This is a genomic window from Mucilaginibacter paludis DSM 18603, from assembly GCF_000166195.2.
GTDB classification, from domain to species: domain Bacteria; phylum Bacteroidota; class Bacteroidia; order Sphingobacteriales; family Sphingobacteriaceae; genus Mucilaginibacter; species Mucilaginibacter paludis.
Genome location: NZ_CM001403.1, coordinates 57,672 through 288,357, shown reverse-complemented (window position 1 = coordinate 288,357; position 230,686 = coordinate 57,672). Strand labels below are relative to the sequence as shown.

The following is a 230,686-nucleotide window of genomic DNA, read 5'->3' as shown; positions in this document are numbered from 1 at the left end:
AAAACTAAGGCGCCCCATTTTAACGTAGCTATCAAGGTAATCATCGCCTTGCGAACGGCGTTTTTCCTGTTATGCCTGTTTTACAATCAAGCTTTTTTTTATTACAAATTTATTGAGTTTGTGCCGCTGAGCGCTGCCTTTTTTACGGGTATTTATATCTGGTACAGGGGCTTCAGGCCGGCCCGTTTCTTTGTACTGGGCTATGCTTTTTTGTTTAACGGATTTATTATTAAGGTTTTATTTATCCTGGGTTATACCAGGTTTGTTCCCGGGGCTTTGGGGCATTATAGCCTGGGGTTCAGCTTCATCCTCGAGATGGTATTTCTGTCCTTTGCCATTGGCGACCAGGTTCGTATTTTAAAGCATAAGAAAGAAAAAGCCCAGCAGAAAATAATGCAGCAAATGGCCTTGAATGTGGCCCTCAAAGATTCTATTAACAAAGAGCTGGAAATACAGGTTGAAAGACGAACCAAAGAGGTTGTTTTAAAATCGTCCGAGGTATTTGAAAAATCGGCCATTATAGAAGCTCAAAACGAGGAGTTGCATAGTAAAAATATACTTCTTGAAAAACAATCCGAAGAAATTTCGAGGATGAACGTGTTGCTCGAAAAGGATAATGTAAATCTTAAAACCAACATCGAAACCGTAACCAATGCCAGGGTAATGTCGACAGAGCTCAGTTTTGAAGAATTTAGCCTGAAATATCCCGACCAGGAATCCTGCTACAAGTTTCTTTCGGACTTAAAATGGCGGTCGGGATACAAATGCATCAAATGTGGTAACGAGATCTATTGTGGCGGCCGCATTGCCTATAGCCGCCGCTGTACAAAATGCAGTTATGAAGAATCGGTATTGTTTAATACCATATTTAAAAATAATCGTATCCCTATTAATAAAGCCTTTTACCTGGTGTACCTGATGTACACCAGCAAGGGCACCATCTCATCACATAAGCTTTCAGAGAAATTAGACATCAGGCAAAGTACATGCTGGTCGTATTCTATCCGTGTAAAGAAAGTAATGTTTGAGCGTAAAAAAGAGTGGAAAGGCGCGGGTAAATCAGGCTGGAGTTCACTCATTCTGGAACAGCAAAATCCGTCTCACGCATAATCGTGGTTTAACTCGCCTCAATTTAGTTCCGTTGATGATCAAAAATGGCCTCTTGGTTGTCCTAAGAGGCTTTTTCTTTGTCGTTAAACAGGCTTTTGGGCCTTAAATGTAACAAAAAGTTGTTGTTCATTAAGCGTATCAATAAGTTATGTCCTGGGTTTTAAATTACTTCAAATACCCTGCAATATCAGCATTTTACACTTTACAGCAATTGCGCATTAAGCGTATCAAAATCTATTTAAACTATTAATTATCAATAAGTTATGTTGTTTTTTATTTGTTTTTCTGGTTTAAAGTATGATAAATTTACAGCGCCAATTAGCAATAAATAAACTTAAAGTATCATCAAAAAAATGACGAGTAGAATATTCTGATCTGCGGCGCCCGCCGTGGAAGTGAAAATGAACAAGGTTCAAATTTTCATAGCTGTTGCTATCAGTCCTGTACCGGTCTGGTAGTTCAATAATTACAAACCCAATGATATATTATGAAAAAACAAATTACTTTTCTAATTCTAATTTTACTAACATGTTGCGGGTTATCCTTTGCCCAAAACCGTACCGTTAAGGGGGTGATCAGGGATGGTAAGGGCATTACCTTACCTGGGGTCGCTGTCAGAGTTAAAGGAAGTACTACCGGGGTAGCATCGGATGTTAATGGTAATTATTCCATTACGGTAGCTGCCGATGCTACGCTGCTGATCAGCAGTGTAGGTTACGCGCCGCAAGAGGTATTGGTAAAGGGCCGTACCGTTATCAATATTACCCTCGACGATGATCATAAACAATTAACCGAGGTTGTGGTGATCGGTTACGGCACAAGGGCAGTTAAAGACGTTACCGGTGCCATATCGAGCATTAAGGCTGATAAGTTAGAAAACGAAAATCCTACCAGCGTAACCGACCTGATCAGAGGAAATATCCCCGGCATCAGCGTTGCCTTGAACACCTCCGCAAAGGGTGGATCAAGCGACGACTTGCAGTTACGTGGCAAGGGGTCTATCTCCGGCAGCGTTAATCCCCTTATCGTTGTAGACGGAGTGATCTATCCGGGGCAGCTTGCAGATATTAACCCTAACGATATTGACCGGGTTGATGTACTGCGCGACCCGAGCTCGCTCGCCGTATACGGTGCGCAGTCGGCCGGTGGTGTTGTGGCTATTACCACAAAAAAAGGCCGAGGCGGGCCCCCTGTAATTAACTTTAACGTTAACATGGGTATAGCTCAATTAGAAAAAAATCAAAAATTTTACGATCCGCAAGGCTTTTTAAACTGGCGTGCCGATGGTGCAAGAAGTTCAAATACAAGCAACCCTTATTACTATTACAGCAACCCTAACTCATTGCCCGATGGTGTTACGCTGGCCCAGTTTATGAGCGGCGCCACCGGCGATCCTACCACGGTTTGGCTGCAGCGCCTGGGCTTGTTCCCTAACGAGATCAGTAACTACTTTGCCGGTAAAACTACCGATTGGTCGAAACTGGTGTTCCGTAATGGTTTCCGCCAGGACTATACCGCCAGTATGAGCGGTAAAACAGAAACCGCGAGTTATTACATGTCGGGCAATTTTACAAAAAACGAAAACCTGATACAGGGAGGCGATTATAAAGACGCCCGTTTCCGCGTGAACCTGGAAGGCAAGGCCGCTAAGTTTTTAACCGTTGGTGTTAACGCGCAATTTGCCAGCCGGGATGAAAGCAACGCCTCCACGCCCTTAAGCGGCCAGGGTATTGACGGGCATGAGGCGGACTGGACACAAATTGTAGCTTCGTCGCCCTATGGCGATATGTATAATGCCGACGGATCATTACGCCGCATTGATACTGATGATAGCGGGTTAAATCAGCGTAATCCATTTTTGGGGATGACCTATAATCAAAATGTGGCTATCCAGAATACCCTGTTTGCCAATTTATTCGCCCGGGTTGATCTGCCTTTCGGCATTAAATACAACCTTAACTTTGCCCCGCAAATTGAAGCCTATCGTAACTTTTTTTTCAGGCCGGTTGCCAACCCTAACGAGTTATCGGGTGGTACAGGTATCCGCACCATGGAAAACCGGTTCAGGTATAACCTGGATAATATCTTAAACTGGAATAAAACTTTCGGCATCCACAATTTTGATGTCACCCTATTGCTTAATAAAGAAAAATATCAAACCTGGTACACCAAAACATCCAACACGCAATTTAGCCCGAGCGATGTTTTAGGCTATGATAATATAGGCGCGGGTACCTTGCCGGTTGAAAGCAGTGATGACCGTGTTTATACCGCCGATGCCTTAATGGCGCGCCTTAACTATACCTTGCTGGGCCGCTACATTTTAACGGGTACTATCCGCCGTGACGGATTTTCGCCCTTTGGGCTTAAAAACCCAAGGGAAACCTATCCTTCGGCGGCACTCGCCTGGATCTTTTCCGACGAGAAATTTATGAAAACCGACGCGCTCAAGTGGCTTGATTATGGTAAGCTGCGGGTAAGTTATGGCGCCAACGGTAACCGTTTATCAACCGGTACGGCCGATCCTACCATAGCCCTGGCTGTGCTGGCTACACCAAAGTATCCAACAGCTAATGCATCAGGTACCATAGTTAACAACAGCGGTGTTTATATCAGTACCCTGCAAAACGAGAACCTGAAGTGGGAGCGTACTACCGGTACCAATATCGGTTTGGATTTTTCTGTGCTGCAAAGCAGGATCAGCGGATCAATAGATGTATACAACCGCAGCACTACAGATATGTTGGTTAAACGTGCCATCTCATCAATCCAGGGATATAACTACAGCAATAACATTATTCCTGGCGGTGTCAACAATTCAAGTGTTTACACTAATGTTGGCCAGGTGGATAATAAAGGTTTGGAAGTATCGCTGGATGGAAAGATCATCAAGAGCAAAAACTTTAACTGGAATGCCAGCGGTACGTTTTATATCAACCGCAACAAAATTGTACACCTGTATGGCGCTGTTCCGGTAACGGATGCCAACGGCAATACCACCATGGTTGAAAATGATGATATTGGCAATGGTTGGTTTATTGGCCATGATATTAACGCTGTTTGGGATTATCATATTTTAGGCGTTTGGCAAACCGCCGAAGCTACCGAAGCTGCCAAATACGGAGCAAAGCCAGGCGATTTTAAGCTGGAAGATGTAGACGGTAATTTTAAATTTACCAATGCCGATAAGCAGTTTTTGGGTAGTACCAACCCAACATTCAACTGGTCGTTACGTAATGATATCAACTTTCTAAAAAACTTTGATTTTTCTTTCCTGCTGGTATCAAGCATAGGGCAGTTGCGGCAATTTAACCAGGCGCTTAATAATCCGGGTAGCGTAGGCTTCGCGCGGATGAGTTCGTACGTTCAGCCCTACTGGACGCCTGATAACCCCATCAACGATTATGCCCGGTTAAACTCAGGCTCATCGGGTACAACCATTAATGTATGGCGCAAATCATCGTTTGTAAGGGTTCAAACAGTTTCGTTAGGTTATAACCTGGATAAAAAAGTAATTAAACGCTTCGGCATGCAAAGCGCCAAGTTGTTTGTAAATGCCACCAATGCTACGGTTTTAACCGGATGGAGTTTCTGGGATCCGCAGAACAACGGGCCTACACCACGGTATCTGGCAGCAGGTTTAAACGTAACTTTTTAACAGGATTAACGCATAGTGATTATGAAAAAGATAAATAAAAATATAATTGCAGGGCTTGCCATGGCAGCGGTTTTTGTTGCACAAGGCTGTACAAAACGAAGTGAACTGGTACCCGCAGCACCTTCAAAATTTACTCCTGATGTTACCTTGACTACTCCGGCGGCGTTTAAAAATGCATTGGAGTCGCTCAATTTAAGTGTGCGTTTCGAGTTTTTTAGCGATGCGGCGCCTATATTAACCGAATCGATTTTTACAGATGCCGCTGTAGAGGGCACAACAGATAAAACCACGCCTGCACAAGATTTAAACTCGCGCATTACACCAAGCGCCAACCTGGATAGTGACGACTATAACAAAATAGGCCGTTACTGGTATGCCTGGTGGACTGGTGTGAAAGATGCCAACGTTATTATCTCCCGCATTGATAAGGCAACATGGCCTACACCCGCTGCACGTAATGCCACGCTGGCCGCGGCTTATTTTCACCGCGCTTACCGTTATTACCGTTTGGTGCATCAGTTTGGTGATGTCCCTTTGGTGCTCAAAGAAGAGTCTACCGTTAATACATCATACTATACTACGCAGCGTATCGTGATATTAAAACAAATGAAAGCCGACCTGGAGTTTGCTGTAGCCAATTTAACAGACGCCAATGATAAAGGTGACGTATCAAAGGGAGCGGCCTACCATTTGCTTGCCAAAATTGACCTGGCTATGGGTTTATTTGACGATGCCATTGCAGCTACTTCCAGTGTTATTAATGGCCCGTATCATTTAATGACTAACCGTTTTGGTGTTGTAGCCAATGATGCTTCTAAAAATATAATCTGGGATTTACACCGGCCTGAAAATAAAGCTATTGCCACCAATACCGAAGCTTTGTACGTTGTGCTTGACCGCGAGACCCTGGATGGCGCAACGCCCAACGGTTCGCAGTTGATGCGTAACTGCGTGCCGATGTGGCATAACGGAAGCATTTTAACGCCGGGCGCGCATAAGCCAGGTATCTCTGATAAGGTTACCGAGGAATTTCCGCTTACCTTATGGTATGGCCGTGGTATAGGCAGGCTGCGCGGTACGCCTTATGCTACAAAGTACATTTGGACTGACAATACAGATTTACGCCATGCACCCGGCAACTGGATGAACATGACCGATTTGGTTTACAACAGCCCAAGCCTGAAAACATCCGATCCGACCTGGTACGGAAAACACCTGCAACAGTGGACTGATGCTGACGCCAAAGTACCCGGCAGAGTGTTTTTAAATGGTCCGCAGGATAGTATCCGATCCTGGTTTGGATGGCCGCACTATAAAGTGTTTATCGGATCGGGAACGATAGCGGTTGATAAATGGTGGAGCCCGCCACGTGGTACCAATACCGATTGGTATGTATTCCGCTTAGCCGAAACTTATTTATTACGTGCTGAAGCTTATGTTTGGAAAGGGCAGCAAGGGCTTGCCATGGCCGATTTAAATATGGTTAGGGCAAGGGCGCAGGCGCAATTATTAACCGATGCAAGCAAGGTAAATATAGGTACCATACTTGATGAGCGACAACGGGAGTTGTTTTGGGAAGAGCCACGCAAAACCGAGCTTACCCGTATAGCATACATATTTGCCCAAACCGGCATAATGGCATATAACGGTAAAAGCTATAGCGCAGCCAGCTTTTCAACCAGCAATTTCTTTTACGACCGGATTATGGAGAAAAACGATTTCTATAAAAATCCAAATGTGGTAACCAACTCGGGTAACCATTACACCATTTCGCCATACCACGTATTGTGGCCAATCCCGCAGGGAGATATCGACCTGAACATCAACGGGCATATTAACCAGAATAAGGGCTACGATGGTTCTGCAAGCAATATTGCTCCGCTTGATCATATTGTACCCTGAGTTTTCTGTATCATAGCTTGAGCCTAAACAATCGATAAGCTATCCGGATAAAGGTTTGTTTTAAACAATAATCCGGGTAGCTTTATATGAGTTTGCCAATATCCAAATCCATTTATCTTTAAAATCTGATGAAAAAAAACTCAGCCCTACTTTTAATATTGCTGCTTTGTGGCGTTTACCCGCTTAAAGCGCAGGTAAGTAAAAAGGCAAAGGCGCCCGCTTTTGCTATCGCCGGTAAAACTGCAACGACATACACCACTGCCGATAAAACTAATTACCGCATCAGCAATACCGGCGTGTTGCCGTTTAAAAACTGGCCCCAACCGTTAGAGACGGAGGTTTTTGTGCAGGTTGACCCATCTAAAACTTTCCAGTCGTTTATAGGCATTGGGGGAGCCTTAACCGATGCTGCCGCCGAAACCTTTGCCAAACTGCCCAAAAACAAACAGCAGGAAATATTACAGGCTTATTACGACCCGCAAAAAGGAATCGGTTATACTTTGGGGCGAACCAATATCCAGAGTTGCGATTTTTCGAGCGATGTTTATACTTACATAGCCAATGGCGATGCATCGCTCAAGACTTTCAGCCTGGCGCACGATGAAAAATTTCGCATCCCTTTAATCAGGCAAGCTATAGCGGCCGCGGGTGGTAAGCTCAATATATTTGCCAGCCCCTGGAGCCCGCCCGCCTGGATGAAAGATAACAACGATATGCTGCATGGCGGCAAACTGATGCCGCAATACCGCCAAAGCTGGGCCAATCACTTTGTAAAGTTTGTGCAGGAATATCAAAAACAAGGCATCCCGATATGGGGACTTACGGTACAGAACGAGCCTATGGCCAAACAGAAATGGGAATCGTGTGTTTTTACAGCAGAGGAAGAACGTGATTTTATTAAGATTTTTTTAGGCCCCACGCTGCAAAAGGCCGGAATGGCTAACAAAAAACTAATTGCCTGGGATCATAATCGCGATTTATTATACCAGCGTGCCGCCACCATTTTGAGCGACCCTGAGGCAGCCAAATATGTTTGGGGCATAGGCTACCATTGGTACGAAACCTGGACAGGCGGCCCCATGCAGTTTGAAAACGAAAAGCAGGTTACAGCGGCATTCCCCGCCACAAACCTGATTTTCACCGAAGGATGTACCGAAAAATTTGATTTGGATAGGATCAATCTTTGGTCGCTGGGCGAAAGATACGGCCATTCGATGATCAATGATTTTAACAGCGGAACAGTAGGCTGGACGGACTGGAATATTTTACTGGACGAAAAAGGCGGGCCAAACCACGTAGGTAATTATTGCTTTGCACCGGTACATGCCAATACCCAAACAGGCGAATTGCTTTATACCAACGCTTATTACTATATCGGCCAGTTTTCTAAATTTATACGCCCGGGAGCTAAAAGGATTGTGAGTACATCAAACCGCGATAAACTGCAAACCACGGCTTTTATCAATACAGATGGTAAAATAGCCGTAGTTGTAATGAACACCACTGATGATGAAGTGCCCTACCATTTATTGATACAGGGCAAGGCCGCAGAAACCAAAAGTCTGGCTCACTCCATAACAACCATTATACTTTAAATAGCAGTTTTTAAAGATATGATGGATAGATATGCGCTACTGAAAATTAACCTGGCTCTGTTGTTGGCTGCCTGCACCTCCTTTTCTTTTTCGCAAAAAGTACCTGTTCCGGGGCGCACCGTGGTCAGCTTAAATGATCAATGGGATTTCAGTATAGATACCTTATCAAAAAGCGGTGATAACGATGCTCCCAAAGGCCTTAACTGGCAAAAAGTAAACTTGCCCCATACCTGGAATGCTGCCGATGTGATGGACGACGATCATGATTATTACCGTGGTAAAGGTTGGTATAAAAAAACTTTTAAACTAAACGAGGCAGATCAATCGCGAAGGGTATTTCTCTATTTTAAAGGCGCCAACCAGCAAACAGAGGTATATGTAAATGGCCAATACGCGGGGAAGCATTCAGGTGGTTATACAGGTTTCAGTATCCGGGCAGGCAATCTGTTGAAATATAATGGAGTAGCTAACGAGATAGCTGTTAAAGTAAACAATAGTTTAAACGAAGATATACCACCCTTAACTGCCGATTTTACTTTTTACGGAGGTATTTACCGCGATGTGTACCTGGTTAGCACCAACAATATCCATTTCGACGACCCGGACTATGGCGGCGGCGGGGTCTGCGTCACTACCCCCACTGTTAGCACGCAAAAAGCAGCTGTTGATATTAGAAGCAACATTGTTAACAGTGGGCCAACTACGGCCAGTTTACAAATTGTTACCCTTATTCAAGATCAGGCCGGCCGCCAGGTAAGCACGCAAACATCAGCATTAAAAATTAACGCGGGGCAATCATCTGTTATCACGCAGCATATTTTATCTGTTTCCAATCCGCATTTATGGTCGCCGGATGAGCCTTACCTGTACACGGTAAGCACCCGGATTTATGATGCCCGTAGCCATCAATTACTGGACGAGCTATCTAACCCATTGGGTTTTCGCTGGTTTAGTTTTGATGCAGGGAAAGGTTTTTTCCTTAACGGGAAGGCTGTGAAGCTGATAGGGGCCAGCAGGCACCAGGATTTTGAAGGGCTCGGGAATGCTTTGCCAAAACAGATACAGGTTCATGATATTGAGATGTTAAAGCAAATGGGTGCTAATTTTTTACGGGTGGCCCATTATCCGCAGGATGCCGCGTTGTTGGAAGCTTGTGATAGGTTGGGCATTATTGCCTCGGTTGAAATACCGGTGGTGAATACCATTACCGAGTCGGAAACTTTTTATCATAACTGCCGAAACATGGTGCGGGAGATGATCCATCAAAATTTTAACCACCCCAGCATTTTAATATGGGCCTACATGAACGAGATTATGTTAAGGCCTAAATTTGAGAAGGATAAACTCCGGCTGGAGCAGTACTATAAACATGTAGTTGAGCTGGCACAAAGCCTTGACGATATTTGCCGCCGGGAAGATCCGTCCCGCTATACCATGATCTCCAACCACGGAAATTTTGATTTGTATAATCGCACGGGGCTTACCGCCGTACCCATGCTGGTGGGATGGAATTTATATGATGGCTGGTATGGTAAAGATATTAACGGCTTTGCCAGATTTATGGATCATGCCCATCAGCTGATGCCGGAAAAACCTATGTTGATTACCGAATACGGCGCCGATGCCGACCCCCGTTTGCATACCGATACGCCCGTACGCTTCGATAAAACCGTGGAATATGCCGAGCATTATCATCACATTTATTTAAAAGAAATATTAAAAAGGCCATTTGTTGCCGGGGCCGCCATCTGGAACCTGGCCGATTTTAACTCCAACCTGCGCGAGGAAAGCATGCCCCACATCAATAACAAAGGCCTGTTAACCTGGAACCGCCAAGCTAAAAATGTATATTATTTTTACCAGGCTAACTTGCTAAAATCGCCTTTCATCAAAATTGCATCGGCTTTATGGGCATACCGTACAGGTACCGCGGTAAATGATGGGGACACAACTGCCCTTCAAACCATCAGGGTTTATACCAATTTGGATAGCGCTCAGCTCTGCATCAACGGCAAGTTGCTGGGTTGGCAAAAAGCTATAGATAAACAATGCCAATGGCAGGTGCCTTTTATAAATGGCGAAAATATGATTGTGGTTACAGCTTATGATAGGGGTAAAACATATAACGACGATGTCCGGATCAATTTTAAACTGCAGCCAGCTAATCTGAAAAGGGTAACCAACCCATTTACGGGCATCAATATTTTGCTCGGTTCAAAACGTTATTTTGTGGACGATTTTAACCACGAAGTATGGCAGCCCGATCAACCTTATCAAAAAGGGAGCTGGGGTTTTATTGGCGGTGTACCCTACGCAGTAAATAACGGACGGCAAAGCTATGGTTCTGATAAAGCGATATCCGGAACAGCTAATGATCCGGTTTTTCAAACTCAGCAGCTCGGTATAACGCAGTACCGCCTGGATGTACCCAACGGGAATTATGAGATAACGATGGATTTTGCCGAACTGATGGGCAGCAAAACCAAAGATCTTGCTTACAATTTAAGCCGGTCTGCCGGAAGTCAGCAAAGTGCTGATCGTGTTTTTGATGTGTACATCAATGATAAACTAACTCTCGAGGATTTTAATATAGCAGAGCAATATGGCAAAGCCCGGGCCGTATCAAAAAAAATGCAGTTAGTAGTTACTGATGATAATGGCATCCGCATATTATTCAGGGCAAAAAAAGGGGAACCCGTACTCAACGCGCTCCAGGTGAAAAAGATATACTAAATTGATTGATATGAAATTGAAAACAGCATTATTGATGGCTATGTTATGCCTGAGCATAAAAGCATCGGGACAAGGGAACGGCTTTTTTAATACCAGGGGCAAGGAGATCATCGGCCCCGATAACAAAAGCTTTTTAATCAGAGGCACCAACCTGGGTAACTGGCTTATCCCCGAAGGGTATATGTTTAAATTTAACAAAACCAATGCACCGCGCCAAATTAGCGAAGCTATTAACGAACTGATAGGGCCCGATAAAGCAAAGGCTTTTTGGGAGAAATACCTGGATGCCTATATCACCCAACCGGATATCCATTATTTAAAAAGTATTGGTGTAAACTCCATCCGGGTTCCGTTTCACTATAAATTATTTACAAACGAAGATTATTTAGGAGCGAACGACCCGGAACGCGGCTTTAAACTGCTCGACAGGGTAATAGGCTGGTGCAGGCAAGAGGGTATTTATGTTATTCTGGATATGCACTGTGCGCCCGGCGGACAAACCGGCGATAATATTGACGACAGTTATGGCGATGCCTACCTGTTTGAAAACCAGGGAAGCCGCGATTTAACGATAGCGATCTGGAAAAAAATAGCCGCCCGTTATAAAAGCGACAAAACGGTGATGGGTTACGATCTGCTAAACGAACCGATCTCTACCCGGATTGATACCGGCAGACTGAACCCTTATCTGGAACCTCTTTATAAGCAAATCACTCAGGCTATCCGCAGCGTTGATAAAAATCACCTGTTGTTTTTAGGCGGCGCCCAGTGGGACTCTAATTTTAAAATATTTGGAGCACCATTTGATGCTAAACTGGTTTATACCTTTCATAAGTACTGGACAAAAACCACACCCGATGTAATTCAGCAATATGTTGATTTCAGGGAAAAGTATAATGTGCCCATCTACGCAGGCGAAACCGGAGAGAACAACGATACCTGGGTTGCCGAATTTAGGCAGCTGCTGGAGAAAAACAACATTGGCTGGCATTATTGGCCCTATAAAAAAATGCTGAATAAGAGTGGCGTGGTTGAATTTAAGCAACCCGAAAACTACGACAAGGTGATAGCTTACGCCGAAAGCGACAGGCAAACTTTTGATGCTATCAGAAAAGCGAAGCCGGCAAATAAGGCCGAAGTAGAAGAGGCCTTAAACGATTTTCTGAAAAATTGCCGCTTTGAAAACTGTACGCCCAATAACGGCTATAACAATGCATTAGGTTTTAAATAACAAGTGATAACCATAATATTGCCGTGGATTTAACCATATTCGCCTTGTCAGTTTCAACTTGCCAAATTTGAATTAGTTAGCTGATAAGATAATTTTTGTTTTTTGAGATCTTAACTTATTCATATTAAGTATTTTATAATTGATAGGTGTTTGAAATAATGCTTGAATACTGTAACTAACTCACTGTTAACTGGATTGTTATGATTTTCCTTGTCATTTAAGGATAATTGGATAATTTGTAATTAAATTTTGTAACTATAATTAAAAAACTCACGTACAAAAGCCTGTCACTTAATTTATTTCCACTCCAGGATATGATGAAGTACAATAAATCTATTTGTAACAGGAGGATGATGTGTATAAGTTAACGGTTGTATTTGTTATTGTATTTTTTAAGCTTTTTACTTTTACGCCTGCTTGTGCACAAACCATCAACGTTAATGGTATTGATGCCGGTACTTTTGGACAAGGTTCAACCATCAGCGTTAAAATTAATGTTGATAATACTTCCGGATGTATTGCGCAAAGCAATGTTTTCCGGTTATACTTATCCGATGCTACGGGTAATTTTGCTTCCGAAAAATTGATAGGCAGTTTTACCGGCTTCTACGCTACATTTGTAAACGGTATCATTCCTGTGGGCACTGCGGCCGGGAGTAATTATATGGTAAGGGTAAAATCAACAGCACCCGCCGTTGTTAGTGCGCCTTCGCAGCCAATCACAATCAGTGCATCGGCAGGCGTGGCTGCCGGAGTAGCCTCCCAAACTATCAATTCAACTTATCCGGAAGTATTCGGGTCATGCAGCGGAACCGATAACACTACGTATGGCTTCACAGATCGATCCACAGGAGGATCAACGGTTAGCGCGGTATTTTATAATGAATTGGCTAAAGCCAAAGAAGACTCGCTGACACTTTCGCCCAGCGTTAACTTCAGTGCGAAGGCTGCTAACTATACCATTACAGTGAAAGCAGTTAATAACGGTATTGTAGGTACAAAATCGTATACTTTAATTAACAATGTAATTAATTCTAATTTTGGTACCACGGGCAGCAATACTATTTGTTTAAGCGCCAGCAGTAACGAGGGGCTCTCCTATAATGTTGACGTTACTACAGCCAACGGTATCCAAAGAAATTTTCCGGGTTTGACCTATGGTGTTAAATGGGGCGATGGATCAACCAGTTCACTAACGCTTTGCGATATTATGGCCGCAGGGGGGAAATTGAGCCATATTTATGTCAAATCATCATGCGGTAATGTAACCAATGCCCAGAATAACGTTTTTGAAATTGATTTGCAACCAACCAGTGTTTATTGCGGTAACGTAGGCACAAGGGTAACGAGCTACGCAAAAGTACTTAACCCCGCAACCAATAAATTTAATAACCCAGCTATTGGCTGTACGGGCAGCAACATTACTTTTAACAATACCTCTTATCCCGGGCAAGACCCCAATGCCACCGGTACCGATTGTAGTTACCTAAACGCTCAATATACCTGGATAGCTGATGGTGTGCAGTACCCTAATTATAGCTTGAGCCAACCTTTTGTTCATGCTTTTGCAACCAATGGTACCCACCACGTAACCCTGCGCCTGCAAAATAACAACGGCTTATGCCCCGCGGCAGATCTTACCCAGGATATCTGTATCCAGAATCCTCCCAAACCCGCCTTTACAGTTCCGGCAAGTGTTTGTTTGGAAGGAGGGGCTGTAACGCCCGTTAATACCTCGGTAACCGACGCAGCCTGTTCTCTTCCGGCCACCTATACCTGGACGGTAACCGGCCCGGCTGCTGTTACCTATGCGGGCGGCACTACAGCCAATAGCGCGCAGCCCCAGTTTGTTTTTTCAAAAACCGGTAGTTACCAGGTTAAGTTAGCCATTAACAGCGCCTCATGCGGTGTAATTACCAGCCCGGTACAAACCATTGTAGTTAACTCAGCGCCCACGGCCACCTTATCTGCCGATTTGCCTTTATGCGGCAACAACCAGGTGCTTACTTTCAATACAGATCCCGGTCCCACCCAAATATCATACAGTGGTACCACAGATCAGTCTGCTACCTTTTTATGGGTGGTTACCTCCGCAGGTGGCTCGGCCCCGGCCAGCTTTGTTAATGGAACAAGCGCCAGCAGCCAATACCCGCAAATATTATTCCCGGATTATGGTACTTATACGGTAGCTCTTACTTATACCAACACCTGCGGCGCCGATACAAAAAAACAAAACATTACCTTTCAGCAGGCACCTACCGTTAATGCGGTGGTTCAGCAGCCTATATGTCCCGGCAGTTCAGTTACCATTGCCGGATCGGTGACTAACGGCAGCTATAAAAGCCTGCAATGGAAAGGCGGCACAGGTACTTTTGCGCCCGACAGAACATCATCATTAACGCCGGTTTATACCCCGAGTGCCGCCGAAATAGCCGCCGGTACAGTAACACTTACTTTAGATGTTACTACTGATTTACTGGGCCAATGCAGTGATATTCAAAAAAATGTTACCATCAATATTTACCCGGTTAACACCATTAACAGCGCTGCCACCAAGGCTATTTGTACAGGCAGCCCACTTGGCTATCAAATTACATCAAATGTACCCGCAAGCACCTTTACCTGGACGGCCCAGTTAACATCAGGCAATGCCACCGGCTTTACCACATCGGGGACAGACGCCACCATTAACGATGTGATTGTTGATAATGATGCCGATAACAATGCTGTTATAACTTATACCATCGTTCCGCATAATAATGGTTGCGATGGTAGTCCGTTTACATTAACGGTTACCGTTTCGCCTGTACCGGTTATTAAAGGCGCTGTAGACCAAGTTATTTGCAGTAACCAGCAGTCAAATATTATTTTATCATCCAACGTGGCGGGCAAAAGCTATACCTGGACAAGTACTACAACCGGCAGTGTAAGCGGCAATAGCAACCAGGTAACACCCATAGCTGCCAGCAGTATACAGGATGTGTTGGTGAACAACAGTAACGCGGTTGCAACCGTTACCTATACCATTACACCTATAGGCAATTGTGCCGGGCAACCGGTAGATGTCAAAATAACCGTGCAGCCGTTACCGGTACCATCGGTGCCAGGCGCCGATGCCGAAGTTTGTAACACAAGCACCTATACGCTGAAAGGTAACGACCCATCGCCCGGTACCGGTAAATGGACCTTGGACTCGGGCCAGAGCGGCGTTACTTTTTCCGACGATACCAGGCCTGATGCTACCGTATCCGGACTCATACCCGGCAATAGCTACAAATTCAGGTGGACCATTACCAACGCCTCAACCTGCGCGCCAACAACCAACGTGATGACGCTCACTATTGATAATAATACAGTTGCCGGCACAACATCAGGTACTACCACCACCTGCGCAGGCAGTAACAGCGGTGTTGTCAATCTCACCGGCCAGTCGGGCAACGTTTTGCGCTGGGAGGCCTCGGTGGATAACGGCGTTTCATGGCAAATGGTTAACAATACTACAAGCAGTTTATCCTATTTAAACTTAACACAAACCACGCAATACAGGGCGGTAATACAAAGCGGTGTGTGTGCCATTATACCTTCATCGGTAACGGTTATCACCGTTAATCAGCCCGCGGTAGCCGCTAATGCCGGTCCCGATCAAATCCTTTGCAACCTCGCTTCGGCCACCTTAAAGGGTAACGCTCCCGCTCCGTTCACCGGTTCGTGGAAGCAAACCGAAGGGCCTGTAGTTAACATCGCTTTGCCGGATAACAACGAGACGCAGATTGGCGGCTTAACAGGCGGCAATGTATATAAATTTGTGTGGATAATAAAAGGGCTTGCCCCTTGTATAGATAACCAGGACGAGGTAGTTATTACCGACCTGGTTGATGTAACCCCCAGTTTTACAGCCGATAAGAGCAATGGCTGCGGCACATATGCAGTTAGTTTTACTAATACATCCAATCTACTTACCGGTAGTTTTTTATGGGATTTTGGCGATGGCTCGCAATCGTCGGCCGTAAGCCCTTCGCATACTTTCCAGTCGCGCACCGATGGGAAGGATACGACCTATACCGTATCGCTAACCGCGGTAAACAACTGCGCGGTTAGGCCGCCCTTCACCTACCAGGTGGTGGTACGCCCGGCGGCACCTGTAGTATCCATTTTGCCCGACAAGCTTTCGGGCTGCGCCCCATTTGCCATAAGCGTTAAAAATACATCGCCTGGCAATAATAAAAGTTATGTTTTCTATTTATACGATGGGACAAGGCTGGTGCAGCAAATATTACTGAACGATAAAACGACTGCGGTTTTTGACCCGGTAAGCCCAACAACTACAAAAACGTATACTGTTTATATGGTGGCCACCGATTTTTGCGGAACCACTGCCGAAACCAGGCATATCCCGCTAACGATATCGCCTTCTTCCATAACGCCCCAAATGTTTATCCAGGATAATGTAAGCAAAGGCTGCGCACCACTACTGGTAACTTTAGTTAATAATACCAATGGCGGTACAAGTTTTACCTATAATATATACGACGCCAATAACAAAATTATCGATAGGCGTAGCGCAGGTACTGCCGATCTGCCGTACGCTTTTAACACGCCCGGTACTTACTATGTTACCATTACTGCTACCGATAATTGTAGTGTTGTGGAGTCTGCCCCAGCAAACAGGATTGATGTTTTCCAGGCTCCAATAGCACAATTTACTGCCGATGTAACCAGCGGATGCAGCCTTGTTACCGTAAATTTTACCAACCAGACTACAGGCATATCAGCAGGTGATGAACTGGCCTATCAATACGACTGGGATTTTGGAGACGGATCGCCACATTCATTAGTTGCTAATCCTTTGCCGCATACTTATCAATATCAAAACCAGGCCTATACCGTTACCCTAACGGCTACCAATACCGTTACCGGATGTTCAAATACCATAGTCAAGGCCAACTATATTACGGTTACATCGCCACCTGTTACGGCATTCGCTATCAGGCCGGATACAGTAATCAATATACCCGATTACCGGTTTTCGTTTATCGATCAAACCAGCGGTAACCCCACCCAATGGTACTGGAGCTTTGGCGATGGTAAAACCTCTACCTCAAAAAATACTGAACATACCTACGCCGATACCGGCCGCTATAAGGTTACTTTAACCACTACCAACAGCCAGGGTTGTGCCAGCAGCGCTGTACATGATGTACGTATTACAGGTGTGCCAGGGCAGTTGTACATGCCAAACGCATTTATGCCAAGCAGTTTAAACACCGAACTTCGGTCTTTCAAGGCCATAGGCTCGGGCATGAAAAGCTGGAGCATGAAAATATTTAACACCTGGGGCGAACTGGTGTGGCAAACCAGCAGACTTGGGCCAAACGGAACCCCGGCTGAAGGCTGGGACGGCACCTTTAAAGGGTCGCCCGCGCAGCAAGGTGTATACCTGTGGCAGGCTACCGCCACCTTTATAAACGGTACCGAATGGAAAGGTATGTCGTACAATAACTCATTACCCAAAAGAACAGGCTCAGTTAATTTAATAAGATAGCATAATTGATTATTGAAAGTACTCATGAAAACTTTAACAAAACTGTTCTATTCCATGTTACTGCTCGCAGCGGCAACTTTGCATAGCTTCGCCCAGGATCATCTATATTCTCAGTTTTTTAATGCGCCGGTATATCTAAACCCGGCGCTTAACGGTCAGTTTGAGGGCGACCTCCGCATGAATCTCATCTATCGCAATCAATGGTCGGCGGCGCCGGGTAACCTATCGTATCTTACGGCATCTATAGATCTCAAAATTCCGCAATTTGGCGGGGGAGTAGGTTTAATGTTTACCCGCAGCAGCGAGGGAGCGGCCTATCTTACCAAAAATAATGTTTCGGGTGTTTACTCGTACAGCGTGGGCTCCGATAATTTTATATTATCGTTTGGTTTACAGGCCGGTGTAACCAACAGATCCGTAGACTGGAATAAGCTGGTGTTCAGCGATCAGATAGATCCGCGCCTGGGTTATGTACCCGGTTCAACTACTTCGGCAGAACTTCCGCAATTTAACAACAGGTACTATTTCGATTCCGGAGCAGGGGTAAACCTGGTAGTGGGCGAATTTATGGCCGGTGCCGCCTTGCAGCATATTAACCGTCCCGACCAATCGTTTACCGGTGCGCCTGATAGGTTACCCATGCGTGGCACTGGGCACATCAGCTATCGTTTGGGCCTTAATAATGCTTATGAGGACCGCGACGAGGCCGACAAATCATACCTGATACCATCGGTTGTTTTTTACCGTCAGTCTACAGCCCAATCTTTTAGCGCGGGTATGCAATACAAGCACCGCGGCGTTAACGCAGGCCTGTGGTACCGGGGCAGCGGTGGGGCAGAAGGGCCCAATACAGTGGTACTATCGCTGATCTTCGACCTATTTATCAACAGGGACGCAGGCGAGAAGCTTCGTTTGGGTGTTGATCACGATATGTCTTTCTCAGGCCTAAACTCAGGTAATACCAGCGGAACCTCCGAAGCAAGTTTGGGCTACCAAACTACCTTGCCTTCAAGAAATGGCAATTATGATAAGTTTGACCAGTCAAGACAGTGTTATCATTTTTATTGATTGATTGATTGATTGATTGATTGATTGATTGATTTTGGGTTTGTTACGTCTTGAAAAAAGTTGACGGCCTGCGCAGTATGAACGGAAAGCCCGGCCGAAGGCAACGGTCCATTAAAAAAAATGGTGCTGCCAGGATGCCTTGATTACAGATCTTGTATTTTTTGCTGAAAATTACTTACCTTAGCGAAAAATTACGACAATGCTAATCCTAACTAACCTGTACATGTTTTCAAAGTGGCCCATTGCGCCGCTGCAGGGGGATTTTGCATTCGCTTAGTATCTCTCTTCAAAAAAACTGGGGTGGCATAAGCCATCATCAGGTCATCAAGAAAATATTAAAGAACAATTAATGCCTCCTTTTGATCAGGAGCAATTACACGATATTAAATTTTATGGATACTTACTATACGATAGAAGAGAAATACTTGCAGGCGGTAGAGGAGATGAATTATGGCGAGGCGCCGAAATCGTTAAAGTTGCTAAACGAAATTTTAGATAACGACCCTTTGTATGTGCGCGCGCATTACCAAATGGGCAAGCTTTACTACTACGACCTGCAGGATTACAAAGCCGCAGGCTATCATTTTAAACTTTGTGCCGAGCTTGACCCATCGTTTCCGGATGTTTATTTTCACTACATTAAATTGCTGGTGTTTTTAAATATGGAACTTTTGGTTAATAAAGTTTCGGTAACGGCGTTGACCGTTCCGGGAGTTTATGCTTCGTCGATCTATAATCAGATGGCTTTATGTGCCGAAAATAATTCGAGATGGGTGCAGGCGCTGGGCTACTATAATAGTGCTTTATTGAAGGTTACAGACAAGCAACGGCAGGATGAAATTGAAGAAAGCATAAGCCGGGTTAAGTTTAAAATGGAGCGCAATAAGGGTTATACTTATAGCTTAACTGAGTAGGGTACAGGAGGCTAACCTGATGTTTAGGTTAGCCTCGTGTTTTTTAATGATTTATAATGAGTTGCTATTAAGTTGTTGATTTACAATGCTGAATTTATCTCCATTATGTCATCCCGACGCGAGGAGGGACCTTTTTCGCGCGATAAGTATGCAGTATATCGGGTACGCTGATTGTCAGTCGTTTATTTTACGTTAATAATCAGTAGCTCTTAACTTACAACATCGGCCCGCTCAATCGCCGCGGGAAGGGCTTTGTTCTTTTTTCTTGACAAAAAAACCAAAACCGACCGTAGGGAGCTCATGAACACCTTTAAAAAAACAATCAACAGGTGAATAACGTCAAGACTGCCCGATCCTTCCGCGCGCGAGGCCAGCTCCCGGCCCGGCGTGCAGTCGGGCTTTTGCGCACTTTTCTTTCTGCACCTAACAGTCTGCGAGGTTCAAACGTCATCCCTTTTTTTCGGTTAGCCGGGTTCGTTACTTATAATGAATGGTAAAACCCCAGTACCAAAATAGCCTCAATGTGCTTACTTAACGCCTAAAGCTTATTAAATAATAATTTTAAACTCGGTTCGGCGGTTTAATTTACGTCCCTCTTCGTTTGTATTGGGTGCAATAGGTTGCGCTTTGCCGTATCCTTTATACACCAGCCGGTTGGGGCTGATATGTTGGCCAATTAAATATTGGTAAACTGCTTTGGCCCTGTTTTGCGATAGGGTTTGGTTAATGGCGTCAACCCCCACGTTGTCTGTATGGCCCGAAACTTCAATTTTAACAGATGGGTTGTCGTTTAAAAAGGCGATTAGTTTTGCTAATTCGGTTTTCGACTCGTCCTTGATGTCGTACTTATTGGTATCGAAAAAAATGTTCTTTAAAATTACCTTATTGCCGGTTTCAATAGCCTGGAGCGGTACCGTAATTTGAAATTGCTTTTTGTTTTGGAGGCCGTGCAATGAAAAATTTTCGGAATAAAACAGGTATCCTTTTTTTGAAATGTTGAGGCCATAATCTTTACCGGATGTAAGCGTGGATAAAAACTGACCTTCGCCGTCGGTGGTGTTGAGGTAAACGGTTTTGCTGGTTTGCAGATCCACAATCTCCACATTAACTACTATCGGCTGTTTGCTTTTGGCATCGGTAACAAAGCCTTTAACATAGGTTACCAGTTGCGGCCTTAAGGGCGCGGGCATCTCGAACGAATAAATATCGAAACCGCCGTATCCCTGTAAATTATCCGATGAAAAGTAGGCCAGGTTGCCGTTGGCATTTAAGGTTAAGCCGCTATCATCGGCATTGGTGTTAATAGGATAGCCCAGGTTATCCGGCTTTTGCCATGCGCCATCGTTACCCCGCCTGCTGATAAAAACATCCATATTGCCCAGGCCAGGCCATCCGTTTGACGAAAAGTAAAGGGTATTATCATCGGGATGGATAAAGGGCGATTGCTCATCAAACGGGGTATTGATATTGGGCCCCAGGTTTACGGGCTCGGCCCAGCCTTTGTCTGTCAACGTCGACTTCCAGATATCGTAGCCCCCGTAGCCGCCTTTGCGGTTGCTTACAAAATATAAAGTACGGCCATCGCTGCTGATAGAGGGCTGCGATTCCCAATTGCCAGTATTAAGCGGAAAAGCCAGATCGTAGGGGATGTCCCAGTCGTTACCCTGTTTTTTGGATACATAAATATCGCATTTGCCTAAGCCCTCGGGCCTGTCGCAACCGGTAAAAAACAGGTACTGCCCATCCTGGGTGATAGATTGGGCACCTTCGTTATAATTGGGCGTATTAATTTGTTTGCTTAAATAAACAGCATTGGCCCATTTGCCTTTGCTGCCGGTGCTTTTATAAAAATCCTCGTTATTGTTTATTTTACGGGTAAAAATCAGGGTACTTTCGTCGGCGGTAATTACCGGCATGTACTCGTCGTTTTTGGTGTTGATTTCGGGCCCCAGGTTGGTAGGCTTAAACGGTACGGGGTGTTGTATAGCCTGGATGCTGAATGTGCAATCGCTAATCAATAGTTCGGCGTAGCGTTTATTGGCTTCGGTAATGTTAGGGTATTGCAGGTATTTCTGCAGGTGGGTTTGTGCCGTTGTATAGTCGGCTATGTTCACCTCCGATTCGCCCAGGTTTAAGTATACCGAGCGGTTAAATTCGGCGTTAACGGCCAGCAATTTTAAATAATGCTCAACTGCCGGTTTATACTTTTTACCAAGGCGCAACAGGTCGGCCAGTTGGTTTTGGGCCTCTAAAAAATTAGGGTCTAAGCTAAGGGCATAGGTAAGTTGGGTAATGGCCTGGTCGTATAATAAATAGTCGAGGCTTTGCCGGGCCTTAAAATAAGTTTTTAGCGCTTCTTTATTGTTGGTGGTGTAAACCCTTTGCTGCGAATACAGGATTGACGGCAGGCAGATCAATATCGCAGTTAAAAAGGTTCTCATTGATAATCGTAAGCTTGGGTTTAGCCCAAGTTACAAAAATCTACGGGATATTGAGGTATTTATGTGTTTGTAACGAAATTTCCCATTGAGGGTTATTCATCACGTAATCAACAATTAAAGGGATCATCTCTTTTGATTTTGACCACTCGGGCTGCAGGTAAAGTTTGCAGCCGGGCGATACCAGTGCGGCATATTGCTCGGCCCAGGCAAAATCAGATTTATTGAACACAATAACTTTTAATTCGTGCGCGTAAGGGGCCACACTGGCGCTTGGCGCCTTGAACTTTTTTGGCGAAAGGCAGATCCAGTCCCACGAGCCCGAAAGGGGATAAGCGCCCGATGTTTCGATAAAAGTTTTGATGCCTTTTTGCTGAAGCTGCGCGGTAAGGTAATCCAGGTTATAAATCAGCGGCTCGCCGCCGGTAACTACTACAGCTTTGCCGGGGTATTTTACCGCGTTATCAACTATCGTATCTGATGGCGTTAGCGGATGGATAGACGCATCCCAGCTTTCTTTTACATCGCACCAATGGCAGCCCACATCGCAGCCCCCTAAACGAATAAAATAGGCTGCCTTGCCGGTATTGTATCCCTCGCCCTGTATCGTATAAAACTCTTCCATTAAAGGAAGTAAAGTACCGTCTTCCGGAATCTGATTAGCCATAATTAAAACGCAAATATACGTAAAACCGTTATGAACGTTAAATTACAGTTGCTTAGCCGGAGATTATATTACGAAGCGATGAGAAAAGCAAGCTTAATTAAACCAAATCTTATTTATGTGTTAAAATCAATTAGTTTTGTAAAAACGGTAGCTTACATGAGAAAAGTTTGGTTAGTATGTGGCTTTATGCTGATGGCATGTTTTACAGCCTGCGTAGATGTAGATGAGACGTATGATTTTCATGCCGATGGATCGTGCAACGTGACGTATAATTTTGATATGAGCAAGGCCGTATCGGTTTTGGTAAACCTGCTGCCCGATTCGGTTAAGCAAACCCCGCAGTTTAGCACCGTTCAGGATACTACAATTAACTATTATACAATTTTGCCGGATACCGTTCGCCAAAAAATGGATTCTATCCAGGTGGCCATGGCCAAAAGCAGCGATGTGGTTTTGATGATGAACCTGAAAAGTAACCTGGTGAAAGTAAACATGCGGCATTCGGCAGATAATGTGGCCGATTTGAGCTACTATTTAAAAAACCTGTCGAAAATGACATCGGGCAACCAATTAGGATCGATTTTAAAGACCAGTAAAAAATTAAAGAACGATGCCGAAAGAAATCCCTTTGCGTTAACGCAGGATTATTATAATTACGAAATTACAGCACACAAGTTTTACCGTACCATTGATATTGTAAAGTTTAAAAAGTATGTAAAGGCTAATCAATCGGTGTTTAGCATGTCTAAAGCGATGCTCATCGAGATGCCTTATAAAGTAACCGTGAATTTTGCAAGCCCGGTAATTAAGATTGACAATAAAAAGGCGGTGTTGTCGGCAGATAAAAAATCGGTAACGTTACAAAGCAATATCGACGAGGTGCTCAAAGACCCGGATGTGATGGACTTTAAAATTGATTTTTGATTTTAAATGAAGTGGTATAACGTTTTGGATATTAGTGATTTGAAATATCCGTTCATCAAAAAAGTAAAAGCGGGTAAGGTTGCCGTTTGTCACGTCCTGAAAAAGGTTTACACATTTTACTGATTAATCCTGTTTCAAGTTTACACTTTATTTTAGTCCTGTAATGGGTTTACAGTTTTATAAAGATAAAGAATAACTGTTGTTGTTTGCTTGTAGTGTTGGAATGTGGGAAACTCCTTCAGTTTTCCATATTCCAACACGTTTTTCTTTTTTTGCTTCTTTTTTTCTTTTTGTTATCTCCTTTCTTTTTGTTTAAAAGCTATGCCATCACTTTTGCTGTCGGATGGTTAAGCAGATTTCTCCACCGGCGCTTGATCGGGCCGGTTTGCGTGTGCGCCTTTTCCGGTGTCATCATATCCACGCTGCTGTGCGGCCTCATCCGGTTGTAAATATCGATGGCTATTTTTGCCGAACACTGCGCTTGATTACTATTCGAATAAGCATCTTCAAGCAGCTCCTGTTTAAGTATCCCGTTCACTCTTTCTGCAATAGCGTTGTCTTTGGGGTTGCCGCTTTGGGTCATGCTGATATTGATAGTATTAGATTTTAATAAGGTTACATAGCCGTCGCTACAGTATTGTGAGCCACGATCGGAATGATGTATTAATGGCTTATCGCTTGCCCTCCCTTTTAACGCCATTTCCAAGGCTGTCAGCGGCCCCTCTGCCGACAAATCAATATGCATACAGAAGCCAACAATCTTACGGCTATAAGCATCCGTTATCAGGCTCAGGTAAGCGAACTTCTTCTTTCTCAGACGTATGTAGGTAATATCACTTACCCATAACTCATCTGCGCGGCTTAACCTGATGTCCTTTATAAGGTCGGGATATTTCTTCATCCAGTGATTGGAATCTGTTGTTTGGGGCTGACTGCGCCTTCTCTTTACAATCAGTAAATCATTTTCCCGCAACAAGTCAAAAAGCAGATCCCTGCATATATACATGTCATGACCTTCCATAAATGGTTCCATCATCACATGCAGTTTCCGGCATCCAAGCCGAGGCTGAAAAGTACGGTGATAGAGTACTTGCTGGATAAGCAGGTCCTCCTCAAGCGATTTTTTGCCTGACAATTTCTGGTGCTGATAGTACGCCTGCGGTGAATGACCAAGCAGTCTGCAAAACCCACGAAGACCGCGTGGGCAACTTTGCATTTTCATTTGGACTGCCTGGTGCCATGTTTTTTTCGCAGGTCGATGCCGAGCTCCTTACTGGATATATCGAGCATAAAATCCTGCAACTCGATCTTTAGCCGCGCCTCGCGTAATTCCTTTTTCAGTAGATTTATGTCATCAGGTATCGGTAATTCTTCCTTCACCACCCGGACTATTTCTCTGGCTTTTTTTGGCTTATTATGTTTTGACATCACAATACGATGTACTTGATCACGGCTTATTCCGTACTTCGCTGCTAATATACGGTAACCTAATCCTCCTTCATTATGATCATAAAGGATTGCTGACACATTTTTATATTCCATTTTTGGTTTATTTAATGTGTAAACCTATTTCAGGACTAGACAGTTTGCCTTGTTGGCGTTGATAACGAGGTAAATGCCCTATCGGCCAGATGCCCGCATGCCGGGGAGGATATTAGCTACGGCTGGTGCAAGGATGGGAAACTGGTATGTCCGGTTCACCGGTTTTCGTACGATATCCATACAGGCCGGGGGAGCGCAGGCCAGGGCGATTATATTCAAACCTATCCGGTTGAAATAAGGAGCAACGGAGTGTATGTGGGCGTTTCTTCCCGCTGGGATTTGATCAGCAAGTTGTTTGGCGGAAAATAACAGAGTTAAGATGCAAGAGTCAAATGGAGTGAGGGGAAGTATCCCATCCTTTATTTGACTCTTACATCAAGTTGCTTTTGCCGGATAAGCCGCTCGTTTAGCTTAACTATAAACTTCCTTATTTGCCGAAGCCAGCGTGTTTTTCAGCAAACCGATAATGGTCATTAAACCAACTCCGCCCGGTACCGGTGTTATCCAGGATGCTTTGGGTGCAACGCCGTCGAAATCCACATCACCGTAAAGTTTGTAACCCGATTTGTTAGTGGCTGATGTTTCACGGTTCATGCCTACGTCAATAACTACAACGCCATCCTTAACCATATCGGCAGTAACAAAATTCTTTTTGCCTATGGCCACAATCAGGATATCGGCATCCAGGGTGAACTTTTTAATATCAGGAGTGCGGCTGTGGCAAATGGTTACCGTGCAGTTACCCGGTGTAGTATTGCGCGCCATTAAAATGCTCATCGGCGAACCCACAATATTGCTACGCCCAATCACCACGCAATGTTTACCGGCGGTTTCAATGCCGTATTCTTTCAGCATCAGCGTAATGCCATAAGGAGTAGCGGGAATAAACGATGGCAGATTGCGCTGCATACGGCCCAGGTTTACCGGGTGAAAACCATCAACATCCTTACGGTGATCAATTCTTTCGGTTACTTTTTCCGGGTCGATGTGTTTAGGCAAGGGCAACTGTACAATAATGCCATCAATATCAGCATCAGCATTTAACTCGGCAACCTTGGCTAATAGCTCTTCTTCGGTAACATCAGCCTCATAACGCACCAGGCTCGATTTAAAACCCACCTTCTCGCAGTTCTTCATCTTGCTGGCCACATACGTTTCGCTGCCGCCATCGTGCCCAACCAGCACCGCAACCAAATGTGGCTTACGCCCGGTTTGCGCCAGGTATGCTGCCGCCTGTTCGGCAATTTCACCCTTAAGTTTTTCTGATACGTATTTTCCGTCGAGTAAATTCATTTCGTATTGAGATGTGCGTATTGCGTATTGAGATCAATCTGCAATACTGATATATATGATCTAATTTAAGTCGCAATACGCAATACGTATTACGCTATACTCATCAATCCAATTTCAGCACCGCCATAAAGGCCGATTGCGGTATTTCAACATTACCTACCTGGCGCATGCGTTTTTTACCTTTTTTCTGTTTCTCCAACAGTTTACGCTTACGCGATATATCACCACCGTAACATTTGGCGGTAACATCCTTACGTAAAGCCTTCACGGTTTCGCGGGCGATAATCTTAGCACCGATAGATGCCTGGATAATGATTTCAAACTGCTGACGTGGGATTAACTCCTTTAGCTTTTCGCAGATCTTTTTACCAAAATCGTACGAGTTGCTGCGGTGAATTAATGATGATAAGGCATCCACAGGTTCAGCATTAAGGCGAATATCCAAACGGACCAGATCCGATTGGCGGTAACCTATCTGCGTATAATCGAACGAAGCATAACCCTTGGAGATGGTTTTTAACTTGTCGTAAAAATCAAATACAATTTCGCCCATCGGCATTTCAAATACCAGTTCAACACGGTCTGACGTGAGGTAGGATTGGTTAGCGATGGTTCCCCGTTTCTGGATACACAGCGACATTACCGGCCCAACAAATTCCGACTTGGTGATAATGTTAGCCCTGATATAAGGCTCTTCAACAAACTGAAGCTTGCTTGGGTCGGGCAGATCAGATGGGTTATTTACCTCCAGTTCATCGCCTTTGGTGGTATGGGCAATGTACGATACGTTGGGTACGGTGGTAATCACCGTCATATCAAACTCGCGCTCTAAACGCTCCTGGATAATCTCCATGTGCAGCATCCCGAGGAAACCGCAACGGAAGCCGAAGCCCAAAGCCGCAGATGATTCCGGCTCAAAAACCAGTGATGCATCGTTTAACTGCAACTTGGCCATAGCCTCGCGCAACTCTTCATATTCATCGGTATCAACCGGGTAAATACCGGCAAATACCATCGGCTTGACCTCTTCAAAACCTTGTATACCGGCTTCGCAAGGGCGGGCCACATTGGTAATGGTATCACCAACCTTAACCTCGCGGGCCTCTTTGATACCCGAGATGATATAACCTACGTCGCCGGTTTTAATCACATCCTTGGGTAGTTGGTTTAACTTTAAAGTACCAACCTCATCGGCAATGTATTGCTTTTCGGTAGCAAAGAATTTTACTTTATCACCCTTCCTGATCTCGCCGTTCACCACCTTAAAGTAAGCGATGATACCGCGGAAAGAGTTAAATACCGAATCGAAAATCAGCGCCTGTAAAGGTGCTTCCGGGTCGCCAACCGGCGGGGGCACACGGGCAACAATAGCTTCCAGTATTTCATGAACGCCCATGCCGGTTTTACCCGATGCCGCCAATATATCTTCGCGTTTGCAACCAATCAGTTCAACAATCTGGTCCTTAACCTCTTCGGGCATAGCGCCGGGCAGGTCCATTTTATTTAGCACCGGGATAATTTCCAGGTCGTTTTCTAAAGCCAGGTAAAGGTTGGATATGGTTTGGGCCTGGATACCTTGCGATGCATCAACGATCAATAGGGCGCCTTCGCAGGCGGCTATGGAGCGCGATACCTCGTACGAGAAATCCACGTGTCCGGGAGTGTCAATTAAGTTTAATACATACTTTTGCCCGTTCAGCATATAGTCCATCTGGATGGCGTGGCTCTTAATGGTGATGCCGCGTTCGCGTTCCAGGTCCATATCGTCAAGCAGTTGAGCTTGCGATTCGCGCTGGGTAATGGTGTTGGTATATTCTAACAACCTGTCGGCAAGTGTACTTTTACCGTGGTCGATATGGGCGATGATACAAAAATTACGGATGTGCTTCATTGAGTGGCAAAAATAGCTTTTTACACCGATATTTATAAGCGGCTTAAACAATTACTTAACTTTGATGAAAAAGCGCACAGTATCCCGGTTATACAGAATTTAAACTATTGATAATTGAATGCTTTGCTGTAGGGCGTTTTCTTTACCCTTGTCTGCTTTAAAATACTGCAATGTTTATATTTATTCTAAAAGATACAACATGTTATCAGCGTTAGTGGTATCTATTATTGAGCAACGTTTAAGCGAATTAATTATCAATACTTCGCCGATGAGTGGCGGCAGCATCAACCAGGTTTACAGTTTGCAAACAGCGCAAAAAAAGTATGTGGTTAAGGTGAATAGCAAAAGCAAGTTCCCCCAGATGTTTGCCTGCGAAGCTACCGGCTTAAAAACCATAGCTGCTACCGCCACCATAGCTATCCCCAATGTTTTGTTTTTTGATGATGCCGGCGAAGAGAGTTTTTTGGTGCTTGAGTGGATAGAAAGTAAACGCCCGTCACAGTCGTCTTTTAACCATTTAGGGCAGCAGCTGGCAGCTATGCACACGCACTCCGCAGAAGCTTTTGGCTTTGACGGCGACAACTATATGGGGTCGTTAAAGCAATCAAACATAAAGCATGATACCTGGGCCGCTTTTTATACCGGGGAACGCCTGATGCCGATGGTGAAGATAGCTGTGGACAATTGCTTGTTAAGTAACAGGGATGAGCAGTTTTTTGAGAAACTTTATGCACGGTTACCCGGTTTGTTTGAAGAAGAAAAGCCTTCGTTAATCCACGGCGACCTGTGGAGCGGTAACTATATCATTGCTAACGATGATGCGCCTTATCTGATAGATCCGGCGGTTAGTTACGGGCATCGCGAATTCGATATCGCCATGACCACTTTGTTTGGCGGCTTTGGCCGGCAATTTTACCGGAGCTACCACGAAAGTTTCCCCTTAGCCAAAGGGTGGGAGCAAAGGCTCGATTTATGGAACCTTTATCCCTTACTGCTGCATTTGAATTTATTTGGAGCCGGGTATTTAGGGCAGGTGAGGGATGGTTTGGCAGGGTACGTGTAGTTATTTATCTGGTTTTGGGCGTGTTTTTTTGCTTCTTTAGTAAATTCGGAGGTGATTACAACCTTATAATTCAGCTAAAAAAACATTTGCATCCTGGAGTTCAATTTTTCCTTCTTTGTACAGTTTGATTTCTTCTATAGATTTTTTCAGGCGATTATAAATCAATTCTTCGGATTTATGAGTTGACTTGCCTGCTGAATCAGGATGTTGTTCTATATTGTAGTCTAAACCAAAAGCATCCAGAATGGCTTTTATGGCCTTTTCAGTTTTTTTGTTTTTAATATTTACAATTAGCGTTGTCATTAAAACAAAAATACAATATTATTTAGAATAGATAGATACGGTAGTAAAATGTACGCCATAGCTATCATCTTATTAAAGTTATTTGCTGGCAACTTATAATGAAATCATCTTAAGTTATTGATTATTAGTGCTTTTATTTTTGCTCTGAAAATCAGTATTCTTAACTTAGAACATCGGCCCGCTCAGTCGCCGCGGGAAGGGCTGTTACTTTTGTCTTGACACAAAAGTAACCAAAAAGTCAAGACTGCCCGATCCTTCCACCCACAGGCCAGCTCCCGGCCCGGCGTGCAGTCGGGCTTTTGCGCACATTTCCTATCTGTGCATAGTAATCTATAAGGTTCAAATGTCATTCTTGTTTTTTCTCTGGTTGGCCGGGGCCATTATTTATAATGAATTGCTGCTAAGCTGTTGATTGTTAATGCTAAACTTCTCTCCATCATGTCATCCCGACGCGAGGAGGGACCTCCTATGATGAAATATGCAAGGTAAACGAGGCAAAAGGGCTTAAAAAGGGGTTATAACACGTATTGCTTAAATGTTTTAAATATTTTTGGTCAAAGCATGGCCCTGTTTGTTTAACTTTCCAGTGCAAATCAAAAGAGGAAACAGGCGCTGCTGAGGAGCAACCTGCCAGCAATATGATTTGCTGAACCACGGATAAAGGCCTCTGTCAAAGGAGGCTTTTTATTTATCCTGTTCACTGAATGGCTAAAAAAACCTTCACGAATTTTTATTTTAATGCGTTGATAAATGACCAGCTAACCTCCTATAAGCAGACACTTTGCAGGCTGCAGGATCGCGTTCAAATTATTTGGATAAAAGGGCAACCCGTAACCTTTTGTATAGCAGACACCTTTCGGGCCGCAGATCCCTCGCTTCGGTTTGCCCATTTCATAAAAAAACCAAACCGGCTTTATCAGGCATTTGTCCTTGTGGACTTATTTGACAACCGAAGTTACGTAAGGTTTTTGATTCTTCATAACGAACCGTATCCGGTTGAGCATTTTTTTAGCTATCCTGATGATGGCCTTATTCTTTTTCATTTTTTTGCAAAGGTTATTGAAAGCCAGCGTCATGGCCGGGTCGAGCCTGACAGCTATCCAAGAGGCCTCGATAAGCTTCTCCCGTAATTGATGATGAGCTCTTTTAGTGAGCCCCAATATGATTTTTTGATCGCCGGAACTATGCATATCCGGTACCAAGCCTATATATCCACACAAGGCATCCAGGGAATCAAAGCGTTCAATGTCGCCGATCTCTGTGACAAATAATAAGGCGGTAATCTCGCCTATACCGGGGATGGTCCGGATCAGTTTTATAATTTGTTGATAACGTGGCTGCCTGGATAGGGCTCTGACTTCCCTGGTGGCTGTGAGTACCATGATACGGGTCTGCTGGTATCCCTGTAGCAGAATATCCAGGTTGATCCGTGCTGATGAAGGCAAGCAAAGGGCCTTGAGCAGGCAGATATAATGATTCGACCAGTATTTATCGGTGTCTACCGTCACCGACTGGTCCTGGAAGTTAAGCCATCCTTTTATTCGGTTCTTATAGCGTGTCTGATCTTTGATCATTTGCTGGTAAACACGGATAATACCGCGGTCATCCTGTTGCTCGATGCCAGGCACGAAGATACCTTTCAGGGCTCCTTCACTTAATGTTTTACTGAGTTTCCGGCAATCGACCGTATCTGATTTGCGCTGCTTTTCCTTGTCTGTCAGCGGGACATCGGCAGGATTTACGACGATGCAGGACATCCCCAGCTCACTAAACTGTCGCTGATAGCCAAAGCCGCAAAAACCGGCTTCGTAAACGAGCCTGTAATCGGCCGAAGGATAGTTCTGTTGTAGATGCCCGCTTAAGGCCTTAGGTGAAGGTTCCTGGGAAAACGTCTTTAGCTCCATATGGGTGCTGCGAAGGCTGACCTTCCAGGACTTCTTGTGTACATCTATGCCAACAAAAATAGTTTGTCCGCTAAAATCTAATTGTGTACCTTGTTTCATGAGTTCTTGGTTTAAAGTGTTTGTTAATGGTTCACTATTAAGCTACAACCTTTTTTTCAAGAACTCTTTTACATCATCTATCGAACCATTTCATACATACGACCTTTTGCACGCGATACGTATGCAGTATATCGGGTGTACTGATTGTCAATCGCTTAGCTCCTGGCCAAGTGTGCAGTCGGGCTTTTGCGTACATTTTTCATCTGCGCTTGATAATCTACGAAGTTCCACACGTCATCCCTATTTCTTTCCGGCTGGCTGGCTTCGTTACTCATAATGCCCAACACCCATACTTATAAAAATCCATTGCTTGTTTGTACTTTTACAGCCATCTATGAAAAAATTACTCTGGCTGTTACCTGTATTGTTCGCTTTATCGTGTAAAAGCCCCGCCGAGAAAGAAGAAAACAAAAACCTCAATAAATTTGCAGAAGATTATGTGCGCCTGGCACTAACCATTGGCCAATATGATGGCGATTTTGTAGATGCTTATTACGGCCCCGATTCGTTAAAGCCTAAACAGGCCGTGGGTAAAGATTTTCCGAAGGACAGCCTGCTGGCATCGGTAAATAGTTTGATGAACCAACTTAGCCCGGTGGCGCACAACTCGCCAATAGACTCGAACAAAAACAGGGCTAACTGGATTTACGATCAGCTCAGGGCCTTTAACCGCCGGATCAGGATCTTCAGCGGCGAATATGAATCGTTCGATGCCGAGTCGGAGGATCTTTTTGGCGTAGTGGCTCCGGTACAGGATGAAGCGTTCTTTAAAACCTCGTTAGCCGCGCTGGATAGCATCTTGCCGGGCAAGGGAAACGTGAACGATCGTTTTCAAAAGCTGGCTAATCATTTTATCATCCCTAAAAATAAACTTGAACCGGTGATGAATGCCGCCATAGCCGAAGCACGTAAGCGCACCAAAGCCCATTACCAGCTGCCCGCCAACGAGAGTTTTACCCTTGAGTTTGTAACGCATAAACCCTGGAGCGGCTATAACTGGTACAAAGGCAATTATAAAAGCTTAGTGCAGATCAATACCGACTTGAATATTTTTATAGACCGTGCTATCGACGTAGGCAGCCACGAGAGTTACCCCGGCCACCATGTATACAACATGCTGTTGGAGAAAAACCTGTATCGCGATAGGGGATGGGTGGAGCTATCGATGTACCCGCTGTTCAGTCCGCAATCGTTAATTGCCGAGGGGAGTGCCAACTATGGTATTGAGGTAGCCTTTCCGGGCGATGATAAGGTTAAATTTACCAGAGCTGTATTACTGCCCCTTGCCGGGTTGGATACTGCCGGTATAGCCATTTATTTTAAAGCTTTGGCCATACGGGGGAAATTGAATTACGTGCGCAACGAGGTAGCCCGAGGCCTGATGAACAATAACATGAACCGCAGCAAGGCTTTAAGCTGGCTTAAAAAATACGGCCTGATGAACGATGAATCGGCTGAAAAATCATTAGACTTTATTAAGAAATACCGCAGCTACGTAATCAACTATAACTATGGGCAAGACCTGGTTAAAAACTACATAGAGCAAAACGGCGGCACAGATAAAGCACCGGATAAACGTTGGCAATTGTTTGGCAACCTGCTGAGTAATGAGGTGAGCCCGGCGAGTTTGGTTAAACCGAAAAATTGATAATAGCAAAGATGGGTGAGTTTATAATGGCGCTCATGTAAGTTATTGATTGTCAGTGCTTAATTTATCTACATTATGTCATCCCGAGGTGAGGAGGGAACTTCTAAAAGCGGTAAGTATGCATCATATTAGGTGCACTGATTATCAATGTGCTATGTTTGCTCCGACAATCAGTATTCTTAAATTAGAACATCGTCCCGCTCAGTCGCCGCGGGAAGAGGCTTGTCACTTTTTGTCTTGATACAAAAAGTAACCAAAAAAATCAAGACTGCCCGAACCTTCCGCCCGCGAGGCCAGCTCCCGGCCCGGCGTGCAGTCCGGCCTTTGCCCGCTTTTCCTATCTGCACCTAACAGTCTATAAGGTTCAAACGTCATCCCTGTTTTTTTTCGGTTGGCCGGGTCCATTACTTATAATTACTCAAATCAATAATTCACTCACTCCCAAAAATCAATCAATCAAAAATCATTCAATGCATCGCCATACCTGCTTCATCGCTTACTTCAACCTGGTTTTTGATTTGCCTGCGGCCAATTAATAAAATAACGAGTGCAATAACCGATGATGCAGCCATAATTGCGGCTAATGGAATATTGGTATGGCTATCAAAGGCGCCAACGGCAAACGAAGTGAAAGCGCCTATAGCCAATTGCGAGCAACCCATTAAGGCAGACGCACTACCCGCGTTTTTACTGAATGGTGCCAGCGATAAGGCTGCCGCGTTTGAGTTGATAAAGCCGAGGCAGCATAAAAAGATAAATATAAAAACAACGGTTCCTACTAAGCCCAGCCAGCCATTAACTGCTGCGGTAACAAACAATAATCCGGATATAACCTGGATAAAAAGTGCTACGCGTACAATTTGCTCGCTTTTATAAAAGCGCATAGCTAAATTATTAACCTGGCTGCAACCGATAAAACCAATGGACAGGCCGGCGAAGATCCAGCCGTATATTTTTCCGTCTAAATGAAAAATATCCATAAAAACCAGCGGTGAGCCAGCCACATAAGCAAATAAGCCAGAAAAGGCCACGGCCCCGGTAAATGCGTAGGTTGAAAACTGAGGCTCCTTCAAAACCTTTAAAAAGTTGCCCAATATGGGGCCCGGTTTGAGCGATAGCGAGGTATCGGGCTTATAGGTTTCGGGTAGTTTAAAAATAACGGCAAGCAGTATTAAAACCGCTATAGCGGCCAGTATGGCAAACACCAATTGCCAGCCATAGGCTGCGGTAATGTATCCGCCAACGGTTGGGGCAATCATGGGCGATGCGCCAACAACCAGCATCAGCAACGAAAAAACCTTGGCGTTCTCTTCAACCGGGAACAGATCGCGAACCATGGCTACGGATGCTACCGCCGCCGCGCAGCTGCCAATGGCCTGCACTAAGCGTAAAAGTATTAAAGCTTGGATGGAATGCGCCGCCATACAGCCAAGCGAAGCGATGATGTATAATACCAAGCCAATATATAGCGGGTTTTTGCGGCCGAAGCGATCCAGCATGGGGCCATACAATAACTGGCCTGCTGCCAAACCAACAAAAAAGCTGCTTAAGGACAGGGCCACCTCGTTAACGGTTGTATGAAGATCGTTAGCAATGGCGGGAAAGCCGGGCAGGTACATATCGATAGAAAACGGACCGAGTGCGGTTAAAAAACCTAAGATAAGGATGCGGAAAAAATGTTCTTTTTTTGTCATGTACAAAAAAGCAGAATGATCTGCCGGGGTGTTGATGCAGGCGCAAATATCGCCAATATTAAAATTTTGATTATGATTAAAATGTCAAGTTTACTTCATGGAATCAACATATTCCTGCTGAAGTAGCCTCAGGCAACTGGCGCACAGGCAACCGTCGTATAACTCGCTAACGTATTGTACCTCGTTGATGCTCAGGGCAACAACGCTGCACTGGCACTGTGTAAATTTGTTGGCCTTGCACTCAAAGGCAGCATTACACCGCTCGCAGCGGATAATTTCGTGTTTGGTGGTTTGAGTGGCTTGCATTGCTGCAAAGTTAGCTATTGCAAGTTGAAATGAATGTCAAATTTATTAGGGGCGTTTGGTTGGGTTGGGGCAATGCAAAAGTTAGTTATGGCAAATTAATGCCGCAGAGATAAAAAAGAACCGGTATCGGCGGCCTGCATTCACATCAATCCGGTATCAAAAAACTTCGCCTAAATTAACAAAAACACCGTGCGAGTTATCGGTACCGATGGCATAATCAATACAGAGGTTAGTATTTGACCGTTTGTTTATTTTTACCCGAATGCCCGTACCTGCCGCGGGTATAATTTTATTGAGGCCGTTTGATACACTGCGCTGATAATTTTGGGCGTTGGCAAAAACGACTGCACCCAGCAGTCCGTTTTTAGTAATGCCAAAGCGGTATTCGCTTTCAAGGTACAGCATATTTTTCCCTCTAAATCTGTCTATGGCATAGCCGCGCCCGGTATTATTATAGGTATCGTTACCAACGCTTGGCAAATCAAGATAAGGTTGTTTTCCACTTAATGTAATCCAACTGTAGCTCCAAAGCGCCAGTACGTTGTTCGAATGGTCGGACAGTTTAAAGTATTTACGGATATCGATTTGTATCGAGCTCCATTTGCTGTCGCTACCCATGGCCTTCAGATTGTCCCGGTAAACGATGTTGGCGTAGCTACCACCCAAAGAATTAACCGGGTTGGTACGGCTGTCAAATAACAGATCGAGGTTAAAGCCCGATGAACGCGAACTCGAAGTTTCGCCATAGCGTTTAAAATCGGATACGGTATTATCCAGGTTTCCCTCCTCGGTAATTTCGTAGTGGTAATCCAGGCTGTAACCCACACCTGCATAAAAGTTTTTACTTACCTTTTTCAAAAAAGTTTGATAAAGGCGCAGGTAATCAAAAGTAATGGCATCTGCTTTTAACGTGGTGGTGGAGCTGCCCAGGCCGTAGGTTACATCCGGATATTTGATGACACGCAAATCGGTTACAAACTTAAACTGATCATCAAAAGCCCAGATGTTTGATTCTGCCATAAAAGTTTGCTGGCTATGCGAGTCGTAAAACGCCTGTAAATTAATCACCGACTGGTTGCCGCTATGCTGCGGCTGCGTGTAAAACGTGGCAACGCTGCTTAAACCAATGGCAAAGCCGGTAGAAAGGGTGTAGCCTACAGTAGGGACTACCGATAAGGCTATTTTTTTAGGTGGCCGATCAATACCGTTTTTTTGTTTGCTGAAAACGCGATGCAGTACATCGATGATATCCTTCTGGTCTGCCGAGTCAACAAGTGTAGTATCGCCGAAAGGCAAAACGCTGCTATTGGCGCAATCGCAGCATAACATGGCGGCTAAAATAATTAAGATACGGAATTTTAGCAAAGGTGGCAACGGTTAAACATTAGGGTAACGGATTGTTTTACTGATACAATGGTAATAACAAGTATTGAATGGTTAAAGTATATAGCAGATAAAATTTTTGTTAGTTAAACATAAGGCGATAACTTATGATGGGTTGCCTGGAGCAGACTATGCCGGTAACGTAAAAAAGTGTTATGTTTTCATGCCTGGAGCCCATACTGCCTTGTCAACGATAAAATGTCGGTATCGTTGAGCTAAAGTCATTAATAATCAATCAGGAATGCCGAATTTTTACTCAAGAATACGGACTGAGCACTGTTGATTTTACATTAGTAAGCGCGCCGTAACATGTCTGCAAGTTCATTGGGCAAAGGGCTGTCTTCAATGGCTGTGGCGGCAGCTTCAATATCGTAATCAAAGCGGATAAATTCAACCAAAATACTGTCTTTCTGGCTTCTGTGGCTCCGGTTGCCCAATGTAAGCATTACATAACAACCTCTTGCGTCGCCATCCTTTGGCTTCCCCACCGAGCCGGCATTAATAACATGCCGGTGCCTGCCATCTTCGCACGAAATAATACGTTGATAGGGTTTGTGCGAATGGCCTCCGCATAAAACATCGGCGCCAGCTTGCTGCATCATCTCCAATACCAGTGCTTCGTCCATGTTTTCCAAAACATATTCGTCTACTTTCCTCGGGCTGCCATGTACCATCAGGATGTTTAAGTTTTGATAGTCAAGCCGGATGTGTGCTGGTAAGGTGCCGAGGTATTCGATATGTTTTGGGTGTACGATGTGATAGGCATATTTTAAACCGGATGTATCAAGATTTGCGTCGTCAAGGCCTTGCACTTTTAAGTCGTGGTTGCCCGTTAGTGTGGCTATCCCGCGCTTGCGTATTTCGGCAATAATTTCGTTGGGCCAAATGTTGTAGCCCACCAAATCGCCAAGGCAAAAAACCGCATCTGGCTTACGGTTATCCATATCCTTTAGCATAGCCTCAAAGGCGGGTAAGTTAGCATGTATATCGCTAAAAAGGGCTATCTTCATTACGCTTGCAAGGGTATATGATTACTAAAATATTTTTTACGGAGCCAAAACGCCATATTAACCAAAGCAATTAGCGCAGGTACTTCCACCAGCGGCCCAATTACCCCTGCAAAGGCTTCGCCGCTGTTAATACCAAACACGCCAATAGCCACGGCAATGGCTAACTCAAAGTTATTGCCTGTAGCTGTAAAAGCAATTGAGGTGCTTTTGGAGTAATCTGCACCAAAATATTTGCCGATAAAAAAGCTCGCCATAAACATAATTGCAAAATAGATAACCAGGGGGATAGCTATCCTGATCACATCCAACGGAATTTGTACAATAAGCCTGCCCTTCAGGCTAAACATTACTACGATGGTAAACAGCAAGGCAATTAAGGTAATGGGCGATATAAAAGGCACATACTTTTGCTGAAACCAGCTCTCGCCCTTTATTTGAATGAGTGTATACCGGCTGATAATACCGGCGGCAAAGGGGATGCCTAAGTAAATGCCCACACTTTTGGCTATTTGTAAAATGGTGATGTTCACTACCAGCCCCTTGAAACCAAAAACAGGAGGTAGTATGGTAATAAACACGTAAGCGTAAACACTGTACAGCAATACCTGGAATATGCTGTTTAGCGCAATTAAACCAGCCGCGTATTCGCAGTTACCTTCGGCCAGTTCGTTCCATACAACCACCATGGCTATACACCGGGCCAGGCCAATTAAAATAAGGCCTACCATATATTGCGGGTAAGCATGTAAAAAAACAAGGGCTAAAACAAACATTAAAATTGGACCCACAATCCAGTTTAAAAAAAGTGAGGCGCTTAGTACTTTGGTATCTTTAAATACCTCGCCCATGTTTTCGTATTTTACCTTAGCAAGGGGAGGGTACATCATTAAAATGAGGCCGATAGCCAAAGGGATATTGGTTGTACCGTTTGAAAACGAGTTGATTACTCCCGACGAAGAAGGTATAAAATAGCCGATGGCAACACCGATAGCCATGGCCAAAAAAATCCATAAGGTAAGGTACCGGTCTAAAAAACTCAATTTTTTACATTCGGATGCCGGGGCGCAATGGCTGCTGCTCATGATAGTTTATTGATATGGTTAGCAACAAAGTTGGCCGAATAAATTTTAATCATTTCTCTTACCCTTCTAAACTCGTTCATCACTTCATCATCGCTTCCGTGTGCTTTTGCAGGGTCGGGGAAGTTTTCATGAAATCGCTCAACCTTGCCGGGGAAAAATGGACAAGCTTCGTTGGCGTTATCACAAACGGTAATTACATAATCAAAGGGGATATGGAGGTACTCGTCTACATGGTTAGAGGTGTGGGCAGATAGATCGATATGGTCTTCGGCCATTACCTGTATAGCCTTGGGGTTTACGCCATGGGTTTCTATGCCAGCGCTGTACACGCGGGCCTCGTTGCCAGCAAATTTTTGTAGATAGCCCTGAGCTATCTGGCTGCGGCAACTATTGCCGGTGCATAGTACTAAAATATTTTTCATTAATGTTTATTGGTTATAGCGGCTTTTTTTGCTTCTGTTATAAGGATTTTCCCATCACTATGGCAGTTTGCGGACAAACGCCATCATATTCCGAGGATTGTTTAATTTCATCGGGAACAATATCGCGGGCTATTTGCTGATAGCCTTTACGGCTAAAATAGCCCGAGGCGGTTTCTGTTAACAAGTATATGGCCTTTAGTTTATTGTTGCGGCCAAGGTTTTCTGCGTGTTGTATCAATGTATGCGCAATACCCCTGCCCCTAAACCGGGGCGCTACCATCATTGAGCGGAGTAAGCCAACATTGCCGTAACATTCCAGCCCGACAATACCGGTAATTTCGTGGTTTATGATAGTAACTAAAAAGTTTTCGAGGCTATCGGGTAAATCCTCAAAAGGCAATTTTTCCGCCTTTAGCAAATTAATTACGCTGGCGCGGTATGGCGTGGCATTTTCAATCAGCATCTGTTTTTTTGATTAGCAGCATCCCGAGCCAGGTGTACAGCAGCTTTCGGCGGCCATTGCCAGGTTTTTTAACTCAACTTTCGGTTTGGCAGTAACCACTGGGGCGCAACATTCTTCGCCGCTGGTAGTTGTGCCGCAACTGCCGCCCCGTTCAATGGCTTTGCATTGGGTAAAATCAGGGCGTAGGTCGATAATTAAATTCTCACCGTCTGCCGTCATCTCTCCGGGGTACATCTGCCTGGTATCATATTGCGAGTTGCCAAATTCAATTTTTACCACGCCTAATGGGTTCAGTTGCAATTTGTTTTCAACCAGGTTAATAATGGATAAGGCTTTGCTCACCTGCATGCCCGGTTCTTGGTTTGTTGTGCCCGGTTCCCAAAGCTGTATGATGATCTCTGTCCAGCTATTCATTACGCCGCCGCAATCTACCGAAATGATAGGTGCCTGTTTAATTTCGGTAATATGGTATGATGCATCAACCCATTTACTTTCGGCATATTGAAACTGAAGATACAAATCAGGGTATTGAGTCAATTGATTTTTAAATTTTTGCCAATTCATGGCTTCTGTATTGTTCATGATGTTAAGTTTAGCAGCAGTTTTGATTAAGCGCGGCATTTTCCATATCCCCGAAAAGGGTATTAAACGCGCTGTTGAAATTTTTAAAAGCTTCCCAATTGATGCAGTAGCACGATTTTTTGCCATCAATAGTCCCCTTAATAAGCCCGGCATTTAACAATTCTTTTAAATGTTGCGATACCGTAGCCTGGGCCAGCGGCATCACTTCAACTATTTCGCCGCAAATGCAGGTGCTGCGCTCTGCCAATACCCTCAGTATGGCTATCCTTGCGGGATGGGCCATGGCTTTTGCCAGGTCGGCCAGTTTTTGGTCGGTATTGGTAAATGCTTCTTTTTTGTTAATCGCCATTTGTTAAATTATATATCGCAAATATACGATTTGATGGATTAAAAAAACAAATAATTTTTTGAATTTTAATGATTAATATTACATATTTGATTTTCTGTACGTAGCCTTTCCTAATCGTTTATTAATCGAATGACTTTTATCTGTTTAACCTTTTAATTTTAGCCCTTAGTTTCATATTTTCTATTCACAATGTCATTAACCATATTTAAATTGCTACAAAAAAAGAAAAAAAGCGTTCTGGAAACCTGGATGAATAACCAGTTGGCTGATGAAGGACTTCGTGAGGACCTGATCAGCAATGAAGAGTTACGAAGCCAGTCAGAAGAGTTGATTGACGCTTTGCTGAATAACTTGGTCGAAGAGAATTTTACCGATCTTAATTCCGAAAAATGGGATCCGGTTATCGAGATATTGGGGGGCATATCCATCACCCGCGCACGCCAGGGCTTTAGTCCGCGCGAAACCGGGAACTTTGTTTTTAGTTTAAAAGAGGCCCTTTTGGAAGTACTGCAACAAGAAGTTAAAAACGATATCGAAACGTTGTTTAACGAGAGTATGAAAATAGGCAGGCTGATGGACCATTTGAGCGTTATCACTTTTGAAACCTTTATTAAAGGGCGCGAAGAAGTTATTTTACGCCAAACGGACGAAATAACTGAGATATCAACTCCAGTAATCCGTGTTTGGGATGGTATTTTAGCCTTACCCATCATTGGTACTTTGGATAGCGCCCGCACACAGGTAGTAATGGAGAACTTGTTGCAGGAAATTGTAAATACAGGTTCAAGTATAGCTATCCTGGATATTTCTGGTGTACCGGCGGTTGATTCGCTGGTGGCTCAGCATCTCATCAAAACAGTAAGCGCTACACGTTTGATGGGGGCAGAATGCATTATCAGCGGTATCCGCCCGGAAATTGCTCAAACCGTGGTGCATTTAGGGATCGATCTTTCGAGCATTATTACAAAAGCATCGCTGGCAAGTGCATTGGCATATGCTTTTAAGGTTATGAAGCTGGAAGTAAGAAAAGTTAGCACCCAAAACAAAAATTTAATTTAATATCATGGATAAAATTCCTATTCTAAGAATGGGGCCCTTTTTATTGGTGACCATACAGGTTGACCTTTACGACAGGTTAGCATTAAACCTGGAGGCCGACCTGGTACAGATGGTTAATAAAACCAGCGCAAAGGGGGTGTTAATAGACATCTCTGCCGTATCAATCGTTGATTCGTTTATGGGCAGAATTATCGGGAACATTGCAAGTATGTCTAAAATATTGGATGCCGAAACTGTTGTTGTTGGTATGCAGCCTGCCGTAGCGATTACATTGATTGAATTGGGTTTGCCTTTAAAAGGCGTGCATACAGCGCTCAATGTTGAAAAGGGCATGGTTTTGCTGAGGTCTATGATTGATGAAGATCCGGAACAAGAAGAAGAAGAGATAGAAGAAGATGATTCTGACACTAACTAAAGACTCAGTCAAGATAGTTAGAGAACAGGATGTAATCCTTTTCCGCAACAGGGTAAAAGAGTTTGCCGTTAAAATTAAAATGGGATTGGTTAACCAAACTAAACTAATTACAGCGGCAAGCGAACTTGTGCGTAATATGCTGCGGTATGGTAACGGGGGCGAGGTGAAAATAGAAGTTGTTTCGCGAGGCAGGGATAATGGCATCAAGTTGATCTTTATAGATCAGGGTCCCGGCATACCGGATATAGCCCAGGCCATGAAAGATGGTTTTTCAACCGGTAAGAGTTTAGGTCTGGGTTTACCCGGAACTAAACGGCTGGTAAACGAGTTTGATATTAAGAGCGAAGTTGGTAAAGGGACTACAGTTACCATATTAAAATGGGCAAATGGTTGATGCAACACATATAAGCTTTGCGGCTGATGACAGGAGTTATTTTTCTTTATTAAAAAAAGAGATACATAAAAGGGCGCTGGATGCAGGTATAAACATCAAAAGAATAAATGAGCTTGATCTGATTGTTGCCGAGATGACATCGAACCTGTTTAAATATGCCAATGGCGGCGAAATTTTAATGGGTATTTTTACAAATGGTGGTTCGCCGTATGTCGAACTCATCAGTATTGATCGCGGTCCCGGGATATCCAATATTGCTAAAATGATGCAAGACGGCGTATCAACTACCAACACCATGGGCAACGGCTTGGGGAGTATCAAGCGCCTGTCGGACGTTTTTGAAATCTATTCGATACCAGACTGGGGCACCATCATTCTAAGTCGCGTATATAACGACAGCAAATCGGTAAAAAATACGTTGAAGGCTGATGTGCGATCCATTATATTGAGTAAACCCGGCGAAACCTGTAGCGGAGATGGGTTTATTTATAAAATTAACAACGATTATTTGAAAATTATGCTGGCCGACGGACTTGGCCATGGCCCCGAGGCCAATAAAGCAGTTAACGAAGCCGCCGAAGCGTTCAGGGTTTTTCCGGAATATAGCCCTACGGAAACCATCCGGTTTATACACAGCGCCATCAGGAAAACACGCGGCGCCGTAGCGGCCATTGTTTGTTATGATTTTAACCAAAAAAAGTGGACCATGACAGGTATTGGAAATATTGCTACCAAATTGGTTGGGGTTGGGGCATTGCGTAATCATATGTCGTACAATGGCATTGTAGGGCACAATATCCCTAATACGATGAATGATCAAGTGATTACATCCGAGCAGTTTAACCAGGTAATTCTTTGTTCCGACGGTATAAAAACACGCTGGGATCTTAGCCGTTTTCCGCTCATCAGCAAATATGATCTTTCAATTTTAGCAGCTGCAATTTATAAGGATCAGGCTCGTAAAACCGACGATATGTCAATCATAGTAACCAAGCTCAAGTAATGGTAAACATGGTAGTGATTATCAAAATCTCGCTTGAAAACGAAATGGACCTGATATTGGCTAACAAACGCTGCATGAAGGTGGCGGAGTTATTAGGCCTTACTATTGCTACCCAAACCACTTTTGCCACTGCCGTATCAGAAATTGCCCGCACCGTGATCGATATTACTAATAATGGAGAACTTGATATTGGCGTTGTGCAAAAGGGGCAACGACATGAACTGGCGGCCCTGGTTACCTTTAACAGCGACCTCACGCTGGGTAAAGCTGACGAAGGCGTTTATTACGCGCAGCGGCTGGTTCCGCAGTTTGAAATGGTTCGGGATGGTAATTTGTGCCGTATTGAAATGAAAATTGGCTTGCCGCGGTCGTTAAACACCAACAAGGTTAAGCTCGACTATCTTAAAAACTATTTTAAACAAGAAGTTCCTGCTACGCCTTACGAGGAAATCAAACGAAAGAACGTAGCCCTTAACCAGATAACCGCCGAACAAGAAGAGGAGATCAAAAGATCCAAATTTATAGACGATAAAAAGAACGAATTTATATCGATAGCCAGCCACGAACTTAAAACACCGCTTACCGTTATTAAAGCCTACACGCAAATGGCTCTAAAAGCTAAGGACGAGTGCAGCGAAAGGGTGAGGCAGTATTTGGTTAAAATAGATAGTCAGTCGGCCAAGTTGCACGATTTGGTGAAGCAACTTTTAGATATATCCAAAGCAGAAAATGGTAAGCTGGATTATAATATGCAAACCGTTAGCCTGGACGAATTTATTGCCGAAATGGTTTCTATTATGCAAAATATTACGCCCGGCCATCAACTGGAATTTTCGGTTTGTAGCGGGGTTAATATATCAGTGGATAGTTTGCGTATGGAGCAGGTATTTTCAAATCTCATCAGCAACGCGGCTAAGTACTCGGCCAAAAATACAGTGATTAATATTGTTTGCACCCTAAGCGCGGATAAAAAAAATGTTACTATTGCCGTGAGCGATCAGGGTATTGGCATGTCCGAAGAGTCGATTAAATCTATATTCAATAAATTTTACCGTGCCGAGACCGTTTCTAACAATTATGCCGGCCTGGGTATGGGCCTTTATATCACAGCCCAAATCATTAAAGATCATCGCGGCAAAATATGGGCCGAAAGCGAGATCCATAACGGATCCGTTTTTTATATTTCTCTTCCTTGTACCGTTTCCAGATAACCGGGAATATTCGGTGGGTATAGCTTCGAGGCCGTTTTTATTTCTGTGGCTCATCATAGTTTCTGGTTTTTATCCGATCCACAATTTTAAATATCCCGTCAATTGAGCATTTAATATTCCAAATCATCCCCAAACCAGCGGGCCGACTTCAAAACAATTTCCTAAATTTACGTCGTGCAAGATTATTTTTTGTTTATTGATACCGAAACATCCGGCCTACCTAAAGACTGGTCGCAACCTTACTCAAACGATGCCAATTGGCCGTATGCGTTGCAGGTATCATGGATAATCTATACGCGCGCCGGGGAAGAGATAAAGCGGAATAACCATTACATCCGCGATGATGATTTTACAATCAATCCCGAAGCCTACAACATACATGGTATTAGCCGCGAATTTTTAAACCTGCACGGCGAGTGGCGCAAAGATGTAATGCAACTGTTATACCAGGACATGTTGCAATACAAGCCCATGGTAGTTGGCCATTACGTAGAGCTTGATTATAATATTGCCGGGGTGGATTTTTACCGCATTGGTATGGATAACCCAATGGATACGCTTCCGCGGTATTGTACCATGTTGGGCAGTAAAGGCTACGGCCGCAACCCACGAGTTGAATATTTAAGGTTGGGGCAATTATACAGCGCCCTGTTTAATAGAACTTTATATAACCAGCATAATGCCATAATTGATGCCGAAGCTACGGCCGAATGCTTTTTTGAAATGATGCGCGACGGTGTTGTTACCGATGCCAGTATACAAAGGCAAGCCCTTGAACGCGAAAAAAAGAAACCTTACGTTTTAAAAAACGGCTGCGGAATACCTGTTTTATTTTTGTTAATAATAACCCTTTTAATTGCATATTGGCTATGATGAACCGGGTAGAGTTTTTAAAAACCGTTAATCCCTTTAACCTGCTGCCAGAGCATGTTTTGCAAGAAGTTGCCGAGCAGCTACAGGAGATTAGATATACTAAAGAAACTGTTATTTACCAGCAGGAGGTTACAAAACTCCGGGGCGTAGATATTATTGTTGAAGGCGAATACGAGTCTTTTTTTTACGATAGCTCACATAATAAACGGCTGTTGGAGCATCATAGCACCGGCTTTTGTTTCGGCGGTATTTCTGTGCTTATCAATCGAAAGCAATCCATCCGTACGGTGGTTGCCAAAAAAGGTACTCTGATCTACTTTTTGCACCGTCGGGATTTCAGGTCGCTGTGTAAAGCCTACGACGAGTTTTTTCAGCATTTTACATCCGAGTTCGGCCACATGATGCTGAATGATGAATTTGCTCATTTTTTTAAGCGCCCTGCTACTTTTGAAGAAAGTTACATCGCATCGGAGCAATTATATTCCCGTAAGATAGAAAGTATTGAATATCGGGATATTGTAGCCTGTTTTGCCGATACGCCTATTTATGAAGCCGCCCGCCTGATGGCCCAAAATAAAATCAGTTGTATTTTTGTAAAGAACCAGGCCGACGATATTATAGGTTATGTTACCGATATTACCTTGCGGGATAATGTAGTAGCGCAATTAATGGATGCCAATAAGCCTGTGATTGAAGTGATGGATAATCCAATTGTTTCTATCAGTACAGAAGCCTACGTGTATGAAGCTATTTTAATGATGTTTCGTACCAAAACCCGTTACTTGCTCATCAAAAAAGCGAACAATTATGTGGGCTTTATCAGCCGCACCAAGTTATTGAGCGAGCAGGCGCAATCTCCGCTGGTGTTTATCCAGTCGGTTAAGCTGGCACTTTCTGTGGATGAGTTGAAACGTAAATGGGAAACTGTACCTCAAATGGCTACTCAATTGCTTGGCCGGGGTGTACATGCCGAGATAGTTAACCAGGTGATTACCACCGTTGCAGATACCATAGCCATTAAGGTAATTGAAAGCGTGGTTGATGAGATGGGTAAACCACCGGCTAAATTTGTGTTTATGGTGCTGGGTAGCGAAGGGCGCAAAGAGCAAACCTTTAAAACCGACCAAGATAACGCTATTATTTATGAAGATAAGGCCAACGAGCATCGTGAAGAGGTTAGAGAATATTTTTTAGAATTTGCCAAACGGGTATCGGATAAATTGAACTATATAGGTTTTGTTTATTGCGAAGGAGGCTTTATGGCGATGAACCCCGAGTGGACGCATTCGTTATCGTACTGGAAACGTAACTACGCCAGTTGGATGGCCGAGTCTGTGCCCGAGAGCGTGGTGAAAATATCTACTTTTTTTGATTGCCGTTACCTGTACGGTGAAGAGGCCATCATGACAGAGCTAAAGGAGTTTCTGGATTCTGAATTGCAAAAACCTATGGAGAAACTGTTTTTCCATATGGCTAAAAATGCTTTACAATACGAGCCGCCTTTAACTTTTTTTAAAAAGATCCGCACCTTTACCAAAGGCTCGCAAGAGGTTTTCGATATCAAAAAAGCCATGACGCCCATTGTAGATCTGGCACGCGTTTATGCGCTTAAAAATCACATCTTCGATGTCAATACCGGCGAACGTTTAAAGGCATTAAAGAATATCGGCATTTTTACCGAATCGGCTTACCTGGAGCTCATTCAGTCCTATTATTTTTTAATGGGCATGCGCTTGCGCAGGCAGGCTACCCAAATTATTCACGATAAAATGGCGCCCAATAATTATATCGACCCGGACACGCTCACTAAAATTGAACGCGTAACGCTAACGGAAATCTTTAAAACCATCGAAGGATTCCAGGCCCGTATCCGCATGGAGTTCACCGGCAATTTGCTGGGTTAGGGGAGTATTAAGTCAAGAGTACTTAGTCCGGAGTTTTGAGTCAAAATTCGGCATTCCTGACTGATAATTAATTACTTTAGTTCAACATTAGCCGACATTTTATCGTTGAAACTACAGTAGTTGATGGTTAATAGTTCATGGATTTTATTAACCATCAACCATCAATAGCACCTTGCTATCAAAAACTCCCCCTTCACGGCATAGCCGTCAATTTAAGTAGCTGTACTCATATATTGTTGATTTTCAGTTATTTAATTTTTAGGCGCGGTTTGCCCGCATGGGCAAACCTATGTATTTTTACTCTCATATTTTTCGTTTTTTAAGGCGGGGAGGTTTAGATGACCCCGCCTTTCTTATTTTTGTTTAACTATCTAAATATAGTATTTAAATATCTAATAATCAAATACTTATTACAATTTCTTCTATTTTTAACCTATGTTTTCTGTGCTCTTTTGAAAGGTGCTTTAAGTTTAATTTCTCCAACAGAGCTAACCACTTTGAGCATATCCCTAAAAGCTGCGCTCGCAATTCTTCTTTCGTAGAAGCGATTAGTCGATGCACCTTTAAAACACTAATTTGACCTATCTTACCGATAGCCATGCATATTTTCCAACTCAAAACTGCCCAGATCAACTTACTGTATAATATACTGGTTATACGATCCGAACTTCCTTTGGGGAACGTGTGTATCTTTAAAAACGACTTCCATGCTTTAAAAACCAATTCTATCTGCCATCGCAGGTGATATAACTTTTGGATCAATTCAGCGCTATATTTTTCGCTCACCAGGTTGGTAACAATAAAGTTAAACCCTGCCCGCTCTTTGAATCCCTTACTGGTGGTACTGCCTTTCTTTTTATTGTACTTTTCAGTATTGGCTATCCGCCTTGCCTTGAGCTCTTCACTTACCGGTTCTATTATTATCCTTACCGGCATCTTATCAGCTCCGATATATACCTGTTGATCAAATACGCCGGTTATGCCTTGTAGTTTCGACAACTCTAACTTTTGGTATTGGTCGTCCTTTAATAGATAAATCGTTGTTTTCGGACATAATTTATTAATAAAGAAAGCTTTGACTTTGTTAATATTGTTCATATAACTCAAGTGAGTGTAACCCAGATCTCTCATATATAATACCCCCGGCTGAATTGATGCCTTGTCCAGATGACTCTCACCCTGGTCATTTGCGTTGGCCGGAGTTACTTTGATATCGCTTTTACCACTTTTGATTTCAAATTCAAATTGTACAGATGCTCCCGCTTTCATCCCACTTCCTTTTGTTCCGGGGAATGTCTCTGCAATAACTTCCGGCAACGCGAAACGGGTAGAATCTTTGATACGGATCTCCAAGCCCTGTGTTTGCTCTTGCGGTAACTCAACTGCTATTAATTGCTCAAAAACGGCTTGTACAAACTTTGTCATATTGCTGTGATGTCTTTGATGCAATGCCTGCTTCGAAATATCAAGCCCATCCCTCCGCATTAACTGCATACTCATGCCGTTAAACGATTGATCTCCATCAAATAACGCCATATCCAATAGTTCCTTGCCTCCCACTTTTCGTTTGCGTTGTATAGCCTCTGTTTTACGGGCCAGGCCATCTAACACCGTTGGTTCAAATAGTTCCGAACTCATTCGCTCGAATAATGACTGCAATTTTGCAGTTCCGATTCTTGCTCTAAAAAAATTTTATCCCTTTTTTTTCTAAAGTTGACGGCTATGCCCCTTCACGGGGCAGGGGGGCTCTACTTTTTGGCTGCACTTAGCAATGTTGATGCTGCGCAGGCCAGCATATTGCCTTTTATTTTATTGTACAGCGATGTATTAATTGTTTTATTGATCAATATAGTGCCGTTGGTACGTGTAGCGGCATCAATTTCCTGTGCGCTTATGCTATTTAAAAACAGGTTTAAGTGTAAGGCTATTTTGGTGGTAAAATCCTTGCTTCCGTCCGCTATAATGTTATTTACCTGCACGTTAATTTCCAGGTTATCGTTCAAGTCAAATTCAGCGGGGATATGGCCTCCTGCCCCTGTTACATAAGTCCCTTTTAATATAACTGGAAAATCTGTACCGTTAGTTTGGGTAAATATGGTTGTAGTTTTTACTTCGGTATAATCGCCTTTGGGTATACTAATGCTTGATAGGCTTGGCACAAGCGAAAAAAGATCCACATTAGTTAAATTTGAAGAAGAATATTCCACTGGCATGCCGCCTCTTTTTGCACTCATCCGGAATTTGGTAATACTGGCTATTCCCCAATTCCAGCTAAATGCCTGGCCGCCTGTTGCCCCATTGGTTGCACCTGCTGAGGCAAAGGTAAATGATGGATTATCTGATTGCAGTACGAAGTTGAGCTGCGGATCGCTGGCGGAACTTGCTACATTCGTTTTTTTACATGCTGTTAATGCTACGCAAAAAACAAAGGCAACAACTCCAAAATGTAAAAGAGTCCTTTTCACTTTGCTGTCGGTTAATTAATAGTATAATTAGAGTAACAAATATAATATAATTTTTAAATTGTGCAATGCGAATTTACTATTGTATAGTAATGTGTTAGCCCCAATTTAGCTCAACACCAGCCATGCATTTGTACTCTCACCTGTTACTCTTTTGGAAATAATATTTCGCTTGCCGGGCTATAGCTACTAACATGTGCTATTCCGCTATATATCCAATCTATGTCTTGCTGTGTGTGGGTAACTTATATGTAAACAAACTGTTCGCGACTGATTAGTCATTTTTAAGGCATCTCATTCATCATGTAGCCATCATTAATTAGAAAAGGATATCAAGTTGCCTGCCGAAGCAACAACCGATACCCTTTTTCCTGGATGCATATTGGCGATGTGGACTTTTTTTCAGTTAAAGTCCCATCAACTTATAGTCTTTTTATTGAGGCTTATAACCTTTCGGATATGTTCCGTCTTTCATGTGAATCTCCACTACACCATCCTGCGCATCGTTCCCGTATTTTTTAATCCCGGCGCCGTCCGAAATTACATTCATAGATTGAATAGATGCCGGATCTATTTTCTTTAAAAAGGACGTATCCTGGCTTTCCGACTTCAGTATCACCTTATCAAACGAGAACACAACATACAAAGGTTTGCGCACTTTCAAATCCGCCTGCGCTACGGTATTTTTAATCACTAATTGCTTGGGGAATTTGCCGTCTTTCATGTTGATCTCAACTACACCGTATTTTGCATCGCTCCCATATTTTTTGATGGCGGTGCTATCTTTAATCACAGTCATGGATTGAATAAATGCCGGATCTATCTTGTTTAAAACAGAAGTATCCTGACTGGTCGACTTCATGATAATCTTGCCAGACGAAAATACAACATACAGGGGCTTCCGCGTCAATGGCTTACTTGTAGTGGTTGAGTCTTTACCTGGATGTATGCGAACCTGTGCGCTTAAAGCCATGTAATTTAATAAGAGTAGGATTGTTAAACAGGTAGTTTTCATGTTTTTAATTGTTAGTGGTTAATGTTTATTTAAACTAAGTTTTTAGTTATTTGGGTTAAAATAGATCCTTATATGAGCAGTTTTATGTTTTCAATTCTTAATGGGGTAAGGGTAAATATTAATTGGTAATGCTAATGTATAACTAATACTTTAGTTATACAACTAAAATGTTAAAATAAAAGCATATCCCTAATCACTATTTAAATCAGGCGCCATTGGATTAATGGCAGGGTTATTTCAAACATTAACCGGCCTATGGTCGGCTAAGAGTGGGTAGTATAGTTAGTCAATAGTATTGGTTAGATGGGCTGTTTCGTCGCTGTAGATGGTCTGATCCATGGAATAGTAGGCCATACCAAGCCCGGTAATAATAGTTTGGCTAAGCCAACTGCTCAAGCCACCTAATCCGTAGCTAACGCCAAGAGGCGCTAACAATAGCAATAATATAAAAACGGCACCGGTATATATCATCATGAATAACTTTTTCTTTGGCGTTTTCCAAGGCTTTTTGCTAAAGTAGTTTGCGGCAAATATCAGCGTGATAAATGCCGGGCAGGCTAAACCATTGCTAATAATGGCTATTTTAATGTAAAGGTAAAAGGCCCTAAAGCTATTGGCTATGGTATGGTTATTGATTAATAAAACAATGATAGGTGATGCCAATATACCGGTGAGCCATGCTTTTAAGGCATACTTAAAGTTTCTAAACAAGTCGTTTTCAGGGTCATCGTTCAGTATGTGAAAAAAAAGCCCAATGAGTAACGCGAGGCTGATAAAGAAAAATCTTGCCGGCAAATAATCAATATAACCGCTCCGGTAATTTGGCCCCTCGTATTTTAATTTGATAACCCTGTAAATAGATAACACAAGGCCCGCAACACCGGCAGTTACCGCAACTCCAAATATATCTTTCTTGTGTTGTAATTTTCGCAGCAGCCTTGCCGGCCCCTGTTTGTAACGGAATGGATTTTTGATGAAGATATTATTGGCCTTCATTTCCGGCCATACCTTCCAGATCACCCAGGCCGCCACCAAAGTTGTTGCCACAATTTCAATACAAATTTTGATATAACTGTTCATTGAGGGCCCTTGGGTGATAGCCATCAAAAATAAGGAAGGTTACGAGTTAAAAAAGGGGAGAGGTATAAAATTTGGCCGGTGGGAAATTGAATTTAATGATGATGCTTTATGATTGATTATTCATTTAATGATTAATTTAGCTCATGCGAATGTTTATGCTGTTTTTGTTGATGGGTTTAGCAGGATGCCAATCTGCTGCCGAAAAAAAACGCGAACAAAAACTTCGGGACACTATCGAACTGCTCCGAAAGAAGGCTGACTTTAAACCCCTTGAGAAATCAGAAGCGTACCATTTTATTAATCAGTATTTTCTTCCGCAATTTGATTAATTATGGCTATATACCATAAACTCAATAACTGAAATGATAACCAGTAATAGCCATGTTGAGAAAAATATCCAGACAACTTTTTTAATGCTCGATTTTCCCTTATAGTAAAGTGTTAAATAATATAAGGTTAGTAAAACACCAGCAATTGCAATTAAGCTTTTTAATACCACCATCAACTTAAAAAAGACTTTCTTGTAAACTTACCAAATTGTTGAACTATACTAATTCCCCGATTTTATTTTCAGCCCTTTTAAACAATCCTCAACTTGGCAAACTTCAATAACAGCTGCTTCTGCCCAACTTCTTTAAAAAATATCGTCGCTTTAATATCCGGTTTATTGCCGTCTAAGGTTAATACCTTACCAAAACCAAAACGTTCGTGCTCCACTTCCATGCCAACCTGCAAGCCCGATGTATCACTCGGCGCGAAGCCGGGGGTTGGTACGTGCGCTTTAGCTAAAATCGAAGTTGTTTTAATATTGGTTGCCGGTGTGGCCGCTTTTGGTTTGCTAAAAGTATCCTTTGTTGCCCATGCGCTGCGTTCATCCTCAAAGAAGGGGTTGCCTGCAGGCGCTTTCTTGGCAGTAAAATCAAGCTCCAGGTATTGGGCGTCTATTTCGTCTAAAAAGCGGCTTGGCTCGCAGTTAATTAGGGTGCCAAACTTAAAGCGCGATGTGGCGTAGCTTATGGTAAGCTTACTTTCGGCGCGGGTAACGGCTACGTAAAATAAGCGGCGTTCCTCTTCCAGGTCGGTACGCGAGTTGAGCGACATTTGCGACGGGAATAGGTTTTCTTCCAGGCCCACCACAAATACCTGCGGAAATTCAAGCCCTTTTGACGAGTGGATCGTCATTAATGATACCGTATCCGCATCCTTGTTTTTATCCTTATCGTCGTTAGTCAGCAAGGCAACGTCCTGCATAAAAATATCCAGCCCTTTTTCTTCCAGGTCTTCCCGTTCCGAAAACTCTTTGATACCGTTCAGCAACTCCTGTATGTTCTCGTAACGGTTCAGTCCCTCTACCGATTTATCCTCGTAAAGGTCTTTCAGCAAACCCGAGTGCTGGGCAATATACAAAGCAGAGTCGTAGGCCGACATGGTTTTGGTGATCACCTGGAAACTCTGGATCATCATCCCGAAATTGGCAACCGTATTGGCTGTCCGGCTATCCAAAAACTGAGTCGGGTTAACAATCGCTTCCCAGGGGCTAATGTTATTTTGTCCCGCGCTCACAATAATCCGGTCAACCGTAGTATCGCCAATACCACGTTTAGGGTAATTAATCACCCTTTTCAAGGCCTCCTCGTCGTTCGGGTTAAAAGTTAAGCGGAAGTAGGATATTAAATCCTTAATTTCTTTACGCTGATAAAAGGAGAGGCCTCCATATATTTTGTAAGGAATGTTAAGCTTACGCAAACCTTCTTCCATCGATCTGGATTGTGCGTTGGTGCGGTACAAAATAGCAAAATCATTCCATTTCATGCCCTTGTTGGCATGGTCCTGAAAAATCGCCTCGGCGGTCATCTTGCCTTCCTCATTATCGCTAAAGGCGCGCATCACCTTAATTTTATCGCCGGCTTCCTTTTCCGAAAATACGTTCTTCTTCAGCTGCTCTTTGTTGTTAGAGATAATGCTGTTGGCAACATTCACAATATTTTGCGTAGATCGGTAATTCTGCTCCAGCTTAAACACCTTCAAGTCCGGGTAATCCTTCTCAAAGTTCAAGATGTTCTGGATATTGGCTCCGCGGAAAGCGTAAATACTCTGTGCATCATCACCCACCACGCAAATGTTCTGGTTAATAGAGGCCAGTTTCTTCACAATCAGGTATTGCGAAAAGTTGGTATCCTGGTACTCATCCACCATCAGGTATTTAAACTTGTTCTGGTATTTATAAAGTACGTCGTTATGGGTTTTTAGCAGTTCGTTGGTTTTGTACAACAAGTCGTCAAAATCCATTGCACCGGCCCTAAAGCAGCGGTTCACATAGTTTTCATAGATCTTTCCTAACTGCCCGCGCCCGCTCGAAAAATCATCCGCCTGTATATCCGGGTTTTGCTGATATTCCTGCCACGATACCAGGTTGTTTTTTGAAGCCGATATGCGGCTCATTACAAAATTCTGGTTGTACAGCTTATCATCCAGGCTCATCTCCTTAATAATGGCACGCAATACGCTTTTGCTATCGTCGGTATCGTAAATGGTAAAGTTGCTTGGGTAGCCAATCTTGTCGGCCTCAACCCGTAATATCTTGGCGAAAACCGAGTGAAAGGTGCCCATCCAAATATTTTTGGCATCGGGGCCGGCCACGTGCATAATCCGCTCCCGCATTTCGCGCGCCGCTTTGTTGGTAAAAGTAAGTACCAGTATGTTAAACGAGTCTACACCTTTTTGTACCAGGTGGGCCACTCTATAAGTAATAACCCTTGTTTTGCCCGAACCGGCACCCGCTATAATCATCACCGGGCCTTCGGTTTGTAATACCGCCTGTTGTTGCGAAGGATTTAATCCCTTTAAATAATCCAAAATCTTCTCCTCTTTTCTGTTGCCGCGAAATTAAGGTTTTGCTTGCAGATTTTTACCGGTGTGGATATTTTGTTGGCCAAGGGCGGTTGGATAGAGCAAAACTTGCGTTAACGTTTTTATAAAATAATAAACCTGATTATTGCGTAAAATTAAAATTGGGGCGTTGCCTTCGGCCCAGACTTTCCGTTCCAAGTCCTCGCTCCGCTCCGGGCTCACTGCAATCCTTAACGCAGTATTACGGAACTTTATTCAAAACACTTGAGGATCAGTGTAAAGTTAAGAGTACTTAGTCTGGCGTTTTGAGGCAAAATTCCTGGCTAAGTAACAGACCAGGCCAACCGGAAAAAAATACGGATGACGTTTGAAACCTGTAGATTACTAAGCGCTGAAAGAAAAGTGCGCAAAAGCCCAACTGCACGCCGGGCCGGGAGCTGGCCTGTGGGCGGAAGGATGGGGCAGTCCAAAGCCCCCTCTAAACAGCGGAGCTCTCATGCACACCAAATGCAAACACAGTGCATAATCTCCCCCGGTAGGGGAGACTTTCCTACCGGGGAGGGTTGGGTGGGGCTTCTTCACGCGGCGATTGAGCGTGCCGATGTTCTAAATTAAGAGCTACTGATTATTAACGCAAAATAAGCAGATTGACAATCAGCGCAACCGATATGCTGCATACTTATCGCGCGCAAAAGATGGCTCCTCCCGTCGGGATGACATGATGGAGGGTGGTATGGTGCTGTAAATAAATAACTTAACAACGCGTCATTATAGGTATTAATGACTTTGACTAAACGATAACCGGCATTTTATCGTCGACACGACATTGTCTTTTTGGAATAAGGTTGATCAAAAGAATTGAGCTATAAGCTAAACTCCAGCTTCCGGTCCGGGTAACTGATGGCGTAGTTGGCTACCAGGCTTTTAATATAGCTGTTGCCGGGGTAAGGGGTGATGAGGCTTTTGATTGATGATAGGCCATTATCGGTAACGGTACTGTTGCTGATATAGCCCATGCCGTAAAATTCGCCATTCTCTATCAGGATGCAACTGTATTCATCATCGTGCCGGCCCTTATCGCGTATAGCAAAAGTTGATAAAGCCGCCTTGAGGTGCGTGGTAGCTTTGTTAACTCGGCTGTTATAACGTTTAGGTGTTTCGGTAACCTGGCAGGCGCAGGGTTTGGTTAAGTTACGCGGACAAGGCTGATCGTTTTTCTGGATAAAACACAGTTTAGGGCACAGGTCAAAATCCGCTATCAACTGGTTTAGCAAGCCATAACCCTCCAGCAGGGAATTACAGGTATATAAGGGCGCCGAATATTTAGTCCATTTATTAATAACCAAGCGCAGGTAACCGCGTTGATCTTCGTATTGATAAAGGCCATAGGTATGCTCATGCCTTTTTTGCGCGCGGTTGTATTTAGGCCATAGCCGTTTAATTTCAACGGTTTCTAATATAAAGGCCAATAGCTCGGTTCCGCAGGTTTGGTGCGTTATCTGGTGAATGTTTTTTAAAAATTCCTGCTTTTGCAGGTCGGCCCGGTTGTTGGTAAAATGGCTCTTTACCCTTTTTTTTAGGCTCTTGGCTTTCCCTACATAAACTACCTTGCCTTTGGCATCATGAAAATAATACACTCCCGGTGCATCGGGCAGGGTTTCAATATGCTGTTGCGGCAGGTTTGGCGGTAGGGATGATTCTTTACTGCGCTGTTTTAAAGTGTGTGTAATGTGCCCTTCTTTATCGTTAAGCAACATCATGCTAAACAACTTTGCCGTGGCATCAGCATCGCCCATGGCCCGGTGCCGCGCGCTGTTATCAATGCCCATATGCCCGCAAAATTTACCCAGGCTATAGGAGGGGAGCCCCGGAAATATTTTGCGCCCCAGCCTAACCGTGCATAATTTAGGGCTCTGCAAATCATACCCGGAAGCCATCAGGTGGTGCTTCACAAAAGAATAATCAAAATTGACGTTGTGAGCCACAAAAGTGCAGGGCTCCAATATTTCATAAACATGTTGCGCTATACTACTAAACGGCGGCGCATTTTTTACCATATCGTTATCTATACCCGTTAACACCTGTATGTGCATGGGTATGAGCATACCAGGGTTAATTAAGGTTTCAAAGCGGTTGGTAATGGTATGGCCATCATGTATAATAATGGCAATCTCCGTAATACCGTGTGCGCTGGCATGCCCCCCTGTGGTTTCAATATCTACAATAGCGTACATGGATATATTTGCTTGTTATGCAAATATATAAAAAATGCTAATTTATTTAGTTTATTTAGCAAAAGCTTGCAAAATAAGAAATATAAACCTTGTTTTTAAGAAAGGAGTCTTATATTCGGATCTTAACACATTTTGCTCATTTAACTATGGCGCAGCATGGTTTATAACTGCTGCCATTCTTCCAGTCTAATCACTTCGGCCTGGCGCGGGAAAACCTTAGTTGTAAGTACCCGGTGTACCTCTTCATCACCATCGGCACAACAGTCGGCCAATACCGTGATACGATAATCTTTATCTGCGGCTTCGCGTAAGGTTGATAATACTACACCGCTGGTGGCAATACCGGTTAATATGATGTGCTGCGTGCCGAAGGCTCTTAAAATCACTTCGAGATCGCTGCCTGTGAACGCGCTTACCCTGCGTTTTACAACGGTTACTTCGCCGGGTTGCGGAGCAATATCGTTCGGGATTTTCATAAACTGGGCGATATCAACAGTGCCAAATCTGGCTTTGCTGGCTGCAAAACTTTTATTATTCATGCTGATTTCTGGTGCGCCCTCTCTAAAACCAATGGTTACAAAAATAACCGGTATTTTTTTTGTCCTGGCATGGGCGATGGCCTCAGCCACGTTTTGCGTCAGGGATTTCGCGTCCGGAAGCATGCCAATTATTCCGGCCTGCATGTCCATTATCAAAAGGGCAGTGTTTTGTGTTTTTTGTTCCATTTTATTATCTCTTATAATGGTGTTCAATTTTTTTCTTTATGTGAAAATCCTTTAGCCGACATGATGCTTATGCCTGCAAAGCCGGCAAAAAAAGGCACAAGCGATAAGGTACGGTCAAAAGCAACCTGACTAACCTTGAAAAGTACGTAACCCACCACCAGGTTAAATAAAGCCCATAATACATTGACTACCGGCGAAGATAGGCCTCCTACCCGGCGGTTTTGAAAAAGGAGTAGGAAAGTCATCGCCCGAGATCCCATTGACAAAATGCGGTACAAAGTTGGCTAAAAACATACCGGCGCAAAAGCCGCCTAAATAATGACACCATTCCATAATAAGCTGTTTAATAATTTAAGTGAGTTATGTATAGTTAAATATGCTGATTCGTTTTTACCGGCTAATTTTTCACAGGTTTGTTTAACAGATACCTGGTAAATGTAATGGCTATAATCAATGCAAGTATTCCCTGGCAAAGCATCGTAAGCGGGGCCGAAATTCTTTGCGAAATAGTTCCGGTTAGCAAGCTCCCCAGGGGCAGCATTCCAAAATAAGCCATGGCAACATAGCTCATTACACGGCCCCGCATGTTAGATGCTGCTTCCATCTGTATAATGGTGATGCCCGCTGTCATCGGCATCAATGAGCCAAAACCTATTAACGTTGCAAACGGCATGGCGGCAGGGAAATAACTGATGCGCGAAAACATGATCAGCCCGATACCTAAAACTGCTATGCTGCCTAATAAGATGATTGTGAGCCGGTCGGTATTTTTTACCGAAGCCATAAAAAAACTACCGGCAATGGCCCCCAAACCTACAAAGCTGCTGATATACCCGAAGGTGGCTGCATTGCCTTTAAATATCACCTTGGCAAAAACCGGCAACATGGTATCATAAGGTAAAACAAACAGGCTTAAAAAAATAAGCAACAGCATAATGATACCTATAATAGGAGTTTGCCTGAGATATACAAAGCCCTCTGCCAGTTCGGATGTGACGTTCTTTTTGACTGGCGATGGGATGAATTTGGGGAATTTCATGAGCAATAAGGATGTAATTACCGCTAAAAAGCTTACCGCGTTTAAAGAAAAACATAGGCCTGCGCCAAAGGTCTGCAAAACAATACCCGATAAGGCTGGCCCTACCATTCGCGCCATATTTACCATAGCCGAATTGAGCGCGAGCGCGTTAGGCAGGTCTTCCTTATTGTTCACCATCTCATGTATCATCGGTTGCCTGGCCGGTACGTCAAACGCGTTAATTATCCCTAATACAACACTGAGCAGCAATATTTCCCAAATCACATAATGGTTGGTTAATATTAATACGGCTAACAATGTTGCTTGTACCATCGAAGCTGCTTGCGTAATCAGCAATATTTTATAGCGGCTATACCTATCTGATACGATGCCACCCAGTAGCGAAAGCAAGAAAGATGGAAACTGTTGGGCAAACACAGCCAGCCCCAGCATAAAAGCCGAATGCGTTAGCGAATAGATTACCCAGCTTACGGCTGTGCGTTGCATCCAGGTGCCAATTTGTGAAACGGATTGGCCACCAAAAAACAAGGCATAATTGTAGTTTCGGAAAGCGCGGAAAATACTGGTTGTGTTTTTTTTGTCCATTCAATGTTTGCGTGAATAATTTGACGTTATTTGTCAAAACGTCAAAAAAGCCTTAAATTTTTTTACTTCTTTATTCCGTGCATAATCACGTGCGATAATGCAGCAACCGCAGGCTCAATCGCTTCTAAATTATTTTCAATCACGAGTTCGCGCTTTAAGCCGTGTAAACTACTTAGCAGTACAAAAATGATCATCTCTTGCTTTTTTTCGTCCATAACTTGCAGTTCGCCTTCTTCAATTCCATCGTTTAAAATCTGTTTTAATAAGGCGCCCTCTTGTTGCATAATCAGGTTATGATGCACTATTTTAGTTTGATTAAACTGCGACATGGCATCTGCATCCATCCCTACATCAAGGGTTTTGTAAAAAGGCCTTTTTTCGCCTACTATCTTAAACTTGGCCAGGCAAAAGGCATTTATTTTTTGTTCAACGGTGGTTGCTTTATTAACAGCGCGGGCCATTGCGCCAAGCATTTCCTTAATTTCGATAGCAATTACAGCATCAAATATTTCATCTTTACTTTTGTAATAATAGTAAATTGAACTACGGCCTTTACCAATAGCCTTGGCCACATCGTCCATAGTTACTTTATAAAGCCCATGTATCTGGAAAAGACGCTTAGCAGCCTGCAGAATTTGCTCTTGCACTAAATCTTCTTTTGAGGGATTGCTAATGGCCATTGATGCTTTTTGTTAATACTTAAAGCAAATGTAGAAATTTATCTGACATTTGGATGAATTATGTTGAAAAGTTTACAAAAGCTTGTTGACTCTTCACCTTAATTTAATAACCGCGTTATTTGTTGGAAAAGTTACTACTGTTATTATAGGCTACTGCTATTGTACTTAAATGGCTCTTTCTGCTTGTCTATTCGTCAAGATAGTTTTTTGTTTTTCAGTTTAGTTTTGCAAAATCATGATTACCTTAATGAAATGTGCATAGGAGGAATCAAAATGGGAAGTGATTTTTATCCGTTTTTCTTATCGGTAAGTTATTATGCGCTACGCGGCTATGTCACCTGAAAATAAAAATCAGCTAAACAAATGTTCGATTCTACGTCCGGAACCAATGTCAGATTTAATAATACTAAAAAAAATTAGGGGAGGAGAGGGCAGGGGATATTCAATCTGTGATTGAATATTAAAAACTAAGCTTCAATAAGATGGGCGGGTATCTGTCACTTTTTAATCCGGTAAAATTTCCTGGTGCACTTGTAACAGATAAAATGCATTAATGGAAGCCAGGGGAATACATAAGCCACGAATGGGCTTCTTGGAATACGTGCCAGGGCAATTGAGCCGCAAAAGGGGACTTTTTTTGGGTAATTGTTTCGTAATCAGGTGGTTTGAGCTCATTTGATAATTCCATTTTAAATTTCAATAAAAAGGGGGACTAATTTTTCGTAAGTAAGTGGTTTAACAATAAATTCTTTCACGGATTTATAGGTGTAAGCTTTAATTTTTTCGATAGGATCAATTGACGAAGAGACGATGATAACACAAAAGTCGGCTGAATACTCTTCCAGTCTTTTTAGAAAAGTCCAGCCATCAATTTCGGGCATGTTGATATCTAAAAATATAAGATCTGGTTTGTTTGAATAGATATAATCCAATGCATTTTGAGGTTTATCAAAAGCTTTTATAACTGCTTTTTTGTTGTGTTTTGAAATAATCATTTTGTGCATCATATTCATCAGCGGGTCGTCATCAACGAGTACGATGTGGTCGCTCACCAGTTTTTCATATTTCGTAATTTCTTCTGAATGGACCGTTGGGGCTACTAAATTATTAAGGGTAGCAATAATATTATTTAGTTTTTCAGCCTGGGTATAAATATTTTGCAATAACTCTTTTATTTTTATTCCATAACCGAACTTTTCCTGTGCGTAATTGTCGAAATTTGCTAAACTGAGGATATTGCTTATCGGCGCCCGTAATTCATGAGAAGCAAACCGAGAGTAATAATTGGTCGGCAAAATTCCGTTGTGTTGGCAAAGGACTTGTAAAAAAAGACAAACTGCATAGGGTGTATCGTTGTTTAGTGTTAATGAGATAAACAGAATTTGAGTTTTTAAGGGGAATTGCGCCATTTTTTTAATTAAACTCAGATCTGCCATTACCGTTTGGCCGGCGAGGCATTGATCAATAATTTCCGAAATGTAGTCTTCTTGCCCCAGGGGAAAAATTTCTACAGCAGGTTGCCCCAATTTTAGTGGTACATTTAATAATATTTTAATACTATCAATTCCCCTGAGATTGAACGAAATAACATTTTTTGAGCTATCAATAACAATGTATGGAGTATCAGGAAAATTCTGAGTAATATTATTCCGCATAAGCCTTGTTTCCCGTGTTTTTTTTAAGATTAAAACCATCGTACGATAGCCAATTAGAAAGTGGACGGTTATTTGTAGTCATCAGAATTGCCCTTATAATGACAACGTAAAACAACTAAAAAATATTTGCAAATGCAAGAAATACTGTCAAAGAAAAAGATAGGAGAAAGAATTAGGTCGGTTAGGTTGGAACGTCATTATTCCCAGGCCTTTGTGGCTTCTATTTTAAATATATCGCGCAGCAATTACTCGCAGATCGAGATAGGTAACCAATTTCCGAGTTTTGAGTCATTAAGTAAAATTGCCAGTTATTATAGCAAAAGCTATGAGTGGTTGCTGCACGGGCAAGAGGCTGATCCTTACGTTGAAAACTCAGCACGATCTTCCCAGGAAATTCAAGCGGAAAAAAAGGTGCCGTCAAAAATTTTGTACGTTACCGAAAGTGCTGAATATGCCCGTAATTTAAAATCGGAATCTTATCTTAAACATTTACCGGTTTTTGATCTTCCAGGCTCATTTATCGTTGATCATGCAAGGTATCGTGCGTTTACGATTGACAGTAGTGGCAATAATATGTTAAAATATATTAACACTGGTGACTTGTTGATTGGTAAGTTTATTAAGAATTTCAGCCAGATTCTGATCGGTCATACCTATGTTATTGTAACTAACACAGAAATTGTATTTTGTGAAGTTGAAAATATATTATTTGAAGAAGGCATCATCGTTTGTAAATGTGGTGTGTTTTCAAATCCTAAATCGATATTACCGTTTAATAATATACAGGAAATATGGGAGGCGGTTGGGAAATACTCAAAAATAATTCAATCGGTAGTAGAAGAATTAGAAACTACCGTACAATCATTCCAAGCTTTAGTCCAAAAACTTGAAAACGAAGTAGCCAGGCTTGCTAAAACCTAAGGTAAGCATTTTGCAACGCACCAATTTAGGGATTAGCTTAATATATCGGGTCGTTGGATTTTTTTGCTCAATAGGGCTAATGCAACTTATATTCCCGGTCTTATAAACTCAAGATGATATTTATGACTTTGATCAACAGTAAATTAAGGCAAATTAAAAGTGCTTCTCTTTAAAAAAACGTGTTTAATTAGTAAAGTATCACTTAAATTTCACTAAAACCTGCGGCCCACAATAATTTTAAATATGGCTTTATCGGTGGCCTGGGTTAAGCCATAGCCGAGGCCCGCATTAAATTCCCAGTCGGCGCTGTAATTAAGATCGGTGGCAATAAATAGTTGATGTGTCTGGTCTTTTAGCAGGTCGTAGTGGAAAAAAGGCCCTGTGCTGCCGTAATATTCTAATCCCAAGGCTATAACCTTACTCACATCGTAGCTGGCCTTTACGTTGGGCGAAAAAACGAATCCGCGATAGGGGTCTGAGCCCGCAAAACTTTTATCAAGAGTTGGGTTTAGCGAAACATATAAGCCCGCCCATTTTTTATCGATAATGGGTCTCAACTCCAACGAACTTGTGCTTGTTGAGTATTGAGCTTTCTGAAAGCCAAATTCTGCCGATAAGCTAACCCCTAAGGGCCAATGCCAGCTGTTAGGTGCGGCAACCCGCGGGCGGATATGAGAGCCAACATAGCCGGTACGGCCATCGCTGCCGATGGTATTGAAAAAGTAGAAGCCGGTTTCAAACCAGGGTGTCCACCCGTGCGTTATTTCAACGGTCTCATGAAACACATGGTTGGTAGGGTAGGTGCCGTCAGTACTTGTTGTGCTGCCGTTTAGGGTGAAATTACTATGAAGTTCAAGCATAGTTCGTTCTTTTTCTACCGTTTCAGATCCATAAACTTGTATCTCATAATTGTCTTGTGATTTGGCTATAGTTGAAATCATAGTCAAACCGAAACATATTATTAAAATCCTTTTCATTTTCTTTAAATGGCCAATGTTGGATGTTTATTTCATGATTTTCTGGTTTTCCGGAATTCCCGTCAAAGGCCGCCTAAGGGCAACTGCCATACATCTGTTTATGCCGAAACCAGTGTTTTGAATGGCGTTGAATTTTGATGCCCTCAATTATACTTTTAATGAAGCATCGGCCACGGCTGGAAACACTCAGCTTTGGTGCGGTAATCAGGAGTGCTGGGCTAATGCCTTATTAATAGTTGATACAGGTACTGGGCTTAACAAATAGTTTAAATATTAAGGTGATACAAGTATACCAGCAGAATCTGTAGTTAGGATGAAAATAGATGGTGTGCGTATTTTTTTGCTTAATATACGGCGCATTTTTTGCGATCGATGAACGATTTGATAAACATTGGCATCCTTAAGCTGTCATCGCGTTAAGCGCTATTGTTTTTGCCGCTAATCATTATTGTCGTTTTGGGTTTAGTTACACTCTTGTGTGCCTATTAAAGCAAGTAATTAAGTGCTTTAATAAAGAGCGCCCGTGTTTTATTCCGGGCGCTCTTTTAATTCATTTTATTGTTCAGCTGTACATTCACATTTATACTGTCTGTCTTTCACAGTTGCATCAGCTTTCTTTGCTATGGTTCTGGTTTATTTACAGGTCTGCAAATCTAACCCAGCCAGAGTTAGTTACCAACTTATGTACAATGGCCATCAGCAAGATGAATATATATCACAATTTAATTTACAACTAATAATAGTGAGTAAAGCACTAATTTCTTTACTCAATTCTAATAGCCACCAATGGTATCCAAATCCGCTAAAAAAGTCTTTACAAACGTAGACGCCGGTGCACCATTGTTTGGCACTAATTGAAAGCTAATTCTTACCGCCACTGTAGGGACATAATAAGGCGCATAATACCCAGTCGACATTTGATCTAGCTCACCATCAGTTATAGATTGAGTAAACGCGGTGTGCCCCCCTATAGACTCGACATTAATTCCGTTCTTAACTGAATAAAAAGTAGTATTTGGATCAATTAATACAATAGCCTCATTCATTTGAGCTATGTAAGCTCCTGTTGTTGAGGTGTTTATTAAATCTGGGTTTGTCACAATTAGTTGATCCATTTGACTGTTGAGGAAATATTCAGTAATATAATATCCATCTGCATCAGGAGTGTGATTTAGCCTTGCGAGTACGTGGGGTCTGGATTTTAAGTTGAATACTCCAAGAGGTTTGTTATAAAGCGGTATAAAGTTTTGAGCACTGGATGTTATAATAGATCCGGGTACATATACTGAGGTAGGGCTTGATGGAAAAGAGCCCTTAGTAGTTTGTGTCCCATTTAGATTGATTGTAGAGTTCAAATTCAAATTCATTGTCGGCGTACTGTCACTGTTTCCACCTATGATAGCACTAAATATACCAACTATAGCACCCGGAATATTCCCGATTGCACCTGATAAAGCAGATGATACACCGTCTTTGATTTTACTAAACACTTCATTTTTCATACCAATCTTGTTATTAACAGCGCCGGTTTGAGATAAGTTGCTCAATACATTACTTCCAATAAAAGACACCGCAGCTTTTCCAGCAACAGTACCTCCATTTTGTAAGGCTGCATTTAATGGATCAGATGGTGAACCTGCTGCTGTTTTAATAGTGCCTGTCTCTGTTCCCCCTAAAGATATTGTTGAAACACTATTAAAATTGACAAACCAACTTAATTGTATATCCTGATAAGAAAAGTTAGCGATTTGGGGATCGTATGCAATTTCGTATTGAAGCATATACCATTTATTTGAAGCCAGCGGTGCCGATCCATCACTTGGAGCTGGCTCAATTTGTGAAAAAGATGTTTGATTTTTGGATGAATTGGCATCAATTATATCCGACCCCATAAAATTAAGCATCGATGAACTTTGGTTGCTAATAACTTTCAAGCCGTCAACAATGTAGGTGGAGGGGTATACAAAAGAAGTAGTAGTGTACAAGTAAATTCGCATTATCCCCCTGTATCGATTGTATAAGATAAAATATGGATTAACAAGGTTTCCAGTTGCGTTGGCATCAAAGGTATTATATAGAAGTACCCAGCCGTCAGCTGCCTTATGGTCATTAATTACGTCGGCACCATAAAGGGAAGATAGGCTACCCTGCCCTATCCATGGTGGTGGAATTTGAGACTGTCCTGGAGGGGTTGGCATCCAATCGACTGTTTCCCAATTAAATGTAGCTGGGGTAATAGCAAGGCTTCTGGAGCCTGACGAAACAGATAAAAGAGCAGCCTTTGTTTGGGGTGCAATTACTTCACGTTTGCAACCAGCGACAAGCAGAGATAAGCAAAATAATAAGGAGATAGTTTTTTTGTTTTTCATTTTAAGTAGATTTTAGCTTTACATAATTAATTTTGTGCGTTTATTAATAATTTCTTTTAAAAATGCTGGTTGCCTTTGCCATTAGTTTGGTAAGCGCCAATATCTCTGCCGGGCAAGGTATATTCGGTTACACCATAATTGGGGTCAACCGGTACAGTTGATTTTTCGAGCCCGTAAGGCATAAAATTGGTAAACCCTTTGCCTACGCAGGGCGAAGTAAGTTTTAAGTTAAAGTTATACGTGCTTACCGTTGTAATATCTGAAAGCTTAGCACCTACAGGCATGGGCACCGGGCCATTGATAAATTGGGGATTATTGGCGCCCAATATTGCCGGGTTAGCAGTGTAAACCATGCCCGGCGTCCATCCATTAGGTAAAAATGCAGATGGCGATGGTATGTCGGTAGGCATGGAGTTGGTAAAGGCATTACTAACCGCTATTGAGGGATAGATTTGGTTTGCTACAGTTAAGGAATCGGCGTAGGTGTAATTATAACCGTACCTGATATTGGCCGTGTCGGCAATGGGGTTTTGCACTATCCTTAATCCAAATTTGCAGTTTACCATGATGTTGTTATAGGCCATGCCAGCGGCGCCCTGCTCAAAATTGATAGACCCGCCACGGCCTGCAGCCGAGCGGCGATAACCGCAATTGACAATGGTGTTGTTGTACATCCGGATGTTTGATCCGGGCACGCCCGGAATGGCTGATATATTTGAATTTTTAGGGCCGTTGGTGGCTATGCCAATACAAACATTATAAGCAAAATCGCCAATGGTGCCAGCTTTGGCATTGAGCGCTTCGCCACCCGTATACCCGCATTTTTCGAAAGTATTACGAAAAAACTCCAGCTTGCCACCCAAAGTACGTACTGCATCATCAAAGCTTCCATAAATCCACGAATCCTCCAACACAACCATCCCGTAAGGGTTTTGAAAATAAAGAGGGTAGGGGCTGCTTGAAATTACTTTGATGTCTCCGCTTGTGGCAGCGCCTGCAAACTCGATATGCGTCCATTTTAAAATAATTTTTTTACAATCGGCTGCGCCAAATATACCGCTCCATTTTCCTGCATAAGCAGAATCTGTAGCCGGATTTTTTCCAATGTTATCAGTTTTTACCGTGCCCAAATGGGTAAAATAAACCGGTGCATCTTTAGTGCCTAAACTAATCAGTGTGCCATGTACGCCAATGCCGTAGTTGCCTGTAAAGTTAATTTTAACACCAGGCTGGATAATTAAGGTATCGTTTACATTAACTAAAACGTTAGCGCAGATATTGTATGTTTGCCCGGCCAGCATCGTCCCTTTAATTGAAGCAGACGTAGCACCCTGATCCGGAACCAAGCAGCCCTTGTTGCTTATTGGCGATGCAATAGGAACTATCGCCGCAGATAAGTTTCTAAAATCAGCATTTTTTTTACACGAGTAAAAAACTGATGCCGATAAAAGCAGGCTGATAACTATGTATAATGTTTTCTTCATGATATTATAATTTGTAACGTATACCGAATAAGTAGTTGGCTTTAAAGCTGTCTTTTTGAACTGTGATCACCTTATTTACATCCGTTTGTAATGCCAGTGGCCTTTGGCCGTTTGCCAGGTAGGCGTTATACGACTGGTGAAGCTCTAATACATAAGGTGTATTGGTGAGGTTATTGGCTTTAGCAAAAAATGTAAACTTTTTACATAGCGTTTTTTCGGCCGAAAAATCAAGTTGTTCGGTTGGTGCCTGGTAATAATCAAGGCCATAAGCAGGATTAACAAAAGCCACCCGTGTACCGGTATAAACAAAAGCTCCCTGTAAATTGAGGCCCAGTTTAGCATTACGGTAAATTAAAGACATGTTGGCTATGTGGTCAGACTGTCCCTGCAATGGGTGGGTTTCATCCTGAACACGTGATGATATGATTCCGGCATCGTTACGGTAGGTGAAAACCTTTGCTGTGGTGATTTTTGATTTGGTGTAAGTATAGTTGGCAACCACACCCATGGGGCCAAAATACTTGGTAAATACGGCCTCAAAGCCGTAATTAGTAGCATCTGTTTCATCATTTTTGGGCATTAAAATAGCTGTAGTGCCCTTTGGGGATACCTCGTATTCAATGGGGTTATAAATCTTTTTATAAAACGCGCCTAATAAAATTTCGTCGGCATTTTTGGGGAATAAATCATAACGCAAATCAAGATTATCTGCCGTGGTATGGTTTAGCAAGGGGTTTCCTTGCTCCTGGTACACTTCTCCCATCTGCCCGCCGGGTATCATATCGCTAAAAGCCGGTCTGGCTAATGCACGGTTGTACGATAGCCTGATGCTCTCGTTGTCTTTAAGGGCATACTTCAATAGTGCGGTTGGTAAAAAGTCGGTATAATTGATGATGCCGGTTGCCGCATCAACAGAAGCAGGTAGCTGAGTGGCATAGTTTTGTTTGGTATACTCCACGCGTACGCCACCAAGTGCCTCTAATTTATCGGTTAGTTGCCATTTACCTTGTATGTAGGCAGCCGCTATGTTTTCTTTAAAGGTGTAATCGTTACCATCCGGCACAAAAAGCGACTTATCGGTGGTTTTAAATGTAAAATTAGCCGCATCAATAGTAGTATAAACCTGGTTATTGCTGGTACCCAGGTAAGGGCTTAACGAATAACTGTTATAATAGCTATCGCGGGATTTGTTGCGTTCCAAACCGCCAAGCTTAAGTTCAAATTTGCGGTTTAAAAGCTTAAAATTGTCCGTCAGGTTTAAATATACAGAGTAGTCCTGGTCGCTGTTATGTGTCCATATACGAGACATACCTTGTAAGTTATCTGAGCTTACAGTTGTTTGTGTAATAGGGTATTCATGGTCAAACTCAGCTTGGTCGGGGATATGGTTGTTGGCCTGCGAATACGCTACCGACCAGTCAAATTTCAAAGCATCATCAAGCTGGTGAATACCTTGTAATGTGGAGTTATAGATCGACTGATACTGCCATCTGCTTCTTGAAAAAGCATCTACCAAAGCGTTAGTGGATATGGTATCGCTTATTCTGCGGGTTTGATAATCATCCAGGCGAACAAAAACGTTCACTAACGATATTTTATTGCGGTTATTAAATTTGTAGTCAAATTTGTTATTCACTCCTATCCTGCGGCTTTCCTGCGAGTATGTTCTGGCTTCTAAATCAGAAAACGTTGGAACATTGTTTACCCCTGGTGATGCATTGGGTAAAAAGAAGGTTGAGTTGTTACCCGTGAAGTTATCCTGGTAACTGGTAGAAACAATGAAGCCCAGCTTTTTATCTTTAAACAACCTATCGCCAAAGGTTACCCCAAAGTTGATATTAATAGGGTTGGCTTTATTTGAAAAATGAAGGTTGTTAACCGGAAAGTCAGCCGCTGTAGCGGCGTAGCTGTTACCTTTAATTTCAGTAGGTGCTAATTTGCTGATGGTAGACCGATCAAACTGTTCAAAATACCTGCCTGCAAAAACTGAATTATACCCGGCAGAAAAGCTGGCCTGTAATAAAGTAGCGGATGGGGCATCCTTCATTACCAGGTTAATGGTGCCGCCTATTGCATCTCCTTCCATTGATGGGGTGAGGGTTTTACTCACTTCAAGGCGCTCCAACAGTTCGGCAGGGAAAAGATCGAGCGGTATAAAACGGTTTTTGTTATCGGGGCTTGGTATTTTGATGCCGTTTACCAAAGTGTTGATATAGCGTTTGTCCATACCGCGAATGATGGGATAACGGCCTTCGCCCGAGTTACTTCTCTCGATGGTTACGCCCGATACCCGTTGCATTACATTGGCTACCGTAATATCCGGCGATAATTCGATGCTTCGTGCCGAAACAACATTCACCAATTGGTTGGAATTTTTTTCGATGGTTCTGGAGCGCCTGTCGGTGGCGCTTTCGTTGTCTACAATACTTACCGAGTTCAGCTCGTTGGTTGTAGGTTCCATAACCACGTTTAGCGTAGTTGTTTTCAGGTTAGTTACGTTTACCTTTACCAGCCTGGTTTTGTAGGATACGAAACGAAATTCAAGCGTGTAATCACCCGGTTTAAGATTTTTGAAGGTGAAGTAACCATCGAGTTTTACATACTGGCTTCTGCCTGTTTCTTTTAATGACACCGTTGTGCCTACCATGGGTTCTTTGGTTTCAGCATCGGTTACCTTACCTTTTATAGTTTGGGCTATTGCCGGTAAGGATAGTGCACCCAGTAATAAAAATAGTGTAAATTTAAAAAATAAGTACTTGTACTTCATATCAGGGGATTAATTTTCTGCAAAGAAACCCACGACAATCTGAAGTAAATCTGAAGTTTACCGGTTTTTTAACACAGGTAACTTAATGGTAATAGTAAGTTAATCTTGGCCGGGTTTTTTGAACCATGTTGCTTTATTTAGTTAAAAAGCAGGTGGATAATTTGCCTAACACGATACTCATTTGCGTTATACTTGTAGCCATGGTTATACAGGCAAAGTAAACCGCTATTGCTACTAATTATGATGTACTTAGTATATTTATTTTTACTGAAAGCCCCAGCCTTCAGTAAATGTTTAACTTTTGACATAAAAAGTAAAATTTAACCTGATGCCTGTAAGCAAGCGAAAATCTGTTCAAAGTAAAAGAGAGCATATCCCGGTATATAACCTGAGTAATTTCAATCCCGTTCATCGGCAAGCTGAGGTTAGCACCATCTTTGGATATAATAACATTGAAAAGAGCAAAGTGATAGAAGGATTTGAGATTTATTCGAGCGATGGATTAATCAGATCTATGGGGCCTTTAAAGTCTGAATTTTACAGGATTAGTTTAACCTTAAAAGGCACCCTCGACATGCAAATCGGTCTTGATCACTATGTGCATCAACCCAATACCATTTGTTTTACGTATCCCAATCAAATATTTTCAAAACGAAACATCAGCCCCGATGCGTTTGGGTATTATATTTTATTTAAGTCGGATTTTTTAAACGATGTTATACCGTCTGTTAAAATAGCAGATGAGTTTCCGTTTTATCATACAGCTGGTAAGCCAGTTTTTATTTTGGCTGAAGAAGAAATTAAAACCACTGTAGAACTGATTTTAAAAATTGATGACGAATTGCAACACCGTAAAACAGGCCGGGTAAAGGCGATTAAGATGTATGTATACCTGTTACTGCTAAATGCCAAAAGAAGCTATGAAAGGCAACAGCTAACTATTGGGTTAGAAGTTTCGGGCGCAGAGAGCCTCTTATCGCGGTTTAAAAAGCTGGTTAGCATCCATTATCTTACCAAGCGCCAGGTTTGTAACTATTCGGACATGCTCGCGGTGAGCCCAAACCACCTGAACAGGACAATTAAAAGGCTAACCGGGATGACGGCATCAGATCATATCAAAGAAATGTTGGTCCAGGAAGCTAAAGCGCTATTAAAATACACCGATAGTTCTGTCGCTCAAATTGCTTACCAGATGAATTTTAGCGATCCGGGCTCTTTTAACCGCTTTTTTAAATCGGCTACTCGTCAAACACCGCATAACTATCGTTCCAAGCAGGATTGAGTATATATAAGGCATAATGCGGTACATCAACCGGTTTGCCGGGTCATTTAAATTTGCCATATCAATACAAACAAATTAATATGGCATTTAAAAATCAAAAGGTAATTATTGCTGGCGGTACCTCTGGGATAGGTTTAGCCACAGCGCTGATGTTTGCTGATCAATCAGCATCAACTGTTGTAACTGGTAGGGATTTATTGAAATTAAAAGCGGCGGAGCAATTAGGCTTGCCAGCTTTTCAGGTGGACAGCACCAGCCCCGCTCAGTTAGATAACTTTTTTTCAAACATTGGTATTGTTAACCATCTGGTTATTGCCCTCGGGAGCAATAAAGGCTTGGGCAATTTTAAAGAGCTCGATCTGGATAACATCCGCAAAGGCTTTGAAGAAAAATATTGGTCGCATCTTAATACTATAAAAGCTGCGCTGCCTTACATGGTGTCAACAAATGGAAGTATCACCTTGCTCACGGCTATCACCGGGACAGCCAAAATACCCGGAACATCGGGCATAGGTGCGGTTAATGGCGCCTTAGAGATTATGGTGCCTATATTAGCTAAAGAATTGCATCCCTTACGTATCAATGCAGTCTCGCCGGGAATTGTGGACACCCCATGGTGGGACTTCTTATCAGCCGAAACTAAAAAGGAAACCTTTGCCGACTATGCGGCCCATATACCACTTGGTAGGGTTGCCCAGCCTGAAGATATTGCAAGCGCGATTTTATTTTTAGCTGCCAACACGTATGTAACGGGCAAGGTGTTGGTTTGCGATGGTGGAATGGCGTAACAGCGATAGCTTGCTCAACAGGTTTTTATTAACCGGTTTTTACAGATTGAGCTTGGCAATGGATAACAGGGCAGTTACTTCGTGTTTGGCAACAGCAGAAAATAGATAATTTATTTTTTAACGCAGCCAACTGGCTCTGCCCCGATATTTAGATGGTATACAATATGCCTGGCCTTAATTGGTGGATGGCTCAATTGACACGATATGCTCTTTGCCGATAAATGCAATGACGATATCCGTCAAAACATCCTCCATGGCCAGGCTATTAACATCGTCAGTATAATGTTCAGACTTGCTGATCCTGACGTTGTTGCCGTCAACTTCTACTTTGTATAAATATTCCTCGTAAGGGGCAGCCAGCCCAATTTCGATAGCGTTTCCGTTTTCTATAACCTGGATTAAGTGATCCCTATTTACTTTACTGTTAAACTTTGCCGGAAGCAGTTCGCTAATCACCTGGCTAAGATGATGTACAGACGGATTGATGGTAGTTTGATAGGTCTTCATAATAATGTTATCAACCGTATAGTTCTTTGGTTTTCTACCGGCTAATTCAATAACATCAAATAAGGCTTTCAGTTTTAATGATATGAGGGAGATGCAAGGCGACTAACCCTTAATTAGGTAATCCATTCATATCAACTTAAAAGAAATATATCCTAAGCTTAATAACCAATAACTAAATTCAACTGAAAACTAAAGCCTGAACTGTAAAGTTACCCTGGTGGCAAATTGGTCCGGCAGTTCGCCGCGCCCGTTTAAGTGGTCGAGGTGCGTTAGCCGGTATAAAAAGTCGACACGAATAATTTTGAGTATATTTTCAACGCCGTAGCCAGCCTCAACATAGGGCACCGCGCCCAAACTTCTGTCAACTATAGTTCGGCCATGTCTAAAAGCCTCATTATTGATGGTCGAAAGGCTGCCCTCCAAAATATCCACTACCGCAACTGTGCGAATATTCAATGACTTTAATAAAGGAATACTATTTGTAATAAGGCCTTCCATGTGCTGAGTATAAGTTAATGATGCATACCTGTCGCTGGCAAACTCCAGGAAACGCATGGTGTTAAAGCTGAAGCGATGATTCTCCACCAGTGTAAAAGGCACATTGCTGGGGATGTATCCGCCCGTAAGCGAATATTCGCCTTTCCCTAAAATACCCATGTGCAATTTTTGCTGCACGTTAACAAAAAACTTATCGTAATTAAAATCGGCATCAAACATTCCCTTAAAGCCGTGGATGTACCGCAAAGTAACAGTGGGGTTATCACCGCCGTTGCCTACGGTAATCCGTTTATTTATTTTGGACGATTGCAGTAAGCGGATCCCTGGCCTCCATTGTAATTCGGCACCCACTTCCGATGTTTGGTAGGTGTGATATACCTTCTCGTAGTCTTCCGGGTCATGATATTCAAAAGGCGTTAGCGGATCAAACGTGCTGTGCGTAAAATTTAGCCTTGCCCTTAAATTAGGTACCAAGTCGGTTTGGATGTAAGCTTTAATCACATTCTGAAAAAAGGGGCCCCGTGTACTAATCTGCCCATTGCGAATAGAGGCGTTAAAAACATTGTTCCCATTAATGGCAAAGCTCTCATATTGGTAACCGGTTTGGCCAATATCGTGCAGGTAAGATACCCCAAACTGCGACCAGGGCTTGCGCGAAAATATATAATCGACGGAGCCGCTATATTTAAATTTTTGGTCTTTAAAGGCGTAGCTTAAGTAGCCGCCTAATATCAGTTTATCGCTAAAGTGCGTGTTTGTAATTCCCCCAAATCTAACAACTGTACCTTCCAGGTCGTTATGGCTAAATGTGTAAGGGTAGGGGCCAAGGCTCACTTTACCAATTTTATAATAGCCGTTTATCAGCATGCCAGCTAAGGCGGCGTAGGTTTTAACGATGGGCAGGTTTTTTACCGTATCTATCATTTGGTATACCCTTTTATCGGCTGCAGTAAGCGTGTCATGGCGATTTTTGGCCCAGTAATCTTCATCCTTTTTGCTTACGTCATCGCTCATTACCAGGCTTTCTTTAAATAAGCTCTCCGGATATTCCTTGTTGACCTGCATACCTGTATTTGATAGGTAAAACTTGCAGATAAAGCCCGATGTACTTTTGCTCAGCGCTGCTATTTGTACCGTTATTCTTGTTTTTTCGGGTATCCAGGCAGTAGTGCCATCCGGCTGCGCCATTTCCTGCTGTATCCTAACCTTGCTCAAAAAGTTAAGATTGGCATCCTGGCCCACTGATGCATCCATGCGGTATAAGGCATAGCTATCCTTGGTAATCCACATTACGCCAACCAGAGCCAAATCATGAGTACGCTTGGGCTTAAATTCTATTTTGTAATATTCTTTGCCGTCAATCTTATCATGTTCATCGGTAAGCTCGTAATTATAAAAGGTTTTCCAGCTATCGCTCAGGGGCGATATAAAATCTTTTCCGGCTAACCGCAGGTAGTTTTTGTAAAAATCATATTGTAAAAACGTTGTTCCAACCAGCTGCGATACCAGTGTTTCGTCCTCAATGCCAACACCGTTTGATTTGGTACGCAGTACGTGCTCTGTTTTTCTAAGCGGATCGTTTTGGTAAAAATAGTCGGATATGGTTTCAGAGGCAAAAATCGGTAGTATGGGTGTACCATCGTCTCCTGCAATTTTCCTCAGGCTGTCCATTAGCGGCAATATTTGTTTAAATACCTTTCGCTGTTTCATTTTCTCGCTCATGTTGGTTAGCGATACTTCAATGCGGTTATAACTTTGGTATTGGTAGCTCTTTAACTTTTGCAGATCGTTCTCCGGTTTATGCTTCACCATGTTGGCCATAATTTCCCAGGCAGGGTTTACATAAGTTTTAGGAGTAATATTTATCGCGTTCAGCATTTTGGTGTTCACAGCAAGTTGAAAGTTAATTTCGCTTTCGGTAGCCTTGGGTATTAATTTTCTGGCTGGCACATAACTTACATAGCTGGTATAAATGCTGTCGGTTGCAATGTTTGCGGGGATGCTTAAGTTATATAAGCCATCAAAATTGGTAGCAGCGCCTTTACGCGTGCCGTTATTTAGTTTTACAAAAACGGTTACATAGGGCAAGGGTTCGCCGGTTTGCGCATCGGTGATTTTTCCGGTAATGTTTTTTAAATGTTGTGCACAAGCAGTATTATCAAAATAGCCGCCTGCCAGCAAAAATGTAATAATGAGTATGAATTGATAACCGGGTAATTTTTTCCTTACGGGAAGTAATATCTTGCTCAATTTATAGTTCTTGTTTTTATTAATAGTTATATTAAAAAGGCTGCAACCGGTATTACAGGCGCAGTGTAACTTATTTGGCTCACAAAAACTCTTTAATTTGTTATACATAATGAAGATTTACATGATGTATAGGGCAATTATTATACCCATAAAGCGGGATAAAAATAATCTTGACCGAATGCAAAGCATTTAAGTTAGATTAAAAAATCCATAGCCATATATTAAAGAGGGGTTGATATGCTCTAATTGCAACAAACTTATTACAAATATATACTAATACCGTTAAAAATCAAGCCTGGCCAATATGATAAAACCGGTATGATTGATATATGGTGTACATGCACCCACACTCCCTTTGTTTTATAGGAAAGCCGCAGACATTTATACCTATGGAATTACAGGTAGCCTCACGCTTGAAAGCTGCCGGTTGTTTGACGAGATAGAAGTAAACGTTGATTGCTTTTGAAATTAAGTTTATCAATATACTACATCTAACTCAGTGCTCAGCGCTGCTCTCCAAAGTGCAATAAGACCAATCCATATTTGCGGGTTATGACGCGATTTGATCAGTAAGTGTTTCTCTTTTTCGTTTGCGCCAAATCTCTCCTTTATGTCGGGTGGGCACAATATCCCCTAACAATTTAGCCCATGGTTTAAGGTCGTCTATACGGTCAAAAATGATTTTTAAAATGGCAACAAACGGGATGGATAAAAACATGCCCGAAACGCCCCATAATGCCCCGCCCAGTAAAACTACAAGGATGGATACTAAAGCGTTGATTTGTACTTTTGACGAAACGATACGCGGCACCAAAATATTATTATCAATAAACTGAACGATCATGAAGGAGATAACGATACCAATCTGCGTACTATAGCCATCCTTGGTAACGGTAGCTATTAACAAGGGAATGGCAATGGCTATGATACCGCCAATATACGGTAGCATATTCAGTATGGCGCCCATTACACCAATTAAAATGGCATAATTTACACCTAATATCAATAAGCCGACGGAGTTTAAAATGGCTACAATAAAAGCCTCGAGCAACAGGCCAACCATATAGCTTTGTATGGCAGTTTTGGTTTGATTTAAAATAACCCTCACATGCTGAGAGTTTTCTTCAGCAAAAACTTCAAATAAAAAGTTCAGCAAAAGTGTTTTATAAAATAAAAACATAAAAATATAAACCGGAATTAAAAATAGCACGCTTAACGTGTTTAACGCTGTGCCTAAAGTTGCGCCCAGCAAAGCCTTGCTATTGTTTAATGCTTCGTTAATTAGTTCGTTCTGTTTATTAATGCTAATGTGAAAACTGTTTTGCAGCCATAGTTGCAAATCGTGAAAAATATGAGCGAACTTAACTTGGAGCGCGGGAAAAGTATCGCCAAAATGAAGCATTTGCATCGACAGAAAGAAAACAATGCCACCTACAATAATATAGGCTATCAATATCGAGGTTAATATGGCAACCGCCTTTGGCAACTTGATGCGCATCAATAAATTGCATATCGGGTTAAGCAGAATAGCAATAACAAGCGCGAACGCAAAAGGCACCAGTATACTTTGAAGGGTAAACAGGATATAAGTTAATAAAATAAGCCCGAAAAGGACTACCGTAGTTTTAAAATAAAAAGGATATTGTTTTACAGTCACGGGAAGAATGGCGGGGTTGTTTATAGTTAATTAAACTGTATGGCAGGCGTTTAAATTTATAAGTGAATTACCGCAAAATATTAAATGCTGATTTTAGTAAAATAACCGTACCCACTTTGAGTGAACATGGATCAATTCATAATGTTTGGCAGTTTAAAATAATATCATCAACAAATTGATAAACTGCTTTTATTTGTTCATAATCTGTTAAATACGTTATAATTTGGCTTATACCAGTATATAAAAAAAGGGTTTCCAAAATTAATTGAAAACCCTTAATCAATGAATTATATTTAGCCAACGATGTCGAAAATTAATTTCCTACAGCTTCAGCAGCTTCGTCAACCTTGCTTTTAATAGCAGACCGGGCCGAGTTTACAGCATTATCTTTAATATCAGCCAGGTTATCAGCTGTTGATTGTGCCTTACTTTTTACAGATTTAATGATGTCGGCAAGGTAATCTGTCAATTCTTCTTTGATTTCATTGCCTTTATCTGTCGAAATCAATAAGCCTACCGCTGCAACAGCGGCAGCTCCGGCCAATAAACCCACTATTAATTTTGTTTGATTTTTCATAGTCATAACGTTATGATAAATATTTTTTTATGTTCAATAACAGTAAGATAACAACAAAACTGCCGTACTGTTTACACTAAATTTAAAATATTTAAATTTAGTGTGATCCAAAAATGTTTTGTCCAAGCCATTCGCCATGGATAAATTGTTAATACAATTAAAGTTTAGTTGAAATTTACATCACCTTTTATTAGTCTCCATTTAACCAGCTGCAAGAAGGTTGTATGTGTGTAAAACTAAACTATGCCGATTCCTCAGTGAGCCCCCCCTTAAAGGCAACTTTTATGCGGCCATTAAGCCTCCATACATTTTTTAATAACACAAGTTAATATTAGTGATGAGCCGGTTTGTGTTACTAAAATGATTAGCTTATCTTTAACAATTTTTAGCTGGTTTCTTTTAAGCTTTATGTCAAACGTTAACATCACTTCAAAAGGGATCCAGAAGATCCTGAAAAAATATAATGCAGAACAAGCTATCGCTGAGTACATCTGGAATGGTTTTGATGCGAAAGCAGATACGGTTTTTGTGGATTACACAGTAGATGCACTTGGAACGCTGGAGTTTCTGGAGATTTCCGACAATGGCTACGGAATTAATTTTGATAACCTGCGAACTAAATTTGAGCCTTTTTACGAGTCTGAAAAGGCAATAGAGATTTCGGCACCTGTTCATACTTCGGCTATGCATGGTAAAAATGGAGTTGGTAGGCTCACCTTTTTTACTTTCGCTTTCTCTGCGCAATGGATAACCACTTTTCAAACTGCCGAAGGATTAAAAAGCGGCAAAATTCAAATGAATGCCGAGCGGTTAAATAATTATGAACCGGTGGCTTTAACCGTTGCCATGAGCAATCATTCGGGTACTACCGTAACCTTTAAGGATGTGCAGTTAAGCTCCAACCAGATGGACGAAGAAATATTGCCCTACCTGATGGCCGAGTTTTGTTGGTTCTTGGAGCTTAACCGTTCTAAAAATTTCCGTATCATCATCAATGGTGAAGTTTTAGATTATACGCCCAATGTAAGCAGCCGCGATGAACTCGAATTTTATGAGGATAAGTCGGGTACAGTTTTCCGGATCACTTTTGTGCAATGGAAAAAGGCGCTTCACCGCGAGCTCTCTAAATACTATTTCCTGAACAGCACCGATAACGAGGTTTATAAGGATTTTACGACTTTGAACAAAAAAGCAGATGACTTTTTCCATAGCGTTTATATTCAGAGTGACTTTTTTGACGATTTTAATTTTAAAAGCAGCGAGAGCGATCAGCAGGATCAGTTATTCGGAAAAACAAAATCATCAGCTGAGTATAAATTCCTGATCAAAGAAATTAGTAAATATGTTTTGGATCGGCGCAAGCCTTACCTTCGCACTTTTGGCGAGCGGATGATTGAACGCTTTGAAGAGGACGGCATTTTGCCGGAATATGCTAACGAATGGGAAGGGAAATATAAAAGGGCACAGTTAAACGAAGCATTGCTTTGTTTGTATGGCATTGAACCTAAATTGTTTACCAACCTAAATACAGATCAGAAAAAAACTTTTGTTCGTTTTTTAGATGTCCTGCTCGAATCCAACGAGCGGGAGCAGCTTCTAACCATCATCGACGGCATCGTTGATCTGGAACCGGAGGAAAGGGAAGAACTTGCTAAACTATTCAGCACCACACGCCTTAACCGAATCGCGGGTACTGCCAAGCTGGTTGCCGAGCGTTACCGGGTGTACCATCTGTTAAAAGAGTTGGTTACAAAACCCCGGCTAAACGCGGTGGAGGTTAAGCATTTGCAGTTGGCTATTGAGCGCCATTGCTGGATTTTGGGCGAACAGTATCACCTGATTACACCCGCTGATGCACGGTTTGAAGAAGCCCTGCGCAGCTATACCCATATCCTGACAGAGGGGGACAACGCTCCTGGAATCGATCAACCGGATGAGCTTAGGGACACGGATGTTTTTGTCAGCGGACAACGAATCCTCGGCAACCGCGTAGAAAACATCCTGGTAGAGGTAAAACATCCTGCTATAAATATCGGAAAAGAACAATACCTGCAGGTAGATCAATACCTTGATATCATTTTAAAGCAGCCTGAATTTGGCGGCGACAATATGTACTGGGCGTTTCATTTGATAGGGCAACAGTTTGACGACTCAGGCTTTATGGAGCAAAAAATAGCGGGTAATCAAAACCCAGCAGATCCCTGGCTGGCCCTGTCGCTTCATGATGGCCGCGTAAAAGTGTACGTAAAAACCTGGAACGCCATTTTTGCCGATTTCGAGTTGAGGCACAAGCAGATAAGCGAGAAACTAAAACTTGAACGGGATAGGTTGATCAACGAATGGAGCACTATGGCTATGTGATATGCCCATTGACAGCATACCACAGGTAAGCTTTTGCGGCATCACAATCACCATAAAACGACCAGATCCAGGTTCTGCGCGTTTTTTTATGTATTTGCCCATGGGGTAAGGTACAAAATCAGCAACGCATCGCACAATGTTTGGCCAGTTAGCCTATCGTTGTTACCTTAAAAATCTCACCTAAAATGAGTACCCCAATAAGCCCGATCACCGAGACAAGGGTTTCCATCAATGACCAGGATAAGAAGGTTTGCTTCATAGACAGGCCGAGGTATTCTTTGAACAGCCAAAAGGAAGTATCATTCACATGCGAGCAGAAGAGACTGCCGGAGCCCACCGCGAGCACCATCAGGTTGGGGTTAGCGCCATGATGTGCAATCAAAGGATAAACTATCCCCGCTGCGGTTAGTCCTGCTATGGTGGCGGAGCCCAGGCAAAGCCGGAGCACAGCGGTGATAAGCCATGCCAAAAGCAGGGGAGGTAGGTTAAAACCTTGTAAAAGGGCGGCAAGCTCGTTGCTAACGCCTGTTTCCACAAATATTTCTTTCAAAATGCCCGCACTGCCAATAATTAACAGGATCATGGCAATATCCTTCACAGATTCGCCATAGATGGACATAATGGTAGTTAGCCTTTTACCTGTACGTATACCCAGTGTGTACGTGGCTATACAGATGGTTAGTACCATGGCTATCGTAGGATCGCCGATAAAACCGCTGATATTTTTTACAGCGGCATTATAGCCGTAAACCCTGGTTATCAAGGTACAACCTCCAATGATCAGTACCGGCAGCAAGGAAGAAAATATGCTGGTAATTATCCCTGGCAATTGCGCATCGGGCATTTGATCCCCTCGCATGGAAATTGCGGGGTTAGATTGCATTTTTTTTAACGTACCCGCAAAAATAGGCCCTGCGATGATAATTGCTGGGATAGCTACAATAACGCCATAACCAAAGGTTGTAGCCAGGTCGGCGTGAAACTGCATCACCAACGCCATGGGCGAGGGATGGGGCGGCACAAAACCATGCATTACCGAGAGTGATGCCAGCATAGGCAAGCCTACATAAACAAGCGGTAGCTTATAGTTATAAGCCACCGAAAATATAATAGGGATAAGCAATACAAAGCCTACGTTATAAAACAAGGGTATGCCCACAATAAAGCCCGTTAACGACATGGCCCAGGTTACATATTTATAACCAAATGTGTTTTTAAGTACGGTTGCTATTTTTTGCGCCGCGCCGCTATAGGCTACCAGTTTACCCAGCATAGCCCCTAATACAATGATGATGACTAACGAGCCCAGCGTATCGCCCAGTCCTTTATTAATGGCCTGAGGAATACTGCTCACAGGCATGCCCAGCAGCAATGCTGCCACCACGGATACCAACAAGAAGGCCAGGAAAGTATTAACTTTGCCCCAGGCTATTAACAGCACGAGCATCACGATGCAGGCACAAAGGATGGATATCGCCATAGATTTATTTAATGTGAATCCCGCGTTACTGTCGGCCCCGAGCCACCCACCAGGAAATCCAGATCTGCACCCTTATCCGCCTGCTGTACGTGCTTGATATACAGGTTTACATAACCGCGATCTGCCAGTGGCATCGGCGGTGTCCAGTTACTTCTTCGGATAGCGAGCACTTCATCTGTCACCTCCAGGTGAATGCGCTTGTTAGCCACGTCAAGTTCTATGATGTCGCCGTTCTCCACAAGTCCCAGGTTTCCGCCTATGGCTGATTCGGGCGATACATGCAATATCACGGTACCGTAGGCAGTGCCGCTCATTCTTCCGTCTGATATCCTCACCATATCTATCACCCCTTTATCAAGTAATTTTTTGGGTAGCGTCATGTTACCAACTTCGGGCATGCCTGGATAGCCTACAGGGCCAACACTTTTTAATACCATTACGCAAGTTTCATCGATATCAAGCTCGGGATCATCAATCCTTGCATGGTAATCCTCAATATCTTCGAACACTACGGCACGGCCACGGTGCTGCATCAGGCTGGGCGTGGCGGCCGATGGTTTTATCACAGCGCCGTTAAGGGCCAGGTTGCCCTTTAACACCGCAATGCCTGCTTCCGGGATCAGGGGCTGCTCAAACTCGTAAATAACTTCCTTATTATAGGTTACTCCGGCGCTGGCTATGTTTTCGCTATGGGTTTTACCGCTCACCGTCATCACGTCCATTTTTAAAACCGACTGCATTTGTTTGAGCACAGCTGGCACTCCACCCGCATAGTAAAAGTCTTCCATCAGGAATTTACCCGAGGGCATTAAGTTTACCAGCAGCGGCATTTTACTTCCAATATCGTCAAAATCCTCCAGATTCAGAGGCACACCAATCCGGCCTGCTATTGCTGTGAGGTGAATAATAAAGTTTGATGAACCACCTACGGCGGCGTTTACTTTAATGGCATTCTCAAAAGCGTCGCGCGTTAATATCTTGGAGATGCGAAGGTCCTCTTTAACCATTTCAACTATTCTTCTGCCAGATAATTGGGCAAGCCTCTTTCGTCTGGCGTCAACCGCGGGGATGGCTGCGCCACCTGTCAGGCTCATGCCTAACGACTCCACCATGCAGGCCATGGTAGAAGCGGTGCCCATCGTCATGCAATGGCCCGGGCTTCGGGACATGCAGCTTTCAACTTCTGCATATTCTTCATAGCTGATGTTGCCTTTCTTTAGCTCTTCTGTCAGCTTCCATACACTGGTGCCCGAGCCAATATCATGGCCATGGTATTTTCCGTTTAACATAGGCCCGCCCTGTACCACAATGGTGGGCAAATCTACACTGGCTGCACCCATTAAGGTTGAGGGTGTAGTTTTATCACAGCCGGTAAGCAGTACCACCCCGTCAATTGGGTTACCTCTTATGGATTCTTCGGCATCCATGCTGGCCAGGTTACGAAACAACATGGCTGTAGGTTTTAGCAGTGTTTCGCCTAACGACATGATTGGAAATTCAACCGGAAAACCGCCGGCTTCCAGTACACCGCGGCGTACGCTTTCAGCAATGTCGCGCAGGTGCGCGTTACACGGCGTCAGTTCCGACCACGTGTTACAGATTCCTATTACCGGCCTGCCGTCAAACATATCCTCCGGCATACCCTGGTTTTTCATCCAGCTTCTGTAAATAAGACCCATCTTATCCTTTTTTCCGAACCAGTCCGAACTTCTGTACGCTCCCATATCTACCTGTTATATTTTAAGTTTATAATTTATATCTCGTCTTTGCTTAAAAGGCCGTTAACTAACCGCCAGATGCCTAATGGATTGGTGTTTTTTAATTCGTCGGCAAGCAATGCCTGCGGCATGTTCTGGTAACATACCGGCCTTGTAAACCTGTTGATGGCCGCTGTGCCCACCGATGTGCTCCTGGAATCGGTTGTAGCCGGGAAAGGGCCGCCATGAACCATGGCACTGCACACTTCAACCCCTGTAGGGTAACCGTTAATAAGGAGCCTGCCAGCTTTCTGTTCTAAAATATCCAGCAGATCCTGGTATTCAATTAGATCAGCATCGGTGCCATGTACGGTGGCTGTTAGGTGGCCGCTAAGGTTTCGGGCTATATCCAGTATATCTTGCCTGGACGTTGCTTCTACCACCATGCTGGTTGGCCCAAATACCTCCTCGGACAAATGAGGCTGGGCTTTTAAGGCATCACTTTTTATTTTGAAAAGTATGGGAGAGGCTGTATTATGGCTATCTGTATGATTCCCCTTCGCCAGTGTTTCTACACCATCAGTGGCGGCATGTTTAGCAACACCGGCATTGTAAGATTGATAGATATTAGCAGCCAGCATAACGCCGCCCGAAGTTTGCGTAAACTCTTCTTCCAGCTTGCTGTTAAAAATTCCGGCACTTTCTGAGTTTTCGTAAATAAGCATCCCCGGATTGGTGCAAAACTGCCCCACGCCTAAGGTTACCGATGCAGAAAACCCTTTGGCCAACAACTCGGTGTGGTTTTGTAAAGCTTGCGGTAGCACAAACACAGGGTTAGTACTGCCCATTTCGGCATAAACAGGTATCGGTACTTCTCTGCGTACCGCAAGGTCATAGATCGCCTTACCTGCACCGAATGATCCGGTAAAAGCAACCGCCTTCACATTGGGGTGCTTAACCAACTGTGATCCTAAAATTGGCCCGTCGCCAAATAACAGGGAGAAAACCCCATCCGGCATACCGGTTGAACGGGCCGCTTTTTGAATGGCCTTACCTATGAGCCAGCTGGTTGCCGGGTGGGCGGGATGAGCCTTTACAACCACACTGCAACCTGCCGCAAATGCCGAAGCGGTATCGCCCCCGGCCACAGAAAATGCCAGCGGGAAATTACTCGCCCCAAAAACCACCACCGGGCCAAGGGGTATCTGTATATAACGGATATCTGGCTTTGGCAGCGGCAAACGTTCTGGATTGGCCGTTTCAATTCGCGCGTCAAGCCAGGAACCTTCCCTCAATAAATTGGCAAACAATTTGAGCTGGCCTGTAGTTCTTCCGCGTTCACCTTCTATACGGCCTTTCGGCAAAGACGATTCAGCGCAACATATAGTAATCAGCTCATCTCCTAAGTCCATAATTTCATCAGCTATGGCCTCTAAATATTCTGCCTTTTCGATTCCTGATTTTTTCCGGTACACCTGGAAGGCGGCAGCTGCTTTTTCAAGAGCTCTATCAACCTCGGCTGGGGTTGCCACAATAAATTCTGCTATTTTTTCGCCATTTGCCGGGTTTATTGAGGTCATGATGTCGCCTCCTTCGGCCGAAGCTACAAAGCCGATAATATGTTCTCCACTTATCATATCGCAACTGTGTTTGTTAATGTTCCAATCTCATCAATAGTGATTTTGACTATATCGCCGCCACGCAGCGTAAAATCGTCGGAAGGGATTATACCCGTACCCGTCATTAAAAAAGCGCCAAAGGGGAAATCAAGTTCTCTGAATAGGTAATCGACCAAGTCGGTATGTTTACGCCTCATCTGGTTGATTGAGATCTGGTCGCTGAATGCGATGGCCGAATCTCGTATGATTTCGATACTGATATTGGTATCCGGGTTGATAGGGCCTTCCGGTACCAACAGGCAGGGGCCAAGGGCAGCTGCACCATTGTATGATTTGGCTTGGGGCAGGTAAAGCGGGTTTTCGCCTTCAATATCCCTCGACGACATATCGTTGCCTATGGTGTAGCCTTCTATAGTGCCCGCCGAACAAATAAACAAAGTTAATTCTGGTTCAGGGACGTTCCATTTGGAGTCTTTACGGATGCGGACTTCATCACCAGGCCCAACCGTACGATAGGCGGGCGCTTTAAAAAAAAGCTCGGGCCTTTCGGCATCGTAAACCCGGGTGTAAAAATCGCCGCCTTTAGCGTCTTTTGATTCCTCTATCCGAGCCTCGCGGCTTCGAAAGTAAGTTACTCCAGAGGCCCAAACTTCCTGGTGGTCTATAGGCGCTAACAGATCCGAAGCGACCACTTCTTTTAATTGATCATCGGCGTTTAGCTGTTTCAATTCATTGCTCACAACTTCAAAAAGATTAACCCGGTTCACAAAAATGTTCCAGCTTTTCTCTTCACTTAAAAAATATTGGTCATTACGGCTAATAATAATACCCTGCCTGGTGTTGTAAATTTTCATCATAATTGGTAAGCTTAAGTCGGGGTGAATATATGGTTTATTGGTTTATATCAGAACCCGGCTTATTGAAAACGATAGGCAAATATGCCTTTTAAAGCGGTATTTACAACATATTGTTAATATACTACAAAAAAATGCTTCAATAATAAAATAAGCCCCTTTATTAAAATTTTAGGTTTGAGCAAGAGGTAAGATAATGCCTGCGACTGTGTTTTACTGCACAATATAAACCTAAAACCAATAATTAAAAATGAGAGCTGAATTGTTGTTGAAATTGAGTATCATTATAACCCTTTTACACCCACTACTCGCATTTGGGCAGGGCGATTCGATAACTATGAAATTATGGGACAATGGCGCTCCTGGGTTTGAGAGCCGCAGAAACGAACCGGAAAAAGGCGATAAATACATTAGCGATGTACATAATCCGTCCATCACAGTGTATCTGCCCCCAAAAGAAAAAGCTACGGGTATGGCTGTTGTGATTTGCCCGGGAGGCGGTCATCGCATGTTGGTTATAAACTCCGAAGGCAGGGAGCCCGCCAGGTATTTCAACAGCCTGGGTATTGCAGCTATTGTTTTAAAATACAGGTTAGCGCGCGATACAATGTCGCCCTACAAAATTACCGTACATGCCCCGCAGGATGCCAACAGGGCCATGCGGCTTGTGCGCAAGAATGCTGCGCAATGGGGCATTGATGCCAACCGGATAGGTATTATGGGTTTTTCTGCGGGCGGAGAAGTTGTTAATATGATGGCCTATGCACCAGGCGATGGAGATTTGCGCGCCACGGATGCCATTAAACGGCTTAGTGCAAAGCCCAATTTTGTAATATTAGTATACCCGGGGCCATTAGGTGTGCCCAAAGAGGTTCTGCCAGATGCACCACCGGTGTTTTTAGTGGCTGCCAATGAAGATGTTTGCTGCTCGCCGCCTATTATTGCACTTTTGCAAGCCTATCGCAAAGCTGGAGCATCGGTAGAAGCCCATATTTATGCAAAGGGTAACCACGCTTTCAACATGGGGTACCGGTCGCCTTATCAATCCTTGAAAGCCTGGCCTCAACGTTTAACCGATTGGATAGTAGATAATAACTACTTTAAATCAGCAACAGAAGTTAAAAAGTAATCAGCTTGAAAATGGAGTAGAACCCCGCCCATTTTAATTAACCATACATATTTTTTATCGTTTATACAGCTAACCTCATTGCTTCTGTTTTGAGGTAATGCTGCCGGTAATCCAACGGATTTTTTTTGGTGAGTGCTTTAAACTGATGATAGAAATGAGAGATGTTGTTATAGCCGCAGGCGTAGCCAATCTCGGCCATATTGTACTCTTCTTCCACCAACAACCGGCAGGCGTGCCCTATCCGCACTTCCATTAAGAACTGGATATAGGTTTTCTTTGTTTTTGATTTAAAGTACCTGCAAAAAGAGTGTTTTCCCATATTGATAATGCTGGCCACATCCTCTAATGCTACCTTTCGGTGGTAATTATTAAAAGTGTACTCAAATATGGTATTGATGCGGCTTTGGTCAACACGGTTTACTTCGGGGTTAAAACCACTGGATGATATCAACTCATATTCTTTTGAGGAAGCTATCAACTCCAGGGCCGATAATAAGTTGATCAGCTTTCTTGAAGGAGAATCGGTAAGCATTTCTTCCGCTATTTTAGCCACTTTTCGTCTGGTTGCGCCTTTTAATCGCAAGCCCAACTTGCTTGTGTTGAGCAGCTTAACAATCGGACTAATTTCGGGAAGGTTTAAGAAAGCATCTCCCCAAATATTATTTTGAAAAAGGATCACTATCGTTTCCCCAATTTTTTCATCATCCCGTTCCAGGTATTTTTTTTCGCCTCTGAATGTATGAGGCAGGTTTGAGCCAAATAAAAATACATCGCCATTTTTAAACGGCCCTACGTGATCGCCTATCAGGCAGGTACCGTACGTTCGTTTAAGTACCAACAGTTCGCACTCCGGGTGATAATGCCATGCACTTGCCATAGCATGGCCTATATCTTTATGTATATTAAAAGAGTGCTCCGGATTAGGGGTTGCCTTTTTTAATGTAGCCTTCATGGTTTATAATTGGTTAAATTACAGCATGAATTTATACAATATAGCTGATATTTTGATAAGTGGTTTTGTTTTTATTGTCGTAAGTTTTATTGGAATTGGATTTTTGTATCAGTAAAACAAGGTGTATTTTTTACACTTAAAATAAATTAAGTATTTGATTGTTAATTATTTATGATGTGATAATCAAAGAAAAGCGATGCGGATGTGTGAAATGAGGCTTGTTAATATATTACAAAAAATTGCTTTGATAATAAATTCCGGGGCTTAAACTATTCCATACTTTTGATCAGATCGCTGGGGTAGCTGTTACTACTTGCTTTTCTCCATCGTATCTTAATATAGCCAATTTTTGCTTATCGAAGTGTAGTGATATGACTGTTTGATTAACAGTTTTAAATTGATTGCACTGGCACCTTTTTTTTAACCTGATCAATACAAAATTACCTATGATAAACGGTGACATTATTTGTCGTACCCAGAAATTGTTTATTAGCGCTCAACGCCTAAGCAACACACTAAGTCCAAATGTGATGGATAGCCAGTTTGGGGTTTTAAATTGGCAGCAAAGCGGATTTAACGCCAAACAAATCAATAACCGAATACGCTGTGAGCGCATGATGGCGCCGGGCAATAATTTACAGCGATGAAAAGAGCTGATTTAAAACTCGTCAGCTATTCTTTTGCAATTGTGTTCCTGCTTTTGTTTATTGCCGCCGTGTTGGCTGGGCGGCATTCGCTGGCGGGATGGCCGCTCACGTTGTTTTTTATAGCGCTGGCCATGGCATTCCGTAATAACAATCTTTTAAAAGGCTTCTCATTTACCGTCGTCATCTTTGCAGCCGTAAGTTTCGCCATGTATTACCCTGCGCATTTTGTACAGTTAGGCAATTTTAAGCTCTCTAAGCTTATTATCCCGCTGTTGCAATTCATCATGTTCGGCATGGGGAGCGAGCTCAGCTTAACCGAACTGATAACCGTAGCAAAAAAACCAAAGACTATCCTGATAGGTACCATTTGCCACTATGCCATAATGCCCTTAGTAGGTTTTACCCTGGTAAGCCTGTTTAATTTCCCTAAGGAAATTGCCGCCGGCATCATCCTGATCGGTTGCTGCCCGAGCGGCCTGGCATCAAACGTAATGGCTTACCTGGCAAGGGCAAACTTAGCTTTATCAGTAGCCATTACCACACTTTCAACCTTGCTTTCGCCCCTGTTAACGCCTTTATTGATGCAGTTGCTGGCCGGCAGATATGTTACCGTGCATTTTTGGGATATGGCCTGGGATACCACCAAGGTAGTTATCATTCCAATAGTAGCCGGGTTGCTGTTTCACTTTCTGGTGAAAGGCAAAATTAAATGGATAGATAAGATTTTGCCTGCCATATCAATGGTTGGGATAGCCCTTATTTTAATGGTTATAACCGCGGCGGGCAGGGAGAGCCTGATTAAAGTGGGCGCATTGCTGGTTTTGGCGGTACTTATCCATAACCTGGCTGGTTATACTTTAGGGTATTGGATAAGCCGTTTGCTGGGTGTTAAAGAAAAAGATTGTCGCACCATATCGCTCGAGGTGGGGATGCAAAATGCCGGTTTGGCCTCGGGCCTGGCTTTACTGATGGGCGGAATGTCGACCATTGGCTTAGCGCCGGCAATATTTGGCCCTTTAATGAATATATCAGGCTCGTCGCTGGCTACCTGGTGGCATGGCAAATTGCCGCCGGAGGATGTAAAGAATGAACCAAAGGAAGCGACGGCGCTTACTTAGCTTATTTTATATTTTGATAACCAATTAAGCATATTGATATGAAACGATTTTATGCAGCTAATTTATGTGTATTGCTATGTTTAGCTATGGCACCGCTGTGCGGCAAAGCCCAGCAAATAGCAAAGGACGAACTCATTTTTTTAACGCCGCTTTGGAAAGGGGAACGTTATACCGATGGCAGGCCAAAAGTACCGGACGGTATCATTAAACGGATGAAGCTGGTGAGTATTGAAGAGGCATGGGCCGTTTTAAAAAACGAAGGCTATAGCTACCAGATTGCCGAAGATTGGCCTATACAAATTAACCCCGACAGTGTGCTGGTAGGCAGGGCCGTAACCGCAACCTTTATGCCTGCCCGCAAGGATGTATGGCAGGCCATTGACGACCGGGGGAAACGCCAGGGCAAAAAAGGGCAGAACACCTGGCCGGTTGATATTTTAATAAAAGGTGACGTTTACGTGGCCGACCAATTTGGCGCACATACCAACGGCCCAACCATTGGCGATAACGTAGGCAATGCTATTTACGCCAAAACCGGTAACGGGATAATTTACGACGGGGCGGTAAGAGATTTACGCGGTTTAAAAGAGATAGGAGGCTTTACATCCTACATAACCAGTTACGACCCATCGTATCATAATCCGCCTGGTGATTTGAATACCATGATTATGGGTATCAATCAGCCTACCCGGATCCGCAAGGTTACGGTAATGCCGGGCGATGTGGTTTTGGCAGAAGATGGCATCGTTATATTCATACCCCCGCACCTGGCAGAAAAGGTAGTGATCAGCTCAGAAATTGTGCGCCTGCGGGATATGTTCGGTCACCTTCGTTTACGGGAAGGTACCTATACCGCAGGCCAGATTGATGCGCGGTGGTCTGACGATATTGAAAAAGATTTTTCTAAATGGCTTAACGATCATATCGATAAGTTGCCTGTTCCGAAAGAACAAATACAGGAAATATTAAAAACACGCACCTGGTAAATGCGCTGCACATACACCGCCGGGATAAACTGAATTATCAACCACTTAAACAAATACCCATGTCAAACTATGCTAAACAAAACAGGCGCTCTTTCCTGTCAAAAGCGGCTCTCTCGGGTGCCGGGCTCATGGCCGCACCCATGCTTAACCTGCAAACCTACGGGCAGGGATTAATAGATGCGAAAGAAAGAACACCGCAAGCATCTGCACCTTCGGATTTAAAGATAACCGATATTAAATGCGCGTATTCGGGCGGCGGCCTGTTTGTGAAAATTTATACTAACCAGGGGATATGGGGCTGTGGCGAAGGTGTTGACGCTATTTCGGGCACATACTACCTTGTTAAGCGTTTAGGTGCTCAGCTAAAGGGGCAAAGCCCGCTTAACCCTAACAGGTTAGCCGAACAATTGCGTAAAGGCGCTTTTTTTGGCGGCGCACAGTCGGGCATGTTTGTAGCGGTACTTACAGCTATTGAAGCCGCCCTTTGGGATTTAACGGGGAAAGCATTGGGCTTGCCCGTATACCAGTTATTAGGCGGAAAATTCAGGGATAAATGCCGTGTATATTGTGATACCGAGTTATACACAGCTACAAACCCGGTGCCCGACGACTATGCCAAAGCTGCCCGTGGAGCGGTTGACAAGGGCTATACCGCCGTAAAATTTGATATTGACGATGCCCGGGACCCCAATAAATATGATCGCTGGAACTGGACAGCCAATAATGCCGAACTGGAACGGATGTTTAACGCGATAGCCGCTGTACGCAAAGAAGTTGGCCAGCACATTGATATTTGTGTGGATATGCACGGACGGTACGATGGTACAACCGGCCGTAAAGTGGCAAAAATGATGGAGCCTTTAAACCTGATGTGGCTGGAAGAACCTGTGCCTGCCGATAATATTGACATTTACAAAACCATTACGCAGGAAACCAGCACACCTATATGCGCAGGCGAAAATTTTTACTTAGCTTATGGCTACACGCGTTTGCTCAGTGAGGCCGGTATTGATATTGTGATGCCCGATCTGCAAAAATGCGGCGGCCTTGGCGAAGGGCAACGCATAGCCAACTTAGCCAACCTGTATTATGTCCCGTTTTCCCCGCACATGGTGGGTTCCTTCCTTGGTGCAATGGCTACAGCCCACGTTTGCGCATCGGTGCCTAACTTCCATATCTTAGAATGGCAAACCTTAAGCGATACTGAACCCAAATGGAAGGAGATTGTAACGTATGATAAACCTTTTATTGAAAAAGGCTTCCTTACGGTATCCGATAAACCAGGAATAGGTGTTGAAATAAATGAGGAAGGCTTAAAAAAATATGCAGTTAAGGGAGTGCCTTTTTTTGAATAACAGTACAAACCTTTTGAACCGCATGGGGCCTTTCCGCTTGATCCGAGATCGTTACCTGGCCGCCAACTATACGGCGGCGAATAAGCTTTAAAATAGATTCCTTTTGCCCAAAGACGATGAAATTCTAAACCGGGTGCCGATCTCTGCAATAAAACAGGAATGGCTATTAGTCCGGCTGAATTATGGAACGCAATATTTTGGGCGATCAAACCGATGTTATCATTGAGGGGAGGACTCAATAGCTACTAAAACGCTAAAGGACACGGCCAATTTGCCCGATTTAATGTTTATAACAATATATTAATAAAAGTATGATGGGTGTCACATTGTTAATATGTTACAATTTTTTGCTTTAATACTGAAATTACTTTTCAGCTAAGTTGCCTTTATTTGTTTTAGAAACTCAATAGTTTCAAAACCAATTATAAATTAAATAATACCATTGTTTTTATTGATTGCCTATTTTGTTTACATGTTACCGGCAGTGGTCACAATTGCTGGTTTACAATAAGGGTTGTTTTTATTAGAAAAAATAATTCCATTGAAGATAGAAATTGATTAAATAACCATAACCAATTATAATTATATGAAATAAATTTACCTACCAACTATAGGATGGTACCAAGGCGGTGCCGAATTCCATTCTTTATTCCCCTAAACCGACAGAGGCGGCTTTACGAGGCTGCAAGGGAATCTCTATTGCAAATTTAAACCTATTTAACTAATTAAATTATGGAAAAAAAGTCATTATCCTTATTATGTATGTGTACTGTTTTAACCTTGGCAATGCTCTTACAATATACAGAAAGTGCCATTGCCGCGGGTAATGCAGTACCCGGAAAAATTGATGTTAAACAAACAGAAGCTATAAAAGAGAACGGCTTTGATAAGAGTCAGCCTCCTTCTGTATCACAAATAATTGCAAAAGCTATTAGCGGTAAAGTATCAGACGAAAAAGGAAACAGCTTGCCGGGTGTAACCGTAACTGAAAAAGGCACGCGTAACGTAGCTGTCACCAATATATCAGGCGAATACAAAATTAATGTGGCCAATACCGGGGCGGTGCTGGTATTTTCCTTTATAGGTTATAGCCGACTTGAAATAGCTGTTGGTAGTAAAACTACGGTAAATGCTTCACTTACTCCCGCTTCGAGCGCGTTAAATGAAGTAATCGTAACCGCGCTTGGTATCAAAAGAGAAGCCAAAAGCCTTGGTTATGCTGCGCAGAAAGCTGATGTACAGGCTATTCAAACCAACCGCACAACTAATTTTGTCAACGCGCTCCAAGGCCAGGTGGCAGGTTTAGATGTTTCGCCGCCTGCGGCCGGTCCGGGCAGCAGTACCAAGATCAGGTTACGCGGGCAATCGTCGTTTACGGCAGATAATTCGCCACTGATAGTAATTAATGGTTTACCGATGTCACAAGGTGCAAGTAGCAGTAATGGAAACTCCCAAAATACCGACCAGGGCGATAACCTGCAGGGCATTAACCAGGATGACATTGAATCGATGACAATTTTAAAAGGATCCACAGCAGCAGCCCTATATGGCTCGCGCGCTGTTAACGGAGCAATTATCATCACTACCAAAACCGGTGCAAAAAATGCAGGCATTGGTGTCGAGTTCAATTCAAACTTTACCGTAAACCAGGCCCTTGATTATACCGATTTTCAGTACGAATACGGCCAGGGCGAAAATAACAAACGCCCCTTATCCCAAGGAGATGCCCAAAGCTCGGGCGCCTGGAGTTTCGGCGTACCGTTTGATAATGTTCCAACTTACCAGTTCGACGGCGTTCAGCGCCCATATGCACCGGTTAAAAACCGTATCAGTAAGTTTTTCAGAAGTGCACCATCATGGAGCAATACCTTGGCCCTTTCGGGAGGAAATGATAAAGGCAGTTTCCGGGTTTCATTTTCAAACCAAGATGCAGACGGCATTATACCTAATAACGACTATCACAAAAAAATATTTAACATCGGCATCAACTATAAACTTACCGATCAATTATCTGCACAGTTTTACGTGAACTATGGCCATGAGTTTAATAATAAGCCACCGTTTATCGGGGTACAGGGACTGTCGATACCCGCATCAATGTACAGGCTTGCCAACTCAATTGATTTTGATGTACTTAAAGCTGGCGCAATAGATGCCAACGGTAACGAAGCCCCCACCTCGCGCTTTTCTACAGTTACCAATCCTTATTGGGTGTTGGCAAAGCAGTTCCAAAAGCAAACCAAAGATCATTTATTGGGGACTGCTGTGTTGCGTTACCAGTTCTTCGACTGGTTATACCTACAGGGCCGTGCCAATATGGATCTTTTACAAACCTCTTTCGAGTCAAATACCGCCACAGGAGGCCTGGGTGTTGGGGGGGCGCCGACAGGCCTGTTTAACGGTGCTTATTCTATCAATTCGGTAAAAACCACTCAGAATAATTTTGATTTCTTGCTGGGGGGCGGCCATACCTGGAAAGATTTTGCCTTTAGCGCCACTGTCGGCGGTAATACCTTTCCTTTGGTATCTTCAACTTTTAGCGAAGGTGTTACCAATTTTTATATCAGAGACTTATATACCATTGGAAATGGTGTTACCAATGTCTCTACTTATAACTTGTCTAAACAAACTGTTAATTCATTATACGGCACGGCTGAGCTTTCTTATAAAAATTTCCTTTACCTTAACGTTACCGGCCGTAACGATTGGTATTCTGTATTTATAAAAGATCTTGATCATTACTTTTACCCCTCGGTTAGCGGTAGCTTTGTGTTTTCTGAACTGCTCCCGAGTGCGAAGTGGTTAAATTTCGGAAAGCTTAGGGTTGCAGTAGCCGAAACCGGCAGTGCCGGTACAGTGGGGGCATATAATGCCTTAACCTTTGCGCTATCATCAAATACATTTAACGGGTTGCCGTTAGGAAGCATCAATAATACCTCTGCACCAAACCCGCAGATCAAACCGTTTGGAGTTAACGAAAAAGAAATAGGGCTTGAAATGCGCATGTTTAACAACCGTGTAAACGTGGATATAGCCGCTTATGATAAAAAAACCAGCAATCAGGCAGTTCCAATCAGCTTATCTGCCTCCAGCGGCTATAGCAGTACGTTGGTTAACTTAGGCGGGCTTGACAACAAAGGCCTCGAAATTAACCTGGAGCTCATACCTGTTAGAAACAAAGACATAACTTGGAAAACAGTGTTTAACACAGCCTTCAACTCGTCTAAGGTCTTATCGTTAGCCAATAACCAATCACAACTGGTTGTAGGCAGCGGCGAGTTTTTTGGGTCAATTGTTGATGTGGTAGGTTTGCCGCTTAATCAAATTCAAGGTTTTACCTATAAAAGGGATGCCGCAGGCAATGTATTGTTAACAGGTGGAAAGCCAACTCCAAGTGCATTACCTGTCAATTTTGGCAGTGGCTTACCTACATCAACCGGCGGCTGGATAAATACGGTGATGTATAAAGGCTTTACCTTAATTGCACATATTGACTACAAGGCTGGCGGTAAAGTACTATCCAGCACCAACTTAAACTTAACAAGGGAAGGGTTATCCAAAGAATCGTTAGTGGGCCGGGTTGGGGGTGTAGTATTCCCTGGTGTAAACGCTGATGGCTCGCCCAATACCACCGCAGTCAATGCCGAAGATTTTTACGCCAACTATCGTACAACTGGTATTCTTGACCCCTTTATCTACAGTTCGAGCTTTATCAAGTTACGCAACCTGTCCTTAGGATACGATCTGTCTAAGTTTATCAATAAAAAATATATAAAAGGCTTAGCGCTTACCGCAGTATGCCACAATGTGCTGATCATCAAAAAGTATACACCTAACATTGATCCGGAAGCGATAGCTTCAAGCGGCGATACTTTAACAGGTTATGAGCAGGCATCACTGCCCACCCAGCGCACTTATGGATTTAACGTAAACATAAAATTCTAATCCTAAATAGAATATGAAAAATATAACCAGTTTTTTAATTTCAGCAATCTGCATTACCCTGGCGTGCAGTTGCAATAAAGGATTTGATGCCTTAAATGTCAATCCAAACAACCCCACACAACTTGATGCCGCGTTTTTATTTACCAATGCTGAATTTAGTACATACGCGTCCATTATGGAAACGGATGCAACAGTTGTGCAGCAATTTGTCAACCCATTTACCGGCGTAACCTCGGCTTTTAATTTCAACCAGGTTAATCAAACGTACACGGCGCAAAGATGGAATGGCGAGTATACAGGTACCAATACAGGTGCTACATCGTCTGCCGGCCCGGTACAGCTACTGGTTCAGATATTAAGCCAACTGAAAGGAAATTCCGCCCGTACCAACTTATATAACGAGGCCAGGATATGGAAAGCCTATCAATTTATGACCCTGGTTGATACATACGGAGACGTACCCTACAGCGAAGCAGGTCAGGCTTATCTGGGCAACATACTTACGCCAAAATACGATAACCAAGCAGTTATTTACACAGATCTTGTTAATGAAATAACCGCCGCGACTGCCGCGCTCGACCCTGCGAAAGACATTGTTAAGGCAGATGTATTTTATGGAGGCAATGTAGCCCAATGGAAAAAATTGGGATACTCGTTATTATTACGTATCGGCATGCGGTATTCAAAATACGACGCGGCAAAAGCGCAAACCATTGTGCAAGCCGCTTTCGCAGGCGGGGTAATGGCCTCCAACGCCGATAACTGCTATTTAAAATACACTACAACCTTTGTTAACCCAGTTAGTCAAAATCTTTCAACACTAACTAATACTTACTACCTGGCGGAGCCTTTTGTAAACCAATTGAAAAACTCGGGCGATCCGCGACTGAAGTATATATCCGGTAAATATCCCAACCCGGTTTCTGCAACAAGCGGCGTACCCGACACCACATCTGCCAATCAGTTTGGTTTGCCGATAGGGTATAGTAGCGCTACCTTACCAAATGCACCTGGTTACCGGGGCGCAAATGGCTCGGGTTTCAATTACTCGCAAATAAATTATACTTACTTAGCAAATTTAACAGCGCCTCAGTTTTTTATCACCTATGCGCAAACACAATTACTGTTGGCAGAAGCCGCTTTCAGAGGATGGATACCCGGCGGAAGCACTCCGGATGTTTATTATGCTAATGGCATACGCGGGGCCATGGATCAATGGACAACCTATAACGCGTCTGCCATAATTCCTTTAGCTACAGAAAACTCCTTTATCAATAATCCGGTTAATGCTTACAATGCTGCAAATGCCTTGAAATTGATTAATACTCAATACTGGATAGCATCGTGGGGTAATGGCCCCGAAGCATGGGCCAACTTCAGGCGCAGTGGTTTCCCTGCGCTAACGCCTAACCCTATTTCAGGTCAAAGTATTACAGGCGGATTTGTTCGCCGGTACGTTTACCCTACACTGGAGCTATCGGCTAATCTTGCTAACTACCAGGCCGCAGTGGCTGATCTGGGTGGGGCAGATAATATGGATACCCGCATTTTTTGGGATAAGTAGGAGTAGTTGAATAAGAGAATGTTGATGCTCTGGTGTAAAGCGGCTGAGGGTTTATGAGCCTATGCGAAGACTACATTCCGGAGCGTTGAGCTTATTACTCCTAATTAACATTGATATTTTAAAACCAGGAAGAAAATTCCGGCTGTAATAGGCCGGTATTTTTTTGAGAAGTTGATCTTAACATATATAAAATAATTACTTTGCCGACTTGTTTATTGTATGGTTGAGGAGAGGCGACCTTTGGCCTGGTAAAAAACTGGCCAAGGGGACATCAATACACTGCATCTCCAATACGTTACCTGGTGGACAGACATTAAATACTTTATTGATAAGATGAAAATACTTTCAAAAATTTGCATTCTGGTAGCGACTATGCTGCCTTTTGCTGTAATTGCCCAGACATCAGATTATCCCTATCAAAATTATCACCTTGATTTTACTACACGGGTTAACGACCTGGTGAAGCGGATGACCCTGGAAGAGAAGGTAAGCCAGATGCTTAATTCTTCGCCAGCCATTCCAAGGCTTAAAATCCCGGCTTATGATTGGTGGAACGAGGTTTTACATGGAGTAGCCAGAACGCCGTTTAAAGTGACGGTATACCCGCAGGCCATTGCTATGGCCGCCACATTTGACAGGCAATCATTAAATCAAATGGCGGACTATGCTGCCCTGGAAGGGAGGGCCGTACATAATAAAGCTTTGCAAATGCGCAAACCCGGAGAAAAGTACCTGGGCTTAACCTATTGGACCCCGAATATCAACATCTTTCGTGACCCGCGCTGGGGGCGCGGACAGGAAACTTATGGCGAGGACCCTTTTTTAACCGGCGCAATGGGTAGTGCCTTTGTCAGTGGTCTGCAGGGCAACGATCCTAAATATTTAAAAGCGGCAGCATGTGCCAAACATTATGCCGTACACAGCGGCCCCGAACCGTTAAGACATGTTTTTAATGCTGATATTAGTACCTACGACCTATGGGATACCTATTTGCCAGCCTTTAAAAAACTGGTGGTTGATGATAAAGTGGCCGGGGTAATGTGCGCTTATAACGCATTTAAAACACAACCCTGCTGTGGAAGCGACCTGCTTATGGTAGATATATTGCGCAATCAATGGAAGTTTTCTGGTTATGTAACGTCAGACTGCGGTGGCATTGATGATTTTTTTAAAAACCATAAAACACATGCTACCGCCGAAGATGCTTCTACTGATGCCGTATTGCATGGTACAGACATTGAATGTGGTACAGACGCGTATAAATCATTGGTGGCGGCAGTAAAAGAAGGGAAAATATCCGAAACACAAATTGATATTTCTGTAAAGCGTTTGTTTATGATCCGCTTCAGGCTGGGTATGTTTGATCCGTCCGATGTAGTAAAATACGCGCAAACACCGGTTTCTGTTTTAGAAAGCCCCGAACATCAGGCACATGCGCTTAAAATGGCCAGGCAATCTGTCGTATTGCTAAAAAATGCCAATCATACCCTACCCTTAAGTAAAACCATCCGGAAAATAGTGGTGCTGGGGCCTAACGCAGATAACCCGATAGCCATATTAGGAAATTATAACGGTACGCCATCTAATTTAACAACTGTTTACCAGGGTATCAGGCAAAAGCTGCCACAGGCGGAAGTGGTGTACGAAAAAGCCGTTAATTTTACAAACGATACGATGCTTGTTTATACTGACGTTGCGCAGCAATATCACATAGACGGGCATCAGGGTTTCCGTGCCGAATATTTTAATAACCGAGAATTAAAGGGCAGCCCTGTGGTACGATATGAGGAAGCAGTAGCCCACGCCTGGCAAGAAGGAGAGGAGGTAACCGGCAGTATTAAAGCGACAGATTTTTCTGCCAGATACAGTACCACTTTTTCGGCGGTGAAGGAAAGCAGTATCACCTTTGAAGTGGAAGGGGATGATGGCTACCGCCTGATGGTTGACGGGAAAGAAGTTTTAAATGCCTGGACAAGAAATCGTTGGGGACCAAAGCAGTTTAAACTGGCTACCGAGCCGGGAAAATCCTATCAAATTAGCCTGGAGTTTTGGCAGGGTGATGGTAAAGCCAACATCAGGTTTAGTGCCGGAAATTATAAAAAAACGGATGTTGCAGCATTAGTTAAACGTGTTGCGGACGCTGATGCTATAGTTTATGTAGGTGGCATTTCTCCGCAACTTGAAGGTGAAGAGATGCAAGTTAATTATCCTGGATTTAACGGCGGCGACAGAACTTCAATTCAACTACCCGCCGCGCAAACCAATTTAATGAAAACATTACAGGCAACAGGCAAACCGGTAGTTTTTGTGATGATGACCGGCAGCGCCCTGGCTACCCCATGGGAGGCAGAAAATATCCCGGCCATTGTTAACGCCTGGTACGGCGGGCAAGCGGCGGGCACAGCCGTGGCCGATGTGCTTTTTGGCGACTATAATCCGGCAGGCCGCCTGCCTGTTACTTTTTACAAAAGTGATACCGACCTTCCCGATTTTACCGACTATTCGATGACTAACCGCACCTATCGCTATTTTAAGGGCATACCTTTATACGGTTTTGGATACGGCTTAAGTTATACCCAATTTAAATATGACAAGCTGATTGTACCTGCAACGGTTAAATCAGGCAAAGCAATACATTTAAGTGTAACGGTTACCAATAGCGGGCAAATAGCTGGCGATGAAGTGGTTCAAATCTACATGAAACACCATAGCCAGCGGATTAAAGTGCCGCTGAAAGCGTTGAAAGGCTTTGCCCGTGTCTATCTTAAAGCTGGCGAACGGCGCACGTTAAATTTCATCCTTTCGCCAGACGATTTGGCCGTAACCAGTTCAAATGGAGGCTTGGTACCAATCAAGGGTAAAATAACAATTAGTGCAGGCGGCTCCCAGCCCGACGAGCATAACGTGACGTCAGGTAACATCGTAAAGCAAACTGTTACAATGTTGTAAAATAGGATAGTGAAATATTGCTCTAAGCGATATGAATGTCATTGCTTAATTCGATTTATTGTTATTACAAGGCGGTTTGCATATTTAAATTGCCTTTTCATTCAATTTGATCGTTATCAACGCCAGAGCTATATAGATTAAACGCCTCCTAAACAACCGAGCCGCTCTGAAATACAGAGCGGCTCGGTTGTTTTTAAACTATGCAGGTAAGCAAAAGTTTGCAGGGTATATTAAATTGCGTACCCCTCATTATTTAGTTATTCATAGCGTTGCCCTTCAGGTTTTTATTATTATCCAGCTCGCTCTGAGGAAATGGATAATACATGGCACGGGTAGTCCAGCCGATACTTTTCAGCGGATCCAGCCATTTGGCGTCTGCCATACCCCAACGCAGCAGGTCAAAGTAACGAACGTATTCGCCCGCAAACTCTACATAACGCTCATGGGCAATAATGTTTTTAATGGTATTTAAACGGATGCCATTAATGGTTATGTCTTGCGCCAACAAAGCATCCACATCCGGAATTGTACCAGGCGAGTGCTGGTACCAAAGCTGAGGCTGCTCCGTAGGAACTACGTTGTTGGCTCTGGCCCTCACTTTATTGATATAGGTTTTAGCGCCGGTAACATCTCCCTTTTCATTCAAACATTCGGCATACATCAGGTAAACATCAGCATAACGTATTAAACGGTCGTTAATGCCGTCATCAAAATCAGCCAGCTGAACATCCGGGCAGTATTTGCGCGTACCATACAAATTTTTGTTGGTAGCAAGCTTGCTCATCCAATAGTTATAATCTGTTACCGTGCCATCTACCTGAGTATATTTTGCGCCGTTATCGCACCAAAGGGTCATATATTTACGCGGGTCGCCAGGTTCAAATTCGTCGTATGTTTTTTTGTTAGGTGCAAGGTTCCACCAGGCACCGCCGGTACCATCAAACATGCCTATTTCCTGCCAGCGCCATGAGTCCGACATGTCATCTCCCAGCCATCCTGGTCCATTATGCATCTGTATTTCAAATATCGATTCGGCATTATTTTCTGTTTTATCAGAAAAGTTATCCTTAAAGTAAGGAACTAAATCATACTCCTTGCTGTCGATAACGCTCTTTAAAGCCGCCTCTGCTCCGGTAAAATTAGCCGGCTGCCCGAGTTCTAATATAGGTCGGTAAAGATATGCTTTGGCCAAATAAGCTTGTGCAGCACCCTTTGTAGCCCTGCCTATGTAAGCCGCGGTGGTATACAATTGACTTCGTACTGGCAATAAGTCGGATGCCTTTTGAAAATCACTGATAATTTGCGCATAAACCTGGCCTTTCTGCGCGTTTGTAGGATAATAATCTTTGTCTGATGTTACGGGTTTAACAATCAAGGGTACCGTTTCGCCATACAATTCCTCCAGATGCATATAAAACAGTCCACGTAAGAAGTAGGCTTCGCCCAGCATCCTGTTTTTCCGGGTAGCGTCAATTGATCCTGTGAAATTGCTGATCCTGTCAATCGCCAGGTTAGCTGAAAAAACACCATTCCACATATCCTTCCACGAGGACGCGGCCATGCCATCACTGGCTGGGGTATTATAAGTATCCTGGTACATAGGCTCCCATTTAAATGTGTGGTTATAATCGTCGCCCGGGGCCAGTAATTCATAATAAAACGACCTGGCATAGCCGCCTTGTACACGGCCAATTAAAGCTTGATAGGCTGGTATGATAGCGCCTTCCAGTTGGTCGGCCGTTTTGTAATAAGTGTCTGTTGACAATTCCTGCGGATTAACCAGGTCTAAATTCGGTTTGCAGGATGAGAGTGCAGTTATCAGGATCACGAAGCGAATCCCGGTGCGTAATATATTTTTCATAAACAATCGATTTGCTAATTAAAACGTAATTTGTGTCCCTATAAAAATCTCACGCGTGTTAGGAAATGTTAAACCCCAGGGTGCCTGTGCATCAATACCACGACTGAGGTTGTACCGGCTATCACCAGATCCCACCTCGGGATCAAAACCTGAGTATTTGGTGAACGTAAGCACGTTTTTGCCACCGACATAAAAACGCAAGTGGTTTATATTTAATTTATTGCTAAACGAGCTTGGCAATGTATAGCCAATAGTTAACACCTTGAGGCGCAAATACGAACCATCTTCGATAAACCTGTCTGAAGCTCTCAGGTTCTGGTTAGGGTCTCCTAACACAGCCCTCGGGATGTTGGTATCTGTGTTTTTAGGATAAAAAGTTGTTACACCGGATACGGGGTTGGTAAAGGTGAGGTCTTGAGCGCGGTATCTGTCTAAAGTAGAAGCAAAATCGTTGTAATAGTGATACATTCCTTCGCCCCAATATTTGCTGTTATTGTAAATTTTATTGCCTTGAACGCCCTGCCAGTTCATGGATAGATCGAGTATACCAAACGGCGCTGTGTAATTAGCATTGAAGGTAAAACCATAGCTGAAGTTAGGTATCGGGCTCCCGATAAAACCTTTATCCTGATCATTCAGTACACCGTCGTGATTAATGTCTTTGAATTTTACATCCCCCAGGGCTGCACTTGGAGCAAACTTTTTGTCGGCATCAAGCTGTGCTTGCGTTTTATAAAGGCCGTCGGTTTCAAAGCCCCAGAATTCGCCGATTGAATGGCCAACGGCAGTTCTGGATACATTGGCGCCACTGGGAGAAATGCCGCCCCATAAAATCTCGTTATTATTACCCAAGCTTAATACTTTATTCTGTACAAAGGATATATTACCGGAAACTGCATAATTAAATTTTCCGATAGCGTTCTTGTAAGCCAGTAGCACATCAACACCGCGGTTACGGATGCTGCCAGAATTTAAAACCGGAAAATTGTCAATATAACCAGCAGTATAAGATATGGGCACGTTTACCAGCATATCCTCTGTTTTTTTGTTATAATAATCAACCGTTAACGACAAAGAGTTATTAAGCAAGCCTAAATCTAAACCCAAATCGGTGGAATATTGGCTTTCCCATTTTACATTGGGATTAGAAGGTGTTAGGGGCAGTGCGCCCGTTACCTTGGTATCATTGAAATAATACCACACATGGTCGAAACTTACGGTTTTTTGATACTGATATTGTGCAATGTCAGAGTTTCCTAAAACACCGTAGCTTCCCCTTAGCTTTAGGTCGCTTATAAAGGGCATATTTTTCATAAACTTTTCCTGGCTAACGCGCCATCCGGCAGAAACCGATGGGAAGTTACCGTAACGATAGGATTGGCTGAAGTTGGCCGAACCGTCTCGCCGGAAATTGACGGTTAAAAGGTATTTGCTATCGTAGTTATAATTGACACGGCCAAGCATAGAATACATCGCTGTTTGACCAATGGCCGAACCCACTATTTTTGAATCTGCCTGGGTTGTTAAGCCAAGTATAAGTACATCCGAACTGGGCAACGCACGGGCACCTGCATTCACAGCCTTATATCGCGACTCTTCAGAGGTTACCCCGGCAACAGCGCTGATATTATGCTTGCCGAAAGCTTTATCATAGCTTAAAGTATGCTCAATTAACCACCTGTTATTTTCGCTGGAGGATATATTTAACTCATCCGGACTATGGTTTTGATATTGCCCAACGGAATAATCGGAAATATAACCTTGCGTGCGCGACCTGTTAAGGTCAATACCAACATTTAGCTTATAACGTAATCCGGGAATAAATTCATAAGAACCCCAGATATTGCCGTTCGCGAAGAGATTGTCGTTATTGTTTTGGTTCAGGTAAGCGTTGGCTAAAGGGCTTGCGCCATCCGTTCCATTTCCGGCTCCACCAAAGCCGGTGGAGCTCGTAGGGTCATATAGCGGCAACGTAGCCGACCAACGCTGGGCGTCAATCACATTTTTATCACTCCAGTCCCTGGAATTATAGCCGAGCGTCATCGTTTCGCCAACCTTTAGTTTGCCTTTCGTTAAATCAGAGATGAACTGTAAGCCGTAATTTTTTGATTGATCGCGGATAACCACAGGGGCATCGGTACCATAAATCCCGTTCAGCCGGAAGTTGGCGTCTTTTGTACCACCGCTGAGTGAAAGGTTATGCTTCTGGTACTTTCCGGTACGAAGTAATGCATCCATCATGTTGTATCCCTTACCTATAGCCGGTGGATTGGATAGTGCAGGTAAATAATCTGTTCTGGCCGGGTTTTGATTATACATTTCCTCGTTAATCAACTCGGCCAGTTGCTGTCCGTTAAGCAGAGGAATGTTATGTGTTAAGTTTTTAAGCCCCGCATAGCCGTAATAATCTACCTTTACGCCCCCCTCTGTACCTCTTTTAGTTGTGATGAGAATAACGCCATTAGCACCACGAGACCCATAGATAGCAGCAGAAGCTGCATCTTTCAATACCTGGATACTGGCTATATTGTTATCGTCGGGGATGGCGCCGCCAATCATTCCATCAACAACATAAAGCGGATCGGTACTGTTGATCGAGCCAACCCCACGGATCCTGATGGTGCCATTGGTTATTTGTACACCCGGAACAGTAGTTTGGAGCGCCGCCTGGAAACCACCAGGCACTTTGGTTAGTTCTTTGGTGTCTACTGTTGAGATGGATGAAGTCAGATCGACTTTCTTTTGCGTTCCATAGCCTACCACAACTATTTCATTTAATTCTTTTGCGGAAGGCTTCAGCCTGACATCAAGTTGAGTTCTGTTGCCAACAGGCACTTGCTCGGTAGCATACCCAATGAAAGAAAATACAAGCATAGAATTAGCCTGAGGTACATTAATGGTGTATTTGCCATTGGCGTTAGTAACGGCAGAGATCTCGGTACCTTGTACTTTGACGATAACGCCCGGCATCGGTTGATTTTGTTCATCGGTAACAATCCCTGTAATTTTTATAGCAGCAACGAGCTTGCCGACCTCGGTTTTAGCCCGCCAGGCCACTATATCAGCAGCGTAAGTTGGTAAATTGATTAGTGAAACAAAAAGTGTAATGAGCACAATGTTTCGCCTGTTTAAGTTACTTTTTATAGTTTTAGATTTCATTTAACTTAGGTTTAGATGATAATATGGTATGATACGATTTTGGGGCAAGCCGGATAGCAGAAGTATTAATAATGGTATGTTTCCAGGCTTACAGAAGTAAATTAAACTTTCATATAGAAGACCTCCTTTTTACTTTAGGGTAATGATAAGATTGAAATGATCTTATACAATCAATTGCGTTACAAACCACTCCTGATGAAATGATCAAGTCTGTTTTAATTACAGGCGAATAATTAGGTTACTGATGGTTTTATTGGTTTGCCAAATCGTATTGGATATTGACGAAGCAAAACTATCGGCAGCGCTCCGTTTTGCAGCACATTAATTGATGGATTTATAAAACATTTGTTTATTAGTTACGGGGGATGCGGGAAATCTGAAATGATTATTAATATTGGTGGGTAGCAAAAATGAACTTTGTAAATTGTTTTTGTGGCTCTGTTATTGCAATTAAATGAGAGAAATTCCGGGAAGGCACCGAGCGTTATTCAGTCTATGTGTTCGGTGGGTTGGGCGTTGTGTAAGCGATTTGTAGATGAGTCCAATCCGGGGTCGACGTGCCTTTGAAATCAAATAATACTTTTAGTTATAATCTTCGATATGCCCGGATTGTAGGTTGATGTTGGTTTTACGAATTATTTACAACTTTTAAAAATACCCTTTTATAAATTTTGCATTTTGATATCGCTTGCTATTTGATCAACTCAACTTACCTGATCAATTGTAGCCAACTGGCCAATCTTTTCTGGTCGTTGTAGTTTAGATTAATGATATAATAATAAGTATCTGAAGGCATCGGCTGGCCTTTATATTTTCCATCCCAGGGAATACCATATCCTACTGAGGTAAAAACCTTGCGGCCATATTTAGAGTAAATATCTACAGTGGCTTTGGGGTAATAAAAATTTAAATTCTGGATATCCCAAACATCATTAATCCCATCGCCGTTCGGCGTAAAAGTATTCGGTATAATCAAGGGGGGGATAACGGTAATATAAATATCGTCAACGGCCTGGCATGTGCCGTTTGATGCGGTAACTGTGTAAGTAATACTTTTGCCAGGCGAGGCAATTGGGTTAGCAATATCATCATGGTTTAAACCTGTTGCTGGTACCCATTTATAGGTTAAATTGGAGCTGTTAGCCTTGGCTCTTAATGTGATTTGGTCTCCCAGCATAATGGTGGTATCGTTTCCGGCATTTATTACAGGTTCGGCAACAACTGTAATTTGCCGGGTAACAGAGTCGACGCAGCCATAGTCGGAACTGAATTTGTATTTAATGGCATGTATACCAACCCCGGCTTTTGATGGGGCAAAGGTTCCATCGGTAGAAATACCATCACCATAATAAGCGCCTGTGCCCGTAATTCCTGATATTTCATGTCCACGCGTGATTTTGATTGGGGAGCCTGATATGCACACTTTGCTTAAACTATCTAAGGTAACTTGTGGCACGGCCATCACCGTGATTATTTGACTGGTATCTCTTACGCATTGCGTTCCCGAATAAGCCAGGAGCTTAATAACGTAACTTTTACTGGCCGGGGAGTGGAATACAGGATATTGATGACTAAACAGCTGCCCAGGAGTGGGGTAATTATCAGTTTCAATGCTATCCGGATGGTTCGAATTATCAAAATGCCACTCCAATTTGGTAATCGAACCAAAATCAACCGATGAATTGTTTTGCACTATAGCAGGCTCGTTAGCGCATAATTTGTTATTCATTATTTTGAAATCGGCTACCGGGTTTGCACCGTTAACAATAAACTGTTTACTGATAGTTGTTGTGCATCCCTGTGCTGTTGTAACGGTTAAGGTAACAGTATAAGCACTGGCCCCGATATATCGATGTACAGGGTTTTTGAGTGTGGATGTATTGGGGTTTTGATCGTTGGCATTTGGATCACCAAAGTTCCAAAGATAAGTGAACGATTTTTCGGTACTGTCGGGAATAGTCGTCACGTCATTAAATTGTGCAAGCTGGTCGGTTAGGCATACGGCAGGCAATTTAAAATCGGGAACCGGATTATCATAAATAACAATGGGCTTTTCATATTGCTGGCTTAAGCAACCTTCGGTATTGATCAAGGTCAACTTAACTTGATAGGTGCCTGCTTTTTTAAATACGTGCTGAAATGGCGTATTGTTATTAACCAATAATGAGTCGCCATCGCCAAAGTTCCATTTACGGGTGGCAATTATAAAATCTATAGTTTTGCTGGTGTCAGTAAAAGTTACTGCGTTGTTTACGCAATCTGGGTTCGAAAAGAAAAAGCCCGGAAACGTTTTTTGCTTAATATGCAAAGTGTCCAGTTTATAATCCTGGCATCCGGTGGTAAAGGCCGTGGTTAGTTTTACAATGTATATTCCGCTGTCCGCGTATATATGTACAGGGTTTTGAAGTGCCGAAGTTTTGCCATCGCCAAAGTCCCAAAAACGGCTTGCTATGTTGTTCACCGTATTGCTGCTGGTCTGGTCGGTAAAGTCAATGATGTTATGACATTTTTCGGGCTTAGCCGTAAAATTAACCGCCGGAACGGGGATAACTGTAAAAGTGTAATTGATCACTTGCTGCCCCTTGCTGCAACCACCAATGGTAGTAGGGTATTGTGCGAGTATTTTAATTTTATGCCTGCCTGCAACCTGATAGGCTGCTGTTTTTGGAAAGGTATATTCGTAATAGCTGATACCTTGTGAATTCATCAATGTACCCACAGGGTTATTCTGAATGGTAGGGTTTTCATTTTCGTCCATTTGCCAACTTATTTGCGGTGGCTGGTAGGGCAGGGTGAGTTTGAAAAAGTAATCATCCTTAATACAGGTAGAGTCGACAGCGATGTTAGACCCGCTTAGAACTGCTGTAATGGATTCGTTTGCAGCAAGGTTGGTTCCGGCCGAATAGGAATATGATTCCACATTGCCGAATCCATAAGCTACTGCGTTAAAACCTTCATTAGCATTTAAGTTAAAAGTGTTAGTGCTATAACTATTTAACGAGAGTTGGCCGTATGAGTAACCAGGCAAGGTGCCCATTGGTTTAAATAACGCAATTGGTGCGGTATTATTGATGCGGAAACTGGCTACTGCCGATGTTTTGATCAGGATATTGATATACTGTTCAGTAATGTTTTCTTTGGTTGACGAATAAACTGTGATATGGTTAATGTTGTATTCAATTGGATTTAATATAACCATATCCGGGTCGCTGTACCCCGATGTACCATTCGAAGGGCTGCTGCAGGACTGAGTGAGGGCATATTGTGCCACGCTTATAGGTTGGCTCCCGGTTATATATGATGCTACCTTTAAAGGTTGTTTAGTAGTATAGTATTCACCTTTATTTAAGGTGTCCACCGCCTGGCCATTAATACTTACAATTGTGCCATTGCTTTTGGCCAGCACCCTTACATATTGCCCCGCAGTTCTCACAGAATCGGATACTGCTGGGCTTTTCATACTAAAAGGTACGAAGCCATAATTTTTTCCCCAGGAGGTTACAGGGTAACATTGCTGAAAAAGCGGATCGATAGACTGCGGGGTGCACAACGATGTCCCGATACGTACCCCAGAGCTGCCTGAAAAAACAGCAAAACTATTGCAGCCTGATGCTGCGGTATCTGCTGTAACGGACACCCCGGTGAGGTCGTCTGTCGATAAATATTCATAAACATCATTTACCTTGTTTAACGTTACGCCGCCAGGTACAAGTTCGGTATTACCTTTTTTGAGGTGTACTTTGGTATTGGCCTCAGTAGCAATAATGGTAATATAATTTTGGCCGGCATCGTCCTGAGTGTAATTCATGCTGAAATATTGTTGCCCTAAAGCCTCACCCGGGAGGATGAGGGAGGCGGCAGACCTTCGCCCAGCAAAAATATGAGTATAAACCACAATTTTAGGCTTGCCCGTATCTACCAATATATGGATGGCCCGGTTGGATAGCACCTGGTTGCCCTCATAATCGTTAATATAGGCATTGCTGCGCGGAACCTGTATTTCGATCACTGAATTTGCTGCTACGCTGAAGCTTTTTGAAAATGAACCCGCCATTACTGTGCCCGATGATGCCTGGCTGCTGGTAATAAAGACACTTAGATTTGCCAGCAACCCGTTATCAGCCTCATGAGTTGGAAACACCGACCAGAACTCAGTTCCTGCGTTAGAAATATTTTGCGCTCTTGCCTGGCTTCCTGTCAGAAAATATAAAGCTGATAAAAGAAGATAGGTTCTTAAACACTTGGCGGCGTAATATCGGCATTGAATACGGAGACGATTATTTTGCAAAATAGACATGCGAAATATTAGATATTTATCAATAAAACTAAGGATAGCGATTGTACAAAGCAAGCATTGTTTGAAATGGCTGGCTGATTTATTTTAATAATGTATATGCCATGAAAAGTGCAGCGGATTTAACCAAATTATCAAGTTTGGTAAATCAGCTCCAATAGCAATTAAAAACCTGCCCCTAATAATACGCTGTTTCTTTTATTGTATCGAAAGCGTTTCTGACTTGTTTGGAGGTATCGAATGATGATAATATTATTTGTCAATATTTTGCGAAAGTTAATTATGTTAATTTTTAGTTATGATTGACTCCTTGATTCTCATTTGGAAAATATGCACCCAAAAAACTCATAATATATTTGGTAATTCGATAATATTTAACAATTTTTATAGCAAACTATTGCATTAAAGAAAAATATCGCTTATCCCCACAGCTTTGGTTTTTCTATAATTATATTGGAAGGCATTTTTTAAATAGTTAACTATATGAAGCAATTTTACCTGACTGTACAGGTGTTTCCTTTTTATTCCATATCATTTACCCCACATTCTGGCAGACCAAATGTAGTACGTTGGCAGGGCTTGCTGTATACAAGCTATTCATGTCAAAACATTTCCACCACAAGGTTTCGCGCAAAGTTTTCAAATAATTAACAGGATGTTTAAAGTGCTTGTTTGGTTTGGTATAAAGCCAGAAGGTTTTCTGCCAAGGCTGGCCCTCTACTTTTTGTGGAGCGCCCATTCAATCAAAGTATTACCTGACCGAAAGTCGATCATAAGGAGCACAGGATGGTGGTTAAATCAATGAAGACGAGTAATCTTATCAAGTGCTTAATCAGTAATATACATAGCAGAAATATGCTGGTGGCGCGGTTGCAATCGGGTTACTACAACGGTGAAGCGACTTGCCATCTCAACATAATGCTTAGGTAATTTGGAAATAAAGAAGCGGAGTAAATAAAAGTACGCCGCTATAAAGCTATATCATCACAATATGAGAAAAAAGAATCCGGTTCTACATTTTTGTAAAGAGGCTGGTCAATCAGTACACAGGATGCATCTTGTCTTTTTACTTATCCTTACAGGCGGATACGTAAAGGCGCAAACTATTTCCGCCATAAAAACGGACAGCGTCAAGATAAAAGCAGCTAAGGACACCGCTATACAAAAAAGCGAAATTGTTGATAAACTGAGCGGGTACGGTAAAAAAATAGCAGTTAAAAAAAATACCCTATCCGTTCAAAATTCCTTGGGCGATTTAAAAGCGGGGACAAATTCTATTAACCCTGATTTAAGCAAGCGTTTAAAAAACATCACGACTAAACCTGTTACATTCAATTTAACCCTTGGTAATGCCATCAGGTATCAACCCTTGCCAACTGCCTTAAACGCATATCCGGGCCAAAAATTTGCTGATGTATTTAGCATAAGCGGCAACATCCAGGCCTGGGGCATTCCCCTTAATTTTAATTTCAGTAACGGGCAAAGTAGTGTAAATGGGCTGAATGATCTTCGCAGTAGCTTGTTCAAGTTTGATTTTAACCCGGCACAGCTTGGTAATACGCTTAAAAGCGACCTTCAAAAGTATTACGATGTCAGGAAAACTGCTTTAGGCGGACTTGATCTTACCGGCTACACGCAGCAAGCGTTAAAAAATAAACTCCGCTCACAGGCCAGTACCTCGCCGGTAAATAAAGCAGCAAGTACCAGTGTGATTTCGCAATATGTTAGCCAACCCGAAAATGTAACAGCGCTTTTAAGTTTAAATGAGGAACAGATAAGGCAGAAATTACAAACGGTAGCTTCAGTTGAAGCAAGTAAAACTAAAAGCTCGCTTAGTGCTGGTATACAGCAGCAGGCTACGCCGGATTCGGCGCGGAAGGAGACTTTAGCTCAGGTAAACTTACAAACTGGCGCCATTACTGCTTTGGCAGCCAACCAGCAATTAACTCAATATTTTGAAAAACCAGATAACTTGAAGCAGCTGCGATTAATGAACGAACAGCAGATTGCTCAAAAGCTAAACTCTCTTTCAGCAAAAGATAATCACGATTCAGTAGCTCATAATCAGTTGCTCGGTCAATTGGACATGATAGGTCCATATGCTGGGTTTAAAATATCAACGTATGTAGACAGCGTTTTAAAAGAGCATGATACAGCAAAAAAATTAATGATTAAAGATATGTCTCGCCAGCTGTTTTTATCGCGGACGTCGGGGCAAATTAAATTCCAGGAATTGGTCAAGCAAAAAAAGCAGCAGTTGGATCAAAACGTCACCGCTCAAAACAATCTTTCGGTAACTAACTTAAAATCGGGATCTGTTAGCAGTATTGCCGGGAAATTAAACGCTGAAGAACAAATTAAACAAAATAAGGAGATCGATAGCGTTGCGGTAACCATTACCGACATAAAAAGGCAACTGCAAAATAAAGGAATTGATGTTAACCAAATGCTGCGTATGCAGAGCTCGTTAGCAACGGCCAATGGAAATGCCTTCGAAACCGAAGCCGGAAATGCGCTTCTAACCGGGAGACCACAAAGCGCGGTTCAATCGTTTTTTACAAGGGTACAATCCCTTAAAGTCGGGGCCTTCGGCAACAAGGCCCCCGGCGGAACGGAGGGTGATGACCTTTTTATGGAAGGTACGCATATCACTTATAAGGCCGGTAACCTGCCCGTTACTTTAGGTTACGGTAGCCTGAATGATATCAGTTCGGCTAAAGACGCCAATTACCAAACATCAGATTATAATTTGCCCAAAACCATCACCTACATAGGCCTCAACATGAACAGGGGTGTTTTGGGGAATGCCAAAATATCCATCATCGGCTCGGGTGGTAACAGCGCCAATAATTATAATAGCTATACCGTGCCAACGTCGGCATCCAATAACGTAGCCCTAACTATTGATAAATCATTTAATACCGATCAGTTAGGTAAGTTTACGTTTGATGTATCTAAATCATCAACCCTTTATTACGATAACTACGTTCAGGGCACAGAGGGCGTTATCGAGAAAAAATCGGGCCTGAGCTTTGGTCAGAGTAATTTAATTCAAGCCGTATCCTTCGGCTTTAACCATCAGCTTGATATTAAAGAGGCCAACTTGAACGAGAACTTTTATTTCAATTACGCCGGTACCGGATATCAAAACCCAGGTAATAATGGTTTTGGTGGTGGAGGTACCAAACTGGGGGGCAACGTTAAAAAATCGCTTTATAAAAATAAGCTGGTGCTGAATGTGAGCAGCAGCCTCAATACCCGGTCTATCAGCTATACCACTAACGACCAGTGGAAAACCTACCAGGTACAGTTGGATAGCCGCTATACCATCAATAAAAAATTCAATATCAGTTTAAAATACACCAATGGTGGTACCGATAAACAAATAGATAATTTAAGTACCCCGGTTTACTCATCTCAAAAGTTTCAACTGGATGGCAACGCTAACTATAAGATAGGTAAAAACTATACCGTAAGCCATATTACCATAGGCAAGCAAGATTACTCAAACACTTATATCACAGCCTCGGGCAGTAGCAGCTTGTTAATGGTTAACTACACCCAGAGTTTGCTCTTAGGGCGCAATAGCGTTACCGCCACCATGTTTTACAATAAGGAGCTTTCAAATTACAACCTGATAGGTAACCTGCTTAACTCGGATTTAACTTATCAGTATACACTTTTTCGCAAAATTAACATGAGTTCGGCCCTAACTTATTTATCTAATAGCGGCATAGCCAACCAAACGGGTATCAGGCAAAGCATACAGTTGCTGGCCGGTAGCCATTTTGATCTGGATACCTATATCGATCTGCGTAAAAACCTGATTACGCCACTTTACCCCGACCTGTATGCGGCATGCCGGGCCGAACTAAGTTTAAAATATCATTTAAAAAACTAATATGATCCGTCGTTTATCCTCCATCATCATATCGCTCTTTTTCGCCACGTCCGTTTTCGGCCAGGTGATCGTCCAGTTTGTACCCGAGATATCCGGACGAAGTGTTGACGGGCTGTTCCAATGTAAACTTGTGAATATGAGTAAAACGCAAAACGCTGTGCTCACCATTACCGTTACCGAGCGGAAAAAGGGAACCGTTTGCGTTATTAAAACACCATCGTTCACCCTAATTCAGGGTACCAATGGCGTGCCACCTTCGGCAGCCCGTAATGCAGCTATACAATTCCCCGGCAATAGTTTCGGGCAGTTAACCCGTATCAACCATCAGTTTGCCCAGGGCGATTATGAATACTGTTTTAATGTGAAGCTCGCGCAGAGCGATTTGCCGGAGGAGCAATGCTTCTCGTACGTGCTGGCTCCTTTTTCTGAGCTCGGATTGATGGAACCTGCCAACCAGGAAAAGATTTGCGAAACCAGGCCGATATTTAGCTGGCAGCCGCTTATCCCCGGCATAGCGGGCTCGTATTACCAATTGGTAGTGGCAGAAATTAAACAAGGCCAAAACGGGATAGAAGCCCTTAATTACAACCTGCCGGCAATCAATCAATCGGGTATTATCTCGCCCATATTGCCCTATCCGGCCGTGGCCCGGGTGTTGGAAAAAGGCAAGCGTTACGCCTGGCAGGTAACCGTTTATAAAGACAGAACTATTTTAAACCGTTCTGAAATATGGAGCTTCACGGTAGACTGCGGCGAGGAGGCCAAGCCCGTGGTGGCCGATAATGGTTACCGGGATATTGAGGATTTAAGCCGGGGGAACTATTATATAGCAGCAGGCGTGTTAAAGTTTGCCTTGGTGAATCCGTATGCGCCAAACGATCTGAAATACGAGATCGTGTCTTTAAGCAACCCTGATAAAAAAATACGGCGACTACCTAAGGTTAAACTTGAGACAGGGAAGAACAAGGTGACTATTGACTTGGCTGAAAATGGATCTTTTACAGATGGTAGTTATTATATTATTAAAGTGCATTTGGCCAATGGTTCACTTAAAAGTTTAAGGTTTTTATACCAGGATGTACAATGAAGAAACTGATGATGAATTTAGTTGCTTGCCTGTTGCTGTTTTCTTGTAAAGATGGTAAGCCTCCTTATCTTGAGGTAAAAGACAATGAGCTAACTATCCAGGCAATACAGCTGGAAGAAGCTGAAAGTAATACAGGCGTGAGTTATAAAGTAAGGTTGATACCCAATAGAGAAATGCTTAAGCAGATTAATGCTGAAAAACAAAGAGCGTTAACTTATAAAATGGATAGTTGTTTTTATATCAGCTTAAACAAGCAAAAAATATATCCATTGCTAACCCAGGCCATAGCAAATGGTGTAAGCGGTAGCTATGAATATTTATTAGAATTTGAAACGGATAAGAACGAGAGCCGGGATAGTATCCGGCTAATGTACCACGACAAGTACATTAATAATAAAATTTACAGCATTACATCAAATCAAAAGTAAAAATCAGAATATATGAGTTTTATATCTGCAAGGCAAAAAAAAATAGCCATCTTATTATTAGTTGTTTTTCTTGTTAATTTAATAGTTCCATCTGTTTCTTATGCACTCACATCTGGCCCGGCGCAGCCCGAAACCAAAGGCTTTCAGCCTGCTGGCGTATCGGATATGGTAGATCTACAGATTGGCGATTTTAAATATAACATTCCTTTGCTGGATATAGATGGTTACCCAATTAATTTAAGTTACGCCTCGGGCGTTAACATGGACGACGAGGCCAGTTGGGTGGGCCTGGGCTGGAGTTTAAACCCGGGCACCATTAACAGGCAAGTAAGGGGATTACCGGACGATTTTGCCGGAGACCAGGTTGCAACCGGGCATTATACCAAACCCATGGTTACTGTTGGCGGAAGGGTGACCGGAAAGGTTGAATTATTTGGGAAAGGAGTAGTGAAAAGTGGACCGAAAGGGGGCGGTTCTTTATCATTCGGGGTATATAAAAACAATTATACCGGTATTGGGGGCGAGTTAGCCGTAAACGCAGGCGTATCCCTGTCCTCCGCTAATGATGGCACCATGACTGCCGGGCTTGGCTTCGGCTTGTCTTCAAATACACAAAGCGGTGTTGATTTTTCTCCGTATGCATCCTTATCGGTAGGACAGATGGCAACGGATCATGTTACCGGTAGCGCGGGATTGAGCGCATCATTGGGTTATAATTCCAGAAGCGGTTTAAAAAGCCTTGCTTTAGCCGAAAGTTTTACACCGGATATTCCCGCCAGGGGAAAAAATAGTGCCGGGCAGGAAACCGGGGCGAGTTTTGAGATGGCGCTTAGTGGCAATTCTTCCATTTCCTACAATACCGAACCGATTAATCCACGGGTTCAGGTACCTTATACCAGTGATTCAAAAACGTTTAGTATCGACGGCGGTTACTCTTTTTTAACGGCTTTTATAGGGGGCGGTTTTAGTGGATATCGCAATATCAGGTCGGTACTTCATGAAAATTTTACTAATCCCGGTTACGGTTTTTTATATGCAGAAAGGGGGAAGAATGACCCTGACGCGATGATGGATTTTATCAGGGAGAAAGAAAACCCGGTAGTGGCCGAATTACCTAATTTGGCCGTACCTATCCAAACGCCCGATCTTTTTTCGTATACCAGTCAGGGCGGTAGCGGGCAGTTCAGGTTGTACCGGGGAGGTACAGGTATGTTTTTTGATAACCAGGCCGAGGATCAAAATAGTAATTCTTCTTTTGGAATAGATGTGGGATTAGGCATTAATAGCTGGCATGCTGGTGTAACTTATTATCAGCAGGAGATGCATAATAAAACCCATAAGTGGGTCAATGATAACCAATACCGGCAGCACGGCGATTTTCAGGATCCCGATAATACAAACCCCAATAAACAACATGTTTTTTTTAAAGTAAGTGGTGAAAAAAATCAGCAAGACGATGATATCGATAAAAGAATTGGTTATACCGATCCGGTTAAAATTGATATCGATGGTAAAACCGCTTACGATCATCCTTTTTACGGAAGCAATTTGACCCCTGTTGATATTTCGCGGGATAAGCGTCAACCGGTTAAAACAGTGATTTCGTATTTAACCGCGTCGGAGGCAACAAGTGCGGCTGTTGATAAAAATATCATGACCTACCCGGTAAACCAGGATGGCTCATTTATTCCACCCGCTGACCATAAGGTTGTAGGTACACCGCTGGCCCGTGTTGATGACGACCATAAAGCTCATCATATCTCGGAAATCACCGTTACCGATGAAGGTGGCAAAAGGCAGGTTTATGGCATACCGGTTTATAACATAAAGCAGGATGAATATTCTTTTGCCATAGGTAAAGAGGACGTTGATTATACCGTAGAAAAGAATGGCTCTGTTAGTAAAAATCTGACTAATAGTTATGAAGATGGGAGTAACCATACACTTAAATTAGGGCATGACAGAGGGGTGGACAATTATTATCATAAAGAAAGTAAGCCCGCCTATGCAACCAGCTTTTTGTTGACCTCAATATTGTCCCCGGATTATATTGACAAAACAGGCGACGGGATAACCGATGATGACCTGGGCACAGCTATTAAGTTCCATTACTCTAAAAATGCTTATGCTTATAAATGGCGAGCACCTTACCAGGGGGCCACTATAAACCGGGGCTTACTTGCCGATGATAAGGACGATAAAGGGAGCATCATCTATGGCGAAAAGGAATTATGGTATATCAGTTCGATCGAATCAAAAACCAAGATAGCTTATTTTATCACCAAAGAACGTGATGATGCTCTGGGCGTAACTGATTGGCTGATGGGAGGAAAAGGCACCGGCACCGCCCAGGGCCAAAAGCAGCGTTGTTTAACCGAGATTAGGCTGTACTCTAAGGCTGATATGAAGCCTATCAAAATTGTGAAGTTTGATTATACATACGAATTATGCCCCAATATTCCGAACAATATTAATGGAGGTGGTAAGCTGACCTTAAAAAGCGTTTGGTTTGAATATGGAAACATTCATAAAGGTTCAAACCATAAATATAATTTTACTTATGCCTATGATAACGAAAGTATAAGCTCTGCAAATCCGGATTATGGCTTTATGCTAACCGATAGGTGGGGCGTTTATAAAACTCCGGACCGAAACTTGGCCAACGGATTTAACCTTCAAAATGATGAATTTCCGTATGCTGACCAGGATAAAAATAATGCAGATAATAACGTTGCCAAATGGCATTTAAAAAGGATAGACCTGCCCACCGGTGGAACAATCAATGTGAAGTACGAGGCTGACGATTACGCGTATGTGCAGAACAGAAAAGCGATGCGGATGTATAAAATTGACCGTTTTATTAACGACGATAGGAGCCTTATTGATGTTGGTGATGCAGCCGCACTTATAAACGCCCAAGGTGTAAGGCTGGCTATAGGTACATCGCCCGATCAGGGTGAAGATCACACAACGTGGTTTAAAAAGAACTACCTTGATGGTTCTGATTATATGTACACTAAAGTGTATGCCAGGGTAGCTACCAATAATTATGACAATACGCATAATGGAAGCGATCCCGGTGGAAATATTTATGATTACGACTTTATACCCTGTTATGCAAAAATACGTGATGTGGTAGTGAACGGGTCGTACGCTCTGGTTAGGTTTGAGCAAATTACCGAAGGTGGAGCTCAAAATAAAAACCCCATTATTATTGCTGCCTGGCAAAAAATAAAAAACGACTATCCTAAGTACGCTTATCCTGGTTATGATAATTATACCACGCAGAATAGTATAGCTGGTGATGTATCAGATGCAATTAGTTCCCTTATAACCGCAATAGGTAATATCAGCGAGCTATTTCAAAGCTTTTATGAAAAAGCGGGCAAACCCGGCAATAATTACGCAGGTGCTGTAAATATTGATAAAAGCTTTGTCAGGCTGGCTATTAATGTGTCCAGCAAAGATACTCAACTTGGTAAGATAGGCGGGGGCGCCCGGGTAAAGATGATCTCGATCTCGGATAACTGGGAGGGAATGAGCGGCAACGTGCTTACCGGACTGGGTACGTATGGTCAATCCTATGATTATACCACAAGAGATAACGGACAGTTAACAAGCACCGGGGTGGCAACGTACGAGCCATCGATAGGTAACGATGAGAACCCTTTTAAACAACCGGTACCTTATATGCAAAAAATTAAAGGCGCCATCAATAATTATTTCGACCTGGAAGAGCCCTTTGGCGAATCGGTTTTCCCGGCGCCAACCATTACCTATAGTAAGGTTACCGTTACCGATCTTAACAACGGCGTAATCGCTGCACAAACGCCTAAAACAGGTTATATCGTTAACGAGTTTTATACCAGTAAAGATTTTCCGGTAAAGGTGCATGTTTTGCCCATCAATACCATACACATTCAGCCGGCAAATTATTTTTCGTTCGTTAAAACAACAAGCGATGATGAATTAACCATGTCGCAAGGCTACAGTATCGATCTGAACGACATGAACGGAAAAACAAAGGCCACACGTGTTTTTAACCAGTCGGGCGCACAAGTATCGGCAACGGAATATTATTATAAAAGTACAGACACAGGCGGCGGTGAATTCACGCTGGATAATAAGGTTAAAGTTGTTAAGCCCGATGGCACGGTAACGGATGCGGTTATGGGCCGTGATATTGAAATGTTTACCGACTTTAGAGAGCAGGAAAGCAGCAACAAGGGCCTTAACATTAACCTGGGGCTTGATGTGGTATTGGTATTTGTTTTTCCGTTGTATATACCACACTTTCCTATCGCCGCTAATGACGATTATAAACTCTTCCGTTCGGCATGCGCTTTTAAGGTAGTACAATCCTACGGGATACTGGATAAGGTCGTAAAAACAGATAACGGCTCAAGTATAACCACCCAAAATATGGCCTTTGACGGCGTTACCGGCGATGCGCTGATCACCAAAACGCAAAACGAATTTAATAATGATATTTATTCGGTAAACATCCCGGCTTATTGGGCTTATAATGGGATGGGGCCGGCATATAAAAATTTGGGTGCGCTGTTCTCAGGCTTTACTACCGATGTTAATGGAAAGATCAATCCGAGCTATGCCAGTTATTTTACATCCGGTGACGAGATTATTGATTTAGATAGCCACAAAGACTACTATGTGCTTGATATAATGAGCGACAACAATGGCAACGTATCCTATGCACCGGTAGCCCCCGGATCGGGCGGCTATTTACCCAATAACGGAACTTTTGTTAATCATAACAAATATTTAATGGACAGAGCAGGCAGTTATTACCCCATCTCGCCTTCATTAATCAAGGTTGTACGTTCTGGTTACCGCAACCAATTAGGTGCAAGCATCACTAATATCGTTTGCCTTAACAATCCTGTTGTTACAGATGCCAATGGTTTGCAGCATTTAAGCATAGCGCAGTCTGGAGCTACCGGAAATTTGAAAGATGTATTAAAGGTAATTAACGCGTCGGCTACAACTTATGATGAAAATTGGTCGGTTGAGCAGCCCGATTATCATTTGGTTGAGAATAAAGCATTTCGCACTGTTTTTGACGAGTATGCCAATTTGAACCCCAGTTTGGAAAGTGATGGAACTAACCAGGCGCATACAGATACCAAGCATTTTGAGTATAATATGAATAATTATAATATGGCTTCGATTGATGCTGATTATCACCAGAATGACCCAGGTAATTTTTACCTTGCGTTTAACTTTAATGAGCACCACGATTATGTGACGAGTTATGAAGGTATTCTTGGTGCTTATTATCATGAATTTGACTATAATCCTATTCGATACCCTAATGGCTATCCTTATGGTCAATATTACGGCCACGACGATGGCTTTTACTCTAATTATCCCTTTAAATGGTATCATAATACTAATTATGATGATAATTACAATAGTTATGATAGTTTTTACACCCATAATTTTTTGGCTAACAGGCTGGAAAACTGTGGTGTAGAAGCGGTATATTTGCTACTGGATGCAAACTATCCCGGTGGTAGGCGAGCTATCCCGAGTAATATTCATATCCCGACGAGCTTTTACGTACCCGTAGAAGGCGATTATTTTATCGGCTATGGCGGAACAACCAACTTTAGTTTTACAATTGATGATTGTGATGGTGGCTTCGATAATCCTTATACGCCTCACCCTGTCGGTGCCGACCACTGGAACTGGTTTATTTCGGGGCCGACTCATTTAACCAAGGGGTTACATAGTATCAACTTTACCGTAAGTGGTTGGGGGCTACCTTATGGCTACAGCACTTATTTTGGAGCGGAGATCTATAATTTCCCTAATAACAATGCGCCCGATTTGAATAATATTAACATTATTTACAACACACGCACTTTAAAAGATGCCACCGACCTGCAAATTTATGTTACTGACCCAACAACAGGCGCAAACATTGACTCGCATTACTATTATACAGATCCACAGCATACCCCAGGCACCAAATGTATCTTGCCGCCAACAACCATTAACCCTTTTATTTATGGTTTTAAAGGAAACTGGAGGCCGTATGAAACCAAAGTGTTTCAACAAAGCCGCCTCAACAATAGTGTGCAAAACGCCGTCGGTCCGGTTGATGTAAAAAATGCAGGCTATATCAACGATTTTTATACCAATTGGTACTGCCCATCAATTAATGCGCCCTGGGTACAAAATACCGTAACAGCGGCTTCGGGCAAATGGGTAACGGCCAATACAGTAACCGTGTATGATAAATACGGGCAACAATTAGAAAACAAGGACGCGCTTAACCGTTATAGCGCGGCTCAATTTAATTTTAACGGGGAGTTGCCCTCGGCAGTAGCATCTAACGCTATTAACCGTGAAATATATGCCAATGGTTTTGAAGATTATAAGTTTAAACCCGGAAGCTCTATTTATGTTGATATTAGCCCTTATAAGGAGTTTTTAGGTGGTGGGGCAGAGGGGGGGCAAAGATTTGATCAATTATTATTTAATCCTTTATCTGCCGGTGGGGTTCAGGTTTCTCATACGGGCAACTATTGTGTTGTACTGCCCGACGAGGGGATGGTTTTAGCTACTAAAGTATTTTCGGATAAACAAAGAACTAAGGCCTATCTTAATTTCGATTCTAAAAATCAGCTTGTAAAGGATAAAACCACACTCGGCTTGTATCCAAATGGCTTTGAGCCTCAGGCGCAGCAATACATTTTTGATGTATGGGTAAAGGCGGCAGGAGTACCCCAAGCCATTGATAATTCATTGGGATTGAAAGTTAACGGTACGGCTGTAACATTGAAATGTAAGGCTGTGGTAGAAGGCTGGAAATTAATTGAAGGAACAATAGATTTAACCGGCTTTACAAATGGTCAGGATGTAAGCATCGCTCTTGACGCACCTGGCATTTACATAGACGATCTGCGGATACACCCTAAGGATTCGCAAATGAAAACCTACGCTTATGATGATCGGTCCATGCGCTTAATGGCCGAACTGGACGAAAACTGTATGGCCACCTTTTATGAGTACGACGACGAAGGCTTATTGGTAAGGGTTAAAAAGGAAACCGAGCGGGGGGTAGTTACTCTTAAAGAAAGCAGATCGTCGTACAAAAAACAACCGTGATAAACATGAAACGTAAATTATTAATATCAGGTATATTGCTCTTTGTATCAGCAACAATTTTGGCCTTTGCTAATCGCAAAACGATAATGCAGGTGCTTCAACATCAACAGGTAACCGTACCCGTGGTAAGTGCGCCTACATCCCCCCCCTCAAAGTATGACCCGGCATTGCTGGTAAAACTTAATGAGGTGATAAATACTTTTGCCGGGCAGCGACATGCCTTTACTTTGGCCGGTGTTGTTAATTTAATTAATAATGCGGATACCAGCGAAAAAATGGATCATGTGCAGTTTGTGTTGAGCAAAAACGATAATAACTTTTATTACCGGATGGGCAAAATGGAAGCGATAGGCGAAAACGGTATTTACCTGAACATTAACCCGGATACAAAAAAGGTTTTTATTGCAGAAAAAAAACAGATCAACACCGTAAGTGTAATCAATATGGACCAGTTAAAGCAGGTGTTGGAGACTGAAGACTATCAATTAACCGGAAAAGTCAATGGATCGTTAGAAACTATTTCGCTGATCAACGAAAACCACTATACCTGCAAAGAGTATACAGTAACTTTTGATACGCTGACTAAAAAGCTGACCAACATTTTTTACCGCATGGCCTACGTGCGCGAGCCCATGAACAAAGCCAAAGAAAAATTGATAACTATCGCGCTAACCCAATGTGATACTACAGGCAGTTTAAATAAGTATAAAAACAAGGCCGATATCATAGATGCTCAAGGAAAGTTGCTGGGTAAATACGAGCGGTACCAATTAATTCATTTGTAATACCATAATAATGCTAAGCTTAATGAGACGTTTAATTTTAGTGTTTTTAGTTGCGCTGTTATCGCTCGCAACCAGCCGGTGCGAGGCGGGTATAGAAACCGGCGAAAACTTTACGACGCATGGCCAGGATATCCGGACTACTTCCTTAGCCATACAGGATAACAAGTTACTTGCAACCGGATTTGACTGGAGTATAGTTCATACCAATTCAATTAAAAATACTGTATATGTGCGCATCATTGACCCTCAGTTGATAAAGTATGTGGTGCATTTTACGGTAACGCTTAACGTACAGTATTTTACCAACAAAGAGCTTACCAATAGTTCAAACATTACAGTTCCGTTGCATGTGGATTATGATCCGGCTTCGGGCAAAGGTTATAAAGTTATCGATACTTATGATTTTAGCAATATTGCTGGCTTCACTGGTGCATATAAGGTAGTGATAACCGGCGCAACCGTAAGCAACTCCGAAATGCCCGGCGATACAAACCTGCCATTGGCCTTGCAAATTGGGGGTACAATTGTAATAGACAGAACCTATGATATTGGTGCCGACAGGCCATTAAACATCACCGGCACCAAACTACACAGCGGCACTACTCTAAGAAACGCCCCAACAGAGCAACTAAAATTAAGCTGGTATTTTATACCTGGGCAAGATGAATACGACATTGAATGGGCCACGGCAGATAACAATGGGGATAACATATCTACCGTAAATAATATGATAGCTGCCGACATCAATATTAATAATGTGCCAAACAGCGATATCGAAAACTTGTTCCGTAATAATTCAACGCGGGTAACCACCAACGCCAAGCAAAATGATTACGCCATATCGTTAATATACAATGATGATTATATCATCGTACGGATGCGATATGTGCATTATAGTGCGGATGGCAATAGGGTAACAGGTAACTGGAACTATACTTACAAAAATAGCAGCAACAAAACGGTGTATAACGTTTGGCCGTTAAACTGGAACGAACCGAGCTTAAACTGGCAATACTCGGCTGCCTTTGCCGAAGAAGGTAAAAAAAAGGAGGTAATATCCTATTTTGACGGAACCCTGCGTGGCCGGCAAACAGTAACAATTAACAATACCGATAATGTAGCCATAGCCCAGGAGAATATATACGACGATTTTGGCCGTCCGGCGGCCAGTATACTACCTGCCCCTCATTACGAAACCAACAGCAATGCTGTAAGCAACCTGCATTTTATCCCCCAATTTAACCTGGTAAAAAACACAACCAACCCCTATAGCATCCGCAGCATATACGGCTCGGCCATCTTACAGGAATGCGAAACTGCGCCCGTTGGGATGGATGCAACTACCACCGGAGCAGCAAAATATTATTCAGCCAATAACGAATTAATTCATAACCCGCCAACGAGTACAATTAAAAGTTATAATTATTATATCCCGGATGCGCTTAATTACCCATTCTCGGTTACGCAATACACTAATGATAATACCGGTCGTATCAAATTGCAGGGAGGGGTGGGGGCGGCTTTTCAACCCCAGGCTACCGTTAGCGGGCAGCAAAGCAATACCACCAAGTATTATTATGGAAAACCCGAACAATGGGAGCTCGACCAGCTTTTTGGCAATGATGTTGGCTATGCCGACCACTACCTGAAGAATATGGTTGTTGACCCTAACGGGCAGGAAAGTATCAGTTATATTAACGCGAGCGGTAAAACCATAGCTACGGCGCTTAGTGGTGCGGCACCTACCTCGGTTGACGAGCTGGCCGGAAGCAATGATCATATCCACAACGAAACGGTGCAGATACTAACCCCGGCCCAGTTTAAGTTTAATGGAAACGATTTAAAGATCACGGCTTCAACAACCTATTTATTATCGGAAAAAAAGGATCTTACTTTTAACTACAATCTGCAACAAATTATAGATAGCTACCCCGAAACAGGTACTATCCATATTACAAGCAATTGCTATTACGATTTAAAAATTACCATTATTGATAATTGCGGTACCCATGTTTATGATTATGCCTCAACCAGCCCCTTTACACCCGATGGCCTGACGCATACCCTCCCTACCATCTCCCAGTCGGTTACCCATCCTGGTGAGTATTACATCACTTTTGAGCTATCGTTAAATAAGAAAAAGATTGACGATATAGCCGGGGCTTACATTAACACTGCAATTGGAGACGGCTTGCTGATGCAGCAATACTATTATATCAAACAAAAGTTTTTGCAATCGGTAGACGTTTCCGGCAATTATAACGATTGCCGTACCTGCCAGGTATTACTGGGAGATAGCATCAGCTTTAAAGCGATGGCAGCCCAAAAGTTTGGCGAGGCCCATGTGGATATCACCCGCCAAACAAACCCCTATATTAATACTGATTTTAATACCTGGATCAATAACCTTTGGCAATCCCTGAGCGATAAATGCCATAACCTGCTATCCAACTGCGATTTTGCTCCTTGTAACAGCTATGAGGCGCAGATGGAGCAGGATGTTACACCCGGAGGGCAATACGCCTTGTTTTATGCCGACGGAACAGCCATCGAGCCGGAGATTAATGTGCTTGTCCTGCATTTTGCGCAGGCGTTTACAGCAACGCATACCCTGCCTGCGCTTACCGTAGATAATACCATTACCCGTACGGATGGTACCGTAGTATCCATTTATAGTAATGATTTTAGTAAGGTGGATATGATTAAATACTGGAAACCATCGTGGGCGGCCCAGTTTGTACAATTCCATCCGGAATATTGTAAGCTGTTGTTTTGCCAGAATATGCAGAGCTATGAAAACTGGGACGAAAAGCTTAAGGAAGTATACCTTACGGCAGATCAAATAGGGCAGATCAGTACCGGCCTTCAATATGATCAGGCTAATGCCGATTGGTTATTAAATCAGGATACCTTTTTTAACGGGCCGGGAGCAGGCTATAAGGAAGCCATGCGGGCGGATCTGCGAAATTACACAGCTGCTGTGCTGAACGTTAGCCAGAGCGGTTTTAACACCTTAGGCCTAACCCAATACATTACCTATTCCATTTACAGGAGCACGCAGGAAAACCCAACACAGACAAATCCAGCAAACAGCAATTTATGGAACAGCGCCGCCCTGCCCGCCGAGGCCTGCAGGGTGAAGGATAGGGAATGGGCCCAATACAAGGATTTTTATTTCCAGCTCAAACAAAAATATTACGAGCAGTTGCGTGCCACAACCACCTGCCAGAATGCAGGTTGCGATGTGGGCGCCCCGATAGCCAATGCCTTACCCGGAAGCTGCCCCATACCACAAAGCTTTACTATTGTAGCGAATACCGGCGCTACCGCACCAACTGGCATGCAGAGTGCGCAAATTACCTACTCTGGAGCCAAATTTGACGGAACCATAACTTTACAGGTTTATTATCCATCAACGGTAAGTACAACCGGGCTTACGCAAACGGTCACGTTGCCTTATACCGGTTTTCCTTATGTGTTTAATATTCCGTCGAATTTGCCGCCGTCGGTAGTGCATATTAAAAGCTCTGTTTGTACGGTTACCAAGCTTAGCCTATTAAATTACCACGCGGAAGTAACGGAAGAGGTAGTCAGTAACACCATGAGTGGCTTATATTTTGAATGGACACGAGGCATGCATGTTTATTTTACAGTTCCGGAGCAAATCCGGCGGACTACCGTTACTTTGAAAGATTACAAGGGATGTAGCGTTACATCTACCGAGCCAGTCACCGTCAATCTTAAATACTATTCACATTATAATAATTCCGATTGGGATCCTAATGGCGATTGGACGGAGTATATTACCAATGTGGCCGATCGAGTATTTCCTTTCCCTTCACAATACGGTTCGGACAGTTATCCGGTAATTCCTATTAAAATACTTCCAGGCCAATCCACTGCTAGTTATGATTATCAGTCATTAAAGTCAATTGATATAGGAGGCCCGGTATACCCGCGGAAAGAGGTCGATCTATCATGCCTGGATAGCTACGCAGGCGTTGATGTAGTTACCGGCATAGGCGAGTGCCCGGTTCCGCCAGTAATTAATACCGATGCTTGTCTGGTATACCGCAATAAGGAAAGCCGCTTCCCTTCGTTTGTTACAAACAATAGGGCTATCAATGCCGATCAGAATGCTCAATTGCAGGCCAATAACAATGATGATTTAAAAACACAGGTTTCAAACTCATGCACCGGCAATGCCGATGCCTGGATAGCCAGCCTGCAAGACGGTATCACTAACCATGGTATTAATACCACTACCTTACGCAATAAACTGATAGCGGTTTGTACGGCAGGTGGTGATGCCGAACATCCTTTTGGGGCCAGCGACCTGGCCGGAATGAACCCCGCGAGCGGCAATGCCGATCAAAGCTTTGGCGCGGCCATCAAGTCCATGTATAACGTGAACAGCAAATTTGCCAGCGATTTTAACCCCTGGCTCATCAGCTCGCCATCTCCATATACTATAAAAAAATCATCGGGTACCGGCAATACCATTATGGTAAGTAATGCGGCCACCAGCAATGCATTAACCGCCTTGTATAACGATTTTCTGGCCACCCCCGAAGGCGCGCAACCCAGCGATACCAAGTTTTACACCTATCTTAAAAGCCGTTTCGGGGCCGTGATGACCATGAGCCTCGACGATCTGGTTACCCTGCGCAAAGCCTCGGCAGATTGCGGGTTCTTATTAAACCACGATGTAACGCTTCCGGCATTTTTAGACCTTACACAGCAAATCAACTGGGATGTCTATTTGGCCAAAAAGAGCGATCTGTTGTCGCAGTTTGCCGATCCATCGGGCCTGGTATCGTCAAAATATTACCCATCGGTTTTAACTAATTACATGAACCAGGTATTCGGCGTTTTAATTAACTACGATACCTATATCAATTTTGAAAATACGCATGCCACCAACCCGGTGCTGTATAACATCCCATCGTATGGCAACACTGAAACCGACCCCTACGCACCGGTAGAAAGTGCGCTTGAGCTGGCACTGGGCAAGGGTGTAAAATCATACAACGATTATATTGCCGATGCTACCAATAGTTTTAAGGTACATTATATTGCTACCAGCAGTAAATTGCAGGCCCAGGTAACGGCGGCTATCCCCACCAAAAACTACCACTATACGCTTTATTATTACGATCAGGCCGATAACCTGGTGCGCACGGTGCCGCCCGAAGGTGTACACCTGCTTACAGGTGCAGCGCTTGCTCAGGTTGCGGTTAGCAGGGATGCCGCGAATACCGGCTTAACCTGCAGCTACAGCAGTCGGGTAAAGGTTAACGACAGAGCTACAATGCTTGATCAGTTGGGCAGTATCCTGGCTAACACAGGCCCAGTAGCCATCGAAATGTGGTTATATAACCCAACCTCGGGCATCAGCCAGTTTACCGAAGTATCGTCGGATAAAAAATGGCTGTTCAGCGTAGCTATCCAGGGAACTACGGTTGCATTGGATATTTACCCCATGACGATAAGCACCAACCCGGCAAGTGCCACTCTTAACGCGGGGAGCAAACACTACCGTGCCACCATACAACCTTCGGTTTTGCCGCTGAGTTCCTGGACCTATGTATTGATCCAGGGGACTAACGGCCTTGCCTATGGTACCACCCCGCAAATATGGGTTAATGGTATGTGGACAGCGATACAGGCCAGTAGCACCCCGCTGGCATCATGGAGCCTGACGGCCACCAGCAGCGGAATCCAACTGCCTGATATTTATCCTACCCTGAAGCACATCCGTTTTTACCAACACACCTTAGGTTCGACGGTGTTAGCGTTCAACTCCAGTAACACCTGCTTCGCCCCCTGGTCAGACAATGATGCCGATAATATTTGGGTACGATTAAACGTGCCGGGCCCGGGCAGTGCAGAAGACTCGCGCACGGCAGGCAGTTACCCCAACCATACCCTGGCCACCAGTTATGCCTATAACAGCACCAACCAGGTAATCTCCCAAAAAACACCGGATGCCGACGGGGTGAGTAACTTTTGGTACGATATGTTGAGCAGGCTCACGGCATCGCAAAATGCCCGGCAGAGCCCGTCGAAATACAGCTATACCCAGTACGACGTGCTGGGCCGGATCAGCGAAGTGGGCGAGAAGCTAAGCAGCACAACCCTGCCTGTAGATGGAAGCTCTAACTATATAGACGATCCTACGTTATTTTTAAACTCGGGCAGCAACAGCCAGATCACGCGTACTTATTATGACGCTGCCGCCCCTGCCACAGGCGGCATGGTATCGCTGCCGGAGCAGGATAACCTGCGCAAGCGGGTATCGGCCAGTACCTATACCGATGTGCAGGGCAACCCCGTGCAGCAAGCCACTTATTACAACTACGACCTGGACGGCAACGTAAAAACGCTATGGCAGCAGATTGGCGGCCTGGGGCTGAAACGTGTAGACTACGAGTACGACCTGATTAGCGGCAAAGTAAACTTTGTGCGCTACCAGCACGGGCAGCCCGACCAGTTTTATTACCAATACCAGTACGACGCAGAAAACCGGCTAACCCAGGCCTGGACGGGCACCAAAGCCGTAGTAAACCCCTATGGCGGCAGCTTTCTGCAAGGGGAGAACAAACGCAAGGACGCGCAGTACTTTTATTACCTGCACGGCCCGCTGGCGCGCGTTGAATTAGGCGACGAAATGATAGGCCTGGTGCAAGGTATTGATTATGCCTACACGCTGCAAGGTTGGCTAAAAGGTGTAAATGGCAGCAGCTTACAGGCAGCTAAAGATATGGGGGGCGATGGAGCCACAGGCAACCTGCACCAAACCCTCGGCAGGGACGCCTTCGGTTATGCCCTGCATTATTATGGCGATAATGATTATAGCCCGATAGGGGGCAATAATCCCTTTGCCAGCGCCGCTGCAGCACCCGGCTTTAAAGCCCTGTATAACGGCAATATTGCTGCCAGTAACGTTAACACCCCCAAAGCCGGCGAACCGCTGCTGTATGTTTACGGTTACGATCAGCTGAACCGGCTGACGCGGCAAAATGCCTATAACGGCTTTAGCGCCACCTCAAACAGCTGGAGCGCCATCAATACCGGTAACCAGACCTATAAGGAGACGTATGTATACGATGCCAACGGCAATATCAAAACAGCCACACGAAACGGCAGCAATGCCGCCAGCCTGGCCATGGATAATTTAAGCTACGGCTATAATTACGATGTGAACGGGCAACTGGCCAACAATCGCCTGCGGCACGTTAAGGACGCCATACCCGATGCCAATACATATACAGATGACCTGAAAAACCAGGCCGACGACAACTATGGGTACGACGCCATCGGCAATTTAAAACACGATACCCAGGCTGGCATCAATAACATCAATTGGAGCGTATATGGCAAAATACAAAGCATCGATAAAAGCAGCGGCAGCCTGCAATACAGTTACGATGCCGCCGGCCACCGCGTAAGCAAACTGATTAACGGCCTCAGCACCTGGTACGTAAGAGATGCACAAGGCAATACGCTGGCCCTGTACGACCAGCAAGGTACGGGCGACATTAACTGGCGCGAGCAGCACCTGTATGGCAGCAGTCGTTTAGGCATCTGGACACCCAACGTTAACCTAAGCACGGGCACCCCAGGCAGCGGCGCCGAAGAATGGAAAACGCTTGGCCATAAATATTATGAGCTGAACAACCACCTGGGTAACGTAATGGCTACCATAACCGACCGCCTGGTGCCACATTATAACAGCAGCGGTAACTTTGATTATAATGAGGCGGATGTAGCTACTGCGCAGGATTACTATGCGTTCGGTATGTTGATGCCGGGACGGCAGTATACGGCCAACGGCTTAAATTATCGGTATTCATTTAATGGGAAAGAGGATGATAAGGATATAACCAATGGAGGCCAGGACTATGGAGCACGGATTTATGATAAAAGGTTAGGGCGGTTTTTGAGTGTGGATCCTTTGACTAAAGAGTATTCGTCATTGACACCATATCAGTTTGCTTCTAATAGTCCAATAGCTAATATAGATTTAGATGGAGAAGAAGCAAAATACTTCACATTAGAACAAGATGCGAAGACTGGGAATACCAGTTTGAAGTTAGTTAAACAAGTTGATACATATAAAGACATAGGTGGAAAGACGATTCAATATCCATTACAATATCATGTGAGTTTTAAAGGCGAATCTTACACCTTTTATAATTCCCCAGCTCCTGATGGAGTAATTCCACCAGAAAATAGTGTCAAAAACTTCGATATTTGGAAAGGGTCAAAAATGCCTTTTGATGATGTTTTCTATTCAGATAACGAGGCTTGGGGAAGAGTTGTTGACGATATGGCTACTGAATGGGCTGGGGGCCTGGCAATGGCATATTCAGGAAATGGAACCGGAAGTATATACGAAGTTCCAGGTGAATATACAAATTCAGGCAAACCATATGTTGGTCGAAATAATACAACAGACCCAGCTACAAATAGGCGCTCAAATGATGGCAGAGACCGAACCAAAGCAAAGGTAATAGGTACTTATGATGCTGATAACGTTGAGGAGGGGCAGTATCAAGAGCAAAAAGCGATGGATCAGCGAGGAACTCCAAGAAAAACGTTGGATAATAAGAGAAGAGAAGTTAATCGGCAGCGTATGAAAACACTGGAAGCAAAATATGGTGGTGGAAAGAAAGTAGGACCAGTATTAATTCCTCAGCGATCCAACCATACTTTACCCAAATCGAAATCTCAACAAAAAAAGGAAGCTGATAAGAAAAGGGAAGCCAGTGATTTATTGATTAATCATGGATAATTAGTTAAATTAAATATTTTGAAAAGAATAGATTTAGATAGTATAATTGAATTTTGGAATTGGTTTAAGTCGATTTCAAAGAATTTATTACTTGAACCAGCAAGAATAGATTTAATAAGTCAAATAGATAGTCGTATAAGTAAAATTGGCCGTTTTGATTGGGAAATAGGTCCGTGGGAAGATAATGCGTATTATTTCGCAATTTCTCCAAACTTGGATTCTGTTAAGTTAGAATTTACCCGCGAGTTTATCAGAAATGCGCCTAAGTGTTTTGGTTGGCATTTTCTACCTTCAAAGCCGCCAAAAAGTGATTGGCAAGGAAAATGGAAGATGAAGAATGAAATGGGGAATGAAATTTTAGTAGATAGTAGTAATTGGGAATATATTTTATATGAGTTTGAGGATGAGACTTTTGATATGGATATAATGATTAATGGCATTGATGGTGATGATAATGTTGTTAATACTGCCATTGATATTGCCTTAACGGGGTATTTAGGTGAAGAAACTTTTATGCGACTAATAAAAAATATTAAAATAGTATCTTCTTTTGAAGAAAGTTATCCAAATAAAGCCACATTGGTTAAGCATATAAAAAAGCACATAGAAAGTATACTTCATTGAAAGAATTCTACTGGTGCCCTCCGCTGGCGCACGCCTGTGGCGTGTGCCTTAACAAGTATGCAGGTCTATCCGGCTTAGTTTTATAAATATAGATAAGCACGGCATTAATGAAAATTACAGTTGGTAGTTTTCCAGACGTTCTTTGATTTCCAGAGCAAATCGGGTTAGGTGATTGCCCAATGCTACCGCAAGCTTCCTCGCTTGTGGTCATCATACTAAGTACCAGTATGCTTGAGATATGCGAGATGAATTGATTTGTAAGCGTATAAATTGCTTAAATCCACAAGTGAGGAAGCTTGCAGTAGCGGCGGTTGGAGGGCATCATATACATGCAAAAGCGGCATTTAAAGAAGTTGCAGCTTACGACCCTAATAAAGGGTTTTCAATAAGTCAGAAATTGATGAAGGATTTAAAACTTGATCACAATGCGATGACTCAAACTCAAAGAAGGTTGTTTAGAGAACTGGCTAATAGTGGAAGACCTAATACATTGATTGAGCAAACAAGAATTGCGAAAGAAGCTTTAATGGCTGGTGGAGCTACAGAAGATTTTGCAAACGATTTACTTAAGGCATCATTAGAAAATCTTAAAAATCAAAATGTTACTGCACCTTCAAATATACCTTGGAATAAAACAAAAAAATAATGGAAGCTTTAGAGAAATTAGAATCGTTTGGGAAAGAAATAATTGAAAATCTAAGAGATGCATCAATTGAAGAGTATTTGGCGATCAAAAAGGGGGAAATGAAATCAGTTGATGCCCAAAATATCTTCAAAACTTATATTTCAATTGATACGGCCTATCATGATAAGGTTGATGTAATTGTTTTGAATATCATCGATAGAGTTTTACATAATGCTCTGTGGATGTTTGAGCAAAGTAAAGCTTTTACTATAGGTGAAAAAAGCTTAATTGATCCCAATAAAGATATTGTGGAAATAAGTGATGGATTATCGGGTGAATTGTATAGCGAAGACGGATGGATAGAAAAATACAGTAAATTTCCATCAGGTACAATTCATTAGTCAGCGCTACCAATGCTGGCGCACGCCTGTGGCGCGTGCCTTAACAACTATGCAGATCTGTGCTTAGTTTAAATAAACAAGCACGGGTATAATAAGAAAATTGCAAGTGGCAGTTTTCAAAACCGTTCTTTGATTTCCAGAACAAAATCCGGGTTAGTGATTGCAGCGGATACCGGCCAAGTGGCTAATGCCTGTGTGCGTATGAGCGTAAAGCACGGGCCGAAGGCAACCCCATACGTTACCGACGAGCTACATCTACAACAGCACCAACCAGGGAACGAAGCAATGGAGCCCCGACGGAGGTACGAACCGTTTCTGGTACGACCTGCTGAGCAGGCTGACCGTATCGCAGAACGACAAACAGGCCCCGGCAAACAAATACATCTATACACTATACGACACCCTTGGCCGGATCACCAAAGTCGGCGAAAAACGGACGGCAAGTACCCTGGCCGTCACAACGATCAACAATAACCCGATCCCTGACTATGTAGCCAACCCTGCAAACTTCCTGGCTTCGGGCAGTAACCGTCAGATCACGAAAACGTATTACGATACCCCGGCGCTCGCTACAGGCGGCATCGCCTCACTGCCGGAGCAGGATAACCTGCGTAAGCGGGTATCGGCCAGTACGTATACCGAGGCGCAGGGCAACCCTGTGCAAAGCGCCACCTATTATAATTACGACCTGGACGGGAACGTGAAAACGCTGTGGCAGCAAATCGGCGGCCTGGGCCTGAAACGGGTTGACTACGAGTATGACCTGGTGAGCGGCAAGGTGAACTTTGTAGGCTACCAGCAAAATAAGGCTGACCAGTTTATTACCAGTACCAATACGATGCCGACAACCGGCTTACGGATGCCTGGAGCGGCACGCAGGCGATATTGAACCGCTACACAGGCAGCCAGCTACTGTACGATAATAAAAAGCAGGACGCGCATTACGAATATTACCTGCACGGCCCGCTGGCGCGGCTGGAATTGGGCGACCAGTACGGCAAGGTACAGGGGATAGACTATGCCTATACGCTGCAAGGCTGGCTAAAAGGCGTAAACGGGCAGCAACTGAACCCGCAAACCGACATGGGCGCCGACGGCTATACCGGGCATAGCGATAACGGCAGCATAGCGCGGGACGCCTACGGCTACGCGCTGGGCTATTACCGCGGCGACTACCGCCCGATAGGAGGCACTACCTATACGGCCTTTAACCTGCCCTACCAAAACCAAACAGGCGATATCACGGGGCAGAACCTGTACAACGGCAATATCAGCAACAGTACTTTGGCTATCAGTGCGCTTAACAGCGGCGCCCCGGCAGGCTATACCTACCACTATGACCAGTTGAACCGGCTGAAAAATACAAGGCAGCATAACGGCATCAGCGGAACAAGCTGGAACCGGAACAGCATCACGGCCAATTACGCCGAAGACCTGAGCTATGACGCCAACGGCAACATCCAAACAGTTAACCGGAACAGCAACGCGGGCAATATGGATAACCTGTTTTACCGTTACAGCATGGATGCCAATGGGTACACCAGCAGCAACCGGCTTAACGCGGTAACCGATATAGCCAGCGACGGGGCTTATACGGATGACCTGAAAAACCAAACGGACGCCACCAATTACCATTATGACGCAATCGGCAACCTGATCCACGACACCCAATCAGGCATCGACAGTATCAACTGGACGGTATACGGCAAAATACAAAGTATCTATAAAACTACCGGCGGCATCAGCTATACGTATAACCCCGCAGGGCAGCGGATCAGTAAGACAGCCGGCAATAAAACCACGTGGTACGTGCGCGACGCGCAGGGTAACACGCTGGCGCTGTACGATAGCCTAACTATCGCGGGCAGCAGCACGATGTGGCGCGAGCAGCACCTGTACGGCAGCAGCAGATTAGGTATCTGGACACCAAATATCAACGCGAACCAGGGCAATTCGATCACGGTATGGGATACCCTGGGTAGGAAGTACTATGAGCTGAACAACCACTTAGGCAACGTACTGGCCACGCTGACCGACAGGCGTGTGCAGCAGGATAACGGTAATGCGGCAAGCCCGGATTATTTAGCTGATGTGGCTACGGCTCAGGATTATTATCCTTTCGGCAGTTTGATGCCGGGGAGGCAGTATACGGCTAACGGTGTAAATTATCGGTATTCATTTAATGGAAAAGAGGATGATAAGGATATTACTGGTGGAGGTCAGGACTATGGAGCACGTATTTATGATAAAAGGTTGGGAAGATTTTTGAGTGTGGATCCGATTGCAAAACAATATCCAGAATTGACCCCATATCAGTTTGGTTCTAATAGTCCTATCCAAAATATTGATTTAGATGGTTTGGAAGGTGCTTGGAATGGAGCTTGGCTTCTTAAGCAAGGTTATGAAACGTTGAAAAATTGGTGGAACAGTGAAAGTGTTGCGAGTAATGTCATTGTGGTGGGAACAGGCACGCGTTTAGGAATGTTACCCACCACTTATAAAGAAAAGGAAAAGAATGGTACTGCGGTAATCATGCTCATGGCTTTTTCATTAGACAATGCTAAAAGTGAAATGTATACTAAAGCGATCGCATCTTCTGTCACAGACAAAGTTCCTGAAGTTACTAAGCCAGCTGTAACCACGACAAATCAGCAAGCGACAGCTATTAATAATGGAAATACTGAAGCTGCTGAATCAAATACAACGGCTTTAAATCCGTTACAAACTGGGCCGTATAAAATATTGAAGGCCCAAAATGCTAAATCAGGATTTAGTATGGATCATATTCCTTCTTTTGGATCCTTAAAGCGTACAGAAGAACAACGACTTGGGCGTTCATTGACTGCATTGGAGGAAAGTACCTTAAAGGAAAATTCTTTAACTTTAGCCATTAAAACTAAAATGCATATGAAGACTTCAGAAACCTTTGGAGGAAGAAATACTGCTGTAAGACAAAAAGCTGATTCGCAAAATCCATTAGAGGCAATTAGGAGTAATGTGAATGCTTACCGCCCAGAGTTATTAAAGCAAGGATATTCTAACAAAGATATAGATCTTGTAATTCAAGACCTATCAGTTCCCTTTAAATCAATTGTACCACTTAAATAAATTGTAAATGGATATTTTAAATTGGATCGATAAAAAATATACAGATATAGAGAATGATAAATTATATAAAGAATATTTTTCTTCTATCTCTTTAGAAGAAGGCATAGACGTCCTCTTTCTGTTAAATTTATCGATGGGAATTGATATTATATTAAATAAGAACTATCACGTAAAAGGAATACACTTTTATTCTGGAAGCCAAAAAGGAGGGAGTCGCTTTGAGGGTAATTTGCCATTTAATCTGGATTTTTCTTTTTCTCAACAGGATACCAGATCTTTATTAGGTATGCCAAATTCTTCTGGTGGAGGCGATTTTAGTTTTTTGTACGGAGTTGTTCCTGATTGGGATAAATATCTTTTTGATAGTTACAGTTTGAATTTGCAGTTTTCCAAAGATAAGTTGACCATCGACTTGATTACCGTAGATAGTTTATTTGGATAATAATAACGAGTTGGTAGTGTTACATTACAAGCCTTATGTAAAAAGGTAAGTTGCACCCTACGCTGGCGCACGCCTGTGGCGTGTGCCTTAACAACTATGCAGATCTGTCCGGCTTAATTTAAATAAACAAGCACGGGTATAATAGGAAATTGCAATTGGTAGTTTTCAAAACCGTTCTTTGATTTCCAGAACAAATCCTCCCTACGCTGGCGCACGCCTATGGCGTGTGCCACAACTATGCAGAGATACAAATTAAATATGAAAAGTATAGATATTGATAAAAATTTATCCACTGAACAAATAAGTCAAATAAAAGAGGCTATCTCAAAGGACAAATCACTACTTCATCAAACGGATGTGGACAAGCGTAGTTTACTGCAACTTGCTACAGTGAACGATTATATTGATTTGGCTGAATTTCTTATAGACAAAGGTATTGATGTAAATCACCAAGACGTTCTAAAAAGTACAGCTTTACATTATTGTGCGGAATATAATCGTTATGAGATTGCTAAAAAAATACTTAATCATGGCGGTGATTTGAATTTGGCTGATAAATATGGTAATCAACCTTTATGGACAGCTGCATTTAACGACAAGGGGTATAGCAACAGAATAAAAATAAGCGAACTTTTTCTGAACTCTGGCGCCGATAAAAGACACAAAAACAACGCTAATCGAAGTCCAGATGACATAGCCTCTAGATATAAAGGGTTATCGGAATTATTTGCAAATTATAATTGAAATTATTAGATGGATTTTCTAAATGTACTATATGTTGGCGTGTGCCTAACAACTATACAGATTTCTCCCATCGCTACCGCAAGCGTCCTCGCTTGTGGTCATCATGCTAAGTAGCCAGCTGGTATGAGGTGTACGCGGCGTGAATTGATTTGTAAGTGTATAAGCTACTTCAATCCACAAGCGAGGACGCTTGCGGTAGCGGGGGAATTTAGAAGACGTAAGGGAAAATTTAGGATAATTTCCCAAAGCTGGCGCACGCCTGTGGCGTGTGCCTTAACAAGTATAATATGAAAATTACAATTGGTAGTTTTCGCAAATGTTCTTTGATTTCCAGAATAAAATCAGGGTTAGTGATTGCAGCGGATACCGGCCAAACGCTGATTTTGTTTTAAATGGAAATTATAAAAGAGCAAATAAATTTATTAATTACTACTTTCAATAATAATAGATTTTTATCAATGAAAATACGTTTTATCTTTTTATCGACCTTGTTTCTTTTTTCAAAGGCTTTTGCGGGTTCAGGAGAAACTTATACTGATTGGTTGATGTCGCAGTTAAAAAAAACATTAAACAATAGGCAATTGACTTTCGACTTTAGTTTTTTCTCACCAACGATATCTTCGCTTAGTACAATAACTTATCCGACGCCCATAAAAAGGAGCTATGAAAAGGACATGACAAATAACCCGCCAACCGTAAATGCAGGGCCGAATATAACATTACTATTAGGGGGGAGTGCTAAAACTAAAGCTATTGCAACATCTTCAAGTCCGGCATCCTATACATGGAGCCCCAGCAGCTATCTAAATAATTCGCATGTGTTAAATACTACAGTTACACCAGCGCAAACCACAACCTATACCTTAACCGTTGGAGATAACCAGGGTAATTTAGCATCAAGCCAGATGACAGTGACCGTTTACAATAGTCCACCTTCTATCCCCAATACATTTACACCCAATGGAGATCATATTAATGACGTTTGGACCATAGCCTATCTTAATACTTTACCTAATTGTACGGTGGAAGTACATAACCGTGATGGCCAAACAGTATTTACATCTACCGGTTACTCTGTTCCATGGGATGGGGGAGGGTTGCCGGTTGGTACATATTATTATGTGATTAATCTTAATAATGGGCAGCCTACACTAAGCGGTAGTATCACCATAATAAGGTAACATTCCACGATACAGGAGAAATTACCTGGGGTTTATGCTATGAGGTACGCGGCGTGAATGGATTTGTAGCATATAGGTTGCTTAGATCCGCGAGTTAGGACGCTTGATCGTAGCGAGGGAGCAAGATAGAAAATATGTTTTATCCATCATCTGCCATTTTAATTTTTTCATTTGATGATTTGCAAACTCATTGCCCTACGCTGGCGCACGCCTGTGGCGTGTGCCTTAACAACTATACAGATTTCTCCCGCTCTGTTTAATAAACAAGCACGGCTTTTTATAGGAAAATTACAACCATAATTTCCCAAAACCGTTCTTTGAAATATGGAACCCAATCCGCGTTAGTGATTGCAGCGGATACCGGCCAAGCGGCTAATGCCTGTGCGCGTATGAGCGGAAAGCACGGGCCGTAGGCAACGCCCACAATATGATTAAACCACCGGCTGCATCACGCCGGCCGATTATTCGCATGCTAAGGACACGCTGCAAATTGTTTTTGGCAATAACCTGGATACCTCAGCGGCTAACGCTAATTATCAAACCATCCTGGCGAACTTTATGAACCAGCGCTACGGCTTTGCGCTGGGTTATGACGATTACCATAATTACGAAGTGCAGCTGCTTACCAGCCCGCAGGCTATATTATGCAATAAACCACCGTTCCATTCCATCGCGCAGGATCTGTACGGCTGCCTGGAGGCGCAGGTGATCACGGCTTCGCAAAACGGCATTAACGATTACCAGGCCTATATAGAAGGGGAGAAAACCAACTTCAGGCAAAGCTATGTCAATACGTGTTCGGCAGCGCAGGCCACAGCCAGCCTGCGTACGCAGAGCCAGGTTTACCACTACACGCTATATTATTACGACCAGGCTGATAACCTGGTGCGCACGGTGCCCCCCGAAGGCGTGCACCCGCTTACCGGGCCAGCCCTTGTACAAGTGAGCTACAACCGGAATACAGCCACTACGGGCACCTGCGGTTACAACAGCCGGGCAAAAATTAACGACCGGGCTACGATGCTTGATCAGTTGAGCAGTATCCTGGGCAGCACGGGCCCTGTAGCTATCGAAATGTGGTTATATAACCCAACCTCAGGCATCAGCCAGTTTACCGAAGTATCTTCGGATCAAAAATGGCTGTTCAGCGTGGCTATCCAGGGAACTACGGTTGCATTGGATATCTACCCCATTACGATAAGTACTAACCCTGTAATGGCCACTTTTAACGCGGGGAGCAAACATTACCGCGCCACCATACAGCCTTCGGTGCTGCCGCTGAGCTCCTGGACTCATGTTATAATTCAAGGGGCTAACGGCCTTGCCTATGGAACAAGCCCGCAAATATTTATTAACGGCATGTGGACAGTGATACAGGCCAGTAACACTCCGATGGCGTCATGGAGCCTGACAGCCACCAGCAGCGGTATCCAACTGCCGGATATTTATCCAACCCTGAAGCATATCCGTTTTTACCATCAGGTATTCAGCCAGCCCGTATTAACGATCATGGCTACCAACAACTGCTTCGCACCTCGGATAGACAGTGATCTTAATAACATTTGGGTGCGCTTTAACCTGCCCAGCCCGGGCGGCCCTACCACTACCGGCCCGGGCAGTGTGGAAGAAATCCGCACGGCGGACGTTTACCCCAACCATACTTTGCCGACGAGCTACATCTACAACAGCACCAACCAGGTAACGAAGCAGTGGAGCCCCGACGGGGGGACGAACCGTTTCTGGTACGACCTGCTGAGCAGGCTGACCGTATCGCAAAACGACAAACAGAACCCGGCTAAAAAATACAGCTATACGCTGTACGATACCCTTGGCAGGATCACCGAAGTTGGCGAAAAACGGACGGACAGCACGCTGGCCGTCACAACGATCAACAATAACCCGATTCCCGACTATGTAGCAAGCCCTGCAAACTTCTTAGCTTCGGGCAGTAACCGCCAGATCACGAAAACGTATTACGATACCCCGGCGCCGGCTACAGGGGGCATCGCCTCACTGCCGGAGCAGGATAACCTGCGCAAGCGGGTATCGGCGAGTACGTATACCGAGGCGCAGGGCAGCCCCGTGCAAAGCGCCACCTATTATAATTACGACCTGGACGGAAACGTGAAAACACTGTGGCAGCAAATCAGCGGCCTGGGCCTGAAACGGGTTGACTACGAGTATGACCTGGTGAGCGGCAAGGTGAACTTTGTAGGCTACCAGCAAAATAAGGCCGACCAGTTTTATTACTGGTACCAATACGATGCCGACAACCGGCTTACGGATGCCTGGAGCGGCACGCAGGCGATATTGAACCGTTACACAGGCAGCCAGCTGCTGTACGATAATAAAAAGCAGGACGCGCATTACGAATACTACCTGCACGGCCCGCTGGCGCGGCTGGAACTGGGCGACCAGTATGGCAAGGTACAGGGTATAGACTATGCCTATACGCTGCAAGGCTGGCTGAAAGGCGTAAACGGGCAGCAGCTAAACCCGCAAACCGAGATGAGCGCCGACGGCTATACAGGACACAGCGATAACGGCACCATAGCACGCGACGCCTACGGCTACGCGCTGGGCTATTACCGCGGCGACTACCGCCCTATAGGGGGGACAGCCTATACGGCCTTTAACCTTCCATACCAAAACCAAACAGGCGATATCACAGGCCAGAACTTGTACAACGGCAATATCAGCAACAGCACTTTGGCCATCAGCGCGCTCAACAGCGGCGCAGCGGTAGGGTATACCTACCATTACGACCAGTTGAACCGGCTGAAAAATACAAGGCAGCATAACGGCATCAGCGGAACAAGCTGGAACCGGAACAGCATCACGGCCAATTACGCCGAAGACCTGAGCTATGACGCCAATGGCAACATCCAGACGGTTAACCGCAACGGCAACGCGGGCAATATGGATAACCTCCTTTATCTTTACAATAAAGATGTCAATGGGTATCTCAGCAATAACCAGCTCACCAGGGTATACGACGCGGCCAGTGACGGGGCTTATACGGACGACCTGAAAAACCAAACGGACAATTACAATTACCGTTATGACGCGATCGGCAACCTGATCCACGACACCCAGGCGGGGATCGACAGCATTAAGTGGACGGTATACGGCAAGATACAAAGCATCTATAAAAGCACCAATAACATCAGCTATACGTATAACCCTGGTGGCCAGCGGATCAGTAAAACGGGAGGCAATAAAACCACGTGGTACGTGCGCGATGCCCAGGGCAATACGCTGGCGCTGTACGATAGCCTGACTACCACGGGCAGCAGCACGATGTGGCGCGAGCAGCACCTTTACGGCAGCAGCCGTTTGGGCTTGTGGACACCGAATATCAACGCGAACCAGGGCAGCTCGATAGCGGTATGGGACACCCTTGGCAGGAAGTTCTATGAGTTGAATAATCATTTAGGCAACGTACTGGCCACACTGACTGACAGGCGGGTACAGCAGGACAACGGGAATGTGGCCAGCCCGGATTATCTGGCGGATGTGGCTACGGCTCAGGATTATTACCCCTTTGGCAGTTTGATGCCGGGGAGGCAGTACACGGCTAACGGCTTAAATTATCGGTATGGATTTAACGGTAAAGAAAACGATAATGAGGTAAAGGGACAGGGCAACCAGCAGGATTATGGGATGCGGATTTATGATCCGAGGGTGGGGAGGTTCTTGAGCGTAGATCCGTTGAGAGAAGCTTATCCTTGGTATACGCCATATCAGTATGCTGGAAATCAACCAATTTGGTCGATAGATCTAGATGGAGCAGAAGAGAAAAAGGCAACAGATTGGGAAGCCTTTACATATCCAAAGTTTAAAAAATTAGCAACGGCAAATGATGTTTGGAAACAGACGCAAAATAAATTTCCACGATCAACTCCTCAAGTTCAATATTTACAGTTCAAATATCGGTTAGGCCGAATTTTTGAAGCTGCGGTCCTTGCAAGTTTAGATCGCGAAAAAAACACTAAGCGATATTATCCCGACCCACTTGATCGAAGCTCATCTGTCATTCCAGATGCAGTAACAGAGTCTGCGACGCAGGAGGTGAGGAGAAATTCTCGTGGAGAGGATGCGCATATAACATTTGTTTGGAAAGAAGGTGCTTTCATTGATGCGAAAACTTCAGAATCAAATATTATAGATAATAGTGAACAATTAAAGGGATTTGTAAACATCCTTGCGAATCAAAACAACGTTGCATTACAAATAGACGATAGTTTTCTTGAAAGATTTTTTGGGGTTGGGAAAGAAATTAATAAAAGCGCAGCAAAATCCAAAGCAGCGTTTTTACATATTATAACTCCGGCAAACACAAAAATTGATCCTCAACTTGTTAAATTTGCTGAGCAAAAAGGGGTTAGGGTTTTTCAATCTGAGACCGAAATAAAAGATGATATGATTCGAATAAGTAGCACTAAAGAACTTACTACCAATAAAAAGCCTATTCAAACAGAAAGTATCCAAAGACAAGGGTATGGCAATGAAACAAAACTAAATTTTAGTATTCAATGATGAATATATTCTATAAATTGTTTTTTTTAGTATTTATGTTTGTAAGTACTTATTCAGAGGCGACCAATTTGAGTAAACAAGACACAACTATGATTAAATATAAGACAATTACATTCGATGAAGCTGACTCACTTTTAAAAATTCAAAAAGGGGTTTTAAATAATAGGCTTAGCCGACCAGGAATGTCAAAAGTTTTCAATTTAAAAGACAGTACAATGTTGGTAATTGGAAAAAAAGCTTGTTTTGTCTATAATTCTGAAGAAGATATAGTTAGATTACTTAGTGGTGGCGTGGTATCGGAGAATATATTGTTTGATCTTAACTTTTTTGGTAAAGAATTACCAAAAAAGGTTGAGGAATCAAGAAATAAAATAGCACAATTATTAAAATTGGATATTGGAAAGTTAGATTACTCAGAGCAAAGTTTAACGTATATCGATCATGAGATTATAGCAAGTTTTATAAAAGGAAAGATTACTAAAACAGAACTTTTAAAAAATGTGATCTATTTTATTGCTTATTCTGGTAATGTGTTTAATTTGAAATATAACGGGGCATGGCTTATGGTCTTAGACGAAGATGGTGAAACTTGGCAACCTTATAATGAGATTAACGGTAGAAGAATTGATTTATTCACTTGGATTTATTCTTCATTATGTGACTTGAATGATGGTGAGATACCAAGTATATTGACGGGCTATTACTCAAAAACAGATAATTTTCTAAAAAATAAATAAACTTAATGCTGGGCTCCAATTTTGTTGCTCCTGATGCTGGCCCCTACGCTACCGCAAGCGTCCTCGCTTGTGGTCATTATGCAAAGTAGCCAGCTGATATGAGGTGTACGCGGCGTGAATTGATTTGTAAGCGTATAAATTGCTTAAATCCACAAGCGAGGACGCTTGCGGTAGCGGGGGGGATGGAATTCCAATGGGAAGTAGAACAGTTGCTAGAATCGAATTTGACAACGTTAACAGTATTATTATGTTGAAAAAAGAAATGCCGATTAAAGATGTTTGGGATGGTTCAAAACATGACTTTGTATTAATAGAATAAGAGTCCAATGCTGGCGCCCCCTACGCTGGCGCACGCTTGTGGCGTGTGCTTTAATAACTATGCAGATCTATCCGACTTAGTTTCATAAAGAAGCACGGCATTAATATGAAAATTACAATTGGTAGTTTTTCGCCCCATTGCTACGGTATAGGTCCTCGCTTGTGGCCACCATGCCAAGTAGACAGCATGCTATGGGGCATGCGGCATGAATGGATTGTAAGCGTAATGTACGCTTCTGGTAGCGGCGGGGATAAAGAATCTATTTTAGATTCTGATTAACTATACTTTGCCGCTTAACATGATATAATATTGTTTAATTTTTTAAAAAATATGAGAAATTATTTAATCCTTTTTATCTTATTTAATTTTTTTATCGTTCCGTCTCAGGCCCAAACAGCAAGTGCCGGACCATTTTTGACCACCCCACAAGGTGTTGGCATCAGACTGAAGGCCACTGCAACCGGCAAAGGGCTAACTTATAAGTGGACCCCATCTGCTTTTTTAAATCATGATGATGTTTTGAACCCGATTACAACACCATCCACATCAATAATTTATAGCCTGCGTGTTTCTGATAGTAACGGCCTTGTGGGTACCAGTTATACGATTGTAACGGTGACCTGTTCATTCGCTGTTGGCCAGTTTTATGGAGGTGGAATTATCTACTATGTGGATGGCTCTGGATGCCACGGGTTAATTGCCTCGTTAACAGATCAAAGTTTTGGAGTTCCTTGGTGGAATGGAACATCCCTACCTATCTTTAATACATCAACAGATTACGGCTCCGGCAGAGATAACACGCAGGCAATAATAGCCGCTCAAGGTAGCGGCTATTATGCAGCAAGCATTGTTAATGGAGTTACTATTAGCGGTTATAACGATTGGTTTCTGCCATCGAGGGAAGAATTACAACTAATGATGTCATCTGCGGCGCATGATCAATTACATTTATTTTCTGATACTTTTTATTGGAGTTCAAGTGCGGATTTTTCAGTTAATCATACAGCCGGTATATTTGACGAATTGTACGCATGGGCTGTAAGTTCTGCTGAAGCGGCTCCTCCTTACAGGGGCGAATTGCATCATGTACGTGCAATTAGAACATTTTGATGTCTTATTGCTACCGCAAGCCCTACGCTGGCGCACGCCTGTGGCGTGTGCCTTAACAAGTATGCAGGTCTATCCGGCTTAGTTTTATAAATATAGATAAGCACAGCATTAATTAGAATTACAAGTGGCAGTTTTCAAAATCGTTCTTTGATTTCCAGAACAAAATCCGGGTTAGTGATTGCAGCGGATACCGGCCAAGTGGCTAATGCCTGCGCGCGTATGAGCGTAAAGCACGGGCCGAAGGCAACCCCATACGCTACCCACGAGCTACATCTACAACAGCACCAACCAGGTAACGAAGCAATGGAGCCCTGACGGAGGTACGAACCGTTTCTGGTATCACCTGCTGAGCAGGCTGACCGTATCGCAGAACGACAAACAGTATCCGGCAAAAAAATACAGCTATACGCTGTACGATACCCTTGGGCGCATTACCGAAGTTGGCGAAAAACGGACGGAAAGCCTATTACTGCCGCAAGCGTTTTGTGTAGAAGGATTTTTAGCATATAAACTGCTTAAAGCCGCAATTGTGGACGCTTAATCGTAGTGGGGGAAACAAGATAGAAAATATGGTTCTTCCATCATCTGCCATTTTAATTTTTTATTTGATGATTTGCAAATTCATTGCCGGTTTAAGCATCATTAAGCTGGTATTTAGTTTGCAGTTCACTTTTTATTCATTTAAAAAATACAAAGAAATAATTTTTAATGTGTTTTAATATGTAAATTATTTTTTATATTTATAGCAATAAATCAATATTTAGCGGTTTTTTTTGGAAACTTATTTTAATATTCTGGAAATACTTTGATCGGTTAATGCTGATAGTTTAAAAAACGATATCAAAATAGTTGCAGCATTTAATCAGGAAGAAAGCAGCAAATTACACTTTATACTAATGAAAAAAATCTTCATCCTTATCACCTTATTATCTGCAGCCGCCAGTGGCATAAAAGCACAAAATACATTTCCAACATGGGGTTCCGCCGGTGTTGGTACGCTAACGCCACAAGCCAGTTTTGAGGTTACTACCAATACTATTATGGGTAGCGCGGGAAACAAATTTAACACGGCGTTAACATTGATAAAAAATGGAGATACGTACGGTGTTGACAAGCCGGTATTAACTCTCAGACATAGCGGCCATGGGAATAATGCCTTTGTTAATCCACTAACTGATTCAGGGATTATCAAGATCCAGGGGTTTAGCACACAAATGGCCAATAAGGCGATAAACTCCAATGAGAATTTTTTTGTTTTTACCAATGGAACAGTGGGGGTTAATACGGCATACGTGCCGAGTGGTTATAATTTAGCAATTAACGGCAAGGCTATTGCAGCATCATTTACTGTTCAATTAAAAAGTGCCTGGCCCGATTACGTTTTTAAACCAAGCTATCCATTAATGCCGCTTTCGGTGTTAAAATCCTATATCGATCAGAATCATCATTTGCCCGAAGTGCCATCCGCAGCGGAAGTAAGGAATGATGGATTGAATTTAGGGGAAATGAATAAGGTGTTGATAAAAAAGGTGGAAGAGTTAACACTGTATCTGATTGAAAAGGATAACGAAATGCAGCAGATGCGAAACAGCCAGGCGCAATTGGAACAACGGTTGAAACTGCTGGAAAGCAATAAAAATTGAGTTTATTTACTCAGTAAAGCTATTGCCTGTTTTGTTTTTTATGTCGATACGCTAATCATCCAACGTCATGATCTGGATCATTGCTTTTGAAGTACAAGGGTTTCAAATTTTCATCCAAAATCATCCGGTATGGAAAAGAAAGCGATCGTTATAGGGGGGGGATATGGCCGGGCTTTGCGCGAGCTGTTATCTTGGTATGAACGACTACCAGGTAACTATTTATGAAATGAACAGCACGCCCGGCGGGGAGGGGCATCATGGTAGCAGGACCTTATACCGTAGACCTATACGTACAATGGTTGCTGGATAGGCGGGCCCAAGAGTAGTGTTTATGATAGGTGGAACGAAATAATTGACTTGGTTGAAATAAATTTTTAAACCACGAAAAGTTTTTTAGAGCCGAAGACGACATCGGAAAGCAGTTAAGTGTTTTCTCTGATTTTGATCGGTTGGAAAACAAAATGCTCACCAAGGCCGCGGAGGATGAAAAAGAGATGCAATTGTTTATGGGCAATTTGTATAAGCTATCCACGCTCCGGGTATCGACTTATGAGGCAATAGAATTAGCAATATATGGCATCGGCTTAAATCGGTGCTAAGGATGCTTCCATATATGGGTACGTTTAACAAATACCTGCACTTAAGCTGTAGGGAATACAGCGAACACTTTAAAAATCCATTATTAAAGCGGGTAATCCAAAATTCGCACTCGCCTGATGCCTTTATTTTCTTCTGCAGGCCAAACACTGTTAACTTTACACTATGGTGGGATTAAATGATCTTGATGTGGAAATAACATCTGAAAACGGAAATGTTCGGGTTCGATCAAACGAGCGAAATGTATTACTAATAGATCAGCATACTGATTATATAAGAAAAATTATTTTATCTAATTTTGAGCTGGTTTTCGGCTTCTTTTTGAAGAAGATAGATGCTCCAAAGGACAACTTTCATCGTATTGACATTGAACGAATTAGTACATCTATAGTACTATATTACCTCAATATGTATAATTCATGGAGAATTAGTCATAAAAAACTAAAGATAAGTTTAGAATTTCAGGAAAAAGATTTTGATAACCCCTCTACCCACGACATCATATTTTTGTATAATAAGGAAAAATACCCTAATAATTGGGAAGAGAAAAGTGCTGTTTTGATAGGGTTACCAATAGGTGAAACAAAAGAATATTATAAGAGGCGAAAAGATTTCTATAATAAATAGTTAGTGAATAGTATTTGCTATGTGTTATATCGTCTCGTTTGATACCGCAATCGTTCTTGCTTGTGTTTCACCATGGGTAAGTATATAGCAGGGACGAGGTACGCATCGTGAATAGATTTGTAGGCTTTAATAGATTGGTTAAATCGAGTTAGTATGTTTGCGGTAGCGGTGGATGGTTATAAAAGTAATACCGATGTGGCTTTTTCTTGCGCCAGGGTAAAAAATTGAAACGAAGTGGAAAGAGAAGAAATAACAATAATTAAATATGTCGCGCAGGTAGTATTTGGCTTGTTTGTAATATATGATGCTCAAACCTAAATATGGCTGTAACGACTATGCTAATGCATTTAAGAATGACGTCCAATTTCACCTGGTATTATATTCTAAATCACATAACGGTGAAATAGTGTTTTTAACTGGAAAGGACTTGGATAGCGGAGAAACCCATTGTTACAGAGAGGGAAGCGGTGGGCTATTGCCAATTTATGAGAAATTTCTAAATAACGATACCCTTTTAAAAGATAAAGGAAGCTACCAGGTTGTATTAAAAAGACGAGACAGTACGCTTACTTTGCCTTTTATTTGTAGTGGTAAATCGTTTAAAAACTAAGTGTGCAAATCGTGTGCACGGGCATAAAAAAAGGCAATTACGATATCTTGTAAGTGCCTTTTTTTCAAGGTGGAGAATATCGGAGTCGAACCGATGACCTCTTGCATGCCATGCAATATTTTCACACATTCATCGATTTTTATTTGCAGGTATTTTATTTTCATTTTATTGTAAATCAATTGTTTAACATTGAAACATAGACATCTTCATTCATTGAATTTTAGTTTTTAGTTTTAGTTTGGTTTTAGTTTTTCGTATCTTTATAAAACTAAAGAGGTGGTTTATGCAAGTAGAAGACATAGTGTTCGAGCCGATTTTGTGGACATATAAGGCTTTAGAAAATGGGGAATTTTCAATTTATTTACGCCTAACCTTTTACAAGGACGTAAAGTATTTAGGTACCGGTTTTAGTACTTCAAATGAAAATTGGGACAGCGAAAAAAACTCTCCCCAAAAATCTCACCCCCAATATTCCAGCGTCATTTCAAAGATTAACAACTTAATTGACGATGTAAAGTTTGAGATCAAATTAGCGGGCAGTGAAGGTCGCGATATTACACTCCAGGAAATCAAACAGAAAATTAAAAACAAGAAGAAAGTAGCTATTGAAAAGACAGCACCTTCAAAATTGAAATTATACGAGTGGTATGATGTCTTAATAAAAAATTTGGAGGAAGCTGGTAAGCCTGGACCCGCGGATATATTATCCAGCAGCAAAGCTAATTTGATGAAGGTATTTGAAAAAGACAAGCTTTTCAATGCATTTACTGTTGACGACTTTGAAGCATATGAAAAGTATCTGACAACTAACATAAAGACAGAAAGTACTTACAGCTTTTATCTAAGAACATTTTATGGTGTATGGAATAAAGCCATAAAAAAGGGGTACTGCCATAAAGATCATCATCCAAAGAATCATATTCAGTTCCAGGCCTATAAAAAAATCAAAACAAAAAAACGTGCAGTTAGTGCAGACTATATTCAATCCATTGAAAAACTAACCTACGAACCTAACACACGTCATTTTAGATCGCAGAAATATTTCCTTTTCAGTTACTACAGCCGGGGAATGAATTTTACCGATATGGCTCTTTTAAAGCATAAAAAAAATATTGAGGGTGCAGACATCAGCTATCGGCGTTCAAAAAATAAGCGAGACTATGATTTTAAACTTCATCCTAAAGCGCTTGCAATTATCGCACTATTCAGAAATTACCCTATGCAAAGTGACGCTGGGTATGTTTTCCCAATATTAAATAGCACACATAGCACTGCGAGAAAAATTGACCAGCGAATTGAAAGTGCGCTAAAAGACTTAAATGAAGATTTAAAGGACATGGCAAAGGATATTGGTTTAGAAAGAACGCTTACTTCCTATGTAGCCAGGCACTCGTTCGCAACTAACTTACGTAGCAAAGACGTTGATGTCAAAATTATTCAGGAAGCATTGGGTCATGAAACAGAAACACAAACAACGACTTATCTTGCTGAAATTGACGACAGCATCATTGCATCAAGTATTGAAAACGCCTTAACGTAAGCGTAATGCAATAGGTATCATAAAAAACATCTATTTTATTTAAAAAGCTATGCTGCCTGCATAGCTTTTTTTGTGCTTTTACCATAAAATTATTTCACCCAAGTTGGTCAAAATTGTGAAAAAGTACTGGTAATCCCTGCCAGCTTTGTCGCATAAATATAATGTGACATGGGTAGAATAGATAAAAAATATCGAGAGAACTCAGGGGTGAGCAGAGATCAATTATTGACGGTTGATGACCTCTTCAATTTCCGAACGACTTTGATAAAAGATATAAAGGAAATTATGGTTGAAGTTGTAAACAACAACAATGGCCAACAGGTAAAAAACTGGCTGAAATCCGAAGAGGTCAGGGACTTATTGAGTTTATCGACAGGTAAACTATATAGCCTTAGAAAACGAGGGATACTCCCCTATACAAGAATTGGTGGGATGATCTACTACTCCTATCAAGATATTCAAAAGATGTTAGATTCCGGGAAGTTGCTTGACCAATAATCATCTATTATGAACAAGAATCTAAAATTAACCGGGCATGGCCGGAGCGTACCGCCCATACTCCCGCATGTCATTATTTATTTTGACCAGCAGGGTATGACAGCCAAAGAAGCCGAAGCATTCTTTCATTACCAGGCAGCCCACCAATGGAAAACACAGTCAGGCACTCCTATCAAAAACTGGAAGACGGTAGCTGGCAACTGGATTTATGATATTCAACGTTCGCGGGTATTATCCCTCCAATTGAAATTAAACCGGCTGAGATGAAACAAAGGTCACAAAAACTGACCGAGGGGGTGTACTACCAAACCCAGACCTCTTATAGTTCTATGAAGAAGCTATCAGAAGAAGGTGAATACCTGAACGAGCCTAAAATGCTTTTCGGGCCTTATGTACCCGAAGAAGGGTTAATCCATTTCCCTTCACAGCGGGGCGTAGGCAAGTCCTGGTTATGTATGCAATTATGTATTGCCGTGGCAGGCGAATGGGATAGCTTTTTAGGGGAGCAGATCAACCTTCATGGCAACACCCTATACATTAACCACGAACTGACCGCCAATACCATGCGGAGAAGAAGCAAGCGGCTTTACCAGCATCTACCGCACCCGGTAGGTGATCAATTTAAAGCAATGGTTTTTACCACCCGTGCCGGGCTTGAAAATGAATTGATCTCGCTGGCAGGTATTGTACAAAAACTGCAACCCAGGTTAATCGTATTGGATAATTTAAGGATGGCTTTTACGGCCTCCGACACCAACAACAATAAGGAGACCACGCGGATCATGAACATGCTGCTGGCATTCTGTGATACCTCCAAAGCCGCATTGATCTTTACCGACCACTTTAGAAAGCACAGTTCCGGCCAGTTAACCGACAGTGATCTGCAAAGTGGTTCCGGCATCAAAACCGACCTGGCCGATGGTGATTTTTTCCTTCGGCGCAGTTGCCAGGATAAAAATCTACGCATTCTGAAACGGGGAAAATCACGACACTTTGAAGAATCCGAAAGCGCCAAACTCATCAGGCTAAACCCGCAAACCTTGTGGTTTGAACTGGTAGAAGATGATGTAAACGAGGCGGAGCATGTTGGCATCAGCGGGTTAAAAGAGAAAGACGAGCAGAAAGATATGGCCCAAACGCTACGGTCGCAGGGTAAGAATATCATGGAGATCGCGAAGATTTTAGGGAAGGGGAAAAGTACGATACACCGATGGTTGAAGATCGATGATACCTGAAACCGTCCCATTTTTCCCGTTTTCCCATTTTTCCCACTTTTTCGGCAAATGGGAAAAGTGATCGCCACAAGGTATTGTTTGTCAACTGCTTAATGCGTTTCAAAAACGAACATGGGAAAAAATGGGAAAATAAAACCAATGGAATTACGAACTATAATATTAAAAATCATGGCAAAAATTATCACCATAGCGCACCAGAAAGGTGGAGTAGGCAAAAGTACCCTTGCGATCAACCTTGCACTTTGTTTCCAGGATCAGCTATCCGTAGGATTAGTTGACATTGACCCGCAGGGAAGCATCCTCCATATAAAAGATGACTTTCCGCAACTATCCATAGTCGGTGAAAACCGGCTTCAAAATATCCGGCAACTTGATTACGACTTAATAATAGTTGACACGCCACCATATTTGTCCAATAGATTACCTGAATTATTTGAAAATTCTGATCTGATCATAGTGCCAACAAAGGCAGGCTTTTTTGATGTGATGGCGATCCGTTCAACACTGCGCCTCATCAAAGAAGCCCAGGCGAAAACACCATCGTTAAAAGCGGTCATTATTCTCAATATTGTCAAGCCGAGAGCCGGTATAACCAAAGATGTCATTGACCTGTTAGCAACGATGGATACGCCAATACTAAAGACGATGATCCATGACCGCGTGAGTATTGCAAGTTCCATCATTACCTCCGGGGTAATCAATGGGAAAGATCAAAAAGCAAAAGAAGAAATCACCTCCCTGGCGGAAGAAGTTGTTCACCACCTTACCCATGAAGTATAGCATTATAGGAATGCATAAACATAGAATTATAGCATTGCAGAACCCTATAATTCTATAGATCTAAGATTCTATGAAGTTAGAAAACTATAAACCTGCAATTCTATACCTGCTGCAAAATCTGTTCATTTTAGAATTATAGAAACCTGTGTGTGATGGAAGATTATAAAAACAAACTGGGCAACCTTGCCGACAAGCTGAAAAAGGAAACCACACCTCAGACACCGATTCAGCAGGTACAGCCGGTTAAGACCGAGCCGGTAAAAGAGGAAGAGATGCAGTTCAATAACTGGATACCGAAGATCCTTTTAAAGCAGGTAAAAGCTTATGGAGTTGAGCATGAGATGACCTTAAAAGAGATCAATATCCGGGCCTTAAAGGAGTTTCTGACTTCAGATAAGAATGATAAATATGACGACGAAACGAAGCTTTAAGCACCTGGATGCCACTGCTATTAACACGGTCGCCGTGTTAAGCAAGATGTACGTTTGTGCACAAAAGTGCCCAAACCATCTTGCCCGTTTTGCCTCCGAAGTCGGCACGGGGGTAATTAATGATGTCATGAACTAAAGAAGCAATGTCAGTTAATACCAGTGTAAGTGATGAGCCGTGCAGATAAAGAAATATTGAAACATGAGATCAAGACCAGGGTCAATGATGCCAAATTCAATGAGCTTAATAAGCTGTTGAACCAATCATCCTGCCAGAACATGAGCGAGCTGGTACGCCACATACTCCATGAAAGGCCAGTCATTATCGGGCAAAGGAACCAGTCATTAGACCTGCTTACCGAAGAACTTTCAGGCATCCGCAAGGAACTGCGTTCCATTGGGATCAACATCAACCAGATCACAAAGCAATTCAACACCTTCCCCGAAAAGGAACAAAAACTATTGCAGGCATTGGGGGCAGCCGAGCAATACCGGGTAACAGGCAATAAGGTAGACCAGCTACTCACGATCATCACTAAACTGTCCGAACAATGGTTGCCAAAATAACTACGGGAAAAACGATACGGGGCGTATTGAACTACAATGAACAGAAGGTTGCCGACGGTACAGCAACATTGATCCATGCCAGTAAATTTATCCGGGAGCCGGAAGACCTCACCTATACCCAAAAGCTTGATCGCTTCCAGAAATTGATCAACCAGAACGAGCGGACAAAAACAAATGCCATACACATCTCCCTGAATTTCGACAAGGCCGATCAACTGGACGATACCCGATTGATACAGATTGCCGATAGCTATATGGATAAGATAGGATTTGGTGAACAGCCCTTTTTAGTCTACCAGCATTTTGATGCCGCACATCAGCACATCCATATCGTGACCACCAATATTGAACCTGGAGGCAACCGGATTCCCCTGCATTACATTGGTAAAAACCAATCGGAAGTAGCCCGCAAGGAAATCGAAGTTGAGTTTGGGATCACTGTAGCAGAAAGTAAAAAAATCGATGACGAGTATTACCTGAAACCTATCCAGCTCGAAAAAGTAGTTTATGGTCAATCAGCAACCAAGGCGGCTATCTCCAATACCGTCCGGGAAGTCGTCAAGACCTATAAATACACTTCCCTGGCTGAACTGAATGCAGCGCTGCGGCAATTCAATATTATTGCCGACCCCGGAGAACCCGGAAGCCTGAAACACGATAAAAAGGGATTGAGCTACAGCATCCTGGATAAGAATGGTAATAAAATTGGGGTGCCCATCAAAGCCAGCCGCATCTATGGCAGGCCAATTACCAGCAACCTGGAAAGACGGTATGCAGACAACAGGATCAGCAGGGAGGATTATAAAAACCGCCTGGTACATGTTCTGGGTAAGATCATAGGCGATACCACAATAAAAAGCAAAGAAGCATTCGCTACCGCATTGCAGGAAAAGAACATCCAGGTGGTATGGCACAGCAATAAGGAGGGGCGGCTCTACGGGGTAACCTATGTCGATAACGCAACAAGAACAGTTTTCAATGGTAGCGACCTGGGCAAAACCTATAGTGCCAATGCGATCAGCCAGCGGCTGGGTGGAACTTTCTCCAAAGACAATGATAACAGTTCCATCACTATTGTGCAGAAAGACGAGCCACTGGCCCAACAGGAAAGGTTGGGCAACGGGTTATTATCCCAAATAACGGAAGCCCTGTTTGATGCTGAAAATCCAAACCAAAGCATGGACTATCATTTAAAAATGGACAGAAAGAAGAAGAAACGTAAAGGCCCGAGATTATAAACACTAAAATATAAAGTAATGAACAACACAGGAGAAAACACCGAAGGATTAAGAAAGATCATTGATATGACCAGGCAGATCAGCCTCGTGCTGCTGATACTGCATTTTTACGTTTATTGTTATGGAGCGTTCAGGCAATGGGGCTTATCCCATAGCATCACCGATAAGCTCCTGCTAAACTTGCAACATACCGGACTGTTCGACAACAGCTATATCTCCAAGCTGGGGGCATTGATGTTCCTGCTCATTTCCCTGATCGGTGCCAAAGGGAAAAAGGACGAAGACCTGAAATTAGGGATGGCATTAAGGTATGGCGGATTTGGATTGTTAATATACGGATTAAGCCAGTTCCTGTTAAGTATCCATGCCGGTGTGGAAGTTATCGCAATACTCTATATGTCCATTACTTCTATAGGGTACATGATGATCATGCGGGGCGGGGCATTGCTATCCCGGATATTGCAATTGAAGTTTAAAGGCGACATCTTTAACAAGCTCAATGAATCCTTTCCGCAGGAAGAGAGGCTTTTAACCAATGAGTATTCCATCAACCTGCCAGCGCAATACAACCTCAAAGGTAACATCCGCAAAAGCTGGATCAATATCATCAATCCATTCCGGGCGCTATTGGTTATCGGTACACCGGGCGCAGGTAAGTCTTATTTTGTTATCCGGCATGTCATTACCCAGCACATCAAAAAGGGGTTCAGCCTGTTCGTGTATGACTTTAAGTATGATGACCTGTCCCGCATCGTATATAATACCTTAAAACAAAATTCCACAGCCTATAAAATACCACCGGCATTTTACGTGATAAATTTTGATAACCTGGGCCAGACCCACCGTTGTAACCCTTTGGAGCCTGGGCGGATGGACGATATTACTGATGCCTCCGAATCTTCACGCACCATCATGCTCGGGTTGAACCGGGAGTGGATCAAAAAGCAGGGAGATTTCTTTGTGGAATCCCCGATCAACTTTGTTACCGCAATTATATGGTTCCTGAAAAAATACAGGAATGGTATCCATTGCACGCTGCCGCATGTGATAGAACTCATGCAGGTGGAATACCACGAGCTTTTTTCCGTTTTGAGAACGGAACCTGAAATTGAAGTGCTCATCAACCCCTTTGTTTCCGCTTACAAAAACAGGGCAACCGACCAGCTGGAAGGCCAGATTGCCAGTGCTAAAATCAGTATGGCCAGGTTAGCCTCCCCACAATTATACTATGTTCTTAACGGCAATGATTTTACCCTTGACCTCAATAACCCCGATGAGCCTAAAGTGATCTGTATGGGCAATAACCCGCAGAAGCAGCAAATTTACGGAGCGGTACTTAGCCTCTATATTTCCCGGATGATCAAGTTAGTGAACCAGAAAAACAAGCTGAAAAGCAGTTTGATATTTGACGAGTTCCCTACCATTTACTTTAATGGTATCGATAGCCTGATCGCTACTGCCCGTTCCAACAAGGTTGCTACCTGTTTGGGCGTACAGGACTACAGCCAGTTAAAGAAAGATTATGGCCGGGAGCAGGCGGAGGTCATTATGAATATCGTGGGTAATATTGTCAGCGGGCAGGTAGTGGGTGATACAGCCAAGCAGTTAAGCGAGCGGTTCGGCAAGATCATGCAGGAACGGGAGAGCGTCTCCATTAATAGTTCCGATACATCGGTCAGTAAGTCCATGCAACTGGACAGTGCCATCCCGGCTTCAAAGATCAGCGGCCTTTCTTCCGGTGAATTCGTGGGTATGGTAGCGGACGACCCTATGCAAAAGATCGAGTTAAAAACCTTTCATGCCGAGATTATTAACGACCATGAAGCCATTAAACAGGAAGAAGCGAAATATTCGGATATTCCCCAGATACGGGAAGTCGGCAGCCAGGATGTTGAGCAGAACTACTTACAGGTAAAAAAGGAAATTAAAATACTGATAGATTCTGAACTTGAACGGATGTCCGACAGCCCAAACCTGACTAATCTCATTTTGAAAAAGATTGTTTAGGAAGATCGTTAGGAAGCTTTTTGCTGCTGCTTAAACATTTCGATCACGGCATCTTTGTGTTTTATTACCTCGTCTTTCTGCTTTATCAATTCATTTTTCTCATTTAATAAACGTTCGTACAATTCAACGATTCGTTCAACTGAATTTGAATTATATTGATAGTTAGCGGATGCATTGTCGTTCATTGTTTGGATATGAAAAATCACCGCTTCATCGCTATAATTTTTTATTGCTTCTTTGGTAACCCCTAACAATTTTGCGATCTGTTCAAGTTTTACCTCATCAACCGTTTCGCTTTGCTCTATTCTGGAAATTGTTTGTTGGCTGACACCTAAGCCGGAGGCTAATACCTCTTGTTTGATCCCTTTGAACTCCCGTAAGCGTTCAATATTTCTGCCTATGTGTATTTTTCTAAATGTTTGCATTATATAAAGTTAAGTTGGTTGAGTAAAATACCAATCTAAACGAGTAAAATACTTGCCTTCTAAAAACAAGCGATTGGCTTTTAAGTATTTACCACAATTGTAAAATACAACCGTGCATAAGTAAAATACAACATCGCAAACTCCAACATATCAAAATTGTCATATTACCTTCGTCCTGATATCAGCCCCTAAAGCTCTAAGTCGACTTTCCCTCTGCATTTTTCTTTTTTCGTAACCTATGCCTGGCTCACGGGCATAACCAAACTCATGCTCGTATGAAAGGATATGATTGTTGCAGGCCGCCATGAAAATGAGTATCTCCAAATTTGGTGTACACCATCCCCATACTCCATATGTGAAAAAGACGTATTCCCTATACATTCTTTTTCACATATGCACTACATGCTTTTTCACCTATAAAAGCTCATTCATCCCCTATACCTTGTATGAGATAAATATCTCAATACCAAACTTTTAATAATCTCTAAAATTTAACACAAACCAGTTTTTTACCTGTAAAAATTCTGTATCCGATTACTTTTCTTGTGCGCTTATTTCTTTCGACACTACAATTTCAGTTTATCATTTCCTAACCCACAAAAAATGTTTCATGCCATCCCACTTTCAATTTAAATCCATTCCATGGAAATTCTGGGCTGTGCTCCTGTTATTGGCGGCCAGTAATTTACCGGCACGCGCGTCTTCAACAGACAGCGTAAAAGGCAAGCCCTCCCTTACGGTCGGCGGTTTTTTTGACTCAGTTTACGATCGTTTCGGCACCGGGTATCCCCTGTACCAATTAGCCACAGATACCGGATTGCGCTCTTTCTATGGCAGGCCCACCCCGCAGGCCGATATTATGTACACCTGTAACTCCGGTTATTTCCAGATCTACCTTGAACCCGGCTGCGGTATGGACAGTTTCCTGACCGTGCCCGCCCACCAGGCAAGGTTAAATGTGATCTGCCAGGTGCTGCATGACCTGAGCAGCTTCATTTCAAGCCCGCTGACATTAACAGGCAAAAAAGTAAACATCCTTATCAGAAACCCTGCCTATATGCTTGCGCCCAGTGCCGCAGCGGCAGCTTCGGGCTTTTACGCGTACGCCAAACGCGCACCAGCGGGCAGCATTGCCGACAACGTGGTATGGACAACCATACACAGCGGCCAGGATGCCTATACCAGCGTCATCAACCCACTGGTCACCAACAGTGCGTTCTACCACGGGATCGCGGCCTTTAATTTCAGCAGCCTTACCTGGCACACCAACCTGACAACGGCACCGTCTGCTGTGGAATTGGATCTTTATAGCATTGCGCTGCATGAATTTTCTCATTTACTCGGCTTTGCCACGCTGATCGAAAAAAACGGCAACAGTATATTTGGCCCCGCCGAACAATATTATTCCCGCTACGACCTGTTCCTTAAAAATGCGTCCGGTACCAACCTGATCAGCAATAGCGGTTCATGCTCCCTGTACAACTATACATTTAGCGCGTCCACGTCCGACCTGCAACCCAACCCCGCAAGCTGCAGCCCCAACCATACCGTGTGCGCCTCGGCAGTACGGTTTTCAGACGGTATTATTTCGCAGCCTGTTTACACACCCAACTGCTGGGAGGGCGGTAGCAGCCTCAGCCATTTTGCAGACGAATGCCAGGTGCCTGCTTCTTTTTACCTCAGCCCGCCCGCAAGCAACAACCTGTATTTTGTGATGAGTTACGCCTCCGCTTACGGCAAGATGACCCGCTACCCCAAAAGCGAGGAAAGACAGGCATTCTGCGATATAGGTTATACTTGTGATACCATATTCGGCAGTACACCCCTTAACGATACCAATTACCATGGCTCCGTTTGCCCCGGCATTAACGTGGCGGGCATCAATGACGGCATCAACAGCACCGGCGGGTTTACCTACGTGGTGACCGCAGGCAGCAGCATTGCGCTTAACAACGCAACGGTACACCTCTTAGCGAATGATAACAATGCCGATTCATTTACCTGCCTCCAGGTAATCACCGGTGGCGGGACGCTGAGCGCCACCGCAGGAGGCAATACCACCACGCTTACCTATACGCCATCGGCAAGCAGCGCATCTGGCCTGCACCTGCTACGTTATATACCCGTAAACAGCACAACCGGGGCCAGGGGCAACATCACTTACATCTATGTATTTGTGGGCAGCGCCGCCTGTACCCCGTCGGCCTGCAATATGCTTGCCAACCCCGGTTTTGAAACCGGTACGGGATGCGGAGCTACGGCAGGCGCGGCTATGAGCGCCTCCATAAGCTGCTGGACACCCATCACAGGTACCCCCGACCTGATATCTTACGGATGCACCAGCGACCCTTATTATTCGGTGCCTACCGCTGTATCGGCACCAGCGACCGGCATACACGCATTGAGCGGTACCCCCAACAATAACTTCATAGGCCTGTGGTCCAGCTACCAGACGCTGTACCCGACAGACCCTTATTTCCTGGAAGGCGTGGAAACAAACCTGACCAGCGGCCTGCAGCCCGGCGTAACCTACGTGGTGAGCTACTGGGCCAAGATCAGGAAGGATGACGGCTGGAACATCACCCTGCCGGTAAAGGAATGGGATTCCTATATACAGTTCCTGGCAAGCCCGGGGCTGGTTCCACAGTTCAATACCGCGTACCTTACCCCGCTTGCCCAGCATTTGATAGTTAAAGATTCCCTCCAGTGGCACGCCTATACCGATACCTTCAAGGTACCGGCAGGCCCTGTACTGAACGATTTTTATGTGGTCAACGCCGCTTACCTGAACCCGTACGCGCCTAACTATTCCACGGAAATGTTCATAGACGATATCCAATTATTGCCAAAGAGCGCTACCACGCTGTTCACCATGCCGGATACCGTTTCCATGTGCGATACGGTGTTTGACCTGAGCAGGTTTGTCTCCATACCAGGCGGTGTATTTTCAGGCCCGGCGGTAGCGGCAGGCGGCGGCACGGGCAACTTTTACCCGACACTGGCCGGCCCCGGGTTTACACCGGTTGAATATATGTATTACGATGTGAATGGCTGCCAGCACAAGGTGGACAAGACCGTGTACGTAAAATGCTGCACAGGCCGCCTGCTGGTAAGGGCCGGGGCAGATACGGTCTGCAACCGTACGGCGGTCACCATAACCGCTTCAGGTTCCACCAACTACAACTGGATGGTATCTACAGGCAAAACCTACACCGGCTGTACCGGTTGTACGAACAGCGTAAAAACAGACACCCCTTCGGTTACCACTATTTACAAAGTGGCCACTTCTTACTACGGCTGCCCCGATACGGCATCAGACACCGTGGTGGTCAACGCCCTGCCATCGGCCACCACAACGCCAACAGGCACCGTGGGACTGTGCGTTGGCGATACGCTCACCATGAGCGCCGCTACCGGCACGGGCTACACCTACCAGTGGAAACAGTACAATGGCACTACGTATGTAAACATCAGCGGCGCTACCGCCGCTACGTATAAGGCGATCACCGCAGGTGTCTTCCAGGTAACGGTTACCAATGCCTCACGGTGCAGCGCCACATCCGCCAGCATTTCCATATTCATGAAACCCCTGCCATCAGTTTATATCACCGCCGACAGGATACCGAACGTATGCCAGGGGCAGGTAGTGGTGCTCCAGGACCCGAACCTGACCCACGGCGTAAACTACCACTGGTATAAAGATGGTAAGGATACAGGGGCCGCCAACCTGCGTTTTTACAGCGCCGGGGTAACGGGTACTTATAAAGTGGTGATAGACTCCAACGGCTGTTATGCATCCTCCAATTCTATAGTGGTAACCGTAAACCCTCCGCCCAATGCGGTCATTACCCCGGGATCAACGGCCCTATGCAGCGGTAATACGGTTACCTTTTCCGCCAATACAAGCGGTATCTCTACCTACCAGTGGTACAATACAGGCGGCGCTATCAGCGGCGCTACCGGTTCAGGTTATACCACCGGTACAGCAGGTACCTACTATGTAGTGGAAACAGGCACCAATACCTGTATCGATACTTCGATCTACGCGACGGTTACCGTCAACCCATCGCCAAGCGATTCCGTCAGCCCCTATCCAACGGCTTCTTTCTGTTCCGGTGGCAGCGTAACGCTAACCGCCTTTACAACGGGTACCGGCACCTCCTACCAGTGGAAAACATCTGGCACCAATATCGGCGGGGCTACAAGCCGCACCTACAATGCCACTTCGGCAGGCAGCTACACAGTACTGGTTACGAGCGGTGGCTGCTCCAAACTATCAAAAATGACAACGGTAAGTTTATCATCCGGGCCTGCGGCCACCATTACCTATTATGGCAATGATGTAACCAATACGGGTTTCCAGGCCTGTTACGGCGATACGCTGACAGCGCCCGCAGGCAGCGGCTACACCTATACCTGGAAATACAACAATACAACAACGGTTGGTACCAACAGGATACTGGTGGTTACCCTGACGGGCACTTATACGCTCACCGTATCGGTAACGGGCAGTACTTGCGCCGCCACTTCGCAAACTTACGCAACGGTTATGGGAACGGCGGGCTGTACACCCTGCGTTGCGTTCCACGGTGCACCGGGCACGGCATTTACGGTGCTGGGCTGTACCACCTGCACTGCGGCTAACTTTGGCACCGGCAATTATTATGTGCCGGGCAACATCGTGTTAAGCGGTACCATGACCATACAGCGGGCAAATATCATGGTAAACGGCAACTCGGCTATTACCCTGGCTTCGGGTGCCAATGTAACCATAGACAGCTCGCACCTGTTTGGTTGTAACCCGCTATGGAACGGCATTACCTACAATGGTAACCCGGCAGTGCTTAACATTATACACAGTACGCTGATCGAAGACGCGGTTACCGCAGTCAACATCACCAGCGTGCCATCCAGTACCTCCAATATCTTCACATCCGATGGGGCTATCTTTAACCGTAACCAGCTGGGCATACTCATTAATTCTTACCAAAGCATCAGCCTGTCGGTTTACCCGTTCACTGTCCGCAATACGGTATTCACCTCCAGGAACCTGGCCAGCAGTTACAATACCTGGCCAACCACTTATGGGCTGATGGCGCTTAGCGGTACTCCCGATGCTTACAGTTCGCCTTATTCACTGAATAACTATACCGCCGTAAGCCTTCAAAATGGTGCGCCAGCGCAGATGGGGATGCAGATACAAAGCGTAGGTTCCGGCGGCAGCCTGTACCGCGAAATAAAAGTAGGCGACGAAACAGCAGACAAATACCTGAACGTGCTGGACAACATGCAGTTTGGCATTTATGCGCACAACTCCAACATGAGTGTGGTGAACAGTGCTTTCTGCAACATGGTGGGCGCGCCCAACCAGGGCACCGGCATCCTGGCTGATTGCAACGCTACGCAGGACATGGTGTACCGCCTGCGCGTGTACGCAGGTCCTACCAGCCGCGCCAACAAATTTTACAATTGTTCGGCAGATGCCGTGGGCAGTTTCTACCCTGCGGAGTTGCTGTTCCAGGGCAACTATGTCATCAGTACCCATACCAGCACCTGGACGGAAGGGTGTTTTGTGAAAGCAGGCAATTACTACAGTAGCCTACAGGCTAACAACAACACCCTGGTCAACGTAGAAAATGGTGTATTTATAACTACGCCTACCAATGTAGCGGCAGGCACCATTAATTTGAACAACAACTATATAGCGGACGCGCCGCCTTCTTACACGGGCACCAAACCTGCCAGCCACTATATCGGCACCGCTGTTTACGCGGCCAATTTGGCCAGTGTGGCCTGCCCGGTAAATACCTGCAAAGGGCAGGTAAACGCCAATGGCAACACCATTTACAATGCTTATAACGGCATCTTGTTAAGTAGCTTCGGCAACCTGAGCGGGGCATCGGTAACGTCTAACACCATCAGCCTGATCAAGAACCCGATTTCCACCCAGCAAAGCGGTATCAGCCTGACGCAGATGTCTTCGCCCAATGTGTACAACAACGGTGTTACCTGCGCATCCGGCGGAACGGGGCTTACCGCTGCCGGCGATGCAAACAGGGATGCCATAAGGGTAAACAACAGCACCGGCAAGGGGATTGTAAACTGTAATTTTACCTCTTACCTCGGCAAGGGGTTTGAGTTTACCGGCATACAGGGTATGCAATGGCTGCGAAATACCATGACCAGCCTTTATACCGGCTTGCAGATCATCACTGGGTCGATAGGTTCGCAACGCTATGATGGGGCCATTAATGACAATTCATGGATAGGCGGGTTTACCAACCAGACCTATCTGTACACATCCATTGATACCAATTCAAAATTGTATTTCCCGGCGTTAAGTACCGCACCAACAATAAATGGTACTAACCGTGTTGGTATCGCAAATTCAAAATATACACTTGGGGCAGGTCTGTTGCAAAAGCTCAATAATAATTTTGCCGATCCCTGTATGGCAAGGGCATTCAATCCGGCCACATCATTTACCCCGGCAACGCAAAAGCCCCATTTTCTGCTGGCCTACCACTGGATTGCGCAGAATGCCACCTTCCGCACCATACTGGAAGATACCACCCTGGTGGACAGCTCTTATATGCTAAGCGATTTCTACACCCTGGCAGCGCCCAGCCGTTACGCTACCCTTGCCAGTATAGAAAACAGCCTGGCGACGGGCGACATAGCGACAGCGCAAACCATGATGGGCAGCTCTATCACCGCCATGACACCGGTACCGGAAGATGCCAACGGGGTCATCATTGTGGATTATGACTCTGCCAACCAGATAGTAAACAACTATCTCACGTATTACAGCATGTACATCAACTACCAGGAGGGTAATCTTTCATCGGCAGACAGCGGCACTATTTCCAGCCTTGCAAGCCTTTGCCCGAGTGTGAACGGGGATGTGATCTACCAGGCGAGGGCCTTATACTCTGCTGTTTACAAGCAGGTATGCCCTTTTAATGATGATAACTGTACCTCCGGCGGCGGCTTTGGCAAGTATGTGCCGAACCAGCCTGTAGTTAAAACACTACAGGAAACCGGGCAGCTGTATTCACTGTTCCCTAATCCATCAAACGGCAACATACAGCTACAGCAACTGGTTACGGACAATAACCCGGTACGCGCCGAAGTATGGAACGAGCAGGGGCAGCGGATATTACAACGCACCCTGCAATTTACCAATGGCAGAAGCGGGTTGAACTTAAAAGGGGTAATACCCGGCATTTACCTGCTCCAGCTAAGGGATAACGCTGGGCGTAACTACTTATTGAAATTTACCGTAAATTGAGTAGCATGAGCCGTTTTAATTCAAAGATTTCAAGCCGTGAAGCATCGTTTAAACGATGCTTCACGGTATTGATAATTATGTTGGTATATGTATTGTATTCCTTCACCGGAATAGCGCAGGTTAACCTTGTACTTAACCCCAGCTTTGAGCAATACAGTAGATGTCCTTATGAAGCCGATCAAATTCAATTCGCTAATCCTTGGTCGCCAATAGATACAGTAAATCATATAAGTCAAAAAGATTCGTTTGGCAGTGGAAATTGTACTCCAGAATACTGTAATACTTGCGCCCCAGCTAATACAGATGCAAGTGTGCCTAAAAACACTCATTTCTACAATAATCCAAGAACAGGCAATGGGATGGCGCAGGTTCAAATGTTCTGTGATGAAACAGGTATTCCGCCTGGATTTACTTATCTAAGAGATTATCTAAACGGTAGATTGTACAATAAGCTAATTTCAGGAAAATCCTATTGTGCTACTTTTTATGTCGTTTTAACTCAACAATCGCAATATGCTATAGACCATATTGGTGCTTATTTGGATGACGGACAGATTGATACTAATAAATGGGATAATTGTGGTTTGACACGAACTCAGTATGCACCGCAAATAATTAGTCATAATATAATCAATGATACCCTACATTGGGCAAAGATTGAAGGAAGTTTTATTGCCAAAGGCAATGAACAATACATAACTATTGGTAATTTTTTTGATCAAGCTCATACAAATTATACTCTCTCTGTCACCGGAGCGATGACGGGCACAACATGGTATCTTGTTGATGATGTAAGTATTGTGGAAAGCAATACGCCCGCTTATGCAGGAAGGGATACTACCATTGTAGCAGGTGACAGTGTGTTTATTGGACGCAACGAAATACTGCCGGATGTAAAATGGTCTTTGAAATCGCGTGATAGCGGCGGCGGCTGGGTATTAATTGATACTTTACACGCGGGTTTCTGGGTGAAGCCTGCCATAGGCACAAATACCTACATGGTGCAACAAACCCTATGCGGTACTGTAAAGTACGATACTGTAACTATTACGGTAAAGCGTGTAGGCATTAACGGGTTGAATGGCCCGCAAAACGACTGGCATATATACCCCAACCCTGCAAAAAATGAGATCAGGGTAGTAAATGTAGGCAATACCAATAATGCGGCATTAGCGATATATGACCTGAGCGGGAGGCTGTTACTATGAAGTGAACCCCAAAAGTTAGACAAAAACTTTTGGGGTTTATTATTTATGTCAAAGCACACATTTGAAGAGAAACTTGATGTAGTTTCTCAAGTAAGAAAGGGAAAGCCGATTCTACGGATATCCCGCGAACGCCATATCCGTGAAGGCATGATATTGGAATGGGTTCGGAAATATGATCTTTATGGCGAAAGTGGGCTGCTCAAACAACCTAACGTCAAGCCCACGCCTGATTTCAAAGAAGAAGTTGTAAGGCTTGTCATAGAAAAAAAAGTACCTTTAAATCAGGTTGTTCTGGAATATAGATTAAGCAAGACTGCTTTAGAGCGCTGGGTAAGATCAGTACGGGTTGAGGGATATGCAGTACTATACCAGCAAAAGAATCCTGGACGACCACCTAAATGCATGGGAAGATCAAAGAAGCTTGAACCTGAAACAGAAGTAGAGAAGCTCCAGGCGGAAAATAGCCGTTTGCGGGCGGAGAACGCACTATTAAAAAAAGTCACGGCCTTAGTCAAGGAAAAAGAAGCCCGCGAACGCATGAGTGGGCAAAAGCCATCGAAGAACTAAGGCCCGAACATGATGTTTCAATTCTATTGGATTGCAAACAGATGGCTCGTTCTGTATTTTATTATCATCGCAAGCGCCTAAATGATGATAAATACAAGCATGAAAAAGAAGAGATCGCAAGTATATACCACTTGCATAAAGGCAGATATGGTTATCGGCGGGTCACCGCCGAAATGAAGAACCGGGGTTATAGCATAAATCACAAGACTGTCCAAAAATTGATGGGAACATTAGGCCTAAAATGCAATATCAGGAAAGTAAGTTATCGCTCATACAAAGGTGAGGTTGGTAAAATTGCCCCTAATGTACTTGAAAGGGATTTTGAGGCAAATCTGCCTAATCAGAAATGGGCTACGGATGTCACTCAGATGAACATTAAAGGGGAGAAGATCTATTTATCTCCTATAATTGACATGTTCAACGGGGAAGTCATTTCTTATAGTATTTCAAAATCTCCAAATATGCAGATGATAGATGAAATGTTATATGAGGCTTTTGATAAAGTGAAAGATATAAGGGGACTTATTTTTCACTCTGACCAAGGGTGGCAATATCAACATTATGGATATAGAAAGGCTTTGGAAAAACATGGAATTATTCAAAGCATGTCCAGAAAGGGAAACTGCTTGGATAATGCCTTGGCCGAAAGCTTCTTTGGGATCTTAAAGACAGAATTACTGTACAAACAGAGCTTTGAAACTGCGGAAGAATTTATAACTTCGTTAAAAGAATACATTCATTACTATAACAATGAAAGAATAAAAAACAGGTTAAATGGAAAGAGCCCGGTGGAATACCGAGCTCTCGTACAAAAAACTTAATTTTGTAAACTGTCCAACTTTTTGGGGTCACACCACTACAACAGCCTTTAAAATTCGATCACGGTAATGCTAAGGTTCCTTTGAATTTGGTGCCGGGCGTTTACATAGTGCATTTTAGCAATAGTGATGAACGGGAACAAATTGAACGGCTGGTAATTTATTGATGATGCCTAAATCGAAATTTTTAGTTACAAATAATAAAGAGGTGCCCGTAAAACGGCACTTCCTGTTATTCCTTATAGCATTCTTAATTTATCCTTTTGCTGTAATAGCGCAGGTTAACTATGTGCTTAATCCAGGATTTGAATTGTATAGTAAATGTCCAAATAATTTTGACCAAATCAAATTTGCGAAATATTGGTCGGCCATTGATACATCAAGTTATCCGCCCGTTGATTCATTTGGAAGTCCAAATTGCACACCTGAATATTGCAATACATGTGCGGGTAATAATGTGAGATCAGGTGCTCCTCAAAATCAATATTTTTTTCACTATCCCCGTCATGGTAATGGTATGGCTCAAGTTGTTATGTTTCAAGATGAAATTAATCTACCACCTAATTACCAATATCTAAGGGATTATTTAATGGGCCATTTATATAAGCCGCTAACAGTTGGCAAATCTTATTGCGTGTCCTTCTATGTAACATTGGAACAACAATCCCAATATGCAATAAATCACATTGGAGCTTATTTGGACGATGGTCAAATAGATACGAATACATGGAATTATTGCGGCCTGCCTCACCCTCAATATGTGCCACAGGTATTTGACACCACCGTTATTAACGATACCCTAAACTGGGTAAAGATTGAAGGTAGTTTTATAGCTAAAGGAACCGAAAAATACATTACCATAGGAAACTTCTTTGATAAGGCACATACCACTTATGTTACCTCTATTTCACAAGGAACAACCTCTTACGCATATTATTTGATAGACGATGTAAGCGTTGTAGAAAGTGATCTGGATGCTTACGCAGGAAGGGATACGACCATTATATCGGGTGATAGTGTATTTATAGGCCGCAACGAAATACTGCCGGATGTAAAATGGTCTTTAAAATCGCGTGATAGCGGCGGCGGATGGGTATTGATAGATACCTTACGGGCGGGCTTCTGGGTAAAGCCTGCCATAGGCACCAATACCTATATGGTGCAACAAACCCTATGCGGTACTGTAAAGTACGATACCGTAACGATTACGGTAAAGCGTGTAGGCATTAATGAACTGAATGCCCTACCAAACAACTGGCACATATTCCCCAACCCTGCAAAAAATGAGATCAGGGTTGTAAATGCAGGCAATAACGGAAAGGCGGCATTAGCTATATATGATATGAGCGGACGGTTATTACTACAACAGCCCCTGAAATTTGATCATGGTAATGCGAAGGTTTCTTTGAATTTTGTGTCGGGTGTTTACATCGTGCATTTCAGTAAGGATGATGAACGGGAACAAATTGAACGGCTGGTAATTTATTGATAAAATCAACGAAATAACAGGTAAAGCATTATCTGAATTATGAATCAGATATAAATGTTGTCCTGCATCTTTTTTAAAACCCTCAAAAAAACAATTGTTTTGTTTGAACTATTAGAAAATCTACAGCCTGATTTTCCGCAATCATTTAGATTCATCGTAAACCCTGCGGGCGCACCAGCCGTGCTTGCCGGAGAGCCACAGATCAAACTGTATGAAACGGTGAAGGACGCTGTAAAAAGCAGCCCCATATTAAATTTCAAATGGTACCCGCTTGAGCGGATCATCAACCTGAATGCGCCTGAAACCAGGCCCACAGGTATCTCATTCCGGTTTACCTCTCCTAATGAATACGTCATTTCATTAATAGTTGACGATTACCCAACATACCGGCATTGCCGGGGAAATTACATCGAAGTAGCCATCAACCAGCCTGTCAGGGGGAAGCGGCGATATAAAAAGAGGCGAAAAGAGACCGAAGGGTTAGTGAATAACCAAGTGGCTACACCTGCATAAAAGCACCTTTCAAGGTGCTTTTTTTATAGACATTGGCGACAATTCCTGCGGTAACTTTATGCCATGATCATGAACTTTAGTTTTACGATAGATAACATTGAATTCAGGTTTAACTCCATGCATACGCTGCAACCCAAGCTTTTCCAGGTCTATGTCCAGATCGAAAACAAAACCAGGCGCTTTCATTTCAAATTAAATGATTCCGGCGATACTTTTGAATTTGCCCAAAGGGAAGACTGCCCAGCCACGATATTGGAATATGAAACTGAATTATCAGAACGGCTTAAAAAACAATACGGCTTTACATAAACCTGCCGCTGCTTTAGTCTTTACCGCTCCATCCAATCTTTAAATGCCTTCGCCCGCTTCTGGCTGATGATCACAGGCTCTTTAAAGGGTGGTTTAACGATGAGTTCCAGTTTGCCATATTCAAGCAGTTCAAAATGCTGGCAGGCGGTGAAGTTGACGAGCATTTGCCTGTTCACCCTAAAAAACTGCTTTTCGCTTAATTGCTGCTGTACCACATCGAGTGTTTCTGCAATAAAAAATTCGCCCTGCTCAAAAGTCCTGATAAAATTGTAACCCCCGTCATGAAAAATGTAAGCAACGGATGAAACTGGCAAAGGGATGTTCTGGGCACCCTTACTGACGATCAATACATTTTTTTCTTTAGGAACCGATACAACAGCCGGGCTTGCGTTAGTTGCCATTTCCTCCGCTATCTGCCATTTCCTGAAAAAGTAAAATGCGAGGTAATAAATATTGAGCATGAAGATCAGGGCAACAATAACGGGATAGTCATAACGCAAATACCAGGTGTGACGGATATCGTAGCCGAACGCTCTGAAATACAGGAAAGCTAAAATAAATGCTGCAATAGCGGGAAGGAATAATGCGAGCACAAATTGAAGCCCTAACCGGGGAAGCGGGTAAAGTTTCCAGTCATACTTCCGGTCTAAGTGCCGTATGACCCAATAAACAAGGTTGACGAGTATAAACGCAATTACAGCGCTAAATAAAAGGGAGCGATAATAATCCCACTTCACCAGCAACTGGAAAAAGGAATAGTCTTCACCAATGGTAACAATGATGTGCGCCGCAGTAACAGATATAATGATCCTGAAGTACAGGTCATTGTAATTTATAACCGGGCCTGCCAAAGACGATTGACCTCCAATTTGCATTTTCCTTAAACAAACATCAATAAAATGTGTTTTAATCAACATCATTTATCCTATAGTTATGCCACAGCAACCCTTCACCAATGCGGGAGTTCAGGCCAAAAAGGCTGAATTGTACGCGCTTTCTGACAATGAGTTAATTGCCCAGTCCAACCAGATCCAGAACAGTTTTAAGAACTGGATGACTGCTAATTTCGCCCTCGATGCCAGCCAGGCGGCATCGCTCGCGAACCTTGATGATGAATTTACCAGGTATGTAGCCTTCCAGGTCGGTTTTACGGTCAGGCACCGGGGGCCGATCATTATTGACAAGCATCCTTCCGAAAATACGGGCAAGCTCATTAAGACAACCGGTGATATGACCGTTCAGGACGGCCCAGCCGGTTTCAGCATGTCCGGCACGCTAACCATTGACATTTCCTTTGTCTAAAGCCAGGTAAGCTTTCGGAAAACCGCTTGATGTGTAATTTTATTCACGTCAATTTTACAATGTATTATTAATTTTTTAACTTTAAAGAATTAATACTCATTGTTATGGCCGTAATGTTTCCTGTTGCTGAGAAGGAACTGCTGACACGTTTGAGGTCGGGAGACAGGAAGGCTTTTGAGCAGTTGTATTATACTTACAATGATCGTATTTATGGCAGGCTGTTAAAACTTACCGCAACGGAATACCTTGCAGACGAACTGTTGCAGGACACCTTTGTGAAATTGTGGGACAACAGGGATCAGATCAACCCTGACTTATCTATCAAAGCCTGGCTTTATAAAGTCGCGCAAAATGAGGTGTTCTTATTTTATCGCAAAGTCGCCCGTGACAGGCGGTTACAGGAACACATTGTTGCCACATTCGCTGAAAGCTATTCCCATACCGAAGAAGATATTTACCTGAAAGAAAGCCGGGAATTACTCGACAAAGCCATTGACCAGCTGACACCGCAACGCAAAGAAGTTTTTACCCTTTGCAAAATAGAAGGCAGGAGTTACGAAGAAGTGGCACAACTCTTAGGCATCTCGCCCAATACAGTAAGCAGCCACCTGGTCAAAGCAACCAGCAGCGTCCGTAAATTTTTATTCCAATCCAAAGAAGGGGTCGCGCTTACAATTTCAATGGTGCTTTTCAAAAGCCTGTAATCCAGCGGCTAAAAAAAATCAAAAAAAATGCTTTTTGAGTAATGCTTTTTTTATTTCAAAGCATATCAGGGGAAATGTACCATTAACCCGGAAAATATGTTGTCAAGCTACCAGCGGTTTTTAGAAGGTAAAAGTTCAGAAGAAGAATTACGGCAGTTATTCAAAGATTTCGGAACAACGGATGAAGCCACCTTGCGGGTGCTTATTAAAGAGGCATTTGAAAATACCGGAACGGAATATACTTCCAGCCAACCAGACAAATTCCAGGGATTATTTCAAAAAATATCGGACAGAATCGACGACCGTCCCCATCACAAAAAGACTTTTATCGTAAACTGGCGCATTGCCGCATCTATAGCGGCAACATTAATAATTGCAGGTGGTTATTATTTGTGGTCGCTATCCCGGCCCGTTGAAATGAAAACAGTGACCGCAGCCTATGGCAAGCGGGTAGAAGTTTTTTTGCCGGACAGTTCTGAAGTCTGGCTGAATTCCGGCAGTACGCTTCAATACCCTGTAATTTTCCAAGGCAAAACAAGATTGGTGACATTAAAAGAGGGTGAAGCCTTTTTTGTCGTTACCCATGATGCCCATAAGCCTTTTGTAGTGCAAACGGGGAAAACCAACGTATCGGTTCTTGGAACTTCCTTTGAGATCGCTGCCTTTACCAAAGAACCGGAAACGCTGATTACGGTCAGCACCGGTAAAGTCGGTGTAGTTCCCGCGTCCTCTGCTCAATCCACCTTCCTGTTACCCGGCGAACGTGCCATACTTGACAAAGCAACGAATGTTATCAGGACAGTAAAAGTAGACATGGCCGATATTGCCGTATGGCGGCAGGGCAGGCTGCTGTTTGATGACCAGCCACTCGCAACCGTCATGGCAAGCCTTGAAAGGAAGTATAACGTCCGTATTGAGATCAAGAACAGCAGGCTACTGAATGAGAAAGTGACCATGCGGCTGGGTAACCAGCCTTTAGATAATGTGCTGACAGCGATCAGCTTTTCCAACCACTTTACTTTTAAAAAGATCAATGAGCAGTTAATAATAGTTAATTAATGTGTATTCCCTCCCAGGGAGCATAGCCGTCAATTTAAGTAGCTGTACTCATATATTGTTGATTTTCAGTTATTTAATTTTTAGGCGCGGTTTGCCCGCATGGGCAAACCTATGTATTTTTACTCTCATATTTTTCGTTTTTTAAGGCGGGGAGGTTTAGATGACCCCGCCTTTCTTATTTTTGTTTAACTATCTAAATATAGTATTTAAATATCTAATAATCAAATACTTATTACAATTTCTTCTATTTTTAACCTATGTTTTCTGTGCTCTTTTGAAAGGTGCTTTAAGTTTAATTTCTCCAACAGAGCTAACCACTTTGAGCATATCCCTAAAAGCTGCGCTCGCAATTCTTCTTTCGTAGAAGCGATTAGTCGATGCACCTTTAAAACACTAATTTGACCTATCTTACCGATAGCCATGCATATTTTCCAACTCAAAACTGCCCAGATCAACTTACTGTATAATATACTGGTTATACGATCCGAACTTCCTTTGGGGAACGTGTGTATCTTTAAAAACGACTTCCATGCTTTAAAAACCAATTCTATCTGCCATCGCAGGTGATATAACTTTTGGATCAATTCAGCGCTATATTTTTCGCTCACCAGGTTGGTAACAATAAAGTTAAACCCTGCCCGCTCTTTGAATCCCTTACTGGTGGTACTGCCTTTCTTTTTATTGTACTTTTCAGTATTGGCTATCCGCCTTGCCTTGAGCTCTTCACTTACCGGTTCTATTATTATCCTTACCGGCATCTTATCAGCTCCGATATATACCTGTTGATCAAATACGCCGGTTATGCCTTGTAGTTTCGACAACTCTAACTTTTGGTATTGGTCGTCCTTTAATAGATAAATCGTTGTTTTCGGACATAATTTATTAATAAAGAAAGCTTTGACTTTGTTAATATTGTTCATATAACTCAAGTGAGTGTAACCCAGATCTCTCATATATAATACCCCCGGCTGAATTGATGCCTTGTCCAGATGACTCTCACCCTGGTCATTTGCGTTGGCCGGAGTTACTTTGATATCGCTTTTACCACTTTTGATTTCAAATTCAAATTGTACAGATGCTCCCGCTTTCATCCCACTTCCTTTTGTTCCGGGGAATGTCTCTGCAATAACTTCCGGCAACGCGAAACGGGTAGAATCTTTGATACGGATCTCCAAGCCCTGTGTTTGCTCTTGCGGTAACTCAACTGCTATTAATTGCTCAAAAACGGCTTGTACAAACTTTGTCATATTGCTGTGATGTCTTTGATGCAATGCCTGCTTCGAAATATCAAGCCCATCCCTCCGCATTAACTGCATACTCATGCCGTTAAACGATTGATCTCCATCAAATAACGCCATATCCAATAGTTCCTTGCCTCCCACTTTTCGTTTGCGTTGTATAGCCTCTGTTTTACGGGCCAGGCCATCTAACACCGTTGGTTCAAATAGTTCCGAACTCATTCGCTCGAATAATGACTGCAATTTTGCAGTTCCGATTCTTGCTCTAAAAAAATTTTATCCCTTTTTTTTCTAAAGTTGACGGCTATGTCCCAGGGAGGGGGTCCGGAAATGACCGGGACAGCGCAAGGCCGTCCCGGATCATTTGATGTTGCTACGTCACAGTTTGGACGCTTCGACGCAGCTACCCGAGTTCAACAGTTTCACCCATTAAACACTAAACAAATATGGTAAAAATTTACCGTAACAGATTATGCTATACCTGTATGCGTATCACAACCTTACTTATCGGTATACAAGCCTGCTTTGCAACCCTACTGATTGCAGGCACCACGAGCGCCCAGAACGTCAGCCTGGACGTACGGAATACAAACGTCAGCCAGGTTTTTTCCACTATTGAAAAGCAGGCCGGTGTAACATTTGTTTACAACAAAACCATCCTCAAAGACCTGAACGCCATAACGATTAAAGTATCGAACAAGCCACTTGGTGAAGTACTGCAACTGATTTCATCCCAGCTTCCGCTTACGTTTAAACAATCCGGCAGCGTTATCGGCGTGTCGAAAATAACTGCGCCATCAAAGTCTAATGCTAAAGAGGCTAAGGCAGACCCAAAGCTGCTTTTAATGAAAATATCCGGAAAAATACTGGATGAGAAAGGTCAGCCGCTTGCAGGCGCAACCATACAGGTTAAAGGCACCGACTTAAAAACCTCCAGTGATATTAACGGTTTGTTTGAAATTAATAACGCTCCTGACAATGTGATGCTTGTCATGTCATTTATTGGTTACAGCACACAGGAGATAGCAATAAGTGGCCTGTCACAGCCGGTCACCATCCGCATGGAACCGGATAACAGTAAGCTCAGCGAGGTATCCGTGGTTTCCACCGGCTACCAGCAACTGCCTAAAGAAAGGGCTACCGGGTCTTTTGCGAAAATAGACAACGAAACCTACAACCGGGAGGTATCCACCGATATTATCAGCCGACTGAACGGGATCGCGCCAGGTGTCTTATTTGACAGCCGGTTCGGGAGCAAACAAAAGTTCAGCATCCGGGGCAGAAGTACGATACTGGCCAATGACAATCCATTGATCGTGATCGATAATTTTCCTTATGACGGGGATATCAATAACATCAACCCTAACGATGTAGAGAGCATTACCATATTAAAAGACGCGGCGGCGGCTTCCATCTGGGGGGTAAGGGCCGGTAACGGCGTTATCGTAATTACGACAAAAAAGGGCCGCAATGACCAGCCCCTGAAAGTGGAATGGAACAGTAATGTTACCGTCGGCAATAAACCCGACCTGTTTTACAGTAAAAATTTCCTGGATGCCTCCAATTACGTCGATGTAGAACAACTCCTTTTCAACAAGGGGTATTATGATGGTGACCTGAACAATACCACAACCCGTCCGGTCATTTCCCCGGTCGTTGAGATCCTCGCAAAGAAACGAAGCGGTGCGCTGTCTGCAACTGATGCAGATGGCCAGATCAATGCGTTACGGTCAAACGATGTGCGCAATGATTTTAATAAATTCTTTTACCGGAAGAGCGTCAGCCAGCAATATTCCCTGAGTATCAGCGGCGGCAGCGCCAAAACTACTTACCTGTTTTCAGCCGGGTATGATAACAACAGGCAAAGCGCTGTCGGCAATTCCTATTCAAGGCTTAACCTGAGCGCCTATAATTCGTTCAAACCCGTAAAAAACTTAGACCTGTCCTATGGCTTATACTATGTCCAGAGCGAGAGCGCATCAGCCCCTTCGGACTATAATTCCATAAAACTATCGGGTACAAAATCAGTATATCCCTATGCTCAACTTGCTGATGATGCAGGCAGCCCGCTTGCTTTGCCCAATTACTACCGGCTGAGCTACCTTGACGGGCTGGCGACAGGGGGCAAACTGCTTGACTGGAAATACCGGCCTTTGCAGGAGGTAAACGCTGCTGACAACAAAACCACGATTTCAGAGATCAGGTTCACCCCGGGAATTAAATACACGCTGGCGGACGGGCTGAATGCGGAGATCCGGTACCAGTATGAAAGGTCAACCTCCCTGAACCGCAACGACCAGGGCCAGCAAACCTATTTCACCAGGGACCTGATTAATAAATATACCTCCGTAAGCGGGACCACCGTCACCCGGCCGGTACCGGTCGGGGATATCCTTGACCTGGCGGCCAGCACGATGACCGGGAATACGGCCAGGGCGCAGGTAAATTATAATAAAGCATTTTCCAAACACGCTATTTCTGCGCTTGCAGGTACCGAAGCGAAACAATTAACGAATGACAGCTACAGTAACAGGCTGTACGGGTATAACAATGACCTCGGTACCAATAATTCCGCGCTCGATTATACCACTTTTTTCCCTTTCTATATTACCGGTTCCGGCAGTATCCCCAACACGGACAGCAATACGGGCGCGACCGACAGGTACCTGTCCTATTTCGCTAACGCTTCCTATACTTATGATAGCCGCTATATCCTGTCAGCAAGCGCAAGGATCGATAAGAGCAACCTTTTCGGTGTTAAAACCAACCAGAAGAGCGTACCGTTATGGTCTGCCGGTATTGCCTGGAACCTGGGCAGCGAAGCTTTTTATCATATCGGCTGGCTGCCTTACCTTAAATTAAGGGCAACTTACGGCTACGGGGGCAACGTGGATAAAACCGTGACCGCACTGACTACAGGGTCTTACACTACCGACCTGTATACGGGGGCGCAATCGGTAAAGATCACCAACCCCGGAAACCCTGAATTACGTTGGGAAAAGACCGGGCAATATAACCTGGGCGCAGACTTCGAGACCCGAAACAGCATCCTGTCCGGTAGCGTTGAATACTATATCAAAAAAGGCGTTGACCTGATCGGCAATTCCTCAGTGGACCCGACTACCGGTATTATTAACGGGGCCAACCAGTCTGTGGTCAAGGGGAATTTTGCCGACTTTAAAAGTCATGGCATGGATATACAGCTCAACTCCCGGAACATTGACGGCCACTTTAAATGGGGCACCAGCCTGCTGGCCAGCTACAATAAAGACGAAGTGACCAGGTACAACGTAAAGACCACCGCCGCCAACTACCTGAACTTCGGAAGCGGCACTGACCCTAACCAGTTGTACCCCTATGAAGGCCACCCGGTGTATTCCATATACAGTTATAAATGGGCCGGGCTTGACCCGGCCACCGGTGACCCGATGGGCTATGATGCCAATGGCAATGTATCAAAAGATTACGTCTCCCTTACCGCTGTTGCCCCGGACGGCCTTGTATATAACGGCCCGGCTTTACCGGTAGTGTTTGGTTCCCTGCGGAACACTTTTTCCTATGGACCGGTATCGCTTTCCGTAAATATTGCGGGTAAATTCGGGTACTATTTTCGCCGAACCTCCATTAATTATACAGAACTTTTTGTTAACTGGACTGGAAATGCAGACTATGCTAAACGATGGCAACAGCCGGGCGATGAGCTAACAACCAATGTGCCCTCCTTCCCAACCCTGCCGTTGAACAGTAACCGGGACATGTTTTATAAATTTTCAGGGCCGCTGGTTGAAAAAGGTGACCACATCCGGTTACAGGATGTGCAGCTCGGTTATGACCTGGATAGAAAACAATGGCGGAAATTACCCGTGAACAGCGTGCGGTTTTACGCTTATGCCAATAACATAGGCATCCTGTGGCGGGCTAACAGGTCCGGGACAGACCCTGATCTTTATGGTTCCACGCTGCCGCAACCATTTACCCTGTCATTTGGCTTTAAAGGAAATTTTTAACTACTGCATTATGAAATCAAAGATCACCTTCCACATACCATTCAGCGTTTTAAGACTTCCCGGAACGTCGCGGGCGGCCTTATTATGCGTGCTGTTCCTGCTTGTATTGAATTCCTGCAAGGATAACTGGCTGGATGTCAAACCTAAAAAATCCCTGGTAGTGCTATCTACCCTCACCGACCTCCAGTCGCTGCTGGACAATTCTGCGGTCATGAACGGCAACCAGAACGGCGTGTCCCCCAGCATGGGGGAAATAAGCGCCGACAACTATTACCTGGCCTATAGCGACTGGCAGTCCGCCGTTGAAATTGAACGGAATTGTTACCTGTGGTCAAAACAGATCTTTAATGGCAATACTTCCCTGGACTGGAACCGGGCTTACCAGGCGGTCTATTATGCCAATACCGCGCTGGAAGACCTGGAGAAGATCACCCAGGACAACAGCAACCAGGCTGACTGGAACAATATAAAGGGTTCGGCGCTTTTTTACAGGGCGTACTCGTTTTATGCGCTTGCTGAAATTTTTGCCCCACACTATAAAGCCGCCACTGCCGGCAGCGACCTCGGCATTCCCCTGCGGATGACTTCCGACCTGAACGAGGTATCAGCAAGGGCAACCGTCCAGCAAACTTTTGACCAGGTCATTGCCGACCTTAAACAGGCTGAAAATATGCTTCCCGTTACCCCTTTGTATAAAACAAGGCCGTCAAAAACTGCCGTGGACGCATTGCTGGCAAGGGTGTACCTGAGCATGGGCGACTATGATAACAGCCTGAAATATGCGGACAGCGCACTGGGCCTTTATAACAGCCTGATGGATTACAATACCCTCAGCCTGACTGCCGCATACCCGATGGCCAGGTTCAATGCCGAGGTTATCTTCCAGAGCATCCTTAACAGCTCTTCGATCTGGTCATCCAGGCACAAGGTCGACCCGGCCCTGTATGCTTCCTATAACGCCAGCGATCTGAGGCAGGTATTATTTTTCAAGACCAATACGGACGGGACGAAATTCTTTAAGGGAAGTTACAATGCCGGGACCCTGTTTTTCTGCGGGCTGGCGACCGATGAACTGTACCTGGTCAGGGCCGAATCACGAGCCAGGAAGAAAGACGTGAACGGCGCTTTGGCTGATCTTAATTTCCTATTGAAGAGCCGGTTCAGAACCGGGACGTTTGTTCCGGTGACGGCTGTGGATGCCGATGATGCATTAACGAAGATACTGGCGGAAAGGAGAAAAGAATTAATATTCAGGGGTTTGAGGTGGACTGACCTCAGAAGGCTCAATGAAGACAGCAGGTTTGCGATGACCCTTACACGCAGTCTTAATGGGACTGCCTATACCCTGTCGCCACTTGACCCGCGGTACACGCTGCCTATCCCCGATGACGTGATCGCCGCCAATCCATCCATCATTCAAAATCAACGTTGATCTTCAAAACCACAACAGGAGGCGTAATACCCCTCTTGTTGTATTATGCCGCAATTTTAACTTATACGCCCTTTTATGAAAACCGTTCTTATCCTTCTTTTTTGCAGCCTGGCAACGGGTGCAATAAAAGCTCAAAATATACCATCCCTGAAACCCAATGGAAAAACCTATCCTGCTGCCGGGTTAAAAATAGGCGACCAATGCCCCGACTTCCAGATCGGCAATATTAAAAACTATAAAAGCGCTGCCGCCCGTTTGTCTGATTTTAAAGGCAGGCTGGTGATCCTTGATTTCTGGGCAACCTGGTGCGGCCCATGCCTGAAAGCGTTACCCAAACTCGATTCGCTGCAAAAGAGGTATCCCGGCAAAATACAGGTACTTGCCGTCACCAATGAAAGTAATGCCGTAGTCAACCGTTTTTTTTCCAACACGCCGGACCGGGAATTAAGGAAACTTACGTTACCCATTGTTTTCAATGACGTACTGCTCAACGGGCTTTTCAAACACAAGACCATACCGCACGAAGTATGGATAGACGGCAACGGGACCGTCCGGTTCTTTACAGATGCCGATGATGTGGACATTAAGAACATTGATGCGTTTTTAAACAGGCAGCAGGTTACCATGCAGGTAAAAAGCGAACTACAGTACAATAAGCTGAAACCGTTATTGATGGGCGGGGCAGACTCAGCGCTCATCGACCTGCAATTTTCCTCCGTTATCACGTCCTATATAAAAGGCCTGCCTTCGCCGCGCGGTTACACAAAGACCGGGAACCTGCATAAAATATATAACAACAACGCCCTTATCCAGAACCTCTACAAAATGGCCTTTGGAGGATTTAACCCCTATTTTTTTGCCTACAACAGGTCGAGGCTGGAAGTAAAGGACTCCACCAGCCTTTATTACTACTGGACAGGCAGGAAGATGGACAAGGCGCTCAAAGACAGCCTGCTCAAAAAGAGCGCTTTCTGTTATGAATTGACGGTGCCCCAATCCATCCCCGAAGACAGGATGTTTGAGATCATGCAGTTTGACCTGAATAAATTCTTTGGGGCAAAATTTGGCATAGAGGGGGGCATGGAAAAAAGAAAGGTAAAATGCCTGGTAGCTAAACGGATCGGCCCGGAAGACAGGCTCCGGTCAAAAGGGGACACCACCTTCATCGATGCTGATGCTTTCAGGTTCCGTATCAGAAATAAATCCATAGACCTGTTTTTTAAGAACCTGGCAGGGCTATACCTCCAGGACATCCCGACACCGATCGTCAATGAAACGGGTTATAATGATAACGTGGATATGGATATTAATGCCCACCTGAATAATCTTGAGGAAGTAAGGGAACAGATGCGTAAATACGGCATGGATTTTTTTGAGGAGGAACGGGAGATCGACATGATCATTATCCGGGATAAAGCTGTGAAGTATTAACGCCCCAGTTCATAGGCCATGAGTGCATCCTGATAGACAGCGAACAGAGTCCTTTTATACACGGCGATCCTTTTGACCCGTTCATTATGGTGGTCGGGCAAATAGAAGCTTCCCTGGTATTGGCCTGTGGCAACAGAATAAATGTCTATGACCGCATTACTCCTGAAGGCTTCCTTTTGTTCATTATCCGATGTCAGGTTTGAATTTATATAAAGGAAGCTGTCATAGGCACAGCACGCCCGGTTAACTATTTTGTCAGGCTCCGGGCTGGTTAGATATCGGGCATAATGGCTTTTGATCATTGCCCGCTGCTTTGGGTACGTACCTGTGGTATCAATGGTATGCCCGTAATATTTGATGGAGAGGCCGGTATCAATACAGAGAAATGCGTTAGAAAAGAAACTTACGTATAGGATGGTTTGTTTCTGTTCATCAAAAAACATCATCCCGTCAAATGAAGGGGAGCCTGCTTTGAATAACCGTTTTTCATTTACCTCATTTGATGCAGGATCAACTTTTCTGAACCGGCGGTCGTCCATGTTGCCATCATACCCTAACAGGTAGAAATGACCATTATAATGTATGCCCTTGTGGAAAAGTACCGGTGGCTTATAACCCGTGACCACGGGACCTTTCATATCGGACTTAAAAATGGTATGGGCATTGAACGCAAATACATAAACGCCCGAAGTATCTACCTGCGTGAAAAAGTACGAAGCCATTTTTTTATTGCCTGACAGGTTTAAGGTGATTTCGTTCAGGGGATGAAGCGAATGCGTATAGCTGATAATACGACCGGGCATTTTATCGGCAAAGAAAACCACGGAATCATTGATCCCGCAAATATCTGTAATAGTCCCTGTATTGGGTGTTTGGCAGGATAGTGTTACTTGGCCGTCCTGAAACTTCCTTACAAACCCGTTGCTTTTTTCATTAAGATGATAGGTGATCTTATATAATATCCATACGGGTAACACCGGAATTACCAGAAGCGATAAGAGGATAAGAAGTTGTCTTTTGCCCACATGGTTCAGTTTGGAATTAAAAGGAAGGATAGCCGGACCGGCTATCCTTTATGAATCCTTGACCAGGGTTTAGTTGTTGTCTTTAGGATAGTATTCAGCGGTACCGTCAGTGATGATAACGCCGCATTCAACCTGTGAACCCTGACATTGTTGCGCTACCTGTGCCGGATCGCTTGGCGTATTATATCCCGAACCATCCCACAGGAATGCCTGTTGAGTGCCGGATGCCTGTGTACTAACGGCTCCTGCAAAACTTAGCGTCAATGCAATAACTGCGAGTGAAATTTTTACCTTTTTCATGATTGGTGTTTTTTAAAAAAGAAAAAGCCTACTATTTTTTACAGGTATTCGGCTACTCCTGTCTGCTGGCCGGCAATATCTTAAATAGGTTGTGTTAAACGATTTCCCGGTGCTGCGCCCGTTGATTTATGATTGATGATCCCCGTTATGTTTATTGCAATGCAGGCGATGTTAAAAATGATATGGCCCTTCCAGGAAAAGCCTTGCAATATCCCACCGCAACTGCATGGAATGTAGTAACTGAAGTTTAAAATAAAAAGGAGGTAAAAGGTGAACATCACCAGCATGACCAGGGAAAAGTACAGCCCGGAAGTGTTAAAACGTCTGATAAGCAGGAGGGCTGCTATTACCAGTTCCGTGACTGGCAATACAACCGCTATGATCCCGGAAAACCCGGTGAGCAATGGAGATTTTGCCAGCTGCACCCTGAATGTCGGATAATCCAGCAATTTGGACACCGCCGCATAGACCCACAGGCAGGCAAGTGCCCCGCTGATCAGTTCCCGCCAGGTAAAAAGTTTTTTTAGTAACAGGATAACAATTATGGGCGAAATGATTTCAAAAAGCAATTTTGTGTTCATGGATAAAGTTTTTAAAGATGACTTTAAAAAATGCTTTCCCACTCCGATAGTCCTAAAGGTTTAAATGAGTTCCTCTCTTGTCCGGTGTAAAGTTAGAACGGTATTATATTACGCTGTTTGTCATTTCAGGTTTTTGTTTTCTTGTTTTTTCAGGCTTTTCACCCCTTTTCCTGCTTCTTATTCCCTTTTGAATGGATAGGCGCTTCTCCAAAATGCGACCGGTAAGCCGTCGTAAAACTGGCATGGCTGGTATAGCCTGCCAATGCCGCAACTTCGTGAACAGGTATATTTTGCGTTATCAATTCCTTAGCTTTTTTCATCCGTTTGTCGATAATAAATTGATGTATGGCAGTTCCCGTAAATCTTCTGAAATTTCTCTTCAGGGTTGAACTATTCATTCCTGACAAATGCGCAAGTTCATCAATGCTTAAATCCTCTTGCAGATTATTTTCAATATGCATTCTGACCTTCTCTATATTATTTTCCATAATTGCAAGCTGGTCATCAAGGTCTTCTATGCCTGAAAAGTCCCTGATGAACAATACGAGCAGGTCCATGATTCGCCCAATCTCTGTTAAATTCCTTTCGGGTTCCTGTTCTTTGTTATAGATGATCTTCCAGACCAGGTTCCTGATTTCCCATGTGATCCTGGCTGTATATTTTAAACGCCCCGAAGCGCCTGGCTCCCGGAGGATCTTGGCAAGCAGTTGTGTGATCCTCGGATAACTTTGAGCCATGCGCTCTGCGCATTCAGGCTCAAAATCAATATGAAAAAAATGATAGTCCCCAGGGTTGAAAATAACCTGGTTGTCCTTCGATGCCATTCTATACAAATGGTACCGCCCTTCGGGTATGACCAGTTTGCCGATGCCTGGCACCTTACAGTTCACGGTGCCCTTTAAGACATAACTCAATATAAACAGGTTCACATCGGTGTCCGGGTAAAAAGCAACTTTTTGGGAGATAAAGAAATGATGCTGCCAGATATTGTAAAAATTACCTTGTACTTTCTGCGACAGCATGACGCCAAATGGCCCCTCTGAGTAAGTAATGATTGCCGATGGCATTAATAATTTCTTATAACGCTCAGGTATAATACTGACAGTCCTGATCTGCTGTTGTATGGAATCGTCCGCTTTGAATATCATCATACTTGATTGAAAAAGTAGAAGAATAACAAGAGGCGGCCTTTTCAGGCCACCACGGACAAGAGAGGGAGAGAACTGCAAAAATACCACGCAGGGTTTTTTCCTCCTACAGGTAAAAAACTGGTTTTGTCATTTTCCTTATTTAAGTTTTTTACCTGTAGTTTTATTGCGATAACCAATTTAACTTTATTTCCCTTTTCCAATGTTCGTCCGATAATGCCTCTCTCTTTTCCTTTGCAACGCTAAAAACCGGTGCGCGTTTCAAGTACTTCATTCCGGTAATTCAATACTTCACTGACTATTTTCCCTACTTCGGTTGTTCTGGCAGCCCGGGAATTTCCCGATCACCTCATTCCCTGTATAGATTTGCCCTCAGCAACCGGTTGTAATTCAAGAAGTTATTTTTTACATTAAATACCTGTGATATGGAATTTGTGATAGCATTATACCAGCAATTGGACCAGCAACTGGTCCGGATCGAAACGGAAAGCCATGATGTATTGGAATGGTCAAAACAGTCCTACTATGCCGTAGAGGCAGCCATGCAAAAATTAAAGGAATATATTATTGCCCATGACTTTAAAGATGCTGCCGAGGAGATCCAGTTCTTTAAGGAGTTGAAGCCAAAGTTTTATTCGAGGCTGATTTATTACCTCCGTTTGTTCGAGATCGAGGCCAACAAGCCTGACGGCTCTTTAAGGGCCAGGAAGAAATACCTGAAAAAACAATTGGCTAAAATCAAAAGGTACTCCGTGGAAAACAACACGTTTTACAAATATTACCGCTCGGGGGCTACCCACATGGATGAAGCCTATTTCACCAGGGCGAGATTTGACCTGCTGATCGGGCTGGATATTACCTACTTTGATTGCGACAGGCATTTCTGTACCAGCCACGACCTCAAAGTATCGGTCATGATGGCCAACGAGCATCTGGTGCCCTACCTGGAAAAATGTCTGCAAAAGCTTTGCGATCAGGCATCCAATGTACAAATGAACCCAGCGGAAGACCTGAAATTGCATTGGGCGGAAACCAAAACGGCTTTTGTGGAACTCATGTACAGCCTGCAAAGTACCGGGGCGTTCTACAATGCCAAAACGAAGGCCAAGGCGGACATCAAGGACATCGCCCGTTTTTTCGAGATCGCCCTGAATATGGAACTGGGTAATTATTACCGGCTGTACTATGATATTACCCTGCGCAAAAAAGAGCCCGCGCCATTCCTTGATAAAATGAAACAGGAATTTTTACGAAGATTGGACGACCCTAATTAAAAAGCCGATAAGCCTATTCGTGTGCCCATGCTTTTTGCCCTGCATTTGATGCGGGGCTTTTTTATACATGGAGGGTACGGTAAAAATAAATTTTACCCAAGTTGGTCCATATTGTGAATTATAATTTTTAAGTCCGGCCACCTTTGTTCCGACAATAACGAATAGAATTCGCCACTTAAAAATTAAAAAAGATGTTCAGTAACATTACATGGGGTACTTACTGGTCTTACACCGCAGCCGCTACCGCGCTGTATTATGTGAGCCTCGGCCTGGTCTTCTACAGGCATGATCTTCAGAACCTGGCGACAGGTAAACGGAAATTATATTTATTCCGGGGCGCAAAACAGCCTTCACAGGAAAACGCTTTCCAAACTAACGCCTCGGCACCGGGGCCTGTGAAGGTTTCCGCAAACAGTACTTTGGCTCCCGACCTTGACCAGGTTAGTCAACTGATCAACGAACTACGCTACGAGGTGATCCCCAAAGCGGGCAAACATGCTACCAAGGAGAAGCTGACCGTCCTGTTCAGCAATTACCTCTCAGGTATCAAAGGCAACCTCCCGGTAGAATTAAAAAACAGCATCCTTCAGTTAATGGCAAAAGAAGCTGCCGAACAATGCGGCGTTAACTTTTCAACCGAAGAATTACAGCAATTAGGATAATACGAATACAATAAATCAACAACGACTGCGCAGTCGATTCCAGCATGGCCATGCACCACATTTTAAACAGGTGCAAAATGAAAAAACAACATCAAAAACAGAAACACAATTTAAAAAGCAGAGTAACCGCATTAGTCCTTTTAGCGGCATTATATGCCACCAGCGCTTACCCGCAGGACGGGAATGCGGGCATCAACCAGGCAACCACCCAGGTCAAAAGCTACTTCGCCGCAGGCACCAACCTGATGTATGCGATTGGAGCGATCGTCGGCCTCGTGGGGGCGGTGAAAGTCTATAACAAATGGAATCACGGGGAACAGGACACCGGCAAAGTCGCAGCAAGCTGGTTTGGCAGCTGCGTGTTCCTGGTAATAGTGGCAACAGTCCTGAAATCTTTTTTCGGGGTATGACAACGGGAACGCTGCGTACCCGTTGCAAAGTGCAGCGGTACGCTACCCGGTTATGGAGCCTTTTTTTCCTGGCAAGAGCGCTCACAGGTACAGTGATCCTGATCATGGCGGTAGCGGCTACAGGGCTCTGTTATCTCTTAGCCCTGCCCGTGATTTTATTGACCCGCTTAAACAGGCCGTGATGGAAGAACTGCTATTAGAAAAGCTGTACCGCTTTATCGTCCATAACAATCCAGACCTGCTGGTTACGTTACAGGGCAGCCAGAAACTGGCGGACTACATGGAGCAGCGGCTGCAACAGGTAAAACCACAACTGGCTGAAATACAAGCCTCCGGTAAACCGGCCCATATCATAGAGGACAAATGCATGGACGTACTTACCGCTGAACTGCGGCCGTCACGCTTCCATTACATACGGGCAGTGCTCGAAGCCGAATTTGAAACGGCCTACTACAGGTATGTCAACAACGGCTCGCTTACCTACCAGGTCATCAGCCTGATGGAGGAATGTAACCCGGTTTTTGACGACTTCGGTTTCAGCGAGGAAAACCAGCATCACGGGAAACTACGCACGGCCATTACAAACACCATCCGGTTCCACCTTCAAAATGATTGATCAAAAGAACAAAACATGGCAAACAGTATCTATTCCATCAACAAGGCGATCAATAAACCCATAGAATTTCAGGGGTTGAAAGCGCAGTACATCGCCTACCTCGCGGTTGGCCTGGTCGGGCTGCTGCTGCTCTTTTCCATCCTGTATATCTGCGGCACACCGGTGCTCATCTGCCTGGTTTTGATAGGCTCCCTCGGCACCATCCTGTTTATGACCGTCAACCGCCTGTCCCATAAATACGGGCAATATGGCCTGTTAAAAAAGGCGGCAAAGAAAAGCGTGCCTGCTTATGTCCGCTTTCACTCTTACCAATTATTTACCACACTTAACCACAAAACACATGGCACAGGCAATTGACATCGAACGGGTATTACCTATCTATAGAATAGAAAATGACTGCCTGCTTTCCGTGCAGGGGGATATTACCGTGGCCTATGAAGTTACCCTGCCGGAGATTTTCAGCCTCTCCAACGAGGAATACGAGGCATTCCACCAGGCATGGATCAAGGCCATTAAAATCCTGCCCAAACACAGCATCTTCCACAAACAGGACTGGTTTATTTCCGATAAAGTGGCGGCCGATTTTGAAAAGGAGGATATTTCCTTTCTTAGCCGCGCCAGCGAACGTTTTTTTAACGAGCGCCCTTTCTTGAACCACCGCTGTTATATCCTGCTCACCAAAAAACCGGCAGGCCGTAAACCGGCAAGTTCCTTATTTTCCAACCTGCTCAGAAGGTCAATTGCGCCGGAAATCACGGTCAATCCAACCCTGTTCCAGGAGTTTTTAGACAGCGCCGGGCAGTTTGAGCGGATTTTATCCGACAGCGGTTTTGTGAAACTAAATCGCTTAAACAATGATGCCCTTGCCGGAATAACCGGTAAGCCGGGCCTGTTGGCGCAGTACCTGTTCCTGCAATCGCCCAGCGAAACGCCAACCATCCGGGACATCCATTTTAAGGATGGTCTGAAGATCGGGGAGAACACCTGCCAGCTCTATACTTTATCGGATGCCGAAGACCTGCCCGCCCTGTGCGGCAGCCGGATCAATTACGATAAATATTGCACGGACAAAACAAAATTCAGCGTCGGCTTCGCATCCACTTTAGGGCAGCTCTTATCGTGTAACCATATCTATAACCAGTACCTATTTATAGACGATACCGCCAAAACCCTAAAGCTGCTGGAAAGCAAACGGCGCAGGCTGCAATCGCTTTCCGCCTATTCGAGGGAAAATGCCATCGCAAGGGATGCCACCGCAGAATTTCTGAACGAAGCCATTGCCGCGCAAAGGCTCCCGGTCAAAGCGCACTTTAACGTACTGGCCTGGACGAATAACCCCGCTGAACTAAAAGACCTGCGCAACCAGGTGGCCTCCGCAATGGTGCAGATGGATGCCAGTCCCAAGCAGGAAACAGACGGTGCACCGCAGATCTTCTGGGCGGGCCTGCCCGGCAATGAAGCCGACTTTCCCCTCAATGATACCTTCGACACGTTTGCAGAGCAGGCCGCCTGCTTTTTAAACCTGGAAACCGGTTACCGCAGCTCCATAAGCCCTATTGGCATCCGCTTGGGCGACCGCCTCACCGGCAGGCCGGTCAACGTGGACATCTCCGATGAACCCATGAAAAAGGGGCTCATTACCAACCGTAATAAATTCATCCTCGGGCCTTCAGGCTCAGGTAAGTCTTTCTTTACCAATCACATGGTCCGCAGCTACTATGAACAGGGCACCCATATTGTCCTCGTGGATGTAGGCCATTCCTACCGCGGGCTGTGTGATTTGGTAAAAGGTTATTATTTCACCTATGATGAAAAGAATCCCATCCGCTTTAATCCCTTTTATATCGGTAAGGGTGATGTACTGGATACCGAGAAGAAAGAAAGCATCAAGACTATGCTGCTTGCCTTATGGAAAAAAGATGATGAAACCTTTGGCAGGTCGGAGTATGTCGCTTTGTCCAATGCCTTGCAGGGGTATTTTGAAAAGCTGGATAAGGACAATTCCCTGTTCCCATGTTTCAATACCTTTTATGAATACCTGCAAAACGAGTTTTCCGCCATCCTGAAAGCCGATATGGTCAAGGACAAGGATTTTGACATCGGCAATTTCCTCTACGTTTTGCGGCCTTATTATAAAGGCGGCGAGTTTGACTACCTGCTCAACGCCACCGAAAACCTGGATTTGCTCACCGAACGCTTTATTGTTTTCGAGCTGGACAATATCAAAGACCATCCCATTTTGTTCCCGGTGGTGACCATCATTATTATGGAGGTGTTTATCAGCAAAATGCGCAAACTTAAAGGCATCCGCAAGATGATCCTCATTGAGGAGGCATGGAAGGCAATTGCCAAGGAAGGGATGGCCGAATACATTAAATACCTGTTTAAAACGGTCCGGAAATTCTTCGGCGAAGCCATTGTCGTTACCCAGGACGTGGAAGATATTATTTCCTCCCCCGTGGTCAAACAGGCCATCATCAACAATTCGGACTGCAAAATACTGCTGGACCAATCGAAGTACCAGAACAAGTTTGACCAGGTACAGGAACTCTTAGGGCTGACGGACAAGGAAAAAGCACAGGTGCTATCGATGAATAAAGCCAACGATCCGGCCCGGAAGTATAAAGAGGTTTTTATCTCGCTGGGCGGCATGTTATCCAAGGTCTATGCCACGGAAGTATCACCGGAAGAATATTACGCCTACACCACTGAAGAATCGGAAAAGGTCAAAGTACAGCAGTATGCCGCAAAATTCGGCGGCGATATGCGCAAGGGGATCGCGGCCTTAGTACAGGACCTGCAACATCAATGAACCAATTAAAGTAACTGCTATGAAAAGGACTTTTATTTTATGCTGTGTATTTATGGCGCTCTTATCGCCTCAACAGCAGCTTTATGCACAAATCCCCATTGTCGGGCTGATCAATTCGGCCATAAAAAAGGTGATCACCGCCATTGACCTGAAGGTGCAGCAACTGCAAAACCAAACGATCTGGTTACAGAACGCGGAAAAAGAACTCGAAAACAAAATGGCATTGGGTAACCTCAATGATGTTTCGGGCTGGCTGGACAAAGAGCGCAATTTATATAAAGGGTATTACGATGAACTGGCACAGGTCAAAAAAGTGATCTCCGGTTACAACGCCGTAAAACGGATCATTCAGCAACAGGCACAACTGGTAAGCGAGTATAAGAATGCTTACAGCCTTTTCCGCCAGGACAACAACTTTACGCCTACGGAGCTTAGTTACATGGGCACCGTCTATGACGGCATCTTGCAGGAGAGCGTACGTAACCTCGACGAAGTGATGCTGGCTATTAACTCCCTCAGTACGCAGATGAGCGATGCGCAAAGGTTGCAGATCATCCATACCGCAGGCAATCATTTACAACGCAACCTCAATGACCTGCGCCAGTTCAATGCCGGTAATATGCAACTGACACTGGACAGGGCCAGGCAGCGCAAAGACATGGATGCGGTAAAACAGCTTTACGGACTGCCTAACAAATAAGCGTATGAAAAAGGTCTTCATTTCCCTACTGTTCACTGTTGCAGGGCAAGGTTTTGCAACAGCACAAATACTGGGTGGAATTTTCAGCCAACAATCCACGAAGGCAAAAATTATGGCCCAGCAGGTTGCCGCCTATGAAACGTACCTGCGCTACCTGAAAAGCGGGTACAGCACGATGCAGGACGGGCTGAACACCATGCACGATTTAAAGGACGGCACTTTTACCATGCACGGAAACTACTTTAATTCCTTAAGCCGGGTCGCCCCATCGGTACGCGGCAATAAAAAGATCAAGGGGTTTACCGACCTGCTCGCACAACTGGAAACCACCTTTGACCAGGCCCTGAGCTGGCAGCAGGACAAGGCCATCCTGGGTGGTGATGAAATTACCTATATGCAAACCGTTTACCGCCATTTGCTCGAAGACTGCAACACGGAACTGGAGGAATTAACGCTCGTGATAACTGATGGCAAACTACAGATGACCGACGAGCAGCGGCTAAAAAAGATCGACGGGCTTTATGCAGCCATGCAGCAGCAATACAGCTTCGCCCGCGCCTTTTGCGACAGGGCTTACCAACTGGCGGTCAGCCGGAATACCGATAACATTGACCGGCAGGTACTTAAAAAATTGTATGACTTAAACTAAACGGATATGAAAAAGAAATGCTTGCTACTCCTTACTGTCATGACGCTCACTATGGCGCAGCCCGCTCCCATCAAAGCGCAGTCAGTCACGGACCTGTTGCAGCAACTGGCTTTAGACTACCAGAAATTGGCCGGGTTAAAAAGTATTTTAAAACAGATGTACCAGGGATATGAGGTGGTCGATAAGGGATTTAATTCCGTTAAGGATGTTTCCAAAGGGAATTTCAGTCTGCACGAAGCCTTTTTAAACGGCCTGATGGTGGTCAGCCCCGCCGTACGAAAATACCCCCGTGTAAAAGATATTATCAGCGACCAGGCGTCCCTGATCAGCGAATACAAGTCTGCTTATAACACGTTCCGGCAGAACACCCATTTCAATCCCGATGAACTCAGTTACATGGGGATGATCTATAACAACCTCGTCAGTCAGAGCCTGCAAAACCTCGACGAGCTCAGCCTGGTCATGGGGGATAACCAGCTCCGCATGAGCCATGATGAACGCTTGCAGGCCATCGACCGCATCTACGCGGACGGTCACAACCAGCTCACCTTCTTACGGAAGTTCAATAACCAGGTGCAAAGCATTGCCCTAACGAGGGCAAAGGCAGCGGGCGATAACCAGTCCATTCAGAAACTATACGGCATACCACAGTAATCAACTAAAAAATATGAAAAAACGAACCGTAAAGGTTGCTTTGACAGCAGCCATAGCCACGCTTTTGCCTTGTTTATCCCATGCGCAGGGAACAGCCGAAAGCATCCACAGCCTGCAAGGCGTGCTCGACAACCTCTATGACCAGATGATGCCGCTCTGCAAAAACATGATCGATATCGGCCGGGGTATCGGCGGTTTTGCAGCCATGTGGTTTATTGCCGTGCGTGTCTGGCGGCATATCGCCGCAGCTGAACCCATTGACCTTTATCCCTTGCTGCGCCCGTTCGCCATCGGCTTTTGCATCCTGGTCTTTCCATCGGTGCTGGCGCTAATCAACGGGGTGCTGAAACCCACAGTTACCGCCACCGCCGCCATGGTCGGCAATTCCAACCGGGCGATCGAGGTGATGCTGGACGGCAATAAACAGAACACGGTTGAACCGGGGATGCAGCCTGGAAACTCAGATCCTGACAAGTGGTACCAGTACACCCACCCGGATAACAGTTCCGCCGCCCCCAATGGCAACCCCATTGCAGAACAGTTCTCAGGCTGGGGCATCAAAAACTGGATCAAACGGGGAATATATGAGTTCCTGAACATCTGTTTTGAAGCGGCTGCCCTGGTCATTGATACCATCCGGACATTCAAGCTCATCGTGCTGGCCATTCTCGGCCCCCTTTGTTTTGGGCTAAGCCTGTTCGACGGTTTTCAGCATACCATCAAGCAATGGCTTGCCCGCTATGTCAACGTGTATATGTGGCTGCCGGTAGCCAACATCTTCGGCGCCATCATCAGCAAGGTGCAGGAAAACATGTCCCATATCCAGCAGGCAGGTGGGGCAAACAACCAGATCGTCAGCGAAACCAATTCAGCGTACCTCATATTTATGCTGATCGGCATCGTCGGCTACTTCACCGTTCCGGCCATCGCAGGGTATATCATGAATGTCGGCGGCCATGCGCTGCTCTCCAAGGTGAGTTCGGTGGCCGGTATGGCTACAGGCTCCGCCGCTACCGGGGCCGCGTCCGGCGCTGCCGGTACAGCAAGCGGTATTGCCAACTTCGGTAAACACTTCAATGAAGGCTATTCCGGCCAGGACGGCGGTTCAGGTGCCGCCGGTGCCATAGGCAGGGCGCTGGGCCGAAGCGGCGCTTACATGGCAGACAAACTATCCGGCAAATCTTAACCCATCCTTTTACCCAAAAAACAGAACAGCTATGTTTCAGCAGCTAAAAAATATCGATACCGCATTCAAACATATCAAAACATTCAGTTTGGTATTGATTGTAGCCTGCACCGCGATCTGCGGCTTCACGGTCTACAAAAGTTATGAGTTTGTGCGAAACGCACAGCAGCATATTTATATCCTGGCCAGCGGCAAAGCGCTGGAAGCGTTCAGCGCAGACCGGACGGCTAACATCCCGGTGGAAGCCCGCGACCATATCAGGATGTTCCACCAGTATTTTTTTACCCTCGACCCGGACGATAAGGTCATTCAGTCCAATATCACCAGGGCTTTATACCTCGCCGATAATTCAGCGGAAAGGGCTTACAGCAACCTCAAAGAACAGGGCTATTATTCCGATCTCATTTCGGCCAATATCAGCCAGCAGGTGAGTATTGACAGCGTACAGGTGGATATCAGCCAGTACCCCTATGCCTTTCATTGTTACGGTAAGGAAAAACTCATCCGTTCTACATCCATCGTAACCCGCAGCCTGATCACCGAAGGTTACCTGCGCAGCGTGCAGCGTTCCGATAACAACCCGCACGGCTTTTTGATCGAAAAATGGAACATCCTTGAAAACCGGGATTTAAAAACGGAGAACCGGTAATGGGAACCGCTGTATCAAACAGGCAACTGCCTGTCGGCCTATTTGCCGTCCTTGGAGCGAGCATACAAGCTACCGGGCCACCGTAACGATCAGGAAGCAGTAAACTTTTTATCAAACCATTTAAAAACAATGACTATGCAAAATGACATAAAAAATAAACGGCAGCTTAAATTCCTGTTAGTCCTGCCGGTATTGGTGATCCCATTCGCCACGCTGTTCTTCTGGTCGCTCGGCGGCGGCGCTAATGCCAAAGCAGGCAGCAACCAGGTAGCTACGGGACTGAACAGCCGCCTGCCCGGTGCGCAACTGAAATCCGACAGCACCGAAAATAAATTGTCCTTTTACCAGCAGGCGGAAAAGGATTCCGCAAAAATCAAGGAGGCCATCAAGGACGACCCTTACTATAAACGCTATATAAAGGACAGCACCGTAGCGGACACGGTACACAAAAGCAGCAACCGGCCTGTAGGCAACAGCCTGGGTGCAGGTAATTACCACGCAGGACTGATTACAAGCAGCAGCAAGGGGACATTGGGCCAAAATGAAGCGGAGATCAACCGGAAATTGGCACAGCTACAGCGACAGGTCAGCCAGCCGGAGACCGCAACAGTAACCGCTGCGCCACAACCGGAAACAGCCACTCAAAGCCAGTTACAGGCAATGGTACAGCAGATGAACAGCAGCAAGGGGGAAGACCCGGAATTAAAACAGTTGAGCGAGATGCTCAGCCAGATCCAGGAGATCCAGAATCCCGGCCTCGCCCGCCAGCGGCTCAGAGAGCAGTCCGAAAAAAACAAGGGGCTGGTGTTCGCGGTAAGCCCGGCTGAGGCTGGCGAGGGAGGCTCGCTGATGCCCGGTACGGATACCACCCCGGCTAACCGGTTGTTGCAAAGCAATGGATTTTTCGGTTTGCAGGACAATAACACGAACAGTCAGGACAATGCCGTTCCTGTCGTCATCCACGAAACGCAGACCCTCACGACAGGAGCGACCGTTAAGATGCGCCTGCTCGAAGACCTCTACGTTGGCGGCAGGCTCATCCCTAAAGACAATTTTGTCTTTGGCACATGCAGCCTTGAAGGAGAGCGGTTAACCGTTGAAGTAAAAACCATCCGATACCAGGCGTCCGTTTACCCGGTATCGCTGTCTGTTTTCGACCAGGACGGACTGGCAGGATTATATATCCCAGGTGCGATCACCCGCGACGCGGCCAAACAGGGGGCAGACCAGGCCATTCAGGGGCTGGACATTTATTCCATGTCCCCATCGGTCGGCGCACAGGCGGCCAGCGCCGGGATACAGGCCGCCAAGGGATTGTTCAGCAAAAAGGCGAAGCTGGTCAAGGTAACCGTCAAAGCGGGCTATGGCATTTTACTGGTCAACAGCAATCAACTCAGCCAATAACCATTTATTCATCCAATTCAATTTTAACACAATGGAAAAATTCATCACCGGCATATTGATCTATGCCTTGCTGCCCTGCCTGCACGGCATGGCCCAGCAGCTTAAAAACTTCGACTCGTCTGCCGTTATCGTACCGTACCGCCTGGAGGTTACCGACCAGAAGACAACGGTTCTATTATTCCCTTCGGCCATCAAAAGCGTTGACCGGGGCAGCAGGGGCATCCTTGCAGAAAAGGTAAAAGAAGCCGAAAATATCCTGAAGGTCAAGGCCGAACGCCAGGGCCTTCCCGAAAGCAACCTGAGCGTGGTCACCGGCGACGGCAAGCTGTACAGCTTTACCGTACAGGTGGACAGCAACCCGGCCTACCAGGCGCTTGACCTGCGCCAGCAGCAATCACAGGAGCAAGCGGCGGTTCGTTTTAAGGAGGTACAGCTCAATGAAGCTGACATCAGGAACATCGCGGTAAAAGTGGCCGCTCAAAAAGGGTTCCTGCATAATCATGATAAAACGGCAAAAATGAAAATGAGCCTGAAAGGGATTTATGTGTGCAAAAACGTGCTTTTCTACCAGCTGGTCATAAAGAACAAATCCCACATGGATTATCCCGTTGATTTCAGCCGGTTCTATATCCGCGATGACAAACGGTTGAAAAGGATGGCTATACAGGAACAGGAGGTGCGCCCCATCTGGTCCAATGCGGACAGTACAGGTATCATTCCGGGCGGCAGCACCCGCACACTGGTATTTGCCTTTAAACAGTTCACCATCGCAGACCATAAAAACCTGGCGGTGGAACTCTATGAGCAGAACGGCGACCGGCACCTGTCCGTACCGGTGAGCGGCAAAGAGATCCTCGAAGCCAGGACGATACAATAATTAATGATTGGCCATTAAAATAATTGTCATGAACGTTGAAATGGAACATACGGCACAACTGCTTGATTTTTTGGACCGTGCCAAAGAAGAGGGGAAGAACTGGGTGGCCTTTAACGACCTGCACGATGCAACGTTGCTGCCGGAGCAAATGCACGCTTTCCACTCCGCAGCGGACGCGGAATACTTTTGCAGCGGCCATAATTATGAAGCTGCGCAGCTTTCCGAACACCTGCCCGGCTACATCGGCCAGCCAGCCTATTACCATTACATGGCCATTGATTCCCTGCGTTACGCCATAACAGGGCAGAGCGGCAAGTTGCCGGAAGTTTCCATGAGCGAGGTATCCCACCTGTTGCAGCAACAATCCCTGTACCTGTTGCCGGGCGGCCAGTATGACCGGATGGAAGCCGTATTCCAGCACGGAGAGCTGTTCCCGGTCACCTGGAAAAAGGCAGTCATCCCGGCCGATGAAGTAGTTCAATACCATGTGGTGCAACATGAACACACGGGTGGGCAGGTGTACGAAATAGGGCACAGGCACCGCGTACTGGAATCTTTTACAGATTTTGAACAGGCCCGCCTGTACATGGAGGGCGGCGTAAACCTGTCGGAGTCCATGCGGGAAAAATACGATTACCTGTTGGTCGGCCAATTCCGGGATAAACCGCTCAGGTTGGATGTGGAAGGCTACCCGGAACCCGGCTGCGGGCTGACCTTCATGACCGCGATCCGTCAATACAATACAGAAAGCAGAACTTCTGAATACGTATGGCACCCTGTTCATTCCCTGCATGACCCAGTATCGATAACACAACAGCTATTTGCCATTTACAATCCATCCGATAACCGGCTGAAAACCTATGATGGCAGCCTGATGGAAACCCGGCCGGAGGAAAACCTCGCTTCGGTCTATCCATCCTATTTTATGTATTACGATTCCATAACCATTAAAAATTCGATAAAAATGAACACAGAAAATTTAAAGTACCTGCAAGAAAACCTCAAATACACCGGTTTTGACACCTTGCTGAATGCCGAACTTGAAAAGAACATCGGGGAAAAAAAGCCCGAGTTCCAGTTAACACACTCCGCCAAAATCGGGCAGGACATGATGGAATATGCCCTGCATTTCAAGCAGGGGGATAAAAACGAAATGTACTTCTTCAACAGAATGGAAGCGACCCTGAAAAAACCGGGCGAAAATGAACAGGGGGTTACACAAACCTTTTATCAGAACCAGAACATCACCGCCAAGGAAGCCTACAACCTCCTGGATGGCCGCGCGGTACATAAGACCTACCATGTTTATGAGAAGATCGGTGAAGGCGAGCAGGCACAGTACAAACGTACCGATGAAACCTACAACACCTGGTTACAGGTAAACTTTGACAAAAAAGACAAGCACAACAATTTCGAGCTGAATAAATACCCCGAACGCTATGGCTTTGATGTCGAAAGGAGCCTCAAAGAAATGCCCCTCAAAGAACTGGATGATTACCAGACCACCGAACGCATCGTTAAATCCTTAAAGAAAGGGAATCTCGTGGAAGTAACGCTGAACAACAAAGATGTCGCTGAGAAGATCTTCCTGAAAGCCAACCCTCAGGACCGGGCGATCAACGCCTATGATGCCAATAAGAACCGCTTAGTTAAGGACGACCTGAAAATCGATGAAACAAAAAAAAAGCAACAACTGAATAATACGGAAGAACAGGCCCCCGAACAAAAGAAAAAACGGGGTCAAAAAATCTGATCTTTTATTGGGTTTACTGATATGCAGGTGGCCGCGCGGCCGCCTGCATTTAGTTTTTCTTGTATTTCGAATAGGCGAAGCAAGGGCATTCACAGTTTAATAATAACCGTTCTAATAAGTTATATTTCTCCAGTTTGCTAAGTTTACCGGTTGCTGCGCTCCAAATGTACGTATCCTAAACCAGGTATAACACCCTTGACCCGCTACTTTTTACCTGCATCATTTGAATAGGATGCGTCAATTTATTAAGGTATTGGGCTATTGCCATGCCATTGATGACCGGGAGATTCGCATTTGCCTGGCTGGTGATCGCTGTGCCCTTTTCCATATCAACAACTACGCAACCGGGGCAATTTCTTAGTAAAGGGGCCAATAGTGCGTAGCCCGGTTTAATTGTTACCACAAAACCACCGTTTATTGACAAGCCCAGCCCTAACGCAATCCTTTGCAGGGCAGTATATGCACCAGTTGTACTGGATTGATCCAATACAAACCGGGCACTACTTATCGAGGGGAAAAATAATATAAGGACTAAAACGAAAACCGTCGGCAAAAGTGGGTATGGCAGCGATTGGTGAATTTTCATAGTGGCAACGCAACCGGTTCCTCGCTTCATAATACAACGACACCGTAACCGACGATGATTGTACAAAGCTGCTAACAAAGTGGCTAAATATGCATATTTATTATTTCACCGGCAACTTATTTCGATTTAATATCTGGCCGTTCCCTGCGGGCCGGGCTGCCCGCTGCAAGTCCTCATTGCATTCCGGGCTATCCGCTCACATCCCTAACGGTTTGCTGTAGCTTTTTTCTACAAAGGAAGATCTTATAGTTCCTTTAATCCACTATATCGGCCTTATACCTTCCGCTATGCTATCGCATATTGCGAAAGGAATATGCCTTTCCATAGGCGTATTCCATTTCGCTATTCTTCGCCCCGCCACTCCTTACTTCCCTTCGCTGCACTGCGGTCATGCAGTCATGGCTTGTTGCTCATCATACGCGAAACCAAATACAGTTCTGTTGCCCGCTGTCGCGGGATTTTCCTGCTGCTGCTTCCGGTAACTGACTTAAATATCAACGAAATTAAAAGACACCTGTCCGATCTTTTTTCAATCGAAACGGATAAAAAGGCAGCTAAGGTATGGTGGCCAATAGCTGCCGCTTCGCTATGCCAAAAGACTACGGCATAAACGGCCGCCTCCCCTGAAGGGTCCCCTCCAATTATTCCGTTTCCTTTTGGCCTCACGCTATTTGCCCCCTGACTTACCTGCTTTCTTTTTTTCCGTTTTTCTTTTGAAAAAATGCTTTTCGGGGCAGGCGGCTTAAAAAAGGAAAAGTTAACAGAATCATTTATTCACTTTTTAAAAGCATGAGTTATGCAACAGATCACAGGAAAATTAACAGCGGATGCCACCGTAAAAACGTTGGAGAGTGGCAAAGAGGTCGTACGGTTCAGCATCGTGGACAACGACAGTTACAAACCGAAAGGCAGCGACGAAACAAAGCAAATCGCCACCTTTTTTAACTGCTCCTACTGGTTTAACACCAACGTGGCGAAAGTACTGCGCAAAGGGGCGGTAGTCCGGTTGGACGGTCGATTGAGCGCACGGGGTTATACCACCAATACCGGGGATAATGGGGCTTCGCTCGACTTCCTTGCCAACTACATTAATGTTTTGGCCTATGCGGCTAAAAAGGAAAGCGAAACCAATGCAGCCGCAACTGCTTCGGAAAAGGCAACGGACGAAAAGGACGACCTGCCATTCTAATCTATCCACATTCATTTAGTAACCATTTTAAATTAAAATATCATGGCACATAATATTTTTTTAAACGAGCAAACCGGGAAATACAGTTTTTTCAGCGTACAGCAGACTGCATGGCATGGCCTCGGCCAGATCGTTACCGATTACCCCACCAGTGAGGAAGCAATGAAGTTCGCCGGGCTGGATTACGTAGTGGAAAAACGCAAGCTCTACACGCCCGACAGTGGGGAAACCAATACGGACGGGGACACTCTTTTTACCGAAATGGAAGTCCCCAATTTCTTTGCCACCGTCCGCAAAGATACCGATGCGGTGTTAGGCGTAGTCGGCAAAGAATACCATATCGTACAGAATGCGGACGCATTCAGTTTTTTTGATGCCATCGTAGGCGGCGGCGAAGGGATTATGTACGAAACCGCCGGGGCTTTGGGCAAAAACGGTGAACGCATTTTTATCACCGCAAAAATGCCCGATTACATCCGGGTGGGCAACGATGACCTGATAGAAAAATATGTCTTCCTGACCACCTCCCATGACGGCACCGGGAGCATTACCGCAGCCCTGACCCCAACGCGGATAGTCTGCAACAACACGCTCAATGTCGCCTTGGGCAATTGCTCCAACGTGGTGAAAATCAGGCACACCCAAAGCGCCAACGAACGGCTGAAAGAAGCCCATAAGGTGATGGGCATGGTGAACAAATTAACGCCGATGCTCGAAGAAATCTATAACCAATGGGCAAAAGTCCGCATTACCGACAAACAGGTATTGCAGTTAATACAGTTGGCCATGTGTCCGAATAAGGAAGTACTAAGCAAACTTACTGCCGGGCAGTTTGACGAGACTTCGACCGCCTTTAAGAACATCTGCAATGATGCTTTTGAATATGCGATGACCAGCGAAACGCAGCAAATGGTGACCACCAAAGGCACCGTGTTCGGCTGCTTCAATGCCGTAACGGGCTACTTTCAGAATGTGCGCACCTACAAAGACGACACCGCAAAAATGAACAGCCTTTTAGATGGCGGGACAGCGCAGAGAAGGGCGCAGACCGCCTTTGACCTCTGCACTGCCTTTGCCAAAAACGGGGCGGACAGCCTGCAATTTAATTAACCATCAGGGCGGGACGGCTAACGTCCGTCCCGCTCTTTTTAATTCTAAAATCAGCAATATGAAAACGATAGGAAGTTTAAACAATGTGGAAAAGGCCAAACTATTGCACGACCTGTTCCCTGCCGAAATACCCGGTTTTATTGAATTTACCGCAGCCATGTGCCGCACCATCAAAGAAGAAGAAGCCACACAGCGGGAACGGTGGGAGGATGGCCTGTTCAGTTTTGATTTTTGGTTAGGGCTTGTAACGGAGGCCGAAACGAAAATCATACGGTATGGTATCAAGTTGGATAAAAGCAGCGGGTTATTTGCTGACCAGTTATTTAATGGCTATTTGGCCGTGTATGCCATCCATTGCCTGACCATTTACACTACCGTGAAGCAGCACCCCAACCGCAAATTTACCCTTGCCGTTGACCTGCTTTTCCGGTAACGGCAACTAACTAATTAATTATTCACTTTAAAAATTAAAAATCATGACAACGACCATAGTTAAGAAAACAAAAAAAACAGCGCATCATAAGAACGGGAAACCGTACAAAACCAATGCAGCCGCAATCAGTCCAATTGCAACAGAAGGCGTTTTAAAAAACGTGGCGGTCAGCGAAATCGACTTTAGCCCCCTTAATTACCGCAAATTCTATTCAGAAGCGGCCTTGGCGGATTTTGCAACCGAAATAGCCGTTCACGGCATTATCAGCCCTTTGACCCTCCGGGAACTGCCGGAAGGAAGGCATGAACTGGTAGCGGGTGAGCGCAGGTTAAGGGCGGCGCAGCTTGCCGGGCTGACCGAAGTACCCGCCGTCATCAAGGTGCTGACCGATGCCGAGGTTACCGAAATACAACTGGCCGAGAACCTGCAACGGGAAAACCCGCACCCGATGAACGAGGCACAGGCCATCGGGCTGATGCTACAGGTACACAAGACCATTGATGAAATTGCCGCCCGTTTAGGCAAGTCCAGAACCTTTGTGTACAGCCGTACACGGCTGTTAAACCTGATAGAACCCATACAGGAGATGTTTTTTGCCGATGCGCTGACCATACAGGAAGCTTTTGACATTGCCGCATTGGCAACGGAAGCACAGGAGGACTTTTTTGTACAGTACTGTTCGGACTGGAAGGAGCAAACGGGTTTCAGGGTTACCAACCTGCGTTATGCCCTCTCCCGGTTTAAGTATGATTTAAAGAATGCACCGTTCGATACCACGGATAAAAAATTAGTCCCCGGAATGGGTGCCTGTACCAACTGCCCCTTCAACTCAGCAACGTTGAAAAGCCTGTTCCCGGAACTGGCAGAACAGGCCACCTGTACCAAACCCGGTTGTTATCAGGCCAAATGCAACAGGCATTTTGTAGGGTTGATTACGGACGCATTGGATGGGGAGCAGCCCGATGCCCTGCTGTTCGACTGGGGCGTTCCCGAACCGTTGAAACAATTGCTGAACGGGTTGGAAGGGATTAAGGAACTGCCCCGGTTCGGGCGTAACGAGGTGGCGCTTTTTAAAGCCCCGGTGGAGCCGGACAAAAAGGATTACCATATCCCCTTTGATGATGACGAAGAAGAGCAGGAGGACGAAACGGCCATCCAGTTTGATGAAGACGGCTATCAGGATGCCCTATTGGAATACAGGGCGGAACTCGAAGAATACCACAGGCATGTGCAGGACGGGGATTTAAAGAAAGGGCTGTTGATTTTAACCGATGCTGCCGAACTGGTGCTGTTCTCCGAACGCACCCACGAAGAGGATAACAGGCAGACCGTTACCGCCAAAGAAGTACAGGAGGCCATTAAGTCAGGCGAGGCCACGCCGGAACTGTTGGAAGCGGAAATTACCCGCCTGAACGAACGGGAAAAGAGGGCAAGGGAACTCGATCGGGAGAAAAACCAGTTGACCATCCATACCGCCTTTACCGAGGCCATCAGCGACCCGCAGAACGTAACGGATTTAACGGATGCCGACAGGGTTGCAGCAAGGCTATTGGTGTACCAGTCTTTGGACTGGTCTATGAAACGCAACGTGGACAATGTTCTTTTTGCAGAAGGGACAGTAAATGAAAACGGGGAGCGGTTAACGCTTTACGAACAATTGCAAAACCTGACCGAACAGCAATACAGCTACCTGATACGGGCTGCATTGGTTGGCAAATCAGATAGCAAGCTGCCCAATACGCCTACCGGGGAAATGACCCGTAGGGTGGCCGAAAGCGCAGGGATAGATATTAACGGTATCGAACAACAGCAACAGGCGAAAGCGGACGACCGCAAAGAGAAACTGGATGCAAGGGTAATGGAACTGCAAAAGAAAATCAGCAGGTTGACCGCCTTGGCAGAATAACACAATAATAGGATGTGCCGCCCTCAAAGCGGTGCATCCTTTACACTTAACAAATTTCCACATGAGCATTTTAGCCAATAAAACCGAAAAGGCGGCAGTTAAAACCATTGCACGCTGCCTGAAATATTTGGACGGACTGTCTGATCTGGAAATGACCGCCGAAGACGCTTTTGCCGCACGGGAAGCGGAGCGGCTGATAAAAGGCATCATGGAAACCAATGGATATACTACAGTCCGCATACCCGGCAGGGGTATAATTATCAAAAAAGTAAAATCATGACACTATGGAAAGGATAGAATTTATTGCGCAGTTCAAATCGTTCTTAATCATGAACGACCCGGCAATAGAAATAGAAAGGCTATTTATTAAGGCTATTGGCAGTGGTGCGGTTAACATATCCCGTGAGCCGCCGGGTAGTTACCGCCTTTGCATGATTGTTTACGCTGCAATCCTGCACCATATAGCCAGCGATTGGGAGCCATCAGGGAATGAGAACCAACAGGAACTAAGGAACCTGCAATCGTTTCTCCAACAACAGTAACTCCGAGCCGGGGGCTTCTTTCTTTTTCCGTACCAAAAGAAAGAAGCAAAGAAAACACGGTTGATGATTTTTGTTGCTTCTATGCCACATTTGTCAAATGTCAATGACCCGTTAACCGTTTTTATTTTCTGATTAATTTACGAAAAGGATAAGTTATGTTAGTACTGACCATCTTCTATATCGTAGGGATCGTATGTGTATTACTGTCCCTTTATTTGAGCTACTGGCGCGGCAAACGCAAATTCAACCGGCGTAATATGGCCGGGCTGGAAGTGTTTAAATCCTACGAAAGCTCCGTTTTTTCCACCTTGCTCGAAAACTGTGCGGCCTTCCTTTCCACCTTTCTCATTATTATCGGGTTGATCATCCTGTTGGCGGCCATCTTTGACAAAGATGATATTGTGAAAATCACCCACTGGTGATATATGGTAGGTATATTATTAGCTAATCACCCCGAATAATCAAACCTCAAAAGTCTTTAAATGTCTGAATTTGTATGCTTTATTATAAGCCTACCATTGATTGTTTTATCTTTAGTATAGGTAATTATACCTTGGTCAAATTTAAACGTGTTTTTATGTCCTTTGCCGTTACTAATGGGTTAAGACCCGCTGATGTTGTTATTGTCCCTAAGAGTGAGTTGCAATTAATTGCTCACTATCTGGTTTATATGGGAATAGACGCGAATGGTACTCATTTTTATTTGGAAAATAACCAACATGTAGGAGTAAGATGGGTTACCGAAACCGAACTTAACCTTGAAAACTCAATCGTTAAAAGGATTCGCCTTTTTAATGGGGACGACCATCAAAGAAATGAAGCCATAAAAAAAGCGGTCTCATTAATTGGTCAAAACTACGATCTTGCTAAATTCAATTGCGAGAATTTTGCAAATGTGGTGCAAACTGGATATTCATATAGCAAACAAGTTGACTTTGTAAACGGTGTTTTGGTAGCAGGGGGAATAATCCTGCTTGGGAGATTGTTTTTTGGAAACGATTAACTTTGGTGACAAAACTCCAGATGTATTTTCTTTTTTCTAAAAGATGATTTGATTTATTCTGTTGAAATCCTATATTTGCACTCCACAAAACGGGGAATTAGCTCATTTGGTAGAGCGCTTCCATGGCATGGAAGAGGTGAGCGGTTCGATCCCGCTATTCTCCACAAACTTTAGAAAAGTTGTCAACTTTGTTGGCAACTTTTTTATGTAATTCAGGTTTGCTTATATTACGTACTTAATATTCGTCATCATCGTTAGCGCCTAATCCGAATTTCGTGGATTTTAGATTTCGGCTACAGAATTTTGGCGGGTGCATTCTACCAGGAGATGGGTAAACACTATAAGTTCTGTTTTGTTGATACTTTATCATTCCTAAATCGGTCATTCTGATTTGTAAAATGACTCTACTCACCTCGAAAATAAATCTAAGAATAAATAAAGTCTTCTAATATTAAGGGAATTGATAATGAATTATTTGCTGTATTTTATTTTTATTCTCTTATTTTTATGATGATAAACTTATACCGTATAATCGGATGTACGAGCAATCACAGAGTCATTCTAATCCTATTTGGCATATTGAATATGGTGAATCCTTAAAAAACATACGCAGTTTATCACCAACCTCCGTACATCAAGCTGTGTTCGGATTGTTTGAGCAAGGCCAATTTTTTGCAACCATACATGCAGGTGGGCATCGTTATGTTGACTTTAAACCGGACAATATTGGCGTTTTACCTTTTGGTAAACCAATAATAATCGATCCAGGTGGTATATATAAATCGCCAATTATTGCTATTGAAATGATCAATGATTTTGTTGTACCATATTTACATTATCCAAAAGAGTTATTTTATGTGTTCGTAAAAGGATATTTATATGAGGCACAAATAAGAATTGATCCTTTTCATTCTTCTTTTACCAGAGATATGATGGTCTTGTTGGGCATTGAGTTGGGTAATGAATCAGAAACTATATTACCAGTAATATCTATTTTTTGCAAAAAATTCTCAGATATACAGACTATCTATTTCGAAGATTACCGAGAATATTCTGATAGTCATATCATTCCCTTTTTGAAATTATGTAATCTAAGAATTTGTGTTCATCCACAGCGAATACCGAACATACATGATACCATCCGTTCTTATTTAAGTATTAAGGGCAAAGAAGTTGAATTACCAAACGAATTGTCGCTGTCAGATATTTGTGATTTATTTGAGACGCCAAATTGGCTTACATCTGCAATTAAAAAATCACCTGAATCATCAATAAGCATTTTTAGCCGATTAGACGGAGTGCCGTTATCTGCTGAAGCTATTTATCCCTGGAGCTTAAACGTCAGTCGACTGTTTGAATTGGCAAGTCGGTGTTCTCAATATAAATCAGAAATGCGCAGCGCAATGATTCAAGCTTTTAGGTTAACCTTGATAACATTTGCGAGATTTGAAAATATTGATTCATCTACATTTATTATATTTCAAACGATGCTATCGAGCGTTTCTGATGAGCGAGAATCACTGATGGTTGCTGAAAATATAAACCGATATAATTGGCATTTATTTGAGGTACTCTCATCCCAATCCAATACCTCAAGAGAGAAGGTCAAATTTAGTACAGTTGAAGAATCAATAAATCAAAGCATTCTCTTTCAAAAATTGGCGAATACTGATTACCAATTTTGGGTTGCCTCTGTTAAAAACGCTGGCTTTGGCATTTTCCCAGCGTGGGCCGTGGCGCGTCGCTTAATTGAAATGAGCAATAAATCTCTATTGGTTCTTTTTCATGGTCTTTGTGGTTTGCCTAATGAGCAAGAGTTACCCGCATTTCTTATTCGAGCGATTCAAGAAACATTACAATGCCGACAAATTTCATTTGATGAACTCTTTGAATGTGCCAAATTTCACAAGTGCACCGATCTGCTTTTTTCTTCCGAAGAGTCAATGTTAAAAGGTCTTGAATGGTGTAATTTTCTTGAGAAATTATTACAAACAGAAAAAATAAAATGCCAAGAATTTTTGACCGAACTATCGAAGCAAATGACAGATTTTTGTTTCGAAAATATTTTGGTTGATTTTCCAGGCGGTAAAATAAGGCACTCGCAACAGGATGTATTTCATGGCATAGGACAAACTTTTAAAAATGGCTACGATGATTGACGTTACAAAAACTGTTGTTGTTGATCGTTATTGGCATCACCGAATTTTTGTTCTTAATAAGAACTTGTCTGATGAAATGCTCGGTTATTTAAGAACATTTTCGTTGATAGGCTTTGAAACCGGCGGAGCAAGTGGTTTTGCCTCGGTAATAACGCATGACAATTTTTACAATGGAAAGCTTTATAGTTTCAACCACCGTGATTATGAAAAACTAAATGAAGTTTTCAAATACTTAGAAACAGAGTTGGACAAATTAATAGAGGATGAACTGTTGCAGAATGCCATCCGTTTATATAGCGCCAAGTCTGGAATCTTCGCGGAGAAAGAAAAAAGCGTGATTTTGTATGTAATTCGGATGCTTTCGCTTTCTGCAATTATTAACGGTACTTATTTATCTTCGCCAGAAAGATTAGCGATAACTGAGGCAATATGTTCATATTATAATATACAAACGAAAAAAACAACTATTGGAAATCTGATAGTTCTAAATTCTGATAACAATCTTCCATTTTTAAAGTCTATATCTGATTCGAAACTTTCACTAAACACTTTTACCTCAATATTGACTATGGACTCGAATGAAAAAACTTCGTCAGCGACTAAAAATAATGAAAGAAAGGATAAGCATGTATTTATATCTTATTTTCATGGTGACCATGAAAAAGTTGAGAGATTACGAGCTACGTTATTGAATGCCGGATTTACGGCTTGGTGGGATCAAGATATTTTACCCGGACAAAATTGGAAGTTTGAAATTAAACGAGCCCTGACAAGTGCGTTTTGTATGATGGTATGTTTTTCAGCCGAAATGTTGGAAAAAAACAAGTCCGGCATGTATCCAGAAATTTATGATGCGATTGAAATAACACGAACACTTCGGCAAGGCAGTATTTTTATAATTCCCGTTAGATTTTCAAAGTGTGAAATTCCAGCAATACCGATAACCGATAATACCACAATTAATCATTTACAATATATTGATCTTTTCTACGACACCCCGACACAAAAAATTAGCGAAGATAAGCTGATACGGGCAATTACTTTTGCCTTTGAAAATGTTCATTAAAAAATTTTCCATCTGAATAAGGTCATATTAAGTTTCTTTGATATTCATAGTTTTCAGAAAGACCAAATCAAGGCAATTATTTTGGACTCATTCGTTTATATGTCCAAGTTAGCTATCAACCGCAAATCGGATAGGAAATAGTTCGAAATTTGTACAGTAGCCACAACATAATATATAGCACTTACGGAATAAAGCCATAAGTGCTTTTTATTTTTGCATATAAACACATACTCATTATTACTACTACTATAAAAAAGTGTTTCGATGGTATAGCCAATAAATTTTCTTTAAAAGCTTTCTTTAACCATTACCTTTATTTATCATCTTTGAATAAACCTCACAGATACGAATGCCATTGATATTATTATCATCCATCATTTTTTGTTAAAAAAAACTAATATAAATATGACTAATATTGATTCTGGGAAGTTTTTAACATATTTAATTGACTGGAAAGAGTTTGAGCTATTTGTTGCCGAATTATATAAAGACGATGGGGATTTAATTATACAGCACAATGTTACGGAGGTTGGAAAATCACAAGCCAAGAGGCAAATTGATGTTTTAGTTACTCAAAAAACAAAACTTCATACTATCAAAACGATAATAGAATGTAAGCTTTGGAAGAGTAAAGTTGATAGGCAAGTCATAGATGTCTTATCCGCATCAGTAGAAGACCTTAACGCAAATAAGGGGGTTATTTTCACAACGAAGGGGTATGAAGAGGGAGCTATCCAATACGCTAAAAACAAAAATATTGATATTTTTATTGTCCGAGACTTAACAGATGACGAATGGGGACGGCCGGGTAGGCATCTCGTTTTGTATTTACAAATGTTCAGCGGTTTGATAAAAAACCTCCAATTTCATAACTTGAAATTCCACGCCGAAAATGGACTCCCTCCTAAAAACGGAGCAATTAATTTAGGTATTAGATTTAGGAAAGAAGAATATACAGACCCCAATTTTAATCTTATATCATTGCATGATACCATCAAGGTCAATATAGTAAAACTCATCGAAGATGTGTTTTATGCTATCCAAACGCAATTATTAGAGGGATACAATGGGCTTATACAGCCTGAAAATCAAGCACATGAAATTGCTTACAATGTGCCGATATTGGTTGATTTTACTAAACAGCAGCATAAATTCATTAGACATGAACATGGCTTAATCAGTTTTGATTCATTGGCATTCGATCTTTTACAAACAGTAACTCAAACTAAAATTGAATCAGATAGAGCAAACACTATCGACTTTGTTGTCATGGTCGAAAATTATATTACTAATCAAAAGAACTATGTCTCGAAAGACAAAAATAATGATAGAATAGAACTTTCAGAACCCGTTTTACCTCAACCTCAACATGATGAAAGTGAAATAGTTAAAAATGGAAGCGTTATTAAAATAATGACAGAGATAACCGTTGCAGCATCCGTTAAACCTCAAACTATAATAATGCAATTGCCCCAAAGAAAGATCAATCTAAATATTGTGCAACCTTAAATTTGTTATATAATGGTACCGAACTTAATCATTGGAGATAAGTAATTCGGTTTTTGAATGGAAATTGCTGATATAAGGATGTAAATGGCGAAATTAGCTATTATTGGGTTTCCACACATTCCCGTTACTGTAACGAAATCGGTCATACACCCGAGGAGACAGTAAACAAATGACTTGGTAACATCAATCTGGTGATCAACATAGTAGTATAATATGGAAATACATTGTCATTTAAGCAAGAACTTTTTAGGGGATACAATTCTCTATTCTGCTGATTTGCTACAACAGCTAAGGGAATTTGAAAGCAAATTTCCAGGACTCGCCGAATTAGATGTTGATTTAAAAGAGATCGCCTACCAGGCTACAAATCATAACAGCACAACTCCTATACAGTTCCTGAATAATAACAGACGATTGGAAATCAAACTTACATTCCATTCTTACTTTGATCCTAAAGGAAAACCTTATGATAAACCTTCGGTTTGGATGGTATACAATCAACTGCGATTCATACTCAACAAAGCCGCAGACGAATACAAAGCATTAACAAACTAAGTAATTTTTGTCCTAAAAAATTCAACCTCAAACTACCTTACAATTACAAAATGATAACAGACAGGGAATGGGCAGCCATTAAGTCCGAATTAAAAAAAAATTTTGATCGACTATTCATTACACAAATTGGCGTTTTAAAAGTACCCTTTGAAGAAGTCATCGATACGCTGCGTAGTGTATTGGAAAAGGAATTGGGTGAAGCAGATTTGGACGACCGTGATAAAGTTGTCAAAGCTCTAAAGGTTAGGTATAAAGATAAGGATGTAGATAATTATGGAACCGCGGTGACGATGCTTGCCCTGAAATTAGAATCTTTTTTTAAACGGGTATATAAAATTATCAATGAGCCGCTATGGACAGGTGAACAAAATATGCTTAAAGGCCAAATTGTAACCTTCGTCAAAGGCTTTAAATATACTTACGCTGATCCACTCTTCGCAAGTGCAGACGATACCGTGTTCTCTGCACCCCACAAAGAATTTGTGGTTAAGGATAATAATAATGTACCGCTTTTTCAACCCAATTATTTCATAACAAAGTTTCCTTTTGGCAAACAATTCAAATTGACTTATGATCTTAGAAATAAGGAGGGCCATCTTGATCCTGAAACCGACGATGACGAAAAATCGTTATTGATCAAGGAAATTGTAACTATCTATTTGTTCATCACCTACCAATATATTGACAGGCTTAAACAGAAGGTTGTTCATCAACTTGCTTTAAACAATATTTCTAATTGGAATGTATTCAAAACACTTTGTGCTGAATTTAATCGCAGGCAAGCTTATTTCCTTGTTATCGATAGATTAAATTCATCCGAATCTCAATTATCTAACCTGGCCAATTGGACTTGGGATTTTGTTTTTGACCTGGACAGTACATCGGATACAGACGGCGTTTTACACGCTGTGAAGCCTAAAAACAGTCAGGCTATTAATCAGATCATTCATCATACTGATGACCGTGGCATATTACCTCCCTTCCCGGACAAAACGACTTTCTGGTATTTCCTAAAGGGTAACCATCATGTGTTGAAAAGCATGATCCTAAGCGGTAATTATTCCGACTGGAGAGAAACCTATGGAATGTTTACTTCCCGGTTAATGGTTAAATTTTACCAGGACAATTTCGGAGCAAAGTCCACTATAATCAATGTTATAATTCTTTCAACGCAAGCCCCGTATGTCAAAGATTTATTATATGCGATTAAAGGCATGGATGGTAAGCTTAATGTCAATTTTATTTTCGCAAATGAGGATAATACAGCTTGTTTTGATTTAATCGATGAAATAAAGGGAAAGTCTATTGACGTCCCAATAGTGCAATTATTAGAAGGATTTCATCAATTAGATAGTAGACCAAATGGGCAGCCTCACGTTTTACGCGTTCCTTGCATTTCCAATAAAGGCCAATCCATCGAAATCCCCGCTCAAACGACCCTTGATCTTAAACAATATTTTAAAATAGTGCATTTGGATATCCTAACGGACGCACTGGAAAATGTTAGTGATAAAACATTTTATCAAGGCAGAAATATTGAATGGGTGGAATTAGATAACAATTACGATGTTACTCGTGATATCACTAAAAACATTCACGATTCTATTAGGAGCTGGCTACATTCAAGAAGTGACAGCGGTTTATTTACACTGGTTCACCATCCAGGTTCAGGAGGTACGACAATTGCAAGAAGGATAGCGTTTATGCTCTATCGGGATTATCCTGTTTTACTTCTCAACGAAATGACTATTAGTTTTGATGAAACTAAAATAACAGACAGACTTCATCAGCTATTCACTCTTACAGAACTTCCCGCACTGGTTATCATTGATAATACTAATATAGGTAAAGCGCAAATTCAGCAACTTAAACGAACCATTGAACACAGGCTTGTTAAAGCCATCATCCTAACTATTGAGAGCGGATTTGACGTACCGCAAAAGTTGGAAAATGCGTTTTATCTAAAACCAAGTTTGGAGAAAACTGAAGTAAATCGTTTTCTCAGTAAATTTATTAAGGAATTTCCGGCGCAAGAGGCTGCATTTAAACAAATTATTATTGAAAACAATCCTGCCATCCTTACCCCGTTTTATTTTGGCTTGATTGCTTATGAGGAAGCATTTATTACTATTGAGAATTATGTTAAAAGAAGGTTAGCTGGTATTACGACTAAGGAAAAAGATTTAATCCTATTGTTGGCCTTCTTTAATTATTATGCTAAGGGAAAGTCAAGAGATGTACCACATTTTGTAATTAGCAATTTTCTGGGGGTGGATGAAAATTTCATTAGATTGAGAAACCATATTGACAATTCCAAAATTCTGGATTTGATTATAGAAACGGAGCCTGACCAATATATCTATTGGCGAACAATCCATCCTATCATATCCCTTCAAATATTGAAAGATACTTTCGAGCCTAATCTTTTGGGAGCATTGAACCCCTCCATATTGAAGATATTTGCCATGCGCATCATCCGTTCAGTTCGTGAAATAACAAATTTTGCAAGTGCAGAAATACTTCAATTATTGGACAGTGTGTTTATTCAACGAAAGGACTGGCATAATAATGACGAAGAAATTGACGAGGATAACGGTAATGGGGATAGCAAGTTTTCTTTATTAATTTCAGACTTGCAAACCAATCAATCACGGATTGAAGTGTTTGAAGTATTAACAACAGAATTTCCTACTGAACATGCACACTTTTGGGGACATTTCTCAAGGCTGTATAGTATTGATAAAGATTTTGATAATGCCATACGAACCATTAACGTAGCTACTGACTTAGACCCAAATGATTATCGTTTGTTTCATATCAAAGGAATGTGTTACCGAACAGAGTTATACCGGATAAGGGATAAATATTATGGCCTTCGGGATGAAGTGAGCGAAGAAATTCTAACCAGGCTACAACAACTTTTCGATGATGCCGAATTTGAGTTTGATAAAACCGCAGAGTTGGCTCCTTTTAATGAGCATGGCTATGTGGCTTTTGTTCAAATGGCCATACAAACGATTGAATTTGGATATTCCATTTCATTACTAAAAACACAAAATAAGGATTACACGCAGTTTATCACAAACCCCGCAAATACTTGGTATAGCTCCATTCTTGCATCAGCCAAAGAATGGATAGATCGCTATAACAATAAAAATTTCGAAATACCAAGCCAACACCTTGAACGGTATAAAATCATCTTGTTGAAATTTTGGGGAGAGAAAGAGAGAATGATCAATGCATGGCAAAGCCTTATAGGAGATCAACACCATGATCAAAATATCATCAGAAGAAATTTGGCCTACGCACATTTAGCTAAGGGCGATTTTGATTGGGCGCAGCTAAGGGGTAGAGATTTATTAAAAATACAATCGCTGGCATCGGAAAACCTGGAGGGCACCTTCGATGCGAGAGATCTTAACCTTTGGTTTGAGGTGTCCAGAAGATTGAACACAAATGTCGCTTTGTTGGTTAGCCGTCTTGAAGAACTGGAGTTTAAGATAGAGACGATACATTCGGCTTATTATCTGATGTGCCTTTATGCAATTAAAGTTCTGACTGGTGGGTCGGGCAGCGCGTTAGATAATTACGAAAAAAACCTTCAACGAATGAACGAAAGAATTAGCGGGCCTTATAATAAAATTTTCTGTCCCGAGTGGTTAGGTTTTAAAGATAATAGCATCGTGTTGGTGAACAATAAAGATATCGGACGCTGGAATAAAGAAAAACAATTCTTTGAAGACGGCAATCATAGGTTTTTATACAGAGTGAACGGGAAAGTTGTTAAATACAACCGTCCGCAGGAAGGCTTTATTGAAATTGCAGGTAGCGGCATTCTTGTGATCTATCAACCAGGCAAATTCGGGCACTATCACAGTGATGCTGAAAAAGGAACACTGGTTGAGTGTTATATTGGATTTAACTTTGATGGTGCCCGAGCTTTTCAAGTAAGCAATATTTAACCATAATTTCACCAATGAAAAAGCATAATTGTTAAAAATCAAACCGGCCTCCTTCATTATGCAGAAACGTGAAAACGATAAAGACTCATTTGGAGTTTATCAAAATATATCGTTGTTGGTGTTCAATAAAACTATAGTGGTGAAAAGAATCCTTCAAGAATGGACAAGTTTTAGTTTAGTTTTAGTTTTGCTAAAACAAGATGGATTGTGGACTTATAAGTAGTTGGATACCAGGCAGAAAGCCTATTTTCAAATACTGCATGCCATGCAAGCGCTCTAGCCAGCTGAGCTAATCCCCCTTAATTGCGGAGTGCAAATATATACCTTTACGTTAAATTTGCAAAGCAGAAATATAATAAATTGTAATTGGCTCTTGCACAGGGTTTTTATTTTTTGCAGCAGTAGGCGAGTGGGTGCATAGCTGCACCTGATGGTTTAAAATCAACGCTAAATGGTGGTAAACAGACCCGGGCAAGGCATTGCTGGCTTGCCCGGTTGTTATGCCAAATATGGCCTGTTATTGATGCGCTGCTACGGGTTTCAATGGGTAAGACAATAGCTTACGTGGTGTGCTTCCCACGGTGCGGGCACTTCCAGCTTGTGTATTAGCTTGTCTAAAACCGTTACGGGTACGTTGGCTTCCCGGTTTTTATTTTGGATAAGCAGCTCCCGGTAGGGTATTTCAACATAAATGATGCTTACTTCGGCCCTGTAGGTGGTAAACAAATCAATCAGCTGCATGCGCATTTGGCTGGTGGTGTTGGTTGCGTTCCAAACAAAGCCTTGCTGCTTGCGCAGGTATGCCCTGGCTTGTTCTTTTGCCAGCTGTATCACCTGCCCGTTGCCGGTTTTATCGGTGGGCAAAATTCCGTGCTCCATGCGCATGTCGTCCAACGATATTAGGGGCCAGCCGGGGTATTGCTTTTTAATCAGCGTATCCTTGCCAGCGCCGGGCAGGCCGCTCATTAAAATCACCTTGGGGGCAGGTTGCTCAAACGGAACATAATCAAGGTAAGCATCATCGTGCTGCATATAATACATCTGCGCCGCTGCCGATTTAAACGTGCGGGCATTGCCCCAGCAGTTATGCTCCCGGCACAGGGCCTCAAAGCAGTCGATGCGGTAAAGCATCTCGTCCTGGTCGGCACAATGGCGGCCAAGCATATCGGCCCGGGCCAGCAAAGCCAGCCATTGGGTATTAACCTCCATGCTGGCTTTTGCCAAAGCCTTTACCGGGTTGGGTTTTTCAAACAGCCATATCGGCAAGCCGTGGTACCTCACCAGGCCTGCAATTTGCTCGCGTATGGCAAAGGGTGCAGGGTGTTGGTTATAAAGTAGTTGCCTTGCAAATTGCGCACCCTTGCGGGCATGCCCGTTTGATGTGATGCTGCCATCGGGTTCAAAAACGGTGGTGCTGCGCTTTTCAACATCGTGCAGTAAAGCTGCTGTCCACAATATTTCGCGTTGCTGCGCGGTCAGTTGGGCAAAGGCGGCATCCTGTTGCAGCGCGGCCAGCACCATCCGGGTATGGATGGCTACGTTGCCTTCGGCATGGTAGCACGTATCCTGCTGAACATCGTTCATTTGCTTTACCCAATCAAAAGTATGCTCCAGGTAGCGCCATTCCTTGTTTTCGCTAAAGGTCCACATGTTTACCTCCTTCGTTTTTCAGTGGGGCGCGTTGCCAGTCTCGCGTCCAGTGTTCATTGGTTTTAACATGTCCTTTTCTTACATATTTAAACACGTTTCGGGCAAAGGCATCTGTTGTATAGCTGTCTGCGTTGCGGCTTACCAGGCCCTCCATAGTTGTGCTACGCTTATCGTGTACGTCAACCGGGTCAAATGTTCCGGGGCCGTTTACCAAAGCCAGCATGCCGGCTTCAAATAATTGTTGGTTCTGCGGAGTAGTTTCCGTTTTAATAACCGGTACAGTGGGCAGATCAAGCAGGCTGGCATAAAACTGAGTTTCTTCCCAACTTAGCCAACGATTTTGTTGGCGTATGCCGAAAACGTAAAAGTGATGTTCCAGTTTGCGGTAGCAGATGGAGTGGATAGCGTACAGATTCTCGCCAAAAATTTCCAGGTCGCCCAGGTCGTGTTTAATCAATTGCCAATAGCGGCGCAGGCTTTCTGTCCAGGCGGATGTTGTGGGTGCCGCATGCGAGCGGGCAAAAACACCCAGGCCGGACAGGCAATTATTCTCGCCATCCAGTTTTTCGGTATGTATTAATCGGGGAATGCGTTGCAGGTGCTCCCAGTAGTTATGCTGTATCCGGTCGTCGCTGCTGGTGCCCGGCGAAAATGGATAATGATAAGTACGACCATATTTTTGTGAAATAGCCATATTGTAATAAGTAAAGTAAAAATAAAGAGTAATTACTTCCTCCCCGGCTGGGGAAGATCATTTAACAGGAATGTGTAAATGACATTACATGGCTCAAGGCTTAACAGTGTTTTTGTTAGCGCAAAGGTAAAAAAACTAACCGGAAATTTGCTAAATTAAGAGCAGAGTTAATTTAAAAATGTAGAGATGCTCACGCAAAGGCGCAAAGACGCTAAGAATGAAAGCCGAGTGTATTGATGCCTTAGCGTTTCGGCATGAAGCCTGCGACTCCAAATTCAAGCATATTACCTACACTCGCTAATTAAATTGCGATATGCAATATCAATTACGAAGAGCGCCTTGGGCGTTTGGGTTTTGGTGTGCCGGGCTGACTATCCCTTCGGGTTGTGGTGGGTTTGTTTGCGAAATGTTTTTTAAAGGGTGGGTTGCTAACGGGTTTGGCTACGTTTTTTTCTTCGGCAAACCTTACGCTGATGGTTCTGTCGTCAATACTGGCGCCGTTTAGCGCGTCTATCGCCCGTTGCGCTCCGGCATCATCGGTCATGGTAATAAAGCCGTAGCCCTTACTTTCGCCGGTTTGCATATCGGTTACAATGGTTACGGTGTTTACAATACCATGTTGGCTAAACAGCTCAACAAGTTCAATCTCCTGCATGTCTTTCGGAAAACCGACGATAAAAAGCTTTGCCATATATGGGGCAAATATACAATGCAGATTTGTTTAATGCTTGCTGCCATGCCGAAAAAGTTGTTGGTAAAGTGGGCTATTTATAAACAGAATAGTAATATTTAGAGATTAATGGCTGTTTTAGGCTTAATGAGCGGAGAAAAACAGCTTGGCAAGGTGAGCTGATGTGTTATAACAGAGTTATTGTAGACTTTGCAAATTGATTAATCGCCGCGGAAAGTTCCCCACCTAACCACCCCCGGTAGCCCGGTAAACGGGGCTTAAAAAGTCTGCCATGCCGGGTGTACGCTGTTACTCAAGGGTACTTAAATACCAAACTGTTTTAAGTGATGATCGGCGTGTTTATAGGCAATAATGCCACCTTGCTGGCTGTTGAGGTGGCCAAAAAAAGGATGCACAAAATCGACTTCGGGCAAACGGGCATGCTCTTGTATCCGTGCAATCAAAGTTTCTTTTTCTGCTGAGGCATCGCCTTCCTGGCTGACTTTAAACGCCGGAACGGTGGGCAGGTTATGCTTAATGGGCGTGTCTTTAAGCATATCCTTTAAGGCCATTTTTCCAAACAGACGGCCAATAAATGTTTGCTTGTATTGTGTTTTTCCCAGGGCCATCTCTTCCCATTGTACGCAATGCCGCAGCATCTGGTATGCCGTCATCCGGCCCCATTGGGGCTGGCTTTGGTTGTTTAGCAAGCTGATCCGGCTGATTAATTCTTCGCGATCGGTATCGTTAAAAATGGTTTCCATTTTGATTTTTGCAGTTGGCTTTGTATCAAAGTTAAGCAGTCCGGATGAAAACGATAATGGCGAAACAGGACTATTATAGGGTGTTTTGTGACAAAGATTTGGTTGATAGTTGTGGTTATTAAGTTAATGGGTTATTAGGTTAGTGAGTTATTATTTAATGCCCTACTGTGGTGATTGGTTTTGATCTCCCTTAGGCTACCCACGTTTACCTGTACTGTGGCTACCGGCCTTATTACTGTTTCTGTTATGTTAATTGTCAACAGGCTTTCAAAGAGCTGTGGTATAATGCCCTGGAATATGGCCCATCAACCACGGACTATATGACATAACCTGTTATGAACGCTCACGTAAAAACCTTAATTTAGCGTCATGAACTTTTCGTCGAAGTTATTGGAGGCGGCAGTGGCCGAGTTTAGCAAACTGCCGGGAGTGGGGCAAAAAACGGCATTAAGGTTAGTGTTGCATTTATTAAATCAGGAGAAAGAAGAGGTTGAAAGTTTTAGCAAAGCGATAAGCAAGCTGCGGAACGAAATTCAATTTTGTGAGGTTTGCCATAATATTTCGGATTTGCCGGTGTGCGAGATCTGTTCGGCGCCTAAGCGAGATCGATCACTGGTTTGTGTGGTTGAGGATACCCGCGATGTAATGGCGGTGGAAAATACCAGTCAGTATAACGGATTGTACCATGTGCTGGGTGCGCTCATCTCGCCGATGGATGGCATTGGCCCGGCAGACCTGGAGGTAGACTCGTTAATAGAACGTTTACGTACTGACGAGGTGAAAGAAGTGATTTTTGCCCTAAGCGCTACTATGGAGGGCGATACCACCATTTTTTACCTGCACAAGCGATTGAAAGAATTTAACATCCATATATCAACTATTGCCCGTGGCATTGCCTTTGGCGGCGAGCTGGAATATGTAGACGAGATCACTTTAGGGCGATCTATTACCACACGCGTGCCGTACGACAGCGCCGTATCCAAATAAACAACAACAAATTAATGAGCTTAAAAAATAAGGTAGTTATGATAACCGGCGCCTCATCCGGGATAGGCAAGGCCATGGCCGAAGAGTTTGCCCGCCGCGGTGCTAACCTGGTATTGGGTGCAAGGCAGTATGTTACCCTGTGCGAAATAGGGCAGGGGCTCGAAAAGCAATACAATATTAAAGCCGTTGCCGTAAGGTGCGATGTAGCCCACGAAGATGATTGTAAAGCGTTGGTTAAACAAGCTATAACAACATTTGGCCATATTGATATTTTAGTTAATAATGCAGGTATATCTATGCGGGCGCTGTTAAAAGATGTGGACCTTGATGTACTGAAAACCTTAATGGACGTTAACTTTTGGGGAACGGTTTATTGTACCAAACACGCGCTGCCTTACATCATCAATACCAAAGGCAGTATTGTAGGTGTATCTTCCATTGCCGGTTACAAAGGTTTGCCCGGCCGCACCGGTTATTCGGCTTCTAAATTTGCGATGAACGGTTTTCTGGATGCGCTCCGCGTGGAAACACTTAAAACCGGCGTACATGTGATGACGGCCTGCCCCGGGTTTACGGCATCCAATATTCGTAATACGGCCTTAGCCAAAGATGGCAGCCAGCAAGGCGAAAGCAGCATGGACGAAGGCAAGATGATGACTGCCGAAGAAGTAGCCAAACTGATTGTAAACGGCGTGGAGAGCCGCAAGCGCACCATCATCATGACTTTGCAAGGTAAGCTCACCGTTTTTTTGAGTAAGTTTTTGCCTGCGTTTTTAGATAAGATGGTTTACAACGTATTTACTAAAGAGAAAGACCCCTTGTTGAAATAATTTGTAAATTTATATGATGAAAGGGATTCAATATATTACAGACGACAACGGCGAAAAATCGGCGGTTGTTATTGATATTAAAACATACGGCGAGCAATTAGAGGATTTTTTAGACGGACTTGAGGCACAACAACGATTGAGTGAACCGCAAGAAGAATATCGGGTTGTGATGGAAAGAATTATTGCGTCAAAAAAATAGATGGCTGAATACACCATGCTTATCAAGAAGTCAGCCGAAAAGGAAATAGCTGGGCTCCCTCTTTCAATAGTCGAAAAATTGTATCAGGAGTTTATTATGCTTGTTCAAAGTCCTCGTCCTCCGGGTGTAAAAAAGCTCTCGGGATTTTAAAATCTATATCGTATACGTATTAACGACTACAGGGTTATTTACAGCATTCAGGATCATGAATTGATTATTCATATCTTAAAAGCAGGCCATCGCAAAGACGTTTACAAATAGGATCCCGAATTTTTTTCACAATTGCCCAATCACCCATGCCCTTAACTTTTTCACATCCGGCAATAGTTTTACCGCTAAGTTATTTACCTAAACGCTGGGTTTCGTTAACGGGTTTAGTAGCTGGACGTGTTGCACCTGATTTTGAGTACTTTTTCCGGATGAAAGTATACAGCATCTACAGCCATACCTGGTTGGGTTTGCTTTGGTTTGATGTGCCTGTTGCTATGATGTTGGCCTTTGTTTACCATAATACGGTTAAGGCTGCGTTTATAGCTAATTTACCGAGGGAATTATATCATCGCTTTGCCGGGTACGCTGCTTTTAACTGGAGCCGGTATGCTAAGCAAAATTTACCTGTTGTAGTTTTATCTATACTAATTGGCGGTACATCACATTTATTATGGGATAGCTTTACCCACGTCACGGGGTATTTTGTTGAGTATTTTAATATGGCATCGCCAGTCAAAATACTATTTTTTCAAATACCACTATACAAAGCTGTTCAGCATTTAAGTACGTTGGTTGGTGGGGCAATTATTATTGCGGCTATCTGTAAATTGCCTTTGCAGGCCTCAACTAAGCAGCATCCCCAAAACTGTCACTACTGGCCAATCGTAGGCATCAGCATTTTTATCATATTATCGTTGAGGGTAGTTTTGGGATTACCGGTTCATAAATATTGGAATATATTGGTAACAGCCATCTCAGGCGCCCTTTTAGGTATTGTTTTAGCTTCAGCCACCACAGGTCTGAAAACTGCTGCTGCGGCCGGTAATCCACCATCTGGTGTCTTGTAAGCAACTTAGGTAAAAATGGATATCAATTACAATCTGAAGAACGTCATCTTGCTCCTTGCATCCTGCCTCTATCTTCTTACTTCCAGCTTCAATCACAAATACAACTCCAAATCTCCCTTACCTTCGCGGATAATTTCAAAATCGCCGGTAGTACAATCAACTACTGTAGATGGGACATTATCGCCGTAGCCACCATCAATTACCAAATCAACAAGCCCTTCGTACTTTTCGTGTATCAGTTCGGGGTCGGTGCTGTATTCAATAATCTCGTCTTCGTCCCTGATGGAGCTTGATAGGATAGGGTTGCCTAAAGCCTTTACAATTTCGCGGGCTATGTTATTATCGGGCACGCGGATACCAACCGTTTTTTTATTGGAGCTTAATAGCTTGGGTACATGGCTGTTGGCGTTGAATATAAAAGTGAAAGGCCCTGGCAAGGCTTTTTTTAAAACCCGGTAGGTGGCGTTATCAATTGGTTTTATATAATCGGAGATATGGCTCAGATCGTAACAGATAAACGAGAAATTTGCCTTTTCTGGTTTGATGTGCCTTATTTTACAAATGGCGTCAATGGCTTTTGGATTGGTAATATCACAACCAAGGCCATACACGGTATCAGTAGGATAAATAATGAGGCCCCCTCTTTTTAAAATCTGTACAACCTGATCGATAGATTTTTCATTAGGGTTTTCAGGATAAATTTTTATTAGCATGATAGGAGATGTAGAGCAATATCTGTTCCGATAAAATACTTATCAAAGTTATTTTTTGCTTTGGCAAAACTACTAAAAATAAAAAAGCCGTCCCTAAACAGGACGGCTTAATATCATATATAAATTTGCAGAACTATTTAAGCTTGTTTTGCAAATTGTACGTTAATGGTTAGTTTCACATCTTCGCCTAAAACAATTGAGCCAGCTTCTGTAACACCATCCCAAACCAAGCCAAACTCTTTACGGTTAATTTTACCTTTAATTTCAAAACCAGCTTTTAAGTTACCATAAAAATCGGTAGCTGTTCCGCCAAATTCAACATCCAGTGATACCGGTTTAGTTACATCTTTAATGGTCAGGTCGCCGTTTAATTTATAATCTTCATCGTCAACTTTTTCAAGCGAAGTTGATTTAAAGCTAATCTTAGGGTATTTTTCAGCATCAAAAAATTCAGCCGATTTTAAGTGACCGTCGCGTTGTTCCTGGTTAGTGTCGATACTATCCACATCTAATGCAAATTCAACAGTTGCACCTTCAAAGGTATCGCCTTCAGTTTCTACTGAGCCTTCAAATTTTTTAAAAGAGCCTGTTACTGTCGAAATTACAAGGTGTTTAATTTTAAACTGTACTTCGGAGTGCATTGGGTCTAATACCCATTTTGTAGTTGCCATAATGGTAGTTTTTTGGTTTAATTTAAATTATAACACAAACTAAAACAAATTGTTGTTTAAACATGTAATTTTATTGTCAACAATTGTTATTCTTTTTCCGCTTCTTGTATTTTAATCTTTTTTCCGGCCTGTTCGCTTGCATTTACTTTGTTAAATTCAAATTTGTACTCTGGTTCCGCTTGCGGTTTAGGTAGGTTTTTTAAATAATACGAGTACCAGAGCAATAACCCAAAAACTAAAAATGCAGGCGATATTAAGGGCACATTATCAGCCAATATGTCGGGCCAACCATCCGTTATTTTGGAGTGTATCCTTTCAATGGGGGCACCCCCGCTTAGGTAAAATAAAAATATAAGATAATAAAGTGAGCCTATCGCTGTCAAAATAGCGGCAAGCTGTATCCTCCATTTAAAACGTTTATCCATAAGCACTAAGGTAAAAGTTTTCCCGGGATCTTTATCTCCCAAAAAAATCTTAATCCGCTATATTTCTGAACATCAGTGCCCCAACAGTTAGGTTGGTACGGCTATCAATTATAATAGCGCCACCATTTGCTTTGTTTTCCTGGTAGGGGTCAAAGGCCAAAGCCTCGGCGGTTTTAATTACAATGCGGCCAATATCGTTCAGGTTAAAGCTATCGGCAGCAACTTGTTCCAGGGTATTGATATTTACTTTATATAATACCTCATATATTCGGCAACGTGTTGTTTTGCTGTTATGCTGCACCAGGTAGGTCAGCGAGGTATCCATAGGTTTGGTATCCATCCAGCACAGGTCGGCCTCAATCAGTTGTGATACCTTGGGGTGATGCTCGGCGTTAACCAGAGTATCACCGCGGCTGATATCGATCTCGTCTTTCAAATGCAAAGTAACCGATTGCCCTGCCGAAGCCTCCGATGGTTGCTGATCAAAAATTTCAATTTTACTGATAGAGGAGCTAAATCCCGAAGGCAACACGGTAATTTTATCGTTTACATGGAACGAGCCACTTAAAATACGACCTGCGTAGCCGCGGTAGTCATGTAATTCTTCTGTTTGGGGGCGCACTACCCATTGCACAGGCATGCGGGCGTGGTCGGCGCTGTCATCTACCGCAATGCTCACGGTCTCTAAATGGTCCAACAAGCTTTTGCCATCATACCAGTTGATCCTGTCTGATTTATAAACAATGTTATCACCTTTTAAAGCACTAACCGGAATATAAGTTACCTCGCCCAGGTTTAGCTTAGCAGCCATGGCCCGGTAATCATCAACAATTTTGTTAAAAACAGCCTCGTCATAATCCACCATATCCATTTTGTTAACGGCAACTACCACATGTTGCAGCGCCAGTAACGATACCAGGTACGAGTGGCGTATAGTTTGCTCAATAACACCTTTGCGGGCATCAATCAATATAATGGCCAAATCGGCGTTTGATGCACCTGTAACCATGTTACGGGTATATTGGATATGCCCCGGCGTATCGGCAATAATAAATTTGCGCTTTTCCGTCTGGAAATATTTATAGGCTACATCAATGGTGATGCCCTGCTCGCGCTCGGCTTTCAGGCCATCGGTTAAAATGGCCAGGTCAATGGTGCCATCGTCGTTTTTACGGTTTGATCGTTGTAAAGCCTCCAGTTGGTCAACCAAAATAGATTCGCTGTCGTACAACAAGCGCCCAATCAGGGTGCTTTTACCATCATCAACACTACCGGCTGTTAAAAATTTTAGAATATCCATGTGTTATATTAGCGTGTCATTGTTTGGCATGACACTATTTATAAGTTCTGATTATCAATATGCTCTTTTGTCCCTCTTTCCACGCGTCATTGCGAGGGACGAAGCAATCTCTACTTATGCAAAGCGACCATGCCTCCGTGCGATTGTTTCGTACCTTATAATAACATATTGTTAAGGCGTTGATTATCAGTTCATCTATTTTTGCTCTGATAATCAGTATTTTTAATTTACTACATCGGCACGCTCAGTCGCCGCGTGAAGGGCTGTTACTTTTGTCTTGACACAAAAGTAACCAAAAAGTCAAGACTGCCCGATCCTTCCGCCCACAGGCCAGCTCCTGGCCCGGCGTGCAGTCGGGCTTTTGCGCACTTTTCTTTCTGCACCTAACAGTCTGCGAGGTTCAAACGTCATCCGCGTTTTTTCCCGGCCCGCGGGGTCTGTCACTTATAATGACACCTTTTTAAGGTTCTGCTTATCAATAAGCTCTTTTGTCCCTCTCCACGCGTCATTGCGAGGAACGAAGCAATCTCTACTTATGCAGAGCGACCATGCCTCAGTGTGATTGTTTCGTACCTTATAATGCGGCCTTTTTAAGGTTCTGATTAAGCTCTTTTGTTCCTCTCCACTCGTCATTGCGAGGAACGAAGCAATCTCTACTTATGCAAAGCGAACACGCCTCCGCGCGATTGCTTTCATACCTTATCATGACGTCTTTTTAAGGTGTTGATTATCAGTGCGTCTATTTTTGCTCTGATAATCAGTATCCTTAATTTATAGCATCGGCACGCTCAGTCGCCGCGTGAAGGGCTGTTACTTTTGTCTTGACACAAAAGTAACCAATACCGACCGTAGGGAGCTCATGAACACCTTAAAAAAAACAAACAACAGGTGAATAACGTCAAGACTGCCCGATCCTTCCACCCACAGGCCAACTCCCGGCCCGGCGTGCAGTCGGGGCCTTCGCACTTTCTTTCTGCACCTAATAGTCTTCGAGGTTCAAACGTCATCTTTTTTTAGTTAGACGGATTGTTGCTCCCAATGACGCTTTAAGTTATTTGTTTAAAACTTCCGCATGAGGCTCCTGATTTAAGATTTTCAACTCAAAAGTATCCGGCAACCAACCTCTTACTTCCTGCCTCTCACTTCCTGCTTCTGTCTTCCCGCTTCCAACTCAAAAATACCCACCTTTTTTACGGTCTTCCATGGCGGCTTCGCTTACTTTGTCGTCCATACGGGCGCCACGTTCGCTTATCTTTGATTCGCTTATCTCGCTGATGATGTCGTCAATTTCAAACGCGTAGGATTCTACCGCCGCCGTACAAGTCATATCGCCAACGGTACGGAAACGTACATTTTTGCGCTCTACCACATCATCGGCATCAATGTTCAGAGCTGGGGCCGCTGCCATCAGTTGCCCGTTGCGGGTAATTACCTCGCGCTCATGGGCAAAGTAAATTGATGGCAGGGCGATGTTTTCGCGGCGTATGTAGTTCCAAACATCCAGTTCGGTCCAGTTGCTTATCGGGAAAACCCGCACATTTTCGCCTTTATGAATCTTGCCGTTATAAATATTCCATAACTCGGGGCGCTGGCGCTTAGGGTCCCATTGGCCAAACTCGTCGCGTACCGAAAAAATGCGTTCTTTGGCACGGGCCTTTTCTTCATCGCGGCGTGCGCCGCCTATGCAGGCGTCAAACTGGTGCTCGGCAATGGTATCTAACAAGGTAACGGTTTGCAAGGCGTTGCGGCTGGCATTTTTGCCTTTTTGCTCTACTACCTTGCCCTGGTCGATAGAATCCTGAACATAGCCTACAATCAATTTTTCGCCAATACGTTTTACCATCTCATCCCGGTAGGTAATCGTCTCGGGGAAGTTATGGCCGGTATCGATATGTACCAGCGGGAAAGGAAATTTACCCGGCCTGAAAGCTTTTTCGGCAAGGCGTACCAGGGTAATGGAATCCTTACCGCCCGAAAACAGCAGGGCAGGTTTTTCAAATTGACCTGCTACTTCGCGTAAAATATATATCGCCTCAGCTTCAAGATCGTCTAAATAATCCAGTTTGTTTCTACTCATATCAATAGTCTAATTACTTCTTTTCAAAAAAAGTTTCTTCCGCCTCCTCGTGCGTTCCGGTAGCATGCAAGCCACATTCTTTTTTTGATTGATCTTCCCACCACCATCTTCCGGCGCGGAAATCCTCGCCCGGCTGTACCGCACGGGTGCAAGGCGCGCAGCCAATGCTGGGGAAGCCTTTGTCGTGCAAGGGATTATAGGGTACGTTGTTATCTTTAATAAATTGTTTAACGTCGTTAAGCGTCCAGTCAAAAATAGGGTGGAATTTAACTAATTGGTTGCCTTCGTCCCATTCCACGTTGTGCATCTCTTCGCGGTTGGCCGATTGATCTGCCCTGATGCCGGTTATCCATACCTCATTGCCTGCCAGCGCGCGCTTTAGGGGCTCGAGTTTGCGGATACCGCAACATTCCTTACGGTTTTCAACAGATTCGTAAAAACTGCTCGGGCCTTTGGTGCTTACCATGCGCTCAACGGCATCATGTTGCGGATAGTAAGCATGGATTGGTTTGCCGTACATTTCGAGTGTGCGGTTCCAGGTATAGTAAGTTTCTGGGAAAAGGCGGCCTGTTTCTAAAGTGAAAACTTTAATGGGCAGGTTATTGGCAAATATGATATGGCTTATCACCTGGTCTTCCCAGCCAAAACTGGTTGAAAATATAATTTTACCCGGAAAAAGCTTAGCCAGCAAGGATAAGGCTTCAACAGGTTTTAAGCCTTCTGTTTGCTGTTTTATTTGTTGTACTACTTTGCTCATGGCCTTGTATTTATAGTATTTTAACTATAAATTTTTCAATACTATATAAACTAATCAAAATTACAATAACCGCCACAGAAACCATAATGGCTTTGGTAGAGATTTGATTGGATACCTTGGCGGCGATAGGCGAGGCCAGGGCGCTGCCGATAATCATGCCGGCTACGGCTTCCCAATGGTTACCATGGCTTAGCATGGTGATAAAGGTGAGTGAGCTCATCATGGCGATAAAAAAGCGCGACAGCTTTACTGTGCCTAAGGAGAAGCGGGCGTTACGCCCACCGGCTATTAATGACGATAATACGATTGATCCCCATCCGCCGCCGCCAACAGCATCAATAAAGCCGCCGCCAAAACCGAGTAACGAGATCCGCTTAATTTTTTTGTCCGCTCTTTTACGTTTACCCTTAAAAGCCTTTGAAAATATAACACAGCCTAAAATTAAGGTATATAATGATACTACAGGCTTAGTGTACATGCTGTAGTGCTCGAGCGACGATAAGATGTAGGCTCCTAAAACTGCGCCGATAATGCCCGGAATGAGCAATAATTTAAATAAGCGCCAGTTAACATTGCCCATACGGTAGTGCATCCACCCGGCAATGCCGTTGCTCATAATTTCGGATAAATGGACACCCATACTTGCCGTGGCCGGAGGGATACCCATGGTTAACGAGAAGGTGGTTGATGTCACCCCGTACGACATGCCGATGGCTCCATCTATCATGGCGAATACAAAACCCGCCGCTAAAAAGTAATAGAAAGTTGGGCTTATTGTTTGTACAAAGCTCTGAAAGTCGGGGTTTTTAAGCCAGAAGGCAGTTATGGTAATAGCCAGTGAGGCTATAATGGAGCACCAGATCAGCCAATTGAAGTTTTTCCGTACGGAGATATCTGCCTTGGGTTCAACTAAAATAGATGTTACCTCGTTCAGCTTTTTAACCTTGGATGCAAAATCGCCGCTCAAAGTTTCGCGCAGCTGGCTCATTTGTTGCAGGGTAGTATCCAGTTCTTGGGGCAGGTTATCGTTTAAAACCTCCTTTAACCGCTTGGCTACCGTTGGCGATTTTCCGTTGGTAGATATGGCAATTTTTAAATCGCCTTTTTGCACTATCGACCCTAAATAAAAATCGCACAGCGAAGGTTTATCCGCCACATTGATGAGCAGGTTATGCTGATGTGCTACCTCCCTGATGTAATTGTTTAAAGACTCGTTCCCGGTAGCAACCACTACTAAGTTGGCGCCTTTCAGATCGTCCTCCGCAAAGGTTTTTTGCAAAACGGTAACCTGCGGAAAGCGGGCTGCCAAATCGTACACCTGGGTTGATATTTGTTCGGCAATGATAGTTACCTTAGCCTGGGCGCTGTTGCTTAATATGGCCGTTAATTTCTCAAGCCCAATATTGCCCGCGCCAACCAATACCGTGTGTAACTGGTTAAGCTTTAAAAAAACCGGGAAAAGCGGGTTGCCATCCTGAACGGCATCCTGGCTTTCGGTTATCGCGTTGTTTTTTGGCACCAAGCTCATTATCTTTTATTATAATTGGATCAGCGCCTCGCGTTTAGCTTTTACAGTTTGTACAAAGCTTTCCGCCTGTTGTAAATATTGAGCGGCAAATTGCTCCGACGGCTCATTTTTATTGATCTGTAAAATCAGTTCGTCAAAGGTTGATCCGCTTAATTCAATTTCGCCAGTGGCAACGTACTGCACATCAAACTCGCGGATAATACCGGCATGGGTGCTGCTGTTAACGCCTTTATCAAGCAATAAGGCTTTGGCTGCACTAATAAACACACTATAAGAGTGATAAATAGAATCGGCAAATCTGTTGTCATCAAATGCTTGCCTGGCCCAGCCAAATTTTTCTTCAGCTTCAAATATCAGGGTAGCTACCAGGTCAATCACCACACCGGCGCATTCGCCAACACCAATAGCGGTAGCAAAGGTTTCCTCGTGGCCCCAGTCAACAAATTCATCATCTTGCAGCGTGGTCAGGTCGGCAATCGGCTTCAGCAACTGGTAAAAGTAATCTTTACCCTGTCTGTCGTAATAATCGTTAAAAAGTTCGTTGTCATTGGTATTGGCCTGATAATCGTTCAGCACCGCCCTTAAAACAGTGGTAGCGCGTTTAGCCGGAACCTTGGTTATCTTATCGGCCGCGCGGCCAATACCGTCGCCAACAATACCACCGCCCAGTAATACCTGTACCGATGGTAGAACTTTACCCTGCGCTTTTAACGAGCTGCCATGAAAGCCAATATGGGCCAGCCCATGCTGCCCGCACGAGTTCATGCAGCCACTGATCTTGATCTTGATATCCCGGTTATAAATCAGGTCTTCATATTCGCTATATACCACATCTTCCAATACTTTAGAGAGGGTCATGCTGTTTGAGATGCCTAAGTTACAGGTATCGGTACCGGGGCAGGTAGTTACATCGGCAACGCTGTCAAACCCCGGGGCGGCAAGGCCCAGCGCGCTTAACCCGTTAAATAAATGCGGTAAAGCCTCTTCGCGTGCAAATTTTAAAAGCAGGCCCTGGTTTTGGGTAATGCGTATTTCGTCGGCAACGTAGGGGCTTATGGCATCAACCAGTTGGCGTGCTTGCGCGGTAGGTATATCGCCAACTTCTACCTTAATATATACGCCAAAAAAACCTTTTTGCTTTTGTTCAAAAACGTTGGTGGCTCTCCAGTGTTTATAGCGTGCGGGGTTAGTGATCTCGACTTCGGGATATTTAACCACGCCGGGTGCTTCAGGTTGAGGCACTGCATCGCGGTCAATTTTGTAACTTTTTACCTTGTTGGCAATTCGTTCTTCGTCAACCAGTCTTAAAAACTCTTCCAAGCCAATTTTTTGGATCAGGAATTTTAACCTCGCTTTATTCCGGTTATTCCTTTCGCCATAGCGGTCAAACACCCGGATCACAGATTCAGTATAAGGGATGATCTGATCTTCGTGCAAAAACTCATGTACAACATGCGCCAATGCAGGTTGCGCGCCTAAGCCGCCGCCTAACATTACCTTAAAGCCGCGTACTTCCTGGCCATTCTCAAATTTTACCTTCGGGATAAAACCCAGGTCGTGAATAAAGGAGAAGGCTGTATCAGCTTCGCTGGATGAAAAGGAGATCTTGAATTTACGGCCCATTTCCTGACAGATCGGGTTCCGCAGAAAAAACGCAAACACAGCATGTGCATAAGGCGAAACATCAAAAACTTCCTGCGGGTCGATACCCGAAGCAGGAGAGGAGGTTACATTACGCACGGTATTGCCACAGGCTTCACGCAGCGTAACATCATCCTGTTCAAGCTTAGCCCAAAGTTCGGGCGTGCGCTCCAGGCTCACATAATGGATCTGGATATCCTGGCGAGTGGTGAGGTGCAGGTTACTGCTGGCGTACTCGTCAGATATATCGGCAATTTTTAAAAGCTGCTTAAAGGTAACCTTGCCAAAAGGCAGTTTAATACGTACCATTTGTACGCCGGGTTGCCTTTGGCCATACACTCCGCGGGCTAAGCGTAAACTCTTGAACTTTTCATCATGAATTTTGCCCTCGCGAAAATCGCGTATCTTTTGTTCAAGGTCTATAATATCC

General features: G+C 43.7%; 171 protein-coding genes and 1 tRNA gene (2 of these 172 only partly in view). 107 read left to right on the top strand and 65 right to left on the bottom strand.

Annotation, left to right across the window (positions count from 1 at the left end; all coding sequences use genetic code 11):
* The 9 genes from MUCPA_RS01115 to MUCPA_RS01075 all read left to right on the top strand — a co-directional run.
* Window positions 1-1,110, top strand: partial view of a 7TM diverse intracellular signaling domain-containing protein gene (locus MUCPA_RS01115; protein ID WP_008503974.1) — the 3' portion only. It extends 822 nt beyond the left edge of the window; the window shows 1,110 of its 1,932 coding nt (coding positions 823-1,932); its start codon lies beyond the left edge, outside the window; the stop codon is at window positions 1,108-1,110.
* A 487-nt stretch (window positions 1,111-1,597) separates the two neighbouring features.
* On the top strand, window positions 1,598-4,768 hold the full coding sequence (locus MUCPA_RS01110) for a SusC/RagA family TonB-linked outer membrane protein (protein WP_008503973.1): 3,171 nt from the start codon (window positions 1,598-1,600) through the stop codon (window positions 4,766-4,768).
* A gap of 21 nt (window positions 4,769-4,789) precedes the next feature.
* Window positions 4,790-6,670 (top strand): RagB/SusD family nutrient uptake outer membrane protein, encoded by a 1,881-nt coding sequence (locus tag MUCPA_RS01105; protein ID WP_008503972.1) that lies wholly within the window; start codon window positions 4,790-4,792, stop codon window positions 6,668-6,670.
* A gap of 128 nt (window positions 6,671-6,798) precedes the next feature.
* Window positions 6,799-8,265: a glycoside hydrolase family 30 protein gene (locus MUCPA_RS01100; RefSeq protein ID WP_008503971.1), complete on the top strand. Its 1,467-nt coding sequence runs from the start codon at window positions 6,799-6,801 to the stop codon at window positions 8,263-8,265.
* 18 nt (window positions 8,266-8,283) lie between these two features.
* On the top strand, window positions 8,284-10,998 hold the full coding sequence (locus tag MUCPA_RS01095; protein WP_157543786.1) for a glycoside hydrolase family 2 TIM barrel-domain containing protein: 2,715 nt from the start codon (window positions 8,284-8,286) through the stop codon (window positions 10,996-10,998).
* A 10-nt stretch (window positions 10,999-11,008) separates the two neighbouring features.
* A complete protein-coding gene (locus MUCPA_RS01090) occupies window positions 11,009-12,229 on the top strand; it encodes a glycoside hydrolase family 5 protein (protein WP_008503969.1) in 1,221 nt (406 codons plus the stop codon).
* Window positions 12,230-12,584: 355 nt separating this feature from the next.
* Entirely contained in the window at window positions 12,585-17,771 is a 5,187-nt protein-coding gene (locus MUCPA_RS01085; RefSeq protein ID WP_008503968.1) for a PKD domain-containing protein, read from the top strand.
* Between the two features lie 24 nt (window positions 17,772-17,795).
* Window positions 17,796-18,839, top strand: a complete 1,044-nt coding sequence (locus MUCPA_RS01080) for a PorP/SprF family type IX secretion system membrane protein (RefSeq protein WP_008503967.1) — start codon at window positions 17,796-17,798, stop codon at window positions 18,837-18,839.
* A gap of 392 nt (window positions 18,840-19,231) precedes the next feature.
* Window positions 19,232-19,753 (top strand): tetratricopeptide repeat protein, encoded by a 522-nt coding sequence (locus MUCPA_RS01075; RefSeq protein ID WP_040625593.1) that lies wholly within the window; start codon window positions 19,232-19,234, stop codon window positions 19,751-19,753.
* Window positions 19,754-20,301: 548 nt separating this feature from the next.
* Here MUCPA_RS01075 and MUCPA_RS01070 read toward each other — a convergent pair.
* Both MUCPA_RS01070 and MUCPA_RS01065 read right to left on the bottom strand, forming a co-directional pair.
* The gene (locus MUCPA_RS01070; RefSeq protein ID WP_008503965.1) at window positions 20,302-22,194 is read right to left on the bottom strand and encodes an OmpA family protein; all 1,893 of its coding nucleotides are present in this window, start codon (window positions 22,192-22,194) and stop codon (window positions 20,302-20,304) included.
* A gap of 40 nt (window positions 22,195-22,234) precedes the next feature.
* A complete protein-coding gene (locus tag MUCPA_RS01065) occupies window positions 22,235-22,858 on the bottom strand; it encodes a 7-carboxy-7-deazaguanine synthase QueE (RefSeq protein WP_008503964.1) in 624 nt (207 codons plus the stop codon).
* 30 nt (window positions 22,859-22,888) lie between these two features.
* Between MUCPA_RS01065 and MUCPA_RS01060 the strand changes: the two genes are divergently transcribed.
* Complete coding sequence (locus MUCPA_RS01060; RefSeq protein ID WP_040625591.1) at window positions 22,889-23,782, top strand: hypothetical protein; 894 nt, start codon at window positions 22,889-22,891, stop codon at window positions 23,780-23,782.
* 319 nt (window positions 23,783-24,101) lie between these two features.
* Here the strand turns inward: MUCPA_RS01060 and MUCPA_RS01055 are convergent, their stop codons facing one another.
* Both MUCPA_RS01055 and MUCPA_RS01050 read right to left on the bottom strand, forming a co-directional pair.
* On the bottom strand, window positions 24,102-25,004 hold the full coding sequence (locus tag MUCPA_RS01055) for an IS3 family transposase (RefSeq protein WP_008503962.1): 903 nt from the start codon (window positions 25,002-25,004) through the stop codon (window positions 24,102-24,104).
* A complete protein-coding gene (locus MUCPA_RS01050) occupies window positions 25,001-25,324 on the bottom strand; it encodes a hypothetical protein (RefSeq protein WP_008503961.1) in 324 nt (107 codons plus the stop codon). Before MUCPA_RS01050 ends, MUCPA_RS01055 begins: the two co-directional genes overlap by 4 nt.
* Window positions 25,325-25,435: 111 nt before the next feature.
* Between MUCPA_RS01050 and MUCPA_RS36770 the strand changes: the two genes are divergently transcribed.
* Window positions 25,436-25,633, top strand: a complete 198-nt coding sequence (locus tag MUCPA_RS36770; RefSeq protein ID WP_233276905.1) for a Rieske (2Fe-2S) protein — start codon at window positions 25,436-25,438, stop codon at window positions 25,631-25,633.
* Between the two features lie 102 nt (window positions 25,634-25,735).
* On the opposite strand, the gene MUCPA_RS01045 is transcribed toward MUCPA_RS36770, so the two are convergent.
* Window positions 25,736-26,617: a bifunctional 5,10-methylenetetrahydrofolate dehydrogenase/5,10-methenyltetrahydrofolate cyclohydrolase gene (locus tag MUCPA_RS01045; RefSeq protein WP_008503960.1), complete on the bottom strand. Its 882-nt coding sequence runs from the start codon at window positions 26,615-26,617 to the stop codon at window positions 25,736-25,738.
* A 103-nt stretch (window positions 26,618-26,720) separates the two neighbouring features.
* Window positions 26,721-28,508: a translation elongation factor 4 gene (lepA, locus tag MUCPA_RS01040; RefSeq protein ID WP_008503959.1), complete on the bottom strand. Its 1,788-nt coding sequence runs from the start codon at window positions 28,506-28,508 to the stop codon at window positions 26,721-26,723.
* A 199-nt stretch (window positions 28,509-28,707) separates the two neighbouring features.
* Between lepA and MUCPA_RS01035 the strand changes: the two genes are divergently transcribed.
* Window positions 28,708-29,571, top strand: a complete 864-nt coding sequence (locus MUCPA_RS01035; RefSeq protein WP_008503958.1) for a fructosamine kinase family protein — start codon at window positions 28,708-28,710, stop codon at window positions 29,569-29,571.
* A gap of 63 nt (window positions 29,572-29,634) precedes the next feature.
* Here MUCPA_RS01035 and MUCPA_RS01030 read toward each other — a convergent pair whose 3' ends face one another.
* Window positions 29,635-29,874: a hypothetical protein gene (locus tag MUCPA_RS01030; protein WP_008503957.1), complete on the bottom strand. Its 240-nt coding sequence runs from the start codon at window positions 29,872-29,874 to the stop codon at window positions 29,635-29,637.
* A gap of 938 nt (window positions 29,875-30,812) precedes the next feature.
* Window positions 30,813-31,877 carry an IS110 family RNA-guided transposase gene (locus MUCPA_RS01020; RefSeq protein ID WP_008503956.1) on the bottom strand — a complete coding sequence of 355 codons (1,065 nt, stop codon included), beginning with the start codon at window positions 31,875-31,877 and terminating at the stop codon, window positions 30,813-30,815.
* A gap of 334 nt (window positions 31,878-32,211) precedes the next feature.
* On the opposite strand from MUCPA_RS01020, the gene MUCPA_RS01015 reads away from it, so the two are divergent.
* Complete coding sequence (locus MUCPA_RS01015; RefSeq protein ID WP_008503955.1) at window positions 32,212-33,525, top strand: hypothetical protein; 1,314 nt, start codon at window positions 32,212-32,214, stop codon at window positions 33,523-33,525.
* A 225-nt stretch (window positions 33,526-33,750) separates the two neighbouring features.
* Here MUCPA_RS01015 and MUCPA_RS38075 read toward each other — a convergent pair whose 3' ends face one another.
* From MUCPA_RS38075 to MUCPA_RS00965, 10 genes are all read right to left on the bottom strand, one after another.
* Window positions 33,751-33,930, bottom strand: coding sequence for a hypothetical protein (locus MUCPA_RS38075; protein ID WP_008503954.1), 180 nt, complete (start codon window positions 33,928-33,930; stop codon window positions 33,751-33,753).
* Between the two features lie 62 nt (window positions 33,931-33,992).
* Window positions 33,993-35,219 (bottom strand): multidrug effflux MFS transporter, encoded by a 1,227-nt coding sequence (locus MUCPA_RS01005; protein WP_008503953.1) that lies wholly within the window; start codon window positions 35,217-35,219, stop codon window positions 33,993-33,995.
* Window positions 35,220-35,309: 90 nt separating this feature from the next.
* Complete coding sequence (locus MUCPA_RS01000; protein ID WP_008503952.1) at window positions 35,310-35,525, bottom strand: cysteine-rich CWC family protein; 216 nt, start codon at window positions 35,523-35,525, stop codon at window positions 35,310-35,312.
* A gap of 156 nt (window positions 35,526-35,681) precedes the next feature.
* Window positions 35,682-36,899, bottom strand: a complete 1,218-nt coding sequence (locus tag MUCPA_RS00995) for a BamA/TamA family outer membrane protein (protein WP_169316143.1) — start codon at window positions 36,897-36,899, stop codon at window positions 35,682-35,684.
* Between the two features lie 299 nt (window positions 36,900-37,198).
* Entirely contained in the window at window positions 37,199-37,918 is a 720-nt protein-coding gene (locus MUCPA_RS00990) for a metallophosphoesterase family protein (RefSeq protein WP_008503950.1), read from the bottom strand.
* Window positions 37,918-39,000, bottom strand: coding sequence for an ACR3 family arsenite efflux transporter (gene arsB / locus MUCPA_RS00985; RefSeq protein WP_008503949.1), 1,083 nt, complete (start codon window positions 38,998-39,000; stop codon window positions 37,918-37,920). The genes MUCPA_RS00990 and arsB overlap by 1 nt, the downstream gene beginning before the upstream one ends.
* A complete protein-coding gene (locus MUCPA_RS00980; protein WP_008503948.1) occupies window positions 38,997-39,422 on the bottom strand; it encodes an arsenate reductase ArsC in 426 nt (141 codons plus the stop codon). Before MUCPA_RS00980 ends, arsB begins: the two co-directional genes overlap by 4 nt.
* A gap of 37 nt (window positions 39,423-39,459) precedes the next feature.
* Entirely contained in the window at window positions 39,460-39,885 is a 426-nt protein-coding gene (gene arsN2, locus MUCPA_RS00975) for an arsenic resistance N-acetyltransferase ArsN2 (RefSeq protein WP_008503947.1), read from the bottom strand.
* Window positions 39,886-39,897: 12 nt separating this feature from the next.
* The gene (locus MUCPA_RS00970) at window positions 39,898-40,467 is read right to left on the bottom strand and encodes a DUF6428 family protein (protein WP_008503945.1); all 570 of its coding nucleotides are present in this window, start codon (window positions 40,465-40,467) and stop codon (window positions 39,898-39,900) included.
* Window positions 40,468-40,477: 10 nt separating this feature from the next.
* Window positions 40,478-40,816: an ArsR/SmtB family transcription factor gene (locus tag MUCPA_RS00965; protein WP_008503944.1), complete on the bottom strand. Its 339-nt coding sequence runs from the start codon at window positions 40,814-40,816 to the stop codon at window positions 40,478-40,480.
* Between the two features lie 189 nt (window positions 40,817-41,005).
* Here MUCPA_RS00965 and MUCPA_RS00960 point away from each other — a divergent pair, with 189 nt between their 5' ends.
* The 7 genes from MUCPA_RS00960 (at window position 41,006) to MUCPA_RS00930 (ending at window position 47,675) form a co-directional block, all read left to right on the top strand.
* On the top strand, window positions 41,006-41,875 hold the full coding sequence (locus MUCPA_RS00960; protein WP_008503943.1) for an STAS domain-containing protein: 870 nt from the start codon (window positions 41,006-41,008) through the stop codon (window positions 41,873-41,875).
* A gap of 4 nt (window positions 41,876-41,879) precedes the next feature.
* Window positions 41,880-42,290, top strand: a complete 411-nt coding sequence (locus MUCPA_RS00955) for an STAS domain-containing protein (protein ID WP_008503942.1) — start codon at window positions 41,880-41,882, stop codon at window positions 42,288-42,290.
* Window positions 42,271-42,684: an anti-sigma regulatory factor gene (locus tag MUCPA_RS00950; protein WP_008503941.1), complete on the top strand. Its 414-nt coding sequence runs from the start codon at window positions 42,271-42,273 to the stop codon at window positions 42,682-42,684. The genes MUCPA_RS00955 and MUCPA_RS00950 overlap by 20 nt, the downstream gene beginning before the upstream one ends.
* A complete protein-coding gene (locus tag MUCPA_RS00945; protein ID WP_008503940.1) occupies window positions 42,677-43,687 on the top strand; it encodes a SpoIIE family protein phosphatase in 1,011 nt (336 codons plus the stop codon). Before MUCPA_RS00950 ends, MUCPA_RS00945 begins: the two co-directional genes overlap by 8 nt.
* A complete protein-coding gene (locus MUCPA_RS00940; RefSeq protein WP_233276829.1) occupies window positions 43,687-44,898 on the top strand; it encodes an ATP-binding protein in 1,212 nt (403 codons plus the stop codon). The genes MUCPA_RS00945 and MUCPA_RS00940 overlap by 1 nt, the downstream gene beginning before the upstream one ends.
* A 174-nt stretch (window positions 44,899-45,072) precedes the next feature.
* Entirely contained in the window at window positions 45,073-45,771 is a 699-nt protein-coding gene (locus tag MUCPA_RS00935) for a 3'-5' exonuclease (RefSeq protein WP_008503938.1), read from the top strand.
* Window positions 45,768-47,675, top strand: coding sequence for a DUF294 nucleotidyltransferase-like domain-containing protein (locus MUCPA_RS00930; RefSeq protein WP_008503937.1), 1,908 nt, complete (start codon window positions 45,768-45,770; stop codon window positions 47,673-47,675). The genes MUCPA_RS00935 and MUCPA_RS00930 overlap by 4 nt, the downstream gene beginning before the upstream one ends.
* Window positions 47,676-48,074: 399 nt before the next feature.
* Here the strand turns inward: MUCPA_RS00930 and MUCPA_RS00925 are convergent, their stop codons facing one another.
* From MUCPA_RS00925 to MUCPA_RS36765, 11 genes are all read right to left on the bottom strand, one after another.
* Complete coding sequence (locus tag MUCPA_RS00925) at window positions 48,075-49,313, bottom strand: IS4 family transposase (RefSeq protein WP_008503844.1); 1,239 nt, start codon at window positions 49,311-49,313, stop codon at window positions 48,075-48,077.
* Between the two features lie 110 nt (window positions 49,314-49,423).
* A complete protein-coding gene (locus MUCPA_RS00920) occupies window positions 49,424-50,140 on the bottom strand; it encodes a hypothetical protein (RefSeq protein ID WP_008503936.1) in 717 nt (238 codons plus the stop codon).
* 430 nt (window positions 50,141-50,570) lie between these two features.
* Window positions 50,571-51,152, bottom strand: a complete 582-nt coding sequence (locus MUCPA_RS00915; protein WP_008503935.1) for a SusC/RagA family TonB-linked outer membrane protein — start codon at window positions 51,150-51,152, stop codon at window positions 50,571-50,573.
* Between the two features lie 282 nt (window positions 51,153-51,434).
* A complete protein-coding gene (locus tag MUCPA_RS00910; RefSeq protein WP_040625586.1) occupies window positions 51,435-52,232 on the bottom strand; it encodes a hypothetical protein in 798 nt (265 codons plus the stop codon).
* A gap of 579 nt (window positions 52,233-52,811) precedes the next feature.
* On the bottom strand, window positions 52,812-55,088 hold the full coding sequence (locus MUCPA_RS00900) for an ATP-dependent helicase (RefSeq protein WP_008503931.1): 2,277 nt from the start codon (window positions 55,086-55,088) through the stop codon (window positions 52,812-52,814).
* 857 nt (window positions 55,089-55,945) lie between these two features.
* Window positions 55,946-57,316 (bottom strand): exonuclease domain-containing protein, encoded by a 1,371-nt coding sequence (locus MUCPA_RS00890; protein ID WP_008503930.1) that lies wholly within the window; start codon window positions 57,314-57,316, stop codon window positions 55,946-55,948.
* A gap of 161 nt (window positions 57,317-57,477) precedes the next feature.
* Window positions 57,478-58,041, bottom strand: coding sequence for a cysteine hydrolase family protein (locus MUCPA_RS00885; RefSeq protein WP_008503929.1), 564 nt, complete (start codon window positions 58,039-58,041; stop codon window positions 57,478-57,480).
* A gap of 23 nt (window positions 58,042-58,064) precedes the next feature.
* The gene (locus MUCPA_RS00880; RefSeq protein ID WP_233276828.1) at window positions 58,065-58,286 is read right to left on the bottom strand and encodes a hypothetical protein; all 222 of its coding nucleotides are present in this window, start codon (window positions 58,284-58,286) and stop codon (window positions 58,065-58,067) included.
* Window positions 58,287-58,438: 152 nt separating this feature from the next.
* The gene (locus tag MUCPA_RS00875; protein WP_008503927.1) at window positions 58,439-59,665 is read right to left on the bottom strand and encodes an MFS transporter; all 1,227 of its coding nucleotides are present in this window, start codon (window positions 59,663-59,665) and stop codon (window positions 58,439-58,441) included.
* 62 nt (window positions 59,666-59,727) lie between these two features.
* The gene (locus tag MUCPA_RS00870; protein ID WP_008503926.1) at window positions 59,728-60,345 is read right to left on the bottom strand and encodes a TetR/AcrR family transcriptional regulator; all 618 of its coding nucleotides are present in this window, start codon (window positions 60,343-60,345) and stop codon (window positions 59,728-59,730) included.
* A 689-nt stretch (window positions 60,346-61,034) separates the two neighbouring features.
* On the bottom strand, window positions 61,035-62,000 hold the full coding sequence (locus tag MUCPA_RS36765) for an ATP-binding response regulator (RefSeq protein ID WP_008503924.1): 966 nt from the start codon (window positions 61,998-62,000) through the stop codon (window positions 61,035-61,037).
* A gap of 132 nt (window positions 62,001-62,132) precedes the next feature.
* On the opposite strand from MUCPA_RS36765, the gene MUCPA_RS35515 reads away from it, so the two are divergent.
* On the top strand, window positions 62,133-62,921 hold the full coding sequence (locus MUCPA_RS35515) for a helix-turn-helix domain-containing protein (RefSeq protein ID WP_008503922.1): 789 nt from the start codon (window positions 62,133-62,135) through the stop codon (window positions 62,919-62,921).
* A 212-nt stretch (window positions 62,922-63,133) separates the two neighbouring features.
* Here the strand turns inward: MUCPA_RS35515 and MUCPA_RS00855 are convergent, their stop codons facing one another.
* The 4 genes from MUCPA_RS00855 to MUCPA_RS00840 form a co-directional block, all read right to left on the bottom strand.
* Entirely contained in the window at window positions 63,134-63,898 is a 765-nt protein-coding gene (locus tag MUCPA_RS00855; protein WP_008503921.1) for a hypothetical protein, read from the bottom strand.
* A gap of 773 nt (window positions 63,899-64,671) precedes the next feature.
* Complete coding sequence (locus tag MUCPA_RS00850) at window positions 64,672-66,267, bottom strand: hypothetical protein (protein WP_008503920.1); 1,596 nt, start codon at window positions 66,265-66,267, stop codon at window positions 64,672-64,674.
* A 56-nt stretch (window positions 66,268-66,323) separates the two neighbouring features.
* Entirely contained in the window at window positions 66,324-67,751 is a 1,428-nt protein-coding gene (locus tag MUCPA_RS00845) for a hypothetical protein (protein WP_008503919.1), read from the bottom strand.
* A 4-nt stretch (window positions 67,752-67,755) separates the two neighbouring features.
* Window positions 67,756-70,518 (bottom strand): TonB-dependent receptor, encoded by a 2,763-nt coding sequence (locus MUCPA_RS00840; RefSeq protein WP_008503918.1) that lies wholly within the window; start codon window positions 70,516-70,518, stop codon window positions 67,756-67,758.
* A 328-nt stretch (window positions 70,519-70,846) separates the two neighbouring features.
* Here MUCPA_RS00840 and MUCPA_RS00835 point away from each other — a divergent pair, with 328 nt between their 5' ends.
* A complete protein-coding gene (locus tag MUCPA_RS00835) occupies window positions 70,847-71,800 on the top strand; it encodes a helix-turn-helix domain-containing protein (protein ID WP_008503916.1) in 954 nt (317 codons plus the stop codon).
* 80 nt (window positions 71,801-71,880) lie between these two features.
* Complete coding sequence (locus MUCPA_RS00830) at window positions 71,881-72,588, top strand: SDR family oxidoreductase (protein WP_008503915.1); 708 nt, start codon at window positions 71,881-71,883, stop codon at window positions 72,586-72,588.
* A 174-nt stretch (window positions 72,589-72,762) separates the two neighbouring features.
* On the opposite strand, the gene MUCPA_RS00825 is transcribed toward MUCPA_RS00830, so the two are convergent.
* From MUCPA_RS00825 to MUCPA_RS00810, 4 genes are all read right to left on the bottom strand, one after another.
* A complete protein-coding gene (locus tag MUCPA_RS00825; RefSeq protein ID WP_008503914.1) occupies window positions 72,763-73,095 on the bottom strand; it encodes a hypothetical protein in 333 nt (110 codons plus the stop codon).
* A gap of 189 nt (window positions 73,096-73,284) precedes the next feature.
* Window positions 73,285-75,843: a DUF5686 and carboxypeptidase-like regulatory domain-containing protein gene (locus MUCPA_RS00820; protein ID WP_157543785.1), complete on the bottom strand. Its 2,559-nt coding sequence runs from the start codon at window positions 75,841-75,843 to the stop codon at window positions 73,285-73,287.
* A gap of 550 nt (window positions 75,844-76,393) precedes the next feature.
* A complete protein-coding gene (locus MUCPA_RS00815) occupies window positions 76,394-77,500 on the bottom strand; it encodes an AI-2E family transporter (protein ID WP_008503912.1) in 1,107 nt (368 codons plus the stop codon).
* Window positions 77,501-77,813: 313 nt separating this feature from the next.
* The gene (locus MUCPA_RS00810) at window positions 77,814-78,077 is read right to left on the bottom strand and encodes a YtxH domain-containing protein (protein ID WP_008503911.1); all 264 of its coding nucleotides are present in this window, start codon (window positions 78,075-78,077) and stop codon (window positions 77,814-77,816) included.
* A 408-nt stretch (window positions 78,078-78,485) separates the two neighbouring features.
* Between MUCPA_RS00810 and MUCPA_RS00805 the strand changes: the two genes are divergently transcribed.
* Window positions 78,486-80,438: an ATP-binding protein gene (locus MUCPA_RS00805; RefSeq protein ID WP_008503910.1), complete on the top strand. Its 1,953-nt coding sequence runs from the start codon at window positions 78,486-78,488 to the stop codon at window positions 80,436-80,438.
* Between the two features lie 148 nt (window positions 80,439-80,586).
* Here the strand turns inward: MUCPA_RS00805 and MUCPA_RS00800 are convergent, their stop codons facing one another.
* Genes MUCPA_RS00800 through MUCPA_RS00785 form a run of 4 tightly spaced genes read right to left on the bottom strand, consistent with a single transcriptional unit; the run spans window position 80,587 to window position 86,091 of the window.
* Complete coding sequence (locus tag MUCPA_RS00800; RefSeq protein ID WP_008503909.1) at window positions 80,587-81,918, bottom strand: gluconate:H+ symporter; 1,332 nt, start codon at window positions 81,916-81,918, stop codon at window positions 80,587-80,589.
* 8 nt (window positions 81,919-81,926) lie between these two features.
* Window positions 81,927-83,642 (bottom strand): IlvD/Edd family dehydratase, encoded by a 1,716-nt coding sequence (locus MUCPA_RS00795; protein WP_008503908.1) that lies wholly within the window; start codon window positions 83,640-83,642, stop codon window positions 81,927-81,929.
* Window positions 83,643-83,671: 29 nt separating this feature from the next.
* Window positions 83,672-85,252 carry an aldehyde dehydrogenase (NADP(+)) gene (locus MUCPA_RS00790; protein ID WP_008503907.1) on the bottom strand — a complete coding sequence of 527 codons (1,581 nt, stop codon included), beginning with the start codon at window positions 85,250-85,252 and terminating at the stop codon, window positions 83,672-83,674.
* Entirely contained in the window at window positions 85,249-86,091 is an 843-nt protein-coding gene (locus MUCPA_RS00785; RefSeq protein ID WP_008503906.1) for a fumarylacetoacetate hydrolase family protein, read from the bottom strand. Before MUCPA_RS00785 ends, MUCPA_RS00790 begins: the two co-directional genes overlap by 4 nt.
* A gap of 247 nt (window positions 86,092-86,338) precedes the next feature.
* On the opposite strand from MUCPA_RS00785, the gene MUCPA_RS00780 reads away from it, so the two are divergent.
* Window positions 86,339-87,217, top strand: a complete 879-nt coding sequence (locus MUCPA_RS00780) for an alpha/beta hydrolase (RefSeq protein ID WP_008503905.1) — start codon at window positions 86,339-86,341, stop codon at window positions 87,215-87,217.
* A 61-nt stretch (window positions 87,218-87,278) separates the two neighbouring features.
* On the opposite strand, the gene MUCPA_RS00775 is transcribed toward MUCPA_RS00780, so the two are convergent.
* Complete coding sequence (locus MUCPA_RS00775; RefSeq protein WP_008503904.1) at window positions 87,279-88,169, bottom strand: AraC family transcriptional regulator; 891 nt, start codon at window positions 88,167-88,169, stop codon at window positions 87,279-87,281.
* A gap of 643 nt (window positions 88,170-88,812) precedes the next feature.
* Between MUCPA_RS00775 and MUCPA_RS00765 the strand changes: the two genes are divergently transcribed.
* From MUCPA_RS00765 to MUCPA_RS00740, 6 genes are all read left to right on the top strand, one after another.
* Window positions 88,813-89,934, top strand: a complete 1,122-nt coding sequence (locus tag MUCPA_RS00765) for a bile acid:sodium symporter family protein (RefSeq protein ID WP_008503902.1) — start codon at window positions 88,813-88,815, stop codon at window positions 89,932-89,934.
* A gap of 38 nt (window positions 89,935-89,972) precedes the next feature.
* Complete coding sequence (locus MUCPA_RS00760) at window positions 89,973-90,920, top strand: RraA family protein (protein ID WP_008503901.1); 948 nt, start codon at window positions 89,973-89,975, stop codon at window positions 90,918-90,920.
* Between the two features lie 59 nt (window positions 90,921-90,979).
* Complete coding sequence (locus MUCPA_RS00755; RefSeq protein ID WP_008503900.1) at window positions 90,980-92,275, top strand: mandelate racemase/muconate lactonizing enzyme family protein; 1,296 nt, start codon at window positions 90,980-90,982, stop codon at window positions 92,273-92,275.
* Between the two features lie 786 nt (window positions 92,276-93,061).
* Window positions 93,062-96,220, top strand: coding sequence for a SusC/RagA family TonB-linked outer membrane protein (locus MUCPA_RS00750; protein WP_157543784.1), 3,159 nt, complete (start codon window positions 93,062-93,064; stop codon window positions 96,218-96,220).
* Between the two features lie 13 nt (window positions 96,221-96,233).
* A complete protein-coding gene (locus tag MUCPA_RS00745; protein WP_008503898.1) occupies window positions 96,234-97,784 on the top strand; it encodes a SusD/RagB family nutrient-binding outer membrane lipoprotein in 1,551 nt (516 codons plus the stop codon).
* A 333-nt stretch (window positions 97,785-98,117) separates the two neighbouring features.
* Window positions 98,118-100,733 (top strand): glycoside hydrolase family 3 C-terminal domain-containing protein, encoded by a 2,616-nt coding sequence (locus tag MUCPA_RS00740; protein WP_008503897.1) that lies wholly within the window; start codon window positions 98,118-98,120, stop codon window positions 100,731-100,733.
* Window positions 100,734-100,986: 253 nt separating this feature from the next.
* On the opposite strand, the gene MUCPA_RS00735 is transcribed toward MUCPA_RS00740, so the two are convergent.
* From MUCPA_RS00735 to MUCPA_RS00725, 3 genes are all read right to left on the bottom strand, one after another.
* Window positions 100,987-102,594: a RagB/SusD family nutrient uptake outer membrane protein gene (locus MUCPA_RS00735; RefSeq protein ID WP_008503895.1), complete on the bottom strand. Its 1,608-nt coding sequence runs from the start codon at window positions 102,592-102,594 to the stop codon at window positions 100,987-100,989.
* Between the two features lie 18 nt (window positions 102,595-102,612).
* Window positions 102,613-105,753, bottom strand: coding sequence for a SusC/RagA family TonB-linked outer membrane protein (locus MUCPA_RS00730; protein WP_008503893.1), 3,141 nt, complete (start codon window positions 105,751-105,753; stop codon window positions 102,613-102,615).
* Window positions 105,754-106,462: 709 nt separating this feature from the next.
* Window positions 106,463-110,050 carry a PKD domain-containing protein gene (locus MUCPA_RS00725; RefSeq protein WP_008503891.1) on the bottom strand — a complete coding sequence of 1,196 codons (3,588 nt, stop codon included), beginning with the start codon at window positions 110,048-110,050 and terminating at the stop codon, window positions 106,463-106,465.
* 988 nt (window positions 110,051-111,038) lie between these two features.
* Here MUCPA_RS00725 and MUCPA_RS00715 point away from each other — a divergent pair.
* The 29 genes from MUCPA_RS00715 to mobC all read left to right on the top strand — a co-directional run bounded on the left by MUCPA_RS00715 (window position 111,039) and on the right by mobC (window position 157,779).
* Window positions 111,039-113,948: a hypothetical protein gene (locus tag MUCPA_RS00715; protein WP_008503887.1), complete on the top strand. Its 2,910-nt coding sequence runs from the start codon at window positions 111,039-111,041 to the stop codon at window positions 113,946-113,948.
* A gap of 1 nt (window position 113,949) precedes the next feature.
* Window positions 113,950-115,035, top strand: a complete 1,086-nt coding sequence (locus MUCPA_RS00710; protein WP_008503886.1) for a DUF928 domain-containing protein — start codon at window positions 113,950-113,952, stop codon at window positions 115,033-115,035.
* Window positions 115,032-115,463, top strand: a complete 432-nt coding sequence (locus MUCPA_RS00705; RefSeq protein WP_008503884.1) for a hypothetical protein — start codon at window positions 115,032-115,034, stop codon at window positions 115,461-115,463. Before MUCPA_RS00710 ends, MUCPA_RS00705 begins: the two co-directional genes overlap by 4 nt.
* A gap of 12 nt (window positions 115,464-115,475) precedes the next feature.
* Entirely contained in the window at window positions 115,476-122,597 is a 7,122-nt protein-coding gene (locus tag MUCPA_RS00700; protein WP_008503883.1) for a hypothetical protein, read from the top strand.
* Window positions 122,598-122,602: 5 nt separating this feature from the next.
* Window positions 122,603-123,382, top strand: a complete 780-nt coding sequence (locus MUCPA_RS00695; protein ID WP_157543783.1) for a hypothetical protein — start codon at window positions 122,603-122,605, stop codon at window positions 123,380-123,382.
* 22 nt (window positions 123,383-123,404) lie between these two features.
* Window positions 123,405-132,179 carry an RHS repeat-associated core domain-containing protein gene (locus MUCPA_RS00690; protein ID WP_008503880.1) on the top strand — a complete coding sequence of 2,925 codons (8,775 nt, stop codon included), beginning with the start codon at window positions 123,405-123,407 and terminating at the stop codon, window positions 132,177-132,179.
* 18 nt (window positions 132,180-132,197) lie between these two features.
* A complete protein-coding gene (locus tag MUCPA_RS00685) occupies window positions 132,198-132,803 on the top strand; it encodes a hypothetical protein (RefSeq protein ID WP_008503879.1) in 606 nt (201 codons plus the stop codon).
* Window positions 132,804-133,041: 238 nt separating this feature from the next.
* Window positions 133,042-133,449 (top strand): hypothetical protein, encoded by a 408-nt coding sequence (locus MUCPA_RS00680; RefSeq protein WP_217220385.1) that lies wholly within the window; start codon window positions 133,042-133,044, stop codon window positions 133,447-133,449.
* Complete coding sequence (locus MUCPA_RS00675) at window positions 133,449-133,829, top strand: hypothetical protein (protein ID WP_008503877.1); 381 nt, start codon at window positions 133,449-133,451, stop codon at window positions 133,827-133,829. Before MUCPA_RS00680 ends, MUCPA_RS00675 begins: the two co-directional genes overlap by 1 nt.
* Window positions 133,830-134,487: 658 nt before the next feature.
* The gene (locus tag MUCPA_RS00665) at window positions 134,488-134,718 is read left to right on the top strand and encodes a hypothetical protein (protein WP_040625572.1); all 231 of its coding nucleotides are present in this window, start codon (window positions 134,488-134,490) and stop codon (window positions 134,716-134,718) included.
* The gene (locus MUCPA_RS00660; protein WP_008503876.1) at window positions 134,715-136,937 is read left to right on the top strand and encodes an RHS repeat protein; all 2,223 of its coding nucleotides are present in this window, start codon (window positions 134,715-134,717) and stop codon (window positions 136,935-136,937) included. The genes MUCPA_RS00665 and MUCPA_RS00660 overlap by 4 nt, the downstream gene beginning before the upstream one ends.
* A 7-nt stretch (window positions 136,938-136,944) precedes the next feature.
* Window positions 136,945-137,379, top strand: coding sequence for a hypothetical protein (locus MUCPA_RS00655; RefSeq protein WP_008503875.1), 435 nt, complete (start codon window positions 136,945-136,947; stop codon window positions 137,377-137,379).
* Window positions 137,380-137,637: 258 nt separating this feature from the next.
* Window positions 137,638-138,123: an ankyrin repeat domain-containing protein gene (locus tag MUCPA_RS00650; RefSeq protein ID WP_008503874.1), complete on the top strand. Its 486-nt coding sequence runs from the start codon at window positions 137,638-137,640 to the stop codon at window positions 138,121-138,123.
* 458 nt (window positions 138,124-138,581) lie between these two features.
* Window positions 138,582-139,304 (top strand): gliding motility-associated C-terminal domain-containing protein, encoded by a 723-nt coding sequence (locus MUCPA_RS00645; protein ID WP_008503873.1) that lies wholly within the window; start codon window positions 138,582-138,584, stop codon window positions 139,302-139,304.
* Between the two features lie 558 nt (window positions 139,305-139,862).
* The gene (locus tag MUCPA_RS00640) at window positions 139,863-143,843 is read left to right on the top strand and encodes an RHS repeat domain-containing protein (RefSeq protein ID WP_008503872.1); all 3,981 of its coding nucleotides are present in this window, start codon (window positions 139,863-139,865) and stop codon (window positions 143,841-143,843) included.
* A gap of 89 nt (window positions 143,844-143,932) precedes the next feature.
* The gene (locus MUCPA_RS00635) at window positions 143,933-144,580 is read left to right on the top strand and encodes a hypothetical protein (protein WP_169316142.1); all 648 of its coding nucleotides are present in this window, start codon (window positions 143,933-143,935) and stop codon (window positions 144,578-144,580) included.
* Window positions 144,581-145,208: 628 nt separating this feature from the next.
* Window positions 145,209-146,009, top strand: a complete 801-nt coding sequence (locus MUCPA_RS00625; RefSeq protein WP_040625568.1) for a DUF1566 domain-containing protein — start codon at window positions 145,209-145,211, stop codon at window positions 146,007-146,009.
* An 896-nt stretch (window positions 146,010-146,905) separates the two neighbouring features.
* On the top strand, window positions 146,906-147,652 hold the full coding sequence (locus MUCPA_RS00620) for a hypothetical protein (protein ID WP_008503868.1): 747 nt from the start codon (window positions 146,906-146,908) through the stop codon (window positions 147,650-147,652).
* Between the two features lie 163 nt (window positions 147,653-147,815).
* Entirely contained in the window at window positions 147,816-147,962 is a 147-nt protein-coding gene (locus MUCPA_RS39460) for an NAD(P)-binding protein (RefSeq protein WP_394330555.1), read from the top strand.
* 452 nt (window positions 147,963-148,414) lie between these two features.
* A complete protein-coding gene (locus MUCPA_RS00615; RefSeq protein ID WP_008503867.1) occupies window positions 148,415-148,876 on the top strand; it encodes a hypothetical protein in 462 nt (153 codons plus the stop codon).
* 893 nt (window positions 148,877-149,769) lie between these two features.
* Window positions 149,770-151,026, top strand: coding sequence for a phage integrase SAM-like domain-containing protein (locus tag MUCPA_RS00605; RefSeq protein ID WP_008503864.1), 1,257 nt, complete (start codon window positions 149,770-149,772; stop codon window positions 151,024-151,026).
* Between the two features lie 168 nt (window positions 151,027-151,194).
* Window positions 151,195-151,524: a helix-turn-helix domain-containing protein gene (locus MUCPA_RS00600; RefSeq protein WP_008503863.1), complete on the top strand. Its 330-nt coding sequence runs from the start codon at window positions 151,195-151,197 to the stop codon at window positions 151,522-151,524.
* A 9-nt stretch (window positions 151,525-151,533) separates the two neighbouring features.
* Window positions 151,534-151,791 carry a hypothetical protein gene (locus MUCPA_RS00595; protein ID WP_008503862.1) on the top strand — a complete coding sequence of 86 codons (258 nt, stop codon included), beginning with the start codon at window positions 151,534-151,536 and terminating at the stop codon, window positions 151,789-151,791.
* Entirely contained in the window at window positions 151,788-152,759 is a 972-nt protein-coding gene (locus tag MUCPA_RS00590; RefSeq protein ID WP_008503861.1) for an AAA family ATPase, read from the top strand. Before MUCPA_RS00595 ends, MUCPA_RS00590 begins: the two co-directional genes overlap by 4 nt.
* A gap of 168 nt (window positions 152,760-152,927) precedes the next feature.
* Window positions 152,928-153,539 carry a ParA family protein gene (locus tag MUCPA_RS00585; RefSeq protein WP_008503860.1) on the top strand — a complete coding sequence of 204 codons (612 nt, stop codon included), beginning with the start codon at window positions 152,928-152,930 and terminating at the stop codon, window positions 153,537-153,539.
* 152 nt (window positions 153,540-153,691) lie between these two features.
* Complete coding sequence (locus MUCPA_RS00580; protein ID WP_008503859.1) at window positions 153,692-153,970, top strand: hypothetical protein; 279 nt, start codon at window positions 153,692-153,694, stop codon at window positions 153,968-153,970.
* 168 nt (window positions 153,971-154,138) lie between these two features.
* Window positions 154,139-154,534 carry a plasmid mobilization protein gene (locus MUCPA_RS00575; protein ID WP_008503857.1) on the top strand — a complete coding sequence of 132 codons (396 nt, stop codon included), beginning with the start codon at window positions 154,139-154,141 and terminating at the stop codon, window positions 154,532-154,534.
* On the top strand, window positions 154,519-155,772 hold the full coding sequence (locus tag MUCPA_RS00570; RefSeq protein WP_008503856.1) for a relaxase/mobilization nuclease domain-containing protein: 1,254 nt from the start codon (window positions 154,519-154,521) through the stop codon (window positions 155,770-155,772). The genes MUCPA_RS00575 and MUCPA_RS00570 overlap by 16 nt, the downstream gene beginning before the upstream one ends.
* A gap of 18 nt (window positions 155,773-155,790) precedes the next feature.
* Window positions 155,791-157,779 carry a conjugal transfer protein MobC gene (gene mobC / locus MUCPA_RS00565; protein WP_008503855.1) on the top strand — a complete coding sequence of 663 codons (1,989 nt, stop codon included), beginning with the start codon at window positions 155,791-155,793 and terminating at the stop codon, window positions 157,777-157,779.
* Between the two features lie 8 nt (window positions 157,780-157,787).
* On the opposite strand, the gene MUCPA_RS00560 is transcribed toward mobC, so the two are convergent.
* Window positions 157,788-158,204, bottom strand: coding sequence for a helix-turn-helix domain-containing protein (locus MUCPA_RS00560; RefSeq protein ID WP_008503854.1), 417 nt, complete (start codon window positions 158,202-158,204; stop codon window positions 157,788-157,790).
* Between the two features lie 610 nt (window positions 158,205-158,814).
* Here MUCPA_RS00560 and MUCPA_RS00550 point away from each other — a divergent pair.
* The 7 genes from MUCPA_RS00550 (at window position 158,815) to MUCPA_RS00520 (ending at window position 170,399) form a co-directional block, all read left to right on the top strand.
* Complete coding sequence (locus MUCPA_RS00550; protein WP_008503853.1) at window positions 158,815-165,495, top strand: Ig-like domain-containing protein; 6,681 nt, start codon at window positions 158,815-158,817, stop codon at window positions 165,493-165,495.
* Between the two features lie 5 nt (window positions 165,496-165,500).
* Window positions 165,501-166,703, top strand: a complete 1,203-nt coding sequence (locus MUCPA_RS00545) for a T9SS type A sorting domain-containing protein (RefSeq protein ID WP_008503852.1) — start codon at window positions 165,501-165,503, stop codon at window positions 166,701-166,703.
* Window positions 166,704-166,748: 45 nt separating this feature from the next.
* Window positions 166,749-167,270 (top strand): helix-turn-helix domain-containing protein, encoded by a 522-nt coding sequence (locus MUCPA_RS00540; RefSeq protein WP_008503751.1) that lies wholly within the window; start codon window positions 166,749-166,751, stop codon window positions 167,268-167,270.
* Window positions 167,192-168,091, top strand: coding sequence for an IS3 family transposase (locus MUCPA_RS00535; RefSeq protein WP_157544057.1), 900 nt, complete (start codon window positions 167,192-167,194; stop codon window positions 168,089-168,091). Before MUCPA_RS00540 ends, MUCPA_RS00535 begins: the two co-directional genes overlap by 79 nt.
* A 586-nt stretch (window positions 168,092-168,677) precedes the next feature.
* Window positions 168,678-169,577 (top strand): T9SS type A sorting domain-containing protein, encoded by a 900-nt coding sequence (locus MUCPA_RS00530; protein WP_169316141.1) that lies wholly within the window; start codon window positions 168,678-168,680, stop codon window positions 169,575-169,577.
* A gap of 99 nt (window positions 169,578-169,676) precedes the next feature.
* Window positions 169,677-170,090 (top strand): hypothetical protein, encoded by a 414-nt coding sequence (locus tag MUCPA_RS00525; protein ID WP_157543780.1) that lies wholly within the window; start codon window positions 169,677-169,679, stop codon window positions 170,088-170,090.
* 69 nt (window positions 170,091-170,159) lie between these two features.
* Window positions 170,160-170,399: a hypothetical protein gene (locus MUCPA_RS00520; protein ID WP_157543779.1), complete on the top strand. Its 240-nt coding sequence runs from the start codon at window positions 170,160-170,162 to the stop codon at window positions 170,397-170,399.
* 20 nt (window positions 170,400-170,419) lie between these two features.
* On the opposite strand, the gene MUCPA_RS00515 is transcribed toward MUCPA_RS00520, so the two are convergent.
* On the bottom strand, window positions 170,420-171,319 hold the full coding sequence (locus MUCPA_RS00515; protein WP_008503848.1) for a LytR/AlgR family response regulator transcription factor: 900 nt from the start codon (window positions 171,317-171,319) through the stop codon (window positions 170,420-170,422).
* 13 nt (window positions 171,320-171,332) lie between these two features.
* Here MUCPA_RS00515 and MUCPA_RS00510 point away from each other — a divergent pair, with 13 nt between their 5' ends.
* From MUCPA_RS00510 to MUCPA_RS00500, 3 genes are all read left to right on the top strand, one after another.
* Complete coding sequence (locus MUCPA_RS00510; RefSeq protein ID WP_008503847.1) at window positions 171,333-171,701, top strand: hypothetical protein; 369 nt, start codon at window positions 171,333-171,335, stop codon at window positions 171,699-171,701.
* A 104-nt stretch (window positions 171,702-171,805) separates the two neighbouring features.
* Window positions 171,806-172,405, top strand: coding sequence for an RNA polymerase sigma factor (locus tag MUCPA_RS00505; protein ID WP_008503846.1), 600 nt, complete (start codon window positions 171,806-171,808; stop codon window positions 172,403-172,405).
* A 96-nt stretch (window positions 172,406-172,501) separates the two neighbouring features.
* A complete protein-coding gene (locus MUCPA_RS00500; RefSeq protein WP_008503845.1) occupies window positions 172,502-173,464 on the top strand; it encodes a FecR family protein in 963 nt (320 codons plus the stop codon).
* A gap of 221 nt (window positions 173,465-173,685) precedes the next feature.
* Here MUCPA_RS00500 and MUCPA_RS00495 read toward each other — a convergent pair whose 3' ends face one another.
* The gene (locus tag MUCPA_RS00495) at window positions 173,686-174,924 is read right to left on the bottom strand and encodes an IS4 family transposase (protein WP_008503844.1); all 1,239 of its coding nucleotides are present in this window, start codon (window positions 174,922-174,924) and stop codon (window positions 173,686-173,688) included.
* A gap of 224 nt (window positions 174,925-175,148) precedes the next feature.
* Here MUCPA_RS00495 and MUCPA_RS00490 point away from each other — a divergent pair, with 224 nt between their 5' ends.
* The 3 genes from MUCPA_RS00490 (at window position 175,149) to MUCPA_RS35510 (ending at window position 181,572) form a co-directional block, all read left to right on the top strand.
* Window positions 175,149-178,709 carry a SusC/RagA family TonB-linked outer membrane protein gene (locus tag MUCPA_RS00490; RefSeq protein ID WP_008503836.1) on the top strand — a complete coding sequence of 1,187 codons (3,561 nt, stop codon included), beginning with the start codon at window positions 175,149-175,151 and terminating at the stop codon, window positions 178,707-178,709.
* 10 nt (window positions 178,710-178,719) lie between these two features.
* Window positions 178,720-180,141 (top strand): RagB/SusD family nutrient uptake outer membrane protein, encoded by a 1,422-nt coding sequence (locus tag MUCPA_RS00485; protein WP_008503835.1) that lies wholly within the window; start codon window positions 178,720-178,722, stop codon window positions 180,139-180,141.
* Between the two features lie 75 nt (window positions 180,142-180,216).
* Complete coding sequence (locus MUCPA_RS35510) at window positions 180,217-181,572, top strand: TlpA family protein disulfide reductase (RefSeq protein WP_008503834.1); 1,356 nt, start codon at window positions 180,217-180,219, stop codon at window positions 181,570-181,572.
* On the opposite strand, the gene MUCPA_RS00475 is transcribed toward MUCPA_RS35510, so the two are convergent.
* The 4 genes from MUCPA_RS00475 to MUCPA_RS00460 all read right to left on the bottom strand — a co-directional run bounded on the left by MUCPA_RS00475 (window position 181,569) and on the right by MUCPA_RS00460 (window position 184,629).
* Window positions 181,569-182,597, bottom strand: a complete 1,029-nt coding sequence (locus MUCPA_RS00475) for a hypothetical protein (RefSeq protein WP_008503833.1) — start codon at window positions 182,595-182,597, stop codon at window positions 181,569-181,571. The genes MUCPA_RS35510 and MUCPA_RS00475 overlap by 4 nt on opposite strands.
* Before the next feature lie 69 nt (window positions 182,598-182,666).
* Window positions 182,667-182,897, bottom strand: a complete 231-nt coding sequence (locus tag MUCPA_RS00470; RefSeq protein WP_008503831.1) for a DUF6520 family protein — start codon at window positions 182,895-182,897, stop codon at window positions 182,667-182,669.
* Between the two features lie 80 nt (window positions 182,898-182,977).
* Window positions 182,978-183,478 carry a MauE/DoxX family redox-associated membrane protein gene (locus tag MUCPA_RS00465; RefSeq protein ID WP_008503830.1) on the bottom strand — a complete coding sequence of 167 codons (501 nt, stop codon included), beginning with the start codon at window positions 183,476-183,478 and terminating at the stop codon, window positions 182,978-182,980.
* 158 nt (window positions 183,479-183,636) lie between these two features.
* Entirely contained in the window at window positions 183,637-184,629 is a 993-nt protein-coding gene (locus MUCPA_RS00460; protein WP_040625563.1) for an AraC family transcriptional regulator, read from the bottom strand.
* A gap of 422 nt (window positions 184,630-185,051) precedes the next feature.
* On the opposite strand from MUCPA_RS00460, the gene MUCPA_RS00455 reads away from it, so the two are divergent.
* The 14 genes from MUCPA_RS00455 to MUCPA_RS35500 all read left to right on the top strand — a co-directional run bounded on the left by MUCPA_RS00455 (window position 185,052) and on the right by MUCPA_RS35500 (window position 198,272).
* The gene (locus MUCPA_RS00455) at window positions 185,052-185,900 is read left to right on the top strand and encodes an RteC domain-containing protein (protein WP_008503827.1); all 849 of its coding nucleotides are present in this window, start codon (window positions 185,052-185,054) and stop codon (window positions 185,898-185,900) included.
* A gap of 191 nt (window positions 185,901-186,091) precedes the next feature.
* Window positions 186,092-186,562, top strand: coding sequence for a hypothetical protein (locus MUCPA_RS00450; protein WP_008503824.1), 471 nt, complete (start codon window positions 186,092-186,094; stop codon window positions 186,560-186,562).
* A 77-nt stretch (window positions 186,563-186,639) separates the two neighbouring features.
* On the top strand, window positions 186,640-186,972 hold the full coding sequence (locus MUCPA_RS00445; RefSeq protein WP_008503822.1) for a DUF4134 domain-containing protein: 333 nt from the start codon (window positions 186,640-186,642) through the stop codon (window positions 186,970-186,972).
* 52 nt (window positions 186,973-187,024) lie between these two features.
* Window positions 187,025-187,588, top strand: a complete 564-nt coding sequence (locus MUCPA_RS00440; protein WP_008503820.1) for a DUF1896 family protein — start codon at window positions 187,025-187,027, stop codon at window positions 187,586-187,588.
* A gap of 15 nt (window positions 187,589-187,603) precedes the next feature.
* Window positions 187,604-187,945, top strand: coding sequence for a DUF4133 domain-containing protein (locus MUCPA_RS36760; RefSeq protein WP_008503818.1), 342 nt, complete (start codon window positions 187,604-187,606; stop codon window positions 187,943-187,945).
* Window positions 187,929-190,400 (top strand): TraG family conjugative transposon ATPase, encoded by a 2,472-nt coding sequence (locus MUCPA_RS00430; RefSeq protein ID WP_008503816.1) that lies wholly within the window; start codon window positions 187,929-187,931, stop codon window positions 190,398-190,400. Before MUCPA_RS36760 ends, MUCPA_RS00430 begins: the two co-directional genes overlap by 17 nt.
* Before the next feature lie 19 nt (window positions 190,401-190,419).
* Entirely contained in the window at window positions 190,420-191,100 is a 681-nt protein-coding gene (locus MUCPA_RS00425; RefSeq protein ID WP_008503815.1) for a hypothetical protein, read from the top strand.
* 4 nt (window positions 191,101-191,104) lie between these two features.
* A complete protein-coding gene (locus MUCPA_RS35505; protein WP_008503814.1) occupies window positions 191,105-191,749 on the top strand; it encodes a hypothetical protein in 645 nt (214 codons plus the stop codon).
* Window positions 191,750-191,755: 6 nt separating this feature from the next.
* Entirely contained in the window at window positions 191,756-192,403 is a 648-nt protein-coding gene (locus MUCPA_RS00415; protein WP_008503813.1) for a hypothetical protein, read from the top strand.
* A 13-nt stretch (window positions 192,404-192,416) separates the two neighbouring features.
* Window positions 192,417-193,589 carry a conjugative transposon protein TraJ gene (gene traJ / locus MUCPA_RS00410; RefSeq protein ID WP_008503812.1) on the top strand — a complete coding sequence of 391 codons (1,173 nt, stop codon included), beginning with the start codon at window positions 192,417-192,419 and terminating at the stop codon, window positions 193,587-193,589.
* A gap of 31 nt (window positions 193,590-193,620) precedes the next feature.
* Window positions 193,621-194,238, top strand: coding sequence for a conjugative transposon protein TraK (traK, locus tag MUCPA_RS00405; RefSeq protein ID WP_008503811.1), 618 nt, complete (start codon window positions 193,621-193,623; stop codon window positions 194,236-194,238).
* Window positions 194,239-194,373: 135 nt separating this feature from the next.
* Entirely contained in the window at window positions 194,374-195,642 is a 1,269-nt protein-coding gene (gene traM / locus MUCPA_RS00400; protein ID WP_008503810.1) for a conjugative transposon protein TraM, read from the top strand.
* 31 nt (window positions 195,643-195,673) lie between these two features.
* A complete protein-coding gene (gene traN, locus MUCPA_RS00395) occupies window positions 195,674-196,519 on the top strand; it encodes a conjugative transposon protein TraN (RefSeq protein WP_008503809.1) in 846 nt (281 codons plus the stop codon).
* A 28-nt stretch (window positions 196,520-196,547) separates the two neighbouring features.
* On the top strand, window positions 196,548-198,272 hold the full coding sequence (locus MUCPA_RS35500) for a hypothetical protein (RefSeq protein WP_008503808.1): 1,725 nt from the start codon (window positions 196,548-196,550) through the stop codon (window positions 198,270-198,272).
* A gap of 175 nt (window positions 198,273-198,447) precedes the next feature.
* On the opposite strand, the gene MUCPA_RS38065 is transcribed toward MUCPA_RS35500, so the two are convergent.
* Window positions 198,448-198,858, bottom strand: coding sequence for a hypothetical protein (locus MUCPA_RS38065; protein WP_169316140.1), 411 nt, complete (start codon window positions 198,856-198,858; stop codon window positions 198,448-198,450).
* A gap of 313 nt (window positions 198,859-199,171) precedes the next feature.
* Here MUCPA_RS38065 and MUCPA_RS00380 point away from each other — a divergent pair, with 313 nt between their 5' ends.
* From MUCPA_RS00380 to MUCPA_RS00310, 15 genes are all read left to right on the top strand, one after another.
* Window positions 199,172-199,468: a hypothetical protein gene (locus MUCPA_RS00380; protein ID WP_157543777.1), complete on the top strand. Its 297-nt coding sequence runs from the start codon at window positions 199,172-199,174 to the stop codon at window positions 199,466-199,468.
* A gap of 186 nt (window positions 199,469-199,654) precedes the next feature.
* Window positions 199,655-200,047 carry a single-stranded DNA-binding protein gene (locus MUCPA_RS00375; protein WP_008503804.1) on the top strand — a complete coding sequence of 131 codons (393 nt, stop codon included), beginning with the start codon at window positions 199,655-199,657 and terminating at the stop codon, window positions 200,045-200,047.
* Between the two features lie 42 nt (window positions 200,048-200,089).
* Window positions 200,090-201,157, top strand: coding sequence for a DUF932 domain-containing protein (locus MUCPA_RS00370; protein WP_008503803.1), 1,068 nt, complete (start codon window positions 200,090-200,092; stop codon window positions 201,155-201,157).
* 58 nt (window positions 201,158-201,215) lie between these two features.
* Window positions 201,216-201,590 carry a hypothetical protein gene (locus MUCPA_RS00365; protein ID WP_008503802.1) on the top strand — a complete coding sequence of 125 codons (375 nt, stop codon included), beginning with the start codon at window positions 201,216-201,218 and terminating at the stop codon, window positions 201,588-201,590.
* Window positions 201,591-201,633: 43 nt separating this feature from the next.
* Window positions 201,634-203,496, top strand: a complete 1,863-nt coding sequence (locus MUCPA_RS00360) for a ParB/RepB/Spo0J family partition protein (protein WP_008503801.1) — start codon at window positions 201,634-201,636, stop codon at window positions 203,494-203,496.
* Between the two features lie 61 nt (window positions 203,497-203,557).
* Window positions 203,558-203,776: a hypothetical protein gene (locus MUCPA_RS00355; protein WP_008503800.1), complete on the top strand. Its 219-nt coding sequence runs from the start codon at window positions 203,558-203,560 to the stop codon at window positions 203,774-203,776.
* A 4-nt stretch (window positions 203,777-203,780) separates the two neighbouring features.
* On the top strand, window positions 203,781-204,038 hold the full coding sequence (locus tag MUCPA_RS00350; protein WP_008503799.1) for a hypothetical protein: 258 nt from the start codon (window positions 203,781-203,783) through the stop codon (window positions 204,036-204,038).
* 155 nt (window positions 204,039-204,193) lie between these two features.
* Window positions 204,194-204,460 (top strand): hypothetical protein, encoded by a 267-nt coding sequence (locus tag MUCPA_RS00345; protein WP_008503798.1) that lies wholly within the window; start codon window positions 204,194-204,196, stop codon window positions 204,458-204,460.
* A gap of 74 nt (window positions 204,461-204,534) precedes the next feature.
* Window positions 204,535-205,041, top strand: coding sequence for a lecithin retinol acyltransferase family protein (locus MUCPA_RS00340; RefSeq protein ID WP_008503797.1), 507 nt, complete (start codon window positions 204,535-204,537; stop codon window positions 205,039-205,041).
* Between the two features lie 91 nt (window positions 205,042-205,132).
* Window positions 205,133-205,205, top strand: a tRNA-Ala gene (locus MUCPA_RS00335).
* 372 nt (window positions 205,206-205,577) lie between these two features.
* The gene (locus MUCPA_RS00330) at window positions 205,578-207,200 is read left to right on the top strand and encodes a hypothetical protein (RefSeq protein WP_008503796.1); all 1,623 of its coding nucleotides are present in this window, start codon (window positions 205,578-205,580) and stop codon (window positions 207,198-207,200) included.
* Window positions 207,193-208,266 (top strand): toll/interleukin-1 receptor domain-containing protein, encoded by a 1,074-nt coding sequence (locus MUCPA_RS00325; protein ID WP_008503795.1) that lies wholly within the window; start codon window positions 207,193-207,195, stop codon window positions 208,264-208,266. The genes MUCPA_RS00330 and MUCPA_RS00325 overlap by 8 nt, the downstream gene beginning before the upstream one ends.
* 405 nt (window positions 208,267-208,671) lie before the next feature.
* Window positions 208,672-209,775, top strand: a complete 1,104-nt coding sequence (locus MUCPA_RS00320) for a restriction endonuclease (RefSeq protein WP_008503794.1) — start codon at window positions 208,672-208,674, stop codon at window positions 209,773-209,775.
* Window positions 209,776-209,988: 213 nt separating this feature from the next.
* Window positions 209,989-210,330: a hypothetical protein gene (locus MUCPA_RS00315; protein ID WP_008503793.1), complete on the top strand. Its 342-nt coding sequence runs from the start codon at window positions 209,989-209,991 to the stop codon at window positions 210,328-210,330.
* 50 nt (window positions 210,331-210,380) lie between these two features.
* On the top strand, window positions 210,381-214,292 hold the full coding sequence (locus tag MUCPA_RS00310) for a P-loop NTPase (RefSeq protein WP_008503792.1): 3,912 nt from the start codon (window positions 210,381-210,383) through the stop codon (window positions 214,290-214,292).
* A gap of 540 nt (window positions 214,293-214,832) precedes the next feature.
* Here MUCPA_RS00310 and MUCPA_RS00305 read toward each other — a convergent pair.
* The 4 genes from MUCPA_RS00305 to MUCPA_RS00290 form a co-directional block, all read right to left on the bottom strand.
* The gene (locus MUCPA_RS00305) at window positions 214,833-215,942 is read right to left on the bottom strand and encodes an AAA family ATPase (protein ID WP_008503790.1); all 1,110 of its coding nucleotides are present in this window, start codon (window positions 215,940-215,942) and stop codon (window positions 214,833-214,835) included.
* Window positions 215,929-216,636, bottom strand: coding sequence for an RNA ligase family protein (locus MUCPA_RS00300; protein ID WP_008503789.1), 708 nt, complete (start codon window positions 216,634-216,636; stop codon window positions 215,929-215,931). Before MUCPA_RS00300 ends, MUCPA_RS00305 begins: the two co-directional genes overlap by 14 nt.
* A gap of 325 nt (window positions 216,637-216,961) precedes the next feature.
* Window positions 216,962-217,327, bottom strand: a complete 366-nt coding sequence (locus MUCPA_RS00295) for an RNA recognition motif domain-containing protein (RefSeq protein WP_008503788.1) — start codon at window positions 217,325-217,327, stop codon at window positions 216,962-216,964.
* Window positions 217,328-217,629: 302 nt separating this feature from the next.
* Window positions 217,630-218,070 (bottom strand): DUF1569 domain-containing protein, encoded by a 441-nt coding sequence (locus tag MUCPA_RS00290; RefSeq protein WP_008503787.1) that lies wholly within the window; start codon window positions 218,068-218,070, stop codon window positions 217,630-217,632.
* 369 nt (window positions 218,071-218,439) lie between these two features.
* On the opposite strand from MUCPA_RS00290, the gene recR reads away from it, so the two are divergent.
* The 5 genes from recR to MUCPA_RS00265 all read left to right on the top strand — a co-directional run bounded on the left by recR (window position 218,440) and on the right by MUCPA_RS00265 (window position 221,144).
* A complete protein-coding gene (gene recR, locus MUCPA_RS00285; protein WP_008503786.1) occupies window positions 218,440-219,057 on the top strand; it encodes a recombination mediator RecR in 618 nt (205 codons plus the stop codon).
* Window positions 219,058-219,071: 14 nt separating this feature from the next.
* The gene (locus tag MUCPA_RS00280; RefSeq protein WP_008503785.1) at window positions 219,072-219,887 is read left to right on the top strand and encodes an SDR family oxidoreductase; all 816 of its coding nucleotides are present in this window, start codon (window positions 219,072-219,074) and stop codon (window positions 219,885-219,887) included.
* 13 nt (window positions 219,888-219,900) lie between these two features.
* The gene (locus MUCPA_RS00275) at window positions 219,901-220,086 is read left to right on the top strand and encodes a hypothetical protein (protein ID WP_157543776.1); all 186 of its coding nucleotides are present in this window, start codon (window positions 219,901-219,903) and stop codon (window positions 220,084-220,086) included.
* 162 nt (window positions 220,087-220,248) lie between these two features.
* Complete coding sequence (locus MUCPA_RS39455; RefSeq protein ID WP_217220511.1) at window positions 220,249-220,347, top strand: type II toxin-antitoxin system RelE family toxin; 99 nt, start codon at window positions 220,249-220,251, stop codon at window positions 220,345-220,347.
* 35 nt (window positions 220,348-220,382) lie between these two features.
* A complete protein-coding gene (locus MUCPA_RS00265; RefSeq protein WP_008503783.1) occupies window positions 220,383-221,144 on the top strand; it encodes a DUF4184 family protein in 762 nt (253 codons plus the stop codon).
* Window positions 221,145-221,236: 92 nt separating this feature from the next.
* Here the strand turns inward: MUCPA_RS00265 and MUCPA_RS00260 are convergent, their stop codons facing one another.
* The 8 genes from MUCPA_RS00260 to MUCPA_RS00225 all read right to left on the bottom strand — a co-directional run.
* Window positions 221,237-221,857 (bottom strand): L-threonylcarbamoyladenylate synthase, encoded by a 621-nt coding sequence (locus MUCPA_RS00260; RefSeq protein ID WP_008503782.1) that lies wholly within the window; start codon window positions 221,855-221,857, stop codon window positions 221,237-221,239.
* 137 nt (window positions 221,858-221,994) lie between these two features.
* Window positions 221,995-222,528, bottom strand: a complete 534-nt coding sequence (locus MUCPA_RS00255; protein ID WP_008503781.1) for a YceI family protein — start codon at window positions 222,526-222,528, stop codon at window positions 221,995-221,997.
* Window positions 222,529-222,614: 86 nt separating this feature from the next.
* Window positions 222,615-222,953, bottom strand: a complete 339-nt coding sequence (locus tag MUCPA_RS00250; RefSeq protein WP_008503780.1) for a hypothetical protein — start codon at window positions 222,951-222,953, stop codon at window positions 222,615-222,617.
* Window positions 222,954-223,002: 49 nt separating this feature from the next.
* Entirely contained in the window at window positions 223,003-224,253 is a 1,251-nt protein-coding gene (locus tag MUCPA_RS00245; protein ID WP_008503779.1) for a sulfate adenylyltransferase subunit 1, read from the bottom strand.
* Window positions 224,254-225,424: 1,171 nt separating this feature from the next.
* A complete protein-coding gene (gene cysD / locus MUCPA_RS00240; RefSeq protein WP_008503778.1) occupies window positions 225,425-226,330 on the bottom strand; it encodes a sulfate adenylyltransferase subunit CysD in 906 nt (301 codons plus the stop codon).
* A 13-nt stretch (window positions 226,331-226,343) separates the two neighbouring features.
* On the bottom strand, window positions 226,344-227,087 hold the full coding sequence (locus tag MUCPA_RS00235; protein WP_008503777.1) for a phosphoadenylyl-sulfate reductase: 744 nt from the start codon (window positions 227,085-227,087) through the stop codon (window positions 226,344-226,346).
* A gap of 10 nt (window positions 227,088-227,097) precedes the next feature.
* A complete protein-coding gene (locus tag MUCPA_RS00230; protein WP_008503776.1) occupies window positions 227,098-228,615 on the bottom strand; it encodes a TSUP family transporter in 1,518 nt (505 codons plus the stop codon).
* 9 nt (window positions 228,616-228,624) lie between these two features.
* Window positions 228,625-230,686: the 3' portion of a HEPN domain-containing protein gene (locus MUCPA_RS00225; protein ID WP_008503775.1), read on the bottom strand. It continues 44 nt past the right edge of the window; the window shows 2,062 of its 2,106 coding nt (coding positions 45-2,106); its start codon lies beyond the right edge, outside the window; it ends in the stop codon at window positions 228,625-228,627.

Coding starts and splice junctions, on each gene's coding strand:
- MUCPA_RS00300 (WP_008503789.1), bottom strand. CDS start 216,636: ATGGCTATTTCACAAAAATATGGTCGTACTTATCATTATCCATTTTCG.
- MUCPA_RS00680 (WP_217220385.1), top strand. CDS start 133,042: ATGCGAGATGAATTGATTTGTAAGCGTATAAATTGCTTAAATCCACAA.
- MUCPA_RS00605 (WP_008503864.1), top strand. CDS start 149,770: ATGCAAGTAGAAGACATAGTGTTCGAGCCGATTTTGTGGACATATAAG.
- MUCPA_RS00645 (WP_008503873.1), top strand. CDS start 138,582: ATGAAAATACGTTTTATCTTTTTATCGACCTTGTTTCTTTTTTCAAAG.
- MUCPA_RS00375 (WP_008503804.1), top strand. CDS start 199,655: ATGCAACAGATCACAGGAAAATTAACAGCGGATGCCACCGTAAAAACG.
- MUCPA_RS00510 (WP_008503847.1), top strand. CDS start 171,333: ATGCCACAGCAACCCTTCACCAATGCGGGAGTTCAGGCCAAAAAGGCT.
- MUCPA_RS00255 (WP_008503781.1), bottom strand. CDS start 222,528: ATGGCAACTACAAAATGGGTATTAGACCCAATGCACTCCGAAGTACAG.
- lepA (WP_008503959.1), bottom strand. CDS start 28,508: ATGAAGCACATCCGTAATTTTTGTATCATCGCCCATATCGACCACGGT.
- MUCPA_RS00245 (WP_008503779.1), bottom strand. CDS start 224,253: ATGGATATTCTAAAATTTTTAACAGCCGGTAGTGTTGATGATGGTAAA.
- traK (WP_008503811.1), top strand. CDS start 193,621: ATGTTTCAGCAGCTAAAAAATATCGATACCGCATTCAAACATATCAAA.
- MUCPA_RS00705 (WP_008503884.1), top strand. CDS start 115,032: ATGAAGAAACTGATGATGAATTTAGTTGCTTGCCTGTTGCTGTTTTCT.
- MUCPA_RS00870 (WP_008503926.1), bottom strand. CDS start 60,345: ATGGCCATTAGCAATCCCTCAAAAGAAGATTTAGTGCAAGAGCAAATT.
- MUCPA_RS00445 (WP_008503822.1), top strand. CDS start 186,640: ATGAAAAAACAACATCAAAAACAGAAACACAATTTAAAAAGCAGAGTA.
- MUCPA_RS00675 (WP_008503877.1), top strand. CDS start 133,449: ATGGAAGCTTTAGAGAAATTAGAATCGTTTGGGAAAGAAATAATTGAA.
- MUCPA_RS01005 (WP_008503953.1), bottom strand. CDS start 35,219: ATGACAAAAAAAGAACATTTTTTCCGCATCCTTATCTTAGGTTTTTTA.
- MUCPA_RS00915 (WP_008503935.1), bottom strand. CDS start 51,152: ATGAAAACTACCTGTTTAACAATCCTACTCTTATTAAATTACATGGCT.
- MUCPA_RS00735 (WP_008503895.1), bottom strand. CDS start 102,594: ATGAAAAATATATTACGCACCGGGATTCGCTTCGTGATCCTGATAACT.
- MUCPA_RS00790 (WP_008503907.1), bottom strand. CDS start 85,252: ATGATAAGTGGAGAACATATTATCGGCTTTGTAGCTTCGGCCGAAGGA.
- MUCPA_RS01000 (WP_008503952.1), bottom strand. CDS start 35,525: ATGCAAGCCACTCAAACCACCAAACACGAAATTATCCGCTGCGAGCGG.
- MUCPA_RS39460 (WP_394330555.1), top strand. CDS start 147,816: ATGGCCGGGCTTTGCGCGAGCTGTTATCTTGGTATGAACGACTACCAG.
- MUCPA_RS00430 (WP_008503816.1), top strand. CDS start 187,929: ATGGCACAGGCAATTGACATCGAACGGGTATTACCTATCTATAGAATA.
- MUCPA_RS00350 (WP_008503799.1), top strand. CDS start 203,781: ATGGAAAGGATAGAATTTATTGCGCAGTTCAAATCGTTCTTAATCATG.
- MUCPA_RS01045 (WP_008503960.1), bottom strand. CDS start 26,617: ATGAATTTACTCGACGGAAAATACGTATCAGAAAAACTTAAGGGTGAA.
- MUCPA_RS00235 (WP_008503777.1), bottom strand. CDS start 227,087: ATGAGCAAAGTAGTACAACAAATAAAACAGCAAACAGAAGGCTTAAAA.
- MUCPA_RS00755 (WP_008503900.1), top strand. CDS start 90,980: ATGTCAAACTATGCTAAACAAAACAGGCGCTCTTTCCTGTCAAAAGCG.
- MUCPA_RS36760 (WP_008503818.1), top strand. CDS start 187,604: ATGGCAAACAGTATCTATTCCATCAACAAGGCGATCAATAAACCCATA.
- MUCPA_RS00810 (WP_008503911.1), bottom strand. CDS start 78,077: ATGAAAAATCAAACAAAATTAATAGTGGGTTTATTGGCCGGAGCTGCC.
- MUCPA_RS36765 (WP_008503924.1), bottom strand. CDS start 62,000: ATGCGGAATAATATTACTCAGAATTTTCCTGATACTCCATACATTGTT.
- MUCPA_RS00345 (WP_008503798.1), top strand. CDS start 204,194: ATGTTAGTACTGACCATCTTCTATATCGTAGGGATCGTATGTGTATTA.
- MUCPA_RS00850 (WP_008503920.1), bottom strand. CDS start 66,267: ATGAAAAACAAAAAAACTATCTCCTTATTATTTTGCTTATCTCTGCTT.
- MUCPA_RS00530 (WP_169316141.1), top strand. CDS start 168,678: ATGGGCCATTTATATAAGCCGCTAACAGTTGGCAAATCTTATTGCGTG.
- MUCPA_RS00785 (WP_008503906.1), bottom strand. CDS start 86,091: ATGATGAAAATTTACAACACCAGGCAGGGTATTATTATTAGCCGTAAT.
- MUCPA_RS00955 (WP_008503942.1), top strand. CDS start 41,880: ATGGATAAAATTCCTATTCTAAGAATGGGGCCCTTTTTATTGGTGACC.
- MUCPA_RS01015 (WP_008503955.1), top strand. CDS start 32,212: ATGAAAAAATTACTCTGGCTGTTACCTGTATTGTTCGCTTTATCGTGT.
- MUCPA_RS00355 (WP_008503800.1), top strand. CDS start 203,558: ATGAGCATTTTAGCCAATAAAACCGAAAAGGCGGCAGTTAAAACCATT.
- MUCPA_RS00450 (WP_008503824.1), top strand. CDS start 186,092: ATGTTCAGTAACATTACATGGGGTACTTACTGGTCTTACACCGCAGCC.
- MUCPA_RS38065 (WP_169316140.1), bottom strand. CDS start 198,858: ATGAAAATTCACCAATCGCTGCCATACCCACTTTTGCCGACGGTTTTC.
- MUCPA_RS00745 (WP_008503898.1), top strand. CDS start 96,234: ATGAAAAATATAACCAGTTTTTTAATTTCAGCAATCTGCATTACCCTG.
- MUCPA_RS01080 (WP_008503967.1), top strand. CDS start 17,796: ATGAAAACTTTAACAAAACTGTTCTATTCCATGTTACTGCTCGCAGCG.
- MUCPA_RS00885 (WP_008503929.1), bottom strand. CDS start 58,041: ATGGAACAAAAAACACAAAACACTGCCCTTTTGATAATGGACATGCAG.
- MUCPA_RS00640 (WP_008503872.1), top strand. CDS start 139,863: ATGAACCAGCGCTACGGCTTTGCGCTGGGTTATGACGATTACCATAAT.
- MUCPA_RS00485 (WP_008503835.1), top strand. CDS start 178,720: ATGAAATCAAAGATCACCTTCCACATACCATTCAGCGTTTTAAGACTT.
- MUCPA_RS00540 (WP_008503751.1), top strand. CDS start 166,749: ATGTCAAAGCACACATTTGAAGAGAAACTTGATGTAGTTTCTCAAGTA.
- MUCPA_RS00545 (WP_008503852.1), top strand. CDS start 165,501: ATGAGCCGTTTTAATTCAAAGATTTCAAGCCGTGAAGCATCGTTTAAA.
- MUCPA_RS00715 (WP_008503887.1), top strand. CDS start 111,039: ATGAGAAAAAAGAATCCGGTTCTACATTTTTGTAAAGAGGCTGGTCAA.
- MUCPA_RS00840 (WP_008503918.1), bottom strand. CDS start 70,518: ATGAAGTACAAGTACTTATTTTTTAAATTTACACTATTTTTATTACTG.
- MUCPA_RS00380 (WP_157543777.1), top strand. CDS start 199,172: ATGCCTTTCCATAGGCGTATTCCATTTCGCTATTCTTCGCCCCGCCAC.
- MUCPA_RS00465 (WP_008503830.1), bottom strand. CDS start 183,478: ATGAACACAAAATTGCTTTTTGAAATCATTTCGCCCATAATTGTTATC.
- MUCPA_RS00780 (WP_008503905.1), top strand. CDS start 86,339: ATGAGAGCTGAATTGTTGTTGAAATTGAGTATCATTATAACCCTTTTA.
- MUCPA_RS00320 (WP_008503794.1), top strand. CDS start 208,672: ATGACTAATATTGATTCTGGGAAGTTTTTAACATATTTAATTGACTGG.
- MUCPA_RS01065 (WP_008503964.1), bottom strand. CDS start 22,858: ATGGCTAATCAGATTCCGGAAGACGGTACTTTACTTCCTTTAATGGAA.
- MUCPA_RS00440 (WP_008503820.1), top strand. CDS start 187,025: ATGGAGCCTTTTTTTCCTGGCAAGAGCGCTCACAGGTACAGTGATCCT.
- traJ (WP_008503812.1), top strand. CDS start 192,417: ATGAAAAAACGAACCGTAAAGGTTGCTTTGACAGCAGCCATAGCCACG.
- MUCPA_RS00600 (WP_008503863.1), top strand. CDS start 151,195: ATGGGTAGAATAGATAAAAAATATCGAGAGAACTCAGGGGTGAGCAGA.
- MUCPA_RS00830 (WP_008503915.1), top strand. CDS start 71,881: ATGGCATTTAAAAATCAAAAGGTAATTATTGCTGGCGGTACCTCTGGG.
- traN (WP_008503809.1), top strand. CDS start 195,674: ATGGAAAAATTCATCACCGGCATATTGATCTATGCCTTGCTGCCCTGC.
- traM (WP_008503810.1), top strand. CDS start 194,374: ATGCAAAATGACATAAAAAATAAACGGCAGCTTAAATTCCTGTTAGTC.
- MUCPA_RS01060 (WP_040625591.1), top strand. CDS start 22,889: ATGAACGTTAAATTACAGTTGCTTAGCCGGAGATTATATTACGAAGCG.
- MUCPA_RS35510 (WP_008503834.1), top strand. CDS start 180,217: ATGAAAACCGTTCTTATCCTTCTTTTTTGCAGCCTGGCAACGGGTGCA.
- MUCPA_RS00590 (WP_008503861.1), top strand. CDS start 151,788: ATGAAACAAAGGTCACAAAAACTGACCGAGGGGGTGTACTACCAAACC.
- MUCPA_RS00365 (WP_008503802.1), top strand. CDS start 201,216: ATGAAAACGATAGGAAGTTTAAACAATGTGGAAAAGGCCAAACTATTG.
- MUCPA_RS01070 (WP_008503965.1), bottom strand. CDS start 22,194: ATGAGAACCTTTTTAACTGCGATATTGATCTGCCTGCCGTCAATCCTG.
- MUCPA_RS00330 (WP_008503796.1), top strand. CDS start 205,578: ATGTACGAGCAATCACAGAGTCATTCTAATCCTATTTGGCATATTGAA.
- MUCPA_RS35505 (WP_008503814.1), top strand. CDS start 191,105: ATGAAAAAGGTCTTCATTTCCCTACTGTTCACTGTTGCAGGGCAAGGT.
- MUCPA_RS00310 (WP_008503792.1), top strand. CDS start 210,381: ATGATAACAGACAGGGAATGGGCAGCCATTAAGTCCGAATTAAAAAAA.
- MUCPA_RS00360 (WP_008503801.1), top strand. CDS start 201,634: ATGACAACGACCATAGTTAAGAAAACAAAAAAAACAGCGCATCATAAG.
- MUCPA_RS00950 (WP_008503941.1), top strand. CDS start 42,271: ATGATTCTGACACTAACTAAAGACTCAGTCAAGATAGTTAGAGAACAG.
- MUCPA_RS00945 (WP_008503940.1), top strand. CDS start 42,677: ATGGTTGATGCAACACATATAAGCTTTGCGGCTGATGACAGGAGTTAT.
- MUCPA_RS00845 (WP_008503919.1), bottom strand. CDS start 67,751: ATGAAGAAAACATTATACATAGTTATCAGCCTGCTTTTATCGGCATCA.
- MUCPA_RS00795 (WP_008503908.1), bottom strand. CDS start 83,642: ATGGGAGCGTACAGAAGTTCGGACTGGTTCGGAAAAAAGGATAAGATG.
- MUCPA_RS35500 (WP_008503808.1), top strand. CDS start 196,548: ATGAACGTTGAAATGGAACATACGGCACAACTGCTTGATTTTTTGGAC.
- MUCPA_RS00520 (WP_157543779.1), top strand. CDS start 170,160: ATGAACTTTAGTTTTACGATAGATAACATTGAATTCAGGTTTAACTCC.
- MUCPA_RS00230 (WP_008503776.1), bottom strand. CDS start 228,615: ATGAGCTTGGTGCCAAAAAACAACGCGATAACCGAAAGCCAGGATGCC.
- cysD (WP_008503778.1), bottom strand. CDS start 226,330: ATGAGTAGAAACAAACTGGATTATTTAGACGATCTTGAAGCTGAGGCG.
- MUCPA_RS01050 (WP_008503961.1), bottom strand. CDS start 25,324: ATGGAATATAAAAATGTGTCAGCAATCCTTTATGATCATAATGAAGGA.
- MUCPA_RS00980 (WP_008503948.1), bottom strand. CDS start 39,422: ATGAAAAATATTTTAGTACTATGCACCGGCAATAGTTGCCGCAGCCAG.
- MUCPA_RS01055 (WP_008503962.1), bottom strand. CDS start 25,004: ATGAAAATGCAAAGTTGCCCACGCGGTCTTCGTGGGTTTTGCAGACTG.
- MUCPA_RS01105 (WP_008503972.1), top strand. CDS start 4,790: ATGAAAAAGATAAATAAAAATATAATTGCAGGGCTTGCCATGGCAGCG.
- MUCPA_RS00425 (WP_008503815.1), top strand. CDS start 190,420: ATGAAAAGGACTTTTATTTTATGCTGTGTATTTATGGCGCTCTTATCG.
- MUCPA_RS35515 (WP_008503922.1), top strand. CDS start 62,133: ATGCAAGAAATACTGTCAAAGAAAAAGATAGGAGAAAGAATTAGGTCG.
- MUCPA_RS00460 (WP_040625563.1), bottom strand. CDS start 184,629: ATGATGATATTCAAAGCGGACGATTCCATACAACAGCAGATCAGGACT.
- MUCPA_RS00340 (WP_008503797.1), top strand. CDS start 204,535: ATGCTTTATTATAAGCCTACCATTGATTGTTTTATCTTTAGTATAGGT.
- MUCPA_RS00325 (WP_008503795.1), top strand. CDS start 207,193: ATGATTGACGTTACAAAAACTGTTGTTGTTGATCGTTATTGGCATCAC.
- MUCPA_RS00500 (WP_008503845.1), top strand. CDS start 172,502: ATGTTGTCAAGCTACCAGCGGTTTTTAGAAGGTAAAAGTTCAGAAGAA.
- MUCPA_RS00750 (WP_157543784.1), top strand. CDS start 93,062: ATGCTCTTACAATATACAGAAAGTGCCATTGCCGCGGGTAATGCAGTA.
- MUCPA_RS00260 (WP_008503782.1), bottom strand. CDS start 221,857: ATGCTAATAAAAATTTATCCTGAAAACCCTAATGAAAAATCTATCGAT.
- MUCPA_RS00875 (WP_008503927.1), bottom strand. CDS start 59,665: ATGGACAAAAAAAACACAACCAGTATTTTCCGCGCTTTCCGAAACTAC.
- MUCPA_RS00470 (WP_008503831.1), bottom strand. CDS start 182,897: ATGAAAAAGGTAAAAATTTCACTCGCAGTTATTGCATTGACGCTAAGT.
- arsB (WP_008503949.1), bottom strand. CDS start 39,000: ATGAGCAGCAGCCATTGCGCCCCGGCATCCGAATGTAAAAAATTGAGT.
- MUCPA_RS00765 (WP_008503902.1), top strand. CDS start 88,813: ATGAAAAGAGCTGATTTAAAACTCGTCAGCTATTCTTTTGCAATTGTG.
- MUCPA_RS00280 (WP_008503785.1), top strand. CDS start 219,072: ATGAGCTTAAAAAATAAGGTAGTTATGATAACCGGCGCCTCATCCGGG.
- MUCPA_RS00585 (WP_008503860.1), top strand. CDS start 152,928: ATGGCAAAAATTATCACCATAGCGCACCAGAAAGGTGGAGTAGGCAAA.
- MUCPA_RS00930 (WP_008503937.1), top strand. CDS start 45,768: ATGATGAACCGGGTAGAGTTTTTAAAAACCGTTAATCCCTTTAACCTG.
- MUCPA_RS01110 (WP_008503973.1), top strand. CDS start 1,598: ATGAAAAAACAAATTACTTTTCTAATTCTAATTTTACTAACATGTTGC.
- MUCPA_RS00855 (WP_008503921.1), bottom strand. CDS start 63,898: ATGAAAAGGATTTTAATAATATGTTTCGGTTTGACTATGATTTCAACT.
- MUCPA_RS00275 (WP_157543776.1), top strand. CDS start 219,901: ATGATGAAAGGGATTCAATATATTACAGACGACAACGGCGAAAAATCG.
- MUCPA_RS00690 (WP_008503880.1), top strand. CDS start 123,405: ATGAGACGTTTAATTTTAGTGTTTTTAGTTGCGCTGTTATCGCTCGCA.
- arsN2 (WP_008503947.1), bottom strand. CDS start 39,885: ATGCTGATTGAAAATGCCACGCCATACCGCGCCAGCGTAATTAATTTG.
- MUCPA_RS01100 (WP_008503971.1), top strand. CDS start 6,799: ATGAAAAAAAACTCAGCCCTACTTTTAATATTGCTGCTTTGTGGCGTT.
- MUCPA_RS00580 (WP_008503859.1), top strand. CDS start 153,692: ATGGAAGATTATAAAAACAAACTGGGCAACCTTGCCGACAAGCTGAAA.
- MUCPA_RS00890 (WP_008503930.1), bottom strand. CDS start 57,316: ATGTACGCTATTGTAGATATTGAAACCACAGGGGGGCATGCCAGCGCA.
- MUCPA_RS00550 (WP_008503853.1), top strand. CDS start 158,815: ATGCCATCCCACTTTCAATTTAAATCCATTCCATGGAAATTCTGGGCT.
- MUCPA_RS00800 (WP_008503909.1), bottom strand. CDS start 81,918: ATGGCGATATCCATCCTTTGTGCCTGCATCGTGATGCTCGTGCTGTTA.
- MUCPA_RS00965 (WP_008503944.1), bottom strand. CDS start 40,816: ATGGCGATTAACAAAAAAGAAGCATTTACCAATACCGACCAAAAACTG.
- mobC (WP_008503855.1), top strand. CDS start 155,791: ATGAACAACACAGGAGAAAACACCGAAGGATTAAGAAAGATCATTGAT.
- MUCPA_RS00295 (WP_008503788.1), bottom strand. CDS start 217,327: ATGGCAAAGCTTTTTATCGTCGGTTTTCCGAAAGACATGCAGGAGATT.
- MUCPA_RS00740 (WP_008503897.1), top strand. CDS start 98,118: ATGAAAATACTTTCAAAAATTTGCATTCTGGTAGCGACTATGCTGCCT.
- MUCPA_RS00970 (WP_008503945.1), bottom strand. CDS start 40,467: ATGAACAATACAGAAGCCATGAATTGGCAAAAATTTAAAAATCAATTG.
- MUCPA_RS00730 (WP_008503893.1), bottom strand. CDS start 105,753: ATGAAATCTAAAACTATAAAAAGTAACTTAAACAGGCGAAACATTGTG.
- MUCPA_RS00910 (WP_040625586.1), bottom strand. CDS start 52,232: ATGAACAGTTATATCAAAATTTGTATTGAAATTGTGGCAACAACTTTG.
- MUCPA_RS38075 (WP_008503954.1), bottom strand. CDS start 33,930: ATGGACCCGGCCAACCGAAAAAAAACAGGGATGACGTTTGAACCTTAT.
- MUCPA_RS00455 (WP_008503827.1), top strand. CDS start 185,052: ATGGAATTTGTGATAGCATTATACCAGCAATTGGACCAGCAACTGGTC.
- MUCPA_RS00570 (WP_008503856.1), top strand. CDS start 154,519: ATGGTTGCCAAAATAACTACGGGAAAAACGATACGGGGCGTATTGAAC.
- MUCPA_RS00880 (WP_233276828.1), bottom strand. CDS start 58,286: ATGACTTTCCTACTCCTTTTTCAAAACCGCCGGGTAGGAGGCCTATCT.
- MUCPA_RS01030 (WP_008503957.1), bottom strand. CDS start 29,874: ATGACAACGCTAATTGTAAATATTAAAAACAAAAAAACTGAAAAGGCC.
- MUCPA_RS01020 (WP_008503956.1), bottom strand. CDS start 31,877: ATGAAACAAGGTACACAATTAGATTTTAGCGGACAAACTATTTTTGTT.
- MUCPA_RS01035 (WP_008503958.1), top strand. CDS start 28,708: ATGTTATCAGCGTTAGTGGTATCTATTATTGAGCAACGTTTAAGCGAA.
- recR (WP_008503786.1), top strand. CDS start 218,440: ATGAACTTTTCGTCGAAGTTATTGGAGGCGGCAGTGGCCGAGTTTAGC.
- MUCPA_RS00615 (WP_008503867.1), top strand. CDS start 148,415: ATGGTGGGATTAAATGATCTTGATGTGGAAATAACATCTGAAAACGGA.
- MUCPA_RS00805 (WP_008503910.1), top strand. CDS start 78,486: ATGTCAAACGTTAACATCACTTCAAAAGGGATCCAGAAGATCCTGAAA.
- MUCPA_RS00760 (WP_008503901.1), top strand. CDS start 89,973: ATGAAACGATTTTATGCAGCTAATTTATGTGTATTGCTATGTTTAGCT.
- MUCPA_RS00635 (WP_169316142.1), top strand. CDS start 143,933: ATGATTAAATATAAGACAATTACATTCGATGAAGCTGACTCACTTTTA.
- MUCPA_RS00495 (WP_008503844.1), bottom strand. CDS start 174,924: ATGAGTTCGGAACTATTTGAACCAACGGTGTTAGATGGCCTGGCCCGT.
- MUCPA_RS00305 (WP_008503790.1), bottom strand. CDS start 215,942: ATGTGGACCTTTAGCGAAAACAAGGAATGGCGCTACCTGGAGCATACT.
- MUCPA_RS00315 (WP_008503793.1), top strand. CDS start 209,989: ATGGAAATACATTGTCATTTAAGCAAGAACTTTTTAGGGGATACAATT.
- MUCPA_RS00370 (WP_008503803.1), top strand. CDS start 200,090: ATGGCACATAATATTTTTTTAAACGAGCAAACCGGGAAATACAGTTTT.
- MUCPA_RS00725 (WP_008503891.1), bottom strand. CDS start 110,050: ATGTCTATTTTGCAAAATAATCGTCTCCGTATTCAATGCCGATATTAC.
- MUCPA_RS00925 (WP_008503844.1), bottom strand. CDS start 49,313: ATGAGTTCGGAACTATTTGAACCAACGGTGTTAGATGGCCTGGCCCGT.
- MUCPA_RS00650 (WP_008503874.1), top strand. CDS start 137,638: ATGAAAAGTATAGATATTGATAAAAATTTATCCACTGAACAAATAAGT.
- MUCPA_RS00700 (WP_008503883.1), top strand. CDS start 115,476: ATGAGTTTTATATCTGCAAGGCAAAAAAAAATAGCCATCTTATTATTA.
- MUCPA_RS00415 (WP_008503813.1), top strand. CDS start 191,756: ATGAAAAAGAAATGCTTGCTACTCCTTACTGTCATGACGCTCACTATG.
- MUCPA_RS00990 (WP_008503950.1), bottom strand. CDS start 37,918: ATGAAGATAGCCCTTTTTAGCGATATACATGCTAACTTACCCGCCTTT.
- MUCPA_RS00960 (WP_008503943.1), top strand. CDS start 41,006: ATGTCATTAACCATATTTAAATTGCTACAAAAAAAGAAAAAAAGCGTT.
- MUCPA_RS00775 (WP_008503904.1), bottom strand. CDS start 88,169: ATGAAGGCTACATTAAAAAAGGCAACCCCTAATCCGGAGCACTCTTTT.
- MUCPA_RS01095 (WP_157543786.1), top strand. CDS start 8,284: ATGATGGATAGATATGCGCTACTGAAAATTAACCTGGCTCTGTTGTTG.
- MUCPA_RS00710 (WP_008503886.1), top strand. CDS start 113,950: ATGATCCGTCGTTTATCCTCCATCATCATATCGCTCTTTTTCGCCACG.
- MUCPA_RS00290 (WP_008503787.1), bottom strand. CDS start 218,070: ATGGAAACCATTTTTAACGATACCGATCGCGAAGAATTAATCAGCCGG.
- MUCPA_RS00505 (WP_008503846.1), top strand. CDS start 171,806: ATGGCCGTAATGTTTCCTGTTGCTGAGAAGGAACTGCTGACACGTTTG.
- MUCPA_RS00490 (WP_008503836.1), top strand. CDS start 175,149: ATGGTAAAAATTTACCGTAACAGATTATGCTATACCTGTATGCGTATC.
- MUCPA_RS00265 (WP_008503783.1), top strand. CDS start 220,383: ATGCCCTTAACTTTTTCACATCCGGCAATAGTTTTACCGCTAAGTTAT.
- MUCPA_RS00825 (WP_008503914.1), bottom strand. CDS start 73,095: ATGAAGACCTATCAAACTACCATCAATCCGTCTGTACATCATCTTAGC.
- MUCPA_RS01075 (WP_040625593.1), top strand. CDS start 19,232: ATGGATACTTACTATACGATAGAAGAGAAATACTTGCAGGCGGTAGAG.
- MUCPA_RS00595 (WP_008503862.1), top strand. CDS start 151,534: ATGAACAAGAATCTAAAATTAACCGGGCATGGCCGGAGCGTACCGCCC.
- MUCPA_RS00835 (WP_008503916.1), top strand. CDS start 70,847: ATGCCTGTAAGCAAGCGAAAATCTGTTCAAAGTAAAAGAGAGCATATC.
- MUCPA_RS00560 (WP_008503854.1), bottom strand. CDS start 158,204: ATGCAAACATTTAGAAAAATACACATAGGCAGAAATATTGAACGCTTA.
- MUCPA_RS00515 (WP_008503848.1), bottom strand. CDS start 171,319: ATGATGTTGATTAAAACACATTTTATTGATGTTTGTTTAAGGAAAATG.
- MUCPA_RS00940 (WP_233276829.1), top strand. CDS start 43,687: ATGGTAAACATGGTAGTGATTATCAAAATCTCGCTTGAAAACGAAATG.
- MUCPA_RS00620 (WP_008503868.1), top strand. CDS start 146,906: ATGAAAAAAATCTTCATCCTTATCACCTTATTATCTGCAGCCGCCAGT.
- MUCPA_RS01090 (WP_008503969.1), top strand. CDS start 11,009: ATGAAATTGAAAACAGCATTATTGATGGCTATGTTATGCCTGAGCATA.
- MUCPA_RS00655 (WP_008503875.1), top strand. CDS start 136,945: ATGGATATTTTAAATTGGATCGATAAAAAATATACAGATATAGAGAAT.
- MUCPA_RS00695 (WP_157543783.1), top strand. CDS start 122,603: ATGAAACGTAAATTATTAATATCAGGTATATTGCTCTTTGTATCAGCA.
- MUCPA_RS00250 (WP_008503780.1), bottom strand. CDS start 222,953: ATGGATAAACGTTTTAAATGGAGGATACAGCTTGCCGCTATTTTGACA.
- MUCPA_RS00575 (WP_008503857.1), top strand. CDS start 154,139: ATGAGCCGTGCAGATAAAGAAATATTGAAACATGAGATCAAGACCAGG.